Annotated in this window: 221 protein-coding genes, 3 tRNA genes, 4 pseudogenes and 2 riboswitches (2 of these 230 running past the window's edge); of the genes and pseudogenes, 134 read left to right on the top strand and 94 right to left on the bottom strand. The window is 67.6% G+C overall.

Annotated elements, in window-relative coordinates; genetic code table 11:
- Nucleotides 1-142: the final stretch of a type I DNA topoisomerase gene (topA, locus tag DBO33_RS03780; protein WP_107659952.1), read on the top strand. It extends 2,765 nt beyond the left edge of the window; 142 of the gene's 2,907 nt are visible here — the last part of the coding sequence; the start codon falls outside the window, past its left edge; it ends in the stop codon at nt 140-142.
- Nucleotides 143-205: 63 nt separating this feature from the next.
- Nucleotides 206-709 (top strand): DinB family protein, encoded by a 504-nt coding sequence (locus tag DBO33_RS03785; RefSeq protein ID WP_107653790.1) that lies wholly within the window; start codon nt 206-208, stop codon nt 707-709.
- 19 nt (nt 710-728) lie between these two features.
- Here DBO33_RS03785 and DBO33_RS03790 read toward each other — a convergent pair whose 3' ends face one another.
- A complete protein-coding gene (locus DBO33_RS03790) occupies nt 729-1,274 on the bottom strand; it encodes a DJ-1/PfpI family protein (protein WP_199856524.1) in 546 nt (181 codons plus the stop codon).
- Nucleotides 1,275-1,393: 119 nt separating this feature from the next.
- Here DBO33_RS03790 and DBO33_RS03795 point away from each other — a divergent pair, with 119 nt between their 5' ends.
- Entirely contained in the window at nt 1,394-2,599 is a 1,206-nt protein-coding gene (locus DBO33_RS03795) for a DNA polymerase III subunit delta' (RefSeq protein WP_107659953.1), read from the top strand.
- Between the two features lie 80 nt (nt 2,600-2,679).
- Nucleotides 2,680-2,755: transfer RNA gene (locus tag DBO33_RS03800), tRNA-Thr, on the top strand.
- Nucleotides 2,756-2,855: 100 nt separating this feature from the next.
- Here the strand turns inward: DBO33_RS03800 and DBO33_RS03805 are convergent.
- Both DBO33_RS03805 and DBO33_RS03810 read right to left on the bottom strand, forming a co-directional pair.
- On the bottom strand, nt 2,856-4,130 hold the full coding sequence (locus DBO33_RS03805; RefSeq protein WP_199856525.1) for a tyrosine-type recombinase/integrase: 1,275 nt from the start codon (nt 4,128-4,130) through the stop codon (nt 2,856-2,858).
- Between the two features lie 266 nt (nt 4,131-4,396).
- Nucleotides 4,397-5,008: pseudogene (locus DBO33_RS03810) on the bottom strand (replication initiator); the annotation flags it as partial.
- 618 nt (nt 5,009-5,626) lie between these two features.
- Between DBO33_RS03810 and mobF the strand changes: the two are divergent.
- Entirely contained in the window at nt 5,627-9,757 is a 4,131-nt protein-coding gene (gene mobF, locus DBO33_RS03815) for a MobF family relaxase (protein ID WP_159080109.1), read from the top strand.
- A 236-nt stretch (nt 9,758-9,993) separates the two neighbouring features.
- Here the strand turns inward: mobF and DBO33_RS03820 are convergent, their stop codons facing one another.
- Together DBO33_RS03820 and DBO33_RS43820 are read right to left on the bottom strand one after the other, a co-directional pair.
- Nucleotides 9,994-10,866, bottom strand: coding sequence for an XRE family transcriptional regulator (locus DBO33_RS03820; RefSeq protein WP_234391473.1), 873 nt, complete (start codon nt 10,864-10,866; stop codon nt 9,994-9,996).
- 105 nt (nt 10,867-10,971) lie between these two features.
- Nucleotides 10,972-11,154: pseudogene (locus DBO33_RS43820) on the bottom strand (helix-turn-helix domain-containing protein); the annotation flags it as partial.
- A gap of 196 nt (nt 11,155-11,350) precedes the next feature.
- Here DBO33_RS43820 and DBO33_RS03825 point away from each other — a divergent pair.
- The 5 genes from DBO33_RS03825 to DBO33_RS42560 all read left to right on the top strand — a co-directional run bounded on the left by DBO33_RS03825 (nt 11,351) and on the right by DBO33_RS42560 (nt 14,385).
- Nucleotides 11,351-11,842 (top strand): DNA-directed RNA polymerase subunit beta, encoded by a 492-nt coding sequence (locus DBO33_RS03825; RefSeq protein ID WP_107653793.1) that lies wholly within the window; start codon nt 11,351-11,353, stop codon nt 11,840-11,842.
- Complete coding sequence (locus DBO33_RS03830; RefSeq protein ID WP_107653794.1) at nt 11,835-12,089, top strand: hypothetical protein; 255 nt, start codon at nt 11,835-11,837, stop codon at nt 12,087-12,089. Before DBO33_RS03825 ends, DBO33_RS03830 begins: the two co-directional genes overlap by 8 nt.
- Before the next feature lie 211 nt (nt 12,090-12,300).
- Complete coding sequence (locus DBO33_RS42555; protein WP_159080110.1) at nt 12,301-12,465, top strand: hypothetical protein; 165 nt, start codon at nt 12,301-12,303, stop codon at nt 12,463-12,465.
- 43 nt (nt 12,466-12,508) lie between these two features.
- Nucleotides 12,509-13,018 carry a hypothetical protein gene (locus DBO33_RS03840; RefSeq protein WP_107653796.1) on the top strand — a complete coding sequence of 170 codons (510 nt, stop codon included), beginning with the start codon at nt 12,509-12,511 and terminating at the stop codon, nt 13,016-13,018.
- Nucleotides 13,019-13,089: 71 nt separating this feature from the next.
- Entirely contained in the window at nt 13,090-14,385 is a 1,296-nt protein-coding gene (locus DBO33_RS42560; RefSeq protein ID WP_159080111.1) for a hypothetical protein, read from the top strand.
- Between the two features lie 210 nt (nt 14,386-14,595).
- Here the strand turns inward: DBO33_RS42560 and DBO33_RS42565 are convergent, their stop codons facing one another.
- The 4 genes from DBO33_RS42565 to DBO33_RS03860 form a co-directional block, all read right to left on the bottom strand.
- A complete protein-coding gene (locus DBO33_RS42565; RefSeq protein WP_159080112.1) occupies nt 14,596-14,964 on the bottom strand; it encodes a hypothetical protein in 369 nt (122 codons plus the stop codon).
- Between the two features lie 1,574 nt (nt 14,965-16,538).
- Nucleotides 16,539-16,742, bottom strand: a complete 204-nt coding sequence (locus DBO33_RS03850; protein ID WP_107653798.1) for a hypothetical protein — start codon at nt 16,740-16,742, stop codon at nt 16,539-16,541.
- A gap of 191 nt (nt 16,743-16,933) precedes the next feature.
- Complete coding sequence (locus DBO33_RS03855; protein ID WP_107653799.1) at nt 16,934-17,224, bottom strand: putative quinol monooxygenase; 291 nt, start codon at nt 17,222-17,224, stop codon at nt 16,934-16,936.
- 135 nt (nt 17,225-17,359) lie between these two features.
- Nucleotides 17,360-18,412 (bottom strand): alpha/beta fold hydrolase, encoded by a 1,053-nt coding sequence (locus DBO33_RS03860; RefSeq protein WP_107653800.1) that lies wholly within the window; start codon nt 18,410-18,412, stop codon nt 17,360-17,362.
- Between the two features lie 294 nt (nt 18,413-18,706).
- Between DBO33_RS03860 and DBO33_RS03865 the strand changes: the two genes are divergently transcribed.
- Genes DBO33_RS03865 through DBO33_RS03875 form a run of 3 tightly spaced genes read left to right on the top strand, consistent with a single transcriptional unit; the run spans nt 18,707 to nt 19,836 of the window.
- A complete protein-coding gene (locus DBO33_RS03865) occupies nt 18,707-19,084 on the top strand; it encodes a glyoxalase superfamily protein (RefSeq protein WP_234390680.1) in 378 nt (125 codons plus the stop codon).
- A 52-nt stretch (nt 19,085-19,136) separates the two neighbouring features.
- A complete protein-coding gene (locus DBO33_RS03870) occupies nt 19,137-19,592 on the top strand; it encodes a DUF2752 domain-containing protein (RefSeq protein WP_107653801.1) in 456 nt (151 codons plus the stop codon).
- A 55-nt stretch (nt 19,593-19,647) separates the two neighbouring features.
- Complete coding sequence (locus DBO33_RS03875; protein ID WP_107653802.1) at nt 19,648-19,836, top strand: hypothetical protein; 189 nt, start codon at nt 19,648-19,650, stop codon at nt 19,834-19,836.
- Between the two features lies 1 nt (nt 19,837).
- Here the strand turns inward: DBO33_RS03875 and DBO33_RS03880 are convergent, their stop codons facing one another.
- The 3 genes from DBO33_RS03880 to DBO33_RS03890 all read right to left on the bottom strand — a co-directional run bounded on the left by DBO33_RS03880 (nt 19,838) and on the right by DBO33_RS03890 (nt 26,075).
- The gene (locus DBO33_RS03880) at nt 19,838-21,172 is read right to left on the bottom strand and encodes a M1 family metallopeptidase (RefSeq protein WP_107653803.1); all 1,335 of its coding nucleotides are present in this window, start codon (nt 21,170-21,172) and stop codon (nt 19,838-19,840) included.
- Nucleotides 21,172-25,089 carry a Pls/PosA family non-ribosomal peptide synthetase gene (locus DBO33_RS03885; protein ID WP_107653804.1) on the bottom strand — a complete coding sequence of 1,306 codons (3,918 nt, stop codon included), beginning with the start codon at nt 25,087-25,089 and terminating at the stop codon, nt 21,172-21,174. The genes DBO33_RS03880 and DBO33_RS03885 overlap by 1 nt, the downstream gene beginning before the upstream one ends.
- 338 nt (nt 25,090-25,427) lie before the next feature.
- Entirely contained in the window at nt 25,428-26,075 is a 648-nt protein-coding gene (locus DBO33_RS03890; RefSeq protein WP_107653805.1) for a LysE family translocator, read from the bottom strand.
- A 108-nt stretch (nt 26,076-26,183) separates the two neighbouring features.
- A riboswitch (SAM riboswitch) is annotated at nt 26,184-26,297 on the top strand.
- A gap of 47 nt (nt 26,298-26,344) precedes the next feature.
- On the opposite strand from DBO33_RS03890, the gene DBO33_RS03895 reads away from it, so the two are divergent.
- A complete protein-coding gene (locus DBO33_RS03895; RefSeq protein WP_107659957.1) occupies nt 26,345-27,664 on the top strand; it encodes an aminotransferase class V-fold PLP-dependent enzyme in 1,320 nt (439 codons plus the stop codon).
- Between the two features lie 56 nt (nt 27,665-27,720).
- Here DBO33_RS03895 and DBO33_RS03900 read toward each other — a convergent pair whose 3' ends face one another.
- Genes DBO33_RS03900 through DBO33_RS03910 form a run of 3 tightly spaced genes read right to left on the bottom strand, consistent with a single transcriptional unit; the run spans nt 27,721 to nt 29,181 of the window.
- Nucleotides 27,721-28,272, bottom strand: a complete 552-nt coding sequence (locus tag DBO33_RS03900; protein ID WP_107653806.1) for a flavin reductase family protein — start codon at nt 28,270-28,272, stop codon at nt 27,721-27,723.
- A 58-nt stretch (nt 28,273-28,330) separates the two neighbouring features.
- Nucleotides 28,331-28,807 (bottom strand): YbaK/EbsC family protein, encoded by a 477-nt coding sequence (locus tag DBO33_RS03905; protein WP_107653807.1) that lies wholly within the window; start codon nt 28,805-28,807, stop codon nt 28,331-28,333.
- Between the two features lie 53 nt (nt 28,808-28,860).
- A complete protein-coding gene (locus DBO33_RS03910; protein ID WP_107653808.1) occupies nt 28,861-29,181 on the bottom strand; it encodes a 2-oxo-4-hydroxy-4-carboxy-5-ureidoimidazoline decarboxylase in 321 nt (106 codons plus the stop codon).
- Between the two features lie 247 nt (nt 29,182-29,428).
- Here DBO33_RS03910 and DBO33_RS03915 point away from each other — a divergent pair, with 247 nt between their 5' ends.
- The 5 genes from DBO33_RS03915 to DBO33_RS03935 all read left to right on the top strand — a co-directional run bounded on the left by DBO33_RS03915 (nt 29,429) and on the right by DBO33_RS03935 (nt 34,614).
- Nucleotides 29,429-30,250, top strand: coding sequence for a crotonase/enoyl-CoA hydratase family protein (locus DBO33_RS03915; protein ID WP_107653809.1), 822 nt, complete (start codon nt 29,429-29,431; stop codon nt 30,248-30,250).
- An 87-nt stretch (nt 30,251-30,337) separates the two neighbouring features.
- Nucleotides 30,338-30,844, top strand: a complete 507-nt coding sequence (locus DBO33_RS03920; protein ID WP_234390681.1) for a MarR family winged helix-turn-helix transcriptional regulator — start codon at nt 30,338-30,340, stop codon at nt 30,842-30,844.
- On the top strand, nt 30,841-32,643 hold the full coding sequence (locus DBO33_RS03925; protein ID WP_234390682.1) for an MDR family MFS transporter: 1,803 nt from the start codon (nt 30,841-30,843) through the stop codon (nt 32,641-32,643). The genes DBO33_RS03920 and DBO33_RS03925 overlap by 4 nt, the downstream gene beginning before the upstream one ends.
- A 79-nt stretch (nt 32,644-32,722) precedes the next feature.
- Nucleotides 32,723-33,982, top strand: a complete 1,260-nt coding sequence (locus DBO33_RS03930; protein WP_107653810.1) for a sensor histidine kinase — start codon at nt 32,723-32,725, stop codon at nt 33,980-33,982.
- Nucleotides 33,970-34,614 (top strand): response regulator, encoded by a 645-nt coding sequence (locus tag DBO33_RS03935; RefSeq protein WP_107653811.1) that lies wholly within the window; start codon nt 33,970-33,972, stop codon nt 34,612-34,614. The genes DBO33_RS03930 and DBO33_RS03935 overlap by 13 nt, the downstream gene beginning before the upstream one ends.
- Nucleotides 34,615-34,654: 40 nt before the next feature.
- On the opposite strand, the gene DBO33_RS03940 is transcribed toward DBO33_RS03935, so the two are convergent.
- Nucleotides 34,655-36,166: an alpha/beta fold hydrolase gene (locus DBO33_RS03940; protein WP_234390683.1), complete on the bottom strand. Its 1,512-nt coding sequence runs from the start codon at nt 36,164-36,166 to the stop codon at nt 34,655-34,657.
- 67 nt (nt 36,167-36,233) lie between these two features.
- The gene (locus DBO33_RS03945; protein ID WP_234390684.1) at nt 36,234-37,424 is read right to left on the bottom strand and encodes a serine hydrolase domain-containing protein; all 1,191 of its coding nucleotides are present in this window, start codon (nt 37,422-37,424) and stop codon (nt 36,234-36,236) included.
- Nucleotides 37,425-37,696: 272 nt separating this feature from the next.
- On the opposite strand from DBO33_RS03945, the gene DBO33_RS03950 reads away from it, so the two are divergent.
- A complete protein-coding gene (locus tag DBO33_RS03950) occupies nt 37,697-40,741 on the top strand; it encodes an AfsR/SARP family transcriptional regulator (RefSeq protein ID WP_107653813.1) in 3,045 nt (1,014 codons plus the stop codon).
- Between the two features lie 56 nt (nt 40,742-40,797).
- On the opposite strand, the gene DBO33_RS03955 is transcribed toward DBO33_RS03950, so the two are convergent.
- The gene (locus DBO33_RS03955) at nt 40,798-41,289 is read right to left on the bottom strand and encodes an inorganic diphosphatase (RefSeq protein WP_107653814.1); all 492 of its coding nucleotides are present in this window, start codon (nt 41,287-41,289) and stop codon (nt 40,798-40,800) included.
- A 158-nt stretch (nt 41,290-41,447) separates the two neighbouring features.
- On the opposite strand from DBO33_RS03955, the gene dacB reads away from it, so the two are divergent.
- The 4 genes from dacB (at nt 41,448) to hpt (ending at nt 45,883) form a co-directional block, all read left to right on the top strand.
- A complete protein-coding gene (gene dacB / locus DBO33_RS03960; protein ID WP_407670464.1) occupies nt 41,448-42,902 on the top strand; it encodes a D-alanyl-D-alanine carboxypeptidase/D-alanyl-D-alanine endopeptidase in 1,455 nt (484 codons plus the stop codon).
- A gap of 13 nt (nt 42,903-42,915) precedes the next feature.
- The gene (locus tag DBO33_RS03965) at nt 42,916-44,049 is read left to right on the top strand and encodes a zinc-dependent metalloprotease (RefSeq protein WP_107653815.1); all 1,134 of its coding nucleotides are present in this window, start codon (nt 42,916-42,918) and stop codon (nt 44,047-44,049) included.
- 129 nt (nt 44,050-44,178) lie between these two features.
- Nucleotides 44,179-45,213 (top strand): tRNA lysidine(34) synthetase TilS, encoded by a 1,035-nt coding sequence (tilS, locus tag DBO33_RS03970; RefSeq protein ID WP_107653816.1) that lies wholly within the window; start codon nt 44,179-44,181, stop codon nt 45,211-45,213.
- A 118-nt stretch (nt 45,214-45,331) separates the two neighbouring features.
- Nucleotides 45,332-45,883, top strand: coding sequence for a hypoxanthine phosphoribosyltransferase (hpt, locus tag DBO33_RS03975; RefSeq protein ID WP_107653817.1), 552 nt, complete (start codon nt 45,332-45,334; stop codon nt 45,881-45,883).
- A gap of 5 nt (nt 45,884-45,888) precedes the next feature.
- Here hpt and DBO33_RS03980 read toward each other — a convergent pair whose 3' ends face one another.
- Genes DBO33_RS03980 through DBO33_RS03990 form a run of 3 tightly spaced genes read right to left on the bottom strand, consistent with a single transcriptional unit; the run spans nt 45,889 to nt 51,397 of the window.
- A complete protein-coding gene (locus DBO33_RS03980) occupies nt 45,889-46,608 on the bottom strand; it encodes a cyclase family protein (RefSeq protein ID WP_107653818.1) in 720 nt (239 codons plus the stop codon).
- Nucleotides 46,605-48,830, bottom strand: coding sequence for a serine/threonine-protein kinase (locus DBO33_RS03985; RefSeq protein WP_107653819.1), 2,226 nt, complete (start codon nt 48,828-48,830; stop codon nt 46,605-46,607). Before DBO33_RS03985 ends, DBO33_RS03980 begins: the two co-directional genes overlap by 4 nt.
- Entirely contained in the window at nt 48,827-51,397 is a 2,571-nt protein-coding gene (locus tag DBO33_RS03990) for a serine/threonine-protein kinase (protein WP_107653820.1), read from the bottom strand. The genes DBO33_RS03985 and DBO33_RS03990 overlap by 4 nt, the downstream gene beginning before the upstream one ends.
- A gap of 180 nt (nt 51,398-51,577) precedes the next feature.
- On the opposite strand from DBO33_RS03990, the gene DBO33_RS03995 reads away from it, so the two are divergent.
- Nucleotides 51,578-53,155, top strand: a complete 1,578-nt coding sequence (locus DBO33_RS03995) for an amidase (protein WP_107653821.1) — start codon at nt 51,578-51,580, stop codon at nt 53,153-53,155.
- On the opposite strand, the gene DBO33_RS04000 is transcribed toward DBO33_RS03995, so the two are convergent.
- The 3 genes from DBO33_RS04000 to DBO33_RS04010 all read right to left on the bottom strand — a co-directional run bounded on the left by DBO33_RS04000 (nt 53,156) and on the right by DBO33_RS04010 (nt 56,930).
- The gene (locus tag DBO33_RS04000) at nt 53,156-54,049 is read right to left on the bottom strand and encodes a LysR family transcriptional regulator (RefSeq protein ID WP_107653822.1); all 894 of its coding nucleotides are present in this window, start codon (nt 54,047-54,049) and stop codon (nt 53,156-53,158) included.
- Between the two features lie 434 nt (nt 54,050-54,483).
- The gene (locus DBO33_RS04005; protein ID WP_107653823.1) at nt 54,484-55,317 is read right to left on the bottom strand and encodes an SDR family oxidoreductase; all 834 of its coding nucleotides are present in this window, start codon (nt 55,315-55,317) and stop codon (nt 54,484-54,486) included.
- Nucleotides 55,314-56,930, bottom strand: coding sequence for an aldehyde dehydrogenase family protein (locus DBO33_RS04010; protein ID WP_107653824.1), 1,617 nt, complete (start codon nt 56,928-56,930; stop codon nt 55,314-55,316). The genes DBO33_RS04005 and DBO33_RS04010 overlap by 4 nt, the downstream gene beginning before the upstream one ends.
- Nucleotides 56,931-57,088: 158 nt before the next feature.
- Between DBO33_RS04010 and DBO33_RS04015 the strand changes: the two genes are divergently transcribed.
- Complete coding sequence (locus DBO33_RS04015; protein ID WP_234390685.1) at nt 57,089-58,402, top strand: PucR family transcriptional regulator; 1,314 nt, start codon at nt 57,089-57,091, stop codon at nt 58,400-58,402.
- A gap of 8 nt (nt 58,403-58,410) precedes the next feature.
- Here DBO33_RS04015 and DBO33_RS04020 read toward each other — a convergent pair whose 3' ends face one another.
- A complete protein-coding gene (locus DBO33_RS04020) occupies nt 58,411-58,674 on the bottom strand; it encodes a DUF2277 domain-containing protein (protein WP_107653826.1) in 264 nt (87 codons plus the stop codon).
- A gap of 200 nt (nt 58,675-58,874) precedes the next feature.
- On the opposite strand from DBO33_RS04020, the gene DBO33_RS04025 reads away from it, so the two are divergent.
- Entirely contained in the window at nt 58,875-59,711 is an 837-nt protein-coding gene (locus tag DBO33_RS04025; protein ID WP_107653827.1) for a DUF1266 domain-containing protein, read from the top strand.
- A gap of 4 nt (nt 59,712-59,715) precedes the next feature.
- Here the strand turns inward: DBO33_RS04025 and DBO33_RS04030 are convergent, their stop codons facing one another.
- Complete coding sequence (locus DBO33_RS04030) at nt 59,716-60,570, bottom strand: hypothetical protein (protein ID WP_234390686.1); 855 nt, start codon at nt 60,568-60,570, stop codon at nt 59,716-59,718.
- 608 nt (nt 60,571-61,178) lie between these two features.
- Here DBO33_RS04030 and ftsH point away from each other — a divergent pair.
- The 19 genes from ftsH (at nt 61,179) to DBO33_RS04125 (ending at nt 80,078) form a co-directional block, all read left to right on the top strand.
- Complete coding sequence (ftsH, locus tag DBO33_RS04035; RefSeq protein WP_107653829.1) at nt 61,179-63,587, top strand: ATP-dependent zinc metalloprotease FtsH; 2,409 nt, start codon at nt 61,179-61,181, stop codon at nt 63,585-63,587.
- A 223-nt stretch (nt 63,588-63,810) separates the two neighbouring features.
- A complete protein-coding gene (folE, locus tag DBO33_RS04040; RefSeq protein ID WP_194838435.1) occupies nt 63,811-64,416 on the top strand; it encodes a GTP cyclohydrolase I FolE in 606 nt (201 codons plus the stop codon).
- A gap of 11 nt (nt 64,417-64,427) precedes the next feature.
- The gene (gene folP, locus DBO33_RS04045; protein WP_199856928.1) at nt 64,428-65,321 is read left to right on the top strand and encodes a dihydropteroate synthase; all 894 of its coding nucleotides are present in this window, start codon (nt 64,428-64,430) and stop codon (nt 65,319-65,321) included.
- On the top strand, nt 65,318-65,743 hold the full coding sequence (folB, locus tag DBO33_RS04050; protein ID WP_107653831.1) for a dihydroneopterin aldolase: 426 nt from the start codon (nt 65,318-65,320) through the stop codon (nt 65,741-65,743). Before folP ends, folB begins: the two co-directional genes overlap by 4 nt.
- Nucleotides 65,740-66,294, top strand: coding sequence for a 2-amino-4-hydroxy-6-hydroxymethyldihydropteridine diphosphokinase (gene folK / locus DBO33_RS04055; protein WP_107653832.1), 555 nt, complete (start codon nt 65,740-65,742; stop codon nt 66,292-66,294). The genes folB and folK overlap by 4 nt, the downstream gene beginning before the upstream one ends.
- A complete protein-coding gene (locus tag DBO33_RS04060; protein WP_107659962.1) occupies nt 66,291-66,761 on the top strand; it encodes a DUF3180 domain-containing protein in 471 nt (156 codons plus the stop codon). The genes folK and DBO33_RS04060 overlap by 4 nt, the downstream gene beginning before the upstream one ends.
- A 70-nt stretch (nt 66,762-66,831) precedes the next feature.
- Nucleotides 66,832-67,839, top strand: coding sequence for a DUF6779 domain-containing protein (locus DBO33_RS04065; RefSeq protein ID WP_159080113.1), 1,008 nt, complete (start codon nt 66,832-66,834; stop codon nt 67,837-67,839).
- Nucleotides 67,840-68,027: 188 nt separating this feature from the next.
- Nucleotides 68,028-68,939 carry a Rossmann-like and DUF2520 domain-containing protein gene (locus DBO33_RS04070; RefSeq protein WP_107659963.1) on the top strand — a complete coding sequence of 304 codons (912 nt, stop codon included), beginning with the start codon at nt 68,028-68,030 and terminating at the stop codon, nt 68,937-68,939.
- On the top strand, nt 68,939-69,868 hold the full coding sequence (gene panC, locus DBO33_RS04075) for a pantoate--beta-alanine ligase (protein ID WP_107653834.1): 930 nt from the start codon (nt 68,939-68,941) through the stop codon (nt 69,866-69,868). The genes DBO33_RS04070 and panC overlap by 1 nt, the downstream gene beginning before the upstream one ends.
- 27 nt (nt 69,869-69,895) lie before the next feature.
- Complete coding sequence (panD, locus tag DBO33_RS04080) at nt 69,896-70,315, top strand: aspartate 1-decarboxylase (protein WP_107653835.1); 420 nt, start codon at nt 69,896-69,898, stop codon at nt 70,313-70,315.
- A 15-nt stretch (nt 70,316-70,330) separates the two neighbouring features.
- Nucleotides 70,331-71,128, top strand: a complete 798-nt coding sequence (locus DBO33_RS04085) for a type III pantothenate kinase (protein WP_107653836.1) — start codon at nt 70,331-70,333, stop codon at nt 71,126-71,128.
- A 201-nt stretch (nt 71,129-71,329) separates the two neighbouring features.
- On the top strand, nt 71,330-71,953 hold the full coding sequence (locus DBO33_RS04090; protein WP_107653837.1) for a cysteine dioxygenase: 624 nt from the start codon (nt 71,330-71,332) through the stop codon (nt 71,951-71,953).
- 11 nt (nt 71,954-71,964) lie between these two features.
- Nucleotides 71,965-72,387, top strand: a complete 423-nt coding sequence (locus tag DBO33_RS04095) for a rhodanese-like domain-containing protein (RefSeq protein WP_107659964.1) — start codon at nt 71,965-71,967, stop codon at nt 72,385-72,387.
- A 261-nt stretch (nt 72,388-72,648) separates the two neighbouring features.
- Entirely contained in the window at nt 72,649-74,148 is a 1,500-nt protein-coding gene (gene lysS / locus DBO33_RS04100) for a lysine--tRNA ligase (protein WP_107653838.1), read from the top strand.
- Nucleotides 74,149-74,263: 115 nt separating this feature from the next.
- A complete protein-coding gene (locus DBO33_RS04105) occupies nt 74,264-74,623 on the top strand; it encodes a histone-like nucleoid-structuring protein Lsr2 (protein ID WP_107653839.1) in 360 nt (119 codons plus the stop codon).
- Between the two features lie 281 nt (nt 74,624-74,904).
- Nucleotides 74,905-75,468, top strand: a complete 564-nt coding sequence (locus DBO33_RS04110) for an FHA domain-containing protein (protein ID WP_234390687.1) — start codon at nt 74,905-74,907, stop codon at nt 75,466-75,468.
- A 131-nt stretch (nt 75,469-75,599) separates the two neighbouring features.
- The gene (locus DBO33_RS04115; protein ID WP_107653841.1) at nt 75,600-76,163 is read left to right on the top strand and encodes an anthrone oxygenase family protein; all 564 of its coding nucleotides are present in this window, start codon (nt 75,600-75,602) and stop codon (nt 76,161-76,163) included.
- 144 nt (nt 76,164-76,307) lie between these two features.
- The gene (locus DBO33_RS04120; RefSeq protein WP_107653842.1) at nt 76,308-77,249 is read left to right on the top strand and encodes an esterase/lipase family protein; all 942 of its coding nucleotides are present in this window, start codon (nt 76,308-76,310) and stop codon (nt 77,247-77,249) included.
- A gap of 273 nt (nt 77,250-77,522) precedes the next feature.
- On the top strand, nt 77,523-80,078 hold the full coding sequence (locus DBO33_RS04125) for an ATP-dependent Clp protease ATP-binding subunit (protein WP_107653843.1): 2,556 nt from the start codon (nt 77,523-77,525) through the stop codon (nt 80,076-80,078).
- A gap of 5 nt (nt 80,079-80,083) precedes the next feature.
- Here DBO33_RS04125 and DBO33_RS42570 read toward each other — a convergent pair whose 3' ends face one another.
- Nucleotides 80,084-80,248, bottom strand: coding sequence for a hypothetical protein (locus tag DBO33_RS42570; RefSeq protein WP_159080114.1), 165 nt, complete (start codon nt 80,246-80,248; stop codon nt 80,084-80,086).
- A 122-nt stretch (nt 80,249-80,370) separates the two neighbouring features.
- Here DBO33_RS42570 and DBO33_RS43825 point away from each other — a divergent pair, with 122 nt between their 5' ends.
- The gene (locus DBO33_RS43825; RefSeq protein WP_234390688.1) at nt 80,371-80,640 is read left to right on the top strand and encodes a hypothetical protein; all 270 of its coding nucleotides are present in this window, start codon (nt 80,371-80,373) and stop codon (nt 80,638-80,640) included.
- Nucleotides 80,538-80,966, top strand: coding sequence for a hypothetical protein (locus tag DBO33_RS04130; protein WP_234390689.1), 429 nt, complete (start codon nt 80,538-80,540; stop codon nt 80,964-80,966). Before DBO33_RS43825 ends, DBO33_RS04130 begins: the two co-directional genes overlap by 103 nt.
- Nucleotides 80,967-80,973: 7 nt before the next feature.
- Here the strand turns inward: DBO33_RS04130 and DBO33_RS04135 are convergent, their stop codons facing one another.
- Nucleotides 80,974-81,636 carry a response regulator transcription factor gene (locus DBO33_RS04135; protein ID WP_107653844.1) on the bottom strand — a complete coding sequence of 221 codons (663 nt, stop codon included), beginning with the start codon at nt 81,634-81,636 and terminating at the stop codon, nt 80,974-80,976.
- 8 nt (nt 81,637-81,644) lie between these two features.
- The gene (locus DBO33_RS04140; RefSeq protein WP_107659965.1) at nt 81,645-83,120 is read right to left on the bottom strand and encodes a sensor histidine kinase; all 1,476 of its coding nucleotides are present in this window, start codon (nt 83,118-83,120) and stop codon (nt 81,645-81,647) included.
- Between the two features lie 164 nt (nt 83,121-83,284).
- Here DBO33_RS04140 and DBO33_RS04145 point away from each other — a divergent pair, with 164 nt between their 5' ends.
- Both DBO33_RS04145 and DBO33_RS04150 read left to right on the top strand, forming a co-directional pair.
- A complete protein-coding gene (locus DBO33_RS04145; RefSeq protein WP_107659966.1) occupies nt 83,285-84,187 on the top strand; it encodes an ABC transporter ATP-binding protein in 903 nt (300 codons plus the stop codon).
- Nucleotides 84,184-85,035, top strand: coding sequence for an ABC transporter permease (locus DBO33_RS04150; protein ID WP_107653845.1), 852 nt, complete (start codon nt 84,184-84,186; stop codon nt 85,033-85,035). Before DBO33_RS04145 ends, DBO33_RS04150 begins: the two co-directional genes overlap by 4 nt.
- Nucleotides 85,036-85,087: 52 nt before the next feature.
- On the opposite strand, the gene DBO33_RS04155 is transcribed toward DBO33_RS04150, so the two are convergent.
- Nucleotides 85,088-85,687 (bottom strand): TetR/AcrR family transcriptional regulator, encoded by a 600-nt coding sequence (locus tag DBO33_RS04155; RefSeq protein WP_107653846.1) that lies wholly within the window; start codon nt 85,685-85,687, stop codon nt 85,088-85,090.
- Nucleotides 85,688-85,850: 163 nt separating this feature from the next.
- Between DBO33_RS04155 and DBO33_RS04160 the strand changes: the two genes are divergently transcribed.
- The 3 genes from DBO33_RS04160 to DBO33_RS04170 all read left to right on the top strand — a co-directional run bounded on the left by DBO33_RS04160 (nt 85,851) and on the right by DBO33_RS04170 (nt 87,453).
- Entirely contained in the window at nt 85,851-86,498 is a 648-nt protein-coding gene (locus DBO33_RS04160) for an FMN-dependent NADH-azoreductase (protein ID WP_107653847.1), read from the top strand.
- A gap of 1 nt (nt 86,499) precedes the next feature.
- Complete coding sequence (locus DBO33_RS04165) at nt 86,500-86,820, top strand: DMT family transporter (RefSeq protein ID WP_107653848.1); 321 nt, start codon at nt 86,500-86,502, stop codon at nt 86,818-86,820.
- 192 nt (nt 86,821-87,012) lie between these two features.
- The gene (locus DBO33_RS04170; protein WP_107653849.1) at nt 87,013-87,453 is read left to right on the top strand and encodes an OsmC family peroxiredoxin; all 441 of its coding nucleotides are present in this window, start codon (nt 87,013-87,015) and stop codon (nt 87,451-87,453) included.
- Nucleotides 87,454-87,514: 61 nt separating this feature from the next.
- Here DBO33_RS04170 and DBO33_RS04175 read toward each other — a convergent pair whose 3' ends face one another.
- The 4 genes from DBO33_RS04175 to mhuD all read right to left on the bottom strand — a co-directional run bounded on the left by DBO33_RS04175 (nt 87,515) and on the right by mhuD (nt 89,609).
- Nucleotides 87,515-88,018 (bottom strand): hypothetical protein, encoded by a 504-nt coding sequence (locus DBO33_RS04175; protein ID WP_107653850.1) that lies wholly within the window; start codon nt 88,016-88,018, stop codon nt 87,515-87,517.
- Nucleotides 88,019-88,053: 35 nt separating this feature from the next.
- Nucleotides 88,054-88,845, bottom strand: coding sequence for a CbtA family protein (locus DBO33_RS04180; RefSeq protein WP_107653851.1), 792 nt, complete (start codon nt 88,843-88,845; stop codon nt 88,054-88,056).
- Nucleotides 88,836-89,030 (bottom strand): CbtB domain-containing protein, encoded by a 195-nt coding sequence (locus tag DBO33_RS04185; protein ID WP_107653852.1) that lies wholly within the window; start codon nt 89,028-89,030, stop codon nt 88,836-88,838. Before DBO33_RS04185 ends, DBO33_RS04180 begins: the two co-directional genes overlap by 10 nt.
- A 28-nt stretch (nt 89,031-89,058) precedes the next feature.
- Nucleotides 89,059-89,223, bottom strand: a riboswitch (cobalamin riboswitch).
- A 71-nt stretch (nt 89,224-89,294) separates the two neighbouring features.
- Nucleotides 89,295-89,609, bottom strand: coding sequence for a mycobilin-forming heme oxygenase MhuD (mhuD, locus tag DBO33_RS04190; RefSeq protein ID WP_107653853.1), 315 nt, complete (start codon nt 89,607-89,609; stop codon nt 89,295-89,297).
- A gap of 94 nt (nt 89,610-89,703) precedes the next feature.
- On the opposite strand from mhuD, the gene DBO33_RS04195 reads away from it, so the two are divergent.
- Nucleotides 89,704-90,450 carry an alpha/beta fold hydrolase gene (locus DBO33_RS04195; RefSeq protein WP_107653854.1) on the top strand — a complete coding sequence of 249 codons (747 nt, stop codon included), beginning with the start codon at nt 89,704-89,706 and terminating at the stop codon, nt 90,448-90,450.
- A gap of 22 nt (nt 90,451-90,472) precedes the next feature.
- On the opposite strand, the gene DBO33_RS04200 is transcribed toward DBO33_RS04195, so the two are convergent.
- A complete protein-coding gene (locus DBO33_RS04200; protein WP_107653855.1) occupies nt 90,473-91,369 on the bottom strand; it encodes an HhH-GPD family protein in 897 nt (298 codons plus the stop codon).
- 90 nt (nt 91,370-91,459) lie between these two features.
- Here DBO33_RS04200 and DBO33_RS04205 point away from each other — a divergent pair, with 90 nt between their 5' ends.
- Nucleotides 91,460-92,083, top strand: coding sequence for a carbonic anhydrase (locus tag DBO33_RS04205; protein WP_107659967.1), 624 nt, complete (start codon nt 91,460-91,462; stop codon nt 92,081-92,083).
- A gap of 122 nt (nt 92,084-92,205) precedes the next feature.
- Entirely contained in the window at nt 92,206-92,895 is a 690-nt protein-coding gene (locus DBO33_RS04210) for a hypothetical protein (RefSeq protein WP_107653856.1), read from the top strand.
- Nucleotides 92,896-92,920: 25 nt separating this feature from the next.
- Here the strand turns inward: DBO33_RS04210 and radA are convergent, their stop codons facing one another.
- Entirely contained in the window at nt 92,921-94,333 is a 1,413-nt protein-coding gene (gene radA, locus DBO33_RS04215; protein ID WP_107653857.1) for a DNA repair protein RadA, read from the bottom strand.
- Between the two features lie 128 nt (nt 94,334-94,461).
- On the bottom strand, nt 94,462-95,169 hold the full coding sequence (locus DBO33_RS04220; RefSeq protein ID WP_234390690.1) for a hypothetical protein: 708 nt from the start codon (nt 95,167-95,169) through the stop codon (nt 94,462-94,464).
- A gap of 362 nt (nt 95,170-95,531) precedes the next feature.
- On the opposite strand from DBO33_RS04220, the gene carD reads away from it, so the two are divergent.
- The 6 genes from carD (at nt 95,532) to DBO33_RS04250 (ending at nt 100,123) form a co-directional block, all read left to right on the top strand.
- Nucleotides 95,532-96,020 carry an RNA polymerase-binding transcription factor CarD gene (carD, locus tag DBO33_RS04225; RefSeq protein WP_011206964.1) on the top strand — a complete coding sequence of 163 codons (489 nt, stop codon included), beginning with the start codon at nt 95,532-95,534 and terminating at the stop codon, nt 96,018-96,020.
- A 2-nt stretch (nt 96,021-96,022) separates the two neighbouring features.
- A complete protein-coding gene (ispD, locus tag DBO33_RS04230; RefSeq protein ID WP_107653858.1) occupies nt 96,023-96,748 on the top strand; it encodes a 2-C-methyl-D-erythritol 4-phosphate cytidylyltransferase in 726 nt (241 codons plus the stop codon).
- Nucleotides 96,749-96,750: 2 nt separating this feature from the next.
- Nucleotides 96,751-97,218 (top strand): 2-C-methyl-D-erythritol 2,4-cyclodiphosphate synthase, encoded by a 468-nt coding sequence (gene ispF / locus DBO33_RS04235; RefSeq protein ID WP_107659969.1) that lies wholly within the window; start codon nt 96,751-96,753, stop codon nt 97,216-97,218.
- A 65-nt stretch (nt 97,219-97,283) separates the two neighbouring features.
- Nucleotides 97,284-98,714, top strand: a complete 1,431-nt coding sequence (cysS, locus tag DBO33_RS04240) for a cysteine--tRNA ligase (protein ID WP_107653859.1) — start codon at nt 97,284-97,286, stop codon at nt 98,712-98,714.
- Nucleotides 98,714-99,694 (top strand): 23S rRNA (guanosine(2251)-2'-O)-methyltransferase RlmB, encoded by a 981-nt coding sequence (rlmB, locus tag DBO33_RS04245; RefSeq protein WP_107653860.1) that lies wholly within the window; start codon nt 98,714-98,716, stop codon nt 99,692-99,694. The genes cysS and rlmB overlap by 1 nt, the downstream gene beginning before the upstream one ends.
- Before the next feature lie 150 nt (nt 99,695-99,844).
- Nucleotides 99,845-100,123: a DUF4190 domain-containing protein gene (locus DBO33_RS04250; RefSeq protein WP_107653861.1), complete on the top strand. Its 279-nt coding sequence runs from the start codon at nt 99,845-99,847 to the stop codon at nt 100,121-100,123.
- A gap of 47 nt (nt 100,124-100,170) precedes the next feature.
- On the opposite strand, the gene DBO33_RS04255 is transcribed toward DBO33_RS04250, so the two are convergent.
- From DBO33_RS04255 to kstR, 7 genes are all read right to left on the bottom strand, one after another.
- Nucleotides 100,171-100,980, bottom strand: coding sequence for an enoyl-CoA hydratase/isomerase family protein (locus tag DBO33_RS04255; RefSeq protein WP_107653862.1), 810 nt, complete (start codon nt 100,978-100,980; stop codon nt 100,171-100,173).
- A gap of 55 nt (nt 100,981-101,035) precedes the next feature.
- Complete coding sequence (locus DBO33_RS04260; protein ID WP_107653863.1) at nt 101,036-102,208, bottom strand: acyl-CoA dehydrogenase family protein; 1,173 nt, start codon at nt 102,206-102,208, stop codon at nt 101,036-101,038.
- Nucleotides 102,209-102,398: 190 nt separating this feature from the next.
- Entirely contained in the window at nt 102,399-103,235 is an 837-nt protein-coding gene (locus DBO33_RS04265; RefSeq protein WP_107659970.1) for a metal ABC transporter permease, read from the bottom strand.
- A gap of 29 nt (nt 103,236-103,264) precedes the next feature.
- Complete coding sequence (locus DBO33_RS04270; protein ID WP_407670596.1) at nt 103,265-104,179, bottom strand: metal ABC transporter ATP-binding protein; 915 nt, start codon at nt 104,177-104,179, stop codon at nt 103,265-103,267.
- A gap of 29 nt (nt 104,180-104,208) precedes the next feature.
- The gene (locus DBO33_RS04275; protein WP_107653864.1) at nt 104,209-105,093 is read right to left on the bottom strand and encodes a metal ABC transporter solute-binding protein, Zn/Mn family; all 885 of its coding nucleotides are present in this window, start codon (nt 105,091-105,093) and stop codon (nt 104,209-104,211) included.
- Between the two features lie 175 nt (nt 105,094-105,268).
- On the bottom strand, nt 105,269-107,839 hold the full coding sequence (gene otsB / locus DBO33_RS04280) for a trehalose-phosphatase (RefSeq protein WP_107653865.1): 2,571 nt from the start codon (nt 107,837-107,839) through the stop codon (nt 105,269-105,271).
- Nucleotides 107,840-108,214: 375 nt separating this feature from the next.
- Nucleotides 108,215-108,862, bottom strand: a complete 648-nt coding sequence (kstR, locus tag DBO33_RS04290; protein ID WP_107653867.1) for a cholesterol catabolism transcriptional regulator KstR — start codon at nt 108,860-108,862, stop codon at nt 108,215-108,217.
- Nucleotides 108,863-109,002: 140 nt separating this feature from the next.
- Between kstR and DBO33_RS04295 the strand changes: the two genes are divergently transcribed.
- From DBO33_RS04295 to DBO33_RS04320, 6 genes are read left to right on the top strand one after another with little or no spacing between them, the layout of a single operon-like run.
- Nucleotides 109,003-111,156 carry an acyl-CoA dehydrogenase gene (locus DBO33_RS04295; RefSeq protein ID WP_107653868.1) on the top strand — a complete coding sequence of 718 codons (2,154 nt, stop codon included), beginning with the start codon at nt 109,003-109,005 and terminating at the stop codon, nt 111,154-111,156.
- A 23-nt stretch (nt 111,157-111,179) separates the two neighbouring features.
- Nucleotides 111,180-112,244, top strand: coding sequence for an acyl-CoA dehydrogenase family protein (locus tag DBO33_RS04300; RefSeq protein ID WP_107653869.1), 1,065 nt, complete (start codon nt 111,180-111,182; stop codon nt 112,242-112,244).
- Nucleotides 112,229-113,389, top strand: a complete 1,161-nt coding sequence (locus DBO33_RS04305; RefSeq protein WP_107653870.1) for an acyl-CoA dehydrogenase family protein — start codon at nt 112,229-112,231, stop codon at nt 113,387-113,389. The genes DBO33_RS04300 and DBO33_RS04305 overlap by 16 nt, the downstream gene beginning before the upstream one ends.
- Nucleotides 113,390-113,435: 46 nt before the next feature.
- The gene (locus tag DBO33_RS04310) at nt 113,436-114,362 is read left to right on the top strand and encodes a bifunctional MaoC family dehydratase N-terminal/OB-fold nucleic acid binding domain-containing protein (RefSeq protein WP_107659971.1); all 927 of its coding nucleotides are present in this window, start codon (nt 113,436-113,438) and stop codon (nt 114,360-114,362) included.
- Nucleotides 114,359-114,778 carry a MaoC family dehydratase gene (locus DBO33_RS04315; RefSeq protein ID WP_107653871.1) on the top strand — a complete coding sequence of 140 codons (420 nt, stop codon included), beginning with the start codon at nt 114,359-114,361 and terminating at the stop codon, nt 114,776-114,778. The genes DBO33_RS04310 and DBO33_RS04315 overlap by 4 nt, the downstream gene beginning before the upstream one ends.
- Nucleotides 114,771-115,949: a lipid-transfer protein gene (locus DBO33_RS04320; protein ID WP_107653872.1), complete on the top strand. Its 1,179-nt coding sequence runs from the start codon at nt 114,771-114,773 to the stop codon at nt 115,947-115,949. Before DBO33_RS04315 ends, DBO33_RS04320 begins: the two co-directional genes overlap by 8 nt.
- Nucleotides 115,950-115,958: 9 nt before the next feature.
- Here DBO33_RS04320 and DBO33_RS04325 read toward each other — a convergent pair whose 3' ends face one another.
- Entirely contained in the window at nt 115,959-117,080 is a 1,122-nt protein-coding gene (locus DBO33_RS04325) for an agmatine deiminase family protein (protein ID WP_199856527.1), read from the bottom strand.
- Nucleotides 117,081-117,173: 93 nt separating this feature from the next.
- Between DBO33_RS04325 and DBO33_RS04330 the strand changes: the two genes are divergently transcribed.
- The 8 genes from DBO33_RS04330 (at nt 117,174) to DBO33_RS04365 (ending at nt 123,686) form a co-directional block, all read left to right on the top strand.
- Nucleotides 117,174-117,755, top strand: coding sequence for a TetR/AcrR family transcriptional regulator (locus tag DBO33_RS04330; RefSeq protein ID WP_107653874.1), 582 nt, complete (start codon nt 117,174-117,176; stop codon nt 117,753-117,755).
- Nucleotides 117,752-118,198: an NUDIX hydrolase gene (locus tag DBO33_RS04335; protein ID WP_107653875.1), complete on the top strand. Its 447-nt coding sequence runs from the start codon at nt 117,752-117,754 to the stop codon at nt 118,196-118,198. Before DBO33_RS04330 ends, DBO33_RS04335 begins: the two co-directional genes overlap by 4 nt.
- A 134-nt stretch (nt 118,199-118,332) precedes the next feature.
- Nucleotides 118,333-119,202 (top strand): cell division protein ZapE, encoded by an 870-nt coding sequence (gene zapE, locus DBO33_RS04340; protein WP_234390692.1) that lies wholly within the window; start codon nt 118,333-118,335, stop codon nt 119,200-119,202.
- A gap of 149 nt (nt 119,203-119,351) precedes the next feature.
- Nucleotides 119,352-120,299, top strand: a complete 948-nt coding sequence (locus DBO33_RS04345; protein ID WP_199856528.1) for a DUF4129 domain-containing protein — start codon at nt 119,352-119,354, stop codon at nt 120,297-120,299.
- A complete protein-coding gene (locus DBO33_RS04350; protein ID WP_107653877.1) occupies nt 120,296-120,793 on the top strand; it encodes a hypothetical protein in 498 nt (165 codons plus the stop codon). Before DBO33_RS04345 ends, DBO33_RS04350 begins: the two co-directional genes overlap by 4 nt.
- Before the next feature lie 29 nt (nt 120,794-120,822).
- The gene (locus tag DBO33_RS04355) at nt 120,823-121,785 is read left to right on the top strand and encodes an AAA family ATPase (protein ID WP_107653878.1); all 963 of its coding nucleotides are present in this window, start codon (nt 120,823-120,825) and stop codon (nt 121,783-121,785) included.
- Between the two features lie 141 nt (nt 121,786-121,926).
- On the top strand, nt 121,927-123,201 hold the full coding sequence (locus tag DBO33_RS04360) for a DUF58 domain-containing protein (protein WP_107653879.1): 1,275 nt from the start codon (nt 121,927-121,929) through the stop codon (nt 123,199-123,201).
- Nucleotides 123,198-123,686: a hypothetical protein gene (locus DBO33_RS04365; protein WP_107653880.1), complete on the top strand. Its 489-nt coding sequence runs from the start codon at nt 123,198-123,200 to the stop codon at nt 123,684-123,686. Before DBO33_RS04360 ends, DBO33_RS04365 begins: the two co-directional genes overlap by 4 nt.
- 30 nt (nt 123,687-123,716) lie before the next feature.
- Here DBO33_RS04365 and DBO33_RS04370 read toward each other — a convergent pair whose 3' ends face one another.
- Nucleotides 123,717-124,583 (bottom strand): MaoC family dehydratase, encoded by an 867-nt coding sequence (locus tag DBO33_RS04370; protein ID WP_107653881.1) that lies wholly within the window; start codon nt 124,581-124,583, stop codon nt 123,717-123,719.
- Complete coding sequence (kstD, locus tag DBO33_RS04375) at nt 124,583-126,289, bottom strand: 3-oxosteroid 1-dehydrogenase (protein WP_107659973.1); 1,707 nt, start codon at nt 126,287-126,289, stop codon at nt 124,583-124,585. The genes DBO33_RS04370 and kstD overlap by 1 nt, the downstream gene beginning before the upstream one ends.
- Nucleotides 126,290-126,402: 113 nt before the next feature.
- Here kstD and DBO33_RS04380 point away from each other — a divergent pair, with 113 nt between their 5' ends.
- From DBO33_RS04380 to dmpG, 4 genes are read left to right on the top strand one after another with little or no spacing between them, the layout of a single operon-like run.
- The gene (locus DBO33_RS04380; RefSeq protein WP_199856529.1) at nt 126,403-128,046 is read left to right on the top strand and encodes an FAD-binding protein; all 1,644 of its coding nucleotides are present in this window, start codon (nt 126,403-126,405) and stop codon (nt 128,044-128,046) included.
- Nucleotide 128,047: 1 nt separating this feature from the next.
- On the top strand, nt 128,048-128,833 hold the full coding sequence (locus tag DBO33_RS04385; protein WP_107653882.1) for a 2-keto-4-pentenoate hydratase: 786 nt from the start codon (nt 128,048-128,050) through the stop codon (nt 128,831-128,833).
- A 10-nt stretch (nt 128,834-128,843) separates the two neighbouring features.
- Nucleotides 128,844-129,755 carry an acetaldehyde dehydrogenase (acetylating) gene (locus DBO33_RS04390; RefSeq protein ID WP_107659974.1) on the top strand — a complete coding sequence of 304 codons (912 nt, stop codon included), beginning with the start codon at nt 128,844-128,846 and terminating at the stop codon, nt 129,753-129,755.
- A 12-nt stretch (nt 129,756-129,767) separates the two neighbouring features.
- Nucleotides 129,768-130,805 carry a 4-hydroxy-2-oxovalerate aldolase gene (dmpG, locus tag DBO33_RS04395; protein WP_107653883.1) on the top strand — a complete coding sequence of 346 codons (1,038 nt, stop codon included), beginning with the start codon at nt 129,768-129,770 and terminating at the stop codon, nt 130,803-130,805.
- Nucleotides 130,806-130,848: 43 nt separating this feature from the next.
- On the opposite strand, the gene DBO33_RS04400 is transcribed toward dmpG, so the two are convergent.
- The 5 genes from DBO33_RS04400 to hsaA form a co-directional block, all read right to left on the bottom strand.
- Nucleotides 130,849-132,177 (bottom strand): NAD(P)/FAD-dependent oxidoreductase, encoded by a 1,329-nt coding sequence (locus tag DBO33_RS04400; RefSeq protein WP_234390693.1) that lies wholly within the window; start codon nt 132,175-132,177, stop codon nt 130,849-130,851.
- Nucleotides 132,178-132,332: 155 nt separating this feature from the next.
- Complete coding sequence (hsaB, locus tag DBO33_RS04405; protein WP_107653884.1) at nt 132,333-132,899, bottom strand: 3-hydroxy-9,10-secoandrosta-1,3,5(10)-triene-9,17-dione monooxygenase reductase subunit; 567 nt, start codon at nt 132,897-132,899, stop codon at nt 132,333-132,335.
- A 20-nt stretch (nt 132,900-132,919) separates the two neighbouring features.
- Nucleotides 132,920-133,825: an iron-dependent extradiol dioxygenase HsaC gene (gene hsaC, locus DBO33_RS04410; protein ID WP_107653885.1), complete on the bottom strand. Its 906-nt coding sequence runs from the start codon at nt 133,823-133,825 to the stop codon at nt 132,920-132,922.
- Nucleotides 133,825-134,703, bottom strand: a complete 879-nt coding sequence (gene hsaD / locus DBO33_RS04415; protein WP_107653886.1) for a 4,5:9,10-diseco-3-hydroxy-5,9,17-trioxoandrosta-1(10),2-diene-4-oate hydrolase — start codon at nt 134,701-134,703, stop codon at nt 133,825-133,827. Before hsaD ends, hsaC begins: the two co-directional genes overlap by 1 nt.
- Before the next feature lie 89 nt (nt 134,704-134,792).
- Complete coding sequence (gene hsaA, locus DBO33_RS04420; RefSeq protein ID WP_107653887.1) at nt 134,793-135,956, bottom strand: 3-hydroxy-9,10-secoandrosta-1,3,5(10)-triene-9,17-dione monooxygenase oxygenase subunit; 1,164 nt, start codon at nt 135,954-135,956, stop codon at nt 134,793-134,795.
- A gap of 198 nt (nt 135,957-136,154) precedes the next feature.
- On the opposite strand from hsaA, the gene DBO33_RS04425 reads away from it, so the two are divergent.
- On the top strand, nt 136,155-137,369 hold the full coding sequence (locus DBO33_RS04425; protein WP_107653888.1) for a Rieske 2Fe-2S domain-containing protein: 1,215 nt from the start codon (nt 136,155-136,157) through the stop codon (nt 137,367-137,369).
- Nucleotides 137,369-137,698 (top strand): hypothetical protein, encoded by a 330-nt coding sequence (locus DBO33_RS04430; protein ID WP_107653889.1) that lies wholly within the window; start codon nt 137,369-137,371, stop codon nt 137,696-137,698. Before DBO33_RS04425 ends, DBO33_RS04430 begins: the two co-directional genes overlap by 1 nt.
- Nucleotides 137,699-137,826: 128 nt before the next feature.
- Here DBO33_RS04430 and DBO33_RS04435 read toward each other — a convergent pair whose 3' ends face one another.
- Nucleotides 137,827-138,237 carry a cupin domain-containing protein gene (locus DBO33_RS04435; protein WP_107653890.1) on the bottom strand — a complete coding sequence of 137 codons (411 nt, stop codon included), beginning with the start codon at nt 138,235-138,237 and terminating at the stop codon, nt 137,827-137,829.
- A 101-nt stretch (nt 138,238-138,338) separates the two neighbouring features.
- On the opposite strand from DBO33_RS04435, the gene DBO33_RS04440 reads away from it, so the two are divergent.
- Nucleotides 138,339-138,411 (top strand) — tRNA-His (locus tag DBO33_RS04440).
- A 40-nt stretch (nt 138,412-138,451) separates the two neighbouring features.
- Here DBO33_RS04440 and DBO33_RS04445 read toward each other — a convergent pair.
- The gene (locus DBO33_RS04445) at nt 138,452-139,501 is read right to left on the bottom strand and encodes a saccharopine dehydrogenase NADP-binding domain-containing protein (RefSeq protein WP_107653891.1); all 1,050 of its coding nucleotides are present in this window, start codon (nt 139,499-139,501) and stop codon (nt 138,452-138,454) included.
- 95 nt (nt 139,502-139,596) lie between these two features.
- Between DBO33_RS04445 and DBO33_RS04450 the strand changes: the two genes are divergently transcribed.
- Nucleotides 139,597-140,514, top strand: a complete 918-nt coding sequence (locus DBO33_RS04450) for an AraC family transcriptional regulator (RefSeq protein ID WP_107653892.1) — start codon at nt 139,597-139,599, stop codon at nt 140,512-140,514.
- Nucleotides 140,515-140,612: 98 nt separating this feature from the next.
- Here DBO33_RS04450 and DBO33_RS04455 read toward each other — a convergent pair whose 3' ends face one another.
- From DBO33_RS04455 to DBO33_RS04490, 8 genes are all read right to left on the bottom strand, one after another.
- A complete protein-coding gene (locus DBO33_RS04455) occupies nt 140,613-141,365 on the bottom strand; it encodes a DUF427 domain-containing protein (protein ID WP_107653893.1) in 753 nt (250 codons plus the stop codon).
- Nucleotides 141,366-141,479: 114 nt separating this feature from the next.
- Nucleotides 141,480-142,727 carry an MFS transporter gene (locus tag DBO33_RS04460; protein WP_107653894.1) on the bottom strand — a complete coding sequence of 416 codons (1,248 nt, stop codon included), beginning with the start codon at nt 142,725-142,727 and terminating at the stop codon, nt 141,480-141,482.
- A gap of 11 nt (nt 142,728-142,738) precedes the next feature.
- Nucleotides 142,739-143,182, bottom strand: coding sequence for a MarR family winged helix-turn-helix transcriptional regulator (locus DBO33_RS04465; protein ID WP_234390694.1), 444 nt, complete (start codon nt 143,180-143,182; stop codon nt 142,739-142,741).
- 118 nt (nt 143,183-143,300) lie between these two features.
- Nucleotides 143,301-144,356 carry an acyl-CoA dehydrogenase family protein gene (locus DBO33_RS04470; RefSeq protein ID WP_107653896.1) on the bottom strand — a complete coding sequence of 352 codons (1,056 nt, stop codon included), beginning with the start codon at nt 144,354-144,356 and terminating at the stop codon, nt 143,301-143,303.
- Nucleotides 144,353-145,375 (bottom strand): acyl-CoA dehydrogenase family protein, encoded by a 1,023-nt coding sequence (locus tag DBO33_RS04475; protein WP_107653897.1) that lies wholly within the window; start codon nt 145,373-145,375, stop codon nt 144,353-144,355. Before DBO33_RS04475 ends, DBO33_RS04470 begins: the two co-directional genes overlap by 4 nt.
- Nucleotides 145,372-146,514, bottom strand: coding sequence for an acyl-CoA dehydrogenase family protein (locus tag DBO33_RS04480; RefSeq protein ID WP_107653898.1), 1,143 nt, complete (start codon nt 146,512-146,514; stop codon nt 145,372-145,374). Before DBO33_RS04480 ends, DBO33_RS04475 begins: the two co-directional genes overlap by 4 nt.
- The gene (locus DBO33_RS04485) at nt 146,514-147,392 is read right to left on the bottom strand and encodes an enoyl-CoA hydratase (RefSeq protein ID WP_107653899.1); all 879 of its coding nucleotides are present in this window, start codon (nt 147,390-147,392) and stop codon (nt 146,514-146,516) included. The genes DBO33_RS04480 and DBO33_RS04485 overlap by 1 nt, the downstream gene beginning before the upstream one ends.
- A complete protein-coding gene (locus DBO33_RS04490) occupies nt 147,392-148,945 on the bottom strand; it encodes a FadD3 family acyl-CoA ligase (protein WP_107653900.1) in 1,554 nt (517 codons plus the stop codon). Before DBO33_RS04490 ends, DBO33_RS04485 begins: the two co-directional genes overlap by 1 nt.
- An 85-nt stretch (nt 148,946-149,030) precedes the next feature.
- Here DBO33_RS04490 and DBO33_RS04495 point away from each other — a divergent pair, with 85 nt between their 5' ends.
- The 5 genes from DBO33_RS04495 (at nt 149,031) to DBO33_RS04515 (ending at nt 154,030) form a co-directional block, all read left to right on the top strand.
- Nucleotides 149,031-150,236 (top strand): acyl-CoA dehydrogenase family protein, encoded by a 1,206-nt coding sequence (locus DBO33_RS04495; protein ID WP_371865805.1) that lies wholly within the window; start codon nt 149,031-149,033, stop codon nt 150,234-150,236.
- Nucleotides 150,237-150,273: 37 nt separating this feature from the next.
- A complete protein-coding gene (locus DBO33_RS04500) occupies nt 150,274-151,068 on the top strand; it encodes an SDR family oxidoreductase (protein WP_107653902.1) in 795 nt (264 codons plus the stop codon).
- Nucleotides 151,069-151,396: 328 nt separating this feature from the next.
- A complete protein-coding gene (locus tag DBO33_RS04505; RefSeq protein WP_107653903.1) occupies nt 151,397-152,125 on the top strand; it encodes a hypothetical protein in 729 nt (242 codons plus the stop codon).
- 80 nt (nt 152,126-152,205) lie between these two features.
- Nucleotides 152,206-152,826, top strand: coding sequence for a TetR/AcrR family transcriptional regulator (locus DBO33_RS04510; protein ID WP_167768909.1), 621 nt, complete (start codon nt 152,206-152,208; stop codon nt 152,824-152,826).
- A gap of 49 nt (nt 152,827-152,875) precedes the next feature.
- Nucleotides 152,876-154,030, top strand: a complete 1,155-nt coding sequence (locus tag DBO33_RS04515; protein WP_107659976.1) for an acetyl-CoA C-acetyltransferase — start codon at nt 152,876-152,878, stop codon at nt 154,028-154,030.
- Nucleotides 154,031-154,037: 7 nt separating this feature from the next.
- Here the strand turns inward: DBO33_RS04515 and DBO33_RS04520 are convergent, their stop codons facing one another.
- The 5 genes from DBO33_RS04520 to DBO33_RS04540 all read right to left on the bottom strand — a co-directional run bounded on the left by DBO33_RS04520 (nt 154,038) and on the right by DBO33_RS04540 (nt 158,652).
- Nucleotides 154,038-154,904: a LysR family transcriptional regulator gene (locus tag DBO33_RS04520; RefSeq protein ID WP_159080115.1), complete on the bottom strand. Its 867-nt coding sequence runs from the start codon at nt 154,902-154,904 to the stop codon at nt 154,038-154,040.
- Between the two features lie 271 nt (nt 154,905-155,175).
- Nucleotides 155,176-156,237, bottom strand: coding sequence for an NAD(P)H-dependent flavin oxidoreductase (locus DBO33_RS04525; protein ID WP_107653906.1), 1,062 nt, complete (start codon nt 156,235-156,237; stop codon nt 155,176-155,178).
- A complete protein-coding gene (locus tag DBO33_RS04530; protein WP_107653907.1) occupies nt 156,234-156,992 on the bottom strand; it encodes a CoA-transferase subunit beta in 759 nt (252 codons plus the stop codon). Before DBO33_RS04530 ends, DBO33_RS04525 begins: the two co-directional genes overlap by 4 nt.
- Nucleotides 156,989-157,873 (bottom strand): CoA transferase subunit A, encoded by an 885-nt coding sequence (locus DBO33_RS04535; protein ID WP_199856530.1) that lies wholly within the window; start codon nt 157,871-157,873, stop codon nt 156,989-156,991. Before DBO33_RS04535 ends, DBO33_RS04530 begins: the two co-directional genes overlap by 4 nt.
- Before the next feature lie 14 nt (nt 157,874-157,887).
- Nucleotides 157,888-158,652 carry an enoyl-CoA hydratase family protein gene (locus DBO33_RS04540; RefSeq protein ID WP_107653909.1) on the bottom strand — a complete coding sequence of 255 codons (765 nt, stop codon included), beginning with the start codon at nt 158,650-158,652 and terminating at the stop codon, nt 157,888-157,890.
- Nucleotides 158,653-158,749: 97 nt separating this feature from the next.
- Between DBO33_RS04540 and DBO33_RS04545 the strand changes: the two genes are divergently transcribed.
- From DBO33_RS04545 to DBO33_RS04565, 5 genes are all read left to right on the top strand, one after another.
- Nucleotides 158,750-159,541 (top strand): SDR family oxidoreductase, encoded by a 792-nt coding sequence (locus tag DBO33_RS04545; RefSeq protein ID WP_107653910.1) that lies wholly within the window; start codon nt 158,750-158,752, stop codon nt 159,539-159,541.
- Nucleotides 159,542-159,573: 32 nt separating this feature from the next.
- Nucleotides 159,574-160,485 carry an SDR family oxidoreductase gene (locus DBO33_RS04550; protein WP_107653911.1) on the top strand — a complete coding sequence of 304 codons (912 nt, stop codon included), beginning with the start codon at nt 159,574-159,576 and terminating at the stop codon, nt 160,483-160,485.
- Nucleotides 160,486-161,382: 897 nt separating this feature from the next.
- A complete protein-coding gene (locus DBO33_RS42575) occupies nt 161,383-161,559 on the top strand; it encodes a hypothetical protein (protein WP_159080116.1) in 177 nt (58 codons plus the stop codon).
- A gap of 11 nt (nt 161,560-161,570) precedes the next feature.
- Nucleotides 161,571-162,086, top strand: a complete 516-nt coding sequence (locus DBO33_RS04560) for an ImmA/IrrE family metallo-endopeptidase (protein ID WP_107653913.1) — start codon at nt 161,571-161,573, stop codon at nt 162,084-162,086.
- A complete protein-coding gene (locus DBO33_RS04565; protein WP_107653914.1) occupies nt 162,083-163,093 on the top strand; it encodes a hypothetical protein in 1,011 nt (336 codons plus the stop codon). The genes DBO33_RS04560 and DBO33_RS04565 overlap by 4 nt, the downstream gene beginning before the upstream one ends.
- A 322-nt stretch (nt 163,094-163,415) precedes the next feature.
- Here the strand turns inward: DBO33_RS04565 and DBO33_RS04570 are convergent, their stop codons facing one another.
- Both DBO33_RS04570 and DBO33_RS04575 read right to left on the bottom strand, forming a co-directional pair.
- Nucleotides 163,416-163,832: a helix-turn-helix domain-containing protein gene (locus DBO33_RS04570; RefSeq protein ID WP_011207048.1), complete on the bottom strand. Its 417-nt coding sequence runs from the start codon at nt 163,830-163,832 to the stop codon at nt 163,416-163,418.
- Between the two features lie 362 nt (nt 163,833-164,194).
- Complete coding sequence (locus DBO33_RS04575; protein WP_107653915.1) at nt 164,195-165,358, bottom strand: steroid 3-ketoacyl-CoA thiolase; 1,164 nt, start codon at nt 165,356-165,358, stop codon at nt 164,195-164,197.
- Between the two features lie 98 nt (nt 165,359-165,456).
- On the opposite strand from DBO33_RS04575, the gene DBO33_RS04580 reads away from it, so the two are divergent.
- Nucleotides 165,457-166,758 (top strand): cytochrome P450, encoded by a 1,302-nt coding sequence (locus DBO33_RS04580; protein ID WP_407670597.1) that lies wholly within the window; start codon nt 165,457-165,459, stop codon nt 166,756-166,758.
- Between the two features lie 69 nt (nt 166,759-166,827).
- On the opposite strand, the gene DBO33_RS04585 is transcribed toward DBO33_RS04580, so the two are convergent.
- The 5 genes from DBO33_RS04585 to DBO33_RS04605 are packed head-to-tail and all read right to left on the bottom strand — an operon-like array spanning nt 166,828 to nt 171,324.
- Nucleotides 166,828-167,241, bottom strand: coding sequence for a nuclear transport factor 2 family protein (locus DBO33_RS04585; RefSeq protein ID WP_107653917.1), 414 nt, complete (start codon nt 167,239-167,241; stop codon nt 166,828-166,830).
- Nucleotides 167,238-168,128: a TIGR03619 family F420-dependent LLM class oxidoreductase gene (locus DBO33_RS04590; protein ID WP_107659977.1), complete on the bottom strand. Its 891-nt coding sequence runs from the start codon at nt 168,126-168,128 to the stop codon at nt 167,238-167,240. Before DBO33_RS04590 ends, DBO33_RS04585 begins: the two co-directional genes overlap by 4 nt.
- Before the next feature lie 5 nt (nt 168,129-168,133).
- Entirely contained in the window at nt 168,134-169,300 is a 1,167-nt protein-coding gene (locus DBO33_RS04595; RefSeq protein ID WP_107653918.1) for a thiolase domain-containing protein, read from the bottom strand.
- Nucleotides 169,297-170,352: a thiolase domain-containing protein gene (locus tag DBO33_RS04600; protein WP_107653919.1), complete on the bottom strand. Its 1,056-nt coding sequence runs from the start codon at nt 170,350-170,352 to the stop codon at nt 169,297-169,299. The genes DBO33_RS04595 and DBO33_RS04600 overlap by 4 nt, the downstream gene beginning before the upstream one ends.
- A gap of 12 nt (nt 170,353-170,364) precedes the next feature.
- The gene (locus DBO33_RS04605; protein ID WP_234390695.1) at nt 170,365-171,324 is read right to left on the bottom strand and encodes a Zn-ribbon domain-containing OB-fold protein; all 960 of its coding nucleotides are present in this window, start codon (nt 171,322-171,324) and stop codon (nt 170,365-170,367) included.
- A 145-nt stretch (nt 171,325-171,469) separates the two neighbouring features.
- On the opposite strand from DBO33_RS04605, the gene DBO33_RS04610 reads away from it, so the two are divergent.
- Both DBO33_RS04610 and DBO33_RS04615 read left to right on the top strand, forming a co-directional pair.
- Nucleotides 171,470-172,507 (top strand): LLM class F420-dependent oxidoreductase, encoded by a 1,038-nt coding sequence (locus DBO33_RS04610; RefSeq protein ID WP_107653921.1) that lies wholly within the window; start codon nt 171,470-171,472, stop codon nt 172,505-172,507.
- Between the two features lie 22 nt (nt 172,508-172,529).
- Nucleotides 172,530-174,086 carry an acyl-CoA synthetase gene (locus DBO33_RS04615; RefSeq protein ID WP_107653922.1) on the top strand — a complete coding sequence of 519 codons (1,557 nt, stop codon included), beginning with the start codon at nt 172,530-172,532 and terminating at the stop codon, nt 174,084-174,086.
- Nucleotides 174,087-174,243: 157 nt separating this feature from the next.
- Here the strand turns inward: DBO33_RS04615 and DBO33_RS04620 are convergent, their stop codons facing one another.
- A complete protein-coding gene (locus DBO33_RS04620; RefSeq protein WP_107659978.1) occupies nt 174,244-175,242 on the bottom strand; it encodes a sigma-70 family RNA polymerase sigma factor in 999 nt (332 codons plus the stop codon).
- 189 nt (nt 175,243-175,431) lie between these two features.
- On the opposite strand from DBO33_RS04620, the gene DBO33_RS04625 reads away from it, so the two are divergent.
- On the top strand, nt 175,432-175,848 hold the full coding sequence (locus DBO33_RS04625; protein WP_107653923.1) for a VOC family protein: 417 nt from the start codon (nt 175,432-175,434) through the stop codon (nt 175,846-175,848).
- A gap of 52 nt (nt 175,849-175,900) precedes the next feature.
- Here DBO33_RS04625 and DBO33_RS04630 read toward each other — a convergent pair whose 3' ends face one another.
- Nucleotides 175,901-176,683, bottom strand: coding sequence for a crotonase/enoyl-CoA hydratase family protein (locus DBO33_RS04630; protein WP_107653924.1), 783 nt, complete (start codon nt 176,681-176,683; stop codon nt 175,901-175,903).
- A 60-nt stretch (nt 176,684-176,743) separates the two neighbouring features.
- Between DBO33_RS04630 and DBO33_RS04635 the strand changes: the two genes are divergently transcribed.
- Both DBO33_RS04635 and DBO33_RS04640 read left to right on the top strand, forming a co-directional pair.
- Nucleotides 176,744-178,396 carry an acyl-CoA synthetase gene (locus DBO33_RS04635; protein ID WP_107653925.1) on the top strand — a complete coding sequence of 551 codons (1,653 nt, stop codon included), beginning with the start codon at nt 176,744-176,746 and terminating at the stop codon, nt 178,394-178,396.
- 25 nt (nt 178,397-178,421) lie between these two features.
- Nucleotides 178,422-179,252: a thioesterase family protein gene (locus DBO33_RS04640; protein WP_234390696.1), complete on the top strand. Its 831-nt coding sequence runs from the start codon at nt 178,422-178,424 to the stop codon at nt 179,250-179,252.
- Between the two features lie 103 nt (nt 179,253-179,355).
- Here DBO33_RS04640 and DBO33_RS04645 read toward each other — a convergent pair whose 3' ends face one another.
- The 3 genes from DBO33_RS04645 to DBO33_RS04655 form a co-directional block, all read right to left on the bottom strand.
- Entirely contained in the window at nt 179,356-179,655 is a 300-nt protein-coding gene (locus DBO33_RS04645) for a hypothetical protein (RefSeq protein ID WP_107653926.1), read from the bottom strand.
- Between the two features lie 49 nt (nt 179,656-179,704).
- A complete protein-coding gene (locus DBO33_RS04650) occupies nt 179,705-180,169 on the bottom strand; it encodes a hypothetical protein (protein WP_107653927.1) in 465 nt (154 codons plus the stop codon).
- 82 nt (nt 180,170-180,251) lie between these two features.
- Nucleotides 180,252-181,487, bottom strand: a complete 1,236-nt coding sequence (locus DBO33_RS04655) for an FAD-dependent monooxygenase (RefSeq protein WP_456093875.1) — start codon at nt 181,485-181,487, stop codon at nt 180,252-180,254.
- On the opposite strand from DBO33_RS04655, the gene DBO33_RS04660 reads away from it, so the two are divergent.
- On the top strand, nt 181,486-182,073 hold the full coding sequence (locus DBO33_RS04660) for a TetR/AcrR family transcriptional regulator (protein WP_107653928.1): 588 nt from the start codon (nt 181,486-181,488) through the stop codon (nt 182,071-182,073). The two genes, DBO33_RS04655 and DBO33_RS04660, sit on opposite strands and share 2 nt — an antisense overlap.
- 79 nt (nt 182,074-182,152) lie before the next feature.
- Here the strand turns inward: DBO33_RS04660 and DBO33_RS04665 are convergent, their stop codons facing one another.
- From DBO33_RS04665 to DBO33_RS04675, 3 genes are all read right to left on the bottom strand, one after another.
- Nucleotides 182,153-182,587 carry a hypothetical protein gene (locus DBO33_RS04665; protein ID WP_159080117.1) on the bottom strand — a complete coding sequence of 145 codons (435 nt, stop codon included), beginning with the start codon at nt 182,585-182,587 and terminating at the stop codon, nt 182,153-182,155.
- 259 nt (nt 182,588-182,846) lie between these two features.
- The gene (locus DBO33_RS04670; protein WP_107653930.1) at nt 182,847-183,944 is read right to left on the bottom strand and encodes an acyl-CoA dehydrogenase family protein; all 1,098 of its coding nucleotides are present in this window, start codon (nt 183,942-183,944) and stop codon (nt 182,847-182,849) included.
- A gap of 21 nt (nt 183,945-183,965) precedes the next feature.
- Complete coding sequence (locus DBO33_RS04675; RefSeq protein ID WP_107653931.1) at nt 183,966-185,159, bottom strand: acyl-CoA dehydrogenase family protein; 1,194 nt, start codon at nt 185,157-185,159, stop codon at nt 183,966-183,968.
- A gap of 156 nt (nt 185,160-185,315) precedes the next feature.
- Here DBO33_RS04675 and DBO33_RS04680 point away from each other — a divergent pair, with 156 nt between their 5' ends.
- From DBO33_RS04680 to DBO33_RS04735, 12 genes are all read left to right on the top strand, one after another.
- Nucleotides 185,316-185,504: a ferredoxin gene (locus tag DBO33_RS04680; protein WP_107659980.1), complete on the top strand. Its 189-nt coding sequence runs from the start codon at nt 185,316-185,318 to the stop codon at nt 185,502-185,504.
- A gap of 45 nt (nt 185,505-185,549) precedes the next feature.
- A complete protein-coding gene (locus tag DBO33_RS04685; RefSeq protein WP_107653932.1) occupies nt 185,550-186,452 on the top strand; it encodes a 3-oxoacyl-ACP reductase in 903 nt (300 codons plus the stop codon).
- Between the two features lie 341 nt (nt 186,453-186,793).
- Complete coding sequence (locus tag DBO33_RS04690) at nt 186,794-187,558, top strand: MlaE family ABC transporter permease (protein ID WP_107653933.1); 765 nt, start codon at nt 186,794-186,796, stop codon at nt 187,556-187,558.
- A gap of 4 nt (nt 187,559-187,562) precedes the next feature.
- Entirely contained in the window at nt 187,563-188,414 is an 852-nt protein-coding gene (locus DBO33_RS04695) for an MlaE family ABC transporter permease (protein WP_107653934.1), read from the top strand.
- Nucleotides 188,415-188,420: 6 nt separating this feature from the next.
- The gene (locus DBO33_RS04700) at nt 188,421-189,617 is read left to right on the top strand and encodes an MCE family protein (RefSeq protein WP_107653935.1); all 1,197 of its coding nucleotides are present in this window, start codon (nt 188,421-188,423) and stop codon (nt 189,615-189,617) included.
- The gene (locus DBO33_RS04705; RefSeq protein ID WP_107653936.1) at nt 189,614-190,636 is read left to right on the top strand and encodes an MCE family protein; all 1,023 of its coding nucleotides are present in this window, start codon (nt 189,614-189,616) and stop codon (nt 190,634-190,636) included. Before DBO33_RS04700 ends, DBO33_RS04705 begins: the two co-directional genes overlap by 4 nt.
- Nucleotides 190,636-191,700, top strand: coding sequence for an MCE family protein (locus DBO33_RS04710; RefSeq protein WP_107659981.1), 1,065 nt, complete (start codon nt 190,636-190,638; stop codon nt 191,698-191,700). Before DBO33_RS04705 ends, DBO33_RS04710 begins: the two co-directional genes overlap by 1 nt.
- Nucleotides 191,697-192,953 carry an MCE family protein gene (locus tag DBO33_RS04715; protein ID WP_107653937.1) on the top strand — a complete coding sequence of 419 codons (1,257 nt, stop codon included), beginning with the start codon at nt 191,697-191,699 and terminating at the stop codon, nt 192,951-192,953. The genes DBO33_RS04710 and DBO33_RS04715 overlap by 4 nt, the downstream gene beginning before the upstream one ends.
- Nucleotides 192,950-194,230, top strand: coding sequence for an MCE family protein (locus DBO33_RS04720; protein ID WP_407670469.1), 1,281 nt, complete (start codon nt 192,950-192,952; stop codon nt 194,228-194,230). The genes DBO33_RS04715 and DBO33_RS04720 overlap by 4 nt, the downstream gene beginning before the upstream one ends.
- The gene (locus DBO33_RS04725) at nt 194,227-195,654 is read left to right on the top strand and encodes an MCE family protein (RefSeq protein ID WP_107653939.1); all 1,428 of its coding nucleotides are present in this window, start codon (nt 194,227-194,229) and stop codon (nt 195,652-195,654) included. Before DBO33_RS04720 ends, DBO33_RS04725 begins: the two co-directional genes overlap by 4 nt.
- Complete coding sequence (locus DBO33_RS04730) at nt 195,651-196,442, top strand: hypothetical protein (protein ID WP_107653940.1); 792 nt, start codon at nt 195,651-195,653, stop codon at nt 196,440-196,442. Before DBO33_RS04725 ends, DBO33_RS04730 begins: the two co-directional genes overlap by 4 nt.
- Nucleotides 196,439-196,924, top strand: a complete 486-nt coding sequence (locus DBO33_RS04735) for a h domain protein (RefSeq protein ID WP_107653941.1) — start codon at nt 196,439-196,441, stop codon at nt 196,922-196,924. The genes DBO33_RS04730 and DBO33_RS04735 overlap by 4 nt, the downstream gene beginning before the upstream one ends.
- A gap of 12 nt (nt 196,925-196,936) precedes the next feature.
- Here DBO33_RS04735 and DBO33_RS04740 read toward each other — a convergent pair.
- Nucleotides 196,937-198,094: pseudogene (locus DBO33_RS04740) on the bottom strand (sensor histidine kinase); the annotation flags it as partial.
- 53 nt (nt 198,095-198,147) lie between these two features.
- On the opposite strand from DBO33_RS04740, the gene DBO33_RS04745 reads away from it, so the two are divergent.
- The 3 genes from DBO33_RS04745 to DBO33_RS04755 all read left to right on the top strand — a co-directional run bounded on the left by DBO33_RS04745 (nt 198,148) and on the right by DBO33_RS04755 (nt 199,578).
- Nucleotides 198,148-198,981: an alpha/beta fold hydrolase gene (locus DBO33_RS04745; protein WP_107653942.1), complete on the top strand. Its 834-nt coding sequence runs from the start codon at nt 198,148-198,150 to the stop codon at nt 198,979-198,981.
- A gap of 171 nt (nt 198,982-199,152) precedes the next feature.
- Entirely contained in the window at nt 199,153-199,395 is a 243-nt protein-coding gene (locus tag DBO33_RS04750; RefSeq protein WP_011207082.1) for an MbtH family protein, read from the top strand.
- Nucleotides 199,396-199,506: 111 nt separating this feature from the next.
- Nucleotides 199,507-199,578: transfer RNA gene (locus tag DBO33_RS04755), tRNA-Thr, on the top strand.
- Nucleotides 199,579-199,695: 117 nt separating this feature from the next.
- Here the strand turns inward: DBO33_RS04755 and DBO33_RS04760 are convergent.
- The 4 genes from DBO33_RS04760 to DBO33_RS04775 all read right to left on the bottom strand — a co-directional run bounded on the left by DBO33_RS04760 (nt 199,696) and on the right by DBO33_RS04775 (nt 202,246).
- On the bottom strand, nt 199,696-200,682 hold the full coding sequence (locus DBO33_RS04760; protein WP_234390697.1) for a nucleotidyl transferase AbiEii/AbiGii toxin family protein: 987 nt from the start codon (nt 200,680-200,682) through the stop codon (nt 199,696-199,698).
- Nucleotides 200,580-201,158: a type IV toxin-antitoxin system AbiEi family antitoxin domain-containing protein gene (locus DBO33_RS04765; RefSeq protein WP_107653944.1), complete on the bottom strand. Its 579-nt coding sequence runs from the start codon at nt 201,156-201,158 to the stop codon at nt 200,580-200,582. Before DBO33_RS04765 ends, DBO33_RS04760 begins: the two co-directional genes overlap by 103 nt.
- Before the next feature lie 239 nt (nt 201,159-201,397).
- A complete protein-coding gene (locus DBO33_RS04770) occupies nt 201,398-201,823 on the bottom strand; it encodes an HIT family protein (RefSeq protein WP_107653945.1) in 426 nt (141 codons plus the stop codon).
- 45 nt (nt 201,824-201,868) lie between these two features.
- Complete coding sequence (locus DBO33_RS04775) at nt 201,869-202,246, bottom strand: PH domain-containing protein (RefSeq protein WP_107659982.1); 378 nt, start codon at nt 202,244-202,246, stop codon at nt 201,869-201,871.
- 160 nt (nt 202,247-202,406) lie between these two features.
- On the opposite strand from DBO33_RS04775, the gene purD reads away from it, so the two are divergent.
- Nucleotides 202,407-203,684: a phosphoribosylamine--glycine ligase gene (gene purD / locus DBO33_RS04780; protein WP_107653946.1), complete on the top strand. Its 1,278-nt coding sequence runs from the start codon at nt 202,407-202,409 to the stop codon at nt 203,682-203,684.
- Here the strand turns inward: purD and DBO33_RS04785 are convergent.
- Nucleotides 203,677-204,666 (bottom strand): M23 family metallopeptidase, encoded by a 990-nt coding sequence (locus DBO33_RS04785; protein WP_107659983.1) that lies wholly within the window; start codon nt 204,664-204,666, stop codon nt 203,677-203,679. The genes purD and DBO33_RS04785 overlap by 8 nt on opposite strands.
- 114 nt (nt 204,667-204,780) lie before the next feature.
- Between DBO33_RS04785 and DBO33_RS04790 the strand changes: the two genes are divergently transcribed.
- The 5 genes and pseudogenes from DBO33_RS04790 to DBO33_RS04810 all read left to right on the top strand — a co-directional run bounded on the left by DBO33_RS04790 (nt 204,781) and on the right by DBO33_RS04810 (nt 209,524).
- On the top strand, nt 204,781-205,902 hold the full coding sequence (locus DBO33_RS04790; RefSeq protein WP_407670470.1) for a pyridoxal phosphate-dependent aminotransferase: 1,122 nt from the start codon (nt 204,781-204,783) through the stop codon (nt 205,900-205,902).
- 125 nt (nt 205,903-206,027) lie between these two features.
- On the top strand, nt 206,028-206,672 hold the full coding sequence (locus tag DBO33_RS04795; RefSeq protein ID WP_107653948.1) for a TetR/AcrR family transcriptional regulator: 645 nt from the start codon (nt 206,028-206,030) through the stop codon (nt 206,670-206,672).
- A 6-nt stretch (nt 206,673-206,678) separates the two neighbouring features.
- Nucleotides 206,679-208,100, top strand: coding sequence for an adenylosuccinate lyase (gene purB / locus DBO33_RS04800; RefSeq protein ID WP_107653949.1), 1,422 nt, complete (start codon nt 206,679-206,681; stop codon nt 208,098-208,100).
- A 153-nt stretch (nt 208,101-208,253) separates the two neighbouring features.
- A pseudogene (locus DBO33_RS04805) lies at nt 208,254-208,448 on the top strand (HIT family protein); the annotation flags it as partial.
- A 116-nt stretch (nt 208,449-208,564) separates the two neighbouring features.
- A complete protein-coding gene (locus DBO33_RS04810) occupies nt 208,565-209,524 on the top strand; it encodes an alpha/beta hydrolase (RefSeq protein ID WP_107653950.1) in 960 nt (319 codons plus the stop codon).
- Nucleotides 209,525-209,582: 58 nt separating this feature from the next.
- On the opposite strand, the gene DBO33_RS04815 is transcribed toward DBO33_RS04810, so the two are convergent.
- Both DBO33_RS04815 and DBO33_RS04820 read right to left on the bottom strand, forming a co-directional pair.
- Entirely contained in the window at nt 209,583-210,248 is a 666-nt protein-coding gene (locus DBO33_RS04815) for a response regulator (RefSeq protein ID WP_107659984.1), read from the bottom strand.
- Nucleotides 210,245-211,450, bottom strand: coding sequence for a sensor histidine kinase (locus DBO33_RS04820; protein ID WP_107659985.1), 1,206 nt, complete (start codon nt 211,448-211,450; stop codon nt 210,245-210,247). The genes DBO33_RS04815 and DBO33_RS04820 overlap by 4 nt, the downstream gene beginning before the upstream one ends.
- Nucleotides 211,451-211,616: 166 nt before the next feature.
- Here DBO33_RS04820 and DBO33_RS04825 point away from each other — a divergent pair, with 166 nt between their 5' ends.
- From DBO33_RS04825 to DBO33_RS04835, 3 genes are all read left to right on the top strand, one after another.
- Nucleotides 211,617-211,850: a hypothetical protein gene (locus DBO33_RS04825; RefSeq protein ID WP_107659986.1), complete on the top strand. Its 234-nt coding sequence runs from the start codon at nt 211,617-211,619 to the stop codon at nt 211,848-211,850.
- Nucleotides 211,851-211,930: 80 nt separating this feature from the next.
- On the top strand, nt 211,931-214,105 hold the full coding sequence (locus DBO33_RS04830) for a S9 family peptidase (RefSeq protein WP_107653951.1): 2,175 nt from the start codon (nt 211,931-211,933) through the stop codon (nt 214,103-214,105).
- Between the two features lie 90 nt (nt 214,106-214,195).
- Nucleotides 214,196-214,897 carry a DUF2334 domain-containing protein gene (locus DBO33_RS04835; protein WP_107653952.1) on the top strand — a complete coding sequence of 234 codons (702 nt, stop codon included), beginning with the start codon at nt 214,196-214,198 and terminating at the stop codon, nt 214,895-214,897.
- A gap of 130 nt (nt 214,898-215,027) precedes the next feature.
- Here the strand turns inward: DBO33_RS04835 and DBO33_RS04840 are convergent, their stop codons facing one another.
- The gene (locus DBO33_RS04840; protein WP_107653953.1) at nt 215,028-216,425 is read right to left on the bottom strand and encodes a glutamate decarboxylase; all 1,398 of its coding nucleotides are present in this window, start codon (nt 216,423-216,425) and stop codon (nt 215,028-215,030) included.
- 247 nt (nt 216,426-216,672) lie between these two features.
- Here DBO33_RS04840 and DBO33_RS04845 point away from each other — a divergent pair, with 247 nt between their 5' ends.
- Entirely contained in the window at nt 216,673-218,037 is a 1,365-nt protein-coding gene (locus DBO33_RS04845; protein ID WP_107653954.1) for a dipeptidase, read from the top strand.
- 60 nt (nt 218,038-218,097) lie between these two features.
- On the opposite strand, the gene DBO33_RS04850 is transcribed toward DBO33_RS04845, so the two are convergent.
- Entirely contained in the window at nt 218,098-218,742 is a 645-nt protein-coding gene (locus tag DBO33_RS04850; protein ID WP_107653955.1) for an MBL fold metallo-hydrolase, read from the bottom strand.
- A gap of 127 nt (nt 218,743-218,869) precedes the next feature.
- On the opposite strand from DBO33_RS04850, the gene purS reads away from it, so the two are divergent.
- Together purS and purQ are read left to right on the top strand one after the other, a co-directional pair.
- The gene (purS, locus tag DBO33_RS04855; RefSeq protein ID WP_107653956.1) at nt 218,870-219,106 is read left to right on the top strand and encodes a phosphoribosylformylglycinamidine synthase subunit PurS; all 237 of its coding nucleotides are present in this window, start codon (nt 218,870-218,872) and stop codon (nt 219,104-219,106) included.
- Entirely contained in the window at nt 219,103-219,780 is a 678-nt protein-coding gene (purQ, locus tag DBO33_RS04860; RefSeq protein WP_107653957.1) for a phosphoribosylformylglycinamidine synthase subunit PurQ, read from the top strand. The genes purS and purQ overlap by 4 nt, the downstream gene beginning before the upstream one ends.
- A 69-nt stretch (nt 219,781-219,849) precedes the next feature.
- On the opposite strand, the gene DBO33_RS04865 is transcribed toward purQ, so the two are convergent.
- Nucleotides 219,850-220,926: a substrate-binding domain-containing protein gene (locus tag DBO33_RS04865; RefSeq protein ID WP_107653958.1), complete on the bottom strand. Its 1,077-nt coding sequence runs from the start codon at nt 220,924-220,926 to the stop codon at nt 219,850-219,852.
- A 52-nt stretch (nt 220,927-220,978) separates the two neighbouring features.
- Here DBO33_RS04865 and DBO33_RS04870 point away from each other — a divergent pair, with 52 nt between their 5' ends.
- The 4 genes from DBO33_RS04870 to DBO33_RS04885 all read left to right on the top strand — a co-directional run bounded on the left by DBO33_RS04870 (nt 220,979) and on the right by DBO33_RS04885 (nt 225,302).
- Nucleotides 220,979-221,410 (top strand): MarR family winged helix-turn-helix transcriptional regulator, encoded by a 432-nt coding sequence (locus DBO33_RS04870; protein WP_107653959.1) that lies wholly within the window; start codon nt 220,979-220,981, stop codon nt 221,408-221,410.
- Nucleotides 221,411-221,704: 294 nt separating this feature from the next.
- On the top strand, nt 221,705-222,880 hold the full coding sequence (locus DBO33_RS04875; protein WP_107653960.1) for a lipase family protein: 1,176 nt from the start codon (nt 221,705-221,707) through the stop codon (nt 222,878-222,880).
- Nucleotides 222,881-223,189: 309 nt separating this feature from the next.
- Nucleotides 223,190-224,212: an alpha/beta hydrolase gene (locus DBO33_RS04880; RefSeq protein ID WP_107653961.1), complete on the top strand. Its 1,023-nt coding sequence runs from the start codon at nt 223,190-223,192 to the stop codon at nt 224,210-224,212.
- 241 nt (nt 224,213-224,453) lie between these two features.
- Entirely contained in the window at nt 224,454-225,302 is an 849-nt protein-coding gene (locus DBO33_RS04885; RefSeq protein WP_107653962.1) for a class I SAM-dependent methyltransferase, read from the top strand.
- 906 nt (nt 225,303-226,208) lie between these two features.
- Here the strand turns inward: DBO33_RS04885 and DBO33_RS42580 are convergent.
- The gene (locus DBO33_RS42580; protein ID WP_159080118.1) at nt 226,209-226,457 is read right to left on the bottom strand and encodes a hypothetical protein; all 249 of its coding nucleotides are present in this window, start codon (nt 226,455-226,457) and stop codon (nt 226,209-226,211) included.
- On the opposite strand from DBO33_RS42580, the gene DBO33_RS42585 reads away from it, so the two are divergent.
- Nucleotides 226,456-226,623, top strand: a complete 168-nt coding sequence (locus DBO33_RS42585; RefSeq protein ID WP_159080119.1) for a hypothetical protein — start codon at nt 226,456-226,458, stop codon at nt 226,621-226,623. The two genes, DBO33_RS42580 and DBO33_RS42585, sit on opposite strands and share 2 nt — an antisense overlap.
- Nucleotides 226,624-227,064: 441 nt before the next feature.
- On the top strand, nt 227,065-227,694 hold the 5' portion of the coding sequence (locus tag DBO33_RS04895; protein WP_199856931.1) for an ABC transporter ATP-binding protein. The gene runs 222 nt beyond the window's last position; only the first 630 of its 852 coding nucleotides appear in the window; the start codon lies at nt 227,065-227,067; the stop codon falls past the right edge of the window.

Raw genomic sequence — 227,694 nt, forward strand, 5'->3', positions numbered from 1 at the left:
GGCGCCTGCGAAGAAGACCGCAGCCAAGAAGACGGCCGCCAAGAAGGCAACTGCCGCCAAATCGACGACCACCAAGACGGTCGCCAAGAAGACCGCGGCGAAGAAGGCAGCGGCGAAGAAGACCGGCGTCGGTAATTCCTGAGCTCGCGGGTCGTGCCGACCGTAATCTACGGTGCGAAGTGCACGACCCGCGAAAGGATTGCCCATGGCCGACCAGGAACGCGAAGAGCTGATCAGCATCCTCGCCGACCAGCGAGAACTGTTCCGCATCACGGTGCGCGGCATCGACGACGAACAAGCGCGCAAACGCACCACCGCCAGCGAACTGACCCTCGGCGGGCTGCTGCACCACCTGATCAGCTGTGAACGTCACTGGACCACCGTGCTCACCGAGCGTGACGAGAACGCCCAGCTCGACGTCTCGCGAATGGCGGGCGAGTACCTGATGGCCGAGGGCGAGACCGTCGCAGGTTTGCTCGCCGAATGGGACGAGGTCGCGGCGGCCACAGCGGAGCTGATCCGCACGGTGGACAGCCTGGACACCTCGGTCCCGACCCCGACCGCCCCGTGGTCGCCGGAGCGTGAGTGGTGGACGGTGCGCTACACGCTGCTGCACATCTTTCGCGAGATCGCGCACCACTCCGGGCACGCCGACATCATCCGCGAGGAACTCGACGGCGCGAACACCACCTACTCGCGGATCTCCTGAGCTCTGTGCTCAGCCGGCGTTATTTGCCCAGCACCCTGAGGAATTCACGCATCCACGCGGGGTGATCGGGCCAGGCGCGGCCGGTGACGATGTTCTCGTCCACATAAGCCTCGCTGTCCACGAACTTGGCCCCGGCTGCCTCGATGTCCGGGGCCAAGGCCGGGTAGGCGCTGCACGAGCGGCCGACCAAAACCCCTGCGGCAGCGAGGATCAGCGGTCCGTGGCACAGCGCGGCGATGGGCTTGCCCGCCTCCGCGAAGTGCCGCGCAAGGCGCTGGCAGTCCGGGTTGTTGCGCAGATACTCCGGTGCCCGGCCGCCCGGCACGACCAACGCGTCGTAACCGGACGGGTCTACGTCGGCGAACGCGACATCGGCAGGCCAGCTGTGCCCGAGCTTCTCGGTGTAGGTGTCGAAACCGTCTACGAAGTCGTGCACCACGAACTGGAGTTTCTTGACGGCGGGGGCCGCGATGTCCACCTCGTGGCCCTCTTCGAGCAGGCGCTGATACGGATACATGACCTCGAGGTCTTCGGCCGCATCGCCGGTGATCAACAGAATTTTCACGGTGATTACACCTCCCTCTCGAGGATCCGCCCGGCCCGCGACAGAAGCAATACCGGTCCGCGCGTCGCACCGAGCCGACCCCGCGATCGGTGTCGGTGCGGGCGGCTAGGGTGTACGGCGTGGCAGGTGTCTTCGATCGGTTGGTCGGCCAGGATGCGGTCGAGTCCGCACTGACGGCCGCCTCGGTCGCGGCTCGCGCCGAGGTGGTGCAGGGCGCGATGACGCACTCGTGGCTGTTCACCGGGCCGCCCGGATCGGGCAGATCCGTTGCGGCACTGTGCTTCGCGGCGGCGCTGCAATGCACCGACCCCGGCTCGCCGGGCTGCGGCCGCTGCCATGCCTGCACCACCACCATGGCCGGCACGCACGGCGACGTGCGCCGGGTGATCCCGGAGGGCCTGAGCATCAGCACCAAGGAGATGCGCGAGATCGTGCAGATCGCCTCGCGCAGGCCCAGCACCGGGCGCTGGCAGGTGGTCGTCATCGAGGACGCCGACCGATTGACCGAGGCCGCGGGCAACGTGCTGCTGAAAGTGGTCGAGGAGCCGCCGGACCGGACGGTGTTCCTGCTGTGCGCGCCCTCGGTCGACCCCGAGGACATCTCGGTGACCCTGCGTTCCCGCTGCAGGCATGTGCACCTGGTCACGCCGTCGGTGCCCGCCATCGCGCAGGTGCTGCGCGACCGCGACAAACTCGACGAGAAGACCGCGAACTGGGCCGCCTCGATCAGCGGCGGACACGTCGGCCGGGCCCGGCGCCTGGCCACCGACGAAGAAGCACGGGCCCGCCGCCAGCGGGCGCTGGCCCTGGTCGGCGCCGCCTCGAAGCCCGGCGCCGCCTATGCCGCGGCCGATGAACTGGTCAAGGCCGCCGACGACGAAGCCAAACAGATGAGCGCCACCCGCGATGACCGCGAACGCGAAGAACTCGCCACCGCGATGGGCGCGGGCGGCACCGGTAAAGGTGCCGCAGGCGCCACCCGCGGTTCGGCCGGCGTACTGAAAGACCTGGAACGTCGGCAGAAGTCGCGCGCCACCCGCACCGGCCGCGACTCCCTCGACCGCGCCCTCATCGACGTGGCCGGGGTCTACCGCGACGCCCTCGCCGTGCGCTTCGGCGCCGCCCGCAACGGCTCCGGCGTCGCCCTCACCCACCCCGACATGTCCGACCAGATCCACGACCTGGCCCGACGCGTCCGCCCCGAGGGCCTGCTGAAATCCATCGACGCCGTCCTGGCCTGCCGCGAAGCCCTGGACCTCAACGTCAAACCCCGCTTCGCCCTGGCCGCCCTGGCCGCCGCCCTGATGGCCGCCCAAACCACCTGACCCCGACCGGTCCGCCCCGGTGACCACCCGTTTTCGCGTTCCACCCCCCGAGACGATAGACTCGCCACGCCGAAAGGCACGCCGCCTTAGCTCAGTCGGTAGAGCGCTTCACTCGTAATGAAAAGGTCGCGAGTTCGATTCTCGCAGGCGGCTCCATATTCCCAGGTAGGGGCCGATTTCGGCTCTTTACCAGAGTTCAACCTATCTGGCTGAACTCCCAACTAAGTCCCAAGAAAGTCGCTGAACGCGTCTCTGATCAGGCGGGATTGCTCACCGCGCGGTTCAAGGCATCCGCCGCTGCGTGATGGACCCGACCACGGGCCATGTAGCGCCGCTGTGTCATCGCAGGATCAACGTGTCCGAGCACATCCGCTGTCACGCGCGCCGACAGGCCAGCGTCATCCAGAATCGTCGCCACGGCCCCACGGAAACTGTGTCCGGTCACGTCGTCGGGGATGCCGAGGGCTTCCCGGACCCGCTGCCATTCGTGCCCCACGTTCTGCGGATCACGCAGGCCCCATACCGCAGACGGGAACACCAGGTCGAGCACATCCTTACCCTTGGGCCTGGAAGCCAGCTTCCGGGCCGCCAGATCCTTCCGCCGTCGCTTCAACATCTCCACCGCGAACTCCGGCAAGGCAATAGCACCTGTCCGATTCTTCGGATCGTCATCGCTCACAACGCGTACCAAGCCCTCACCCTTGACCCGCACGACCTTTCCCGAGGTGCGAAGCGTTCGATGCTCCAAGTCGATGTCCGACCACAACAACCCGGCCGCCTGGCTCCGACGCAGGCCGGTACCGGCGAGCAGCGTCACCCAGTCCGCCAGGTCAGCACTCTCGCAGTACTCCGCGACTGTGGGAGGGGTATACGCCTTCACCGGAGTCTTGCGGTTCCGCTCGGCCCTCGAAAGCTTTCGCGGACAGGCAACTTCCGACGTACGTACCGCCGCCAGGATGAAGCGCAGCTCATCGACGGTGATGTCTCGTGAACCGCCTGTGCGGCCCTTCGCCTCGATATTCTGAGCCAGCTTGGACTCACGAACCGGGTTCACACTCAGCGCGTCTTTGCGCACCGCGTAGCGGAACATCCCCGACAAGACGATGCGCCCGGTTCGCATCGTGCCCGGTCCCTTGGCCTCGCCCAAGTCCTTGAGGAACGCCTCGATGGAGGAGGTCGTCACTTCCAGCAGTCGCCGACCGCCGAACGCTGTGTCGAACATCTCAGCCACCAGGTCGTAGCGCTCGACCGTTGCCGACACCCGCCCCTGTTCGACCAGGTAAATGCGGTACAGAGCCCAGAGTTGCCGAACACTTGTCGCCTCCGACAACTCGCCCCCGACATCGACCCGGATCGCGTTCGCCGCATCAAGTACCGCATCCGTTGCGCGAGAACCGTTGCGGTCGGGGATCTTTCGTCCCTGTGCATCGCGTTTCATCGGCGACACTCGTGCCAGATCGCGCCGTTTGCCGGATGCATCACGCACCAACACCCGAGCTTGCCAACGCCCTGGGGACAGCTCGGTGAGCATCACGCCGCCCGCAACACCGATCGGGCGCGGAGGCCGACCGGTCCTCATACTGCCGCCAGTGTGGTCAGTCTTCGCGTGCCTCCAGCGCTGCGTCCAGTGCATTCAAGTCCCACCGGAAGTCCTTTCCCACTCGCTTCGGTTTCGGTAGCCACGGGTACTTGTCACGGTCTCGGTTCCAACGCCGGAGCACTTCGGGATTTACGCGGATGTGCGCGGCGGCCTCCGTGGTCTTCGCCCACCTGCGAACGGGCCAGGTAGGTTGGCTCTCAGCTGACATCAGTAGCTCCTGAGTGGTCAAGATCTGAAACGTTGCTGTCGGTTTGCTCGATGGCAACAGTTGACCCAGTGCGAGTTGCCGAACTTCGGCCGTCTCGGTCGGGGTGCTGCGCGGCGTACAGGGCTCGGTCGTGCTCGGCCCGCCAGGTGATCCGTTGGCTGATCGCGGTCAGCCGGAGCTTCGCGCGTGAGGGTGTGCGGGTGCCGGGTGAGATCGTGGCCCACACGTAGCTGCGGGGATCTTGAGCGGGTTTGTCGATGCCGACTGCCGCGAGGCTGCGGCGGACGAATTCGATGCGGTCGGCTTTGCGGCCGTCCAGGGACTTGCCGGTCCATTGCTCAGAGGCGAGTACTCGGTTGCCGGGCAGTGCGAGGTTTTCGCGGCTGTGCACGCGTGCTTTGCGCACTCCCGGAACGGTTTTCGCTGTCGCGCCCTTGGGAATGACGTCGTAGAGCTGCCAGGTAGCGCGCCGCGGACTACATGGTGTGCGGCACAGGGCGACGTGCAACCGGTCGTAGTGGTCTTGCTGGCGTGCGGTGCGCGCGGACAGGACTTCGGTTACTGAGTTCATCAGGTACTTGCACAGGTAGCCGATGACCTTGTCGACCGCAGGGACGGTTGCTTCTCGCCGCCGTCGGTTGCCGCGTCCTCTGTTGTCGGACCGTCCGGCGGTGCCGACGCTTTACGATCGTCGGCTGGGATGTCGGGTCCGCTCGAGCGCGCTACACCGGTCCCGTTGGTGTGTGCGCGAGGGTTCCTGTGGGGTGACATGGCGGTTCTCTTCTCCGACCGACCCGTCCACCTGATTCTCCCGAGTCCAGTATGCCTGAAGCTCGACAGTGCCCGAGTGCCCCGGATTTGCGCCTGGGCTCCCGCTCGTCGTGCGGGCCGCGCCCGTTGGTCGCGTGCCCCGCGCGGTCCGGCGCGCCGGGTCCACCGGACTCACTTCTCTACCCCCGCCGACAATGTGCTCACCCAGCACGCATCGCTACCACCGACTCCACACCCCTTCACTCCATCTGCTGTATGCCTCACCCGCGCACTCATTCTCACGCCCGCTTCTCATACCCCATCCCCGTATCGCCCCGCTCTCAACAATCAGACATCTTGCATCTCGGAGTGATATTGCCTCGAAAATCGTTGTTCTCAGCTATTTTTAAGGGTTGGCCTCTTGAATTACGAAGTGTAGTAGGCGCTTCATGGAGGCATGGTCGCGACGATGCACAAAGTCGCCGTAGGCAACGGCTACCAGTACTACCTGCGAAACACCGCCGCCAACGACACCAGCGCGCGCGGGCGCGCCTCACTGGCCGAGTACTACAACGAACACGGTGAAGCCCCCGGAACCTGGCGCGGCACCGGACTTTCCGCCCTCGGTATCGACCCAGGTACAGAGGTCACCGAGGAGCAGATGCGGAATCTGTTCGGCGAAGGGATCCACCCCGACGCCGAACAGGTCCGCGCACGCGCCCTCGCCCGCCACCGCGCCGCCGGTATGCCGCGCGCCCAGGCCGCCCGGATGGCTGAGAAGGCAACCAGACTCGGCAACCGCTACCCGGTCTACTCCTCCACGTCGGGCTACCGCGCTGCCAAGGCCCAGGCATACCGCGACTACAACATCAGCGTCGGCGCGTGCGCCACCGCGCCCATCCCCGAGGCCGTCCGCGCTCGTATCGGCACCCGAGTCGCCACCGACATGTTCACCGGCGAGTACGGACGCCTCCCGCTCGATGCCCGCGAGTTGTCGGGGTGGGTGGTCAAGACCTCCCGCCCCGACCGCACAGCGGTCGCGGGATACGACTTCACGTTCAGTCCGGTCAAGAGTGTGTCGGCGTTGTGGGCGATCGCCTCACCATCGTTGGCGGAGATGATCGCGACCGCGCACCGGCACGCGGTCACCGATGCGCTGACCTGGCTGGAATCGGAGGCGTTGTTCACCCGGTTGGGGCGCAACGGTATTCGCCAAGTCCAGGTGCAAGGCGTGATCGCCGCGACGTTCGACCACCGCGACTCCCGCGCGTCCGATCCCGACCTGCACACCCACGTGCTGATCGCCAACCGCGTACGCAACGCCGAGGGCAAGTGGCGCACCATCGACGGCACCACCATCCACGAGGCAGTGGTGACGGTCTCCGAAATCTATGACACCCGCCTCGAACACCACCTCGAAACCGCGCTCGGTCTGCGGTTCGCCGACCGCCTCGACCGCGACCGCGAGCAGGTTCGTATCCGTGAGATCGTCGGCGTGCCACTGCCGCTGATCCACCTGTGGTCACGGCGCGGGGCCGCGATCACCGATCGGCTCGAAACTCTCTCTGCCGCATGGCAGGCCGCGTTCGGACGGCAACCCGAACCTGGCGAAGTACACCGACTAGCCCAACGCGCGACCCTGGAAACCCGACCCTGCAAACACCTTCCGGGTTCACGCACCCAACAACGCGCGAACTGGCGCGACGAAGCCGCCGAGCTGCTCGGCGGCTCTGCCGCCATCGACGGCATCATCGGCCGTGTCCTGTCGGTCCCGCCGGTCGCGCGTCCGGCACCGGATGGCGCGTTCGTCGCCCGCGTCAGCGAGCAGGCGTTGTCGGCGCTGTCGGACAAGCGTGCGACCTGGCGTGAGTTCAATCTGCGGGCCGAGGTCGAACGCCAACTCCGAGGCAACGTGGCTCCCGCGGACTACTCCCGCGTCGTTGCCGAGGTCTGCGCGCATGCGCTCGCGCCGACATCGGCTCTCGCGCGCGGTGATCCGGACGTGACCGAACACCCTGACCTGCGTGCGGTCCCGGCATGGTTGCGCCGCGAGGATGGCACCCCGCTCCATACCCGCGCGAACTCCCAGATCTACACCACCGCGTCCACATTGGCCGCTGAAGCCGAACTCATCGCCCTGGCGGTCGAACCCGGCGGGCGCATCCTGGACCCCGGACATGTCGCCGTCGCGGTCAGCGATTACAACGCCGCGCACCCGGACCAGCGGCTGAACCCTGGGCAGGTCCGCGTCATCGAATCCTTCGCCGCTGCCGGGATGCGCGTGCACACCGCCAACGCCCCGGCCGGGACCGGCAAGACCACTGCGATGGCCGTGCTGTCCACCGCGTGGAGATCGGCCGGCGGGGGCGTGCTGGGCCTGGCCTTCACTGCCGACGCCGCGTCGGTTCTGGGTCAGGAGATCGGTGCCCGCGCCGAAACCGTCGACAAACTTCTCTACGTCCTCGACAGCCACCGCCCCGCCGCCCTTACCGGTGACCGTCTGCCTCACCTGCCGCAATGGGTCCTCGACATCGATGACACCACCCTGGTCATCATCGATGAACACATCACGGTGCCGACCTCCAAACGTCTGCACCTGTTGCGGTATCTGACCAGCCGGGGCGCGACCGTGCGATGCCTGGGCGATGACCACCAGCTCCCGGCCATCGATGCCGGTGGCGCCGCCGCCGACATGGCCCACGCCGCACCAGCCCAGCCGGTCACCCTCACTGAGGTGGTGCGCTTCGCCAGTCGTGGGGAAGCGTTGGCCTCCAAGGGAATACGCACCGGCGATCCGCTCGCATTGGCTTGGTATCTCGACCACGGCCGCATTCACGCGGGACATTTGGGCAGCGTCTACGAAGACACCTACCTTGGCTGGGCCGCCGACACCGCGACCGGCTTGCACGCGGTGATGCTGGCACCGACCCGCGACATCGTGACCGCCCTGAACATGCGTGCCCGCGCCGAGCGGCTCGCCCGCACCGCTACACCCTCCGGTCCCGATATCGCACTCGCCGATGGGCTGGTGGCCTCGGTCGGTGACACTGTGCGCACCCGCCGCAACGACCCCCGCCTACGCATCAGCGAACACGATTGGGTGCGCAACGGCTACACCTGGACCATCCGCCAAGTCCACCCCGACGGCGCACTGACCCTCACTCGACGCGTCCACGGCCGAGACACCACTGCCGTCGTGCGCCTGCCTGCGGAGTACGTGAGCCAACACCTGCATTTGGGTTACGCCGCCACCATCGATTCCGCCCAAGGCATCACCGCCGACACCTGCCACGTCGCCCTGTCCGGGCGCGAAACACGACAACAGTTCTATGTGGCGATGACACGCGGACGCCAGGCGAACCACGCCTACCTCGTCACCGCCATGGGCGGCGAGGAAGGCGACATCTACACAATGCCCGCCCACTACCCCCGCACCGCTACCGAACACCTGCACCACATCCTCGACCGCGACGGCAAAGCAATCTCCGCTCACACCGAACTGCGCGATGCTCTCGACCCTGCACGCCGCATCGGCCGTGCCGTGGACATCTACCTCGACACCCTGGCCATGACCGCCGAAAACGCTTGCGGCCCAGCACGACTCGACATCATCGACCGCACCGCCGAGCAGCTCCTGCCAGGGCTGACCGACAGCCCCGCCTATCCCGTCCTGCGTCAGCACCTGGCGATACTCGCCCTCGCCGGAGGCGATCCGATTACCGCGCTGCGCACCGCGATCACCGCCCGTGAACTCGACACCGCCACCGACCCCGCCGCCGTGCTGGACTGGCGAATCGACCCCACCGGCCAACATTCGGCCGGACCCGGCCCACTCCCATGGACACCCGGACTACCCACCAATACCCCCGACACCCTCGACCCCGACACCGTCGCGCCCGTGCGAGCTCGCCAGCAGATCGTGACCGAACTCGCCACCCGGATCAGCGACACCGCTCAAGCATGGACCCCGGCCACCGCCCCCAGATGGGCGCGAAACCTCCTCGCCGACCCCGAACTCCTTGCCGACCTCGCCATCTGGCGTGCCGGACTCCACATCCCCGACACCGAACACCGCCCCACCGGACCGAACCGGCACACCGCCATCGAACGCGACTACCAGCAACAACTCCAACGCCGCATCCTCGACAACGACGGCAATACCAAACTATCCCAACATGTTTGGGCCGCCATGGTTGACCGCATCGACCCCCGCATCACCACCGACCCGACTTGGCCGATCATCGCCACCCACGTCGACGCCGCCGCCCGAGCCGGAATCGACATCGAACACCAACTCGCCCAAGCCGCACAGCAGCGACCGCTGCCCGACGAGATGCCCGCCGCCGCACTCTGGGCACGCCTGGAAATCGACGAAAACCACATCACCACCCACCAACCCGGCCTACACCCGGACAACCACACCCAGCGCGAACATACCGACCCCCAACTCCGCAACCCTGACTTGGCCGGGCAGGAAATTGCAGACGCCATCCATGCCGCCGACCTCGGCCACCACGCCGAGTACACCGACGACTACAACGCCGACCAGCACGCTCCCCACCAGTCCGAACCCGACACGGGACACGACATCGACTGGTAAACCTGCCCGGCCGCCGATGGCATACCCGCCGTGGGTGCGCAATCTGTGTAAGCCCCGCCGCGATGACGACATTGGCACAAACCCGGAACCATGGAGAGCCAGCGAGCACATTGCCCGCCTGCACCTCCGGCCACTAACCACCAGCAGGGTGGGCACCGCGGAGTACTCGATTGTCGAGCTTTACATCCCGTTCGAGCTGCTATGGGCTCCGTACCCGTTTGCGGAAGTTTCCCGGATCAGGTCCCCAGCGAGGGATAGGTGTCTCGGAACGCTTCGCGGACGGTGATCGCGTCGGCGGCGTCGCGGTCCTCGATCCCGGAGACCACTTCGGACACACGCCAGTAGTTCGATGGAACCAAGCGGCCTGAGGTGACGGCCGTGAGCGCGACATTCGCCGCCTCGTCCGGCTTGTCGGCCGCGACCAGGGCCAGCCCCAAGTCCAAGTTGGCCGAGGCGATTCGGCGAGGCCGGGCTATCGCAGCGTCCATGAGGTCGGCAAGTACGTGCCGGGCGTAGGACTCCGCTGCCGGGTCGCCGAGCCACGCCAGTGTGGTGGCTACGTAGGCATCCGACTTCGCGGGGTCGTAGCGAAAGTGGTGCTCTGGTCGATCGGGAGCATTCAGTCCGGACACCAGCCTGGCTACCCGCCGCAACGCGCCGTAGGTGCCCTTGCTGTCGCCTAGCCGTGCCAGCGCGCGTCCCTCTTGGGCAGTCGCTTGGATGAACGCCGAACTGTCCTCCGGGGCAAGGGTCTGTGCCGCGCGGGACAGTTCGGCCGCCGCTGCGAACTTGCCATTGGTCAACTGTTGCCATGCCCGCGTTTCCAGGCACCATGCTGCGATCTCCGGGTGTCCGGCCTCGTCCGCCAACTTCCATGCGAGGTGCCCGCGTGCCGCAGCAGCGGATGATTCGCCCAAGTCGATATGACATGTGCTCGCCAGCAGTGAGAGCCAGCCGACCGTGATGAGTAACCGGCGGTGCTGTGGCAACGTCTTGCGGCTGTCCATCAAGCGTCCGGCGTAGCCGAGATGCTGCCGTATGCGGAGGAGTAATTCGCTCGGAGGAGTTGTCGGGTACGCCGCAGCCAAGTCGTCGACAGACAACTCCAAACGGTCGAGGGTGTCTCCACCTAGATCCGACGCCGCTACCCGATGGACCCATTCCGCCGCTGCCTGTTCCCCATCGGCAGGTTCGACGAACAGCGCCGAGCCAAGCCCCAGCGCGTCAGAGTAGGCACTGACATGCTCGGGATAGATCGGGCGCTGGCCAGTCTCTAGTAGGCCAAGGTAGGGCTTGCTGTAATGCGTGCGAGCTGACAGCGCCGAGAGACTCAACCCGGCGGCCTCACGCGCAGCACGGAGCTGGGCACCGGTGGGGATAGTGGCGTCAGACTCCACAGCCCCAGACTAACTGCCGCTGGGGAGCTTGTAGACGCATGTAGACGCGAACCTGCGCATTCCCAGGCATTCGCGGTGGTTGTCTGAATTGGTGCCCGGTAGGTGCCTCGAGTCGGCCCGAGTCACCCTCACCCTTCCAAACCGCTAGGGGCCGGGCCACCTAATCCACTCCATGCGAGCAGGGGGCCTAAAGCCGATGAAGAACATTTCATTTGGGGATACACCAGTCTCTCGATGCGTCTACTACCGCCTGGTGTGTGGACTGGCCGCCAACATCGACCCGCCCGGCTCCGGACGCATCATCTTCCTTGCCGGGAGTTGCGGCGCGCTGACTATGCCGGGAACGTTGGGAAGTGTTCTGCGGCAACACATGCAGCGCCACGGGGTAGCGGTCGGTCCGATCGTGGCACACGTCGGCTCGAACCGATGGTCGTTCCTGATTCGTCCTGATGTGCCCGATGACGACACGCGGGTGTTCAACGACTTGTTCCGGCTGAACGTGATGATCGTTCGTCAGGGGGCGATCCCGTTGCCGTCGCCGACAGCAGAACCCGGAGGCGGCAGCAGGCGATGGATTGAACTACCTTGCAACACCTTTCGGCCCTCGGGTCGGGTTGTAGTGGAATCGATACTGGCGTGTACCGGTATCAATCGCGATCCGCGATCGATGGCGGTGCATCGTGGCTGATCGGCACGAACTCAGCAAGACTCAGCTGTTGGTCATGCGTGCGATGGACGATGGCCGGGCACACGATATCGATGACCTGGCAGCTGATTTGGGACGTTCGAGCCGCGTCGTCGCGCGGACAATGACCTGGCTTCAACAAGAGGGCTACGTGCAGGTCGCGCGGTCGTGGCGACTGGCACCGGTCGCCCATCGAGAGTTGGCCTCCCTCGATATCGAATCCGGCACCAACGCGGAGGTATCGAGGTGAGCACGCACCGGTCCCCGCATCCCGAAGAACCCGACGTGCACCTACGCGTCATGCTGGCAGGTGAACCGCTGGACTTCGCCGCGTGCCTTACCTCTGCGTTTTGCTTTCTCCAGGAGCAGCGTCAGAAGCCGTACTTCGATGCGGTAGACGTAGTTCCCGGCGGCACTGAGGGTTTGGCGCGTTTGCCGAACGAACGTCTCTGGGAGGGGCCATGAGCGAATATGAAGATGCTCAATGCGAATTCCGTCGTGCCGTGGCGGCGTGGAACGAAGCAGGAGAACCGCAGAGTGGGCCGTTGATGGACCAACTCAACGCGGCGCGTGAACGACTCGTGCAGGCGCAGCCGCCGGAAGAACCCCGGAAGCTGCGATCTTGACGTGGAATACTGGCCTGTTCCGGCCATGACGAGAGAGGCAGACATGGGTGACGACGAACAGCTGACGATGGATCTCGGCGTCGAGCGGACCGAGTGGGGTAAATGGGTCGACCCTGAACGCCGTCGAGCGCAGGCCCAGAAATTCATGGACTACGCGGGCATTCATGAAATTCCTTCGGAGCCGTGGCCCGAAGACTCGCCGGAGGTCAAACGGCTTGATCCGATTGTCGCGGAATTGTTCCCCGACCTGGCTACCGCGATGGGTCCCGAGAACGCCGACATGGCCGACGCGTTTATTTGTTTCATGGGTGAATGCTTTATCAGGTTCGCCGGTGCTGAGTGGATCGAATACGAGTGGCCGGGTGAAGAGTTCACATTCTATCCGCAGGTAAATCCAGCTCTCAAGTTCGATACGTACGACGAGGATGAAATCACGGCGTGGTATCTGATGAAGAGCATGATCGGACATCCCGATGGGATGTTTTCGGATCTGGCAGAAACGATCCGCGAGTACGCGGGTTACCACATCGAGAAGCGCGACGGCGAAGCCTAGTCGTCATGGGCCACTGACAGGCCAGCGTCTATAACCAGCAGTTCCAGTGCACCGGGGGGTGTGGCTTCGCGATGGACGGATACGACAGGGACCGAGACCCGTACTCGAATAACGACAGGGGCAGGATATTCGAGAACGGTACCTATGAGCACTACCACCTGCGCGAGAAAGGGTACGTTCAACAGTCGCAGGTTTTCAGAGTCCCTGGAATAGGTAATGTCGTCTTCGACAAGATAGCGAACGATCAGGGCAAGATTCTGGCCGACGAAGACAAGTCGGGCAGGTTGGATAGCAAGAAGGACGAGAAGCAGCTAGCGGTCGTATATGAGCTGCTCAGGACGGGCAGGATTGACCACTACACCTTGCGTACGGTGGAGCGGGAGCTTATTTCCGAACGGTGTCAGGAGTTGATAGACAAAATACGCCGAGATTTTCCGGAAAAGTCTACACATCTGATCATTGACCGAGAAACCGCCCGTGAAATATGGGCTAAAGGACTTGCCATCGAACGCGGGCAGGGGCAGCAGCTCGAATTAGATAAGGTCCGCGAGAAAGCGCGCGAGGGCAAGGCGCAGGCGCTCCAAAACGCCAGAGACAAGCAAGCGGCACTCGCCAAGGCTCGTGAAGCACGAGAGAAGTTCCGCGCCATGCAAGCGTTCCGAGAGTCTGCCGCTCGCGGTAGAGCAGACGCTCCGCGACACGTTCAAGCTGAACGGGCACAGCAGGCCGAACTACGAGCCGAGCGGGCTAAAACCCTTGAAACACGGGAGACTGAGCGTGATCGGGTTACCCGTGATGCTGCCGAGAAGGCTGTAAGGGAATTTCAGGGCCGACTACAGAGCGGCCCTGAACCGTCCTCAGACAAAGCACCCGAAAAGACCACTCCGGGCCGAGAGTCACCCGAAGCAGCTAAAGCCGCTCTGATCGAACAAGTGGCACGTGACGCCGCCCGTCTCGCGGCGCGAGAGTTCCCATTCCCGGTACCTGATAAGCCCAGAGAGCAACAAGCCGTCGACGTTGGGGAACGGTCTCCGCCGGAGGCGGCCGACGCTGCCAGGACGGAACGTGAAGCGGCAGCCGAACGTGAAGCTGCCGATAAAGCTCGCGAGACAGCTGCACAGCGAGAAGCCGAAGCGCGAGAGGCCGCGCGGACGCGGGCCGAGTTGGACCAGGCACGGGACGCGGCGTATCGCGAGATGCTTAATCAAGCTCAGGTGCCAGAGCATGTCCGGCTAGGGCTGTCGCACGCACAGGCACCGCAGGCGGCTGTACAGACTCCTCCCGGACAGGCACCCAGCGTCGAACGAGGCGGTACCGGGCAGGGCAAAGACCCACGCACACCCGAGATCGGCCCACGCAGCCAGTGAAGGCCGTCCTGGAATCTCCAGACCCCTGGGCGAGTTCGAGGAATGGGTCGAGCCCAACCCCCGACTGCGGCGGTGGAGACGAAACCCGGTTACCCGCCCCGTGTTGAACGGGGCGGTACCGGGCAATGGCAGGGCCGCGACCGAGGACAAACACGCGACCGTTGATCCTGTAGCCGGGAGCTGCCCTAGTCGATCCGCGCCAAGGGTGAATTACTTGGCGTCGACTGCCTCGTCCCAACACTTATTGACTGCATCGACATAATTGGGCCCGTCCTCGTGGCTTGCTTCTTGGGCACACTGTTCCCATGTGAAGACGATTTTACCCACTTCCTTACGCTCCTTAGCCTTCAGCTCATGATATTCGCCGAAAACACAGGTCGCGATTTTAGTGTGACGGTCGCCAGAATTGGGCACGCCCGCGTAATTATCCACACAGTTCCGTTCAGTTTCTGTCATTTTTTTGAGCACGGCGCTGTCGACAGGTTTCGCGTTTGCCGAACCGGCGGTTGACACGCATGCCAGCGTTGCGCCGACGACAGCGAACGAGGCAAGAACGAGCTTGCAAGTTGGATGTGACATGGCTTCTCCTGTCTGGGGCGCTTACTCGACGAGGCGGCACGCTCAACCGCGTCGTGCGAGACGGACATCGCGTATTCGTAACGGTGGCGATTCCGGATGGGAGTTGTCAGGCGACCGAAGGCCGCCGCGGAACCGATAACGTGTTGTGCAGTTACTTCCGACAAGACGACCTGAACTGCTGCGATGCCGCAGCCGGCCTCGGTCAGGCTATCGATTCGTTACCCGCAGGGCACAGCTCCGCGGACTAGGTAACGGAAGCCTGAAACCCGTACAGGACCGGGCAGCCGCATTACGTGCCGGTCTAGGAACCCGGGGTGAGGGTTGTCCCCCTGGGGTACTGGACGCTCACCCTGATCAGCAGACCTGAGCCAACCCGTCACGGCCACAGTCGGATTCAGCCGACGCTGAGACGGAGGCACTTGTGCCGACACGGAGCCGAGTCTCACCCTGGCAGGCCCGGAGCCTGCACCTGCTGCCCGGCGCTGCCCCCTGCCCAGCCAGGGAGCACGCTCCCGCGTCCCTGCCNGGACATGCCGTGATGGGGGCAGGCGTGAGGTCCGGCATACGAGCTCTAGTACAGTCTCGTGGGCTGGGAGATGTGTATAGGGGGCGGGGAGATGTGTATAAGGGACGGGGGGAGGGGCGTACCCCCACCCCGGCGGCACGTGTAGCCCGGGGGGAGACAGGCCGGTATGCCTGAGGGCAGGCCATGACGGGTAGGACGGGGTGTACCCCCACCATGCCCGTTGGCCGAGTCTCGTTGCGGTGTCTCATAAACGATCGTTTTTGAGACGAGCGATTGCCGAGTCTTGACACTCATGTCCGGTTTCGGACCGCTCCACCCCGGTACTACGCGCCAGGGGTGCCGCCGGTCGCGTCGCAAACGGGCGGACGCATGGTCAGATTCGCGAAAAGTGTTGTGCTGCAGTCTTTGATGGACCAACTAGGTAGATGAAGAGAGTTTGGGAGCCCCCGGAAGTGAGAAGAAAGGGAAGAGGAAACCGGAAACCCAATTAGAGAACTTGCCGAATTCGCTTCTACTGGATCAAGAGCGGCGCGCATGCGCGCCGCCCAGGGTGCCCGCCCTCCGTTGCGTTCGGGCAGCACCCTGGCGCGTAACCAGGATGGGGACTGAAGCGGTGCGCTCAGCCTTCGCCTGGCCAGCTGTCGCACCGCTGACCGATGATCGCCGAACCGTCGTAACGGGCTGCCGCACCCCTTCGGGGTTTGCCTCTCAGCCCCGTTGCTGATCGATAGCTGGCGTCAGAAGGGCGCGGCGAGTTGCTGATCTGACACGCCGACGGATTGGCCCGGCCAGCCCCAACTAAGTCCCAACTAAGTCGGCGGACGTAGTCCGTGTTCGAATGAACATTCGATCGTCGAGAGTCGTTCATAGTAGATGTATCCCCAGCTAGAGGCATACTTCATGCAATACGGGATGGTCCAGGGTTGTCCGTGGTAGTCGTCGTTTTCGGTAATGAAAAGGTCGCGAGTTCGATTCTCGCAGGCGGCTCCACAAAAGGTCCCTGACATGCACGTCGTGTGTCAGAGGCCTTTATTACTGGTCGAACCCGTCACTTGCTGTAGTAGACAGTGATCGAGGGCCAGTTTCCTTCCGCCGTGACCTCGTTGTGCAGGATCAGATCCGCGACGGTCACCTGGCCGAGTTCCTCAATCGTCGACGCTACGGAACGCAGCAGAGCCGACACATCTGCTTGGCCCGGGCCGACCGGGTTGGCTTGGGAGAAGTGCAGCGTCGTGTATTCGGTGGATGTCATGGTTGGTTCCCTCTGGTTCGACTCAACTGCTACTTGCGTAGGCGCTGATGACCACCTCGGTGGCGGAGACAGTCGTAGCACGCTGGCGACGTCTGTCGTTGGACCGCCGCCAAGCCGCAACGCAGGTTGTGCCGATCGCAGTGCGCTATCGATACGCCTTCTGAGCATGAAAACCGTTGGGCCACAACTGGTCAGTCGAAGGGTGGCTGAGCATCCGTCACGGTGTACTTCAGTACGGTGTTGTTCTTGAGGGCGATGCCGGGGTCCGGTGCGTTGGCGACGGATCGCCAGGCTTCCATGTTCTCCGCGGTGTCCCAGAGTTCGGAGACGTTCACGCGCGCCGGGTCGACAGGGTCTGCGGTGATGGCGCAGTCGAGGCAGCCGGGAGCTGTTCGACAGCGGCGAAGCAAGTCGTGGAAGGCGCTGACGTAGGCGTCGCGCTGGCCGGGGTCGACTTCCGCGTAACCGGCGATGATCAACACAGGCGGAACCTCTTCTGCCGAAGGATGATTGCGTTCTCAGCAGTAAGGACGAGGCGCGGCCGGTGGACTCATCGGTGCGGGGATGTTGCTCCCGGGTCGGGCGCCGTTGACCGGCCCGGGAGAACAGCTAGGGGGTCAGCCCGCGGCGGCTGTCCGCAGGGTCGCCTGCTCGGCGACGTGCGCGAGTTCGGCATTGAAGCGCTCGGCGGCCTCGATATTGCCGAGGTGGCCGGTGGGCCAGCAGTGGTACGCGGCGAGGTGGCCGGTGCGCGAGAGGGTGTCGGCGATCCGGCGGGCCATGCGTTCCGGCAGCAGCCGGTCGTGGCGGCCGGCGATGACCGTGGTGGGCACGGTGAGGTGGGCGGCGCCGTCGGTGACGTCGAGGTCGGCCAGGGCGGCGGCGTGGCGGCCACGGGTCAGTGGGCGGCAGGAGCGCACGATGCCGAGCGCGAAGTTCACCTCGTCGACGGTCGCTCGTTTGTTCATCACCCGGTCCTTCAATACCGCGCTGACCAGCCAGCCGCCGGGCAGCGGGACCGGGGTGGTCAGCACTGTCTCGGAGACGAAGTTGGGCAGCCGGACGGGGGCGCCGAGCAAGGTGATCGGCTTGTTCTGCACCGTGAGCTGCTTGTTCAGCAGCGGGAGCAGGTCGGTGTCGTAACGGATATTGCCCGAGGTTGTGTTCAGCAGGATGGCTGCGGCGGCCCGGCGCCGGACCTGCTCGGGGTAGCGGGCGGCCCACGCCTGCAGGGTGATGCCACCCATGCTGTGGCCGGCGAGCACGGCGCGCTGACCGGGTCGCAGGGTGGCGTCGAGCACGGCGGACAGGTCGTCGGCGAGGGTATTCCGGCTGGGCAGCAGACGGCCGAGCTGGCTCTCGCCGTGGCCGCGCTGGTCATAGCAGACCACGCGATACCGGTCGGCGAAGGCGTTGATCTGCGGGTTCCAGTACTCGATGCTGCAGCTCCAGCCGTGGATCAGCACGATGACCTCGCCGTCGGCGGGGCCGTAGGCGTGCACCCGCAGGCGGGCGCCGTCCACGGTGGTGACCGGGATGACCTCGAGGGGAGCGGTAGGAGCGTTCAACGACGCGGTCCGGAAGGTGCGTGATCGCAGTCCGGCACGATAAGCGGCGGTCAGGGCGCCGTTACGCGCGTCCGCCAAAGTCTTCATCGACTTCACCAGCATCGGGCACTCCTTTGTGTCTGCCGCCACAGTACAGTGCAAGCTGAGTGCTTGCTAGTGCAAGCGCACCGCAACGGATCTTCTGGCTCGAAGGTAGGAATACCCGTAATTCGGTGCAGTGACACTGTCTCTGTTCACAAAAAAATCATGGCGGAGCTAGCTCTGCTGACTTCATCGCCTGTCCAGGCTGGTTGCGTTAGCGCGCGAAAGTGGCGATCCAGTAACGGTTTTGCGTGCTCGCGTCGGCACGCGTGGACCCACCACGAAATGTCGTACCCCGGTGCGATGATCGACGGCGTGGCTTCCGATGAGATCGGCTTCGCAGCACCCATCCCGGTTCTCCGCATGTTCGACGTCGCCAAAGCGTACGAGTTCTACCGCGATTACCTGGGTTTCACCGTCGACTGGGAACACCGGTTCGGCGACGACTTCCCGTTGTACGCGCAGGTGTCGCGCGGCTCGGCGCAACTGCACCTCAGCGAGCACCACGGTGACGGAACACCCGGCACCGTCGTATGGATCGCGGTGGACGACATCCAGGCGTGGCACACCGAGCTAGCAGGCAAGGAGTACCGCTACGCCAAGCCGGGCTGCCCCGAGGACGGCCCGGGCGGCCCCGGATTCGAGCTGGCCGACCCGTTCGGCAACACCCTGCGTTTCGCCCAGCCGGACTAGCGCCCGGCCATCCGCTGGCGGCGACGGGCGCGCCACAGTTACCGTTGGTGCTGTGGATAGCACGCACGTGGCACCGGAATCGGCGGCGCAGCAGGATCCGCCCAAGTCCGGTTGGCGCGGCGTAGGGGTTCCGCTGCTGGTAGCGGGCGTCGGTATCGGCATCGGCGTGCTGTTACACGTGCGCGACCCGCACGTCGAGGGTTCCTACGGCGTATGCCCGGTCTACGCGCTGACCGGCTGGTGGTGTCCGGGCTGCGGCGGCATGCGGGCCATCCACAACCTCACCGACGGCCAGGTGCTGGATTCGTTGCACAGCAACCTGCTTGCGATTCCGCTGGTGCTCGCCTTCGTGCTGTGGATAACCGATTGGAGCCTGCGCGCCTGGCGCGGTCAACGCATGCGCCTGCCCTCGATCGGCTCCGTGACGATGTGGACTTTCTTCGCGTTCCTCGCGGTGTACACCGTCCTGCGCAATACGCCGTGGGGAACCTGGCTGGCTCCGGTCTAGACCCATCCGGCGCGCCCGGGCGATTCCCGCGCCGTGATCCGGGCAAGCTGCCACCATGAGTGATTCATTGAAAGACCGCATCAGGGCCAAGCTATTGCGTCAACTCGCCGAAGACGGCGGCCCGGACGCCGAACACGACGACCCTCGCCAGGTCTCGGTGGAAACCGACCTCGAGGCCCTCAACAGTGTCCCCGACGACGACCCCCTGGTGGAGGAACTCGCCTCCCGGTACCTGGTGTTCTGACCTACGCCGCCGAGGGCGGCAGTTGCGGCAGCGGCTTCCCGGCCAGCCAGCTGTCCCACAGCGGCCGCAGCGGAACCCGGCTGTAATGCCCGGCCAGATCGGTGAAATCCTCGGTACTCACCGACCCGTGGCGGTAGCGAATCGTCCACTCCCGCAACAGATCGAAGAAGGCTTGGTCGCCCAGTTCCAGCCGCAATGCGTGCAGGGTGAGCGCGCCACGCTTGTAGACACGATCGTCGAACATGTGCTGCGGTCCGGGATCGCCGACCGCGATATCCTGCGGCTGCCTGGACAGATTGTGCCTGGCCGCGCGGGCGAGCTGGTCCGCCGTCGGGCCGCCTGCCGCCTCGGACCAGATCCACTCGGCGTAGCAGGCGAAGCCCTCGTGTAGCCAGATGTCGCGCCACTGCCGGATGGTGAGACTGTTGCCGAACCACTGGTGTGCCAGCTCGTGCGCGACCAGCCGTTCAGCGCCGCGCCTGCCGTCGCAGTGGTTGGCGCCGAAGATGGAGATGCCCTGGGCCTCGATCGGAATCTCCAGCTCGTCGTCGGTGACGACCACGGTGTACGCCTCGAACGGGTAGGGCCCGAACCGCTCGGCGAAGAGCTCCATCATCTGCGGCTGCCGTGCGAAGTCGTGCTCGAAGTTGGCGCGCAGCCGGGGCGGGGCGACCGCGTGCATGGGCACCGAGCTGGGCGGGGAAACGATGCGGTGCTTCTGGTACGGCCCGATCTGAATGGTCGCCAGGTAGGTGGCCATCGGTTCGGCCTGCTCGTAGACCCAGGTGGTCTGGCTGGCCTTGACCTGTTTACGCAGCAGGGTGCCGTTGGCCAGCGCGTAGTACGGACTGTCGGTGGTGATCGAAATCCGGTAGCTGGCTTTGGAACTCGGGTGATCGTCGCAGGGGAACCAGGACGCGGCGCCGTTCGGCTGGCTGGCCACCAGCGCGCCCTCGGTGAGCTCCTCCCAGCCGACCGCACCCCACGGTCCGCGCACCGGCCGCGGCACGCCGCCGTATTGGATCACCAGCGAGAGCACACCGCCCGCCGGAATGCGCTGCTGCGGCGTGATCACCAATTTGCCGCGCTGGTGGGCGTATTTGGCGGCCTTGGCGCCGTTGACGAACACCTTGGACACGGTGAGCGCTTGGGACAGATCGAGCGAGAATCGCGGCTGCACCACGGTGGTCACCGCGGTGATCTCGGCGCGGCCCGCCAGCCGGTTGCTGGCCACCTTGTAGACGAGGTCCAGCTCGTACCGCGATACCCGGTAGCCCCGATTCCCGTTCTGCGGCAGGTATTCGTCGATGGGCGCCTCGTAGAACTTGCCCGGCATCAGCGGGCCGCCCCCGGGTCGCCTCCGAACCAAGGCGCGATCGGGTTGCCCCACCAGCGAGTGGACGGGGGAACGGTGTCGCCGCGCATGACCAGCGAGGCGGGGCCGATGGTCGCGCCCTCGCCGATGGTCGAGGCGGGCAGTGCGACGCAGTGCGGGCCGAGGGTGGCGCCCGCGCCGAGAGTGACCGTGTCCATGGACATGATGCGGTCGTGGAACAGGTGGGTCTGCACGACGCAGCCGCGTTCCACGGTCGCGCCGTCACCGAGTGTCACCAGGTCCGCCTCCGGTAGCCAATAGGACTCGCACCATACCCCGCGGCCGATCCGGGCACCGAGCCCACGCAGCCACAGGTTCAGCACCGGTGTACCCGTCGCGGCGCGCGCGAACCACGGCGCCGCAACGGTTTCCACGAAGGTGTCGGACACCTCGTTGCGCCAGACGAACGAACTCCACAGCGGATGCTCCTCGGCGCGAATCCGCCCGATGAGCAACCACTTCGCGGCCACCGAACTCGCGCCGGCCACCGCACCGGCGGCCAGCAGCACCAACCCGCTGAGCAGAGCGGTGGGCAGGTGACCGATGGTTCGCGCGAGCCAGGCGAGGGTGAACAGCACGCCGAGCCCGATGGCGAAGGTGACCAGTACCGGGAACAGGCGGCAGGTTTCAACGATGGCGCGGGCGATCCGCAGCTTCGGCGGCGGATCGAAGGTGCGTGCGGTGTCCGAGCTCTCCGGCGCGCGGCGCAGCCGCACCGGCGGACTGCCCAGCCAGGACGAGCCCGCCTTCGACTTGGACGGTGCGGCCGAAAGCACCGCGACGAGACCGTTTTTCGGTACTCGCCGCCCCGGCGCGGTCATGCCGGAGTTGCCGAGGAACGCGCGCTTGCCGACCTTCGCCTCGCCGATGCGCAGCCAGCCGCCGCCGAGTTCGTAGCTGGCGATCATGGTGTCGTCGGCCAGGAACGCGCCGTCGGCGACCGTGGTGAATTTGGGCAGCAGCAGCACCGTAGACGCCTCGACGCCCTTGCCGATGTTCGCGCCGAGCAGCCGCAGCCAGATCGGCGTGAGCAGGCTCGCGTACAGCGGGAACAGGAAGGTACGCGCCGCATCGAGCAGGCGCTCGGTGGACCACACCTGCCAGCCGGTGCGGCTGCGCACCGGGTGATAACCCTCGCGCAGCCGGAAGCTGAGCAGCCGCACCGCGATGATGGTGATCGCCGCGTACACCGCGAGGCTGAGCAGCGTCGCGACCGGCAGGATCGCGAAGGCGCGCCCCAAACCGCCCGCGAGGGTGCGGGTGTCGCGGATGAACCAGGCGATGAACAGGCCACCCGCGCCGAGGCCGAGAATCGGCACCGCGGCCAGCGCCATCGACGTGACGCCGAAGATCGCCACCCAGTGCGCCGCGCGATCGGGCGTGTGCGCGGGCCAGCGATGATGCGCCTTACCGATTTTCGCGGCGGGCGAGCCCGCCCACTCCTGCTCGGCCTTGACCTTTCCGGACACGGCGGAGCCGGGCGCGACTTCGGCGTTCTTGCCGATCCTGGTGCCGGGCAACAGGATCGATCGCGAGCCGACCACCGCGCCCGCGCCGACGGTCACCGGGCCGATGTGCACGACGTCGCCGTCGATCCAATAACCGGACAGGTCGACCTCGGGTTCCACGCTGCACCCGTCGCCGAGTTCGAGCATGCCGGTCACCGGCGGCAGCGTGTGCAGGTCCACGCCCTTGCCGATCTTGGCGCCGAGCGCCCGCGCGAACGGCACCATCCACGGTGCGCCGGAGAGGTTTTCGGCACCGCTGGCCTCGGACAGGCGGACCGCGGCCCACAGCCGCAGATGCACCGAGCCGCCGCGCGGATGCCGGCCGGGTTCGACCCCGCGCAGCAGCAGGCGGGCACCGACCACGCAGATCCCCATCCGGCCGGGCGGGGAGATGAAGAGCAGGAACGCCACCAGCGTCCACCACCAGGACAGCTGCGGCAGCCACGGCAGCGAGCCGGACCAGGCCGCGATATTGCCGACGATGGCCAGCCAGGTGAGCCACTGCAGGCCGGTGAGCGTGGTGAGCGGGATGGTGGCCAGCACCTGGGTCCACTGGGCGCGCCGCGGTGTCGGGCGCACCACGCGCTCCTCGACGGCGACGGCCGGGGTGCTCTGCTCCAGCAGTTCCACCAGTGCGCCGAGGCGTGGATGGTCGTAGAGGTCGGCGACGGTGATCTGGGGATAACGGGCGCGCAGCGCGGTTACCAGCTGGGCTGCGGCCAGCGAGCCGCCGCCGAGATCGAAGAAGTCGGCGTCGAGGTCGAGCACCTCGCCGCCGAGGATCGAATCCCACAGTCCGGCAACCCACTGCGCGGTGCCGGTGAGATCGTTGTCTGCTTCGTCGTCGGCGCTGTTGGGCAGCGGCCAGGGCAGCGCGTTGCGGTCTACCTTGCCGGAGGTGCGGGTCGGCAGTTCGTCGACGACCGCGAGCCGCGGCACCAGGGGGGCCGGAAGTTGTTCGGCCAGTTGAGTTCTGGCCGCTTTGAGATCGAAATCAGGCCCGGGTCCGGTGAGGTAGCCGACCAGGATCTTGTTGCCCGCCTTGGTCGTTCGGATCGCGGCGGCGGCACCGGTGACACCGGGCAGGTGTTGCAGCGCGTTGTCGATCTCGCCGAGCTCGATGCGGCGGCCGCCGAGCTTGATCTGGTCGTCGGCGCGGCCGAGGAAGACCAGGCCTTCGCTGTCGTTGCGGACCAGGTCGCCGCTGCGGTAGGCGCGGTCCCAGCCGACCGAGGGCAGCGGCGCGTACTTCTCGGCGTCCTTCGCGGGATCGAGGTAGCGAGCCAGGCCGACGCCGCCGATCACCAGTTCGCCGGACTCGCCCTCGCCCACCGGGTTTCCGGCCGCGTCGATCACCACGAGATCCCAGCCGTCGAGCGGGAGCCCGATCCGGATGGGCCATTGGCCGTCGAGCAGCGCGGCGCAGGCGACCACCGTGGCTTCGGTGGGGCCGTAGGTATTCCAGACCTCGCGTTCCGTATCACCGTTGCCGGCAAGACGTTCCGCGAGTTCGGGCGGCACCGCCTCGCCGCCGAAGATCAACAGCCGGACCGCGTCCAGCGCTTCGGCGGGCCAGGTCGCGGCCAGCGTCGGCACGGTGGAGACGATGCTGATCTCCCGGCGCACCAGCCACGGGCCGAGATCGGCGCCGGTGCGGACCAGGTCGCGCGGGGCGGGGACGAGGCAGGCGCCGTTGCGCCAGGCCAGCCACATCTCCTCACAGGAGGCGTCGAAGGCGACCGAGAGTCCGGCGAGCACCCGGTCGCCCGGTCCGATCGGGGCGTCCGGCAGGAAGAGCCTGGCCTCGGCGTCCACGAACGCGGCGGCGTTGCGGTGGGTCACCGCAACACCTTTCGGTGTTCCGGTGGAGCCGGAGGTGAAGATGATCCAGGCGTCGTCGGCGGGGGTTGGCAGGGTGCTCGTGGCGGCGTCGGCCGGATTGTCCGCTGCCGCACGGATTCCCGCCGGCGTCGTCTCGATGCCCGCCGCGGTGACGATCGCGGTGACCTGCGCCTCGCCGAAGACCAGCTGGGCGCGCTCGTCCGGGTCGTCGGCGTCGACCGGCACATAGGCGGCGCCCGCGTACAGGACGGCGAGGATGGTGAGATAGAGCTCGCGCGAGCCGGACGGCATCCGCACGCCGACCCGGTCGCCCGGGCGCACACCCGCTGTGGCGAGGCGGGCCATCGTCCTCTCGATCTCCACCACGAGTTCGAGATAGGTGAGCACCGTGTCGCCGTCGTCGATGGCGGGTGCGTCGGGATGGGTCAGCGCGGTAGCGGTCAGGATGTCGACGAGGGTGCGGGCCGGTGGCGTGTGCGCGGTCCTTAATAGCGGGTGTACCGTCGCGTCAACCTGTGGCTGGAGCATGACGCCCTGCCCACCTCCCATTCGACCTGCCTCGCACTTCCCTGGTGTTGTTGTGTCATAGCTGGGTTACCAATGGGCAAACACCATGGTGACCAGTTGTCCACGGTACTCGGGGTTGTCGACGTTTGTTGTTCACCGCCTAGGTTGCCGCGCTGGTGGTCGTGGGCGAGGTTGTTGCAGGTCGTGGCGATTTCTTTCGGACGCGCCGAAGCAACGCCTGGTGGGCGGGTTACCGGGTGGGTTCGCCGGGCGGTCGCTGGGTCGCCGAGCGCGCGCCGCTGTGATTCCCCTCATCCTGCTGGTGATCTTGCAGCTCAGCGCGTTTCGCGCCGAATCGCTCAGGCCGCGGAGGCGGCGGTGCCGATGCCGAGGGTGGTCAGCATGGCGGCGCTGGCCTGTTCGAGCCGCTCCCGGATCTTCGGGCGGCGCAGCAGCGCGACCGCGCGGGAGGCGACCAAGGCCAGGAGCACCATCTCTACCGCGGCGATCACCGATTCGATGGCACCGAGGGCGAGGGTGTTGACGAAGGTGACCTCGGTGAGGAACTGGGGCAGCACCGCGAGATAGAACAGGCCGACCTTCGGGTTGAACATGCACGAGACGACACCCGCGGTGAACGCCGAGCGAACCGACGTCCGGGTGCCCGCCGGGTTGTCCGCCAGACCACTGACGCCATCGGCTGCCCGCGCCGCCCTGCGCTGCCTCCGTTGGTCGAGCAACGCGCGAATCCCCAAGTACACCAGGTAGATTCCGCCGATCACTTTCAACGCGCGGTACGCGGTCGCCGACTGCTCCAGCAGCGCCGCGACACCGGCCGCGACCACGACCGCCCACAAGATCCCGCCGAGCGCCGACCCGATCGCCGCGGCGATCCCCGGTCGCGCGTCCACCAGCGAAAACCGCAGCACCAGGAACGAGTCCGGGCCGGGAGTGAGCGACAGCAGCACGCACAGACCGATAAAGCTCAGCAGCAGGGAAAGCGACACCCAATGATGTGACCCCAATGGCGCGGGATTAGCAACGCATTTCCGCCGCCGCGCCCACGCGACCCTTGGTCTTGACACGGCGGGTTGGCATCTGCCAATCTCGGGTCAGGTCATGAGTACCAGCGTTCAGCCCCGGCTTGCTGGTCGGCAACCCTCCTCCGCGGTGGGGTGCTCCGGGTGACGACCAGGCCGACGCCCGACCGGGTGCGGCAAGCGCGGACTCGACGAATCACCTGATTGCGGGTCCCGGAGCCGATGGGATTTTCGTGATGACTGCTGTGGTAACCCAGAACTGTGCCCCTCTTGCCCGGGTTTCCGGCGACGATCTCCAGGTGCCGCTCGTCCAGGGCGGGACGACCACCTACGCCAACTTCGACTACGCCGCCAGCGCGCCCGCATTGGCGCAGGTCACCGACCGGGTGCAGCAGCTGCTGCCGTTCTACGCGAGCGTGCACCGCGGCGCCGGGTACGCGTCGCGGATCTCCACCGAGTGCTACGAGGCGGCCCGTGGGTCGGTCACCCGATTCCTCGACGCGGCCGACGACCAGGTGGTGGTCTTCACCCGCAACACCACCGACTCGCTGAACCTGCTCGCGTCCTGCGTGCCCGGTGACACCGTGGTGCTCGACATCGAGCATCACGCGAACTTCCTGCCCTGGACCAGGCACGGCCGCCGCGTCGTGCAGGCCGGGGCGACGGTCGAGGAGACCATCGGCCGGCTGGTCGCCGAGCTGTGCAGCAAGCCCGCCGCGCTGCTCGCGGTGACCGGCGCGTCCAATGTCACCGGCGAGGTGCTGCCGCTGGAGCGGCTGGCCACCATCGCCCACCAGTGCGGCGCCCGTATCCTCGTCGATGCCGCTCAGCTCGCGCCGCATCGGCGAATCAGTTTGCGCGACACCGGCATCGACTACCTCGCCTTCTCCGGCCACAAGCTGTACGCGCCGTTCGGCGCGGGCGTGCTCGTCGGCCGCCGCGACTGGCTCGACAACGCCGAGCCGTACCTCGCCGGTGGTGGCGCGGTCCGCGAGGTGACCACCGCCGGCACCGAATGGGCGCAGGCGCCGCAGCGCCACGAGGGTGGTTCGCCCAACGTGCTCGGCGCCGCCGCTCTCGCCGCCGCCTGTGACGCGCTCTGTGAGATCGATGCGGAAACCCTCGCCGCCCACGAACACCACCTCGCCGACCGACTCCGCGACGGCCTCGCCGCGATCCCCGGCGTGAACCTGCTGCGCATCTGGAACGACGCCCCCGACACCGTCGGCATCGTCGCCTTCACCCTGGACGGTTTCGTCCCCGGCCACGTCGCCGCTTATCTGTCTGCCGAACACGGCATCGGCGTCCGCGACGGCCGCTTCTGCGCGCACCCGCTGCTCGCCCGCCTCGACCTCGACGGCGCCCTGCGCGCCAGCATCGGCCTCGGCACCACGGCGGCGCACATCGACCGTCTCGTCGAGGCCGTCGCCACGCTCGTCCACCAGGCCCCGAGCTGGAACTACGCCACCACCAACAACCTCTGGAACCCCACTCCGGAGACCCGCCCCTTCACCTCCCAGGCCCCGACCGGCGCCGCGCCCTGCCTCACCGGGTAGCCGGATAAAAGTGGCCGCCCGGCACTACGCCGGACGGCCATGGTCGAAAACGTCGCTCAGTCGCCGAGTTTGGTCGGTCGGTGGTAGCGGCCGTTGTAGTAAAGAAGGGGAGCGGCGGCGGGGGTTTCGTTGGTGTTGTCGTGCACCCGGGTCACCAGACCGACGACCAGGGTGTGGTCACCCAGCGGGATGAGCTGGTGAATGGTCGCGCGCAGCCAGATGGGGGTGCCGTGCAGGACCGGTTCGCCCGTGTCGAGGGTGGTCCAGAGGGAGCGGTCGCTGAAGCGGTCCTCGGCGGTGCGGGCGAAACGCTGGGCCAGGTGGTGCTGGTGTTCGCCGAGGAAATGGATCACGACCGAGTCGGCGTCGAGCAGGGCGGTCAGGCTGGACGAGGTGTGCGCGATATTGAAGGAGACGAGCGGCGGAGCCAGCGACAGAGAGGCGAAAGAAGTCGCGGTGAAACCGATCGGGCCCTTCGGAGAGTTCAGTGTGACGACGGTGACGCCCGCCGGATAATGGCGCATCGATGCGCGGAATTGCTCGGCAGTAATCCCGCTCAGATCATCCGGGATCTGGATATCCGTGGCGGGCCGTTCAGCTTCGGTCACCCCTCGAACCTACGCCAGCCCGCCTCTCGGCGTATTCAGGCCAGATATAGGGGTGTAATCAGTCGACGTCTATCGGTAGGCCGGCGGTTATCCGGACCAGTTCGTGGAAAGAGGTGCGGAAGACCGTGTTCGGGTGACCGCCCGCGGCCCAGACCTCGCGGTGATTCGAGAGGGCGGTGTCTACCCAGGTGGGGAGGTTGGTGGGGTGGCCTACCGGGGCTACGCCGCCGATCGGCTGGCCGGTGACCTGGCGGATCATGTCGGCGGGGGCGTGAGTCAGGGTGCCCTCCAGGCGTTTTCCGGTGGACTCGAGATCTACCTCGTGCGCGCCGGAAACCAGGAGCAGCACCGGATCCTCGTCCAGCAGGAAGACCAGGGAGCTGGTGATGGCGCCCACGTCGACGCCGAGCGTGCGCGCGGCATCCGCAACGGTGGGGGTGGGGGCCGGCTGGGTCACGATGACACCGTGATGGCCTCGGGCGATGAGGGTGTCCGCGACTCGGCAGGCGATCGGTGGCAATGTCGACCTGCGCATGCCACCAGAGTAGAGCGATTGCGGGTGGTGCGCCGGGCTACTCGGCGAATGCGTCAGTATTCCGGATAGCCCTCGCTCGGCCCGAGCATCCGGGTGATGCGCGCCTGCGTGATCTGCGCGAGCTCGGCCAGGCTGGCACCCGAGACCTGTTCGTGCACAACTGCTTCGAGTGCCCGGTCCAGATCGTCCTGGGACAGCGCGAGCAACTCCACATCGGCCATGGCCAGCAGCGCGTCCCTGTTCGGATAGGGCCGGGCATCGGCGAGGGTGGCGGCCCAGGTGACATTGCAGCAGCAGGCGAACAACGCGTGAATCGCACGGGCACGCGAGATTTGGTTGAACCGCTCGAGGCCGATTCCTTGATGCATCAGCATGATGGCCTCCGAATCCAGAATCGAGGTTTGCTGACGAGCTTTATGATCCGCTCGATCGCGAACGGGGAACCACTGCGCCCCACCAATTTTGCGCAGTTTTTACACAACCGTCGGTCGTGCGGACGGCGAACGGCGCTCGCCAAACGCGCGCTGTGGACAGCGAGGCGTGTGGACAGGCAAGGCACTGGTCCACGCCATTTCCGGGATGCGAAGTACCAGGGCGCACTCTCCTCGATACGCTGTACAAATGACTGACTGGCAGGCTTTCACCGTTGAAACGAAGGACCACGTCGCGCAGGTGACGTTGACGGGTCCCGGCAAGGGCAATGCGATGGGCCCGGATTTCTGGCGGGAGCTGCCGGAGATCTTCCAGGCGCTCGACGCCGACCCCGAGGTGCGCGCGATCGTGCTCACCGGTTCGGGCAAGCATTTCTCCTACGGCCTCGACCTGCCCGCGATGAGCGGCATGTTCGGCCCGCTGATGGCCGAGCGTGCGCTGGCCGCGCCGCGCACCGAGTTCCTGGTGGAGCTGCGCAAGATGCAGGGTGCGGTGACCGCGGTGGCGGACTGCCGCAAGCCGGTGATCGCGGCCATCTCCGGCTGGTGCATCGGCGGCGGTCTCGACCTCATCGCCGCCGTGGACATCCGCTACGCGAGCGCGGACGCGAAGTTCAGCTTGCGCGAGGCGAAGGTCGCCATCGTCGCCGACATCGGTTCGCTGCAACGGCTGCCGGGCATCATCGGGGAGGGCCAGCTGCGCGAGCTCGCCTACACCGGCAAGGACATCGACGCGGCGCGTGCGGAGAAGATCGGCCTGGTCAACGAGGTATTCGCGGATCAGGACGCGGCACTGGACGCCGCACACGCCACGGCACGCGAGATCGCGGTGAACCCGCCGCTGGTGGTGCAGGGTGTGAAGGACGTGCTGGATCAGCGGCGCAAGGATGAGGTGGCCGCCGGGCTGCGTTATGTGTCCGCGTGGAACTCGGCGTTCCTGCCGTCGCAGGACCTGACCGAGGCGATCAAGGCGGTGTTCGAGAAGCGGGCACCGGAGTTCAAGGGCGAGTAAAGCGCCGGATATCGCTTGCCCCAGTAAGAGGGTCGTCCGCATACTTGCATTGCGCAACTAATTGATTGATGCAAGCAAGGATGAGGTGTGGACGACCGGACGATCGATACGATCGCGATGCAACTCACCCGATTGCAGCGAATTCGCGACCGCACCGCGGCCCAGCTGAGCACCTGGACCAAGGATGGACTGGACCCGGCCGCCTTCGGCGCGCTGATCCGGTTGTGCTGTGACGGACCGATGCGATCGGGCGCGCTGGCCGGCGTGTTGCACTCGGACGCCTCGACGGTCAGCCGTCAGGTCGCCCAGCTCGTCGGCAAGAAGTTGGTGGAGCGGCAGGCCGACCCGGTGGACGGCAGAGCCACCGTGCTCGTCGTCACCGACCGTGGCCGGGCCGTCGCCGAAGAGATCCGCAGGCGTCGCAACGAGAACCTGAGCCGGGTGATGGCCGAATGGACGCCGCAGGCCAGGGCCGACTTCGCCGGACTGCTCGAACAGTTCGTGGACGACTTCGAGCGCACCAGGCCCGACATGATCGCCGCGATGCGCCGCAACTGGGACGAGACCTTTACTGGGACGGAGAACGAGACGTGACAACGGCTGAGAAGGTGGAATCGCCGCCCGAGTTCACCCATCGCCAGATTCTGGTGATCCTGAGCGGCTTGATGCTCGGGATGCTGCTGGCCGCGCTCGACCAGACGATCGTGTCCACCGCGATCCGCACCATCGCCGACGACCTCAACGGCTACTCGATGCAGGCGTGGGCGACCACCGCCTATCTGATCACCGCGACGCTGGCGACCCCGCTGTACGGCAAGTTGTCCGACATGTTCGGCCGCAAGCAGTTCTTCATGCTCGCGATCGCGATCTTCATCGTCGGCTCGCTGCTGTGCACGATGTCGCAGTCGATGTACCAGCTCGCGGCCTTCCGGGCCGTGCAGGGCGTCGGCGCGGGCGGGCTGATGTCGCTGGCGCTGACCATCCTCGGCGACATCGTCGGGCCGCGCGAACGCGCCAAGTACCAGGGGTACTTCCTGGCCGTTTTCGGTACCTCCAGCGTGATCGGCCCGGTGCTCGGCGGCGTGCTCGCCGGGCAGGAGACGATCCTCGGGGTGAGCGGCTGGCGCTGGGTGTTCCTGGTGAACGTGCCGATCGGCCTGATCGCGCTCGCGGTGGTGTACCGGGTGCTGAAGCTGCCGAAGCGGCCGCACTCCACCGATCGGGTGGACTGGTGGGGCGTGCTGGCGCTGGCGATCGGTCTCGTCCCGCTGCTCATCGTCGCCGAGCAGGGCCGCGAATGGGGCTGGGGCAGTGGGCGTGCCATCGCCTGCTACGTGATCGGAGTGGCCGGCATCATCGGGTTCGTTTTCGTGGAGAAGGCGCTGCGCGACGCCGCGCTGATCCCGCTGCGCATCTTCAAGAACCGGACTTTCGCACTGGGCGTGGTGATCTCGTTCGTGGTCGGCGCGGGCATGTTCGGCGGTATCTCGCTGCTGCCGCAGTACCTGCAGGTGGTGCGCGGGGCGAGCCCGACGCTGGCGGGCCTGCAGATGCTGCCGATGGTGCTCGGCCTGATGACCGGTTCGGTGGTGTCGGGTCAGCTGATCTCGCGGACCGGCCGCTACCGCACCTTCACCATCATCGGCGCGACCATGCTGACGCTCGGCCTGTTCCTGCTGCACTTCCTGACCGCCGACAGCCCGCTGTGGCTGGCGATGATCTTCATGGCGTGCACCGGATTCGGGCTCGGCAACCTGATGCAGCCGCTCACCTTGGCGCTGCAGAACGCGTTGCCGCCCAAGGACATGGGCGTGTCCACCGCGGCCGCGACCTTCTTCCGGCAGATCGGCGGCACGCTCGGTGTCGCGGTGTTCCTGTCCATCCTGTTCGCACAGCTGACGCCGAACATCTCCGACGAGATGCGCAGTGCCGCTGCGGATCCGCAGTTCCAGCAAGCGGTGGTGGAGGGTGCGCGCAGCAGCAACCCGGTCGACGCCGCATTGGCGAAAGGCTTGCTGGCGCAAGATACTTCGGCCGCGGGCGAGGTGCTGAAGGACAGCTCGATCATTCAGCAGCTGAGCCCGGAGCTGGCCCGGCCGTTCAAGGTCGGCTTCGCGGACTCCATGTCGATGGTGTTCCTGTCGGCCACCGGGGTCGCGTTGCTGGCGCTGATCCTCGTGCTGTTCTGGCGGGAGGTGCCGCTGCGTATGGTCGGCGGGCTGCAGGCGGCGCGGGCCGAGGCCGAGGAGGCCGAGGAGTCGAACGCGGCATTCGAGACCGAGTCGCGCGTGGTCGATCAGGCCGGGCTGGTGCTCGGCGGTGGGGCCGCGGTGAGCCCCCGCGACGGCAGTGACCCAGGCGATCGTGGCACTGGCAGGTCCGGATCGGCGTGACCGAAGCCGTGCCCGGGGCGAAACGGGCCTCGGGCACGGTCGGCACCGGCCGGGCGCGGTCACGTCCTGTTCTGACAGCATGACGAGCGTGATCAACGCACTGCGCTCCGCGCTGGACAAAGCACGGCGGCTGCCGGGTGCGGTCTGGTACTTGGCGGTCGGCGGTGTCACCTCGCTGCTCGCGTTGTTCGCGGTCGTCGGCTTGCTGATCGTCGGTGCGTTCTGCCTGATCGGCGTAGGGATACCGGCGCTGCCCGAGGCGATCCGGTTGGTCCGGCCGTTGGTGTCGTTCGATCGGCGCAGGGCGGCACGGTATCTCGGGGCACAGGCGGCGGAGGCCTATCAGCCGTTCACCGGCGGGCTGCGGCAGCGGGTCGCGACGGTGTTCACCGATCCGGCGAACCGGCGGGACTTCGGCTGGCTGGTCGCGCACGCGCTGACCGGTATCTATCTCGCGGTCTTCGCCATCGCGCTGCCGCTGAGCACTCTCGCTCAGCTGGCGATCCCGGAGTTCTGGCAGCTGTTGCCGCCGGGGCAGGAGTTCGCCAGTTTCGGTTTCGTGGTCGACTCGTGGCCGAAGGCGATCCTCAGCTTCTTCCTCGGATTCCCGGTCGCCCTGGTGACCCTGCAACTTCCGGTGGCCGCGCGCTGGCAGGCGATGGCCACCCATGCCCTGCTGAAACCGACCGAGGGCGCCATGCTGGCCGACCGCGTCGCGGCGCTCACCGCGACCCGGGCCGCCGCGCTGGACGCGCACGGCGCCGAGCTGCGCCGGATCGAGCGCGACCTGCACGACGGCGCGCAGGCCCGGCTCGCGGCGGTGATCATGCAGCTCGGGCTGGCCGACCAACTGCGCGAACAGGATCCGGAAACGGCGCAGGGTCTCGTGCGCAAGGCGCAGGACACCGCGACGGCCGCGCTCGCCGAACTGCGAGACGTGGTGCGCAACGTGTATCCGCCGGTGCTCACCGATCGTGGCCTGGCGAGCGCCATCTCGGCGGTGGCCGCCCGCAACCCGATCCCCTGTGTGCTCGATCTCCGCGAGGTGGGCAGGCGTCCCGCCGCAGTGGAGGCGGCGGCGTACTTCGTGATCACCGAGGCACTCACCAACGCCACCAAGCACTCCGGCGCCGCGGGCATCTCCCTGGTGCTCGGCGGTGCGCCGGAATTGTTGACGATCGAGGTCCGCGACGACGGGGTAGGCGGCGCCGTGGAGACCTACGGCGGCGGGCTGGCCGGTATCCGGCGCCGGGCCGAGGCGCTCGACGGCCGGATGACGCTGACCAGTCCACCCGGTGGCCCTACTGTATTGCGGGTGGAGTTGCCGTGCGGGTCATGATCGCCGAGGACAATGCCCTGCTGCGGGAGGGTTTGGTGCTGTTGCTGAGCACGGCGGGCATCGAGGTGGTGGCCGCCGTGGACAACGCGGACGACTTCCTCGCGGCGGTGGCCGCGGATCGACCGGACGCGGTAGTCGTCGATGTGCGCCTGCCGCCGACGTTCACCGATGACGGTTTACGCGCGGCCGTCAGCGCGCGCAAGCTGTACCCCGGCCTGCCGGTGCTGGTGCTGTCGTCCTGGGTGGAGGACAGCTACGCCGCGGAGCTGCTCGGTGACGGCATGGGCGGTGTCGGCTATCTGCTCAAGGAGCGGGTCGGCAAGGTGGACCGCTTCCTCGATTCGCTGCGCCGGGTCGCCGCGGGTGGCACCGCGATGGACCCCGAGGTGATCTCGCAACTGCTGGTGCGGCGCAAGGCCGACGACCCGATGGCCGCGCTGACCGCCCGCGAGCGCGAGGTGCTGGCGCTGATGGCCGAGGGGCACAACAACGCAACCATCGCCGAGCGGCTGGTGGTCAGCGAAGGCGCTGTGCACAAACACATTCGGAGCATTTTCGCGAAGCTCGGCCTCTCCACCGAGGATGTCGGCCATCGGCGTGTACTTGCCGTACTGGCCTACTTGAACGCGTGAAGCCCCGAACCCGTTGGGGCTCAGGGCTGCACGGCTCCGGTCAGTCGACCCGGCAGGTCATATCCTCGGCGGGCAGCGTGCCGTCGCGGAAGTAGGTGTTCACCGCCGAGTACACGCAGGAGTTCTGGTAGCGCCCGAAGATCCAGTGGATCGGCACATCCTGCAGGGTGACCATGCGCGACGCGCTCAGGTCGTTGTGCATGGCGACCGCTCCGTCGTACGCGGTCCTGGTGTCGCCGGTGGACTGCACGATCATGGCGGGCACCGCATTGCGCACCACCGTGGCCGGCTCGGCGGGCGGGGCCCAGAACGCGCACGGGGTGATGTTGTTGGTGAACCCGGCGAACACCGGTTGGGTGGCGCGGGCGGCCTCGATGTTGCGCCAATAGAATCCCGGATCCCGCGGCGTCGCAACGTCACCGCACATGATGGCCATCTGTGACGAATTGTCCTTCGGACGGGCCTTCAACGCGAATCCCAGTGTGGCGTTCAACGTTTCGTCGGGCTGGGCGGGCTTGCCCGCCGCCGCGTCGGCGATCGTACGCATCTGGCCGGCGAGCATCCCGTACTGATCCGGGCTGTCCAACCCGACGAACAGCACCACCGGCAGCCAATGCTCGTCGATCTCGTACTCGCCCAACCGGATCGGCTTGTCCGCAGACTGTTTGATCAGGTCCTGGATCGCACCACGGACCTGGACCCGGCTGGTGCCGAAGTGGTATTCGCTGTCGCGCGCCGCGACCCAATCCGCCCACAGATCGAGCGCGGCCTCATTAGCCGGGCCCATGGCCTGCATCATGCCGACCGGCCCGTAGGCGTCCGGGTCGGCCGCGCTGTCCAGCACCATCCGGTCGCTGCGTTCGGGGAACATCTGCATGTACACCGCACCGAGGTAGGTGCCGTACGAGGTGCCGTAGTAGCTGATCTTCTCCGCGCCGAGAATGCCGCGGATAACGTCCATGTCCCGCGCGGTGTTGCGGGTGGTGATGTAGGGCAGTCGGGCCCCTTCGGTGGTGACACATCGGGCGGCCAGATCACCTTGTGCCGCAACAGACTCCGCGAACCCTGCCGCGTCGAGCCCCGCCGACTGGAGGCCGAAGCCGACCGGCCACTTGCAGTCGACGGCGGACGAGCGCCCGACGCCACGTGGGTCCATGCCGATCAGGTCGTAGCGGGCGCGCACCTCGGGCGTCATCGCCTTGCCGACATCGACCATGAAGTCCAGGCCTTCGCCGCCGGGACCGCCGGAGTTGGAGAGCATGACGCCGCGCTGCGGTGCGGGATCGGTGCCTGCGATCCGGGAAATCGCCACGGTGAGCGTGGGCCCTTGTGGGTCAGCGTAATTCACCGGCACGGTGACGTCGGCGCACTGCGCCCCGGCGTCGTCCAGTTTCGGCACCCCGCAGGCTTTCCAGTCCAGCTGCTGACTGGTGAACCGGTCCGGCACCGGGGTTTGCGGCTTCGCCTCGGCCGTGGGACCGGCACAGCCGATCAGTCCGGCACAGGCCACCAGGCCGGTCAAGGCGACCGTCAGGCCTTTCGTGCGTTTCACTGTTGCTCCTCGGAAGTTGTTCGGCCGCAAGCAATATGAGGGCCGTGGTTACTGGTGGGCAGGGTGATTACGAGGCGCACAGGGCGGCGTCCAGCACGCCGGTGACCGCATCGGCCTCTTCGTCGGTGGTCGGCAGCTGGTTGACCGTGACGGTCACCGCGGTGCCTTCGGCGGTCACGCCGTTGCGCGTCTCGAAGCCGGGAATGCTGCCGCCGTGGCCCCATACCTCTTTGCCGCACGGCGCGGTCCGATGGATCAGGGCGAGGCCGTAATCCGCACCCGGCATGCGGTCGAACGGGACGGTGCGCTTCATCTCGGCCAATTGCGCAGGCGGCAACAGTTTTCCGGCAAGCAGCGCGGTGAAGAACCGGTTCATGTCGGTCGGGGTGGCGATCATGTCGCCCGCGGTGGCACCCCAGGACGGGTCGAAGTCGGTGAAATCGACTGGCTTACCGTCGATCCCGTGGTAGCCGCGGGCGTGCGGGCCACGGATACCGGTTTCGCGGGCGGCGGGCACATAGGTGTCGCGCAGGCCGAGCGGCTCGAGGATCCGGCGCCCGATCTCGTCGGCGGCCGGATTGCCGGTCACCCGCTCGATCAGCAGACCGGCCAGCAGGTAGTTGGTGTTCGTGTAGACGGACTTCGCGCCCGGCTCGAACTGGGGCGGTGCCGTCATCGCCCGGCGGACCAGGTCGGTCATCTCGAAGTGCTGCCAGCGCAGCGTTTCCTCGTCCGGGTCGATCTGTTCGGAATTCTGGGTCGTGATGCCGTCGCCCGCACCACGGCCGAGGTAGTCCGGCACGCCGCTGGTGTGCTGCAACACCTGGCGCACCGTGATCCGGTTGCCGTCGTTGCCGTTGCCCTGCACCAGGCCGGGCAGGTAGCGCTCGATCGACGCGTCCAGGTCGACCTTGCCCTCGGCGACCAGCTGCATGATCACCGTCGCCACGTAGGTCTTGGTATTGCTGCCGATCCGGACGCGCGCGTCGTCCGGGAACGGTGCGCGGGTGGTCAGGTCGCCGACCCCCGCGGTGAACGTCCGATGTCCGGCCGGTCCGTCGATCACCACCTGCACACCGGGAAATCCTTGGCGCACCACCTTGTCCATCGCGGCGGCCACGGTGGGCGGCGTGGTCTTCGCCGCCTCGTCCGGTGCGCCCACCGACGTCTCACCACCGCACGCGGCCGCGGCGAGCACCGCGCCCGCCACTACGACCGAGAGGGCCGCTTTACCGGAGTTGCGCCGAAATGGGTTCATGAGCAGTGTCTTCCTCCTGTTCGAGCCGGAAGGCATAGGTGCGTCCCCGACGATTCGAGCCTAGGAAGCGGGAGCTCTCGCGCCCATGCCGCGAACACCCGAATGCTGGGTACTGTCTGCTGGCGTGCCGTGGTGGTGCTAGCACCACCCCCGGTAACGATGACGCCGGTGCAACAGTGGCTCATCGGTGACTTCGCCGAGCTTGGTCAACGAAGACGTCGGACGATTGTCTACGTTCATAGCTGGAGGTCCGATGTGAGAGAGGGGACCGAATGCTGAAGTTCGCTGTGCTCGGCGAGGTTCGTGCGTGGCGCGACGAGCTGGAGGTCGATCTCGGCTCCAAACAGCGCCGAGCCTTGCTGGCAGCCCTGTTGCTGCGCAGCGGACGTTCGGCCACGGTGCCGGAACTCATCGACGGCGTCTGGGGCGAGCATCCGACGCCGAGCGCGATCGGTGCGCTCCGCAATCACATCCTGCATCTGCGCCGGGCCCTGGAGCCGGAGCGTCCATCCGGTGCGCCTGCCACGGTGCTCGTCGGGTTCGGCGGCGGCTACGCGCTGCGGCTGGCCCCGGGCGCGGTGGATGTGGAGCTGGTCGACGATCTGCTGGCCGAGGTGCAACCGGAGCGAATCGGCACGGACCCGCAGCACACGGTCGAGTTGGTGCGCGAGCGGCTCGACACCGCGCTGCGGCTCTGGTCGGGCACGCCGCTGGCCGGGCTGCCCGGCCCCTATGCCGATCGGCAGCGCACCCAGCTGATCGAACGCCGGGTCGCGCTGCTGGAGCAGCGCATCGAGCTGGACCTGCGCCTGGGCCGCTATCCGGAGGTGATCGCGGAGCTGACGCCGCTGTCGGCCGAGCACCCGATGCGCGAGCAACTGCGCGGCCTGCTGATGACCGCGCTGTATCACGCGGGCAGGCAGGCCGAGGCGCTCGCGGTGTACGCCGACACCCGCAAGGTGCTCATCGAACGACTCGGCATCGAACCCGGCCAGCCGCTCGCCGAGCTGCACCAGCGCATCCTGCGCGGGGATCTGCGTGCGCCACAACGCGATACCGGCAACGCGGCGATGATCGTACGGCCGCCGCGTCGTACGGTGGCGCGGGTCGCACAGCTGCCCGCCGACGTCGTCGACTTCACCGGCCGCACCGAGACGGTCCGGCGGATCAGCGAATGGCTGACCCGCGCAGACGGTTTCGCGGTGCCGGTGTGTGTGATCAACGGCATGGGCGGTATCGGCAAGAGCGCGCTGGCGGTGCATGTCGGCCATCGCGTCCGGGACCGGTTCCCGGACGGGCAGCTGCACGTCGACCTGCACGGTTTCGCGCAGGCCCGCGGTCGTGGCCAGGCAGGCACCCCGGCGGCGGACACCCTCGGCGATTTCCTGCGTGCCCTCGGCGTCGCGGAGGGCGAGATCGCGCCGACGCTCGCCGAGCGGTCGGCCCAGTTCCGCAGTCTCCTCGACGGCAAGCGGGTGCTCGTCGTGCTGGACAACGCGCGCGACGTGGACCAGGTGGCCCCGTTGATTCCCGGCACGCCCGGCTCGGCGGTGCTGATCACCAGTCGTTCGTCGATGCCCGAATTGCCTTGCGTAGTAGGTGTTCTCGGTGTGCGGCTCGATGTGCTCGCCCCGGTCGAGGCGCGCACCTTGCTCGCCGGGATCGCCGGGTTGCGGCGGGTGGCCGCCGAGCCCGCCGCGGTGCAGAGCGTGCTCGAGGCTTGCGGCGGATTACCGCTGGCCGTCCGGATCGTCGGCGCGCGGCTGGCGGCCCGGCCCAGCTGGACCATCGGCAGCCTGGCCGAGCGGCTGGCCGACGAGCAGCAGCGGCTCGGCACGCTGCGCAGCGGCGACCTCGCGGTCGAGGCGGCGTTCCGGCTCAGCTACGACCAGCTCGATTGCGCGCAGGCCAGGGCCTTTCGCATGTTGGCCGCGCCGGAGGTCGCGGAGATCTCGCTCGACGGCGCGGCCGCCATCCTCGGCGCGGACCGGATGCTGGTCGAGGAGCTGTGTGAATCGCTCGTCGACCTGAACCTGATGGAGACCAGTTCGTCCGGGCGCTACACCTACCACGATCTGCCGCGCCTGTTCGCGCGTGAACTGCACGGTCCCGAGGCCGACGAACCGACCTCCGGTGCGCTGGCCCGGCTGCTGGACTTCTATCTGGCCACCATGAAAAACCTGATGGTGGTATGCAATCCGGGCTCGCGCCTGCCGGAACACCTGGGCGACACCGTGGCCGAAGGACTTTCGTTCACGGACAGCATCGCCGCGCAGTACTGGCTCGATGTCGAGCGACCCAACCTGATCTCGCTGTACGAGCAAACCGCGCGGGTGGGTGGTCCCGCGCTGGTGCCTGCGGCCGACATCGCCTGGGCTACCGCGGAATTGATCGATGGCGGCCCGCACTGCCAAGAGCTGTCCCGGGCGCTCGACAAACTGCTCGCCGCGGCGTTGCGGGCGGGTGACCGCCGCGTCGAATGCCGGATCAGGGTGACCCTCGGTGCGAACTACAGCTACTCGCTCGGCACGCTGCGCCAGGGCCGGGACCACCAGCGCATCGCGCTCTCGCTGAACCCGGCCTCGGCCAGCGACGTTCGGTTGATCGCGTTCGCCGGGCAGCTGCTCGCCTCGTCGACCAGGATGGGCACCGAGACGGCGGCCTCGCTCGCGCACGCCGAACGCGCGATCCGGCTGGCCCGCCGGGTCGAGGATCCGGCGGTCGAGTGCGCCAGCCTGGTGCACATCGCCAAAACCCTGTCCGACGGTGGGCAATTCGTCGCCGCCGAGGCCAGGGCGACGGAGGCGAAGACGCTCGCCGGCAAGATCGGCAATGCCGCGCTGGAGGCGATGGCGACGCACGAACTCGGCGTGAGTCGCGGCTTCCAGGGCGATCACCCGCACGCGATCGAGCTGTGCCGCGAGGCGGTCCAGCTGGCCCGGCTCAGCGGGGTGGAACTGCGCGAAGGCTGGGCGCTGGCGCGGCTCGCACACGTGCACATGATGGCCGGTCAGCTGACCCAGGCCGAGCCGATCGCGGACGCGGCGATCCGGATGCTCAACCGCGCCATCGGACCACTGACCAGGGCCAGGGTGCTGGTGATGCACGGGCTCATCCTGCAGGCGCTCGGCCGGACCCATCAGGCCTACTGCGCATATCGTTCGGCGGCAGAGGCTTTCGCGCCGATGGAGGACGCGCACTTCACCCACGAACGGCTCGACAGCGAAGTGGAGGCGCCGATCCTGCAGTTGCTCCGCGAGCACCTGGACGAGGTGATCGCCGAACGCAAACAGCGGCGCGATCGGGCCGCCGGGTAGCGCCTGAACACGAAAAGCGGGAAGCCCGAACGGACTTCCCGCTTGTCGTGACGGCGTCAGTGGCCGCCGTTGTCCTTCAGCCGCTGGATCGAGGCGGCAACCTCGGTCTCGGCCTCGGCGCGGCCGACCCACTCCGAGCCCTTGACGTACTTGCCCGGCTCGAGATCCTTGTAGCGCTCGAAGAAGTGCTTGATCGCGGCCAGCTCGAACTCCGGCACATCCTTCAGGTCCTGGATGTGGTCCCAGCGCGGATCGCCGGCCGGCACGCACAGCACCTTGTCGTCGCCGCCTGCCTCGTCGACCATCTTGTACATCGCCACCGGGCGCACCTCGATGAGGCAGCCGGGGAACACCGACTCGGGCAGCAGGACCAGCGCGTCCAGCGGGTCACCGTCCTCGCCCAGGGTGTTCTCGATGTAGCCGTAGTCGGCGGGGTAGACCATGGAGGTGTAGAGGTGCCGGTCGAGCCGGACCCGTCCGGTCTCGTGATCGACCTCGTACTTGTTCCGAGAGCCCTTGGGGATCTCGATGGTGACGTCGAACTCCACGCCATCTCCTTCGGTGCATCTATGAGCATGAGCAGTAACGACTGCCGACTCGCCAGGTTGTTCGGGGGAACGGTTGCGCAACGAGGATAGTGTGGTCGGCGGGGACATGGGTGCGGCAGGCGGCTGCTGCGGAAATCAGTCGAGGAGAGCTGCGGGCTGTGGTTGGTAAGAACATCGGTGGCTTGGCCGCCCGGCGGCGCCGCAATCTCTGGATCGGGTTCGGTCTCACGCTGGCCGTGGTGCTCGCGGCGGGCGGCGGGGTGCTGCTCACCGTCAAGCCGTGGACCGACGAATTCCGGCACGGCGGACTGACCACGGCCGCACCGCCCGCGCCGGTCCGCCCCTTTCCACAGGTCGCCCCCGCGCCGTCGAACGCGCCCGCGCCGAGCCCGGCCGGGGTGGCCGCCGCGCTCGCGCCGGTCATCGGCAATCCGGATCTGGGCGCCTTCTCCGGTCAGGTCACCGACGCCGACAGCGCGACGGTGCTGTGGAGCGGCGACCCGAACCGGTCGATGATCCCGTCGTCCACCGCGAAGATCCTGCTCACCGCCGCCGCGCTGCTCACGCTGCCCGCGGACCATCGGGTGACCACCAAGGTGGTGGCCGGGACCGCACCCAACGAGCTGGTGCTCGTCGGCGGCGGTGATCCGACGTTGACCGCGGAGCCGGAGGGCAAGGGCTACTACCCGAACGGGCCGCGCCTGTCCGATCTGGTGAGCCAGATCAAGAGCTCCGGCCGCGCCGTCGACACGATCCTGGTGGACACCTCCGCCTACACCGGGCCGTCCATGGCCCAGGGCTGGGACCCGATCGACATCGGCGACGGCTCGATCGCGCCGATCGACCCGGTGATGATCGACGGCGGCAGGCTCCGCCCGCTCGTCGAATACTCGCCGCGCACCGCGACACCGGGCTTGGATGCCGGGCGCCGACTGGCCACCGATCTGGGCTTGGACCCGGCCAAGGTGCGGCTCGGCACCGCGGCGCCGGGTGCGGGCGAGGTGGCGAGCGTGCGCTCGGCGCCGCTGCGCGACCGGCTGCGCGACCTGATGGTCTACTCCGACAACGTGCTCGCCGAGACGGTCGGGCGGGAGATCTCGGTCGCCACCGGCGGCGAGGCGTCGTTCACCGGCGCGGTCAATGCGGTGAACGCCGCGCTCAGCAAGGCTGGGTTCGACATATCCGGGGTGATCATGCACGACAACAGCGGCTTGTCGGTCGACGACCGGATTCCGGCGCGACTGCTCGACCGGATCGTGGCCACCGCGGCCAAGCCGACCGCGGCCACCGCGATCCAGCCGTCGAACACCATGGCCAGGCCCGAAAACGACCAGCTCGCCACCACTTTGGCGCCGCTGCTGGACGCCCTGCCGATCGCGGGCGCGACCGGCTCGCTGAGCACCCGCTACGTCGTGCGCGACCGCAACGCCGCGGGCTGGGTGCGGGCCAAGACCGGAACTCTGTCGGTGTCCAGCGCGTTGGTCGGGTATGTGCTGGACGCCGACGGGCGGGTGCTGACCTTCGCGTTGATGTCGAACGATCGACCGCCGGAGGTGAGCAGGCCCGCCTTGGACGCGATCGCAGGCACGCTACGCAACTGTGGATGTTCGTGACGGGTGGTTGACAATGCACGGAGAAAATACCGACCCAGCTGAAGCAGGCACGGGCAGTTCCGTGCTGCCTGCCGCCGAGGGCGCGGTCGACCGGTCGAAGGGCCGGTCGGGGTTCTCCGGTGCCGTCGACTGGAAGCTGGCCGCCAAGACCGGCGCCGCGCTGGTGCCGTCCGGCCCGCGCACCTCGCGCTACTCGGCCGAGCAGGTCGTCGCCGAACTGGCCACCGCCTCGGTGCGCGCCGAAGGTCCGGTCCGGGAAGTGAGCGGGCTGCTCGACGACCAGCCGGTGCCCGCCGCCCGGATCGTCGACCGGCCCGGCTGGATCAGCGCGGCCGCCGACTCGATGTCCCAGCTCACCGGCGCAGGCACCGAGACCGGCGAGCGCGGGCTGCTGCAAGGCAAACCGGCGGGTGTGCAGGCCGGCGCGATGCTTGCCTTCCTGTCCACCGCGATCCTCGGCCAGTACGACCCGTTCACCGGGCCGGACGGCACGCTGCTGCTGGTCGCGCCGAACATCATGGCGGTCGAGCGCGCACTCGGCGTCTCGCCCAGCGACTTCCGGCTCTGGGTCTGCCTGCACGAGGTGACCCACCGGGTGCAGTTCTCCTCCGCGCCCTGGCTGGCCGACTACATGCGCGCCAATGTCGAGGTGCTCGGCGAGGTCGGCGACGAACCGCTCAACCAGATGCTGTCGCGACTGGCCGAGGAGCTACGCGACCGCCGCCGCGGCGGCACCCCCGACGATCCCGCCGCCCGCGGCATCGTCGGCCTGCTGCGTGCCACCCAGGCGCCGCCGCAGCGCGAGGCGCTCGACCGGCTGCTCATGCTCGGCACTCTGCTGGAAGGCCACGCCGATCACGTGATGGACGCCGTCGGCCCGGCCGTCGTGCCCTCGGTCGAACAGATCCGCTCCGCCTTCGACCAGCGCCGCAAGCGCCCGACCAACCCGCTGCAGCGCATCATGCGCGCGCTGCTCGGCGTGGACGCCAAGGTCGCGCAGTACGTGCGCGGCAAGGCGTTCGTGGACGACGTGGTCGGCCGGGTCGGCATGGAACGCTTCAACACCATCTGGACCGATGGTGAAACCCTGCCGCGCACAGACGAAATCGAGCACCCGGAACGCTGGGTCAGCCGCGTCCTCGGCTGACGCCGAGCTGGTCGCTGGAGCGGCACGTGGTGCGGCCGCTGAACAGAGGCGGGCCGTCCGACACCGAGGCTGTGCGGATGCGGCCGGTTGACCCCCGCTGGACGTGCGGTGGGTCGGTACGCTCCGGTTATGAGTCGTGCGCCCGGACAACCCGCGGGGGTTGAGCGCCCGGTACCTGGTGCACGGGCCCGGCTGCCCGAGACGGCGGCGGTGCTGGAGATTCGGCGGGCCGTCCGAGGTTGGCTGGGGGAGTACCCGTCGGACAGTGTCGCCGTAGCGCTCTCGGGCGGGGCGGACTCATTAGCGCTCACGGCGGCTGCAGTTGTCGAGGCGGATGCAGTCGACGCGCTCGTGGTCGACCACCAATTGCAGCCGGGCTCCGACGTGGTCGCGGCCGATGCCGCGGCAACGGCGCTCGCGCTCGGCTGCCGATCAGCACGAGTGCTCGCGGTCGACGTCGCAGGCGACGGCGGTATGGAAGCCGCGGCGCGGCGAGCTCGATACGCGGCCTTGGAGGAAGCGCGCAACGGGCTGCCCGTACTGCTCGGCCACACCCTCGATGATCAGGCCGAAACCGTGCTGCTCGGATTGGCCCGCGGGTCCGGCGGTCGCTCGATCCAAGGCATGGCCGCCTGGGCCGAGCCGTGGGGCAGGCCGCTGCTCGGGGTGCGGCGCACCGTGACCCGGCAGCTGTGCGCGGACGCGGCGCTCACCCCGCACGAGGATCCGCACAACACGTCGTCCGAGTTCACCAGGGTGCGCCTGCGCACCGAGGTGCTGCCGTTACTGGAGGACGTGCTCGGCGGTGGCGTCGCCGCCGCGCTCGCGCGCACCGCCGAACAGTTGCGCGCCGACGGCGCCGTGCTCGACGCGCTTGCCGGTGAGCTGCTGCACACCGCCGGTGATGGCGCGACGCTGTCGATCGAGACGCTCGCCACTGCCCCCGCCGCGCTGCGCCGCCGGGCGATCCGGGCCTGGCTGCTCGCGGGCGGGGCGAAAGCGCTGACCGGCAAGCATTTACACGCGGTGGACGAGCTGATCACCGATTGGCGCGGGCAGGGCGGCGTCGCCGTCGGCGGCGGCTCGGCAGGTAGCAGGTTGGTCGGGGCGCGCGAACATGGCAGGCTGACACTGCGGCGTGAGCGTCAGGCCCGGAGGCGGTAGCGAAGCGTGACCACGCAGGGCCAGGGAACGCCGCCAATGTTTACTGCGTCTGCGCAGCGGCTGATGACACATAATGGGTCGGCCGTCCGGGAGCGAAAACCAGAAGGGAACAGCTGACGTGTACGGGGACGACATCGCGTCTGTTCTGATCACCCAGGAAGAGATCGCAGGCAAGACGAAAGAGCTGGCCGAGCTGATCGCCAAGCGCTATCCCGCGGACGCCCCCGAGGGTGACCTGCTGCTGGTGGGCGTGCTCAAGGGCGCGATCTTCTTCATGACCGACCTCGCCAAGGCGTTGCCGATCCCGACCCAGATGGAGTTCATGGCCGTCTCGTCGTACGGGTCGTCCACGTCCTCCTCCGGCGTGGTGCGCATCATGAAGGACCTGGACAAGGACATCGCGGGCCGCAATGTGCTGATCGTCGAGGACATCATCGACTCGGGCCTGACGCTGTCCTGGCTCAAGCGCAACCTATCCACCCGCAATCCGGCCTCGCTCGAGGTGGTCACGCTGTTACGCAAGCCGGACGCGTTACGCACCCACGTCGACGTCGCCCACGTCGGTTTCGACATCCCGAACGAGTTCGTCGTCGGCTACGGCCTCGACTACGCGGAGCGCTACCGCGACCTGCCCTACATCGGCACCCTCGACCCGAAGGTCTATTCCTAGCTCCGTCAGCGGTCCGGCAGGATGCCGAAAATCGTTGCGGGCGAGCCGGAGCCGCGACGATAGAGCGGCCCGCCGACCAGGATCCAGGCCCCCGTCGCCGGGATGGCCGCCAGGTTGGCCAGGCATTCCAGGCTGATGCGGTGGTCGCCGTAGAGCAGCTTGGAGACCGCGTAGCTGTCGTCGGTGCCCAGGTCGGGACCGAAGGTGTCGATGCCGAGCGCGCCACGATGGCCGAGCCGGCCGGTGCGCAGCAGCCATTCGATGGACTCGACTGCGAAACCCGGCTGATGATGCGCGGATTCGGCCGTGCCGAGGAATTCCGCGGTGCCCCACTTGGCATCCCAGCCCGTCCAGGCGATCACCGCCGCGCCGTTCGGAATGCGCCCGTGCCGCCCCTCCCACTGCTTCAGATCCGCGACGGTGATCGCGTAGTCCCGGTCGCGGGCGCACCGCTCCCGGACATCGACCTTCACCGCGGGCAGCAGCAGATCGTCCAGCTCCAGCTCGTCGGCGCCGAGTCCGTCGGAGTGGAAGTGAATCGGTGCGCCCCAATGGGTTCCGGTGTGCTCGCCCTGCTGGATGTAGCGCAGGTAGTAGCCGTCGTTGGCGACCGTCGCCACGATGTCGGTGCGAAACTCCGGATCGTCCGGATACAGCGGCGTGGTGGCCGGATCGTGCACATGCGACAGGCTGACCAGCCGCCCCAGCGGCCGCGGCGAGGTCATCGCTTCCGCTGCGGGATGGCCCGCGCCAGCGCGAGCAGGTCGGCCTCTAGCCAGCGGAACAACCGGTAGGTAACCACGAAAGCCAGAATGCCACCCACGCTGAGCATGCGGACCGGAACGATCACCAACTCCAGATCTTCGGCGTCGACGAAGGTCGCGCCCGCCACCCCGAGCAGCGGCACCGAGGCGGCGACGCCGAGGTAGAAGTTGCCGCGCCGTGCCAACTTTCGCAGCTGGCGTTCGTCGCCGGGCCCGATGCCGCCGCGCACCAGCAGCTGTGGATATACCGATCGGACCGCGTAGACCGCGATCGGGAAGAACGGATACGCCAGCGCGATGGCGGCGCAAACCACCTGTGCGGCAAAGAAATGCAGGAAGGTCTTCGGTGGCAGCTCGACGCCGGACAGGGCCAGGCCGAGCGGCCAGATCACGCCGGCGACGAGCCAGAAGCCGAACGGCACCAGCACCGCCCAGTCGGCCATCAGCAGGGTGTCGCGGCGGGCCTTGGCCAGCGTGCGCGCGGAATACGCACGGCCGCGGGCCAACCGGAAGCCGATGGTCAGCGGCCTGCGGGTCAGGAAGATCAAGAGCAGGGCCGCGACCGGGAAGGCGATGAGGTTGTTGAGCAAGCCGACCGTGGCGAACCGGTCCTGGTCGGCCGCCGACATCCGGTCGACGATCAGCGACTGGTTCAGCTGGATGTTGTACCAGCTGGCGAGCGCGTTCGGCACGCCGATGCAGACGGCCGCGAACGGGATCAGCCAGCCGCGGCCGCGGTAGGCCAAGCTGGCCGGCGGGGGATCGGTCAGGTTGCGCGCGCGGGCGTCGAGGCACAGGTCGAGCTGGCCGGCCAGCTCGAAGCCGTTGCGCCAGCGCTGTTCCGGGTCGGCGTGCAGGCAGTCCAGCAGTACGCGGCGCAGCGCCGCCGGGGTGTCCGCGGGCAGCCGGGACAGCGCCGCCTCGGTGATCCCGGCGCGGCGTACGTCGAGCATGCGCGCGTAGGTCTCGGCGGACGATTCGCCGGTCCGCGGGGCATCATCGAACGGGTTTGCGCCCGAAAGCATTTCCCACAGCAACACACCCAGCGCGTAGAGATCACTGCGGGTACCGGGTGCGGGTGCGGCCGGGTCGAGCAGCCGGGCCAGCTGCTCCGGCGACTGGTAGGGCAGCGAATCATCCGCTTGCGCAGCTGGATCGGCAACCACCGGACGTGGACCCGACTCGCGCAACGCGAAATCGGCCAACTTCGGAATACCCTCGGCGGTGAACAGGACGTTCGCCGGTTTGATGTCGTGATGCAGTACGCCGTGGTGCTCCGCGTAATCGAGCGCGTCGGCCAGCCGCCGCCCTACCCAGGCCACCGTCTCCGGCCAGCTCAACGCCGCGATCTCGGCCCGCACACTCGAATCCGACGGCCGGATCTCACCTTTCGCCGCCATCGCCGTATCGATCGCGCGCAGCAGCACCGCGCCGCCATCGGACTCGGGGCCGGTGTGCCGCTGATCGAGCACGCCGACCGCGGTGCCGCCGGGCAGGTACTGCATGTAGACGAGCCGGGGTGCCGCGGCGCCGAGCCGGGTGGTGTCCGTGCTCAACACCCGCTGATCGAAGACTCTGACGATGTGCGCATGGTCGAGCTGCGCCATGGTGTGCGGCGCGGCCGCGCGGCCCGCCGAAAGGCGCACCGCGACAAGGCGTTGCATGGATCGCTGCCTGGCCAGGAAGACGCGTCCGAGCAGACCGCTGCCGAGGTCGGTGATCAGGTCGAAGTCGTCGATGCGCTGACCGGGGTCGAGCTCGGCCAGCGCGGCAACGGCTTCGGTGGTTTCCGCGGTGCCGAAGGCATCGATGTCGAAGTCGGCCAGGCGTTCTCGTACGGCGTCGGCGAACTCCGGGTACTCGGTGAGGAATTGCTCGACGGCCAGCGGCGCGTGCCTGCGCCGGGCCAGGAACTCCTCACAGACCAGGTCGGCCAGCTCGGGGCTGTGCTCGACCTCCGGAAACTCCTTGCGGTACTCGGCGATCCGCTTGCCGAGGTCGGCGTCGCGACCCCAGCGTTCGCGCAGATCGATGCGCAGCAGATCGGTCAGCACCGCGAGCCGCACCTGGGTGCCGTCGGGCACGTAATCCGCGATCAGCGGTGGTGTGACGGGCTCGGCCCGCAGGCTGCGCTGCCAATCGGCGGCGAACCGCGCGACGGCGTCGGCGCGCGACGACGTCACGTGCGAGTCTCCCCGGCAGCCTCGTCCGCCGCGCGCTCGGCCGCACCGGCCTGCCCGCCGGCCGACGCCGGCGAAACCACCCGCTCCAGCGCGCGCAGGTCGGCTTCCAAGGCCCGGAACAGCAGGTAGGACACCACGAAGGCGATGATGCCGCCCGCGCACAGCACGCGCACCGCGAAGATCACCATCGGGATATCGGACGGTGGCAGGAACGTCACCCCGGCCACCGCGAGCAACGGCACCGACGCGGCCACCGCCAGGTATCCGTTGCACCGCCGGTCCAGCCCGCGCAGCCAGACTGCGTCCGCCGGGCTGATGTCACCGTGCCGGAGGAACAGCGGATAGATGCAGCGCACCATGTAGAAGGTCAGCAGGAAGAACGGATAGGCCACCGCGATGGCGCCGCACACCACCAGCGACGCGAGGAAGTGCACGATCGCCCGCGCGGGCAGGTCACCGGTTACCAGCTGCAGCGTGAGCGGAAAGGTGAAGCCGGACAGCACCCACAGCGAAAAGGCCACGGCCACCGCACGATCGCCGAGCAACAACGCGTCGCGTCTGGCATGACAGAGGGTGTCGGGGTCATAGCGCCGCCCCTTGCGTAGCCCGCGCGGCACCGTCAGCAGCGACCGGGACATGTACACCACGATCGCGATGCCCACCGGAAAGAACACCGCGTTCACCACACCGGTGATGATCACGAAGCTGTGCTGCGCCTCCTCGGTCAGCCTGCTGATGATCAGGTGCTGGTTGTGCTGGATGTTGTACAGCGAGGCAAGCACATTCGGCAGCCCGACCGACAGCAGCGTGACCAGTACCATCCACGGCCGCAACCGCAGCCGCCAACTGTTGGGCGCCGGGTCCACCAGCTCACGGGCGCGCGCGTCCAGGCAGAGTTCCAATTGCCTGGCCAGCACGCAGCCGTTGGCCCAGCGTTCGGTCCGATCGGGCGAAAGACAGCTCAGCAGCACCCGGCGCAGCGCCGCGGGGCAATCGGCCGGTACCCGTTCCAGCGCGGCCGCGTCCACGCCCGCGGTGCGCCGCTCGAGCATGGCCTCCAGCGTCGTATCGTCGCCGTAGCCGTCGGCGCCCGCAGTGCTGTCGTCGAACGGCTTTGCCCCGGTGAGCAATTCCCACAGCACCACACCGAGGGAGTAGATGTCGGCCCGGGTATCCAGATCCGCGGCGTTGCGGCCGAACCCGGGATGGCACGCCTCCAACTGCTCCGGCGACATGTACGCCAGCGAACCACCGAAATAGGCCACCGGACTGGTGCCCTCGACATTGCGGCTGAAGCTGATGTTGAAGTCGGCCAGCTTCGGCACCGCCTCGGCGGTCAGCAGCACATTGGCCGGTTTCACGTCACGGTGCAGCACGCCGTGCGCCGAGGCGTAGTCGAGCGCCTCGGCCAGCCTGCGGCCCAGCCACGCCACTGTCTCCGGCCAGCTGAGCGAGGCGATCTCGGCGCGCACGCTGGAATCGGTCGGCCGGATCTCGCCCTTCTCCTCCATGGCCGCGTCCACGGCGTCGAGCAGCAGCTGACCGCTGCGCTCGGCGGGCGGGGTGGCGCGCACCCAGCGCAGCACGCCGAGCAGCGTGCCGCCTGGCAGGAACTGCATGTAGAGCAGCCGCAGCCTGCGCGCGGCACCGGCCTCGGCGTCGTCGAGCAGCCGCTGGTCGAAGACGCGCACGATGTAGTCGTGGTCGAGCTGGGCCAGCGTCTGCGGTTCGGTGCCGTGGTCGGCGGAGATCTTCACCGCGACCAGCCGTTGCAGGGAGCGCTGCCTGGCCAGGAAGACGCGGGCGAACGCGCCGCTGCCCAGGCCGGTCAGCAAATCGAAATCATCGATCCGCTGGCCGATTTCGATCCGGTCGAGCGCGTCGAGATGGCCCGGCCCGGTGCCGACCGTGGTCGGCACGGCGGTCGCCGTGCCAGTCAGATCGGTGGTTGCTCGGGTCACTTCTGAACTACGGACGGACTCGGTGGTTCGGTTCAATTCGCTGTCGAGAAAAGCGGCTCTGGTCCGGGCGAGCGCGGTCCGGGTGGAATCCTCGAGCGCCGCCCGCCGGGTGCTCTGATCGTCGTCATCGGCGTTCAACATGGCGCGCAGTGCGCTCGCCTGGTGCGGATATTCGCGCAGACATTCGCGCGGATCCACCCGTTCGCCGCTGTGGCGGCGGATGACGAACTCCTCGTACACCAGCCCGGCCGGGATACTGCCCGGCTCGAGTTCGGGAAATTCGGCGCAGTATTCGGCGAGCCGTTTTCGGGTCTGCGGGCCCGCCTGTTCCGGCCGTGCGGTGTCTTGCACGGACCTGCGCAGCCAGCGGTGCCGCAGGTCGACACGGATCAGTTCGAGCAGCGCCTCGGTGCGCAACGTCTGGGCGTCCGGCAGGTACTCGGCGATCTCGGGCGGGCGGGCGGCGGCGGTGTCGGCGGCGTCTTCCCAGGCCGCGGCGAAGGCGGCGACGGCGTTGAATTCGGTGCGCAGCGGGTGGTTACCGAAACCAGCGCTCGCCGCGAAACCCGCGGTGGAATCGGAACTTCTATCGGCGTTGGCACTCATTCTCGGACCTAGTGGCTCGGCGGATACCGGAGAATCCGCACTGGTCGGTCGGTTAGATATCGCGGAGAAATTCCGCCACACCCGCCGCCATCATCCCCCGAGCAGTATTCGGAATGATAACTTGCGGCTTGAGAGCGATCACCCGAATTCGACAACGATGCGACGGGGGACGACCAGCACATGCAGATCAAGGCCACAGCGGTGGCGGATGGTTCGGCGGACACCGAAACTTCCGGCACGAAAACACCCGCGCAATCGCCGGCCGAACACCCGGCGGTCGCGCAGTTCGATCCGAAACAATCGACGCTCACTCAGGTGGCTGTCGTGCAGTCACCGGTCACCCGATCCGACGTCGAGGCGAGCGCGCCCGCTCAAGATAGTCCGCTGGGTGCGAACGACCAAATCGCGGTCGGACAGGACCTCACCCGCGGTCCGGCGACCGCCATCGCGGCCGGTGTGCGCGACGGCTCGCTGACCGCGACGGAGGTGGTCGAGGCCACCGTCGCCCGGATCGTCGCCGAACACCGGAACACCAATGCGTTCAGCGTTATTCGGACCGAGAAGGCCCGGTCCGAGGCGGCGGCGCTGGAGCAGCGCGCGGACCTGGACGTGCTGCCGCTGGCCGGTGTGCCGATCGCGATCAAGCACAACATCGCGGTGGCCGGCGAGACGATGCGTTCGGGCTCGGCGGCCACCGATGCCCGCCCGGTCGCCGATGATCATGCGGTGGTGCGCAGGCTGCGCGCCGCGGGCGCGGTGATCGTCGGGCTCACCACCGTGCCGGAGCTCGGGCTGTGGGGCACCACCGATACCCCGGACCGGATCACCGGCAATCCATGGAATGTCGCGCGCAGCGCGGGCGGCTCGTCCGGCGGTGCGGCCGCCGCGGTCGCCGCCGGGCTGGTCCCGATCGCGCACGGCAACGACGGGCTCGGCTCGCTGCGCATCCCCGCGGCCTGCTGCGGCGTGTTCGGCATCAAGCCGGGGCGCTACACGGTGCCCGCGGAGATCGGCGTCGACTCCTGGTCCGGAATGATCGAAAACGGTGTGCTCGCAACGACAGTCGGCGACGCGGCGCTCGCGCTATCGGTGCTGGCCGCCCGGCCGGACCTAGCCGAGGTGGATCCACCGGGCCGACTACGCATCGGCCTAGCCGTGGCTCCGCCGTACCGCTTCTTCCGCGTCGACCGGCAGTGGACCAATGCCGCCCGCACCGCCGCCTCGGTGGCCGCGGCGGCAGGCCATCTCGTGGAGCCGACCACGCTGCCCTACGGCGACGCGCTGATCTCGATCTTCTTGCGCTGGTTGGCCTTCGGTGCGCGCGACGCCGCCGTGCTACCGAATCCCGAACGGCTGCAACCGCGTACCCGCAGGCACCTGGCGCTCGGCCGCCTGGTGCAGCGACTACGCCTGGTCCGCCCGGCACAGGTCGACCGGGTCGAGGCCCGGCTACTCGAATACTTCGAACGCTACGACGTGGTGATCACACCCACGCTCGCCGGTCCGCCGCCCAAGGCGCGGGCCTGGCACCACCGCGGTTGGCTGGCCAATGTGCTTGCCAGCTCCCGGTTTTCGCCCTTCACCCCGCTCTGGAACCTGGTCGGCTGGCCCGCCGCGTCCATCCCGATGGGCATGCACGCCGACGTCGGCACGCCGGTGGCCGCTCAGCTCGCCGGTCCGCCGGGGAGCGAATCCACCCTGCTGCGGCTGTCCGCGCAACTGGAGTCGCTGCACCCCTGGCGGCGCACCATCAACTGATCAAGCGCTGACGGCGGGTTGTGGCTGCTGTACCGAGAACCCGCCGTCGACGGCGCGTCCGGCGAACTCCAGAATGGTCGGCCGCTGGTCGTCGGCGCGCCACGCCACAGCCAGCTCGCACGGCGCGAGGCCGGCCACCGGTCGTGCGGTGAGGCCGGGCCAGCGGTACATCGGCACGTTGTTCTCGGCGAGCAGGCAGACGCCGAGGCCGAGGCTCACGGCCTCCAGCTTGTCCTCGGGGGTCGCCGCCTCGGCGCCGATCTTCGGCTGACGCCCGTTGCGCGCGTCGTTGCCGAGCCAGAAGTCGCGCACCGCACCGGCTTCGGTGGGCAGCGCGATGAACGGCTCGTCGAGCAGGTCGGTGAACTCGATGGTTTCCCGATCGGCCAGCGGGTGGTTCTCCGGGAGCAGCACCCAGCGCGGCTCGGTGCGCAGCACCTGCCAGCGGTAGCGATTCGGGTCGGGCAGCGGCAGCCACACCAGCGACAGGTCGGCTTGTCGCCCGGCCAGGCCGCTGGACGGGTCGGTCCACGAGGCTGCGTGCAGGGCGAGCCGGTGGCCGCTGGCGCTCTCCAGGTCGTTCAACAGTCCACGCCCGAGCGCGGATTGGATGCCGACGCGCAGCACCTCGCCCGCCTCCTGCAGCGAGACGTTGGTGACCTCCCACAGCTCCAGGATCTTGCGGGCGCCCTCGAGCAGTTCCTTGCCCGCCACGGTCAGGGCGACGCTGCGCTGGTTGCGGTCGAACAGGACCACGTCGAGCTGGCGTTCCAGCTGCCGGATCTGACGCGACAGGGTGGGTTGAGCGATGTGCAGCCGCTGAGCGGCGTTGGTGAAGTGCAGTTCCTCAGCGACGGCGACGAAATACCGCAGGTCGCGCAAATGCGGGTCCATAGCCCCTTGCTATCAGAATCAGTCCTGAATTTCCAGCCTTATCAGGCCAGAAAGTTCGGATACGGGTACCAAAACATTCGACAGGTTTGTTAGGGACAGCATATTGCTTGTGATGGTGTGATGCACCATCGACTCCGCGAATGTTCGGCATGCCACCGCTCGTCTCGGCGGCGAACCGCACCTGGGCGCTTGACCAGCAATGATGTTCGCCGGAGGCGCGTGGAGCAAGCCGGAACTGGCGGTCTGTACGGTTGCCGTTCGTCCGCTGGACACCCCCATCTGGTCGACCAGCGGTCATTTGCCCCCTCTATAGTGACTTTCATCACAATTTGGTTTGTATTGCTGCAAGACTCGCAATTCGGACCTTCGCTACGCATGCAAAAGCGCCGCGGCCCGGACGAATCCGGAACCGCGGCGCCGCTGCCGTACCGGGCTCAGACGCTGCGTGCCCGATCCTCGTAGGCCTTGCGCTTCTCGGCGTCGACGTCGTCGAGGAACGCGTGACCAGCGCCGAGCGCCCTGGCGATGCCGTCGCCGACCGCGTCCGGCAGCAGGCCGACCACCTGCGAGATGAAGCCCGCCACCGCGGTCACCCTGACCTTCGACTTCGGCGCGACGATCAACCCGACGATGGCGTCGGCGATCTCCTCCGGCTCGGCCGGGCGCAGCAACTTCGGCGCGGTGACGCCCGCACCCAGTTCGGTGTTGGTCAGCGTCGGCAGCACCGAGGAGAAGCGCACCCCGGATTCCCGGTACTCCTCGCGGAGCGTGTCGGTGAAGCCGAGCACCGCGTGCTTGCTCGCGTTGTAGGTGGCCAGGCCGGGGATGTGCGTCTCGCCGGCGAGCGAGGCGATATTGATGACGTGGCCGCTGCCGCGCGGCAGCATCCGGGCCAGACCCAGCTTGGAGCCCAGGATTACGCCGTAGACATTGATGTCCAGGATCCGCCGGGTGATCTGGTCCGGCTCGTCCACCAGCTTGCCGGTCGGCATGATGCCCGCGTTGTTGACCAGCACGTCGATCGGGCCGACGGTGCGCTCGACCTCGTCCAGGAAACTCTCGAACGAGGCGGCCTCGGTGACATCGAGTTTGCCGTACAGCTCGAAGCCGCGGGCGGTGCCGGACTCCTTCACGGTGGCCTCGTCGATATCGCCGATCGCGACCTTGGCGCCGAGCGCCTGCAGCGCGGTCGCGGTGGCCAGCCCGATGCCGCGGGCGCCGCCGGTGATGACGACGACCTTGCCGCGAATCTTCGAAGTGTCGGTCACTTGTTGTCTCCCTTGAGTTTCAGCACAGCGGGAAGGTCGATCCGGCGCAGCCCGCGCGCCCCGGCGGCGCGCATCGCGGCGACGGCGAACAGCAGTTTGGGCATTTTGTAGGGGAACCAGAACAGTTCCTTTTCCTGGGTCGGCAGCAGCGGGGTGGTGATCGCCTGCTGACGGCAGTACTTGCGGACCCCGTTGGCGCCGCCCCAGCGCGCGCCGACGCCGGACTGGCCCCAGCCGCCCATCGGCAGGGCGAAGCTGAACAGGTTGACGAAGACGTCGTTGATGTTCACCGCGCCCGCGTTGAGCTGCCGGGCGATCCGCTCGCCGCGCTCCTTGTCGCCGGTCCACACCGTCGCGGACAGTCCGTAGATCGAATCGTTGGCCAGCCGAACGGCTTCCGCCTCGTCGGCCACCTTCATCACCGGCAGGGTCGGGCCGAAGGTCTCCTCGGTGACGCAGGACATGGTGTGGTCGACATCGACGAGCACCGTCGGTTCGAACGCGGTGCCGAACCCGGCCCGCTTGCCGCCGGTGAGCACCTTGGCTCCGGCCGCGACGGCCTCGTCGACATGGCGCTGCACGATGGTGGTCTGGTTCTCGTTGGCCAGCGCGCCGACCTCGTGCTTGGACTCGCGGCCGTCGATGCCCTGGCGCAGCGCCTTGACGTTCGCGGTCAGCTTGGCCACGAACTCGTCGTAGACCGGCGCCTCGACGTACACCCGCTCCACCGAGATACACACCTGACCGGAGTTGAACATGCCGCCGAACGCGATGCCGTGCGCGGCCCGATCCACATCCGCGTCGGCTAGCACGATGGCCGGGTCCTTGCCGCCGAGCTCCAGGCTGTACGGGACCATGCGCTCGGCGCAGGCCACGGCGATCTTGCGGCCCGTCGCGGTCGAGCCGGTGAACTGGACGTAGTCCGCGTTCTCGATGACGGCAGCGCCGGTCGCGGCCGCGCCGGTGACCACCGCGAACACCGGCGGAGCGCCGATTTCGGCCCAGCCCCTTGCCATTTCGAGCGCGGACAGCGGCGTCACCTCGGACGGCTTCAGGATCACCGCGGCACCCGCGGCCAGCGCGGGGAACACGTCGAGCGCGGGCATGGCGAGCGGGAAGTTCCACGGCGTGATGACGCCGACGACCGGATACGGCTTGTACGCGGTGGTCAGCTTCTTGACCCTGGCCAGCGGGCTGTGCGGGGACGGATGATCGTCCGCGAGGAATTTGGCGGCGCGACGCGCGTAATAACCGAGCAGATCGGTGGCGAACGCGGGATCGATCAGCGAGTCGACGCGCGGCTTGCCCGTCTCGGACTGCACCACGTCGGCGATGGTGTCGGTGTTGTCGATCAGCCAGTCCTGCAACTTCAGCAGCCATTCCTTGCGGCCGTTCGGGCCGATGGCTTCCCATTCCGGCTGGAACAGCCGCAGCTCACGGACCTTGGCCGCCACGTCGTCGGCGCTCATCTCGGGCACCGTCCCGACCACCGCGCCGGTGCCGGGATTGCGCACCTCGATGACGGCGGGCGCCTGCTCCGCCGCCTGCTGCGCAGTTGTCTTGCGCGCCGGCGCTTTTTTGGCCGCGCCGGGCGCTGGTTCGGTATTGGTCACGCTGTTCTCCCACTGACGTTGTGCTGTGAACCGCGTGGGCTGACGGATGTGAGTCAGGCCACTGAACTATGAGAGTGACACAATGTGAGGCGAGATTCTTGGCTCAGTTTGTCAACAGAGCCGAGGTAATTTGTGCTCTGAGGACAAATGGAGGCGTCGTGACGGCCGCATCACCCGATCGGATCGGACCGAACAGTGAAGTGGTCCGCGACTGGCTGGCGGAGTACGTCTTCGAGACGATGCGCACCGAGACCCTCGAGCAGATCGTCGCCCGCCTCGACAGTGCCATCATCGCGCGCGTCCCGGAACTCGCCGACCGGGATGTGCGCCGCGACCTCGCCGCGAGCACTCGCGCGCACGCCAGGGCCGTGCTGAGCGGAATCACCAGTGACACTTTCGAATACGCGCTGCCCGAGGAGGCGCACGCCTTCGCGCGCACCATCGCCCGGCGCGGCTTCGAACTGCGCATGCTGCTGCGCACCTATCACGTCGGCATGGAGGCGGTGCTCGACTACATGAGCGAGGCCGTCGATCAGCGGCAGGCGCCGCCGGAGATCGAGCGTGCGGTGATGCTGCGGATGTTCGAGCGCGCGACCAAGTGGGTCAGCCTGTCGGTCGAGTTGCTCACCGACACCTACATGGAGGAGCGCGAACGCGTCCTGCGGGCCGCGCTCAACCGGCGCACCGAGACCATCCGCGCGCTGCTGGCCGGTGACGAAGTGGACGTGGACCAGGCCTCGGTCCGGCTCGGCTACCGGCTCACCCAGCGGCATGTCGCCTTCGTGCTGTGGACCGACGAGAGCGAATCCGGCAGCGGGGACGGGGAAGTCATCGGTGTGCTGGAGCGGGTCGCGGCCAGGGTGGCCGCCGGGATCGGCAACGGCCGGGTGCTCACCGTGGCCTCCGGGGCCAGCGGCATGTGGGCGTGGGCCGGGCTCGACGACCTGCCCGGTGCCGATTCGCCGCGCAACGAACAGGGACCCGGTGAACCCGGCGCGCTGGAGCGCATCGCCGCCGGGCTGGTCGAATCCCCGGTCCGGGTCGCCTTCGGCGTGCCCGCCGGACAGGTCGCCGGCTTCCGGCAGAGCCATCGCGAGGCGGTGGCCGCCAGGCAGGTGGCCGAGCGTGGTCCGGCGGGCACGCCACGGGTGATCGGCTATCGCGAGGTGGAGGTGGCCTACCTGGCCGGCGCCGACGACGCGGCGATGCGCGGTCTGATCGGGCGGGAATTGCGCACGCTGTCCGGCACCGACCCGAACGCGGTGCGGCTGCGCGAGACGCTGCACGCCTACCTGAAGAGCCATCGCAGCCCGGAGGCCACGGCGAAACTACTTGGGGTACATAAGAATACGGTTCGCTACCGGATCCAGCGCATCGAGGGACTGCTGGGTTACCCGATCGAGCAGCGCAGCCTGCCGTTGGAGCTCGCCCTCGCCTGCGTCGCCGCATATGGGGTGGCCGCGCTGCCCTGAATCAGCGATCAGTCGGCCGTCTTCTCGCCCGCGGCGACTCGGCGCAGCGGCGGATCGGCCGGCGCGACGGCCGGGCGATCGGGTAGGTCCGCCAGCAGTTGGGTGGTGGCCGCGGCGATGGCCGTGACGGCCTTGTCGACGGCCGCCTTGGTGGTCGAGCTCAGGCCGGACACACCACCGACCGTGCGCACGTACTGCAGTGCGGCAGCATAGATTTCCTGCTCGGTCGGGGCAGGGTCCAGGCCGCGAAGGAGGGTGATGTTACTACTCATGCGAGCACAGTAGCTCTCGCACACGCTGTGCGGCAGAGCAAGAAAACACCCGGACCGAAATTCGCGCGGCCCGCCCTGGTGCGTGGCACGGCCTCCGGTGCTCGGGCATGAGCGGGCAAACTCCGGCGCGCCAGCACAGACACGCAGAATTCGTCCCATTACACAGGCTCTTCCAAGATCTATGGGGAACAATCGGGATCATGCCTGCCCGCGGTGTACCCACGTTGACGACCTTCCCGTACGAGGAGCTGGATCAGCGCGAAGAGGACCACTGGTCCGGCGCCGCCGTAGCCGATGACGAATTGCGCGCGCTGGCGCTCGGCGCGTTCTACTCCGCGCGCTGGGACGCCTTCCACGACGCGCTGCTGCTCGGCCCCGAGCGCGAGCATCCGCTCGGCGACCGGCGCGAGCTCGCCATCGACACGCTCACCGGCGCCTGGGGCATCACCGACGCCACCGAGGCCCAAGCCTCCATGGAGCAGTTGCTGGACGGCATGCACGCGCCGCTGTACGCGCTGGTCCATCCGCTGGTGATGGCCTCGATCAACGCCAGCGAGCGGGACCGGTTCGGCGAGCGCGCCGATCGGCATCGGGCGTTCCTGCGCCAGGTCGGCTCGTTCCGCGGCATGGACAATCCGGAGGCGCTGGTCCGCGACTACGACATCTGGTCCCAGGCCATCAAGATCGGCTTCACCGATCACCTCGCCCGCCCGCTGCCCAGCGACATCCACGCGTGGGACCTGGCCCGCGTGGTCGCGGTCGCCAGGATGGCCTTCACCGCCGGCTACCTCGACGCCGACCTGGCCTGGGACTACCTGGCCCGCGCGCTGCCCATCGCGCAGGCCAAGTACCGCAACTGGCGCCAGTTCGGCGACGCCTACCTGACCGGCTGGACCTACTGGCAGGCGTGCGAAGACCTCGCCGAACTGAAGAACGGCGGCGTCGACCGCCGGATGGAGCTGCTGCGACTGTGGATCCGTCCGACCAGCCCGTGGCGGCGGATCAGTCTGACCGTGCCGCCGGTAGTGCAACCCTGAGGCGTCAGAGCCCGTCGGGCAGGGAGCGGAGAATGCCGCGGCCGTAGCGTTGGAACTGCGCGTCGTCGACCATGCCGAGCGAATGCCGCTCGACGAGCAGCTCCCACTCCGAGTACAGCTGGGCGACCCCGGGATCGGCGGGACCCGCGCCACCGTCGGCGGAGTCGCGCCGCACGGCGAAGTTCACCGCGAGGGTGACGCGTTCGGTGTCGGCACGATCGGTACCGGTGAAATGCAGGGTGATGTTGCCGTCGTGCACATCCATCCCGGTCTCACCGCGCGCCGCGCCGATCTCGCCCGCCATCGCGGGCGTGCCGTCGGTATTGCGGGCCCACAGCACGGCGGGGATGGGTAACTCGTGCGCGTAGCGCTCCCCGGTGCCGATCGAGATGAACAGCAACCGCCCGGTGGTCGCGGCGAGCAGGCCGGGGCCGGTGCCCGCGGGCGGGCGTGCGGTCGCGATGGCGGTCTCCAGCACGTACTCGTCGGGCGTGACATACCGGTGCAGCGCGGCGATGGCGGGTTTCGCCTCGCGATGCGGGGCCATCCTGCGCACGGCCCGGTCCACGTCGGCCCGGGTCGGGCCGGATTTGCCCCAGGTGGGGGCCGGCGGGTTCAAGTCGGGGGCGGCCACGTCGATGCGCTGGGTCGCCAGGATCTGGCCGTTGATCCGGTCCACGATCTCGGTCGCCGCGGGCACGTCGTGCTCGGCGATCAGCACGGGCAGTGGGGTGCGGTCGGCGGGCACGCCGGTCAGCACGGGTGTGGGGTATCGCAGGTAGATCTCGATGACAACGGCGTCGTCGGCGCGTCGATTCAACCGGACCTTCAACAGGTCGGTGACCGGTACGTCGAGCACCCGCTCGCCATCGGAGCCAGGCCGCAGGACGATCAATCGCCCGCGCCCGTGACGCACTATCGCTGTGGGTGTCCGTAGCTCAACTATGTCCATACCCCCTGCGCTCTGTTGGATTTGCGGTATTCACGGTGCCTTCCGTGGTTACGCTTGCTGCCTCCTCCAGCTCGTCGGGCACACCGCGGGGGTTGCGTTCGCGGGTCCTCGTCGTGCTGTGCGGGGTGATACTTCGCTGCCTCCTCCGGGCCCGTCGCTCGCCCGCGCTTTCGGATTCACAGTGCTCGCGGGGCACTCCGGTGGTTAGGCTAGCGACCGCCTTCGTGCCTGTTACTCGCCCTGCGGTGTTGTGTCGTCGCTCACGATAGGCCGAACATGCCATGATTGTGACCAGTTGGAGTAACCCGGACCGGGGTCTTCGGGAACCACCGAGGTCCCTCGACCGTTTACCTCTTTAACTGCACCAGCAGCCGAACTGCGCGATGTATCGACTAGACCGTACGCGGTAACGTGGCATGTCCGCATCCGAACCCTCCCGGAGCCGGACGCGCCCGACGCATCGCTAGCACGAACCGGAGACACCGGAAAGGACTGGCCGGACCGGCCGACGCTCTATGAACCGCAAGACTGTGTTTCGCACCCTGGCCATAGTCTCGGGCATCTTGCTCGTGATCTATGCGTTCAGCTATTTCGGAGATGACACGCGCGGCTGGAAGAGCGTCGATACGTCTGTCGCATTGAGCCAGCTGAACGACAAGAGCAACGTCGAGAACGTTCAGATCGATGATCGTGAACAGCAACTGCGCATCGAACTGAAGAACGGCAACGACGCGACCAGTGGCCAGAAGAAGATCATCGCCAAATACCCCGGCGGCAGCGCGAGCGCCGGGCAGGTCTTCGACGCCGTGAAGAACTCCGGCGCCAAGTACAACACCGTGGTCAAGCAGGAGAGCTGGCTCACCCAGATCCTGCTGTTCGTCTTGCCGATGATCATTCTGCTCGGCTTGTTCGTCTTCGTCATGGCCCGCATGCAGGGCGGTGGTCGCGGCGGCATGATGGGCTTCGGTAAGTCCAAGGCCAAGCAGCTGTCCAAGGACATGCCCAAGACCACGTTCGCCGACGTGGCCGGCGCCGACGAGGCCGTCGAAGAGCTCTACGAGATCAAGGACTTCCTGCAGAACCCGGTCCGCTACCAGGCTCTCGGCGCCAAGATCCCGAAGGGCGTGCTGCTGTACGGCCCGCCCGGCACCGGTAAGACGCTGCTCGCGCGCGCCGTGGCCGGCGAGGCAGGCGTGCCGTTCTTCACCATCTCCGGCTCGGACTTCGTCGAAATGTTCGTCGGTGTCGGCGCGTCGCGCGTGCGCGACCTGTTCGAACAGGCCAAGCAGAACAGTCCGTGCATCATCTTCGTGGACGAGATCGACGCGGTCGGCCGTCAGCGCGGCGCCGGCCTCGGCGGTGGCCACGACGAGCGTGAGCAGACGCTGAACCAGTTGCTGGTCGAGATGGACGGCTTCGGTGATCGCACCGGCGTCATCCTGATCGCGGCCACCAACCGCCCCGACATCCTGGACCCCGCGCTGCTGCGTCCCGGCCGCTTCGACCGGCAGATCCCGGTCGGCAACCCCGACCTGGCCGGTCGCCGCGCCATCCTGCGGGTGCACTCGCAGGGCAAGCCGATCTCGCCCGAGGCCGACCTGGACGGTCTGGCCAAGCGCACCGTCGGCATGTCCGGCGCCGACCTGGCCAACGTGATCAACGAGGCCGCGCTGCTCACCGCGCGGGAGAACGGCGCCGTCATCACCGGCGACGCGCTCGAGGAGTCGGTGGACCGGGTGGTCGGCGGACCGCGCCGCAAGAGCCGCATCATCAGCGAGCACGAGAAGAAGATCACCGCCTACCACGAGGGCGGCCACACCCTGGCCGCCTGGGCGATGCCGGATATCGAGCCGATCTACAAGGTGACCATCCTGGCCCGTGGCCGCACCGGCGGCCACGCCATGACGGTGCCCGAGGACGACAAGGGTCTGATGACCCGCTCGGAGATGATCGCCCGCCTGGTGATGGCGATGGGCGGCCGCGCGGCCGAGGAACTGGTGTTCCACGAGCCGACCACCGGCGCGTCCTCGGATATCGACCAGGCCACCAAGATCGCTCGCGCGATGGTGACCGAGTACGGCATGAGCTCGCGCCTCGGCGCGGTGCGCTACGGCCAGGAGGCGGGCGACCCGTTCCTCGGCCGCTCGATGGGCCAGGCTTCGGACTACTCGCACGAGGTCGCCGGCGCCATCGACGAGGAGGTGCGCAACCTCATCGAGGCCGCGCACACCGAGGCGTGGGCCATTCTCAACGAGTACCGCGACGTGCTCGACGTGCTGGCGACGGCGCTGCTCGAGCGGGAGACGTTGCACCGCAAGGAGCTCGAAGGTCTGCTCGCCTCGGTGGAGAAGCGGCCGAGGATCACCGCGTTCAACGACTTGGGCGACCGCGCTCCGTCGACCAGGCCGCCGGTAAAGACGCCGGGCGAGCTGGCGCTGGAGCGCGGCGAGCCGTGGCCGCCGCCGGAGCAGATCCCCGCACCGCTGCACGCGGGCGCGGCCAGGGAGAACCAGCCGGCCAACGGCTACCCGGGTGACAGCGGCTACCACGCGCAGCCGCAGTACGGCTACCCGGCGCCGCCCGCGACCAGCTACCCGACGCCGCACGACCCCGCGCAGGGCGGCTACCCGCAGCGCGGTGGCACGCACGGCTCGCGTCCGGACTACGGCGCTCCCGCCGGTTGGTCGGCCCCCGGCTGGCCGCCGCGGGACGAGCAGCAGCCCGGCCAGCCCACCGGCTGGACCGAGCCGCAGCAGCGCCAGGGTTACCAGCCGGCCTGGGGCCCGCAGGGTGGCGCACCGGACGGCGGCTACGACCGTGGCAACTACGGCGAGCACCCCGGTTATGAAGAGCCGGGGCACCCGAACCCGAACGGCGAGGGTGACAAGAACGAATGGGATGGACCCAACAACGGCCGGCACTGAAGTAGGGCGGCGCTCGCGTGACCTCAGCGGTCGCGCGAGCCGCCGCCTCCGGGCCTATTGCTCGCGCCGTGCGCAGTGACGATTAGGCTCGACCATCGGGGTGCCGAGTAATTGCCGGGACCCGAGATTTTGGAGGTGTCCTCGATTGTCGGCCAACAATCACCTCGGCGGCCACGTGCTCGCCGATTCGGACGGTTTTGACGAAGACGGTTCCGGCAACGGCGTGACCAGGCCGGAGCTCATCGCTCTGGAATCCGGTCGGCCGTTCGACCAGGACAGAGCCGAAGCCGCGATCCGGGAATTGCTGCTCGCTGTCGGTGAGAATCCCGACCGCCCCGGTTTGATCGACACCCCCGCGCGTGTCGCCCGCGCCTACCGCGAAATGTTCGCCGGGCTCTACGTCGAACCGGACGCGGTGCTGAACACCACCTTCGACGAGGGCCACCAGGAATTGGTGCTGGTCCGCGATATCCCCATGTACTCCACCTGTGAACATCACCTGGTGTCGTTCCACGGGGTCGCGCACGTCGGCTACATCCCCGGCAAGCACGGCCGGGTCACCGGGCTGTCCAAGCTGGCTCGCCTGGTCGACCTTTACGCCAAGCGACCCCAGGTGCAGGAACGACTGACCAGCCAGGTCGCCGACGCGGTGATGCGCAAGCTGGACCCGCGCGGCGCCATCGTGGTGATCGAGGCCGAGCACCTGTGCATGGCCATGCGCGGCATCCGCAAGCCGGGTGCGAGCACCACCACCTCGGCCGTGCGCGGCCTGCTCCAGTCCAGCCCGTCCTCGCGCTCCGAGGCCCTCGATCTCATTCTGCGGAAGTGAACGAGGATCCGATGACCGCAGGTGGGAGCAGCTTCGCGCGCGGCGGTCGCTCCTGTGTGGTGATGGGCGTTGTCAACGTCACCAGTGATTCGTTCTCCGACGGCGGTCGCTACCTCGATCCCGAGGTCGCCGTCGCGCACGGCATCGAGTTGTATGCCACCGGCGCCGACATCATCGATGTCGGCGGCGAATCGACCAGGCCGGGCGCGGTGCGGATCGACTCCGACACCGAGGCGGCCCGGGTCGTCCCGGTGATCCGCGGTTTGGTCGCGGCGGGCGTGCCGACCAGCGTCGACACCATGCGGGCCACCGTCGCCGAGGCCGCGCTCGCGGCGGGCGTCTCGGTGGTGAACGACGTCTCCGGCGGCCGCGCCGATCCCGACATGGTGAAAGTCGTTGCCGCCGCCGGTGTCCCGTGGATCCTCATGCACTGGCGCGCGGGCGCGGACTACCGCCACACCGGCCCGGCCGACCACTACGACGACGTGGTCGCCGAGGTGCTCGCCGAATTGACCGCCCAGGTGGACCTGGCCGTCGCTGCGGGCGTCGACCCGTCGCGGCTGATTCTCGACCCCGGTCTCGGCTTCGCCAAGAACGCCGAGCACAACTGGGCATTGCTCGGCGCGCTGCCCGAGCTGGTCGGCAACGGCCTGCCGATCCTCATCGGCGCCTCCCGCAAACGTTTCCTCGGCGCGCTGCTCGCCGACGACACCGGCCCGCGCCCGCCCGACGGCCGCGAGACCGCCACCGCGACCGTCTCGGCGCTGGCCGCCTTGCACGGCGCCTGGGGTGTGCGCGTGCACGATGTGCGCGCGTCGCTGGATGCCATCGCGGTCACCGACGCCTGGCAGGCCGCCGCCCGCACCGCCACCACCCACCACAGCTCGCAAGGAGCACACCGATGAATCCGACCCCCGCCGACGTCGCGCCGGGTGCGGCGCAGCAGATCCGGCGCGGCGCCGACCGCATCGAGTTACGTGGCCTGCGGGCATTCGGCCACCACGGCGTGTTCGATCACGAACGCCGCGACGGCCAGGAGTTCGTCGTCGATCTGACCGTCTTGGTGGATTTTTCGGTCGCCGCCGCCTCCGACGACCTGGTCGCCACCGTGGACTACGGCCTGCTCGCCGGCAACGCCGTGCGCATCATCGAGGGCCCGCCGCGCAATCTCATCGAGACCGTGGTCTCCGAGATCGCCGACGACGTGATGACCGACCCGCGCATCAGCTCGGTCGAGGTCGTCGTACACAAGCCGTCCGCCCCGATCCCACACACCTTCGCCGACGTGCGGGTGGTCGCCTCGCGGCATCGTGAGGAGATTGCGTGAGTAGGGCCGTCCTCTCCATCGGTTCCAACATGGGGGACCGGCTCGCCCATCTGCGCAGTGTGGTGGATGGTTTCGGCGAGCGGGTCGTCGCGGGGTCGCCGGTGTACTCGACGCCACCGTGGGGCGGCGTCGAACAGGACGACTACCTCAATGCCGTTGTCGTGGTGGACGATCCGGAGCTCGACTGCACCGAGTGGCTGCGCTTCGGCCTGCGGCTCGAGCAGGCCGCCGATCGGGTCCGCGAAGTCCGCTGGGGCGCACGCACACTCGACGTCGACGTGATCTGGTGCGCGGAGCGAGTAGACGACGAGTTCGTCGCGGTCCGCAGCACCGACCCGGAGCTGACGTTGCCGCATCCGCAGGCGCATCGTCGCGCGTTCGTCCTGGTCCCCTGGCTGGATGTGGCGCCGGACGCGGTGCTCGAGGTCGACGGCAGAGCCCAGGCGATCACCGACCTGCTCGATGAGCTGCCGGTCGCCGAGCGCACCGGCGTGCGGCGCACCGAGCTTTCCTTGTCGCCCGGCGCCGGAGGATCGGCCTCGTGCAGTTGAAACCCACCCGAATCCTGGACTTGGCGGCGAACGTCATCATCGCCGCTCTCGTCGCATGGGTCGCGACGCGGCTGGCCTACGACAGTTTTCCGCCGATCTCGACCTTCGCGGGCGCGTCGCTGTATCCGGTCGCGGCCATCGAGGCGGTGCTGGCGTTCGTGATCCGGGCCAGGGTGAACGACAACCAGCTCGGCAACGGCAGGCATCAGCTGCATCCGATCACCGCGGCGCGGGCGGTCGCGCTGGCCAAGGCGTCGCTGCAAGTCGGTTCGATCGCGGCGGGGGTGTGGCTCGGCTTCCTCTGCTGGGTGTACCCGCAGCGGGGCAGCTCGGGTGCGGCCGCGGCGGACAGTCCCGGCGCGATCGTCGGGATGCTGGCGGGGGTCGCTTTGGTTGCTGCGGCCCTGTGGCTCGAGTATTGCTGCCGGGCTCCCGAAGACCCAACCGACGATCCGGCAACCACTTAGCAAATTATCGTTTCGGAATTGCCGCACCGAGTTGTGGGCGCGACGAGTCGATCAAGCTACCCTGGCTTGCATGGTTTCACCCTCCCGTACCAGCACTTCCCGTCGACGGCGGGACGACGCGGGAAAATTGTTCATCGGCGTATTGATTGTGCTCGGTCTGGTTGCCAGCGTTTTCCTGGTCTTCAGCAACAGCTTGCAGTTCGTCCGGATCGGTCTTGTCGCGGCCCTGTGGGCGGCGGTCATCGGCGCATTAGCTGCGACGAGATATCGCAAGGAAGCGACGATCGACAAGGCCAAGGTTCGCGATCTTCAGACGGTTTACGAGTTGCAGCTCGAGCGTGAGGTCACCGCCAGACGCGAATTCGAGCTCGGTATCGAGGCCAGGGTGCGCGAGGAAGTCGGCGCCGACGCCACCGAGCTGGCCGCGCTGCGCGCCGAACTCACCGTGCTCCGGACGAGTCTGCAGCGGCTGTTCGACGGCGATCTGCCGATGGATCGCCCCGCATTGCGGGCCGACGCGACCCGGATTCAGGAGCTGACCAGCACGGTCGGCGACCCGGCGAACAATAGCTCTGCGAATGCCGGACCCTGGTCCATGCCGGCGAACCAGCAACCGCGCAGCAGTGTCACCCCGGTCTTCGTCCCCGATCATCCCGAGCCGCCGCAGTTCGCCAGCCCCTTCGACGATCCGGTCACCGCCGAGACCTCCGCGGTCTCCGTCGACGACACGACGGCGCACGACGCCGACGTCGCCGAAGCCGAGCACACCGAGGCGCACGGCCCCGATAAGCGCACCGACGATGCCGAGCAGTCCGGATGGTCGGACGCCTTCACCGAGGGCCCGGTCATCCAGCCGACTCCCGCGCCGAAGCCCGCCCCCAGGCCCGCTCCGTCCTATCAGACGACCCGGCCCTCGGCCTGGCCGACGACCGAGGGCCCGACCGTCGGCACCGCCAGCTCGCGCAGGCGGCGGCGCGCCGAGACCGAGGCGAACTCCGACATGCCCGAGCGCAGGTTGTCGGTGGCCGAGATCATGGCGAACCTGCAATCGGAGGAGCAGAGCCGCGACCGTCGCTGATGGGTGTCTTGTAAATCACTGCCCAGGGCCGTGGCACTGGCAAACATCGGGCCGATATTCTCGATGACGTACGTCCGGTACCCGCATGGCGGGACTGGAACGAAATCGAGAGGACACTGTTGACCTCGAGAAGCGTGAATCCTGACGACGCGCCTTCGGGCTTTGCCGCGTCGAACGACCCGCAATCGGTGGCGAACGGCGACCCCGCGCCTGCCCGCCTGACGGTGGGCATCGTCTCGGCGGGACGCGTCGGCTCCGCCTTGGGCGCGGCACTCGAGCGCGCCGGACACGTGGTGTTCGGTGTCGCCGCGATCTCCGATGCCTCGGTGCGGCGCGCGCAGAATCGTCTGCCCGACTCGGAGATCCTGCCGGTGGAGGACGTGGCCGCGCGCAGCGAGCTGCTGGTACTCGCCGTGCCCGACACCGAGCTGGCCGGTTTGGCCCGCGGCCTGGCCAGCGCGAAGGTGGTCCGGCCGGGCACGATCGTCGCGCACACCTCCGGTGCGAACGGCGTCGGCGTGCTCGCCCCGCTGGCCGACGTCGGCGCGATGCCGTTGGCCATTCATCCGGCGATGACCTTCACCGGTCACGACGAAGACATCACCCGCTTGAGCAACGCCTGCTTCGGCATCACCGCCGCCGACGAGATCGGCTATGCCATCGCGCAGGCGCTGGTGATCGAGATGGGCGGCGAGCCGGTCCGCGTGCAGGAGCACAACCGTGCGCTCTATCACGCCGCGCTCGCGCACGGCAGCAATCACCTGGTCACGCTGATCGTGGATGCCGTTGCCGCACTGCGGGTCGCGCTGGCCGGGCCCGGGCTGCTCGGCCAGCAGATCGTCGACGATCAGCCGAACGGGCTGGCCGAGCGGCTGCTCGCCCCGCTCGCCTCCGCCGCGCTGGACAACGCGCTGCGGCGCGGGCAGTCCGCGCTCACCGGCCCGGTGGCCCGCGGCGACGCGGACGCCGTCGCCGCCCACCTGACCGCACTGGAATCCGTCGACCCGCGCCTGGCCGAGGGCTATCGCGCGCTGTCGCTGCGGACCGCCGAACGGGCGGGCACCAATCCCGCCGTCATCGAACTGTTGAAAGGGCGCTGATGTTCGACCCGAAATTGCGCGGCGCTTATAAACCCGGCGAGTTGACCGTGCACCACGATCCCGCCGTGCTCACCCAGGTGTCCACCGCGCTGCGCGGCGTCGGCCGCACCGTCGCGCTGGTGCCGACGATGGGTGCGCTGCACGAGGGCCATCTGGAGATCGTGCGGCTGGCCAAGAAGAACAATCAGGTCGTCATCGTCTCGATCTTCGTGAATCCCTTGCAGTTCGGCGCGAACGAGGACCTCGACAAATATCCGCGCACCCTCGACGCCGACGTCGAATTGCTGCGCGCGGAGGGCGTCGGGCTGGTGTTCGCGCCGAGCGTGGCCGAGATGTACCCGGACGGCCCGCGCACCACCGTGCAGCCGGGCCCGCTCGGCGCCGAGCTCGAAGGCGCCAGCAGGCCGACGCATTTCGCGGGCATGCTGACCGTGGTCGCGAAGCTGCTGCAGATCGCGCGGCCGACCGAGGTGTACTTCGGCGAGAAGGACTACCAGCAGCTCACGCTGATCCGGCAGATGGTCCGTGACTTGAATTTCGACGTGAAGGTCAAGGCGGTGGCCACCGTACGCGAGCACGACGGCCTGGCCATGTCCTCGCGCAATCGGTTTCTCGATGCGGCACAGCGGGAATCGGCGCTCGGCTTGTCGGCGGCGCTGGCCGCGGGCAGGCACGCGGGCGGCCTCGGCCCGGACGCGGTGGTCGCCGCGGCCCGCCAGGTGCTCGACGCGGTGCCGGGCATCGAGGTCGACTACCTCGAATTGCGTTCCACCACACTCGAACCCGCCCCGGCGACCGGCAATGCCCGGCTGCTCGTCGCCGCCAGGGTCGGCCCGACCCGGCTGATCGACAACGTCGCCGTCACCCTCGGCGCGCCGATCGACGGCCACCCCAACGTCTCCGCCGAGCGGATCTCTCAGCCTGCCTAGGCGACTCACCAACGAAAGGCCGACGCAATGCTGCGCACCATGATGACGTCGAAGATCCACCGTGCCACGGTGACCCACGCCGACCTGCACTACGTCGGCTCGGTGACGGTGGACCAGGATCTGCTCGACGCCGCCGATCTGCTCGAAGGCGAGCAGGTCTGCATCGTCGATATCGACAACGGCGCCCGCCTGGAGACCTATGTCATCGCGGGCGAACGCGGATCCGGCGTGATCGGCATCAACGGCGCCGCCGCTCATTTGGTCCACCCCGGCGATCTGGTCATCCTGATCGCCTACGGCCAGCTGAACGAGCAGGAAATCGCCGAATACGCCCCGAAGGTCGTTTTCGTGGACGAGCGCAATCGCCCGATCGAACTCGGCTCCGATCCGGCGCACGCGCCCGAGGGCTCCGGGCTGACCTCGCCGCGCGCCCTGTCGCTGGCCTGATCGGCCGCGCCGGACATGCTGCTGACCATCGACGTCCGCAATACCAGTATCGTGCTCGGCCTGTTCTCGGGCAGCGGCGCGCATTCGAAACTGGTGCGGCACTGGCGGATCCACACCAATCCGCTGCTGACCGCCGACGAATTCGCCATGCAGGTGCGTGGCCTGATCGGCGCGCAACTCGACGAGGTGATCGGAGTTTCCGCGCTGGCCACGGTGCCGCCGGTGCTGCGCGAGCTGCGCACGATGCTGACCCAGTATTGGGGCAATGTGCCGCACGTGCTGGTGGAGCCGGGGGTGCGCACGGGTATTCCGCTGCTGGTGGACAACCCGAAAGAGGTGGGCGCGGATCGGATCGTGAACTGTCTCGCCGCCTATCAGCACTATTCGTCGCCGGCGATCGTTATCGATTTCGGTACCGCGATCTGTGTCGACCTGGTTTCGGCCAAAGGCGAGTTCCTCGGCGGCATCATCGCCCCCGGCGTGGAGATATCGACTGAAGCTTTGGTGGAGCGCAGCGCGCTACGCCGCGTCGAGCTGGCACGGCCGCGTTCGGTGCTCGGTAAGAACAGTATGGAAGCCATGCAGTCCGGCGCGGTTTTCGGTTTCGCCGGGATGGTGGACGGGCTGATCGACCGGATTCGCGACGAGTTCGAGGCGTTTGCCGGCAGTGACGTCGCGGTGGTCGCGACGGGCCCGAGCGCGGCGCTGATCGTCCCGGAATCGGAGACCATCGACGATCACGACCCGTATCTCACCCTCACCGGCCTGCGTCTCGTATATGAGCGAAACCAGCGCCGCAAGGGTGGTGTCTGATTCTCGCGGTGTCGGATTTGTCGCACCGCGCGGTGCTTGTCGCACCGCGCGGTGCTTGCCGGTACCGCGCGGCATGCTGCTACACTCACCACCGTGTATTTCCGCGTGCGCACTCAGGAGTGTTGTCGAGGCTGACCTGGCCTCGATCGATCGAGGCTGACTATCGCCCTCGACCGTTCGCAACCTCCTGGAGATTCGCTCATGCGTTCTTCCGTTCTCTCCCTTTCCTCAGCCCGGGATGCCTTTTCGGCCAGCCCGCCGCTGGACCGTGCCGTGGCCTCCGCATTGCCGACGCGTCTGCGTCCCGCCGATTTATTGCGGCTGACCGATGAAGGCGCCGAGGACGTGCTGGCCGGACGCTACGACCACCTCCTCCCGGCCGATGGCATTTGGCCCTCCGATGAACGCTGGGCGGCCCGCCTGCTCACCGACGACGAAGTGGATGTCTGGCTGATCAGCTGGACGCCCGGGAAATCGACCGAACTGCACGACCACGCAGGCTCGCTCGGCGCCCTGACCGTTCTCAGCGGCGCTCTTTCCGAATTCCGCTGGAACGGAACCGAACTGCGCCGCCGGGTGCTCGGCGCGGGCGATCAAGCGTCGTTCCCGATCGGCTGGGTGCACGACGTGATGCGTGCCCCGGCGCATTCGGTGGCCGACAGCGCCACCGACTCCCCATTGGACCCCGCACTGCTCGAACCAACGCTCAGCGTGCACGCCTATTCTCCGCCGCTCACCGCCATGTCCTATTACGAGGTCACCGGCCACGGCACCCTGCGGCGTACTCGAACCGTTCTCACCGACCAGCCCGAAGGTGATATGTAATGAGCGAACGTTTGACCATCGACCAGATGCTCGACAACGCGCGCGCCCAGCTGAACCGGATCTATGCCTTCGAATTGCCGAAGGCACTCGCCAGGGGCGCGATTCTGGTGGACATCCGGCCGCAGGCCCAGCGCGTGCGCGAAGGCGCGTTGCCGGGTGCGCTGGTGATCGAGCGGAATGTGCTGGAATGGCGGCTCGATCCGACCAGTTCGGCCCGTTTGGCGCTGGCCACCGATCATGATGTGGAATGGATCATCGCCTGCTCCGAGGGCTATACCTCCAGCCTTGCCGCGGCCGCGCTGCAGCAACTCGGGCTGCATCGGGCGACCGATCTGGTGGGCGGCTATCACGCATTGAAGGCGGCGGGTCTGCTGCACATCGGAATCCGGGCGCCGCACTTCGCGCGTGAGGTGGACGCGCTCGCCTCGCTGTAATTGGCGGCAACGCTTCCATCTCGAATCATCAGGTCGCACAGTCGGTTTCGTGCGCCCATCGATGCATGCTCGCTATTCCGGGTGATTGCGGTCCGTACAAATCCGGCGGGCAAAGCAGTCTCGCGCCGAGACCGATTCGTTACTCCGTGATCTAGGCCGGGCGGGCCGCAAAACGATTTCCGGTGCACGCTAGGGTTGTTGGATGTGAGCACCACCAACACTCCCTCGTCCAGCGATCCCGCATCGGATTCGCGGCCTGCCGTGGCGTCCGACGCCGACGACGCACCCGAACAGATACGGATTCGCAAGGAGAAGCGGGAGCGGCTGCTCGCGGACGGCGGCGACGCGTATCCCGTGGTCGTGCCCCGCACGCATACCCTCGCCGAAATTCGCGCCGCATATCCGGATCTTGCCCCGGACACCCAGACCGGGCTGCAGGCCGGTGTCGCTGGTCGCGTCATATTCATGCGTAATACCGGCAAGCTGTGTTTCGCGACGCTGCAGGAGGGCGACGGCACCAAGCTGCAGGCGATGATCAGCTTGAACGGTGTCGGCGCCGACGCGCTCGCCGCCTGGAAGGCCGATGTCGACCTCGGTGACTTCGTTTTCGTGCACGGCGAGGTGATCTCGTCGCGGACCGGAGAATTGAGCGTCATGGCCGATTCCTGGTTCATGGCGGCCAAGTCGCTGCGGCCGCTGCCGGTGGCGCACAAGGAGATGAACGAGGAGTCGCGGGTCCGGCAGCGTTATGTCGATCTGATCGTGCGCCCGGAAGCCAGGGAAATGGCGCGCACCCGGATCGCGGTGGTGCGCGCGATGCGCAATGCGCTCGAGCGCCGCGGTTTCCTCGAGGTGGAGACGCCGATGCTGCAGACGCTGCACGGCGGCGCGGCGGCCCGGCCGTTCGTCACCCATTCCAATGCCCTGGATATCGATCTCTACCTGCGTATCGCGCCGGAGTTGTTCTTGAAGCGCTGCGTGGTCGGCGGGCTGGAGCAGGTCTTCGAGATCAACCGGAACTTCCGCAACGAGGGTTCGGACTCCACGCATTCCCCCGAGTTCGCGATGCTGGAAACCTATGAGGCGTACGGCACCTACGACGACTCGGCCCGGATGACCCGGGAATTGGTCCAGGAAGTGGCCCAGGAGGTGTTCGGCACCCAGGTGGTGACGCTGGCCGACGGCACCGAATACGACCTGCGTGGCGAGTGGGCGACCGTCGAGATGTACCCGTCGCTCTCCGACGCCCTCGGCGTGTCCGTGACACCGGAAACGTCGATAGCCGAATTGCGTGCGCTCGCCGATCGGGTCGGTCTGGAAATTCCCGAGGACAAGGGCTATGGCCACGGCAAACTCGTCGAGGAACTCTGGGAACACCAGTACGGCGACAAGCTGTACGCGCCGACTTTCGTGCGTGACTTCCCGGTGGAGACCTCACCGCTCACCAGGCAACATCGCACCAAGGCCGGGGTCACCGAGAAGTGGGACCTCTATGTCCGTGGCTTCGAGTTGGCTACTGGCTATTCGGAGTTGGTCGATCCGGTGATCCAGCGCGAGCGCTTCGTGGATCAGGCGCGACTGGCCGCGCAAGGCGACGACGAAGCGATGGCGCTGGACGAGGACTTCCTTGCCGCGATGGAGCACGGCATGCCGCCGACCACCGGCACGGGTATGGGAATCGATCGTCTGTTGATGGCGTTGACGGGTCTCGGAATCCGGGAAACAATACTGTTCCCAATTGTGCGGCCGGTCACTCGCTGACCGGCTGATTGCAAAATCTCGGCCTCGTCTTGGAAAATTTGGAATTCGAGGTATTCTTGCCTCGGGTAATCGGCCTAGTATGCGGGTCGCACGATTTCGAGAGGACGTTCATCTCATGGCAAAGAAGGTCACCGTTAGCCTGATCGACGATGTCGATGGTGAGTCCATCGCGGACGAGACCATCGAGTTTGCGATCGACGGTGTTTCGTACGAGATCGACCTGTCGTCGGCGAATGCCGCGAAGCTGCGTGACGGGCTGGAGGAGTGGGTTTCGAGCGCGCGTCGCGTGAGTGGCCGCCGCCGGACCAAGGCCGCTGCGACCGCGACGGGTGCCCCGAAGAGTCGGGTCTCGATCGACCGGGAACAAAGTGCAGCAATTCGCGAGTGGGCTCGTCGGAATGGACACAAGGTGTCCGCGCGGGGGCGTATCTCCGCCGACATCACCGATGCGTACAACAAGGCCGCGAAGGGTTAGTTTCATATTTTTCAGCCGCCGTCCCAGCGAATCGTGCGACGCCGGGGCGGCGGTTTTCTCTTTCTCCGGTGGCTCATAGGCTGCTGATATAACCGCGCCGCGCGATGACACGCTGGGAGAAGTGGCGCGCGGATCGATCTTGCTCGTGGTTCCGGGACGCGGCACCATGGAAACGTGCGACGGTCACTGACGGTATGGAGAGGCGAGGTATCAGCGCAGTGACTGGATTCGTCGGATCATTTTTGCGATTCCAAGATGACACGGGTCGCCAGCAGGAACTCATGCTCTCCGCCGAACGGGAGCGGGTGACGATCGGGCGCTCCCCGCAGGCCGACCTCGCACTGCCGTGGGACGCCGAGGTGTCCAGGCTGCACGCCGCCATCGAATATCTCGGTGCCCAGTGGACCATCGTGGACGACGGGCTTTCGCGCAACGGCACTTTCGTCAACGGCGACCGACTGGTCGGCAGGCGCAGGTTGATGGCGGGCGACGTCATCCGGGTCGGCACCTCGCGGGTGTCCTTCCACGATTTCGGCGGGGTGGCCGACGACATCACCCGCGTCTCCAGCGGGACGGTGCCGCCCAACTTCCGGCAGCTCACCGAGACTCAGCGTTCGGTGCTGATCGCGCTCTGCCGTCCGTACAAGAACGGCGCGGCCTTCGCGACGCCCGCCTCCAATCAGCAGATCGCCGAGGAACTCTTCCTCAGTGTCCACGCGCTCAAGACGCACCTGCGCGCGCTGTTCGCCAAGTTCGGCGTCGAGGACCTGCCGCAGAACGCGAAGCGGGTCCGGCTGGCGTTCCTGGCGATTCAGAGCGGACTCATCTCCGACCGGGACCTGTGACGCTCCGGTAGACGATTGCTTAGGCGGCCGAGTGTCTCGGCCATGGAGAGCCGTGTCGATACCGGCTTGACTGATACCCAGCGAACCGGAGCGATGAGGGCTCCGGTCGGGGATTGTCCACAGGAGGAATTATGACCGCCGCACGCCTGATCACCTTGGTCGCGGCCATCCTGGCCACCGGGTTGATCGCGGGCCTTTTCTACGGCTACGCGAACTCGGTGATGCCTGCGCTCAACCAGGCCGACGACCGCACGATGATCGACGTGATGCAGAAGATCAACGTGGTCATCATCAATCCGGTCTTCATGATCGGATTCCTCGGCACCGTCGGCTTCTCCATCCTGGCCGCGGCGCTGCACCTGGGTAAGGATCAGCGCACCACGTTGATCTGGATCGGGGTCGGCTTGGCCATCAACATCATTGCGTTCGCGGTCACCTCCGGTCTGAACGTGCCGTTGAACGACCGGCTGATGGCTGCGGGCGATCCGTCTCAGATCGCTGACCTGGCGGCGGTCCGCGCCGACTTCGAAGCCACCTGGGTCCGGTGGAACATCGTCCGGGCGGTGCTGCACACGCTGGCCTTCCTGGTGCTCTGTGGTGCGCTTTTCGTGTCAGGCATGCAGCAGGGCAAGGCGAACGCCGCGGCGGCGCAGGCGACCGGTCAGCAGGTGGCGCAGGGTCACTTCCCGGGCTAGTCGGGGCAGTTTCCCGGCCAGCCGGGTGCCCCGACCTACCGGTAGGGCTGAACACCAACCGCCACAACCAGTTTCGCGACTCGGCTCCGCCTGGGACACGCTGCACGGTAACTTTCTGGAACACGTTCCAGATTTGGAGGCCCCGTGCGGCGTATCCCAGGCTTTTCGTTGCTTCTGTTCGCACTCGCCGCGCTGTGGATCGCCGCGGCGAGCCCCGCGCAGGCCGAGCGGTATCCGGTCGACTACAACTTTTTCGCGGGCATCCCGAACGAACTGACGCAGCCGGGCGGCTCACTGCCCGGCGCCAACGACTGGAGCTGCCGGCCCAGCGCCGCGCACCCGAACCCGGTGGTGCTCGCGCACGGTACCGGCGGAGGAGCACAGACGAATTGGGGTGTATACGCGCCGCTGCTGGCCAATCAGGGCTACTGCGTGTACTCGATGACCTACGGCGCCTACGACCTGCCCTGGCCCATCTCGGCCATTGGCGGCATGTTGCCAATGGAGCAGAGCGCACCCCAATTCGCGGCCTTCGTGGACCGGGTGCTCGCCGCGACCGGCGCGCCGAAAGTCGACATCGTCGGTCACTCGCAGGGCAATTTCATCGGCAACTACTTCGTCAAACGGCTCGGCGGTGCGGCCAAGGTGGACAAGCTGGTCGCCATCGCGCCGCCGTGGCTCGGCTCGAACGTCGCCGGCGTCGCCGAGATCGCGGCCTTCAGTCAGCGCCTCGGCGCCGGGCCGGGCTTCGACGCGCTGGTCGGCTCGCTGTGCCAGGCCTGTCGCCAGGTCTTTGCCGGCTCGGACTTCGTGCGGGCGCTGAACGCGGACGGGGTCTATCCCCCGGCGGTCACCTACACCAATATCGCCACCCGCCTGGACGAACTCGTCGTGCCGTACACGTCGGGGCTGGTACCCGGACCGAACGTGACGAACATCGTGGTCCAGGACGGCTGCGCCGAGGACTTCTCCGAGCACGCGGGCATCGCGGGCAGCCCACGCGCCGCCGCCTACGTGCTCAACGCCCTCGACCCGGCCCATCCACAGGACGTGCCGTGCGGTTTCATCCCGCCGTTCACCGGGTAGCACCCCCGGCGAACGCCCGATCCGGACGAAGTTGTTCGCTCAGGGCAAAACCCGATTCGGAAACGAATAGTGCAACGCTCACGTTATGAGTGAATGACCGTGCTGACGCTGGTCGCCAATAGGGTGGACTGGCGGCGGCAGTAACCCCCGCCAACTAGAGTGGAGGCGGGGGCCGCAACCCCCGGGCTTCATGGCAGGCTGACGCCCACGGTTGTTACACAGCACACTGCGGCGTCTGTTGCCAGAATGTCGGAGCAGGAGAGTGAGGGAGCGATGTTCGAGAGGTTCACCGACCGCGCGAGGCGTGTCGTTGTCCTGGCCCAAGAAGAGGCCCGGATGCTCAACCACAACTACATCGGTACCGAGCACATCCTGCTGGGGCTGATTCATGAGGGTGAGGGTGTCGCGGCGAAGTCGCTGGAGTCGCTCGGCATTTCGTTGGAGGGCGTGCGTAGCCAGGTGGAGGAGATCATCGGGCAGGGCCAGCAGGCTCCGTCGGGTCATATCCCGTTCACCCCGCGGGCCAAGAAAGTGCTGGAGTTGAGTCTGCGTGAGGCGTTGCAGCTCGGCCATAACTACATCGGTACCGAGCACATCCTGCTCGGGCTCATCCGTGAGGGTGAGGGTGTCGCCGCGCAGGTGCTGGTCAAGCTCGGCGCTGATTTGAACCGGGTGCGCCAGCAGGTCATCCAGCTGCTGTCGGGATACCAGGGCAAGGAACCGGTCGAATCCGGCTCCCGCGGTGAGGCGGGTACTCCGTCGACCTCGCTGGTACTCGACCAGTTCGGCCGTAACCTGACCCAGGCCGCCCTGGAGGGCAAGCTCGACCCGGTCATCGGCCGCTCGAAAGAGATCGAGCGGGTGATGCAGGTGCTGAGCCGGCGCACCAAGAACAACCCGGTACTGATCGGCGAACCCGGTGTCGGTAAGACCGCCGTCGTCGAAGGCCTCGCCCAAGCCATCGTCAATGGTGAGGTCCCGGAGACGCTGAAGGACAAGCAGCTCTACACCCTCGACCTCGGGTCGTTGGTGGCGGGTAGCCGTTACCGTGGTGATTTCGAGGAGCGGCTGAAGAAGGTCCTCAAGGAGATCAACACTCGCGGTGACATCATCTTGTTCATCGACGAGCTCCACACCTTGGTGGGTGCGGGTGCCGCCGAGGGCGCGATCGACGCCGCCTCGATTTTGAAGCCGAAGCTGGCTCGTGGCGAGTTGCAGACCATCGGCGCCACCACTTTGGATGAGTACCGCAAGTACATCGAGAAGGACGCCGCGCTGGAGCGCCGGTTCCAGCCGGTCCAGGTCGGTGAGCCGACGGTCGAGCACACCATCAACATTCTCAAGGGTCTGCGCGACCGTTACGAGGCCCACCATCGGGTCTCGATCACCGATGGCGCACTGGTGGCCGCGGCCACCTTGGCGGATCGTTATATCAATGATCGGTTCTTGCCGGACAAGGCGATCGACTTGGTCGATGAGGCGGGTGCGCGGATGCGGATCCGTCGGATGACCGCTCCGCCGGATCTGCGTGAGTTCGATGACAAGATCGCTGATGCGCGCCGGGAGAAGGAAAGCGCGATCGACGCGCAAGACTTCGAGAAGGCGGCACGGCTGCGGGACAAGGAAAAGCAGCTCGTCGCCAAGCGTGCTGAGCGGGAGAAGCAGTGGCGTTCCGGTGATCTCGATGTGGTTGCTGAGGTCGATGATGAGCAGATCGCGGAGGTGCTGGCCAACTGGACCGGTATCCCGGTGTTCAAGCTGACCGAGGAGGGGACCACCCGGCTGCTGCGGATGGAGGATGAGCTGCACAAGCGGATCAGCGGCCAGGAGGATGCGGTCAAGGCCGTGTCGAAGGCGATCCGCCGCACCCGTGCGGGGTTGAAGGATCCGAAGCGTCCGTCGGGGTCGTTCATCTTCGCCGGACCTTCGGGTGTGGGTAAGACCGAGCTGGCGAAGTCGCTGGCGAACTTCCTCTTCGGTGATGATGATGCGCTGATCCAGATCGACATGGGCGAGTTCCATGACCGGTTCACCGCCTCACGCCTGTTCGGTGCTCCTCCCGGGTATGTCGGGTATGAGGAGGGTGGGCAGCTGACCGAGAAGGTGCGGCGTAAGCCGTTCTCGGTGGTGTTGTTCGACGAGATCGAGAAGGCCCATCAGGCGATCTACAACACCCTGCTGCAAGTCCTCGAGGATGGTCGTCTGACCGATGGTCATGGCCGGACCGTGGACTTCAAGAACACGGTGCTGATCTTCACCTCCAACCTCGGCACCTCCGATATCTCCAAGGCGGTCGGGCTCGGGTTCACTCAGTCCAACATTCAGGGGTCGAACTACGAGCGGATGAAGCTCAAGGTCAACGACGAGCTGAAGAAGCATTTCCGGCCCGAGTTCCTCAACCGGATCGACGATGTCATCGTCTTCCACCAGCTGACCACCGATCAGATCGTGCAGATGGTGGACTTGATGATCGGCCGCGTCGGGGTCCAGTTGAAGAACAAGGACATGTCGATGGAACTGTCCGAGCAAGGCAAAGCCCTGCTCGCCAAGCGTGGCTTCGACCCCGTGCTCGGTGCCCGGCCCCTGCGCCGGACCATCCAACGCGAGATCGAAGACCAACTCTCGGAGAAGATCCTCTTCGGCGAGATCGGCCCCGGCCAAACCGTCTACGTCGACGTCGAAGGCTGGGACGGCGAAGGCTCCGGCGAGGACGCCAAGTTCACCTTTGTCGGCAAGACGAAGCTGACCAAGGCGGACAAGGGCGACGACAAGCCCGAGGTCGTGCTGACCGGTGCCGCTGAAGGCACCGCGGAAGCCGCAGGCGAGTAAAAGCACTACGCGAAAGGCCCGCTCCCTTTGGGGGGCGGGCCTTTTCGTTTCCCGCCGGCGCGCCCACGGAACAGGCGCCGAGCGAGCAGCGCCACGGTGAGCACGACGATCCAGCACAGCACCGGGACGATCCAGAGGAACGGCCAGGGATCCCAGTCGTGGATATTCATGGCAAAAGCCTGCGCCGGGCACCTGCCGCCGGACATCGGGCGCGCGTCGGCACTCGTCGTACGCCTCGGTGCGTATACGGGCGTACTTTGGATGGGGTTCGTCGAACCGATCCGGGGGTGCCATGACAAATCCAGACCTGACACTGATCGCCGTACTACTCGACCGCTCGGGGTCGATGCAGTCGATCAAATCCGATACCGAGGGCGGGTTCAGCGCTTTCATCGAGGAACAGCGCAAGCTACCCAAGACGATCGAGGTGACGCTGGCGCAGTTCGACACCGAATACGAATGCGTCTACGCGAACCGCCCGGTCGCGCGGTCGGCAGGCTGGTCACCGACGTCGGCGCGGAGCTGGCGAAACGGCCCGAACACGAACGCCCGGGCACGGTGATCGTCGTGGTGCTCACCGACGGTCACGAGAATTCGAGCAAGGAGTGGACCCATACCGCGGTGAAATCGCTGATCACCCAGCAGCAGGACGTCCACAGCTGGAATTTCCTGTTCCTGGGCGCGAATATGGATGCCGTCGCGATCGGCACCGGAATGGGTTTCGACCCGAACAACTCGATCACCTATGCCGCCGCGCCACAGGGAGTTTCGGGAGTTTTCCGCGCCGCGTCGGCCAGCTCGGCCCGGTTGCAGACCGCACCGCCCGGTGCCCCACGCGGCGGATTCACCGCCGCCGAGCGCGAACAGTCGAACCCCGGCAGCGCCTAGGGCCTGTCTACTGCCACCCTGGCCGCACCACGCCGGATTCATAAGCCAGCACGACCAATTGGGTGCGGTCGCGGGCGCCGAGCTTCATCAGGATGCGGCTGACGTGCGTGCGGGCGGTGGCCGGGCTCATGAACAGCCGCTCGCCGATCTCCGCGTTCGTCAGCCCCTCGGCGACCAGGACCAGCACCTCGCGCTCGCGATCGGTGAGCTCGGAAAGTGTGGCCGGTGGCGGGGTTTTGGCGTGCGCGGAGAATTCGGCGATCAGGCGGCGGGTGACGCCGGGGGAGAGCAGCGCGTCACCGGCCGCGACCACCCGCACGGCGCGCACCAGATCGGCCGGCTCGGTGTGCTTGACCAGGAAACCCGTTGCGCCGGACCGCATCGCCTCGAAGACGTACTCGTCGAGCTCGAAGGTGGTCAGCACGACCACCTTCACCTCGGCCAGCTTGTCGTCCTCGGCGATCATCCTGGTGGCGGCGAGGCCGTCCAGGATCGGCATCCTGATGTCCATCAGCACCACGTCCGGGAGGAGACTGCGGGTCATCCGCACGGCCTGTTCGCCGTTGTCCGCCTCGCCGACCACCTCGATGCCGTCCTGCGCTTCCAGTAGCGCGACGAAACCGCCGCGCACCAGCGCTTGATCATCGGCCACCAGGACCCGAACAGCCATTGCGTCTCCTACAGTGCAGGCCCGGGTGCGCTGTGTTGCTGTGCCTTGTCGTCCGGCCGGATCGGCCGCACATTGTCGGGCCGGGCCACGTCGTCCGGGCGGCTGGGCGGTGCCGCGTTGTCGGCGCGACTCGGCAGCGGGCGGTGCGCGCTCGGCGCCATCGGCCGCAACGGCAGGCGCGCCGCGACCCGGAACCCACCGCTCGGGCGGGGACCGGCGGTGAGCGCGCCGCCGAGGGCGTGCGTCCGCTCGCGCATACCGATGATTCCGTTGCCGCCGCTGGTTCCCGATCTCGTCGCGGGGGCGGTCGGGCGGGAGTTGTCGACGGTGAGATCGACCGACTGCGCGGCGTAGCGCACCGTCACCGTGGCTTCCGCGCCCGGCGCGTGCCGCACCACGTTGGTCAGCGACTCCTGGATGATGCGCGCGGCCGCCACGTCGATCACGCTGGGCAGCTGCTGTGGTTCGCCGATTATCTTGGTGCCCACCGTCAATCCGGCCGCGCGGGCGCGCTGCAGCAGGGTGTCCAGCTCGGCGATGCTCGGCGCGGGCGCGCGTGGTGCGGCCGGGCGCGGCTCGGGTTCGGTGGATTCGCCACCGGCCCTATTCGATTGCTCCTCCGCTGCCGAAATACGCTCGGCACCAGCGGCATTGCGCCCGGTCCAGCCGCGCGGGCGGCGACGGCTCGGTGCGTCGCGTTCGACCTCGGCGAATTCTTCCTCGGCGTCGCCTGATTCGTCGGCGACCGTGCCGCCGGTGCGGATCGCGTGCAGCAGCGTGTGCACCTCGGTGAGCGCGTCGCGGCTGGCCGTCTTGATCGCGTCCAGGGCGGAGGCCGCCTGCTCGGGCTTCTTGTCGAACAGCTCCAGTGCCACCGAGGACTGCACGTTGATCAGCGAAAGGCTGTGCGCCAGTACGTCGTGCAGCTCGCGCGCGATGGCGAGGCGCTCCTCGCTGGCCCGCCGCTCCCGCTGCGCCTCCTCGTCCCGGCGCGCGGCCTCGGCCCGCTGCCTGCGCGCGACCAGCACGGTCTTGCGCTGCCGGATGCCCTCCACCACGCACAACAGCACGACCAGCCAGGCCATCAGCGCGAAGATCGGCCAGAGATTTGCTCCGCGCCCGAGCAATGCGGGCAACGGCCAGATCAGCACGAAGTAGCCGACCGGCACGAGCGGGTAAGTCCACCAGCGTGATCCAGTGCTTGCCGCCGTCAAGAAGGCGATGATCAACGACAAGAAGATCGGCCCGTACCCGTAGCCGAGTGTCGGATAGAGCAGGCAGGCACCGAAGGCCACGAGCAGTACCGGCATCGGCCGGGCCCGCCGCCAGATCAGCGCCACCGGACCGGCGAGTAGTAGCAGGTACCCCACGAAGTCGAGGGAGTTCTCGCCCATTCTCATGTTCGCGAACGTGCCGCCCACGATTTGGAGCGCGGCCACGACCAGCGCCACGCCCCAATCCCAGCCAAGCGAGCTTCGACTCATCATCCCTGCCCTCACTTACAGCAGCCTATTCGGCTTACCCGCGGTTCGGCGTCCGCCTCGCTACGTATTACTCAGGTAACGCTGGAGCGTAGTGCGCTTTACGTACACCGAACGTCGCCGCGCGGCGGATGTGGCGGGACCGGCCCGCGGCGGATTCTCGGTGCATGACAGATTCGATCGTGGTCACCCGAGGGTTGACCAAACGCTATGGCGCGCATACCGCGGTGGACGGCGTGAGCATGAGCGTTGCGGCCGGGGAGATCTACGGATTCCTCGGTCCGAACGGCGCGGGCAAGACGACCACGCTGCGCATGCTGGTCGGGCTGATCCGTCCGAGCGAGGGCGCCGCGACGGTGGCCGGCCATGCGCCGGGTGACCCCGCGGTGGTTCGCCGGATCGGTGTGCTCATCGAGGGGCCCGGCTTCTACCCGTACCTATCCGGGCGGGACAACCTGCGTGTGCTCGCGAAATACCGGGGCATCGGCTACCCGGCGGTGGAGGAGTCGCTGGCCCGGGTGGGCCTGGCCGATCGCGCCGACGACAAGTTCCGCACCTACTCACTCGGCATGAAGCAGCGACTCGGGGTCGGTGCGGCGCTGCTCGGCACGCCCGACCTGCTGATCCTGGACGAGCCGACGAACGGCCTGGACCCACAGGGCATGGCCGAAATGCGGGAACTGATCACCACTCTCGCCGGCGACGGGCACACGGTGCTGCTGTCGAGTCACATGCTCAGCGAGGTGCAGGAGATCTGCGACCGGGTGGGCGTGATCGCGCAGGGCAAGCTGCTCGTCGAGTCGACCGTGGCCGAACTGCGCGGCGGCTCCTCGCTGCTGCTGCGGGCCGATCCGCTGGAAGTGGCGTTCCCCGCGGTGCGGGCGGTGGTCGGTGAACGCGCCGCGATGCTGACCGCGAGCGGCATCCGGATCGAGGCGGGGACCGGCACCGCGCCCGCCGTCGCGCGGGCGGTCGTCGCAGCGGGCGCGGACCTGCTCGAACTGCGGATCGACGAAAAGTCCCTGGAAGAAGTGTTTTTCGAGATGACTCAGCTGGAAGTGGCGAAATGACTGTGCAAGACCTGTTGGCGAGCACCAGGGCCGAGGCGCTGCGGCTGCGGAAGTGGCCCGCGTTCTGGATCGTCCTCGGCACCTGGATTCTGCTGAACCTGACCTTTTCCTACCTGTTCAACTATCTCGCCTACACCTCGGGCGAGTCGACCCGCATGTCGAACGGCCTGCCGAAAGAGGCGCTGCTGCAACAGATGCTGCCCGCCGCGGTACCCGCGGTGTTCACCCAGGGCATGGCGATGTTCGGTGGTGCGCTGATGCTGGTGCTCGGGGCACTGACCACCGGCAGCGGATTCGGCTGGGGCACTTGGAAAACCGTGTTCACCCAGGGGCCGTCGCGGATCAGTGCGGTCGGCGGCGTGGTGGTGAGCCTGGTTGCCGTGGTGGTCGGGCTGGTGCTCACCGCGTTCGTGGTTGACATCGGGGTGGCGGCGCTGATCGGCGCGACCCAGTCGCAGTCGCTCGCGCTGCCGTCGCTGAACCAGTCGGCGCTCGGAATCCTCACCGGCACCGCAATTCTGGGCATGTGGACGTTGGCGGGCGCACTGATCGGGGTGGTCGCTCGCGGTCCGGCGCTGGCCGTCGGCCTCGGGCTGGTCTGGGTGCTGGTGGTGGAGAACCTGCTGCGCGGTGTCGCGGCCATCTTCGCGCCGATCGCGGTGCTCACCGATCACCTGCCCGGTACGGCCGCCGGTTCCCTGGCCGGCGCGATGCGGACGGTGGGCGCCGGGACACCCGGTGTGCTCGACATCCTGTCGCGGACCGAAGCGCTGATCGTGCTCGGGGGCTACATCGTCGTCTTCGTGGCGGGGACCCTGTGGCTGATGCGCAGCCGCGATCTCGTGTGAGCGATCCTGGATCGAAAGCCGTTGGTGGACAACCGCCAACGGCTTTCGTATGTCAGCCGAGCGCGGAACGGGCGAGCTGACCCAGCGCGTCGGCGATGTGCGCCGACGTCAGGCCTCGGCTGCGTTGCTGCTGGTACACCTCCGCCGCCAAGGGCGCGAGGAGCGGATCGACCAGGGCGTCGGGATCGCGAATTTTGCCTGCCACCAACAGCGCTCGCACATGGGCGTACCAGAACCCGTACGCGCCCGTCGCGAACCGCGCACCACCGGTTTCCGCGCCGAGTACTAAATCCGCGTGGGCGTCCAGCAATTCGACCATCGCGGCGTAGAACGCGGCCAGTCGTTCGGCGGGTGGCGCCCCGGGGCCGAGCGGTGGCGGGCCGCCGAGCAGCTGCTCTTGCAGTGCCCGTTCGTGTTCGTCCAGCAGGGCGACGGCGATCGAGTTCGTGTCCGGGTAACGGCGGTACAGGGTGCCGCGGCCGACACCCGCCGCCTTGGCGATGTCGTCCATGGTGACGGTGCGTGGGTCGCGGGTGGCGAACAGCTCGGCGGCTGCGGCCAGCACCTTGGCCCGGTTGCGTGCCGCGTCCGCGCGTTCGGGCACGACCGAGGGTGCGGCCTGCCCGGCGAGCAGATCCCTGTGGCTGGTCATGCCGCTGACTGTACCGGATTTTCCAGACAAGTGGACAGTATGTCCGTTTGTGGTTATGGTCGCTTCTGTCATCAAGTGGACATGTTGTCCATTTGATGCTCGAGCACTTCGAGGTGTCGGCAAGGGTCGATGCCCGACATGAACCACAGAGTGAGGTCTGACCATGAGCAACCTGCTGCACCTGGATGCGAGCGCCCGTACCCGTTCGATCAGCCGGGAGCTGAGTACGGCGTTCGCCGAAGCCTGGCGCGCCGAGAACCCGGACGGCGGCTATCGCTACCGGGACCTGGCGGCCGAACCGGTGCCGTTCATCGACGCGGCGTGGACCGAACTGTGCGATGCGGTACTCGCGCAGGATCGCACCGATCTGGACCGGCTCGGCGAGCTGGTGCGCACACCGGAGCAGGCCGCGGCATGGGCGATCGTCGAGCCGCTGCTGGCCGAGGTGCTGGCCGCGGACGTCATCCTGATCGGCACCCCGATGTACAACTACTCGATTCCGGCGTCGCTCAAGGCGTGGCTGGATCAGGTGACCTTCCCGCGAATGTCCCTGGGACACCGCCGTTTCGTCGTGGTGACCGCCCGGGGTGGCGCGTACGCACCCGGTGCACCGAAGGCCGCCTTCGACTATCAGGAGCGTTTCCTGCGGGACTTCTTCGCGGGCCACTTCGCCGTCCAGGACACCGTTTTCGTGAACGCCGAGCTGGCCAATGCCAGGCAGGATCCCGCGCTGGCACACCTGCGCGGTCAGCACGACGAGTCGTACGCGCTGGCCATGGCGACTGCGCGCGCCCTCGCGAAGGAGTACTGACATGAACTGGGTGCTGCTCGGCATCGCGGGTCTGGTGGAGATCGTCTGGTCGCAGAGCATCAAACCGACGGAGAACTTCACCCGCCTGGTGCCGACCGTGATCTGCTTCGTGCTCGGTGCCACCGCGGTGTATCTGCTGTCCAGGGCCATGCAGACCTTGCCTGTCGGTACCGCGTACGCGGTCTTCACCGGAATCGGCGCGATCGGGGCCATCGGTCTCGGGATCGTGGTGCACAAGGACCCGCTCAGCGCGGGGCGGGTGCTCGCGCTCTCGCTGATCCTCGGCGGGATCGTGCTGGCCCGGGTCACCAATCCGGAGTAGGCAGGGCTTCGAAGTGTCGACGCGGCAGCATGTTTCGCGCTGCCTATGCCACTTATCGGGGGCAGATCACGCCTGCGCTGCGTCGACAAAGGTTGCTAATGCGGCGCTCTAGTCTGACCCCGAGACGTGCGGCGGCGGGCTGGCTAAGCTCGGGGGCTGCATCGGAAATTGCTTACCAGCGAAAGGGATTTAATGCCTACACGTACCGCGCGTACCGCTTGGACCGGCTCTCTGCAGGAGGGGTCGGGGCAGGTCGAGCTGGCCAGCTCCGGGGTCGGCAAGTACGACGTGTCGTTCCCGAAGCGCTCCGCCGACGAGGCCGACGGGACCACCAGCCCGGAGGAGCTCATCGCGGCCGCGCACTCGTCCTGCTACGCGATGGCGCTCTCGGCGCAGATCGGCAATGCGGGCGGCACCCCGGAGAGCCTGGACGTCACCGCCGACGTGACCCTCGGCCCCGACCCGGCCGGCGGCTTCCGGATCTCCGGCATCAAGCTGACCGTGCGCGGCAAGGTCTCCGGCATCGACGCCGACGCCTTCGCCGCCGCGGCCGAGGCCGCCAAGGCCGGCTGCCCGGTCAGCAAGGCGCTCGCGGGCGTCGACCACATCCTGCTCGACGCGGCCCTGGCGTAGTTGGCACTCGCATCGTCGCATGGTTTTTCGCACACCGGCTGGTGTGCGGAAAGCCATGTAATTATGCGAATTGTTCAGGCCGCCGAAAGAATCGACGAGCTTCGGGGTGATACATCGCCGGGATGGCGACCAGGACCGCGACGATGTGGATAACGCGGAACAGGCCGATGGTCGCGGATTCGACGGTGATATTCGCGAACAGGTCGCCGAACTTGTCGGCGGACAGCAGCGCGGCCAGCGGCTCGATGACCAGTGACAGCAGGCCGATCACGCCGATGCCGAAGGTCAATACCAGCCGGGCCCAGCGGGCGCCGTGTGTCATCCGGATGGCGACCAGCAGCACGACCAGGTAGATGCCCAGTCGCATAACGAGACCCGTCGCCAGGCCCGCCACGTCGACCGCCTCGCGTTCGAGCAGCACGGCGAGCTGAACAATCGCCTCGGCGACCCCGGCGAGCAGTGCGACGACCATGCCGAGATAGGCGATACGGATGGCGCGTGGCGGCCCGACGGGCGCACCCGAACGAAGCGGTGCGGGCCAAAGCGAAAGGGCGGTGTCGGTCATGACACCGACACTGCCCCTCGTCTTCTGGATGCGGATCAGCCCGCGGTAGCGATCGACTCTCGTACCGGAGTATCAGTGCGCGTGGCGAATTCGGTGAGCGCGGCGAAGCCGAGGGCCAGGCAGGCCCACAGCGTCGCGGTCTGGGCCAGCGACGCCACCCGGAACTGCCACAGCAGGCTGGCCGGGAAGTCCGCCCTCACCTCGTCGACGCCGGGCAGCAGGAGGTAGCCCACCGCCGTGACGAGCACGAACACGGCGACTCCGGCGATCAGCCGCAGCATGCTCAGCCGCCCGCGCAGCACCTTGTAGACGTACACGCCGACACCGACCGCCACCAAGCCGAGCAGCACCGCCGCCAACCACAGCAGGGTGCGCTGGTTGATCGTGTCCGGATCGCCGACCGCGGGTGGGTTCGCTGGATATTTGAAGAACGGCACCGCGACGATCGCGGCCCAGCCACCGAGGCCCAGTGCGAGTGCGAGTTTCGGCCCGGAGAACGTCGTGTAGCGCCGCGCGAAGTGCGCGACCGTGGCGAAGATCGCGCCGAGCGCCAGGCCGGCCAGGCCGAGGGCGAGGAACTGTCCCGCCTTCTGCCCGGCGCGGCTGACCAGTGGTTCTTCCTCGTCGCCGTGCGAATGTGCGCCGCTCGCCTCCGGTTCCGCGCCGTGCGGATGATCCGCGGCGGAACCGGCTTCCTCGATGGCGATGGCGGCGTCGACCTTCGGCTCGCCGACGAAGTAGCCGACCGATGCGGCCAGCAGGCCAGCGATCAGGCCCGCTAAGAGTCCGCGCAAAAGGAGGGTCTTGAGCGAACCGATCAGTGGCACGGAAGCCCCAGCAAGTGACGTCCGTCGTGCATCAGCTCATGCAGGTACATCCCGCTGCGCGAGATGAAGCCCTGGTCGAACCCGACCAGGTACAGCGTGAGCAATGCCAGAAGAACGACACCTACCGTGACGAGCACAGTGGCGAGTGAATCGGTTGCCCGGCTCGGCGAATGCGCGATAGCCATGCGAGTCCTCCTAGGGATGCGCGTCCCGTCGAATAGGGGCGAGAGTGCCGGTGTCTGGCTGTCCGGCACCCAGGGGCTCGATGCATGGAACACAGTGGCGCGACCGCTCCGGAATTTCACCGGATTACCGCATCACCCTCGCGTTTTGTCCTTCGAACTGTGACACCTGGAGGCACCCGACGTCAATATGACCAGCGCGGACCGCGCCCCGCCGTCGGGCGAGTCGCCGGGCAGGTCAGTCCGCCCGGCCATCCCCGGACTACGTCAGCTCGCGGGCTTTGCGGCCACGTCGAGGACCACCTCGAATTCGAGCAGCGAAGCACCCGTGGAGACCGGCTTCTGCCGCTCACCCGCGTGCGCCTCGCGCGCGGGCCCGTCCCGCCAGGCCGCGAACGACTCTTCCGAATCCCACTGGGTGACAACGAAGTACCGGTTCTCGCCGGCGGTCGGCCGGAGCAACTGGAAGCCGAGGAAACCGGGCGAACCCTCGACCGCGTGCGCACGGTGGGCGAACCGCTTCTCCAACTCGGGGCCAGCGCCCTCGGGAACCTCGATCGCGTTGATCTTCACAACAGCCATGGCCTCGACAATACGACCCGCGAGCGGCCGCTCGGTATGGGCAGTATCCGGGGGCAGCGCGCACGCCGCGCGCGAGCCCGGCAGAATCGGCGGGGTGTTGCACGACGAAGGCGGAGCGGGGGTGCCGATCCTGCTGCTGCACGGACTGATGGGCAGCGCCCGGACCTGGCACGACCAACTGGACTGGCTGCGCGACTACGGCCACGTCTACACCTTCGATGCCGCGGGCCACGGCAGACCGGCGCCTGCCGAACTGACCACCGAGGCTTTCGTCGCCGACCTGACCGCCGCCACCGCGGGCATCACCGAGCCCATGGTGGTGATCGGGCACTCGATGGGCGCGCTGCACGGCTGGGTCTTCGCCGCGACGCACCCCGAGCGGGTGCGCGCGCTGGTGATCGAGGACATCGCCCCCGATTTCACCGGCCGCACGGCGGCGAACTGGGCGGCGATGATCGAGGCGTGGCCGCAACCGTTTCCGGACGCGGCGGCGGTGCTGAAGTTCTTCGGGCCGGTCGCCGGGCGGTACTTCCTCAACTCGTTCGAGCACGGTTCGGACGGCTACCGGCTGCACGGCTCGGTCGCGACCTTCCGCGACATCTCCGAGGAATGGGGCAGTCGCGACTTCTGGCCGCAGTGGCACGCCATCCGCGTGCCCGCCCTGCTGCTGGAGGGCGAGCACACCATCACCCCGCCCGGCCAGATGCGTCGGATGGCCGAGGTCCACCCCGACGCCGAGCACGTACTCGTCACCGGCGCAGCGCATCTCGTGCACGACGACCAACCCGAGCACTACCGCGCCGAGGTCGAACGTTTCCTCCGCCGCGTCCTGAACCCGTAGCGCTCGGCACAGCCGCACACGGTCAGGCGTCGATACCACCTTCGCCGGCGAGGGCGAACAGGCCGTCGACGGTCTGCTCGATCAGCCCGTCGACCAGTAGCGAGTCCAGCGCGCGGGCCCGCTGGCCTGGGTCGCGCGGCCACGCCAGATCCAGCCGCACCCGTTCCACCGGACCGGTCGCGCCGCGCAGCACGTCGAGCAGGCGGCCGCGGGCTTGGCGGTCGGTGCCCTCGTATTTCTGTGTGCGGCGCACGATTTCGGAGACCGGTCGGCCCGCGGTGACCCACGCACAGGTCGGCAGCGGGCAGCGGGCACAGTCCGGTGTGCGGGCGGTGCACACCGTCGCGCCCAGCTCCATCAGCGCGGCCGAGAACACCGCGGCGCGGTCGATCTGTTGCGGCAGTAGGGCTTCGGTCTCCGGCAGATCGCGCGAGGACGGGTTGCCGGCCTCGGCCCGCCCGTGCACGGCGCGGGCGACCACCCGGCGCACATTGGTGTCGACCACCGGAACCCGTTGGCCGTAGGCGAAACACGCGACCGCCCGCGCGGTGTACGCCCCGATGCCGGGCAGGCTGAGCAGCACCTCGACGTCGGCGGGCACCTCGTCGCCGTGCTCGGCCGCCAGCACCCTGGCGCACTCGTGCAGCCGCAGCGCGCGGCGCGGATAGCCGAGTTTGCCCCAGGCCCGCAGCACCTCGGCCTGCGAGGAGGCCGCCATCGCCGACGGCACCGGCCAGCGCGCCACCCACTCGCGCCAGATCGGCTCGACCCGGACCACCGGCGTCTGCTGCAGCATGATCTCGCTCATCAGGATCTGCCACGCGGTCACCTCGGCCCGACGCCACGGCAGGTCGCGTGCGGTCTCGGCGTACCAGTCGAGCAACACGTCCGCGTCGATGCTGTTCGGAGCTTTCCTCACTGTTCCTGTCCTACTGCTGCCGGTCGGTATTTGCCGACCTGTAACCAAACGAACTGGCTGGTAACACGAGCCTTGTGCACAATGATCGGTATGCCTGATTCCAATCCGGTCAGTGCCTGGAAGTCTTTGCGTGAAGGCAACGACCGTTTCGTCTCCGGTGCGCTGCTGCATCCTAGCCAGGGCGCCAACGACCGAGCCAAGCTCGTCAGCGGCCAGCATCCGTCCGCAATCCTGTTCGGCTGCGGTGACTCCCGAGTCGCCGCCGAGTTGATCTTCGATCAGGGACTCGGTGACATGTTCGTGGTGCGCACCGCGGGCCACGTCGTCGACAGCTCGGTGCTCGGCTCGATCGAGTACGGGGTCCAGGTGCTCGACGTGCCGCTGATCGTGGTGCTCGGCCACGACAGCTGCGGCGCGGTGAAGGCCACCATCGACGCGCTCGACGGCGGTGAGGTGCCCGGCGGATTCATCCGCAGCGTGGTCGAGAAGGTCACGCCGTCCATTCTGATCGGCCGCCGGGAGGGCCTGTCCACCGTCGACGAGATGGAGGCCAGGCACGTGGTCGAGACGAGCAGGCTGCTCATGCAGCGGTCGATGATCATCTCGCAGCGGGTGGCGACCGGTGAGCTCGCGATCGCCTGTGTCACATACAAGCTCGCCGACGGCCAGGTGAAGTTGCAGCGTGTCGTCGGCAACATCGGCGAGCTCGCCTGAGCCGGGGTCGCTGGAGTTTCCCCTGCGTGCGGGCCGGAATTTACTCGCCACGATCACCTATTCCGGACCGACACGCCGCAGGCATGAGTCGCTGCGCCCGATGGTGCCCTTACCGTTGAGGCGTGCTGGAACCGAATGGACCGCTGCCACCGGAGATCTATTGGCGTCGTCGCGCATTGGCGATCGGCGCCCTGGTCGTCGCGTTGGCGCTGGTCATCTGGCTGGTACTGACGGTCTCCCGCGGCGGCGACTCGCCCGGTGACTCGAAGCCCGTCGCGGCGAGCTCGTCGTCCAGTACGACGAGCAAGCCCGCCGATGCCTCGACGACGAAGGCCGCGGAGCCGAGCGAATCCGGCACGCCCGCACCGTCGAGCGCCGCCTCGTCGGCGTCGAACGAGCCTGCCTCGGCGCCGGGTCAGTGCCCCGATCAGTCGCTGGCCATCAAGATCAGCGTGGATCAGCCGACCTACCGGGTCGGCGAGCAGCCGAACTTCCGGATCGTCATCACCAACATCTCCAGCGTGCTGTGCCAGCGCGATATGAACCTGGCACAGATCCAGGCCTCGGTGCTCTCGCTGGACGGCCAGCGCCGGTTCTGGACCAGTTCGGACTGTTCGCCGGTGGACGAGTCGAACGCGCGCAACCTGAAAGCCGGTGAGCAGGCGCTGTTCACGGTGCGCTGGTCGGGCACCACGTCGCAGCAGGGCTGCGTCGGCGAGCGGGTGCCGGTGCCCGCGGGCGCCTATCAGGTCATCGCACAATTCGGTTCGCTGCACAGCTCGCCGGAGCCGTTCAACCTGACCACCACCTGAGCCGCCGCGAATTCGGCTGGCCCCGTTAGAAATCGGGTGCCACCTCGGTCGCCTCCTTCGTCGCGCGCCGCTTGCGGGTGCCGGTGATGCGGATGGCCGCGCGCACGTCGGCGACCTCGTGGATCTTCATGCCGCCGCGCTTCAGCGGGGCGTAGCCCGGCGGCACCAGCGCGGTGGTGAAGCCGAGCCGCTCGGCCTCGGCCAGCCTGCGTTCGAGCCCGGTCACCTTGCGTACCTCGCCGGCCAGCCCGACCTCGCCCAGGATCACCCAGCCCGCCGGAATCGCTACCTCCGAGTTGGCGCTGGCGATGGCGAGCGTGATGGCCAGGTCGGCGGCGGGCTCCAGCAGGCGCATGCCGCCGACCGTCGCGGCGTACACATCGGACTTGCCGATGAACACCTTGCCCCGGCTCTGCAGCACGGCGAGCACCATGGCGACCCGGTTGTAGTCGAGGCCGCTGACCGCGCGGCGCGGATTCGGGATCTCGGTCTCCACCGTCAGGCCCTGCACCTCGGCGACCAGCGGCCGCTTGCCGTCCATCGCCACGGTGACCGCGGTGCCGGGCACCGAATCGGTGCGGTGGTGCAGGAACAGCCCGGACGGGTCGTCGACGCAGGCGATGCCGTCCTCGTGCAGTTCGAAACAACCGACCTCGTCGGCGCTGCCGAAACGGTTCTTGATGCCGCGCACCATGCGCAGCGTCGAATTCTTGTCGCCCTCGAACTGCAGCACCACGTCCACGAGGTGTTCCAGCGTGCGCGGGCCCGCGACATTGCCGTCCTTGGTGACATGGCCCACCAGCAGCACCGCGATCCCGGTCGCCTTGGCCAGCGAGGTCAGCGCGGCGGTGACCGCACGCACCTGGGTGACACCGCCGATCACGCCGTCCACCTCGGGGGCGAGCATGGTCTGCACCGAGTCGACCACCAGCAGCGTCGGCCGCACCTGCTCGACATGCCCGAGCACGATCGACAGATCGGACTCCGCGGCCAGATACACCCGCTCGTGCACCGCGCCGGTGCGGTCGGCCCGCAGCCGCACCTGGCCCGCCGACTCCTCGGCGGTGACGTAGAGCGCCTTCGCGTCGTTCTGTCTGGCCCAGCGGTGCGCGACCTCGAGCAGCAGCGTCGACTTGCCGACGCCGGGCTCGCCGGACAGCAGCACCACCGAGCCGGGCACGACGCCGCCGCCGAGCACCCGGTCGAGCTCGCTGACCCCCGTCGACCGCGCCTGGGTGATCTTGGAGTCGATGGTGGAGATCGGGGCGGCGGCGGTGCTCGGCAGCATCGCGCGCCGGGCGGGGGAGCCTGCCCCCGTTGCCGCGACGGCGACCTCGTCGACGGTGCCCCACGCCCCGCAGTCGGGGCACTTACCCACCCACTTGGCGACCTCGTGCGTGCAGGCGGAGCACCGGAAGGTCGACTTGGTCTTTGCCACACGCGCACCTTACGTACCGCGTCCGACAACAAGGCCGCCGTCGGCTCCCGCAGGACGGCGTGGCGGCATAAACGAACGGCTGCCGCATCCGAGGATGTGGCAGCCGTCTCGTAAAGAGGCCTATACGGTCAGTGTCCGCCGCCCTTGTGCTCGACCTCGGCCGGGCCGGAGAGGTCCGACTCGTGCCGCTCGGTGTGCGTGCCGGCGTCGACCGGCACCTGGACCTGCACGGTGCCGTTCTGCTTGAAGTTGAACGCCACGTTGTAAGTGAGGCCCGGGGTGATGTCCCTGGTCAGCCCCGTGATCTCGATCAGGATCGGCTGGGCCGCCGGATCGTCGGTGGCCACGGGTGCGGTGGCGTGGTCGTCGCCGTGCGCGTCCGGGGTGCCGGGCTTGGCCGAGGTCGGAGCCGCACTGTGCGAGTCGCCCGCCTGCGTGGCGGGCCGGACCGGCTTGGTGGCCGCGACCACGGTCTGCTGCGGGGCCAGCTCCACCTTCGACTTGCCCGCGGCCGGCGTGATCTTCACCGTGCCGAGGTCGGAGGTGAGGCTGGTCAGCTCGTCGGGCACCGACGGGCTGTTGTTGATGATCGACAGGGCGATGACCGCCTTGCCGCCCTTGGTGTTGGTGTACTCGGTGCCACCGGCGGGATAGACGATGTGCACGTTGCGCAGCGCGATCTTGCCGACGTCGGCGGTGTTGCCGTTGATCGCGGCCACCTGGTCGGCGGTCTGCGAGATCTGGCCCGAGCTACAGCCGGTCAGCGCGATCGCCGCGCAGGCGGCGAGTGCGGCAACCGGCACGATGCGACGTCGCGCCTTTTTCAGGGCGGTCACAGCTTTCAGGGCAGTCACGGGTTGTCCCTCCATGTCGACCGGGCTCACTCCGCAAGGGAGAGTAATAACTAGGGAGCGTAGTAGTTCCCCCTGCGGACCGGGAGCCGGGGCTCGCGACGCGCGGGTCGTTGATAACAGATCGGTCGAGCGCCGCCGGGATCGCGGACGCACTGCCAGCTCAGGTGGGGGGCCGGGACGGGGACAGTGCCGGGGAGTTAACCTGTTCTGGCACAACGTAATGCACACCAGGCGGGTTCTGTCAAGCCCCACGGCTGCCTCGTTGTGGCCCTGACCTGCACAGTTGATCGCGCCGTTACCGAGTCGCATGTTAAACTGTGAACATCGAAAGGGGCACGGGACACATGATTTTTAAGGTCGGAGACACCGTCGTTTACCCCCACCACGGAGCGGCGCTGATCGAAGCTATCGAGACTCGCACCATCAAGGGTGAGCAAAAAGAGTATCTGGTCCTGAAGGTCGCCCAGGGCGATCTGACTGTTCGGGTTCCCGCTGAGAACGCCGAATACGTCGGCGTACGTGACGTCGTCGGCCAGGAGGGTCTCGATCGAGTCTTCCAGGTTCTGCGCGCGCCGCACACGGAGGAGCCGACCAACTGGTCCCGCCGTTACAAGGCCAACCTGGAGAAGCTCGCCTCCGGCGATGTGAACAAGGTGGCTGAGGTCGTCCGCGACCTGTGGCGTCGTGAGCAGGATCGTGGCCTGTCCGCCGGTGAGAAGCGGATGCTCGCCAAGGCCCGTCAGATCCTCGTCGGTGAGCTCGCGCTCGCCGAAGGCACCGATGACGGCAAGGCCGAGACGCTGCTGGACGAGGTCCTCGCCGCGGCTTCCTGACCGTGAACAAACTCGACAACGGTGCTCGTCTCACCGACGGAACCGTCGTTGCTTTGGTGCCTGCCGCCGGTCGTGGCGTGCGTCTGGGTGAAGCCACACCCAAGGCGTTCGTCCCGGTCGGCGGCAGCCCTATGGTCCGGCTCGCCGTCGAAGGCTTGATCGCCTCCGGCGCGGTCGACCGGATCATCGTTATGGTTCCCGCCGAATTCGTCGAGAGCGCCGTTGCCCTGCTGCCGCCCTCGGATTCGGTACACGTGGTCGTCGGCGGCGCCGAACGCATCGACTCGGTGCGGGCAGGCCTCGCCGCCGCACCCGAGGCCGCCTACTACCTCGTGCACGATGCTGCGCGCGCGCTGACGCCACCCGAGCTCATCGCCCGGGTCGCCGCCGAGCTGCGCGCCGGACATCTCGCCGTGGTCCCCGCGCTGCCGGTCACCGACACCATCAAGTCCGTCGACGCGGCAGGCGCGGTCACCGGCACGCCGGACCGCGCGCAACTGCGCGCCATCCAGACTCCGCAGGGTTTCGCCGCCGAACTGCTGCGCTCGGCCTACCTCTCCGAGGGCGTCCAGGCCACCGACGACGCCGGGCTCGTCGAACTGCTCGGCACCCAGGTGCACACCATCCCGGGCGACCCGTTGGCTTTCAAGATCACCACCCCGCTCGACCTGGTGCTCGCGCACGCGGTGCTCGACGGCGCCGACGCCCGGCGGGCGGTGGCCCGATGACCATGCGCGTCGGCATCGGCAGCGATGTGCACCCGATCGAAGCGGGCCGCCCCTGCTGGATGGCGGGTCTGCTCTTCGACGGCGACGACGGCTGCGCCGGACACTCCGACGGCGACGTCGCCGCGCACGCGCTCTGCGACGCGTTGCTGTCGGCGGCCGGGCTCGGCGACGTCGGCGCGGTGTTCGGCACCGGGCGTCCGGAATGGGCGGGTGTCTCCGGCGCCGCCATGCTGAAGGAAGTGCGCAGGCTGCTCGACGAGGCCGGTTTCGAGATCGTCAACGCGGCGGTCCAGGTGATCGGCAATCGACCCAAGATCGGCCCGCGCCGCGGCGAAGCCCAGCAGGTGCTCGGCGAACTGCTCGACGCGCCGGTCTCGGTTTCCGGAACTACCACCGACGGCCTCGGCCTCACCGGCCGCGGCGAGGGCATTGCCGCGATTGCAACCGCCCTGCTACAAGCCTGTCGCTGACCCAGCTCCGACGGACCTGAACCGGGTCCGGATACAGGCCTATCTACCAGCTAGGATCGAACGCCGTGACATTGCGCCTTTTTGACACCGACACGCGGACCATGCGCGACTTCGCGCCCTTGGTCCCCGGCCGCGCGTCGGTGTACCTGTGTGGCGCCACCGTGCAGGGCGCCCCGCACATCGGTCATGTGCGCAGCGGTGTCGCCTTCGACGTGCTGCGCCGCTGGCTGCTCGCGCACGACTACGACGTGTGGTTCATCCGCAATGTCACCGACATCGAAGACAAGATCCTGATCAAGGCCGCCGAGGCAGGCAGGCCGTGGTGGGAGTGGGCGGCCACCTTCGAGCGCGCCTTCGACAACGCCTACGAGACCCTCGGCGTGCTGCCGCCGTCGGCGCAACCGCGGGCCACCGGCCACATCACCCAGATGATCGAGATGATGCAGCGGTTGATCGACCGCGGGCATGCGTACCCGTCCGAGGGCAACGTCTACTTCGACGTGCTGAGCTACCCCGAGTACGGCAGCCTGTCCGGGCATCGGCTCGAGGACGTGGCCCAGGGCGAGAGCGCGGGCGAAGGCAAACGCGACCCGCGCGACTTCACCCTGTGGAAGGCCGCCAAGCCGGGCGAACCCACCTGGCCGTCGCCGTGGGGGCCCGGCCGGCCGGGCTGGCACCTGGAATGCTCCGCGATGGCCGAGTTCTATCTCGGTCCCGAATTCGACATCCATTGCGGCGGTATGGATCTGGTGTTCCCGCACCACGAGAACGAAATCGCCCAATCCAAGTGCGCCGGTGACGGTTTCGCCCGCTACTGGCTGCACAACGGCTGGGTGACCATGGGCGGCGAGAAGATGTCCAAGTCGCTCGGCAACGTGCTCTCGGTGCCCAACGTGCTCAAACACGTTCGCGCCGTGGAACTTCGGTTCTACCTCGGTAGCGCGCACTACCGCTCGAAGCTGGAGTACTCGGACAAGGCGCTGCACGATGCCGCCCAGTCCTATCAGCGCATCGAGGCGTTCGTGCATCGCACCGTGGATCGCGCGGGCGAGGTGCCGGTCGGCAAGTGGACCGACGCGTTCGCCGCGGCCATCGACGACGACCTCGCCGTGCCCAAGGCGCTGGCCGAGATCCATCACGTCGTGCACGAGGGCAACAAGGCGCTCGAAGCGGGCGCGATCGACAGCGCACGGGACCTGGCCGGACAGGTCCGCGCCATGCTCGGTATCCTCGGTGTCGACCCGCTGGATCCGCACTGGTTCACCCCACGCGACTCGTCGGCGGCACTGGGCGCGCTCGACGTGCTGGTGCGCGCCGAGCTCGACCGCCGTCAACAGGCGCGAGCAGACAAGGATTGGGCGAGCGCCGACGCCGCCCGCGATCGATTGCAGGCAGCCGGAATCGAGGTCACCGACACGCAAAATGGGCCGGAATGGGCCCTTGGCGCTGCGCCGCACACGGGGCCGGACGCGTCACAATCTGGAAAGGCCGGGTAATGGCAGGCAATTCGCAGCGTCGTGGTGCGATCCGCAAGGGCGGCACCAAGAAGGGTGCCGTCGTCGGCTCCGGCGGTAAGCGCAGGCGCGGGCTCGAAGGCCGCGGCGCGACCCCGCCTGCCGAGGCGCGCCCCAAGCACCCCGCCGCGAAGCGGGCCGCTGCTGCCGCCAAGGCCGCGGCCAAGGCCAGCGGTGGTCCTCGGGGCAGCGCGGGTCGCGCGGCCGGCCGCAAGGACGACGACAGCCCGGAGATGGTGCTCGGTCGCAATCCGGTGGTCGAGTGCCTGCGTGCGGGCGTGCCCGCCTCGGCCCTGTACGTGGCTCTGGGTGCCGAGAACGATGAACGGCTCTCCGAGAGCGTGAAGATGGCCGCTGACGCGGGCATCTCCATTCTCGAGGTGCCGCGCGGTGACCTGGATCGGTTGAGCGCCAACGGTTTGCACCAGGGCGTGGCCCTGCAGGTGCCGCCGTACCGCTACGCCCACCCGGACGACCTGCTCGCCGAGGTGCGCAATTCGCCGGAGCCCGCCCTGCTGGTGGCGCTGGACAACATCACCGATCCGCGCAACCTCGGCGCCGTGATCCGCTCGGTGGCCGCCTTCGGTGGGCAGGGCGTGCTGATCCCGCAGCGCCGCAGCGCCAGTGTCAGCGCGGTCGCCTGGCGTACCAGCGCCGGTGCCGCCGCAAGGCTGCCCGTCGCGCGGGCCACGAATTTGACTCGCACGCTGAAGGATTGGGCCTCGCAGGGCATTCAGATCGTCGGCCTCGACGCCGGCGGCGACACCACCCTCGACGACTTCGACGGTCGCGAGCCCACCGTCATCGTGGTCGGCTCGGAGGGCAAGGGCCTGTCCCGCCTGGTGCGCGAGAACTGCGACTCGATCCTCGGCATCCCGATGGCGGGCCCGGTCGAGTCCCTCAACGCCTCGGTCGCCGCGGGCGTCGTCCTCGCCGAGATTGCCCGGCAGCGCCGGGTCTGATTCGCCGCGGAAACGGGCGAGGCCCGGTCCCGCTCCGCTCGAAATCCGCAGTCGGGCCGATCGGTCGCGTCATGGACGCCGGCCGGTCGACGCGAAGTCGGGCCACGGCATTGGGCGGCAAATGGACTACACCCCCGTAGAATTCGGCGTGTGGTCATACCCAATCAGCCCATCGGGAGTCCGGTCGAGCACCCGAACGCGACGGCGGTGCTGTGGCTCGGCGTCGCGAGTGTGCTCTGCTGTGGCGTGCTCGGGCCGGTGGCATGGGCGATGGGCAAGCGCGCGCTGGATCAGATCGAGGAGTCCAACGGCGCCTACGGTGGCCGCGTTCAGGTGGTGGTCGGGTACATCCTCGGCATCATCGGCACCATCTTCATGATCATCTTCGCGTTGCTCTATCTGATGATCCTGCTCGGCGGCAACGCCTAGGCCCAGGCGGTGATCCAGCCTTCGGATGCATCCGGCCGGGCCAGTCTCTAATCGAGGCTCGGCCGTTCCTGGTCACCCTTGTCGTCCCAGGCCGGCCATTCCTCGCTGACGCTGCCGGTCCACTGGGGTTGCCTGCGTTCCTTGAACGCCGCCATCGCCTCGCCGCCGTCGATGCTCTTGCCGACGTGCTCGTTCAGGTCGGACTCCAGCTGCCCGACCATGGTCGGGCTCATGCCGAGCCCCTCCCACAGCAGGCGCTTGGACATCGCCACCGGCAGCGGCGCGGAGCCGTTGGCGATGTCGTGCGCGACGGCCAGTGCCATCGGCAGCACCTCGCCGCCGGCCAGGCAGCCGTTGGCCAGGCCCATCGCCTTGGCCTCGTCCCCGTCGAAGGTGCGGCCGGTGAGCATGATGTCGGCGGCGTTGGCCATGCCGACCAGCCGGGGCAGCGTCCAGTGCGAGTAACCGTCGGCGAGCACGCCGCGCCGAATCTGATTGAGGCCGTAGACCGCGTCGCGCGCCATGTACCGCAGGTCGCACTGCAATGCGAGGGCGAGCCCGATGCCCACCGCGTGCCCGTTCACCGCGGCGATCACCGGCTTGCGCACCCGCCACGGCGCGGGCTCGATGGTGGCGCTGACATCGCCGACCCGGCTCGATAGATCCGCGCCCGCGCAGAACGCGGGCGGTGTGCCGGTGATGACGACGGCGCGAATGGCGTCTTCGGTATCGCAGCGGCGCAGCGCGGCACCCAGTTCGGCGGCCATCGCCGGGGTGAAGGCGTTCTGCTGAGCGGGCCGATTGAGCGTGAGCACGGCGATGCCCGCGGAGACATCGACGTGCAGTTCCGAACTCATGCCAGCGATGTTAGTCGAGCCTGGCCCGCACCGACCCGGCCCCGAAAAACCTCACTCAGCCACGCAGTACTTTGCGGCCGATGGCGTACTTGTGCACCTCGGTCGGCCCGTCGTACAGGCGGAAGGCGCGGATGTCGCGGAAGATCATCTCGACCACCGTCTCGTCGCTGATGCCGATGCCGCCGAGCACCTGCACGCACCGGTCGGCCACCTTGAACAGCTCCTCGGAGACGTAGGACTTCGCGATCGAGCTCTCGTGCCGCGCCTTCTCGCCCTGATCCATCAGCCAGCAGGCGTGCCAGATGGTGAGCCTGCACTGGTGCAGTGCGATCTCGTTGTCCGCCAACATGAACGACACGCCCTCGTGCTCGCCGATCGGCTTGCCGAACGCGGTGCGGGTGCGCGCGTGCTCGACCGCGATGCTCTGCGCCCGCTCGGCCGCGCCGAGCCAGCGCATGCAGTGGGTGAGCCGGGCCGGGGCCAGTCGCAGCTGGGCGTAGCGCAACGCCTGACCGGCGTCGCCGAGCAGCGCCGACTGCGGCAGGGTGAGGTTGTCGAAGCGGACAACGCCATGTCCGGCAACGTAATTGCGGTCCATCGTATTCATGGTGCGTTCGATGACGATGCCCGGCTGGTCGCCGTCGGTGAGGAACAGCGTCGGCCCAGCGGGCAGGTGCGGGTTCTCCGCGAGGCGCGCCATGATGATCCACGTCTTGGCGCCGTTGGCTCCGGTGATCAGCCACTTGCGGCCGTTGACGGTGAAGTTCTCGCCGTCGAAGGTGGCGGTGGTGGCCAGCTGCGCCGGGTCCGAGCCCGCGCCGTCGGGTTCGGTCATGGCGAACACCGAGCGGTGCTGACCGGCGATCATCGGCGCGAGGTGGCGCTCGACCTGTTCCGGGTTCGCCACCTTCGACAGCAGGAACATATTGCCCTCGTCGGGCGCCGCGCAGTTCATCGCGATCGGCCCGAGGGTGGACCAGCCCGCCGCCTCGTAGAGCACCGCCTGCTCCAGGTGCGAGAGCCCGCGCCCGCCGAGCGCTTCCGGCGCCTGCACGGTGAGCAGTTTCTCCTCGCGCGCCAGCTCCACCAGTTCCTGCCGCAGCTCATCGGTCGGCCCGTGCGCGGTGAGCCGGGGATCCCGCTCGAACGGCACGATCTTGTCGATGACGAACCGGCGCACTCGATCGCGTTCGGCGGCGAGCTCGGCGGGTATCGAGAAGTCGATCATCGTTGGTCACCAATCGTTCGGGGGTGCGTGCGTCGAGCATACGAAACCCTGGTCGAGCGACTGAAGGCACCCGCCCTCAATGGAACGACAGTCGCTCACCCGGCCCATTACCCGAACGTTATGCACCACCCGCCAAAGACGCGTAGAGATCTACGGCCATGTTTCGACCTGTCTGCGCGAGCTGCCGCGCTCAGCGGGCGCGGGCGGCCTGACGACGCCGGGTACCCACCACCCGGCAGACGAGGTACAGCAGGAACGAGATTGTGGTGACGAACGTCGACACCGGTACGCCGGGCGCGAGCGACAGCAGAATGCCGCCTACCGCGGCGATTTCGGCGAAGACCACGGCAAGTATGGTGGCCCGCACCGGATCCGCCGTCAGCTGCGCGGCCGCCGCGGCGGGCGTGATCAACAGGGCGAGCACGAGCAGTGCGCCGACTATCTGCACGCCGAAGGCGGCCGTGATGCCGAGCAGCACCGCGAACACGATCGAGAGCGCGCGTACCGGAACACCGCGCGCCACCGCCACTTCCGGGTCCGAGCTGGCGAACAGCAACGGCCGGTAGACGATCGCGAGCACGGCCAGCACGCCGACGGTGCAGGCGGCGAGCAGGGTGATGCCGCCGTTGCCCACGCTGACGACCTGCCCGGTCAGCAGCGAGAACTTCGATCCCGCCCGGTCCGGCCCGAGCCACAGGAAGAGCACGGACAGACCGAGCCCGAATGACAGCACCACCGCGATCACCGAATCACGTTCGCGGGCACGTGTTCCCAGCAGGCCGAACAACACCGCCGCGACCACCGACCCGGCGATGGCGCCGACGCCGACCCCGATGCCGGCGAGCAGCGCCGCGGCCGCACCGGTGAGTGACAGCTCGCTGGTGCCGTGCACGGCGAACGACATCTGCCTGCTGATGATCAGCGGCCCGATCACCCCGGACAGCAGCCCGAGCAGCGCGGCGGCGAGCACCGCCTGCTGCACGAAGTCGTAGGAGAGCAGGTTCGCGGTGGTGCTGAAGTCGAACATCTTGCCGAGCACGCCGGACAGCTTGTCGATCACGAGCGGACCTCACGCGAATCCCGTTCGGGGCCGATGACTTCCGGTGAGCGGAAGCCGTCGCCCGCGGCACCGTGGCAGTGTGCCCCTGCGGTGCCGAGCGCGTCCATCGTGTCGCCGGTCCCGACGACCACCAGCCGGCCGCGCACGCGCAGCACATCGACCTCGGTCTGGTACAGCTCCGACAGCACGGCCGAGGTCATCACCTCGTCCGGTGTGCCGATCCGGAACTTGCCGTCCACCAGATACAGCACCCGATCCACCAGCGGCAGAATCGGATTGATCTCGTGCGTCACGAAAAGCACTGCGGTGTCGTGGGTTCGCCTGCGCTGGTCGATCAGATCCGCCACCAGTCGCTGGTTGGCCAGATCCAGGCTGAGCAGCGGTTCGTCGCAGAGCAGCACCTTCGGATCGCCGACCAGCGCCTGCGCCACCCGGAGCCGCTGCTGCTCACCGCCGGACATGGTCTCCAGCGGCGCGTGCGCGAACCGCTGTGCGCCGACGTCGGCGATGGCGGCCGCGACCTTGCGCTTGCGATCGGCCCGCGCCCGGAGCCCGAGCCCCCAGCGGTGGCCGTCGTAGCCGAGGCCGACGAGGTCGACGCCGCGCAGCTGCACCCCGGCGTCGATCGTCTTCTGTTGCGGCACATAGCCGATGTCCGGGTTGCCGGTGCGGGCCGGTGCGCCCGCGATCTCGGCGGTGCCCGCGCTGAGCCCTAGCTGGCCGAGCAGCACCTTCAGCAGCGAGGTCTTGCCGGATCCGTTGGGCCCGAGGACCGCGACGAATTCACCGGGCGCCACGTCGAGCGCCAGGTCCTGCCAGAGTGTGCGGTCGCCGAAGGACAACCGGGCCCCGTCGAGCCGGACCGCCGAGGCGCCGTTCGACAGTGCTTGCCGTTGCGTGTATTCGGTCAGCGCGGCCCCCTTGGTCGGTCCGTTACCGCTCAACTCAATGCCGCGGTCAATGCCTGAGCGTTCTTGGTCTGCCACTGCAGGTAATCGGTGCCTGCGGGCAGGGTTTCGGTCACCTCGACGATCGGCAGGCCGTTCGACTGCGCGACCGAGCGCAGCTCCTTGGTGATCTTGTCCTGCGTCTGCACGTTGTAGACCAGCGCGCGAACCTGCTTGCCGGTCAACAGCTCCCGGGTCGCGGCGACCGCGGCGGGGGCGGGGTCGGTCTCCTGCTCGATCGCCTCCTGGAACTCGTGCGGCGTGCGATCCGTCACGCCGGCGGCGAGCAGCAGGTAGTGCGCGAGCGGTTCGGTCTGCAGCACCGGCGTCTGCGGGTGCTCGGCGGCGAACTTGGTAGCGATCGCGGTGATTCCGGCCAGACCGCTCTTGAAGGTGGCCGCGCGCTCGGTGAAGGCGCTTGCGGCACCGGGGGCCAGCTCGCCGAGGCTGGTGGCGATCTGGTCGGCGACCGCGGCGACCGTGTTCAGGTCGTAGAAGACGTGCTCGTTCTCATCGGCCTTGTTCGGCCGGGACTCGAACGCGTCGACGGTGCGCTTGTCACGACCGGCCACGGCCTTCTCGGCGAACTCGTCGTAGCCACCGCCGTTGTAGACGACCAGATCGGCGTCGCGCAGCTTGGCGGACTCGACGGCGGAGGTCTCGTGCGAGTGCGGGTCGGCGGCGGGGTCGGTGATGATCGACTCGACGGTGGCGTCCGGTCCGGCGATGGTGGCGGCGATATTGCCCCAGGCATTGGTGGAGGCGACGACGGTCGGCTTACCCGAATCCTTCGCGTCGCTGCCGCAGGCGGTGAGCGCAAGAGCGGCGGTTACCCCTACCGCGACGACGGCGAACCGTCTGGCGAGGCTTGTCTGCATGTGGGGTACTCCTGTGACGCTCAACAGCTGGTGACGCACTCGAGCGGTGACACGACGCAGCTTAATGGAAATGGTTTCTGTTTCACTTTAGCAACCGCATGCCGACGACACGAGCCGGACCCGCCGACACGTCGATCGTCGGCGGGCCCGGTCCGGGAAAACGGGTGGAAGAAGCTCAGACGAGCGCCTCCACCGGCTGGCCGAGCAGCTGGGCGCAGCGCAGCAGGCCGAGGTGGCTGTAGGCCTGCGGGTGGTTGCCGAGCGAGCGCTCGGCAACCGGGTCGTACTCCTCGCTGAGCAGTCCGGTCGGCCCGGCCACATCGACCAGCTGGGCGAACAGCGCCTCGGCGTCCGAACGCTTGCCGATCAGCAGGTACGCCTCGACCAGCCAGGCCGCGCAGAGGTGGAAACCACCCTCGCCGCCGGGCAGGCCGTCGTCGTGGTGGTACCGGTACACCGTTGAGCCACTGCGCAATTCGGCCTCGGTCGCGACGACGGTCGCGGCGAAGCGCGGATCGGACGGATCGATCAGCCCGCTCAACCCGATGTGCAGGGTCGCCGCGTCCAGGTCGGTGCCGTCGTAGGCCGCGGTGAACGACTGGACCTCGTCGTTCCAGCCCTTGGACTTCACCTCGTCGGCGATGGTGTCGCGCAGCACCGTCCAGGCCGGGTCGACCTCGCGGGCGAACTTCTGCGCCAGCGTGAGCGCCCGGTCGACGGTCAGCCAGCCCATCACCTTCGAGTACACGTGGTGGCGCGGGTTGCCGCGGATCTCCCAGATGCCGTGGTCGGGTTCCTGCCAGCGCCGCTGCACCGCGGAGACCATGGCGCGCACCAGTTCCCAGTCCGCGTCCGGCAGGGCCTGGGCCGGATCGGTGATGCCCTGCACCTCCCGCGCGTGCGACAGGCTCGCGATGAGATCGACGATCGGGCCGAACACGTCCAGCTGCACCTGCATGTTGGCCGCGTTGCCCACCCGGACCGGGCGCGAACCCGCGTAACCGGGCAGCTGGTCGATCACGGCTTCCGGCGGCAGCGTCTCGCCGTACAGCGTGTACAGCGGGTGCAGGCGCTCGGGGCCGGGCAGCGTCTCCAGCACCCGGTGCACCCAGCCGAGGAAGTCTTCGGCCTCACTGAGCGAGCCGAGCGAGACCAGCGCCTGCGCGGTCAGCGACGCGTCGCGCAACCAGCAGTACCGGTAGTCCCAGTTACGCACGCCGCCGATGTCTTCCGGCAGCGACGTGGTGGCCGCGGCCAGGATGGAACCGGACGGCGCGTGCACCAGCCCGCGCAGGGTCAGCGCCGAGCGCTTCATCAGATCCGGCTTCAGCGACGGCAGCTGCAACGTGCCCGCCCACTGCGACCAGTAGCTCTCCGCCGCCCGCCTGCGCTCCAGCTCGTCGGTCTTGGCCGGGCTGAGATCGGAAGTGCCGCACCGCATCTCCAGCACGATCGGACCCTTCGACGGGTCCACCACGGCGCGCGCCGAATCGTGCGTGCCGTCGCTGACGATCTCCCAGGTCAGGCCGGGGGAGCGGAGCACCATCGGATCGTTGGTACCCCTGACCCGCAGCCCGTTCTCGGAGGCTTCGAGGCTCACCGGCACCTGACCGAATTCCGGTCGCGGTGCGAAGGTCACGACGGCCTTGGCGTCACCGGTGATCACCCGGGTCAGGTCGGTGCGGGTGGCGGCCACGTCGTGCGGCAGGTAGTCCACCACTTGCAGCTTGGCCCAACGGGTTTCGACCGTCATGGTGCTGTCGATGTAACGCTGCGAGAGCGGCAGGCCGGGGCGCTCCGGCTCGATGGTGAAGTGCCCGGCCTGCGGTCCGCCGAGCAGATGCGCGAACACCGCGGCCGAATCCGGTTCCGGATGACAGAACCAGGTGACTGTCGCGTCGGGGGTCAGCAGCGCCACCGAGCGGGGGCTGGCCAGCATGGTCAGCCGCTCGATCCGGGGCGCGCTCGCGCCGGCCAGCCAGGTGCGCCGCTCTTCGAGCAGGTACGCCAGCGCGCAGGACACGTCCTCGGTGCTGTCGACCCGGTGCTTGGCCTGGCTCTCGCCGTCGCCCACCTTGATGCCGAGGTCCGGGCCCGACAGCACGCGGAAGGCCTTCTCGTCGGTCACGTCGTCGCCGAAGAACACCGCGGCCGAGGCGGCGGCCTGATGCCGGATGGTGTCGAGCGCGGTGCCCTTGTCGGTCTGCACCACGGCCAGCTCGATGACGGCCTTGCCCTCGGTCACCTGCACGCCGAACCAGCACGCCGGGCCCTGCCGGACCTGCATCAAGGCCCGGTGCCCGATCTCCGGGCTGGCGTTGCGCACGTGCAGCGCGACGCTGGCCGGTTTGATCTCGACGGTGACGCCCGGGTTCTCCGCGGCGACCTGGGTCAGCGCAGTCTGCACCTCTTGCAGCAGTTGTTTGGCGTCGTTGTCGATGGCGTGCACGAAGCCGACGTCGAATTCCGAGCCGTGGCTACCGATCAGTTGCACCTCGACCGGAAGTCTCGACAACGCGGCGAGGTCTCGCAGCGCGCGGCCGGAAATGACCGCAGCGGTAGTGCCGGTCAGCCCGGCGAGCGCGCGTAACGCGCTCACCGATTCCCGGTGCGGAAAGGCCTTCGCGGGGTCGGACACGATGGGCGCAAGCGTCCCGTCATAGTCCGATGCGACCAACAGTCTTGGCACTCGCGCGACCGTCGACAGTGCACGGCGAAGTTCCAGTGGCAGATCCTGTGCGCTCACGCATCCAACCTAGTGATCGGAGGAGTTTTTTCATGGGCGGGCAGAACAATACTGGGTTTAATTTGCCGCACCGACGCCCGCCGCTGTGCGTGCGCTGTATCCGATTTTCCGCGACTTCGACCCGGCATGGGTGCCGAGCGCCCGAACTCGGGTCCGAGCGGCCGTGGCAGGTCGGTTCGACGCGTGCGCTGCGATCATGCCGAAGCGCTACGGGTCCCCGGTGGTGCCCGCAAAACCCGCGCTACCCACCCCTGCCGAGCAGACCGGGCGGGCGCGATTTCGATGCGCCCGCCCGGTTCTCGGCGTGAATGTGATTTTCCGCACGAATGCGGCGCGCGGCCCCGATTTGCCGGGAATGCGCTGGCTGTCCGAGTGCTAGCTGCGGTCGCCGAGCAGTAGGTCGACGGTCAGCTCGAGGCGCTCGGTCACGTCGGTCGCGGAGGCGCGCCGGGTCAGCCAGGCGACCAGGTTCGACAGCCACACATCGCTTATCACCCTGGCGATGGCCAGCTGACGCTCGGTGGGTTCGCCGTCGTTCATGGCGCGGGCGAAGACCCGATCCATCACCTTGCCGACCCGATCGACCTCGGCGGCCGCGGACGCGTCGGCGAACATGAACGCGCGCGTCATCGCCTCGGTGAGCAACGGGTCGCGCTGCATCATCCGGGTGATCTGGGTGAGCAGCAGGTGCATGCGCTCCTGCGGCGACTGTCCGGCAAGCGGCTTGCGCTTGCCCTCGATCTGCTCGAACTCGCGGGACAGCGCCGACACCAAAAGGTGCACCTTCGAGGGGAAATACCGATATAGCGTCCCGACTGCGACATCGGCGCGTTCGGCCACGGCGCGCATCTGCACCGCGTCGTATCCGCCCTTCGAGGCCAGCGCCAGCGTCGCGTCCAGGATGCGCTTACGCCGTTCCCGCTGCGCGGCCGAACTCAGCTCGTCCTCGCTGAGTGTCGTGACCGTCGCGGTAGCCGGCGCCGCGTTCGAGTCGGCCGGCTGCGATCGGGAGGGACTGGCCATTGGTGAGAGTCCTTTCCGGAAACGTCGTTCGTGGATCTGGCCCGAGTATCGGCTCGGCGGTCGTCTCTTGACTTCCGCACAGCTAGGATATTAGAACATGTTCTAGGTGTGGGAGTCACGCCGGGAAGGCGGTACGGAGTGTGACCATCGCCACCACTGACGAGCATAAAGCCGTCCAGGAGTCGATGCGCGGATGGGCCGGTTCGGTGCGTCCAATTGCAACAATGCGAACCGATCCGAGCACCTTCTGGCGCGCATACTGGCCGGGCCTGGCCGATCTCGGCATCTTCCGGGTCGCCGTCGCCGAGGATTCCGGCGGCGCGGGCGGTTCGGTGGCCGATCTCGCCGTGCTGGTCGAGCAGGCCGCGCACGATCTGGTCGGCGGGCCCGTGCTGGCAACAGCATTGGCCAATTTGATCACCGCGGGGCGGCTCGACGAGCAGTTGCCGTGCGGGGTTGCGCTCGACTTCGTTGTCGGCGCGGAGGTCAGCGTACCCGCCGCAGCCGATGAGTTGTTGCTCACGGGTTCCTGGGATTCGGTGCTCGGCGCGGCGCCGGAAACCGCCGTGCTGCTGCCGATTTCCACGCCCGACGGGCAGCGCTGGGTGCTGCTGCCGCCGGACGCCGAAGGGCTTCGGGTAGAACCGCTTTCGCCGCTCGACCTGAGCACGCCGCTGGCCCGGGTGCACTGCGCCGACGTGCGGGTACCGGCCGATCAGGTGTTCGTGTCGCCGCACGCGGTGCAGGATCTGCTCGTGGTCCTGGCGGCCGCCGAACTGGCCGGCCTGGCCGGCTGGTGCCTGACGACCGCCGTCGAATACGCAAAGGTCCGTCAGCAATTCGGCCGCAAGATCGGCTCGTTCCAGGCCGTCAAGCACATCTGCGCCTGGATGCTCTGCCGGACCGAGTTGATCCGGGCCGTCGCCGCCGACGCCGCGGCCGCCGTGGACGAGGGCGGCGCGGAGCTGCCCATCGCCGCCGCGATCGCCGCGGCCACCGCGCTGGACGCCGCAGTCGATACCGCGAAGGACTGCATCCAGGTGCTCGGCGGCATCGGCTTCACCTGGGAGCACGACGCGCATCTCTACCTGCGCCGGGCGGTGGCGTTGCGCCAGTTGCTCGGTGGGGCGGCGCACTGGCGGGCCAGGGTGACCGAACTGACCCGCGCGGGTCAGCGGCGCACCACCGGCGCCGACCGGGTCTTCGCGGCCGAAGGCGTTGCGGCCGTGGACGGCGACAGCGCAGGCGAGTTGGCGGCGGAGGTGGCGCGGATCGCCGCGCTGCCCGCCGACCAGCAGCGCGAGGCCATGGTCGAAGCGGGTCTGGTGATGCCGCACTGGCCGCGACCGTACGGTCGCGGCGCGGATCCGATGACGGGCCTGCTGATCTCGGAAGAACTGCGGCGGGCCGGACTCGCCGCGCCTGATTTGGCGATCGGCGGCTGGGCCGTCCCCACGCTGTTGCAGCACGGCACCCAGGAGCAGATCGAGCGCTTCGCCTGGCCGACGCTGCGCGGCGAGGTGGTCTGGTGTCAGCTGTTCAGCGAGCCGGAGGCCGGGTCGGATCTGGCCGCGTTGCGCACCACCGCCAAGAAGGTGGACGGCGGCTGGGTGCTGCGCGGGCAGAAGGTGTGGACCTCGCTCGGTGATCGGGCGAACTGGGGGATCTGCCTGGCCCGCACCGACCCTGACGCGCCGAAGCATCGCGGCATCAGCTACTTCCTCGTCGACATGGCCAGCGCTGGTCTGCAGGTGCGTCCGCTGGTGCAGATCACCGGCGAGGCGCGGTTCAGCGAGGTGTTCCTCGATGACGTCTTCGTCCCGGACGAGCACGTGGTAGGCGCGCTGAACAACGGCTGGAAGATCGCCCGCTCGACCCTGTCGACCGAGCGAGTGGCGATGGGCGGCAACGGAATCGGGCCGGTGCTCGAGGAGCTGATCGCGAAGTCGCCCGCCACCGGGCCGGGTGCGGAACTGGTGAACGACCGGCTGGGCGCATTCGTCGCCGAGGCGATCGGCGGCCTGCTGCTGGAGCAGCGCGCCGCCGTCAAGATGCTGGCGGGCGCCGACCCCGGCGCGCAGAGCAGCGTGCGCAAACTGGTCGGCGTGCGGCATCGCCAAGCGGTCGCGGAATTCGCCGCGGAGACGGCAGGTCCCGCCGGTGCGCAGGACTCGGAAGTGGTAAAAGAATTCCTGCTCACACGCTGTTTATCGATCGCCGGTGGTACCGAACAGATCTTGCTGACCGTGGCCGGTGAGCGAATTCTCGGACTACCCCGCGACAAAGACAGCTAGCGACGAGTCGACTGGGAGTAACTGTGGATTTCACCAGGGACGAGGGCCAAGACGCGGTGGCCGAGGTCGTCGTGAGTTTATTGGAGCGGGAACCGGCCCGTGATTACGCGTTATGGCCGAGCCTGGTCGAGAGCGGACTGCTTTCGGTCGCACTGCCGGAGCGATTCGGCGGTGACGGCATGGGTCTGCCCGAGGTCTCGGTGCTGCTGACCGAGCTGGCGATGGACGCGGTGGCGGTGCCTGCCCTGCCCACGCTCGGCTTCGGCCTGCTGCCGCTGTTGTCGCTGCTGCCGGACAGTCTCGCCGAGCGGGTGTACCCGGAGGTGGCCAAGGGCGCGGTGCTCACCGCGGCGCTCAGCGAGCCGGCCGCCCCGTTCGCGGTCAAGCCGGAGACGGCGGCCGTCGTAGACGGCGACTCGGTGCGGGTCACCGGTCACAAGGTCGCCGTGCCCTACGGGGAGGAGGCCCGCTGGCTGCTGATCCCGACGAATTCCGGTATCGCGCTGATCGATTCGGACGCCAAGGGGCTGATCCGGGTGCCGTCGCCGGTCTCCGGCGGCATCCCCGAGTGCACCGTGCGGCTGGACCGGGTATTGATTCCGGCCGAGCAACTGCTGCCCGGCGGGCTCGCGGACCTGCACCGACTAGCCCTCGCGTCGATCGGCGCCGTCGCGGACGGGCTGCTCAAGGGCGCACTCGTGCTCACCGCCGAACACCTGCGCACCCGGCGCCAATTCGGCAGGCCGCTGGCCGAATTCCAGGCCGTCGCCCAGCAGATCGCCGACCTGTACGTCGTCTCGCGCACCCTGCACGTGGCCGCCGTCTCGGCGAATTGGGCGCTGGCGCAGGACGATTCCAGCCCGCAGCATCAGGCCCGGATCGACGACGATCTCGACGTGCTCGCCTACAGCGTGGCCGCCGACCTCCCCGCCGCCATGCAGAAGTGTCATCACCTGCACGGCGGTCTCGGCGTGGACATCACCCACCCGATGCACCGCTACTACTCACAGGCCAAGGACATCGCTCGCTGGCTCGGCGGCGCATCGTTCCGACTCGATCGATTGGGGGCCAGATGTTCATCGACCTGACCACCGAGCAACGTAAGCTGCGCGACGAATTACGTTCGTACTTCGCAAGTCTCGTGACGCCCGAAGAGGAAGCCGCGATGGCGGTGAACCGGCACGGCGACGCCTACCGCGACGTGGTGCGAAGGATGGGCCGCGACGGCTGGCTCGGCGTCGGCTGGCCCAAGCAGTACGGTGGGCAGGGATTCGGGCCCGTCGAACAGCAGATCTTCTTCAACGAGGCGGTACGGGCGGATGTGCCGCTGCCGCTGGTCACCCTGCTGACGGTCGGCCCGACGCTGCAACAGTTCGGCAGCGACGCGCAGAAGAAGAAGTTCCTCCCCGGAATCCTTTCCGGCGACATCCATTTCGCCATCGGTTACTCCGAGCCCGAGGCAGGCACCGACCTCGCGTCGCTGCGAACCTCGGCCGTGCGGGACGACTCCGGTGACTGGGTTGTCAACGGGCAGAAGATCTTCACCACCGGCGCACACGAGGCCGACTTCGTCTGGCTGGCCTGCCGCACCGGTTCGGTCGAGTCGCGGCATCGGGGTATCACCATCCTGATCGTGGACACCACCGATCCCGGCTACTCCTGGACGCCGATCATCACCTGCGACGGTGCGCATCACACCAACGCGACCTACTTCGACGACGTGCGGGTGCCCGCGGACATGCTGGTCGGCGAGGAGAACGCGGGCTGGCGGCTGATCACCACCCAGCTCAATCACGAGCGGGTCAGCCTCGGTCCGTCCGGCAAGATCGAGCAGCTCTACGACCGGGTGCGCGATTGGGCGCAGCCGCGCGGTGTGCTCGGCGAGACCGATGTGCGGCGCTCGCTCGGCCGCATCCACGCCATGGTCCGGTTGAACGAGCTGTTGAACTGGCAGGTGGCCGCCACCGTGGACGGTGACCAGGCCGGGGTGATCGCCGACGCGTCGGCCACCAAGGTGTTCTCCACCGAATCATTGCAGGAGGCAGGCAGATTGGCGGAGGAGATCGTCGGCCGCTACGGCGATCCCGCCGAACCCGGCACCGCGGAACTGCTCACCTGGCTGGACCGGCGGACCAAACAGAACCTGGTGGTGACCTTCGGCGGCGGCGTCAACGAGGTGATGCGCGAACTGGTCGCCACGGCAGGGCTGAAGCTGCCGCGAGTACCCCGATAGCCCTTAGACATTGCTAGTCGAGAAGGAGCCGCGCGTGCCGGAAACCATGAGTCCGGAGGCGATCGTCGCCGAGGCCGAACAGATCAAGGCGGCCGGTGACTGCGCGCCCCGCTTCGGGCGGGACCCGGTGAACCAGCCGATGATCAACAACTGGGTCGAGGCGCTGGGCGACACCAATCCCATCTACGTCGACGAGGCGGCCGCCAAGGCAGCGGGCCATCCGGGCATCGTCGCCCCGCCCGCCATGGCCCAGGTGTGGACCATGTTCGGGCTCAACGGTTTCCGGCCGTCCGACGATCCGCTGGGCAAGGCCACCGAGCTGCTCGACGCGGCGGGGTACACCTCGGTCGTCGCCACCGATTGTCAGCAGACCTATCACCGGTACCTGAATGTCGGCGAGCAGGTATCGGTGACCAGCAGGTTGTCCGAGATTCGCGGTCCGAAGCGGACGGCGCTGGGGGAGGGCTGGTTCGTCACCTTCCAGACCAGCTGGCACGTCGGCGACGAGCTGGTCGCCGAAATGTTGTTCCGGCTGCTGAAATTCGCGCCCGGCACCGGTGCCGCGCCGAAAGCGCCTGCCGGAGAACGGGTCAAGCCGCTGGTCTCCTGGGATACCGAATTCTTCTGGGAGGGCACCAAAGCGGGCGAGCTGCGCATCCAGCGGCTGCCCGACGGTTCGCTGCGCCATCCGCCGATCCCGGCGCTGTGGAAGGACAAGTCGGAGCAGACCGACTACGTCGTCTCCCCGGGACGCGGCACCGTATTCAGCTATGTCGTGCACCACGCGCCGAAAGTGCCGGGGCGGCAACTGCCCTTCGTCGTCGCGCTGGTCGAATTGGAGGAAGGGGTGCGCATGCTCGGCGAACTACGCGGCATCGAACCCGCCGAGGTGCGGGTCGGGCTGCCCGTCCAGGTGGCGTTCGAGAAGCTCGACGACGAAGCGACGCTGCCGTACTGGCAGGTGACCGCATGACGGCGACTGTCGAGCCGACCTCGGTGCAGGTCGGTACCGTGCTGCCCGAGCTGGTGATCACCGCCGATCCGACCTTCGTGATCAGTACCGCCTTGGCCACCAGGGACTTTCAGGATGTGCACCACGACAGGGACAAGGCCCTCGCCCGCGGTTCCAAGGACATCTTCGTCAATATCCTCACCGACACCGGGCTGGTGCAGCGTTTCGTCACCGACTGGGCCGGGCCGCGCGCGGTGGTGAAGTCGATCGCGCTGCGCCTCGGGGTGCCGCTGTACGCCGGGGACACCCTGACGTTGACCGGCACCGTGGCCGCCATCGACGGTGACGACATCCACATCGACGTGGTCGGCAAGGACAGCCTCGGCGACCACATCACGGCGAAAGCCATTATCGCTTACCGGAGTTCGCATGAGTGAGTCGAGTATCTCGGGTCGCGCGGCCATCGTCGGCATAGGCGCGACCGATTTCTCCAAAGATTCCGGCCGCAGCGAACTGCGCCTTGCCGCCGAGGCGGTCACCGCGGCGCTGGCCGACGCGGGTCTGACCCCGGCCGACGTCGACGGCCTGACCACCTTCACCATGGACACCAACACCCAGGCCGCAGTGGCCCGGGCCGTGGGTATTCCGCAGCTGAAGTTCTTCAGCCACATCGGTTACGGCGGCGGGGCGGCCTGCGCCACCATCCAGCAGGCCGCCATGGCGGTGGCCACCGGCGTCGCCGATGTGGTGGTGGCCTACCGCGCCTTCAACGAGCGTTCGGTGTCCCGATTCGGCCAGTTCTCCACGGCTTTGGCGTCCGCGCCCACCTCGTCGGGGATCGATGCGGGCTGGTCCTACCCGCAGGGTCTGGGCACCCCAGCTGCGCAGGTTGCCATGGTCGCCAGGCGCTACATGCACGTATACGGCGCCACCAGTGCCGATTTCGGCGTGGTAGCGGTGGCCGACCGCAAGCACGCCGCGGTGAACCCGGACGCTTTTTTCTACGGCAAGCCGATCACCCTGGAGGACCACCAGAATTCGCGGTGGATCGCCGAACCGCTGCACCTGCTCGACTGCTGCCAGGAGTCCGACGGCGGTGTCGCCATCGTGGTCACCAGCGCCGAACGGGCGCGTGACCTACCGCAGCGTCCGGCGGTAATTACCGCCGCCGCACAGGGTTCCGGCGCCGACCAGTACGTGATGACCAGCTACTACCGCGACGCGATGTCCGGCCTGCCGGAGATGGGCCTGGTCGGCGACCAGCTCTGGGCGCAGAGCGGTTTGCGGCCGGACGATATGCAGGCCGCCATCCTCTACGACCACTTCACCCCGTTCGTCCTGATGCAGCTGGAGGAGCTCGGTTTCTGTGGCCGCGGCGAGGCCAAGGACTTCATCGCCGACGGCGCCATCGAGGTCGGTGGCAGGCTCCCGCTGAACACCCACGGCGGGCAGCTCGGCGAGGCGTACATCCACGGCATGAACGGCATCGCCGAGGCGGTCCGCCAGATCCGCGGCACCTCGGTGAACCCGGTGGATGGCCTGGAGAACATCGTGGTCACCGCGGGTACTGGCGTACCGACCTCGGGCTTGGTGCTCAGCGCCAACTGAACCGTCGGGCTAACGCGGCGGTGTGCCCGGCTGGTCGTGCGTCGAGCAGTGGATGCCACCGCCGCCCGCGGCGATCTCATCGATCGGCACCGCGACGACGTCGCGGCCGGGCAGGTGGTCCCGCAGGATGCCCTGCGCGCGGTCATCGGCCTGCCGGTCGCCGAACTCCGGCAGGAATACCGCGCCGTTGGCGAGGTAGAAGTTCGCGTAGCTGGACACGAATTCCTCGCCGTAGCCGGTGATCCGATCGGGGTCGGGCTGCGGCAGGTCGATCACCTCCAGCTTGCGACCGCGCGCGTCGGTGGCCTCGGCCAGCACCTGCCTGGCCTGCTCGCTCGATCGCGACCACGAGTCGGCGGGCGATCCGGGAAACGCGGTGTCCAGCAGCACCACTCCGGGCGCGACGTAGCGGACCAGGCAGTCGATGTGCGCGTCGGTGATGTCCTCGCCGCGCACGCCTGCGCACCAGATGACCTTCTCGATGCCGAGGGTCTGCCGCAATTCGGTTTCGAGCTGGTCGCGGCTCTTGCCGGGATTGCGGTTGTCGTTGACGATCGAGCTCTCGGTGACCAGCAGGGTGCCCTGACCGTCGGTTTCCAAGGCGCCGCCCTCGGCGACGAAGGGGGCCTGGTATCGGGGAATCCGATAGCGCGACAGCAAGTTCCGGCCGAGCGGGCCGTCATTCTCATGCGGTTGTTTGTTGCCCCAGCCGCTGAAGTTCAGGTCGACGCCGACGACCTTGCCGTTTTGCTGCACGAAGACGGGGATGGTGTCACGGGCCCAAAGGTCGTCCACCGCAAGTGGAATCACCTCGACTCCGCTGCCGCACGCCCGCTGCGCCGCGTCGCGCTGACTGTCCCGCGCGAGCAGCACCACCGGCTCGTACTCGGCGATCGCCTGGGCCAGCCCGGCGATGTCCTTGCGGACGTCGTCGAGGTACGGCCCCCAGACCGCCTCCTGCGCAGGCCACGCCATATAGGTGCGCGCATGACTCTCCCACTCGGCGCCGAACCGGCCGCCGGGTCCCGCTTGCTCGGGGGCATCGGGTGTGGACGGATCGGCTGAACCGCAACCCGAGACCCCCGCGGCGAGCAGGCCGGCGAGAACGCTGAAGGCAGATCGGCGGGACATGTGGGTCTCCATCACGAGCTCCGGAAGTCGATGGTTTCTGCTGACAAATCCTGACTGAAATTTCAGTCAGGAATTCACGGTACCATTGACCGCATGTCTCGTCGTGATTCGATCCTGGAGTCGGCCGCCCGCGTGGTCGCCCAGCGCGGTGTCCGTGGTCTGCGAGTGGAGGAGCTGGCCGAGGCGGCCGGCGTGTCCACCTCGCTGATCTATTACCACTTCAAGGACCGCGCGGGCCTGCTCGAGCAGACCCTGGATTTCATCAGCACCCGGGCCGAGCGGTACACCGAAACCGACATCGACCCCGCCGTCGATCCGGTCGCCCACCTCGAGCAACTGCTGCTGCTCGAGCTCCAGGACAGCCCGCTGGTCATCGAGAACAGCATCGCGTGGGGCGAATTCTGCGCATCCGCGATCTTCCAGCCGGAACTTCGCGAACAACTGCGCGAGGCCACCGTCCGCTGGACCGACTATCTGGCTCGGCTCATCCGCAGTGCCCAGGAACAGGGCACCGTGCCCGCCGATTTCGCCCCCGCCGATGCCGCCGAACGACTCACCGCGCTGATCGAAGGCGTGAGCATGCGCTGGCTCAGCGGCACCCTCGAACTCGCCCGTGCCCGCGAATTGGTCAGCGGCGCAGTCGCTCTCGAACTCGGCACGGGAGCAGCCGCATGACCACCCGGCACCTGGTCGATGTGCACATCCTGCTCATCCACGACAACCAATTGCTGCTCAGCAAGCGCCGCAGCGACGACGAATTCGACGGCCGCTGGCACCTGCCCGCAGGCAAACTGGAGGCGGGCGAATCCGCCACCGCCGCCGCAACCCGTGAGGCGAACGAAGAAACCGGCGTGCACATCGACCCCGCCGACCTGCGCCACATCCACACCGCCCACGTCATCGGCTCCGGCCGCGACCCCCGCCTAGGCCTCTTCTTCGAAACCCACCACTGGACCGGCACCCCCACCAACCGCGAACCCGACAAATCCCACGAACTCCGCTGGTTCCCCCTGGACGCCCTCCCCGACAACATCATCCCGTACTCCGCCGCAGGCATCCGAGCCCACTTCACCGGCACCACCTACAGCGAACGAGGGTGGTCCGCAGCGACGGATTGAGGTCAGCTCGTCGGAGGCGCTGTCGGCATCGTCACCTTCGCTGGACCTCGCACTCCTCGTCCGACGAGCATGGCGGACGAGGAGGTTGTTATGGGGATCGGGGAGTTGCGGCTGGACGCGGAGCAGCTGCGNCGATGGTGATGGATCGGTTCTTCGCCGGGGTGGGGTCGGATCGTAAGCGGCGCTTTCACTTTCATCAGTTCTTTGTCCGGTTGCACGAAGCCGCGCATACGACCGGTTCGATCGATGCGGCTGTCGCGGCGTTGCTCGGTGATGCTCGGCTGGTCTGCTTCGACGAATTCCATGTGCACGACATCGGTGATGCGATGCTGATCGCGCGAATGCTCGACGTTTTGTTCGCGCGCCGGGTGACGCTGGTGGTGACGTCGAATTATCCACCCGAGCAGCTACTGCCGAATCCGCTGTTTCACGATAGGTTCCTGCCGACGATCGCCCGCATCACCGCCGGCCTGGAGGTCGTCTCGGTGGATGGTCGGGTGGACTATCGCACTCGGGCGGGCCGAACAATCACCCGCAGTACGGGTTTCGCCGCAGGTGCATTTGTTTTCGCAGAACTGCCGCATGACACCCCACCGCTACCGGTCGACCATCCGAGCAACGGAAAATTGACTGCCGACTCGGTATCGGTGCAAATCGGCACCCGTCGGCTGACCGCCTTATCCGCCGACGACACCACACTCGCTATCGAATTCGCCGCGCTCTGCGGCACTTCCACCGCTGCCGCCGACTATGTCGAACTGTGCCAACGCTTCCGGCGCTGGATCATCTGCGACGTCCCGCCGTTAGGGGACGTGCCACCGGACTGGGCGATGCGTTTCGTCAACGTGGTCGATGTGCTCTACGACGCCGATCGCGAACTGACCGTGCACGCCCGGGTCCCGTTGGCGGACTTGGTCGACGGCGTCCGCGGCGTCCCCGATATTGCGCGACTCGCCAGCCGTCTTTGTGAACTATCCCAATTGGTACCGTCCCGCATCGGATAGTTGTGCAACAAGTCGGCGACCTGCACCGAAGCGGCACCGCACGCTGTTAAAGAGGATGTATTCCGAAGTATTCGATTCCCTCCCGAGCGGACCATCCGGCATGTAACTATGTGGCTGTTTTGTGCAGTACTCAGATTTGGTGGTAATCAGTGGCTGGGGCGCGAGCGCCGATATTGCGCGTGATCGTGCTGATCACGCTGCTCGCCGCTGCCGCGATCGCGTTGCGCGGATACCTGCCCGGCGTGACCGAATCCCGTGGGGACAGCCGCTCGGCGCCGTCGGCGCTCTCGGTGGCGCTGATGCCGGTGCTGCTCATGGTGTCCATGGTCATCCTGATCGCGGGCGTGATCGCCAGCCAGCACCGCCTCCCGCTGGCCATGCCCGAATCCGACCGCGACACCGACCGCCAGCAGTGGCGCCTCGGCCGCGTCGGCCTGCTGATACTGGCTGGGCTCGCGGTGCTCGCCCTGGTACTGGCGGCCGCTTCGGCGGTGTTCTTCGTCGGCGTCGGACGCGAAAGCGCGCCCCCGCCACCGGCATCCGCGCCGGCGACCGGCCAGCCGGTCGACGACTTCAGCACCGCGACGCCGGACCCCGGCGCCACCCCGGCCGAATTGACCGGCACCGCCTTGCTGTTGACCGCCGTCGCCGCCCTCGCGCTGATCGCGGTGGCCATCGCCGGACTGGTCGTGGTCGCGGTGGCCGCCCGCCGCAAGCCGGCGCCGGCGCCGGCCCCGCTGGTCCCGGTCCCACCCACCGCGGTGGACTCACTCGCCAGGGCGGCCGAAATGGGTTTGGCGGCAATGAACGTGCCCGGCCAGGACCCGCGCACCGCGATCATCGCCTGCTATGTCGCGATGGAACGCGGGCTCGCCTTCGATCGCGCTGCCGCACCGCTGATTTCGGACACCCCGATGGAGGTGCTCGCGCGTGCCTTCGAACGCGGCGCGCTGCACGACGCGTCCGCCAGGGAGCTGGTCGCGCTGTTCGAGGAGGCCAGGTTCAGCCCGCACGCGATGCTCGCGTGGCAGCGCATGCGGGCCGAGCAGCTGCTGCGGATCGTCCTGGCGGACCTGCAGGGAGAGGCGGCGGCTTGAACCGAACGGCCATCGTGCTCGGCGCCGCGACCCTCGTCGCGCTGCTCGAGCTCGTCACCCTCGACCGGGCGCGCGGGGTGCTGTTGCTCGTCGCGGCGGTGCCGGTGGCGGTGGCCCTGGCCTGGCTGGTCTGGTCGCTGCGCGACCGCGCCGAGCCGAGGGCCTACCAGGATATCGACGAGATCGAGAACGGCCCCGCCGAGATGCTGCGCCGCTGGCACGCCAGGGCGCAGATGCTCGCCGACCGTGCCGAGGGCACCCGCGCCGACTGGGACCGGCACCTGCGCCCCTTGCTGGCCAAGGAGTTCGAGCTGTCCAGCGGGCAGCGGGTCGCGAAGAACCGCAAGGCGACCGAGGCCGCCGGTATTCATCTGTTCGGACCGGAACTGTGGCGCTGGGTGGACCCGGCCAACTCGGCATTGCGTGATCAGACCACTAGGGCACCGGGACGGGCGGCGCTGGACGAAATCCTGAGCCGCCTGCAGAGAATGTGAAATGGGTTGAGGCAAGTGCGGGTACACACATGACGATGCCGATGGATGTCACGGTCCAGCGCAGCGACGCCGTGCTCAGGGAGCTATCCCGGGTGATCGTCGGCAAGCAGGAAGAAATGCGATTGATCATGATCGCGGTGCTGGCCGGCGGGCACGTCCTCATCGAGGATCTGCCCGGCCTGGGCAAGACGTTGATCGCCAGATCGTTCGCCGCGGCGCTCGGCCTGCAGTTCACCCGCGTGCAGTTCACGCCGGACCTGCTACCCGCCGATCTACTCGGGTCCACCATCTACGACATGTCCTCGGGCCGCTTCACTTTCCGTCGCGGGCCGGTCTTCACCAATGTGCTGCTCGCGGACGAGATCAACCGGACCCCACCGAAAACCCAGGCCGCGCTGCTGGAGTCGATGGCCGAGGGACAGGTCAGCATCGACGGCGAAACCTTCCAGCTGCCACAGCCTTTCATCGTGCTCGCGACGGACAATCCGATCGAGTACGAAGGCACCTACCCGCTGCCGGAGGCCCAGCTGGACCGGTTCGCGATCCAGCTCAGGCTCGGCTACCTGTCCGAACACGACGAGAAGCAGATGATCCGGCGCAGGCTGGAGCGCGGTTCGACCACGCCGCAGGTCAACCAGGTGGTGGACGCGAACGGGCTGATGGAGATGCGCCAATCGGTCGAGTACGTCACGGTGCATCCGGATGTCGTGAGTTACGTGGTCGCACTCGCCTCGGCCACCCGGGCGCACCCGCAGGTGGAGGTCGGCGCAAGTCCGCGCGCCGAGCTGGACCTGGTGCAGATGTCACGGGCCAGGGCACTGCTGCTCGGGCGCGACTACGTGATTCCGGAAGACGTGAAGGCCCTGGCGATTCCGGCCATGGCGCACCGGATCACGCTGCGCCCGGAGATGTGGGTACGCCGGATCCGCGGTGAGGACGTGATCACCGAACTGCTGCGCCGCCTGCCCGTGCCGCGCGCCACCGTGACATGAACGAACGCAGCGAGCGAATCATGTGGCAGTGCGCCTCGCGCATGATGGAGCCGAGCGCCAGCGAGGTGGAGTCATGAGCGAGCGAATCGGGTGCCGGCGGGCGGTGTCCATGACGGAGCCGAGGGCCGGCGAGGCGAAGCCATGAGACACCGCGACGCGAGCACTGCGGTCGAGGCCGAATTACGTTGGCGTCCTGCCCCGTTGGTCTTCATGCTGGCCATCTGCGCCGCAGTGGCGCTGGTGGTCGCGGTTGTACTCGGGCGGTGGCAGCTGGTGGTCTTCGCCGCACCGCTGCTCGGCGTGCTGGCGACCGCGCGGTGGCAGCAGTCCGCGACCAAGATCCAGGTCGACGGCGGCGGCACGCTGCGGTGTTTCGAGTCCGAAGAAGTAGTGCTGACCGTCGCCGCCTTCGTTGAGCAGGGGCATGCGCTGCTGCGGTTGAAGCCGGAACCGGTCGCGGCACTGGGCATCGAGATCGAGGAGGCGAACGATTCCGGCAGCGCGCCTGCGGGTCTGCGACTGGCCTTGTCGGCGGATCGGTGGGGTCGCTACCCGGTGTCGGTCAGAGTTTCCGCGCTCAGTCCGGCGGGGCTTGCCGTCGCCACCGCGGTGCTGCCCGCCGGGCAACTATTCGTCTACCCGATCACCGACCCCCAGCGAATGCGATTGCCGCGCACCGAACTACCTGAGCGGCTCGGTACCCATCTGACCCGCAGGCATGGCCCTGGCGTCGAGTACGCCGACATCCGCGCCTACGCGCCGGGCGATCAGCTGCGCATCGTGAACTGGCCGGTGAGTGCGCGCCGCGGCAGGCTCTACGTCACCGAGCGGCTGACCAACCGTTCCGCGGATGTCGTGGTGCTGGTAGATACCTCGCAGCAGGCGCCGGGTCCTGCCACCGATTCCTTGGAACTCTCGGTGCGCGGCGCGGCGCAGGTGGTGCAGTCCACCCTGCAAGCCGGCGACCGCACCGCCGTCGTCTGCCTCGGCAGGCAGCCGCGCTGGCTGCGCCCGGATATCGGCCGCCGCCAGTTCTATCGGATCGTCGACACGGTGCTCGACGTCGGCGACGAGTACATCCCGACCACCGGCACCCTGGCGCCGCACTCGGCGGTGCCGCTCGGCGCCATCGTGGTCGCCTTCTCCACGCTGCTGGACACCCAGTTCGCGCTCGCGCTGATCGATCTGCGCAAGCGTGGACACGTCGTCGTGGTCGTGGATGTCCTGCGCGGCACGCCGTTCCGCGACGATCTCGATCCGACGCTGGCCAAGATGTGGCAGCTGGAGCGCGCCTCGATGTATCGCGACATGGGCACCGTCGGCGTCGACATCGTGGCCTGGCCCGCGGAAACCCGGCTCGACCAGATCATGCGGGTGCTGCCCGAACACCGCCGCACCGTCCGGGTGCGCCGATGACCCGATTCCTCGCCGTCCTCTCGGGCGTACTCCTGGTGACCTCGGTCGCCCTGCTGGAACCGTGGGCCGCCGTCCCCGCGCTGGTCCTGGTCGCCCTCGGCTGGTGGTTCCGCCCGTTCGCGGTGCTCGCCGTCCTGCTGGCCATCGGCGTGCTCGCCGTCGCGAATCCTGGCGTACTGGCCTCCGCTGCAATGGGTTTGGTCGCCACCACCTACCTGCTGAACGCCGCCACCGTCACCGCGCCGCACGGCGTCGTACCCACCACCGTCCCCTCGGTGGCGGGTGCGGTCGGCTTCGCCGCCGTGGCTGTCGGGGCCGCGCTGCTCCCGCTGCGCTTGGCCTGGGCGCCGCTCGCCGCCCCGATCCTGGTGCTGGTGTTGTACGCGTTGGTAGTCCAGGGTGCTGCCGTCCGTCGGGGCCGCACCGTATCTCGCCCGTCGGGCGTCACCGAAACGCAGCCGAACACCCCCGGATCTGCCGCATAGCGCACTCGCCTGCGGCAGATCGAAGGAGTGTCAGGCGGCGCTGAACCGTAAGGTGACGTCGCCGAGCACCGGAGCATCCTCGCGCTCGACCACCGTTGCGGCGATGGTCAATTCGTTGTCCTGCTGCCAGATCCGAGTGCGGATCGTCTCGCCCGGGTAGAGCACACCGGCGAAGCGGGCCCGGAAACCGGTGACCCGGCTCGCATCCGAGCCGAGCACCGTGTCGGTGACCGTCTTGCAGACGATGCCGTAGGTGCAGAGCCCATGCAGGATGGGCGCGGGAAACCCGGCGGCGCGGGCGAATTCGGGATCCGAGTGCAGCGGATTGCGGTCGCCGCACATGCGGTAGAGCAGCGCCTGCTGCGGCAGGGTCGGCGTGCTCACGTCGAAATCCGGTGCCCGATCCGGCAGTTCGGTCTTGGTGCTCGGTCCGCGTTCGCCGCCGAAGCCGCCCTCGCCACGGGCGAAGATCGAGGACCGTGCGGTCCACAGCGGTGCGCCGTCGGAACCGGTGACGGTCTGCTCCTGGACCACCACCGCCGCGGAACCCTTGTCCCACAGCTCGGTGATCCGGCCGGTGCTCGTGGCCTTACCCGCGGCTGGGATCGGGCGGTGCAGCTCGACCTCCTGATGTCCGTGCACCACCTTGGCCAGGTCGATGTCGATGCCGGGGAAGCTGACTCGCGGCGGCTCGGTCTCGTGCAGGGTCGGCGCCACGGTCGCGAACGTCGGCAGCACCTGGGGCGTGCGGTCGTCGAGGTACCGCAGCTCGGCGGGCTCGGTCCAGCGGGTGCCCGCACCGAGTCCCAGCTGGTACAGCTGCACGTCGGACGGTGTCCAGGAGAACTCGCGGCTCGGAAGTTCCGCCCCGAGTGCGATTTTCGGATCGATCGGCATCAGGACTCCTTGTCCGGCAGCGGGCGGGTGGGCTGCGCGGCCTTCTTCTCGACGATGTCGAGCACGGCCAGGTAGCCGAAGGTGAGCGCGGGTCCGATGGTGGCGCCGGGGCCCGCGTAGGTGTGACCCATCACCGGGGTCGAGCAGTTGCCCGAGGCGTACAGGCCCTCGATCGGGCTGCCGTCCTCGCGCAGCACCCGGCCCGCCGTGTCGGCGACCAGACCGCCCTTGGTGCCGAGATCGCCGGGCACGATCTTCGCGGCATAGAACGGACCTTGCACCAGCGCGGCCAGGCACGGGTTCGGCTTCACCGTCGGATCGCCGTAGTACCGGTCGTAATGGCTGTCGCCGCGGCCGAAGTCCGCGTCCTTGCCGGTCTCGGCGAAGGTGTTGAAGCGGGCGACGGTGGCGGCGAGGTTGGCCGCGGGGACACCGATCTTGCCGGCCAGCTCGTCGAGAGTGTCGGTCTGCACGATGTTGTCGTTCTCCATCCAGCGCTTGGGGAAGCGCTGGCCTGGCTGCAATCCGGCGAAGATGTAGCGGTTGCGGTAGCGCTGATCGAAGACCAGCCAGGCCGGAATGTTGGCACCAGGCCCCTCGCCCTGGCCGTACTCGCCGCCGTACATGGTGTGCACAGCCTCGACGTAGGGTGCGGACTCGTTGCCGAAGCGTTTGCCCTCGGCGTTGATCATGATGGTGCCCGGCAGATTGCGCTCGGCCAGCGCGAACCACGGTCGCCCGCCCTTGAACACCGTCGGTCCCCACCACGCGTCCTCCATGAAACCGACGTCGCCGCCCGCCGCCATGCCCGCCAGAATGCCGTCGCCGGTATTGGCGGCCGCGCCGGTGGTCCACTCGGTGGTGATGGGCTGGCGCTGGTACTTGGTGCGCAGCTCGGCGTTGTGCTCGAAACCGCCGCTGCCCAGCACCACGCCGTAGCGCGCGGTGAAGGTGACCTGCTCGCCCTCGTGCTCCGCCTCGACCCCGGTGACCACGCCGTTCTGCACCACCAGCCCGGTCAGTGGAGTGTTCAGCAGCACCGGCACATTCGCGTCGAGCAGCCCCTTGCGCATCGCGGCGATGATCGCCTGTCCCATGCCGAGGATGTGCTTGCCGGTGGCCTTGGCCCAGTAAGTACGCGCACCGACCCGCAGCGCGCGCATGATGCCCTTCGGGTGCCTGCGGATCAGGTTGAGCCGGACGAAATCGGCCTGCATGACCACGACGTTCAGCGGCGCCTTGGCGTACGGCGGCTCCAGGTTGGCCAGCTCCGCGCCGAGCACCTTGGCGTTGAACGGGGTGGGCTCGCAGGACCGGCCCTCGCCGAGACCACCGGGGGCCTCCGGGTAGTAGTCGGAGTAGCCCGGCACCCACTTCATCTTCAGCGGGGTGTGGTCGAGCACGAAGTCGAAGGCTTCCGCACCCCGGTCGATGTAGGTATCGATCCGGTCCTTGGGCACCACGTCGCCGATGATGCTGTGCAGGTAGGTGCGCGCGGCCTCGCGGTCGTCCGGTCGGCCGGAGGCGCGCAGCGCCTTGTTGCCGGGGATCCAGACACCACCGCCGGAGCGGGCGGTGGACCCGCCGTAGTGCGCGGCCTTCTCGATGAGCACCACGCTGAGCCCGTGATGGGCGGCGGTGAGGGCGGCGGTCATGCCCGCAGCGCCGCTGCCGACCACCACCACATCGTATTCCCGATCAATCATGTAGAACACGTTATAGAATGATGCCGCCATTGGTCTATGTTGTGAGGCAGAAGACTTACTCGGCTTCTCATCTACCGAGAAACTCGTTTCAGTTTCAGACCGGAGTGAACTACATGGGGTTCGATTGGGACCTGGTTGCCGACGTGGTCGTTGTCGGTTTCGGCGCGGCCGGTGCCGCTGCCGCGCTGGAAGCGGCGGCCGACGGCGCGCAGGTGCTCGCGCTGGAGCGGTTCGCCGGTGGCGGGGCGTCGGCGCTGTCCGGCGGCATCATCTATGCCGGTGGCGGGACGTCGGTGCAGCAGGAGGCCGGCGTCGCGGATACGCCCGAGGCGATGCTGGCGTATCTGGAGCGCGAGGTCGGCGACGTGGTGTCGCCCGCGACGCTGCGCCGATTCGTGGACGGCAGCCCGGCGATGATCGAGTGGCTGAAGGGCCATGGCGTTCCGTTCGAGGCGTCGCTGTGCCCGTACAAGACGTCGTACCCGAACGACAGCTACTACCTGTACTACTCGGGCAGCGAGATCTCCGGTGCGTTCCGGGATATCCCGGCGGCGCAGCGTGGGCATCGGGTCAAGGGCAAGGGTACCTCCGGCAAGCAGCTCACCGGGCCGCTCACAGCCGCGGCTTCCAGGCTCGGTGTCCGCGTCGAAACGCTCACGCAGGCAACCGAACTCATCACCGATGAGGTGGGCACCGTGATCGGTGTCGAGTGCCGGACGCTACGGGACGCACCGGGGCGGGTCCGTGATCGATACACCCGCTTGGCCAAGGTCGCCGCCAAACCCGGCATCTATTATCCGCCGTTACGCGCTGCGCTGGAGAAGCGCCTGGTTCGGCTGGATCGTCAGTACGGCACGACAATTCGTGTACTCGCCCGCCGTGGTGTGGTGCTCAGTGCCGGCGGCTTCATCGCCAATCGGGCGATGCTGCGCGAATACGCGCCGGACTATCGCGGCGGACTCGCGCTCGGCACCACCGGTGACGACGGCAGCGGCATTCTGCTCGCGCAGCGGGCCGGTGCGGCCACCGACCGAATGGGCAATGTCTCCGCGTGGCGATTCCTGTTGCCGCCCAGTGCGTTCACCGGCGCGGTGCTGGTCGACGCGGCGGGCCGCCGGGTCATCGACGAGACCAGGTACGGCGCGGCCGTCGGGCACGCCCTGATCACCGAACACGGCGGCAAGGGCTGGTTGCTCGCCGACGACGAGCTGATGCGCACGGCGATCGACCAGATCGGTAAGCAGGGCGCCTGGTTCCAGCGCGGCCAGTTCGAGGCGATGCGGCGCACCGCGATTCGCGGCGCCACCCTCGAAGCCGTCGCGGCGCGAGCCGGCATCGACGTGGTCGGGCTGCGGGCGACGGTGGACGCGCACAACGCGGCGATCGAGCACGGCACGCCCGACCCGGTCGGCAAGCCGGCCGAGTTCACCAGACTGCTGCATACCGGGCCGTTCTGGCTGCTGGATGTCGGCATCAGACCGAGTCTGGCCAACCCGTGCCCGATGCTCACCCTCGGCGGCGTCGTGGTGGACGAGGACACCGGCGCGGTGAAATCGACTGCCGGGACCGACATTCCGGGTCTCTTCGCGGCAGGCAGGACGGCGGTCGGTATCTGCTCGAAGTCCTACGTCAGCGGGCTCTCGCTGTCGGACTGCATCTTCTCCGGCCGCCGGGCCGGTCGGGCCGCGGCCGGCGCAGTGCCGGTACTGGCCGAACAGCCCGGGACGCTCGATCAAGCAATAGTGGAAGGAACCTAGCGTGCTGTCCGACGCGGTACGAACCGAATTGGCCGATGAGCTCGAGCTCGCCGAACGGGATCGGGTGGCGATCGATCCGCTGGTTGCCCGGCACCCGGACATCGATGTGGTCGATGCCTACGAGATCCAGCTGATCAATATCCGGCGCAGGCTCGACAGCGGCGCCAGGGTGGTCGGGCACAAGGTCGGCCTGTCATCCAAGGCCATGCAGCAGATGATGGGCGTGGACGAACCCGACTACGGGCATCTGCTCGCGGAAATGGAAGTCTACGAAGACGTTCCGGTCGAGGCTGGTCGTTATCTGTTCCCCCGCGTCGAGGTGGAAGTCGGCTTCGTGCTCGGCGCCGACCTGCCCGGCGCGGACTGCACCGAGGACGACGTGCTCGCCGCGACCGTCGCTTTCGCCCCCGCCATCGAGCTGATCGACTCGCGGATCAAGGACTGGAAGATCGGGCTGACCGACACCATCTCCGACAACGCGTCCTCAGCCGGCTTCGTGCTCGGCCCGGAGCGCGTGGCGCCCAAGGACATCGACATCAAAGCGATCGACGCGGTGCTCACCCGCAACGGCGAGGTGGTGGCCGAGGGGCGCAGCGACGCCGTGCTCGGCGATCCGGTCATCGCTGTGGCCTGGCTGGCCCGCAAGGTCGCGAGTTTCGGCGTGCGGTTGAAGGCGGGCGACATCGTGCTGCCCGGCTCGTGCACCCGCGCCATCGACGCCCGTCCGGGCGACGCGTTCCATGCCGAGTTCGCCGGGCTCGGTTCTGTCCGTTTGCAATTCATTTAGGAGGCATGTGGTGTCCGAGAACGGGACCGTCACCGCCGCGATCGTCGGGTCCGGCAATATCAGTACCGATCTGCTCTACAAACTGCTGCGCTCGGCGAGCATCGAGCCGCGGTGGATGATCGGGATCGACCCCGACAGCGAGGGTTTGAAGCGCGCCCGCGGGCTCGGGCTGGAGACCTCCGCCGAGGGGGTGGACTGGCTGCTGGCCCAATCCGAGTTGCCCGAACTGGTTTTCGAGGCGACCTCGGCGTACGTGCATCGCGCGGCCGCACCGAAGTATGCCGAAGCGGGCATCCGTGCGGTCGACCTCACGCCCGCCGCCGTCGGCCCCGCCGTGGTGCCGCCGGTCAACCTCGGCGCGAATCTCGATGCGCCGAACGTCAACATGATCACCTGCGGTGGGCAGGCCACCATCCCGATCGTCGCGGCGGTATCCCGCGTGGTGCCGGTCGCTTACGCGGAGATCGTGGCCTCGGTGTCCTCGGTCTCGGCCGGCCCCGGTACCCGGGCGAACATCGACGAGTTCACCAAGACCACCAGCCGTGGCGTCGAAACCATCGGTGGTGCGCAGCGCGGCAAAGCGATCATCATCCTGAACCCGGCCGAGCCGCCGATGATCATGCGCGACACCATCTTCTGCGCAATCCCCGAAGACGCGGACACCGCGGCCATCACCGACTCCATCCACCGGATGGTGGCCGACATCCAGCAGTACGTGCCCGGCTATCGCCTGCTCAACGACCCGCAGTTCGACCCGCCTTCGGTGATTTCCGGTGGGATGGCGAAGGTTTCGGTGTTCGTCGAGGTCGAAGGGGCGGGTGACTTCCTGCCGCCGTACGCGGGCAATCTCGACATCATGACCGCTGCCGCAACGCAAGTCGGCGAGGTCATCGCCGGGCAAATCGTCTCGGCACGGGTGTAAGGGAGCGAAAACATGGCTTACTCAGCAGAACTCGACATCCGCGTCACCGACACCTCGTTGCGCGACGGATCCCATCACAAGCGCCACCAGTTCACCGCCACCGAGGTCCGCGACATCGTCGCCGCCCTGGACGGCGCGAAGGTGCCGGTCATCGAGGTCACCCACGGGGACGGGCTCGGCGGGTCGTCGTTCAACTACGGCTTCTCCAAAACCCCTGAGCAGGAACTGATCAAGATCGCCGCGGAGACGGCGACCCAGGCCAAGATCGCGGTGCTGATGCTGCCCGGGGTCGGCGTCAAGGAAGACATCAAGATCTCCCAGGACAACGGCGCCTCGATCTGCCGCATCGCCACCCACTGCACCGAGGCCGACGTCTCCATCCAGCACTTCGGCCTGGCCCGCGAACTCGGGCTGGAAACTGTTGGCTTCCTGATGATGTCGCATTCCCAGCCGCCGGAGGTGCTGGCCAAGCAGGCTCGGATCATGGCGGATGCGGGCTGCCAGTGCGTTTATGTGGTCGACTCGGCCGGTGCGCTCGTGCTCGATCAGGTCACCGATCGTGTCGCCGCCCTCGTCGCCGAACTGGGGTCCGATGCCCAGGTCGGCTTCCACGGTCACGAGAACCTGGATCTGGCTGTTGCCAACTCGATCTACGCCATCCGTGCCGGTGCCACTCAAATCGACGGCAGCGCAAGACGGTTCGGTGCGGGTGCGGGCAATACTCCGGTCGAGGCTTTGGTCGGTGTCTGCGACAAGCTCGATATCAAGACGGGCATCGACTTCTACGCCATCGCCGATGCCGCCGAAGACGTGGTTCGTCCCGCCATGCCGCAGGAGTGCCTGCTCGACCGGTCTTCGCTGATGATGGGTTATGCGGGGGTCTACTCCAGCTTCCTCAAGCACGCCGAGCGTCAGGCCGAACGGTACGGTGTCTCCGCGGCGGAAATGCTGGTCCGCGCGGGTAAGCGCAAACTGGTCGGCGGGCAGGAAGATCAGCTCATCGACATCGCCCTGGAATTGCAGCGGGAGCAGGCGGCAGTCTCCGTCTGACGGAGCCGGGCCGCGAACGTCAGTGCCGTTCGCGGCCCGCACGCTATCGCCGGGTCGGGATTCCTTCGCTGCTGTCGAAGCTCGCTTCTTCGGGACTGACCAGCCCCAGTAGCGAAAGCGGCCGTGGGGTAATCGAATTGGTCAGATAGCCCAGCGTGATCGCCCAGCGATTGACCGGACGCGGCACGGCGATGGTGTGGTACGCCCGCGTGACGGCCTTGGCGGGGAACCCGGACAGGTTGACGCCCAATGGATTCGCCACCGCGAAGTGCGGTCCGAGATCGACGACCAGACCCATGTCGCGGTGTTTGTACGGCGCGGCGCCGCCGATACCGAGACTGGCGGCCACATTCCGAGCCAGCGCCTTACCCTGCCGGGAGGCATGCTGGGCGGTCGGCGGGGTGATCTTGCCGGGTTTGGTGAGGTCCGGCACCGCCGCCGCGTCACCACCGGCGAAGACATCGGGATGACCGGGCACGCTCAGGTTCGCGTCGACCACCAGGCGCCCGCGTTCCATCGGCAAGCCGAGCGACTCCAACATGGGTGCGCCGGTCACACCGGTCACCCAGGCGACCGTGTGGGTCGGCACCACGGTCTCGTCGGTGAGTACCGCCTGCCGTTCCGTCAGCTCCTTCAACGAGGTCTTCAACCGGATATCGATGCCGCGTTCGCGAAGCACACCCAGCACCTTGTCACTGAGCCGGTCACCGACCTCCGGCATCACCCGCTCGGCCATGTCGAGCAGGACGAAGCGGACCTCCGCCGGATCGAATCCGCGCCGGGCCGCATAGGCATCGGCCAACGCCCGCAACTGCGCGATCAGCTCGGTCCCCGCATAGGAAGCGCCGACAACAACCACGGTCCTGCGCGCCTTACGCACCTCCGGGTCATCCTCGAAGTCGGCCAACTCCAGCTGCCGCAACAACTGCTCGCGCAGGTACAGCGCCTCGGCCACCGTTTTGAGTCCGTGCGCATGCTCGGCGACGCCCGGCACATCGAACAACCGCGTCACCGATCCCGGCGTCAGAACCAGCCGATCCCAAGACAATTCGCGGTCGGCCTGATGCTCACTGCTCACCCTGACCGTTTTTTTGTCCAGATCGACAGCCTCGGCCTTACCGATCACCAACCGCACCCGCGGCAGCGCATCGGCCAGCGAAACAGCCACAAACCGCGGATCGATCACCCCACCGGCCACATCCGGCAACAACGGCGTGTACAGCATGTAGTCATTGGGTGTAACCAGCAGGACCTCCACCTCCCGCCCCGTCCGCCCCAACACCTTGCACAACCGCTTGGCACAGGTGAACCCGGCAAACCCACTACCGACAATCACCACCCGCTCCGGACCGGCCCTCTTCTCCTCAGCCACAGCCACCTCCTACAAATCGCCCCTCCACCGCGATTCCCCCATCCCCCCATCCGAAACCGGACGAGCCGGGACGCGCCCGGATACGGCAGCGGCGGGCGGGACAGCAGCGAGCCCTGACCTGCGGTTTACGGCAGGACAGGGCTCGTAGGGGACGGCTACAGCCAGGTGTCGAGGGTGGTGGTGGTGAGGAAGTGGTCGAGGTCGGCGCGCCAAGGGGCGGGGGTGGTTTTGTCGGGTTCTATGGCGGTGTATTGGCCGCGGTAGAAGAGGAGGGGGCGGCCGGTGGTGGTGGATTCGGTGAGGGCTTGGACTCGGCCGATGACTATGTAGTGGTCGCCGCCGTCTACGACGCTGTCCACCGTGCATTCGATGGTGGCGAGGGCGTCGTCGAGGACGGGGAGGGTGAGGGGAGAGGTGTGCCAGGGGACGCCGGCGAATTTGTCGGGTTCGCGGGAACCGAAGCGGGCGCAGAGTTCTCGTTGTTCCTCGGCGAGCACGTTGACGCAGAAGCGGCCGGATTGTTCGATGGCCGCCCAGGAGCGCGAGGTCTTGGTGGGGCAGAAGAGGATCAGGGGTGGGTCGAGGGAGAGGGCGGCGAAGGACTGGCAGGCGAAACCGACCGGCGCCTCGGCATCGTCGAAGGTGGTGATGACGGTGATGCCGGTACAGAACTGGCCGAGCACGTTACGAAAGGCCCGCGCGTCGATCTCGGGATCGGTCATCGTTTCGCTCGCCCTCTCACTCACTGCTGGCGCTGCCCGACGCTGAAGTCGTGACCCCACAGGCTCACGGCGGTCGACTCGCGGGCAATCCAATCATTGTCGTCGACTTCGAGCCCCTCGCAGCCGAATTCGACATCGAACCCGCCCGGCGTCTTCATGTAGAAGGAGAGCATCTTGTCGTTGACATGCCTGCCGAGCGTCGCCGACATGGGAACCTTCTTGCGCAGTGCGCGATCCAGGCACAGCCCGACATCGTCGGCCGCCTCCACCTCGAGCATCAGGTGCACGATGCCGCTCGGGGTCTGCATGGGCAGGAACGCCAGCGAGTGATGCCGCGGGTTGCAGCCGAAGAAGCGCAGCCAGGCGGGTTCACCGTCGGCCGGGCGCCCGACCATCTGCGGCGGCAACCGCATCGAGTCACGCAGCCGGAAGCCGAGCACGTCGCGGTAGAACTCCAGCGCGGCCTGGTCGTCCTTGGTGCTGAGTACGACGTGGCCGAGCCCCTGCTCCTCGGTGACGAAGCGATGCCCGTACGGGCTCACCACCCGCCGATGCTCCAGCGCCGCACCGTGAAACGCCTCCAGGGTATTGCCGGAGGGGTCGTCGAAACGGATCAGCTCGTGTACTCGCCGATCGGCCAGTTCCGCGGCGGTGCCCTCCTTGTAGGGCACACCGGCGGCTTCCAGCCGACTCCGGATATCTTGCAGCTCATGGGCGTTGGCGGTCTCCCAGCCCGAGATCTGCAGCTGGTCCTTGTCGCCGGGCGAGATCACCAGCCGGGCCGGGAATTCGTCCATCCGCAGATACAGCGCGTCCGGATTCCCGCCCTTGCCTTCGATCATGCCGAGCACTTTGAGCCCGTACTCGCGCCAGGCGGCCATGTCGGTCGCCTCGATGCGCAGATACGCCAGTGATCGAATCCCCATCACTTCTCCTTGGAACCGGCGAGGAAATCAATTGCCAGCCGGTTGAATTCGTGGAACTTCTCCAGCTGCGCCCAGTGTCCGCAGCCGCCGAACACATGCAATTGTGCGCGCGGGATCAGCTTGGTCGCGACCAGTGCGCCGTCGAGTGGGTTGACGCGATCTTCCCGCCCCCAGATCAACAGCACCGGCTGACGCAGTTTATAGGCGTCGCGCCAGAGCATGCCCTTCTCGAAATCCGCACTGGCGAAGGACTTCCCCATCGCCCGCGCCGCAGCGAGCGACTCCGGCGTGCTGGCCGCGGCGAACCGCTCATCGATCAGCTCGTCGGTGATCAGCGACTGATCGAAGACCATGATCCGCAGGAACGCCTCCAGGTTTTCCCTGGTCGGCTGGTAGTTGAACTTGCCGAGCAGCTTCACGCCCTCGGTCGGGTCGGGCGCGAACAGGTTGGTGCTCAACCCACCCGGACCCATCAGCACCAGCTTCCCGGCCTGATCCGGATAGTCCAGCGCGAACCGCACGGCCGCGCCGCCGCCGAGCGAATTGCCGAGCAGGTGCACCCGCCCGCTGATCTCCAGGTGCACGAGCAGATCGTGCAGCGCCGAGGCGCTGTGCACGAAGTACTGCGGATGCTCGGTCGGCTTGTCCGACTGTCCGTAGCCGGGCTGGTCCACGGCCAGCACGTGAAAGTTCTGCGCCAGCACCGGGATATTGCGGCCGAAGTTCGACCAGGAGGACGCGCCGGGCCCGCCACCGTGCAGCAGCACGATCGTCGGCCCGTTGCCGACCCCCGCCTCGTGGTAGTGCAGCCGCAGATCCGGACGCACCTGCGCGAAGCGGGAGGTCGATTCGGCGGTGATCTCCACCGTTGACGTCACAGCTCCACCTCGCTGACGCTCGGCTCCGCCGTGCCCTCCGGGACGCTGTAATTTCGGTTCACTCGCTGACGCTCGCTCACAACAAACTCCTACACCATCGCGTCGGTGACGGGCAGCCCGAACTCGTGCTGACCGTACATCTGGTATGCCCGTTCGGGATCGTTCGCCGCGTGCACCCGGCCGGCGTGCGCGTCGCGCCAGAAGCGTTGCAGCGGTGTGCCGTTGGCCAGCGCGGTGGCACCGGAGCTCTCGAACAGCTTGTCGATGGCGGCGATCGAACGTCCGGTCGCGCGCACCTGATCGCGCCGGGCCCGCACCCGCAGGTCGAACGGGATCTCCTTGCCCGCGGCCAGCAGGGCGTATTCCTCGGCGACATTGCCCGACAGCTGACGCCAGCCCGCGTCGATATCGCTGGACGCCTCCGCGATACGCACCTTGGCGAACGGATCGTCCTTCGCCTTCTCGCCCGCGTAGGCCGCGCGCACCCGCTTGCCCTGATGCTCGACGTGCGCCGCGTACGCGCCGTAGGCCATGCCGACGATGGGCGTCGCGATGGTGGTGGGATGGATTGTGCCCCAGGGCATCTTGTACACCGGATCGGTGTTCTGCTCGAGCCCGGGTGACTTCTGCTCACTCATCTTGCGGAAGCTCAGGAACCGGTGCGACGGCACGAAAACATCTTTCACCGCAACGGTATTGGATCCGGTCCCACGCAGGCCGACGACGTTCCAGACGTCGTCGATGCGGTAGTCGTCGCGCGGAATGAGGAAGCTGCCGAAGTCGACCGGCTTGCCGTCCTTGATCACCGGACCGCCGAGCACCGCCCAGGTGGCGTGGTCGCACCCCGAGGACCAGGCCCAGGCGCCGTTGACCAGGTAGCCGCCCTCGACCACCGTGCCCGCGCCCATCGGCGCGTAGGACGAGGAGATCCGCACCTCGGTGTCCTCGCCCCAGACGTCTTCCTGCGCCTGCTGTGCGAACAGCGCCAGGTGCCAATTGTGTACGCCGACAATGCCGGCCACCCAGCCGGTGGACCCGCAGGCGCTGGCCAGCTTGCGCACGGTGTCGTAGAAGACGACCGGGTCACCCGCGTGGCCGCCCCACTGCTTGGGCTGTAGGAGTCGGAAGAATCCGGTCTCCTGCAAGGCCTTCATGGTTTCGTCGGGGATGCGCCGCAGGTCCTCGGCCTCCTGCGCGCGCTCGCGCAGCATCGGCAACAGCGCGTCGACCCGTTCGGTCACTTCTTGCGTCATCTCGGGACCTGCTCCTGCCTGGTCAATTGGATAACCGGTAGTCATTTGCCTCTGAGACTAGAACAGGTTCCTATTTCTGTCGAGAACGGGTGTCTATCTGTGGCCATAGACGGACATGTGCAGGAAGTGGCGTGAATCGCTGGCGTGGAACGCGACATTTTTGTAACGTGTTCTAGTACAGAAGGAGGAGGATTCGCGATGGCAGTTACCCCACAGGGGAGCGGTGCGAAGGTCCGGGAGCTAGACGTCGGCACCGTACCCACCCGCTATGCGAGGGGATGGCATTGCCTCGGTCTGGCCAAGTCGTTCCGCGACGGCAAGCCGCACGCGGTGGATGTGTTCGGTACCAAGCTGGTGATCTGGGCCGATAGCAACGACGAGCTGCGCGTACTCGACGCCTACTGCAGGCACATGGGTGGCGATCTCAGTATGGGTGAGGTCAAGGGCGACGACATCGCCTGCCCGTTCCACGACTGGCGTTGGTCCGGCACGAGCGGTAAATGCACCGCGATTCCCTACGGCCGGCGGGTGCCGCCGCTGGCGCGCACGCGGAAGTGGACCACGCTCGAGCGCAACGGTCAGCTGTTCGTCTGGCACGACGTCGAGGGCAGTCAGCCCCCGCCGGAGGTGACCATTCCGCACATCAAGGGGCCTTACACCGACGCGGACGGCAACCCGAGCGAACAGCTCGACAACGGCTGGACCGACTGGACCTGGAACTCCATGCTGATCGAGGGCGCGAACTGCCGCGAGATCATCGACAACGTGGTCGACATGGCGCACTTCTTCTACATCCACTTCGCCTTCCCGACCTACTTCAAGAACGTCTTCGAGGGGCATATCGCCACCCAGTTCCTGGAGACCAAGGGCAGGCCGGACATCGGGATGGCGTCCAAGTACGGCGGCGACACCACGCTGAGCTCGGAGGCGTCCTACTTCGGGCCGTCCTACATGATCAATCCGCTGGTCAACATCTACAGCGGGTACGAGGTCAAGAGCGTCCTGATCAACTGCCACTACCCGGTGACCCAGGACTCCTTCGTGCTCCAGTGGGGTATCACGCTGGAGAAGCCGCAGGGCGTCGACGGCGAGATGGCGGACAAGCTGGCCGCCAAGATGACCGAGGGCATCAGCGTCGGCTTCCTGCAGGACGTCGAGATCTGGAAGCACAAGTCCAAGGTCGAGAACCCGCTGCTGTGCGAGGAAGACGGCCCGGTCTACCAGCTGCGTCGCTGGTACGACCAGTTCTACGTCGACCTCGCCGACGTCACCGAGAAGATGACCCAGCGCTTCGAGTTCGAGGTGGACACCACCAAGGCGAACGAGGCGTGGGAGGCCGAGGTCGCGGAGAACCTGCGGCGCAAGCGGGAGGCCGACGAGGCCGCCACCGACCAAGCGGAGGCCGGAGTCTGATGGTTACCTGGGCGAAAGCACCCGACTTCGCCGACCAGCCTGCGCGGCAGGCCGAAGTGCGCGCCCAGACCGTGGTCGACAAGGAACGGTATCTGGAGCAGGGCCTGACATCGCTGCGGTGTCAGGCCTGCCAGAGTGAGGTGCTGGTGCGCAAGAGCAGTTCGCACCAGACCTCCGTGCAGTGGACCGAGCCGCCGCAGACGCACTGTCCGGTGTTCGCGGAGCTCAGCAAGAAGGGGCACGGACCCGGTAGGCCCGACTCCTGTCCGCAGCTCGAGAAGACGATCAAGTGGGCTGTGGACGAAGGCGTCGTCCCAGTTCCCGACTAGTCGCAGAACTTGATCGGGCGGGCACACGGTCATGCTGCGTCCGGCGTCACCGACGTGCTCGCTGTCGCCGAACTCGCGCAACCGACCCGCGCCGCCGACCTCGTCCGGCGTCGCGGAACTCGTAAGCGTCAGTCCATCTGGAAGTCGGCGAAGTCGAAACCAGGGGAGACGAAGCAGCTCACCAGCGCGTATTCGTCGCCGGCCGGTCGGGCGGCTTGGCTGACCCCGCCGGGCACCACCGCTTGTAGCACCTGGCCGTGCTCGACATCGGGCCCGAGCACGACCTCCTCGCCGCCGATATTCAGCACCAGCGGTCCGCCGCGATGCCAGAGCCACAGCTCGTCGGAGCGGACCGTGTGCGGCGCCGACTGCTCGCCCGGCATCAGCAGGAAGTGGATCGCGGTGGCGGTGGCGCGTGCGCCCTCGTAGCCCTTCGGCTCGAATTCCACGGCGCTGCGCCAAGTTTCACGGAACCAGCCACCCTCCGGGTGCGGTGCCAGATCGAGGGCTTCGGCGAGCGCGGGTCGGTTGTCGGTCATCGTTCGACTATGCCTGATCCGCGGCCGGTGGCGCCGGACAGCCGCGGTGAAAATCAGGTGACCGGAGGCGGACCGCCGCGCTACCGTAGCCGAACACCATGGTGGGTGTAGCTCAGTTGGCAGAGCGCCTGGTTGTGGTCCAGGGGGTCCCGGGTTCAAGCCCCGTCACTCACCCGAAAAAGGCGCCCTTGCGGCGCCTTTCCGAACAGCGGGCTCAGCGCTCTTCGATGCGCCAGGTGATGCCGAACGGTGCGAGCGTGTCAAGGAATTCGGTCGCGTCGAACGCCTCGGCCACCGCCAGTGCTCCTGGCTTCGCGGTCCCGTCTGCCAGCCGGACAGCGACCTCCACCGCCATCAGCGCCGAATCACGGTAGGAGTGCACACCACTCACGACACCGCGGACCGTGCGACCGTCCGCGCCGAACGCGTCGACCACCAGGTCGTAGCGCAGCTCCGCGCTCGGTGCGTCCGGCAGCGTGTCGATGACCTCCTCGGTGAACCCACTCAGCGTGTCCAGGATCGAGGTGGCGAGCACGCCCTCGACGTAGGAGACGTCCGAATGGCGTGGGATCGTAAGTACCGGCGGCTGCGGGAATTTCGCCACGGCGGTCGACTGGGTGTCGCCCGGGAAGGTCATCTCACCGTGCCGAGCCGTTGCGCCGGTGCGCAATTCGCCGTCGGCGTAGTTCCAGCCGCCGCTGCGGAACCAGTCGAGGCTGGCGAACACGGTCTTCGCGCTGCCCTTGGAGCCGTTGCCGCCGCCCTTGCTCAGATGGCTGAGCACCACCTCGGCCGGGCCGGCCACCCGGCGGGTGGTCAGGTAACCGAGCAGGTCACCGGGCAGATTGCTGTCGGTGACGCCGGAGATCAGAGTCACTCCGGCTGCTTCGGCCCGCGGCCCGAACTCGTCGAACACCTGCTTCAGGAACAGCTGCTCGCCGGACATATCGGTGTAGTGCGCCCCGGCGTCGATCGCCGCCGCCAGCACCGCGGGTCCGTGGGTCACGTAGGCGGGCAGGCTGCTGATCACCACGTCGGCCCCGGTGAACGCGGTCACCAGCGCGTCGTGGTCGGTGAGATCGGCGACCCGGATCTGCGCGTCCGGCAGGTCGGCGGCAGCTGCGGCGGCCTGGATCCGGGCTGCATTGCGGCCCACCAGGATCGGGGTGAAGCCGCGCCTGCGCAGCTCGGTGAGGACGTAGCCGCCGGTGATGCCGGTGGCGCCGTAAACGGCGATGGTCTTGGTGTTGCTCGTCGATGTCATGACACAAACTTATGGTCTGGCAATGAGTAAACCAATGGCCGTATTGCTCGCTGATATATCTCAAACGCTCAGTCAGGAAGCGCTATGGTGTTCGAGTGGACATTCTGAGCGAAACCATCGCGGCCATCCGCACCGGCAGCCCGACCTCCGGGCTGTTCATCCGGCACGCCCCCTGGGGCCGCCGCTACCCCGTGGTGCCGGGTGCCGGTTTCCATGTGGTGCTGCAAGGCTCCTGCTGGCTGGTACCGCCGACCGGCGCACCGCTGGCACTAGGCGTCGGCGACGTCGTGTTCATGCCCCGAGGTGCCGACCACGACCTGGTGGACAGCCTCGACAGTCCGGTCACCGAGCTGGCGCAGGTCGGCGAACCGAGGGAGCTCACCGGTCCCGGCGTGCGCGCGGCCTTGCTGTGTGGCGCATACGAACTCGGCAAGAAACGCAGCCACCCGCTGCTCGACGAACTGCCCGAGTTCATCCATCTGCCCGCCCGCCCCGGTCGGCATCCGGCCCTGCGCGGCGCCGTCGACCTGCTCGCCGCCGAAATCGCCGAACCCCGCCCGGGTAGCGACGCCGCCGTCCCAGCACTACTCGAAACGCTGCTGCTCTTCATCCTGCGTGCTTGGCTGGACGAACAATCCAACGCCCAATCCACCGGCTGGGCAGGCGCTTTCGCCGACCCGGCGGTAGCCGCAGCACTGCGGGCCGTGCACGAGGAACCCGCCCGATCCTGGACCGTCCCCGATCTCAGCGGCGTCGCCGGCGTCTCCCGCGCCACCCTCGCACGCCGCTTCACCGCCACCGTCGGCGAACCACCACTCGCCTACGTCACCCGCTGGCGCATGCTCACCGCCGCCCGCCTCCTCCGCGACACCGACGCACCCCTGGGCACGGTAGCCCGAAAGGTCGGCTACACCTCCGAATTCGCCTTCGCCAAGGCCTTCAAACGCGAATACGGCCTCGCCCCAGGCCAATACCGCCGCGCCGAAGACCAGCCCCCACTCGTCGCAGTCTGATCAGCACCAAAGCAACAGGCCCACAGTCGAAGTGACTGTGGGCCTTTGTATCTGTGCGGCAAGCGGGCGGACGGCTCGACCCGCTACTGCTGACCTTCTCAGCTGAACGGCGAGTGCGGGCGTTCCTGGAGTTCCCCGTCGACGTAGGTGTCGACCTTCTCGTTGTAGAAGCAGACCAGGCCTGCGACCTTCTGGCTCTCCGGTAGCGGCGTGCGGTATCCCCACACGTAGTCCTGGTATTCCTTGTCTCCGACGCGGACGGTCCAGTAGTCGGCGGTGCCCTTGTAGGGGCAGCTGGTGTGCGTGTCCGACGGGTGTAGGAGGTCCATTCGGACGTCGGTCATCGGGAGGTAATACCTTGCGGGGAGGCCGGTTTCGAAGAGGATGCGCGGGGAGTTCGAGTCGGCGACGGTGACGCCGTCGATCTGCACGCGTACGTGCCGGGAGCTGGCGAGGATGTCGACGCGGGAGTAGGGGTCACGCGGGTGGACGTAGACCGGCTCGTCTTCCTCGAACCAGTCGTCCATCTTGTTCCACTCGAGCCGCACCAGCTCGTTCAGTTCGGTCAGCGGCGACTCGTGGTAGCGCAGGGCGGCTGCGGCGGCGGTGGTGCCGTCCACGACCACGTCGTACTCGGTCGCGTCGCCGCGGCTGGGGGAGTGGTGGGACTTACCGGTCGGCTCGAGTTTCGCGTGCAGATCCGCGACCGGGATGTAATAGGTCGGATAGTGCGGGCCCTCCCACACCAGGACCGGCCGAGCAGTGTCGGCCACCAGGTGGCCGCCGAGAAATACACGCACTCGCTTCTGGCTGGTTTCGATCTTGACCCGGCCTCGCTGCGCATCGCCCATAGCATCCGACGGTACTCCCGCCACGGGCCTGAGCAAGGGTGTGAGCGACCACGATCGGCGCACGCGGCAGCTGCCTGAACCCGGTGCGCGGGTCCAGGCAGCTGGGCGGTGAACTCAGTCGCCGACGGTGATCGCCTGCGCCTCGGCGACGCTGTGTGGCGCCGGATCGTGGTCGTCGATGTGCGCGAGGGCCGCGCGACCGGCCAGCAGGACGAGCACCGCGCCCGCGGTGCAGGCGGCGCCGACCCAGAACGGCAGCGCGATGCTGTGTTCGCCGAGTTTGCCCGCGAGATACGGCGCGGCCGCGCCACCGGCGAAGCGGACGAAGCTGTAGGCCGCCGAGGCGGTCGAACGCTCGACCGGCGCGGAGATCATCACGGCCTCGGTGATCAGGGTGTTGTTCACCCCGAGGAACAATCCGGCCAGCACGGTTCCGATGATCAGCACCGGCTTGTGCTCGGCGAACGCGGCCATCACCGCGAGGTCGGCGGCGAACAGGGTCAGCGCGAGCCCCATCATCGGCAGCGAACCGAACCGCCGCTGCAACCGCGGCGCCAGGAATACCGACGCCAGCGCGAGCAGCACGCCCCAGCCGCAGAAGATGAAGCCGATCGCATAGGTACCCATGTCCAGCGGGAACGGCGTGTAGGCGAGCAGGGTGAAGAAGCCGAAGTTGTAGAGCAGCGCGGTGAGGCTGACGGTCAGCAGACCACGGTGCCGCAGCGCGAGGAAGGGGGCGGCGATCGAGGTACGGTGCGCCGGTTTCGGCCCTTCGGGCAGCAGCACGACGATGCTGACCAACGCGACGGCCATCAATACCGAGACTCCGAAAAATGGTCCGCGCCAGCTGATTCCGCCGAGCACGCCGCCGAGCAGCGGACCGGTGGCGATGCCGATGCCGAGCGCGGCCTCGTAGAGGATGATCGCGCGGGCGACGCCGCCGCTGGCCGCGCCGACGATGGTGGCCAGCGCGGTGGCGATGAACAGTGCGTTGCCGAGACCCCAACCGGCTCGGAAGCCGACGATCTGAGTGACGGTGTCCGACAAGCCGGCCAGTGCCGCGAACACGATGATGATGGCCAGACCGGCCACCAGGGTCTTCTTCGCGCCGAACCGGCTGGACACCACGCCCGTGATCAGCATGGCCACGCCCGTGACCAGCATGTAGCTGGTGAACAGCAGTGAGACCTGCGACGGCGAGGCGTGCAGTTGTTCGCCGATCGGTTTCAGGATGGGGTCTACCAGCCCGATCCCCATGAACGCGATCACGCTCGCGAACGCAACGGCCCAAACGGCTTTCGGTTGGCGGGTGCCCGCACTGGTGTGCGCGCCGTCGGCGCGGGCGGGAGCCAATGTGCTCATCGATGTTCCCTCTATGTCGGATTGTGCTGTGACGTAGCCTTTTTCAGGGCCTCCAGCAGTTCGTTCAGATCGGTGTCCATGCGGGCCAGGCGTTCGGTGTCGAAGCCGGCCAATCGCGTGGTGAGCGCGGCGGCGAACGCCTGTCGCGCCTGGGCGAGCCGGTTGCGTCCGGCCGGGGTGAGTTCGACGACGACGGCCCGGGAATCCGCCGAGTCCTTGCGCCGGGTCGCGAAGCCATCCGCGACCAGCCTGCCGATCAGCGTCGTTGCCGCCGGCTGCGAACATCGGTCGATCCTGGCGAATTCGCTGACCCGCACGGCGCCGTGTTCGTCGAGCACCGCCAGTGCCCGCAACACCGCCCGCGGCAGGTCGTCGCCGCTGATCACCCCGGCCAGCCGAGTGAGCCTGCCCGCGGTAACGAGTAGATCGACGACGATGTCATCCGCTGTGTTCACCTGAGCCTGCTGCACTTGAATATTATTACATAAGCTAACTATGTATGTCTCGTGAACTCGATCACGGACATGGAACAGCCCCGGTACTCGGCACGTACCGGGGCTGTGACCTGGGCGTTCAGGAGGTGAGAGCGGCCGGGCGGCGGGGCGTGCCGAACAGTTGGGCGGTCCCGTGGGCGCGCTTGAAGAACAGCTGCGCGTCGTGCTCCCAGGTGATGGCGATGCCGCCGTGCAGTTGCACGGTTTCGGCGACGATCGTGCTGAGCGCGTCCGAGCAGTGCAGCCGAGCGACCCAGACGTCTTCGGTGGCGGTGGCGGCATCTTCCGAGACGGCGAGGGTGGCTGCCGCCGAGGCGGACTCGGCCGATTCCAGCAGCACGTACATGTCGGCCATGCGGTGCTTGAGAGCCTGGAAGCTGCCGATCGGGCGACCGAACTGAACTCGGGACTTGGTGTACTCGACCGTCATCTCCAGGCAGCGGGCAGCAGCGCCGACCTGTTCGGCGGCCACTGCGGCCCAAGCGATTTCGCGCAGCCGGGTGATAGCTTGCGCGGGATCCCCGGTACCGAGGCGGTTGGCTTCAGCTGCGGTGAAAGTGATTTCGGACAGCTTGCGGGTCGGATCCATGGTCGGCACGACGCGCCGTGCGACCCCGGCCGCGGTGGCGGCGACCTCGAACAAGCCGGTCGAGGTGAGCACGATCAAGGTGTCGGCAGTATGGCCGTCCAGCACGTAGCGAGCGGTGCCGGTGAGGGTTCCGCCCGTCTCCTGTACTCCGGTTTCGTCCCAACCGCTTTCGCCGGCCCAGCACACCGCGAGCGTGCGGGTACCCTCCGCGACCTCGGGCAGCAGCCGGTCGCACGCCGCCGTGTCGCCGGACAGCAGCACGGCCTGGACGCCGAGAACCGCGGAGCCGAGCATCGGCACCCCGGCCAGCACGCGGCCGAGTTCGCCTACCACCACTAGTGATTCGACCAGGCTCGCACCGACACCGCCGTGTTCCTCGGGGATGGCCAGCGCCGCGACCCCGATCTGCTCGCACAGCAGCCGCCACAGCGCCGGGTCGTAACCGAGGTCAGTGTCCATCGCCGCGCGCACCGCGGCGGACCCGGCGTGCTTGGTGAGCAACGCTCGCACCGAGGAGGTGAACTCCTGAAGTTCGGTGTTCGTCATGCGGTCCCTCGCTGCGGCATGGCTGCCTCGCGCAGCGCGTGGGCGATCCGGGCACGGTGCAGATCTGGTGTGCCCCAGGCGGAACGGAGTGCGGTGACCTTGGTCAACCACAACGACAGGTCGTATTCGGCGGTGTAACCGATCGCGCCGTGCACCTGCAATGCCGCTCTGGCGGCCTGGTGCGCCGCGTCGCCACAGGCGAGCACAGCGGCCGAGACGTCGCGGCCACGCGTCGCCTCGCCCATGGTGAGTGCGGCGCGGTACAGCAACGGTTCGGCCAGATCCAGTCCGATCAGCACATCCGCGAGCTTCTGCTTGACGGCCTGGAACTCACCGATCGGCTTGCCGAACTGCTTGCGCTGCTTGGCATATCCGGTGGCGGCGTCCAGCAGCGCGCGACCCGCACCGAGCAATTGTGCCGCGCAGGCCAGCGCACCGGTGTCGAAAGCGACGGCGACGGCGTCGCGAACCTCGTCACCCTCGGCGACCAATTCGTCGGCCGCGACACTGAACAGGCGGCGCGCCGGATCGATCGACCGCACCAGTCCCGTCCGATGCGCGGTGTGCACCTGAGCACCGTCGGCGATCAGCACGACCTCGGCGCTGTCGGCATCCAGCGCCACCTTGCCCTGCTCCGGCGATGCGAAGGCGATGGTGCCCAGCGCGGTGCCTTCGGCGAAGCCGGGTAGCCAGCGCTGCGCCAGACTCTTGTCCGGAAGCGCTTGCAGCAGTGCCGGTATCGCGGCCGCGGTCTCCACCAGCGGACCCGGCGCGGCGGCGCGGCCGAGCTCGACGAACGCCACCACCAGGTCGATCGGCTCCGCGCCGACCCCGCCGTACTCGTCCGCGATGGCCAGCCCGAGCACGCCGGCGCCGGCCAGCTGACCGATCAGCGCGCGACCGGGGCGCGGATCGCCGGACGCCCAGTTACGGACCGCGGCGGGCGTGCGGCCCGCGTCGAGCAGCTTGCGCACGCTGATGCCGAAGTCGAGTTGTTCGGGGCTGAGCGCGAACCTCATCGGCTGCTCCCTCTCGGTAGTCCGAGCAGCCGCTCGGCGATGATGTTGCGCTGGATCTCGTTGGTGCCCGCGTAGATCGGGCCGGACAGCGCGAACAGGTAGCCGTCGGTCCACGGCCCGGATCGCTCGGCGGTCGCGCCGAGCACGTCCAGCGCGGTCTCGTGCATCGCGATATCGAGCTCCGACCAGAACACCTTGGTGATCGATGATTCCGCGCCGAGCTTGCCGCCCTCGTTGAGCCGGGTCACCGTGCCGAAGGTGTGCAGCCGATAGGCCTCGCTGCCGATCCAGGCGTCCACCACGGCGTCGCGCTGTGCGGTGTTGGCCGGGTCGCCGGCGTCGAGCCACAGGTCGATCAACCGCTGGGCCGTCGCGCTGAACCGGCCGGGGCTGCGCAGCGACAGGCCGCGCTCGTTGCTCGACGTGCTCATCGCCACCCGCCAGCCCTCGCCGGGCTCGCCGATCACATCGCGGTCGGGCACGAACACCTCGTCGAGGAAGATCTCGGCGAAGCCGGGCTCACCGTCCAGCTGCGGAATCGGGCGCACCGAAACACCATCCGCGGACAGCGGGAACATGACGTAGGTCAGTCCCTTGTGCCGCTCGGCCGCAGGGTCGCTGCGGAACAGGCCGAAGGCCCAGTCCGCGTAGGCCGCTCGGGAACTCCAGGTCTTCTGACCGCTCAGCAGCCAGCCGCCGGTGGTGCGGCGGGCGGTGGAACGGATGCCCGCGAGGTCGCTGCCTGCTTCCGGCTCCGACCAGGCCTGCGCCCAGATGTCGTCGGCGCGTGCCATTCTCGGCATGATCCGGTCGAGTTGCTCGGGTGTGCCGTGCTCGAACAGTGTTGGTGCCAAAAGGAAGATGCCGTTCTGGCTCACCCGGCCCGGCGCACCCGCGGCGTAGTACTCCTGCTCGAACAGCACCCACTGCAGTAAGGAGGCCTCGCGACCGCCGTAGGCCTCGGGCCAGGCGACCACCGAGAGCCGAGCGTCGGCGAGGGTGTGTTCCCAGGCCCGATGCGCCTCGAATCCGGCCTGGGTGTCCATCGAGGGCAGCGGCTGGGCGGGCTTGTTGGCGGCCAGGAACTCGCGGACCTCGGTCTGGAATTCCTGGGTCGCCCGGTCGATATCGAGATCCACTACGTCGCCCCGTTCTCGGTCGAGGTCGCCTGCGCCTTCATCGTTTTGGCGTTCATACCGCCCAGCGAGTCGGCGCCGACTTCCGCATTGTGCGCGTGCGCGAAGTGGTGCAGCCCGAACACCGAGTCCATCCCGGTGCGCATGCCCATCAGATCCTCCGCCTGGTTCACCGCCTTCTTGGTCAGCGCGAGCCCGAATTGCGGCATGGCGGCGATCTTTTCGGCCAGCGCGAGCGTCTCGTCTTCGAGCTCGGCACGCGGCACGACCCGGTTGACCATGCCCCATTCCTTGGCCTGCGCCGCACCGAACCGGTCACCGGTGAACAGGAACTCCTTCGCCGCGCGCGGGCCCATCACCCACGGGTGCGCGAAGTATTCGACCCCCGGAATCCCCATCCGGACAACGGGATCGGAGAAGAACGCGTCGTCCGAGGCGATGATCAGATCGCATACCCAGGCCAGCATGAGCCCACCGGCGATGCAGGCGCCCTGCACCATGGCGATGGTCGGCTTGGGGATCTCCCGCCAGCGCCTGCACATGCCGAGATACACCTCGAGTTCACGCGCGAAACGCTGATCGCCGCCGACCTTGTCGACGTGGTCCCACCACAGCGCCGCCTTGTTCGGATATCGGATGTGGTGATCGCGTCCTGGGGTGCCGATGTCGTGCCCGGCGCTGAAGTGTTTGCCGTTGCCCGCCAATACGATCACGCCGACCTCGGGGTCTTCCACAGCCCGCTCGAACGCGGCGTCGAGGGCGTAGGTCATCACCGAGTTCTGCGCGTTGCGGTAGTCCGGCCGGTTCAGCGTGACGATCGCCGTGCGGCCACGCACCTCGTACGTGACGACGTCACCCTCGTCCGGGATCGGTTCCGACATTACGAAATCTCCTCACGTAGTTGACGCTTGAGCACTTTCCCGGCGGCGCTGTAGGGCAGCTGGTCGCGGAATTCGATGAACCGCGGCACCTTGAAGTTGGCCAGCACGGTGGTTGCGTGGGCGAGCACCTGGTCCTCGGTGAGCGTCGCGCCCGGCTTGCGGACCACGAAAGCCTTGCCCACCTCACCCATTCGGGTATCGGGCACCCCGATCACGGCGGATTCGGCGATGCCGTCCAAGCGTGCGAGTGCCTGCTCGATCTCGGCCGGGTACACGTTGAATCCGCCGGAGATGTACATGTCCTTGAGCCGGTCGGTGATCTTCAGGTATCCGCGTTCGTCCAGCGTGCCGACGTCGCCGGTGTGCAGCCAGCCCTCGGCATCGATGGTTTCCGCGGTGGCTTCGGGATCGTCGAGGTAGCCGAGCATCACGTTCGGCCCGCGCAGCAGCACCTCGCCGTTGGGCGCGAGGCGCAGTTCGAAGTCGGCGATCGGGCGGCCGCAGGTGCCCGCGATGGTCGCCGCGTCGTCGTCCGCGCGGCACATGGTGCCGAACCCCGCCGCCTCGGACAGTCCGTAAGCCGTGATGACGACGTCGAAGTCGAGCTCCGCGCGCATCCGCTCGATCAGCACCACCGGGACGGTCGCGGCCCCGGTGACGGCCACCCGCAGCGAGCCGAGGTCGAACTTGTCGCGGTCCGGGTAGTCGAGAATCGTCTGGTAGATGGTCGGCGGCCCGGGCAGCACCGTGACCTTCTCCTCGTTCACCAATCGCATGGTGGCGGGCACGTCGAAGACCGCCTGCGGGATGATCGTGGCCCCGGTGACCAGGCAGGCGAGCATGCCCGCCTTATAACCGAAGTTGTGGAAGAACGGGCTGACCACCAGATACCGGTCGTCGCGACGCAACGTCGCGCACTCCGCCCAGGCCCGCACCACCGACAGCGCCTGCCGATGGGCGACCACGGTGCCCTTGCTGCGGCCGGTGGTTCCGGAGGTGAACAGGATGTCGGAGGTGTCTTCGGGGCTGACCGCCGACGCACGGTCTTCCGCCTCGGCGGGCGTGGCCTTCTCGGCGACCCCGGCGAGCTCGGACCAGTCGAACGCGGTCTCGTCGCTGGTCCGGCTGCCCGGTTCGACCGGGATGACGATGACCGTCTCGATATCGAGTTCCGGTGCGCTCACGCGCAATTCGGCGAGCCGGTCGCGGCCGAGGAAGGTGCCCGCGATGAACAACGCCCTGGCGTCGACCCGGCGCAGCACGTCGGCGGCCTCGTCGGCGACGTAGCGGGTGTTCAACGGCACCAGCGACGCGCCGACATAGTGGGCGGCCAGTGCCGCGACGACCCAGTGGTGCGTGTTGGGCGCCCACATGGCCACCCGGTCACCGGACTGCACGCCGCGTGCGATGAGCGCCCGCGCCACCTCCTGGACCGCCGCGAGCAGCTGCGTCCAGTCCAGCCGGACCGCGCCGTCGGCGAGGGCGGGGGCGGTGCCGAACGTGGCCGCGGCATGCCGCAGCGCCAGCGGAGTCGTCAGAGCAGGGGTTGTCACGGTGGTCCTTACGTCCGTGTCGGGCACTTATGCGAGCGCCCTACAAAGCAAGTGCTTGGTAGGTTATCCTACCGGCGTGGGTGCGATCCAGACCTCAGAATCCGACACCGCCGCGTCCGGCGGGCGGTTTTCCGCGACGCAAGACGCGCGATTCGCCGCCGAGGTGCGCGAGTGGCTGGCGGAGAACCTGAACGGCGAATTCCGCGAGCTGCGCGGGCTCGGCGGACCCGGCCGGGAACACGAGGCCTTCGACGAACGCCTGGCCTGGGACCGGCACCTGGCCGCCGCGGGCTGGACCTGCCTGGGCTGGCCGAAGGAGTACGGCGGCCGCGAGGCGACCGTGCGCCAGCAGGTGATCTTCCATGAGGAGTACGCGAAAGCGAACGCGCCCGCCAGGGTTTCGCACGTCGGCGAGGAACTGCTCGGGCCGACCGTGCTCGCCTTCGGCACGCAGGCGCAGAAGGACCGCTTCCTGCCCGGCATTCGCACCGTCGGCGAGTTGTGGTGCCAGGGTTATTCGGAACCGGGCGCAGGCTCGGACCTGGCCGCGATCACCACCGCGGCGCGGCTGGACGGCGACGAATGGTCGATCAACGGCCAGAAGATCTGGACCTCGCTGGCCCATGTCGCCGACTGGTGTTTCGTGATCGCTCGCACCGAGCGCGGCTCGGTCCGCCACAAGGGCCTGTCCTACCTGCTGGTTCCGATGCGCCAGCCCGGCATCGACGTGCGCCCGATCATCCAGCTCACCGGCACCTCGGAGTTCAACGAGGTCTTCTTCGACGACGCGCGCACCGCCGCGGACCTGGTGGTCGGCGCGCCGGGCGAGGGCTGGCGCATCGCCATGGGCACCCTGACCTTCGAGCGCGGCATCTCCACCCTCGGCCAGCAGATCAGGTTCGCCAGGGAACTGGCCGACGTCGAGGCGCTGGCCCGCCGCACCGGGGCCGCCGACGATCCGCTCATCGCCGATCGCATCGACCGGGCCTGGGTCGGCCTGCGGGTGCTGCGCGCGCACGCCATCCGCACGATGGAGGGCGCGGGCGTGGACGACGGCGGGCAGGCCTCGGTCGCGAAACTGTTGTGGGCCAACTGGCATCGCGGCCTCGGTGAGCTCGCCATGGCCGTGCTCGGCCCGGCCGGCCTGGTGGCCGAGGAGAACGACTTGAACGAGTGGCAGCGGCTGTATCTGTTCACCCGCGCCGACACCATCTACGGAGGTTCGAACGAAGTGCAGCGCAACATCATTGCCGAGCGCGTGCTCGGCCTGCCGCGGGAGGCGCGTCCATGAGGTCTGTGACGGAGTCGAGTGTCGGCGGGGTGCGGTCATGAGTGGACTATCGGTAGCGCCGGCTCCCATCCCCGGGCACGGCTTACTAACCGGCCGCGCCGCCGTCATCACCGCCGCGGCGGGCACCGGCATCGGCTCGGCCACCGCGCGCAGGCTGCTCGCCGAGGGCGCGGATGTGGTCGTCTCCGATTGGCACGAGCGGCGTTTGGCGGAGACGGCCACCGAGCTCGCGGCCGAGTTCCCGGACCGCAAAGTCGCCTCGATCGCGTGTGACGTGCAGAGCACCGAGCAGGTCAACGCGCTCGTTCAGGGTGCGGCCGAGGCGCTCGGCCGGATCGACATCATGGTCAACAATGCCGGGCTCGGCGGTGAGACCCCGGTGGTCGACATGACCGACGAGCAGTGGGATCGCGTCCTCGACATCACCCTCAACGGCACCTTCCGCTGCACCCGCGCGGCGCTGGGTTACTTCCGTGCCGCGGGCCACGGCGGCGTGATCGTCAACAACGCCAGCGTGCTCGGCTGGCGCGCGCAACACGGTCAGGCCCATTACGCCGCGGCCAAAGCCGGTGTGATGGCGCTGACTCGGTGCAGTGCCGTGGAGGCCGCCGAGCTAGGCGTGCGCATCAACGCGGTCGCGCCGAGCATCGCCAGACACGCTTTTCTGGACAAAGTCAGTTCGACCGAACTGCTCGACCGGCTCTCCGAGCGAGAAGCTTTCGGCCGGGCCGCCGAGCCGTGGGAGGTCGCGGCCACCATCGCCATGCTGGCCAGTGACTACACCTCGTATCTGACCGGTGAGGTCGTTTCGGTCAGCAGTCAGCGCGCCTGAGCGGCAGGCAATATTTTCGTGCATCGGGACAACGGCACCCCGGGAATTCGGCGATCCACCATAGTTTCCCAACATCTTTCGCTAACGAGCTATCCAATCGCTGTCCGGTAACCGGTGGTTCGTGGCGGCGAGCCGCGCGGACTGGACGGGCGGGTGGGCCGGGTAATCCGTATGGGCACGGACGCGCCAGAGTGCGTTCGCCTTCCAGCGCTCCGCGTACATCGAGCAAATGGGCGGCTGATCAGGTAGAAAAGCCCAAGCCAGATGCGGCCGGGGTGTGCGATGCTGGATTACATCGGATCCCGCACTCTCCAAAGGGGCGATGGCTATGGGCCTGGATAGCCCAGCTGCCCGCGAACAACTGGAACTCGAATTGGTGCGCGAGGTGGTGCTAGCCAGGCGCAGACTGGACAGCATGGTACTCGCCGCGCTAACTCTCGGCGCCGAGCTGATCGAGCACACCTCCGAGTACGCGACCGCCGTGCGCGCCGCCCAGATTCTCGAGCAGTACGCCGTCGACGAGCGGGCGGTCACCCGCGACCCGCGGGGCGCGCTACGCGCCGATATGGCCCGAGATCGGGAGCGGGCCAAGCAGATCGGGCTCGGCACCGATCACGCGGAGACCGAGCAGGACCGGCGCAGACATCGGCAGTCCGCGCTGCTGTGCGAGGTGCGCGCGGACCTGCTCGACGTGGTGGCCAAGTGCCGGAAGTTCCGGTTCGACCGGGTCGCCTTCGACGAGGAGATCGCGCAGGGTCTGTGCAACGCCACCGACAAGCTGGTGATCGGCGCCGACATGGATACCTATCAGGCCTGGCAGCGCGGCATGGTGCTCAAGCTGATCGAGGAGCCGATGGCCTACGGCCCGCCGCGGGTGATGGCGACGGTGGACGCCGGGCCGGGGCGCGGGCAGCTCACGGTCGAATGGGACAGTTGCGAACGCAGGCTTGCGCTGGTGGCCCGGCTGGCCAGGGCGGGTATCGCGCCCGTGGTGATCTGTGATCGTCTACTGGCGGACCTATCGATGTCCTCACCACTGCGCTACTCGATGCGCTGAGCAGGTCTGCGACATATCTCCCCGGTGTTGGACGGATCAATCGCGCGCCGCCCTGTACCAAGCAAATGCTTGGTTGTATTATGGCCGATGTGACCGCACCCGACGCTTCGAAATCAGCACGGCGCAATGAACTGCTCGCGCTGGCGGCCGAACTGTTCGCCGAGCGCGGACTGCGCGCCACCACCGTGCGCGACATCGCCGATGCGGCCGGAATTCTATCGGGGAGCCTCTACCACCACTTCGATTCCAAAGAGTCCATGGTGGACGAGATCCTGCGCGGCTTCCTCGACGATCTGTTCGGGCACTACCGCGAGATCGTCGGCGCCGGGCTCAGCTCGCGAGACACCTTGGAAGCCTTGGTGATCGCGTCCTACCAGTCCTTCGATCGGCACCACGCCGCGGTCGCGATCTACCAGGCCGAGGCCAAGCGCCTGCGCACTGCCGAGCGGTTCACCTACATCGCCGACTACAACCGCGAGTTCCGCGAGCTCTGGCATCGCGTACTCACCAACGGCGTGACCGACGGCAGCTTCCGGCCCGAGATCGACGTCGAACTGGCCTACCGATTCCTGCGCGACACCGTGTGGGTCGCGGTGCGCTGGTACCAGCCGGGCGGTGCCATCACCGTCGACAACCTCGCCAAGCAGTACCTGACCATCGTGCTCGACGGGCTCACCGTCTCCGATCAGCACACCACGTAGGAGTTCTCTGATGTCAGCACCATCCGCACCCCGCCGCCCCTATACCCCGCTGCGGGACGCCTACGTGATCGATGCGGTGCGCACCCCGGTCGGCAAGCGCGGCGGCGCGCTGGCCGCCGTGCACCCCGCCGACCTCGGTGCGGCCGCGCTGCGCGGGCTGCTGGACCGCAGCCCGATCGACCCGGGCAACGTCGATGACGTGATCGTCGGCTGTGTGGACAACATCGGCCCGCAGGCCGGAAACGTCGGCCGCACCGCATGGTTGGCCGCGGGTTATCCGGAGGAGGTGCCCGGCGTCACCGTCGACCGGCAGTGCGGGTCCAGCCAGCAGGCCATCAATTTCGGTGCGCAGGCCATCATGAGCGGCACCGCCGAGGTGATCGTCGCGGGCGGGCTGCAGAACATGAGCGCCATCCCGATCTCGTCGGCCATGCTGGCGGGCAAGGAGTACGGCTTCGACTCGCCGTTCGTCGGATCCGAAGGCTGGGATCACCGCTACGGCACCGCCGAGGTCACCCAGTTCCGCGCCGCGCAGCTGATCGCCGAGAAGTGGAACATCAGCCGGGAAGACATGGAGCGCTGGGCTTTGCGCAGCCATGAGCGGGCCCGCGACGCCATCAAGAACGGCCGCTTCGATCGGGAGATCGTGCCGGTCGGCGACTTCTGGATCGATCAGGGACCGCGCGAGACCAGCCTGGAGAAGATGGCCTCGCTGCCGCCGCTGGCCGAGGGCAGCCCGCTGACGGCGGCCGTCGCCAGCCAGATCTCCGACGGCGCGAGCGCCACCCTGCTCGCCTCCGAATGGGCCGTCGAGGCCTACGGATTGACGCCGCGGGCGCGCATCCACCACGTCAGCGCGCGCGGCGCCGACCCCATCTTCATGCTCACCGCACCGATCCCGGCGACCAAGTGGGCGCTGGAGAAGACCGGCCTGACCATCGATGACATCGACGTGGTGGAGATCAACGAAGCCTTCGCTCCCGTCGTGCTCGCCTGGTTGAAGGAGACCGGCGCGGACCCGGAGCGGGTCAACGTCAACGGTGGCGCCATCGCCCTCGGGCACCCGCTCGGCGCCACCGGCGCAAAGCTTTTCGCCTCGCTGCTCAACGAGCTCGAGCGCGTCGGCGGCCGCTACGGCCTGCTCACCATCTGCGAGGGCGGCGGCACCGCCAACGCCACCATCATCGAGCGGCTCGGCAGCTGAGTCGCGGCTAGACGGCGAGACGTGCGGCGAGGTCGGCGGCGAGTCGGCCGAACCGCGCGTCGTCGGCGCGCCAGAGCAATGCGGTGCTGACCTCGAGGTTCAGGTCTTCGACCGGCAGGAACCGGAATTCGGTGCGGTCGACGGCGGACAGGCCCTCGGAGTCGACGGGGGCGAGCAGGAAGGCGCGGGTTCGGCGCAGCATCATGAGCAGGCCGTCGAGGGTTTTGAAGCGGTCTGTGCTTTCGTCGACGCCCTTGCTGGACAGTGCGGTTCGAGTGTGGTGGTTCAGTTCCCAGTGTTCGGGGCCTCGAATGTGTGTGAAGCCATCCAGGTCCGCTAGTCGGATCGAGGTACGTCCGGTGAACAGGGTGGCATCGACGAGTACGCCCATCGGTTCGGTGGCGACGATGACGGAGTCGACTTCCGCACCGGCGGACGGGATGTGCGAGAGAGCCAGGTCGACGTGGTTGGCGCGCAGGCTCGCCGCCATGTCGGCCGAACGCCGGTGCTCGAGGGTGCAGGTGTAGTCGGACGAGAGATCGGCCAGCGCGGTGGTGAGCCGGTCGTCGATGTCGGAACCGAGCAGCTCCGGGACGGCGACGCGCACGGCGATCGGCTGATCGTCGGCGAGTTGGTCACGTAGCGCGTCGACGTCGTTGACGATCGAGACCGCCTGCGGCACAAGCCGTTCGCCGGTCGGCGTCAGCCGGAGGTACTGGGCGGAGCGGTCGAAAAGTGGTGCGCCGACTTCGGTTTCGAAAACTTCGATGCGCTCACTCAGCGCCGGGACGGACATCTGCAACGCCTGCGCGGCCTTGGTGAAGTCGAGCTCGCTGGCGACGGCCAGGAAGCAGCGTAGGTGATAGATCTCCATTTGCGACATGGTAGCTATGTGACTAGAGGGTGCTCCACTTGACTGTGTCGGACATTTACAGCAAAGCGCATTGTGCGTTGATATTGCAGGTAGAGCGGTGTTGATGGTCGCGACTCAGCCTGAAAGGGCGGGTTAGCTGGTCGATTGACCAGCTAATGTGCCGATTGGCCCGAGGGGACGGCAAGCGCCCGAAGGGCGTCGTGTGCACACTCTCGCGGCGAACGCGCGAAATGCCCCGCCCCTGGCAGGGCGGGGCACGTACGTCGGCGACTCAGAGGTGTTTCTGCAATCCTTCGATCCGGGCGATCGCGTCGGTGACGATGCGGTCGATCAGCTCCTGACAGGTCGGCAGGTCCTCGATGATGCCGGTGACCTGACCGGCGGCCAGCACCCCCGCCTGGGTATTGCCCTCGACCAGACCGGCGCGCAACAACATCGGCGTATTGGCCGCCATGACGACCTGAGACCAGGTGAGGTCCTTGGCCTTTCGCATGGCGAGTCCGTCCCGCACCAGGGTGGACCATTTCATGCCGGTCATGTTCTTGAACTTGGCGGCATTGGCCACCGCGGCGGCCAGGCCACGGGTCCGGCCCGAATGCTCCAGGCGCTGCACCAGTTCGGTGTTCAGGACCCGGTGCGGCATGCCGTCGACCTTGGTGGAAACCACGGTGTCCTGGAGCTGTCTGCGCAGGTACTCCTGCTTGACCGCCTCGGGCACGGTGCTCTCCTGCGTCAGCAAGAAGCGGGTGCCCATCGCGACGCCCGCCGCACCGTAGGCCAGCGCGGCCGCCAAGCCGCGGCCGTCGAAGAAGCCGCCCGCGGCGACCACCGGGATGTCGACCGCGTCCAGCACCGACGGCAACAGCAGCGTGGTGGCCACCGGGCCGGTGTGCCCGCCGCCCTCGCCGCCCTGCACGATCACCGCGTCGGCGCCCCAGGACGCGACCTTCACCGCGTGCTTGGCCGCGCCGATCGACGGAATCACCACCACGCCCGCGTCTTTCAGCTTGGCGATGAGGTCCTGCTTGGGCGCGAGCGCGAACGACGCGACGGCCACCTTTTCCCGGATCAGCAGATCGATCCGCTCGGGCGCGTCGGTGGCGTCGGCGCGGATGTTCACGCCGAACGGTTTCCCGGTGTGCGCCTTGGTCTTCGCGACCGCCGCCTCGAGCTCCGGGTAGGTCATGGTGGCCGAGGCGAGGATGCCGAGACCGCCCGCCTCGGCGGTGGCCGCGACCAGGCTCGGGCCCGCGACCCAGCCCATGCCGGTTTGCACGATGGGGTGTTCGATGCCGACCAGGTCGGTCAGCGCGGTGCGCAGCCGGCCGGTCACGACGGCACCTCGGTGTCCCGAATGTTCTTGGGATCGAGGACGTCCCGGATCAGGCGCAGTTCTTCGGCGGTAGGCAGCCGAGTCTCCTCGGCTTCGGCCAGTCCGTGGATCTCGAACGCGGTGTTCTCGGCGACCTCGGCGGCGGTGACGCCGGGGTGCAGGCTGCGCGCCCGCATGGTGTGGCCGGGTCCGGCGAAGTCGAAGACGCCCAGGTTGCTGACCACCCGGTGCAGGTGATGGAACCGGAAGGCCGGGTTGTCCGGGTCCACCTTGTCGTAGCCGACGCCGGCGACGATATCGACCTGATCGGTGAATACTCGGCTGGTGTGCCGCGAAACCCAGTAGCTGGTGGCGTGATTGATCGTATTGCCCGGTGCGCCACGGACCCCGAACATCTGCCGGGTCGGCCGCTGCAGCGGACCGAACGCGGAGAGGTTCTGATTGCCGAACCGGTCGATCTGGTTGGCGCCCATCACCACGTGCCGCCGCCCGGAGGCCACCACATCGAACACCCGGCGAAACGGTATCCACCCCTCGATCGGCGCCTTGCCGCCGAGCGGGGGAGTGTCGGCGAACAGCAGCGCCTCGCCGTCGGAGAGCAGCAGATCGGGCTCGGTGGTCAGCTTGGCCAGCCGCGCGCCGATGATCGACATCGGTGACATCGGGCTCGCCATGATTTCGCCTGCGCCGCTGAAGATCTCCGCGCAGGCGACCGCGCAGACCTCGGCACGGGTGATCGTCTCGGTCGAGGTCATTTCTTCGCCTCCTGTGCGAACTCGCGGACGGCGGCCTGGTACTCGTCCTCGGAGACGGCCAGGTACTTGTCGACGAACTGCTGCCACGCCTCGGGAGTCTTGGCCGACTGCACGTAATGCTTCTGGAATTTCTCGTCCCGGCCGTAGCTGTCACCGGCCAGGGTGAAGTGCGCACCGTTGGGCGCCTCGACCACCCCGTCCACCATCATGCGATTGAGCAGCAACGATTGCAGCAGCACGGTTTTCACCAACTCGTCGGTCTCCACGATTCGCTCGACCGACACATACCGGCGCGCTGCGGCCAGGCAGTACAGGTCGTCGAAGTACGGATCGACTCCGGTGTAGGCGGCATTGCCGTGCCGGTCACCGATATTCAGATGCACCAGCGCCGCATCGAGATTCAGGGCGGGCATCGCCATCAGGGTCTCGGTCCGGCCGTCGGCATCGGGGTAAGGCGAAGCGACCGTGCGCAACTCCCCATCCCAGAAGTTCGGCACATCCGAGCCGAGCCCGGCCCGGATCGGCAGGAACGGCAACCGCGCCGCGGCCGCCTCCAGCCCGCACTTGAGCATGCCCTCGTCCATCTCGCGCGCCACCAGCGCGCCCGAGGTCCGGGCGTGCGCGAACCACGGGTCGTAGAACGGCGCCGAATCCAGTGATACGAAGCCGTAGTACGCCTTGCGCACCTTGCCGGCCGAACACAGCAGACCCAGGTCCGGCCCGCCATAGCTGACCACCGTCAGATCGGTGAGATCCGACCGCAGGATGGCCCGCACCAGCGCCATCGGCTTGCGCCGCGATCCCCAGCCGCCGAGGCCGATGGTCATTCCGCTGCGCAACTCGCCGACGACCTCGTCGAGCGACATTCGCTTGTCTCGCATGACTTTCCGATCTCCTACTGCTCGGCCTTGCGCGCGGCCAGATCGTCGTCGAACCGGGCGCGGATCTCGTCGGCGACGCCGGCGAGATTGAGTTCGAAGGTGAATCCCTGCTCGTACCGGTAACTGCGGTGCACGTCCTGGGTATCGATGCCGTTGAGCGCGCGCTTCGCCGCGCGAATCACCCGCCCGTCCTTGGCGGCGATGTTCTTGGCGACTTCCATTGCCGCGGCGTCGAGTTCGGCGCGCGGCACCACCTGGTACACCGATCCGAAGTGATGCAGCTGCTGCGCGGTGATGGTGCTCGCGGTATAGAACAGCGCCCGCATCAGATGCTGCGGCACCAGCCGGGACAGGTGGGTGGCCGCGCCGAGCGCGCCACGGTCCACCTCGGGCAGCCCGAAAGTGGCGTCGTCCGAGGCGATCACGACGTCCGCGTTGCCGACCAGCCCGATCCCGCCGCCGAGGCAGAAGCCCTGCACCACCGCGATCACCGGCACCGGGCAGTCGTACACCGCCGCGAACGCCTCGAAGCAGCCGTGATTCGCGTCGATCAGCGCCTGATGACCGGGCTTGCTCTGGATCTCCTTGATATCGACACCGGCGTTGAAGCCGCGATTCTCGGCGCGCAGCACCACGACTCGCGTCTGCTTGTCCCGCCCCGCCTCCCGGATCGCGTCGGCGATGTCGAACCAGCCTGCCGTCGGTATGGCGTTGACCGGTGGATAGTCCACCGTGACCACGGTGATGCCGGTTGATTCGCAGTGACGGTTGATCCCCATCGCCTATCCCTTCGTGAAGGCCCCAGCCCATCGTGAGACCCGGTTCGGCCGCGGCCCAGCGTTGGCAAAGCAAGCAGTTGCTTGGTAGGTTAGCACGGTGGCACTCGAAATCGATCTGGCCGACCGCGTCGTTCTGGTGACCGGCGGCGTCCGCGGCGTGGGTGCCGGTGTGAGCAGGGCCTTCCTCGCGGCGGGCGCGACGGTGATCGCCTGTGCCCGCCGTCCCGCCGACGCACCGGTCGAGGCCGACGGCCGCGCGATCGAGTTCCTGGCCTGTGACATTCGCGACGCCGACGCGGTGCGTGAGCTGATCGACACCGTCGTCGCGCGACACGGCCGCCTCGATCACCTGGTCAACAACGCGGGCGGCGCCCCCTTCGCGCTCGCCGCCACCGCGAGCAAGAACTTCCACGCCAAGATCGTCGAGCTGAACCTGCTTGCGCCGCTGCTGGTTTCGCAGGCCGCCAACGCGGTGATGCAGCAGCAGCCGGACGGCGGCACGATCGTCAACATCTCCAGCGTCAGCGGGCACCGCGCGTCACCCGGCACCGCGGCCTACGGCGCCGCGAAGGCGGGCATGGACAACCTGACCGCCTCGCTGGCCGTCGAGTGGGCGCCCAAGGTGCGGGTGAACTCGCTCGTCGTCGGCCCGGTCGACACCGAGCTCAGCCGGCTGCACTACGGCGACCAGGACGGCATCGACGCGGTGGGCCAGACCATTGCGCTCGGCCGGCTGGCCGCCCCGGAGGACGTCGGCCGCTGCGCCGTCTTCCTCGCCTCCCCGCTGGCCTGCTACGTCAGCGGTGCCGCCCTGCTGGTGCACGGCGGTGGCGAGCGCCCCGCCTTCCTGGCCGCGTCCACGGCGGCGGCCGGTCAGCAGCAGTCCTGAAGACAACGGACCCCCACGAAGAGGACACAGGTATGGACACCGAGCAGATCTGCGCAGGCCGCACCGTCATCGTCACCGGCGCGGGCCGCGGCATCGGGCGTGCGCACGCGCTCGCCTTCGCCGCGGCCGGGGCGAAGGTGGTGGTCAACGATCTCGGCTCGGCCCTCGACGGCGCCGTGACCGCCGAGACCCCGGCCGAACAGGTGGTGGCGGAGATCACCGCACTCGGCGGCACCGCCGTGGCCAACGGCGACGACGTCGCGGATTGGCAAGGCGGCCAACGGCTTATCCGGCAGGCGGTCGATACCTTCGGCGGCCTCGACGTGCTCGTCAACAACGCCGGATTCGTGCGAGACCGGATGCTGGTCAACCTCGGTGAGGACGAGTGGGACGCGGTGATCCGCGTGCACCTCAAGGGCCATTTCGTCACCATGCGGCACGCGATCGAGTACTGGCGCGGCGAGTCCAAAGCCGGTCGCCCGGTCGACGGCCGCATCATCAACACCAGCTCCGGCGCGGGCTTGCAGGGCAGCGTCGGTCAGGGCAACTACGGCGCGGCCAAAGCCGGTATTGCGGGACTTACGCTGACGGCCGCCGCGGAGTTCGCTCGCTACGGCGTCACTGTGAATTCCATCGCACCTGCGGCCCGAACCAGGATGACCGAAACGGTGTTTGCCGAGACCATGGCGCAGCCGGAAGACGGCTTCGACGCGATGGCTCCGGAGAACATTTCGCCGCTCGTCGTCTGGCTCGGCAGCCCAGAATCCGCATCGGTCACCGGGCGCATGTTCGAGGTCGAGGGCGGGAAAATCGCACTTGCGGACGGGTGGCGCCACGGTGTCGCGGTGGATCGCGGTGCCAGGTGGTCGCCTGCCGAGCTCGGCCCGGTGGTAGCTGACCTGATTGCCAAGGGGATGCCGCCCGAACCGGTGTACGGGGCCTGAGCGGGCTTCCGACCTTCTTCCTGCGCACGTAACGATAGGGGTTTACTATGGCCCCCATCCGTTAAAAGTCCCGTGTGAGAGTCGCGACCGGGTGAGATCTGCGCTTTACGAATGAGGGGAAGGCTCGGCGCATGGCCGTTGGTCGCACGTTCCGTGTGGTTGCAGTAGCTGGAGCTGTGGCCGGCTTTGCGCTACTCGGCCCGGTTGCGGCGGTAGCCCAGCCCTCCGGGCAGTGCGCGCAGTGCGCTGCCGACCCCGCTCCGCCGCCGTACGACGGCGGGGAGACCTGGTTGCCGTTATCGGTACCGGGGCAGCCGACAGACGTCAGTGCGGTGCCCACCAATCCCGCCATCGGCTCCGGTTCGGCAGCCGCCGGTTCGGCCGCGGCAGGCTCGGCTGCGGCCGGTGGCTCGGCTGCGGCAGGTTCCGCGGGCGCCGCAGGCTCGGCCGGTCTCGGCGCGCTGCTCGGTACCGGCTCCGCCGGACTCGGCCTGACGCTCGGTTCGGGCTCGGCCGGTCTCGGCGTCGTGCTCGGCACCGGCTCTGCCGCGCTCGGCGCCACCGGCTCCGCGGGGGTAGGTGCCCTGGCAACAGGCTCCGCCGCCGTGGGTTCCGCCGGAATCGGTGTCGGTGCAACAGGTTCGGCCGCAGTCGGGTCGGCAGGCGTTGGTTCGGCCGCGGTCGGTTCCGCGGGCGTTGGCTCCGCCGGAGTCGGTTCCGCGGGCGTCGGTTCCGCGGCAACCGGTTCTGCCGCAGTAGGTTCCGCGGCCGTCGGCTCGGCGGCCGTCGGTTCGGCCGCTCCGCTGCTGCTGCTCTTGATCCCGATCCCCACCCCGCCTGTCCCNGCCGCCCGCCCCACCGGCGGCGCAGGCGGCCCCGGCCAAGCCGAACCCCGACGTGCGCCCGACGAGCGCCAACGACGGGCTGCCCAAACCCAAACTGCTGTCGGTGATCGGCGGCCTGCTCGCACTCGGGTTGGCCGGAGCCGGTTCCGGCGCAGTCAGTTTCCAGGGTGCCTCGGCCGCACAGGCCCGAGTCGACGCCGCCCGTGCCATGTTCTTCCCGAGGCCGTGAGGGGTGCTGGCATGAGTGAGAGTAAGACTCAGAACACTTCGCGGTCCTACCGGCGAGTGGCGGCGGCGGTGGATGCCGTCTGCGCCGTGGCGGCGGACTCCGACGCCACCACCCTCGACGAGGTGGTGCTCGCCATCGCGAGCGAGCGGCGCCGCGAAATCGAAATCGCCAGTGCGCAATTGGGTCCCGGCGTGTGCGGTCAGCGCAGGCTCTACCCCGATCGCGACGTGATCGTGCTCGCCCAGTCGCTGCCGAGCCGGGAGCACACCCTCGCACATGAGTTGGGGCACATCGTGTTCAACCACGAGGGCGCACCCGCGCCCGAGGTGACGCTCGAGGCCAGCGACGATCTGATCGCGTACATGCTGAGCCAGCGGGCGCACCAGCAGATCGTCGACGACGGTGCGGACGAGCTCGCCGAGTGGGAGGCAGAGACTTTCGCCGCCATGTTGATGACCAGACTCCGCGTGTTCAACAGCCGTGGCGCAGGCGTCTCGGTCCTTCGATTCGATGAGGCTCTGGGATGACCCTCTGGTTGACGGCACTGCTGGTGTGGATGGCGGCAGGAGCCCGGGTAGGACGGGTGCTGGTCAAGCCGGCGACGACGGCCCGGGTGGCCATCGTGGTCGCGGTCGCCGCCGTCGCGCTGGCCGCCACCGTCGCGGTTCCCGAGATCGCGGTGGCCATCGACAATCTGCTGCCGCACGGCGTGCGCGCGGGCTGGCTCTCCGACGGTGTCGTGGTGTCGGCCTGGATCATCTTCATCGCCGCCACCTCGGTGGTCGCCTTCGCCGCCTGGCCGATCTGCTCGCGGCAGAACCTGCGTCAGGTCGCCATGGCGATCTACAGCATCGGCATCGTCTCGGTGACCATCACCATCGCCTGGTCGTTCACCTTCGGCTGGGAGGTCGTGACACTCGGCGCGCTGTTCATCGTCATCACCGGCCTGCGCAACCTCGACTGGACCACGCTCGGCCGGGGTATCGCGATCTACACCACCGGAACCGCGGTCGTCGGGGGTCTGGCCGTGCTGGAGATCCAGCGCGCGTTCACCGGTGCGCCGCCGGTGCCGCCGGGTCAGCCGAATTGGGCGTGGCAGGCGTGGGAAGTGGCGAGTCTGCTCATCGCGTTCGGCGCGATCTGGATCGTGGTGGAGTTGTGGGTGCGCGCGCGGATGCTGTTGCGCCAGATCAAGCTGCTGCACCGCACCATGGTCGGCCGGTTCCCGGAGGTGGTCGCACACGACCAGACCGGTACGTCCACCCAGCTGCGCGCGTCCGATCAGGTGGCGCAGATCATGGACGCCCTCTACCTCCAGTCCGGCGGGGGTGTGGTGCTCGCCGCGGTGGCGCCGCCGCCGCGGTCGGTCGCCGAGCGCGCGGAGACGGTGGCGCAGTGGGCGAGAAACCCGTTGGGCGATGTGGCGCTCGACGCACGGTGGATTGCTCCGCCCGAGGGGATTAGTCCCCGCGGCTGGGTCCAGGCCATCGCCCGGGCCTATGACGCGACAACCTTGGAACCCGTCCGAAATTGAGCACACGCGCCGCTGGCGCGTATTCCGCGTACCGCTGAGTGTGGTTGCCGGCCGGTGTCGTGTACCCGGCTGAGTTCTGCGATGGACTCGATGAGTTACCCGCGTTCACACGAAATCAGTTGTGCGAGGAAAACTTGCGGGCGCACAAGTTCGAGAATTGTCGAATGTGCGTGCATCTACTGATGATCGAGCATCGCCAGAGGCCTTGACAGGGCATGCCCCTATTTTCTCGGGCATGCGCACTTGCTTCACGTATTGGACGCGCACATAACACAGCACAGTGCGACCCGGAGGGTCGCACTGTGCTTCCGTGCAAGAGAACCTATTCGGTGCCATCCGGAGGAATTTCGGGCAAGCCTTCACTTGCCCGCAACTTCTCCGCCATGGACGTGAGGAGGTTCTGAGATTCTTCGGACAGGTCGAACGCTCTACTCGACAGCCGTCGCAGTCCATAGCCCTGCAGCTGGGACAGCAACTCAAGATCGTGATCGATCTTGGCGGCATAGATGTCGTTGAAGAAGTAGTCCGGCTTGACCTTGAAGAACTTCGCCAGGGCGGCCACCGTCTCATCGGACGGGTTCGTCCGTTGTCCCGACCGCAACTGCGACAGGTACGGTTTCGAGATCGGATGTCCGGAGGCCGTCAGCGCAGCCGCAACCTCCGCGTTGGTGTGCGGCTTACGCCCCGGGGGATGCACGGTTTCGAACAGCTTGTTCAGCCGCGCCGCGAAATCAGCCATTGTGAGCCGCCCAATTCCCTTCGCTGTACTAACAGTCGTTATCTCGGATACGTATCATTGATATTAGCGGCTCAGTAACTGAAAACCTACGCCTGATTCCGGATTTCCTTGAAGCTTCTAGGTGCCGGTCCGGCGAAGGTACTGCGACCGTTGCGTTTGCGGGTCACCCCAACGGCTCTCGAGAAGCCGAGGTACGGACCGGTTCTGGCCCGTCCTGGAGGTCTTCCCCGACGCGATCATGATAGCGGAAAGATAGCTGACGTCTCATCTAGTTGCAAGTCGAGCCGAATGTGTGGCGTACGACACGTTTCCGGGCCTGGGAGATGAACGTTCAACAAACCGGTTTCGACGGGTCGACGGCCTTAAATCCGCTCGATGATCGTCCCTGTCGCCAATGCGCCACCGGCACACATCAGCACCATGGCGGTGCTGCGGCCGGTTCGCTCCAACTCGTGCAAAGCCGTTGTGATGAGCCGGGATCCGGTCGAGCCCACCGGATGGCCGAGCGCGATGGCGCCACCGTTCACGTTGACCCGGTCCATGTCCGGCTGATGCACCGACGCCCAGGACAGTGCCACCGAGGCGAAGGCCTCGTTGATTTCGAACAGATCGATGTCCCCGATGCTCATCCCGGACCGCTCCAGCAGGCGCGAGCAGGCCTGTACCGGGCCGTCGAGATGGAACTCCGGCTCCGCGCCGACCAGTGCCTGGCTGATGATCCGCGCCCTGGGCCGCAATCCGGCTCGCTGCGCGGCCTTTTCGTCCATCAGCAGTACCGCGGCGGCGCCGTCGGAGATCTGCGACGAGCTCCCCGCGGTATGGATGCCGCCCTCCAGCACCGGCTTCAGCTTGGCCAGGCCCTCGACGGTCGTCTCGCGCAGCCCTTGGTCGCGTGACACGTCCAGCTTCTCGCCGGTCAGGTTCCCCGCCTTGTCGACGGCGGGTGCGGTGACAGTGAGCACCTCGCGGTCGAAACGCCCCTCGGCCCAGGCCTGTCCGGCCAGGCGCTGTGAGCGGGCGCCGAACGCGTCGACGTCGGCGCGAGTGATGCCGCGCCGCTTGGCAATCCGCTCGGCCGCCTCGAACTGGTTGGGCAGGTCGATGTTCCAGGACGCCGGCCTGCGCGGTCCGGCGTGCTCGCCGACGTTGGCGCCCATCGGAACTCGGCTCATCGCCTCGATACCGCAGGCGACACCGATGTCGATCGCGCCGGTCGCAATGAGCCCGGCGATGAGATGGTTGGCCTGCTGGGCCGAGCCACACTGCGCGTCGATGGTGGTCGCGCCGACCTGCCAGGGCAGTCCGGCGTGCAGCCACGCGACGCGCGTCACATTGTTGGACTGCTCACCCGCCTGGGTGACGCAGCCGCCGATCACCTGCTCGACCTGTGCCGGATCCAGATGGGCGCGCTCGAGCAGTCCGCGCTGCGCGAGGCCGAGTAGTTCGGCGGCGTGCAGGCCGGAGAGCCAGCCGCCGCGCTTGCCGATGGGGGTGCGAGCGGCCTCGACGATGACGGGTGTGCCCATGTCCAACCTTTCTATGGGACGGAAAACTGAAACGAGTTCTCCAAGGATTCGAGGTGGTTCTGTTCGGCTTCTTTCCTGATACAGCCACCTATGCTTCAATGATTATAGAACGTGTTTCAGTTTGTCGAAGGAGACATCTGGTGGTAGACCCTCGGAATGTCCGGCCGAATCTGCCGGACGGATTCGACGTCACAGACCCCGACATCTACGCCGAGCGGGTTCCCGTCGAGGAGTTCGCCGAGCTGCGTCGCACCGCACCGGTCTGGTGGAATCCACAGCCGGTGGAGGTCAGTGGCTTCCGGGACGAGGGCTTCTGGGTGGTCAGCAAGCACGCCGATGTCAAAGAGGTATCACGGCGCGGCGACGTGTACTCGACTTTCGAGAACACCGCCATCCCGCGCTTCAACGACGACATCACCCGCGAGCAGATCGAACTGCAGCGGTTCGTCCTGATCAACAAGGACGCTCCGGAGCACACCAAGCTGCGCAAGATCATCTCGCGCGGTTTCACCCCGCGTGCGATCAACGGCCTGCGCGCCGAACTCTCGGCACGCGCGGAATCGATCGTCAAGGCGGCCGCAGCCTCGGGGACCGGCGACTTCGTCACCCAGATCGCCTGCGAACTGCCGCTGCAGGCGATCGCCGAACTGATCGGCGTCCCGCAGGAAGACCGGATGAAGGTGTTCACCTGGTCGAACGACATGACCGGCTACGACGACCCGGACAACGACGCCGATCCGGTTATGGCCTCGGCCGAAATCCTGGGCTACGCATACCAAATGGCCGCGGCGCGCAAGGAATGCCCGGCCAACGATCTGGTCACCACGCTGATCGAGGCGGATGTCGACGGTGACAAGCTCAGCGAGGAGGAGTTCGGCTTCTTCGTGATCATGCTGGCCGTGGCGGGCAACGAGACCACGCGCAACGCCATCACGCACGGCATGAACGCCTTCATGGAGAACCCGGACCAGTGGGAACTGTTCAAGAAGGAACGTCCCACCACCGCCGCCGACGAGATCATCCGGTGGGCCACGCCGGTCACCTCGTTCCAGCGGACCGCACTGGAAGACACCGAGCTCGGCGGCGTGCAGATCAAGAAGGGCCAGCGGCTGGTCATGCTGTACCGTTCGGCGAACTTCGATGAGGACGTCTTCGAGCATCCGGAGCGGTTCGACATCCTGCGAAAGGACAACCCGCACTTGTCCTTCGGCGGCACCGGCGCGCACTTCTGCGTCGGCGCGAACCTGGCCAGGCTGGAGGTCGACCTGATCTTCAACGCCATCGCCGATCACCTGCCCGACATCAGCAAGCTGGGTGAGCCGAAACGGCTGCGCTCCGGCTGGCTCAACGGGATCAAGGAATTCCCGGTCGACTTCAAGGGCTGTCCCGTCACGCACTGAAAGCCGCTACGTCGAAAAGGGCCCTCGCACCGGAGATTCCATCCGGTACGAGGGCCCTTCGAGGTGTGTTCAGCCGACCTTCTTCGCGGTGGCCATCGCGCGGTCGACCTCCCAAAATGCCCGCAGCGCAGCGATTTTGCCGGTGTCGTCGACCCGGTAGGTGAACACACCGTCGGCGTCGATCTGGTGGCCGCCGAGGGTGCTGCGGATGGTCCCGGTGAACGCGATCTCGTTCCCGCACGCGAACGAGTCACCGAACAGGAACTCGATGGATTCCGTCTGCGCGATCGCTTTGTCCCAGAAGGCCGCGATCGCCTCCTTGCCGCGGTGCCCCTTGCCCTCCGGGTCGAAACCCGAAGGGCCGATGGGGTCTTCGACGATGCCGTCCTCGGCGAACAACGCGACCCACGCCGCCTTGTCCCTGGCCCGCACCGCGGCCTGGGACGCGAGCCCGGCAGTCCGGGCGGGATGGTCGCTCGTCATGCCGATACCTCCGCGACGATCGGTGCTTCGATGTTCGCCGCGGCAAATCGGCGCAGCGAGTCCTGTTTGGCGGCGAGTTCGCCGTCGAAGCCGATGCCGTCGAAGAGCCAGGGCACCACGATCGCATCGGTCACGCCCGCGTTCGCGAGATCCTGATAACCGGACCGGCCGAACCGGTCGACGCACACCGCCTGGAGCTCGAACGGCTGGTCCCCGCGCCCGAATTCGGCGCGCAGCGCGTCGAGCTTGCCGATGGTGCGGCACAGCTCGTCGTAGGTCATCATCGCCGAGGTCCAGCCGTCACCCACCCGGGCCGCCCGCCGCAGCGCCGCCTCGGTGTGGCCGCCGACGTAGAACGGCACCGGCTCGGTCGGCGCCGGACTGACCTGCAGCTGATCGAAATCGAAGAACTCGCCGTGGAACTCGACCATGCCGCCGCCCAGCACCAGCTTGATGACCTCGATCATCTCGTCGACCCGGGCGCCGCGGCGGGCGTAGGGCACCCCGCACCACTCGAATTCCTCGGGCGCCCAGCCGATTCCTACGCCGAAGCCGAAGCGGTTGCCGGAAAGGTTGGCCACCGAGCCGACCTGGCGCGCCAGCAGCAGCGGGTTACGTGACCCGAGCTTGAGCACGTTGGTGTAGAACCGGATCCGACTGGTCACCATCGCCATCGCGGTCGCCCCGATGAGCGGGTCGACCCAGGGCGTCTCCGGACCCCAGAACCGGCTGCCGTCGGCGGTGTACGGGTACTTCGCCGCCGCGGACTTCATGTAGAACAGCGAGTCCGGCAACGCGATCGACGAGAACCCGCACTCCTCAGCGGTTTTCGCCAGATCCGGCAGCTGGTCCAGTGGGCTCAGCGCGATGCCGAGGGTGAACTTCAGCGGGGTCATCGTTTATCAGCTCCGACCACCCACATCGAGAAGTACTGGGATCCGCCACCATAGGCGTGGCCGAAGGCTTTACGCGCACCCTCGACCTGGTAGGCGCCGGCGCGGCCCATGACCTGCTTGGCCGCCTCGGCGAATCGGATGAGCCCCGAAGCGCCGATCGGATTGGAAGAGAGCACCCCGCCGGACGGGTTGACCGGCAGAATGCCGCCGATCTCGGTCTCGCCCTTGTCGGTGAGTTTCCAGCCGTCGCCCTGCGGCACGAAGCCCAGGTTTTCCAGCCACATCGGTTCGAACCAGGAGAACGGCACATAGATCTCCGCCACGTCGATCTCGCTGAGCGGGTCGGTGATCCCGGCGGCTTTCCACAGCGCGGCCGCGGCGTCCTGGCCGGCCTGCGGGTTCACCTGATCGCGTCCGGCGAAGGTGGTCGGCTCGGTGCGCATCGCGGTGCCGTGCACCCACGCGACCTTCTTGCCGGTGGCCTCGACGGCGGTCGCCGCTTCTTCGTCACCGAGCACGATGGCGCACGCACCGTCCGAGGACGGGCAGGTCTCATCGAAACGGATAGGGTCCCAGAGCATTTGCGAGGCGAGCACCGATTCCAGCGTGATGTCCGGCTGTTTCAGGTGTGCCAGCGGGTTCTTGGCGCCGTTGCGCCGATCCTTGACCGCGACCATCGCGCCGATGTGGCTCGGCGCGTTGGAGCGCCGGATGTAGGAGCGCACGTGCGGGGCGAAGTAGCCGCCCGCGCCCGCGCCGACCGGCATGGTGAACGGCACCGGAATCGACAACGCCCACATGGCATTCGACTCCGACTGCTTTTCCCAGGCGATCGCGAGGACCCGTTTGTGCACCCCCGCCTGCACCAGATTGGCGGCGACCACGCCGGTCGAGCCGCCGACCGAACCGGCGGTGTGCACGCGCAACAACGGTTTTCCGGTGGCGCCCAACGCATCCGCGAGATACAGCTCGGGCATCATGACGCCCTCGAACAGGTCCGGTGCTTTACCGACCACCACCGCGTCGATATCGGCGATGGTGAGACCGGCATCTACAAGCGCGCGATCAATGGCTTCACGGCACATGCCCGCCATCGATACATCGGTTCTTTTCGTCACGTGATGGGTTTGACCGGTGCCCAGCACCGCAGCCGGAAAGCTCATCGGCTCGCCTCCGAATCCAGAACTGTCACAAGGTTTTGCTGCAACGCGGGCCCACTGGTGGCGTGCGCGAGCGCTCGATTCGCCGAGCCGTCCATGATCGCGTTAGCCGCGAAGCCGATTCGCTCCAAGCCCGCGGCGAACATCGGATTCGCGGCGAGCGCACCACCCGACGGGTTCACCTTGGTGCCGTTCTTCAGGCCGATGGCCTCGGCGAGGATCAGCTGCTGATGACTGAACGGCGCGTGCAGTTCGGCGACGTCGAAGTGGGTGTCGCCGCCGGTAACCGCCTGTGCGGCAGCCGAAGTGGAGGGGGAGACGGTGAGGTCGCGCGCGCCGAGCATTGGCGTGTCCACCCGGTGCGCCATGCCGGTGATCCAGGCCGGCCGCTCGCAGAGTTCGCGGGCCCGATCGCCGATGGCGAGCACGATCGCGGCAGCGCCGTCGGTGATCGGAGCGACGTCGTGCGCACGCAGTGGATCGGCGATATACGGTGCGTCGAGCAGGCTTTCGGCCTGCGTCGCCCGGCCGCCGGCGGCTAACGCGTCCGCGGCCACCGCCGCCATGTCGCGTTCGGTCCAGCGGCCCGCGTCCAGCCCGGCCCTGGCCTGCAGGCCCGCGATGGACCAGGCGTCCGGCCACAGCGGTGTCACCAGGTACGGATCGAGCTGCATGGTGAGCCCCTGGCGCAGCGTGCCCGCCGAGGATTTACCGAAGCCGTACACCAGCGCGGTCTTCGCCTGCCCCGAGCGCAGTTTCACCCACGCCTCGTACAGCGCCCATGCCGCGTCCATCTCCACGTGCGATTCGTTGATCGGCGGCACCGCGCCGATGGCGTCGATTGCGGAGATGAACGAAAAAGCGCGCCCGGCAAGGTAATCCGAGGAGCCCGAGCACCAGAAGTCGATGTCGGACTTGGTGATGCCGAGCTGGCGGTAGAGCTGCTGGAAGCAGGGCACCAGCATCTCCACGCCATTGGTGGTGCCGAAGGTCTCCGGCACGTGCGGCGCGTGGGCGAAACCCACGACCGCGATGTCGGTTCCGTTGTCAGTCAACGTGCGCCTCTCTCAGAGGTGGTGCTTGTAGGTCTCGTAGTCGGCATCCGGCTCGCCGGTGGGGCGGAAGTGGTCCACGTTCTCCAGCCCGTAGCCCCACTGCTCGCGCGGCTTCCACACCGCCTCGACGCGCATGCCCATCCGGACTTCGCTTGCCTCGCAACCGAGTACGAGATGCAGCACCGGGATGTCCGCGCCGTCCAGCAGTACGTAGGCCGCGACGTACGGCGGCTTGATCCGCTGACCCAGGAACGGCACGTTCACGATGCAGAACGTGGTGACTGTGCCGCGGTCGGGCAGCTCGACGACCTCGTCGGTGGGCCTGCCGTCGGTCGGGTTCGCGCCGCGCGGCGGGAAGTACACCTTGCCCGCGGCGTCGGTGCGCCCGCCGAGCAGCTTGCCTTCGGCGAGTCCGCGCAGGTAGACGGTCTCCTGCGGGGAGGCGGTGTGCTTGTAGGCCAGGTCGACCGGGGTGGTGAGCATCGTGACCGGCTCGCCGTCGACGGCGGCCGCGGTGGTGTCGGACTTTTCGCCGGGCTCGAAGCAGGCGATGTCGTGGATGGTTCCGGTGGTCTCGGCGGCCCAGCGGACGGCCACTCGCATGCCAGTCCGCATGTCCTCAGGCGCGGCGACGTCGACCGCGTGCAGCAGCGCGGTGTCCGCGCCGTCCAGCCGGATCAGCGCCCAGGCGAACGGCCGGTCGAACGGCTGGCCGGGCAGCGGCTCGCGCACCCAGGTCCAGGATTCGACGGTGCCGACCGCGGCGACGTCGACGAACTCGGTGAGCGCAGCCGCGGTGATCGGATCGTATTCCGGCGGCGGCACCAGCACCCGGCCGTCCGACCCGCGCACGCCCACGATCTTGCGGTCGCGCAGTTTGGTCAAGAAGGTGCCGATCGTCGGTCCCACGGACCGCGTGTAGTCGAATCGCACCCGTAGGGGCGCGCTGAGCACATCAGGTGCGGCGTTCAATTCCGACCCTCTCTCATCCGCGATTACGCCGGATGCGGTATTCCCCTGAGTCACAATGTCGAGTAGAACAGGTTCTTATTCTGCTGGCAAGATGCGGTGTCGGTGACGGGCTGTATGAGCGGCCGGCGAGGTCGGAAGGTGGAGCATGAAATTCGGATTGCAACTCGGGTACTGGATGGCGCAGCCCCCGGAGAATGCGGGGGAGTTGGTGGTCGCCGCCGAGGACGCCGGGTTCGATGCGGTATTCGCCGCGGAATCGTGGGGATCGGACGCCTTCGGGCCGCTGACCTGGTGGGGGTCGTCCACGGAGCGGGTGCGACTCGGGACCTCGGTGGTGCAGATGTCGGCTCGCACGCCCGCCGCGACCGCGATGCACGCGCTCACGCTCGATCACCTGAGCGGCGGCCGGGCGATTCTCGGGCTGGGTGTGTCCGGGCCACAGGTGGTCGAGGGCTGGTACGGGCAGCCGTTCGCCAAGCCGTTGCAGCGCACCCGCGAGTACGTCGGGATCATCCGGCGGATTCTGGAGCGGCAGGCGCCGGTCACCAATGACGGGCCGCACTATCCGCTGCCCTACGCCGGGCCGGGGGCGACCGGGCTCGGCAAGCCGCTCAAGCCGATCGTGCACCCGCTACGTGCGGATTTGCCGATCTGGCTCGGTGCGGAAGGCCCCAAGAATGTGGCGCTGACCGCCGAGATCGCGGACGGCTGGCTCGCCATCTACTACGCACCGCGGCTGGCGAACATGTACAACGACTGGCTCGACGAGGGTTTCGCCAGGGCGGGTGCGCGCCGGTCGCGCGCCGACTTCGAGATCGCCGCGAGCTGTCAGGTGGTGATCACCGACGACGCGGCGAGCGAGCTCGAGCGGATGCGCTGGATCATGGCGCTCTACATCGGCGGCATGGGCGCGCCGGAGCAGAATTTCCACGCGCAGGTCTACCGGCGGATGGGCTACGAGCGGGAGGTCGACGAGATCGGCAGCCTGTTCCAGGCGGGCAAGAAGGCCGAGGCGGCGGCCGCGGTGCCGGACGAGCTGATTCTGGACACCGCGATCATCGGCGACGAGGAGCATGTCCGTAAGCAACTCGGGGTCTGGTCGGCGGCCGGGGTCACCATGATGTTGGTGTCGGTTTCCGATGTCGCGCAATTACGTCGTCTCGCACCCCTTGTCGATATGTAGAACACGTTCTAGATTCAGTAAGATGACGACGCAGGAGTCAGTGAAAATTCTCGGTCTGTGGAACATCGCCGAAGCCGAACCCGATCGGATCGCCATGGTCGATCCGGCGGGCCGGGAGGTGACGTATCGCGAATTGGCCACTCTCGCCAATCGCTACGCCACCGGCCTGCGCGGCCTCGGCCTGGAAACCGGCGACGTGCTGGTGAGCATGGTGCACAACTGCGTCGAGGCGATCGCCGCCTACTTCGCGGCGTACCAGGCCGGGCTGTACATCGTCGCGGTGAACTGGCACCTCACCGGCCCGGAGGTCGCGTACATCCTGCAGGACAGTGAGGCCAAGGCGTTCCTGGCCAGCGATCGTTTCGCGGCCACCGCCAAAGCCGCCGCCGATGAGGCGGAATTGCCTGCTACGGGGCGTTTTTCGGTGGGCGAGATCGACGGCTTCAAGTCGGTGGCCTGGCTGGGCGCCGCGGACACCGGGCGACCGGCTGACCGCAGCACCGGGGCGCCGATGCTCTACACCTCCGGAACCACGGGGCGCCCCAAGGGCGTTCGCCGCCCGCTCACCGGCGCCGACCCGGATGTCGTTCCGCCGCACACCAATGCGTTCTTCGGCCTTTTCGGGCTCGCGCCGTACGACGATCACGTGCACATCTGCGGGTCGCCGCTCTATCACACCGCGGTGCTGAACTTCGCGACCATCTCGATTCAGCTGGGGCACAAGCTCGTTCTGATGGATCGCTGGGACGCCGAGGAGATGCTGCGGCTGATCGACAAGTACCGGGTGACGCACAGCCACATGGTGCCCACCCAGTTCCATCGGCTGCTCGCGCTGCCCGAGGAGGTGCGCGCCAAATACGACGTGTCCTCGCTGCGCAGCATGGTGCACGGTGCCGCCCCCTGCCCGCAGGAGACCAAGCGGAAGATGCTCGAGTGGTGGGGCCCGACGGTCACCGAGTACTACGCGGCCACCGAGGGCGGCGGCACGGTGATCAACGGGACCGAGTGGCTGCAGAAGCCGGGTTCGGTCGGCAAGGCGTGGCCGTGGTCGGTGATCAAGGTGCTCAGCGAAGAGGACGGCTCCGAGGTGCCCGCCGGTGAGCCCGGCCTGGTCTACATGCGGATGGGCGCTTCGAGTTTCGAGTACCACCACGACAAGGCCAAGACCGAGGATTCGCGCGTCGGCGACCTGTTCACCGTCGGCGACATCGGCCACCTCGACGAGGACGGCTACCTCTACCTGCACGACCGCCGCTCCGACCTGATCCTGTCCGGCGGGGTGAACATCTACCCCGCCGAGATCGAGAACGTCCTGGTCACCCACCCCAAGGTCGCCGACGTCGCGGTATTCGGTATCCCGCACCCGGATTGGGGCGCCGAGGTCAAGGCCGTCGTCCAGCCCGCCGAGGGCATCGAGGGCAGCGACGAGCTCACGACCGAGCTACTCGCCTTCGCCGCAACCCAATTGGCGAAGTACAAGATGCCCAAGTCGGTCGACTACCTCCCCGAACTGCCCCGCGACCCCAACGGGAAGTTGTACAAGCGCAAGCTTCGCGAGCGCTACGTCCCAGCTCCCTAGGAGACGGACAGAGTCATATGGTCGCTACCCAAGATCAGGTAGCGACCATATGACTCCGCTCGATCCTTATCTCCTTGCCGCACACCCTTTTCACGCTGCCTGCCCCGGGCGCACAGCGCCTTCTTTGGCTGTCAAACCTTCCGGGGGGCGGGGGTGTTCAGACTGCTTCGCGCAACTCCGGGGCCAGCCCGAACAGCGGGAACAGCTTCGCCGTGTCGAGGAAGAAGCTCATGCCCGCAACCTCGTTGCCGTCGAGCTCCAGCACGGTGATCGACCACGGGACCCACACGCCCGGCTCGCCGCTGGGCTTGTAGTGACCGAAGGCGGGGTTGCCGTTGGCGCCGTCCAGGCGGACCAGGCGGGAGTCGCGGCAGCCCGCGCCGTGGCCGAGCATGAACGCGGCCACGTTCGCCGGGCCGGAGACCCAGAACTCGATCGGCGGCATGGACAGCGCCACATCGGTTTTGAGCAGCGTGGTGAGCGTGTCCATGTCGTAGGCCTCGAACGCCTTGACGAAGTTGTCGACCAGCTTGCGCTGGTCTTCGTTGGACTCGTCGTAGTTGTCCGCGGTGCTCGGCTGCACCTTCGACATGGTGGCCCTGGCGCGTTGCAGCGCGCTGTTCACCGACGCGGGCGACATGGTGAGAGCTTCGGCGGTCTCGTTGGCGGAGAACCGCAGCACCTCGCGCATGATCAGGATCGCGCGCTGGGTGGCGGGGAGGTGCTGACAGGCCGCGACGAATGCCAGGCGCAGCGTGTCCTTGGCCGAGGCGTGGTCGGCCGGGTCGGCGCCGAAGGCCAGGGCGTTCGGGATCGGCTCGATCCAGACGTAGTCCGGCTGCGGCGCGGGTAGCGGTGAATCCGGCCGCGACGGACCGTTCAGGTCCATCGGCCTGGCTCGCCGCTGCGGGCCGTCGAGCATGTCCAGGCAGACATTGGTGGCGATTCGATACAGCCAGGAGCGCAGGCTCGCGCGTCCCTCGAACGAGTCGTAGGACTTCCACGCGCGGGTGAAGGTTTCCTGGACCGCGTCCTCGGCTTCGAAAGACGAACCGAGCATGCGGTAGGCGTAGGCGCACAATTCCCGGCGGTGCTTCTCGAAAGACTCGAGCACGTCGGGAGCAAGGCCGGCGGAGTGGCCGGACGGGTCGTTCATGGGTGTCACCATGCCACAGCCCACCGACACATCCCAGACCCGAAAGCTCGCTACCAGCACCAGCAAGATCAACACCCGCGGCGCCGGGTGCGGGCGGTCACAGCTGTGGGGGCGAGCGATGAGTTCAGCCGCCGCGTCTCGTCCTTATTTCTGCGCAACTAAACAGGCGGACTACGAAAAGGTGTCGACATGACCAGCCGGATGATTTTTCTCAACCTACCCGTCGCCGAGCTGAACCGGTCGAAGAACTTCTACGAGGCGCTCGGCTGGAAGGTCAACCAGGAGTTCAGCGACGACAACGCGGCCTGCATCGTGATCGACGACAATATCTGCCTCATGCTGCTGACTCGGCAGTTCTTCACCAACTTCAGCAAGCGCCAGGTCGCGGACACCACCGAGAAGATCGGCGCCACTTACGGATTGGCGCTGACCAGCAGCGCGGAGGTGGATGCGCTCGCGGCGGCGGCGCTCACCGCGGGTGGCACCGAGGAGATCAGCGAGGACAAGCGCGCGCAGGAGGCACAGGTCGGCATGTACAGCCGCACCTTCCTCGATCCGGACGGCCACCAGTGGGAGCCGTTCTGGATGGACTACCCGGGCAATTGAGCCGGACATGAGCCGCCCCCCGGTACCCGAAGGTGCCGGGGGCGGCGTGGTCTCAGCTGCCGGTGAAGGTCGGTTTGCGCTTCTCCGCGAAGGCTTTCGGGCCCTCTTTGGCGTCGGTCGAGCGGAACACGGCCATGCCGAGCTTCGCGTCGATCTGGAACGCCTCTTCCTCGTGCATGCCCTCGGTCTCCCGGATGGTCCGCAGGATGGCCTGCACGGCCAGCGGGCCGTTGGCCGCGATCTGCGCGGCGAGTTCGAGGGCCTTGTCCAGCGCGCTGCCGTCGGGAACCACGTGCCCGATCAGCCCGATCTCCTTGGCCTCGGCGGCGGTGACGTGCCTGCCGGTCAGCAGGATATCCGCGGCTACGGTGTACGGAATCTGGCGCACCAGGCGCACCGCGGAGCCGCCGAGCGGGAACAGGCCCCAGCGTGCCTCGGACACACCGAATTTCGCGCTCTCGCCGGCCACCCGGATATCGGTGCCCTGCAGGATCTCGGTGCCGCCCGCGATGGCCGGGCCCTCGACCGCGGCGATCAGCGGCTTGGTCAGCCTGCGGCCCTTGAGCAGCGCCTCGATCTTCGACAGGTCCCAGCCGCCGCCGGCGAACGAATCGCCGGGGTGCTGCGCGGTCATCGCCTTGAGGTCCGCGCCCGCGCAGAACGCGCCGCCCGCGCCGGTCAGAATGGCCACCCTGATGTCCGGATCGCTGTCCACCTGATCCCAGGCGTCGCGCATGATCGCCATCATTTCCGCCGAGAGCGCGTTGCGCGCCTCGGGGCGATTCATCGTGACGATGAGGACATGGTCGCGTTTCTCAACGAGGCAGTGCGGCATTGCGAATCTCCTGACTTTCAAGCCTTGCCAGGAACAGTAACACGTTCTATTTTTAGCCTTGTGAGCTACAACATAGCGGACCTTGTCGAACACTCCATCGACCTGATGCCCGACCGCGTCGCGCTCGCTGACGACGGCCGCGAGGTGACCTACGCACAGCTGGAGGAGCGCGCCAACAAGTTGGCTCACTACCTGCTCGAACACGGTGTGAAGCCGGGGGACAAGGTCGGCATCTACTCGCGCAATACGATCGAGGCCGTCGAGGCGATGGTCGCGGTGTTCAAGGCGCGGGCGGTGATGATCAATGTGAACTTCCGGTACGTCGAGAACGAGTTGCAATACATCTTCGACAATTCGGACATGGTCGCGTTGATCCACGAGCGCCGGTACAGCGATCGGGTGGCCGGGGTCCGGCCGAACACCCCGCAGCTGAGGACGGTTCTCGTCGTCGACGACGATACGACCGGCACCATCGCGACCGCAGCGGATTCGGTCGAATACGAGGCCGCCCTGGCCGCCTCGTCCGGTGAGCGGGACTTCGGTCCGCGCTCGCCCGACGACATCTTCATGCTCTACACCGGCGGCACCACCGGGCTGCCCAAGGGCGTGATGTGGCGGCACGAGGACTGGTGGCGGGTGCTCGGCGGTGGCATCAACTTCATCACCGGCGAACCCATCGAGGACGAATGGCAGCAGTCCAAGACCGGTGCCGCCAACAACCCGCAGATGGTGCGGTTCCCGATTCCGCCGATGATCCACGGTGGCTCGCAGACCGCCACGTTCCACAGCCTGTTCGACGGCGGTAAAGCCGTGATGCTGCCCGAGTTCAGCGGACACGGGGTGTGGCAGGCGATCGACCGCCACAAGATCAACCTCATCTTCATCACCGGCGACGCCATGGCGCGGCCGATGCTGGACGCGCTGATCGAGGGCAACCCGGAAACCGGTCAGCCCTATGACCTTTCGAGCCTCTACGTGATGGCGAGCAGCGCCGCGCTGTTCTCGCCCGCGCTCAAGGATCAGTTCGTCGAGCTGCTGCCGAACCGGCTGATCTCGGACTCCATCGGTTCCTCGGAGACAGGTTTCGGCGGTCTGTCGATCGTCGCCAAGGGCGTCAACCACACCGGCGGACCGCGGGTGAAGATCGATGCCTCCACCCAGGTGCTCGACGAGGCAGGCAACCCGGTCGAACCCGGCTCCGGCCAGGTCGGACTCCTCGCCCGCAGCGGGCACATCCCGCTCGGCTACTACAAGGACGAAGTCAAGAGCGCGGCAACGTTCAAGGAGTTCAACGGGGTTCGTTACGCCATCCCCGGCGACTACGCCAGGGTCGAGGAAGACGGCACGGTCACCATGCTCGGCCGCGGCTCGGTCAGCATCAACAGCGGCGGCGAGAAGATCTACCCCGAAGAGGTCGAGGGTGCCCTCAAAACCCACCCGGAAATCTTCGACGCGCTCGTCGTCGGTGTAGAAGACCAGCGCTGGGGCCAGCGCGTCGTCGCCGTCGTGCAATGCCGCGGCGAAAACCACCCCACCATCGAAGAACTACGCCCCTTCCTGACCAAAGAAATCGCCCCCTACAAACTCCCCCGCAGCCTCTGGTTCGTGGACGAAATCAAGCGTTCCCCCGCAGGCAAACCCGACTACCGCTGGGCCAAGGCCCAAACCGAGGCCCGCGCCGCCGACGAGCACGCCGAGGCGAGTAGCAAGTAGGACCGCCGGGAGCAGGGGGAGCGACGTGACTGTCCGTTACGGGTACTTCGAGGAGACCACGCGCGGCTTCGAGCCGTTGCCGTTCGCCGCGAGCGCCTGGTCGCCGACGATGGTCAATGGACCCGCCGTCTGTGGGCTGCTGGCCAGAACACTGGAGCAGCACCATGGTTCGGCGGGCTTCCAGCCTGCCAGGTTAACCGTAGATCTGTTCCGGCCCACGCTGGCCAAACCGATGACCGTGGTCACGGAGCTGGTTCGGGAAGGGCGGCGGATCCGCGTCGCCGATGCCGCGTTGATGCAGGACGGTGTGGACGTCGCACGGGCGACGGTCGTCTTCCTCGAGCGGTCGGCCCAGCCGCCGGGTCAGCTGTGGACGCGGGCGGAGGTGCCGCGCCCGCCGTCGGTGCCGGTCGCCACCGAACCCACCCGTCCGCTGTGGGGCAGTGACGCGCACGCCGAGGGTTGGTCGCCGGAGATCGGCGAGCACCAGAACGACAGCCGAAAGCGCATGTGGCAGGCGCCGATGCGGGTAATCGAGGGTGAACCACCCTCCCCCTTCGTCGGTGCCGTAGTCATCGGCGAGGCCACCAGCCTGATGACCAACTGGGGCAGCGCCGGCATCGGCTTCATCAACACCGACATGACGCTGGCACTGGCCCGGCTGCCGGTGGGTTCCGAGATCGGCATAGAGGCCGACAGCCACCTCAGCACCGACGGTGTAGCAGTAGGTAGCGCAACCTTGTTCGACAGAACCGGCCCCTTCGGCACCTGCGTAGTAACCGCCCTGTCCAACGCCCAACGCCAGGTCGACTTCACCAACGGCGACATCTTCCAGGCGAAAGCCGGTATCCAGTAACGACGTTCCAGCGCCGTCGACGTGCACGCAAATAGCAAGTTTGACTGGGCTACTCGAAGGGTCGCTGCGAATCATGCAGCGGCCCTTCGATAGTCAAGACTCCCTAGCGTCGGCGGTCGGTCTGGCGGGGGTGTCCGGTGCCTGCGAGTGTCAGGTACAGGGTTCGTTCCTCGTCGGCGATCGCGTACCAGATTCGGCCGCCGCCGGTGATCTCGTACTGCCATTGCTCCAGTTCGGCGCCGCCCATTTTGATCGACTTCAACTCGAACTCGAGTCGATGCTGCCGGGACGGATTCGCGACACTGCGTGGGTCGCTGGTGATGTCTACCCAGGCGCGATCGAGATTGCCGGGAGCCTGCGCCAGCAGTTCGGCCCAGCCCTTCGCGGCATTGAGGTTGTGCACGACTACCCGCCAGGGACGGGGGCGGGGAACTCGTCGCCCTTGCGGAGCTTCATTCGGCACCGCCGGGGCGGGCCACCTCGGTGAACTCGTCGGGCTCGAACGGGCCGGCGAGGCGGTGCGCCAATTCTGGCTGGGCGTAGATCTCGGCGGTGTGCTGCCAGGCGACCAGATCGCGGGCGAACGGCGTGAACAGGCCGGTGTCGGCCCCGGCGATCAGGTGGTCGAGCAGTTCGTTGACGGCCTCGGTGCGCCCCGTGTCGGGTAGCCACTTCAGCCACGGCAGCTCTTCGGAGAACACTTCCTCGGCCAGGCTGCGGTTCGTCTTCGCAATGATCGCGATGGTCCTGGCGAGCAGCCGGATCGCGGTCTCTTTGGCCTCGAACCGCTCGGACCGCGACAGCACCAGATTCTCGGCGTCGCGGCGCTCCAGGATCACGTCGGCGTCATCGAGTGCAGGAAACACCGAGGTCTGCTTACGAATCAGGTCGCTGAACGGGAACGTCTTGGAGCTCATACGCCCATCCTACGGGAAGTTCTGAAGTAGTTCAGTTGGCAGACCGGAGGTAGTGGTGGGGGTCAGCGGTTGGGGAGTTCGGCTAGGCGGTGGGCCAGGGCGGTGCGGATGGTGGGGATGCGGGTGAGGGTGGCGATGGCNGGCGGAGGGTGGCCATGCGGGTCATCCGGTCGGTGAAGGCTACGACGCCGAGGGCTATCGGTCGGCGGGTGGTTTCGTAGGTGTCGAGCAGGGTGTCGGGTTCGCCGGCGAGGACTCGGGCGAGCAGGGGGCCGAGGGTGGCGGCGTCTTGGATGCCGGTGTTCATGCCCTGGCCGCCTGCGGGGCTGTGGACGTGGGCGGCGTCGCCTGCGAGCAGGATTCGGCCGGCGCGGTAGTGGGCGGCGACGCGGTGGTGTACGCGGAAGCGTGAGCTCCACAGCACCTCGCTGACTTTGATGTCGCCGCCGGGGCCTCGGGTGTCGAGCACGGTTTGGATGTCGTCGCGGGTCGGGTGCTCGGGTGCCTCGTCGACGGTGGCGACTACGCGGTAGCGGTTCTGTTCCGCCGAGTCGGGCAGCGGTGCGACAACCGTGACGCCCTCCGGCGAAAGATGCAGTGCCACTTCGTCTCGGGCGATCGGCCAGTCCATCCGGACGTCGGCCAGCACGAAGGAGGCCGGGTAGGTGTCGCCGGCGAATTCGATGCCCGCCTGCTCGCGGACGACACTGTGCATGCCGTCGGCGCCGATGACGTAGTCGGCGCGTAGTGTGCCGGCCGCCCCGTCGCCATCGGTGTATTCGACAGTCACGCCGTCTTTTTCGTTGACGAGGCTGGTGACCTGGTACGGCCGCCGCACCTCGCCGCCCGCTTTGTGCAACCGGGCGAGCAGCACCGCCTCGGTGGTGTCCTGCGGCGTCATCAGGGTGTAGGGGTACGGCGTGGGGAGCCCGTCGAACCTGATGGTCGCCAGCGTGCGGGCGCCGTCGTGCACGGTGAACCGCGGCACCACAATGCCTTTCGCGACGAGCTCCTCGGCGATACCGAGCTCGTGCAGCACCTCGAGGGTCCTGGCGTGCACGACGGCGGCGCGAGAAGTGTTGGCGCCCTCCGCGAGCCGATCCAGCAGGACGAAATCGACGCCCGCGTCGGCCAGGGTGATCGCCGCGGTGAGCCCGGCTGGTCCCGCACCGACGATCAGGACGGAGGTGGTGTCCGGCAGCGGGGTGATGGTCATGAGAACTCCTGAAGTCAACATCTGTGGGCCAACGCTTGTTGACTTAACCGTAAACCGCCGCGTGTAGTAAGTCAACAGTTGTTGGCCTACACTTGTTGGCATGACGACCGTGCCTGATCAACCGCCTGCACGCCGCTCGGACGCGACCCGGGCGGCCATCCTGGATGCCGCCCGCGCTCGGTTCGCCGCCGAGGGTTACGGCAAGGCGACCATCCGTGCCATCGCTGCGGACGCGGCTATCGACCCGTCCATGGTCATGCGCTATTTCGGCAGCAAGGACGGCCTGTTCGCCGCCGCCGTCGACATCGATCTGGCCCTGCCCGACCTGGCCGCCGCCGACCGGGACTCGCTCGGCGAACTACTGGTGCGCCGCTTCCTCGCCCTCTGGGAAGAACCTCCCGGCAACGAGGTCATGCTGACCCTGTTGCGCTCGGCCGTCACCGACGACGCCGTCACCGAACGCTTCCGCGCGGTCTTCGCCCAGCAGGTCCTGCCCGCCGTCCTGCGCTTCGGCGACCCCGCCGACGCTCCCCATCGTGGCGGCCTGGTGGTCACCCAGCTCCTCGGCCTGGCCCTCTGCCGCTACGTCCTGCGCATCCCGCCGGTCGTCGCCTTCACCCGAGACGAACTGATCGCCGAAATCGCCCCCACACTCCAGCGTTACCTCACGTCGGCGAAGGACCGATAGGCGGACGAAAGAGCGAATCGGCCCCGCCGGTGAGACCGACGAGGCCGATTCGTGTGGGCCGGTTCCGATTCCGGTAGGGCTAGCTGGTCCGGATCCGCTCGACCTTGGTCGCGGTGGTGCCGAAGGCGGCGGAACTGGCGTCGAGGGCCGCATTCTCCGCCGACGCGGCGAGGTTCGCGAGTTTGACATCGTCCGGTGCCGCCGCGGCTTTCACGGCGGCTTGTTGTGCCGCCGCCGCGGTGAGCCGGACGTTCTTCGGCGGGTTCGGGAGTTCGCCGACGGTCGCCAGGGCTGCGGTGGCGGCATGTGCGGCAGTGGTGGCGGCCTTGACCGCGCCGGGCGACGAGGGCCGGAACTGGATTTCTTCGACGGCTACCGGCCGCACCTTCTGCGTGTACGTCACCGGCTCGTTGGCAGTGCTGACCGCTACTGCTTCGAACGCGGAGGCGCCGCGAGCATTGGCGCTGGCGGTGCGGGCCTCGGCCTGGGTGATGAGTGCGGCCGTTCTACTCACTGGTTGGCCATGGGCCTCGCCGATCCCACCCATGCAGCTCAGGATTAAGGCTGCGGCCGAAACCGCGAGGGTCGATCGTCGTGCTGCCAAGTAGCCCTCCAGGACTTCAGGTGCCGATGTGGGTAGCAGTGCCCTGTTCGCGGCGGAGACCCGCTGCGAACAGGGCACCTCACCGGCATTCGTCGCAACACCTGATCTGGATGGGTACAGAATTCGGCCCGCCGATCGAGCCGGCGGGCCGAATGGGTAGTGCGTCCGATCAGGAAGCGGCCAGGTGCGCACCGAGGGCGCGCAGGTGATCGGTACCCCCGCCCAATGCGAACTCATGGTGCTTGGCGGCCGTGAAGTAGTTGTGCACGATGTGGTCCCGGTCGATACCGACGCCGCCGTGCACGTGCACGACGGTGTGCGCCACCCGATGCCCCGCGTCGGCTGCCCAGAACTTGGCGGTGTGCACGGCTTCGGCGCTGGGCAGATCCTCGGAGAGCTGCCAGGCGGCCTGGGTGACGGCGAGGCGCAGCCCCTGGACGTCGATGTAGGCGTCGGCGAGTCGCTGGGCCACGGCTTGGAAACTGCCGACGGCCTTGCCGAATTGCTCCCGCTCACGGGCGTATTCGGCGACCAGGTCGAGCGCGCGTTCCAGGGTGCCGAGTTGGAGGGCGCTGAGACCGAGCCAGGCGCGGATGAGCAACCAGTCCAGGATCTCCGCGCCGTTCTCGACGCTGCCGATCAATTCCCCACGGGTGTCGGTCAATTCGACCGAGTACTCGGGGGAGCGATCGACCACCTGTTGTGCGGTGACCGTCGCCGCCGACGGATCGACCAGGAACACCGCGGTCACACCGGACACAGTGGCGGGAACCAGGATTCGATCGGCCCGGTCGGCGAAGGGCACAGTGGTCTTGGCACCGGTGAGCCGCCAGCCACCGTCCGCCTCGACGGCGGTGGTGGTGGGCTTGCTCGGCTCCCAGTTGTGTTCCTCGGCGAGCGCGGCCGTCAGGATGACCCGCCCCGCGCCGGCCTGGGTCGCCCGATCTTGTTGCGCCGCATCACCGAAACGAGCCAGCGCGCCCGCGCCGACCACGATCGACCACAGATACGGCACCGCCGCGACGTGCTTGCCGAGCTCACGCAGGACGGCGGTCTGCTCGAGCACACCGAAGTCGTTGCCGCCGACAGCCTCGGGCAGTGCCGCGGCGAGCACGCCGGTCTCGGCCAGCGAGCCCCAGAGCGCCTCGTCGAATCGTTCGGCCGCGGTGTCGAGTTCGCGCAGCCGGTCGGCGGTGACGAGCTTGCCGCACACCTCGCCGGTCAACCGGGCCAGGTCGAGCTGGGCTTCGGTGAGAGTGAAATCCATGTCTGCTACCTGCTTTCCGACTCAGCGCGCCGCGGCGGGCTGCTTGAGGGCGGTCATCGCGATGATGTCGCGCTGCACCTCGTTGGTGCCGCCGCCGAAGGTGAGGATCAGCGCGGCCCGGTGCATGCGCTCCAGGCGGCCACGCAGCTCGGCGCCGGGGGAGTCCTGGCGCAGATACGCCTGCGGCCCGAGGACTTCCATCAGCAACCGGTACGCCTCGGTGGCCAGTTCGGTGCCGTACACCTTGCAGGTGGAGGCGTCCCACGGCCGTGGCGCGGCGTCACCGCCCGCGTCGGCCCGGCTGGCGATCTCCCAGTTCAGCAGCTTCAGGTACTCGACCTTGGCGTGCACACGCGCGAGGTTGAGCTGCACCCATTCCTGGTCGATGATGCGGGAACCGTTGGCGGCCTTGGTGTTGCGGGCCCACTCGACCGTCTGACTCACGGCCAGGCCCAGCGGCCCCGCGGAGGTGAGCGCGACGCGCTCGTGGTTGAGCTGGTTGGTGATCAGCGCCCAGCCGCCGTTTTCCTGACCGACCAGCGCGCTCGCGGGTACCCGCACGTCTTGGTAGTAGGTCGCGCTGGTGTCCGGACCCGCCATGGTGTGCACGGGCGTCCAGGAGAAGCCCTCGGCGCTGGTCGGCACGATGAGCATGCTGATGCCCTTGTGCTTCTTGACATTCGGATCGGTGCGCACCGCGAGCCAGACGTAGTCGGCGTACGCGATCAGACTGGTCCACATCTTCTGGCCGTTGATCACGTAGTCGTCGCCGTCGCGCACCGCGCTGGTGCGCAGGCTGGCCAGGTCGGTGCCCGCGCCCGGTTCGGAGTAGCCGATGGCGAAGTGCAGCTCGCCCGCCGCGATCTTGGGCAGGAAGAAGCGTTTCTGCTCCTCGCTGCCGTAGTGCATGATCGTCGGCGCGACGGAGTTGATGGTCAGGAACGGCACCGGCGCGCCCGCGATGGCCGCCTCGTCGGTGAAGATCAGCTGGTCCATCGTCGGCCGGTCCTGGCCGCCGAACTCCTTCGGCCAGGCCAGGGTGAGCCAGCCGTCGCGGCCCATCTCCTGCACGACCTCGCGGTAGACGTTGCCCTGGCCGTACTCGCCGGTCTGCGCGCTGAGCGCTGCCCGGCGCTCGGGGGTGATGAGTCGCGCGAAGTAGTCGCGCAGCTCCGCGCGTAGCTCCTCCTGCTGCGGCGTGTACGCAATGCGCATGGCAAATACCTCAGGCCTTCGTCGATGTGGGTTGCACCGATCATTGCATATGCACTGAAACATGTTCCAGTATTGCGGGTGAATCGGGTCGATGGCGCCACCTGCGGCGGCGTCGGCTTGTTAGGCTTCGGCAAGGATCGCGGTAAAGGAGTTCTCATGAAGGTCAGCGTCGATCTGGATCAGTGTGAAGCGAACGGAATCTGTGTCGGAATCGCCCCCGACGTGTTCGAACTCGATGACGAGGACCAGTTGCACATCCTGCAAGCCGACGTTCCGGCGGACCGGCTGGCCGACGTCGAGGACGCGGTGGCGCAGTGCCCGAAAGCGGCCTTGCGGCTCCAGTGAGGCCGACCCTTGCCATAGAATGGAACACGTTCTAGGGTCGGGCTCGTGGTTGATGATGTGAGTCTTGCCGGCCGGGTAGCGATCGTGACCGGTGCGGGTGCGGGGTTGGGGCGGGCAGAGGCGCTCGCGCTGGCCGGCGCGGGTGCTTCGGTGGTGGTCAACGATCTGTCGGAGTCGGATGCGGTGTCCGACACCCTGTCCGAGATCCGCGCGCTCGGCGCCAAGGCCGAGTTCGTCGCGGGCAGCATCGCCGAACGTGCCACGGCCGACGCGTTGATCCGCACCGCGGACGAGGCCTTCGGCAGCGTCGACATCGTGGTGAACAACGCGGGCATCACCAGGGACCGGATGCTGTTCAACATGACCGACGAGGACTTCGACGCCGTCGTCGCGGTCCACCTGCGCGGCCATTTCCTGTTGTCCCGCAACGCCGCAACGTACTGGCGCGGCAAGTCCAAAGCGGCGGGCGCGCCGGTCTACGGCCGGCTGATCAACACCTCCTCCGAGGCGGGCCTGCTCGGCCCCGAGGGGCAGGCCAACTACGGCGCCGCCAAGGCGGGCATCACCGCGCTGACCCTCTCGGCCGCGCGGGCGCTGTCCCGGTATGGCGTGCGCGCCAACGCGATCGCGCCCCGCGCGCGGACCGCGATGACCGAGGCCGTGTTCAGCGCGGCACCGGAGGGCGAAGTCGACCCGCTCTCGCCCGATCATGTGGCCAGGCTGGTCGCCTACCTCGCCTCGCCCGCCGCCGACCCGGTGAACGGGCAACTGTTCGTCGTCTACGGCGCCATGGTGGCGCTCATGGCGGCGCCCGTCGTCGAGCAGCGATTCGACGCGCCCGGCGGCGCGTGGTCGGTCGGCGACCTGGCCGGCGCACTCGGCGGCTATTTCGCCGAACGCCCTGTGGGGCAGACTTTCTCGGCCTCGACCCTGTTGGATCTCGACTGAGTTCCGTGCGGTGCATCCGACACGGTGAAACAAGCGCAGCGAGGTTCGGCTTCTGCAAGCCCCGCTGACAATAAACTGCTGATCAGCCGTCCAACTGTTGATCAGCGGTCGGGCAGTTGGTAGATATTGGGGGTCGAGACGTGTGCCACCGCACAAAGGTGGGATCAATCTCTGACACTCGTTCCAAATTCATATGCCGATGCAAAGAAAAAGTGCAGTTCAAAAGTGGCAAACATCTACCGGCAGCGTAGTGAACGTGTTCTAATCGTGGAGGCGGTGCGGCCTCGGTGAAGAATCGTGCCGTGAGGGCGTACGCAGGTTCTGAGCAAGGAGGTTCATAGATGAACGAGGTCCTTGCTGTGCCATTGCGGGCAGTCGGCGGGTTCTTCGAACTGACGGCCGAAGTAGCGCGAGCCAGTGTGCGCAGGCCATTTCAATGGCGCGAGTTCATCGACCAGTCCTGGTTCATCGCCCGCGTCTCGATCGTGCCCACGCTGTTGGTCGCGATTCCATTCACCGTATTGGTGAGCTTCACGCTGAACATCTTGTTGCGCGAGATCGGCGCGGCCGATCTCAGCGGCGCGGGCGCGGCCTTCGGCGCGGTCACCCAGGTCGGGCCGATCGTCACCGTGCTGATCGTCGCGGGAGCCGGCGCCACCGCCATCTGTGCTGACCTGGGCGCCCGCACGATTCGCGAGGAAATCGACGCGATGCGGGTGCTCGGCATCAATCCGGTGCAACGACTGGTGGTGCCGAGAGTGCTCGCGTCGATGTTCGTCGCGCTGATGCTGAACAGTTTGGTGTGCACCATCGGTATCGTCGGCGGATTTCTGTTCTCGGTCTTTCTGCAGGACGTGAACCCGGGCGCGTTCGTCAACGGCATCACGCTGCTGACCCATTTGCCCGAATTGGTCATCTCCGAGGTGAAGGCCGGATTGTTCGGGCTGATCGCCGGGCTGGTGGCCTGTTATCTGGGTCTGAATGTCAAAGGTGGTCCCAAGAGTGTCGGTGATGCGGTGAATCAGACCGTCGTCTTCGCCTTTATGGCCTTGTTCGTAGTGAACGTGGTGGTCACCGCCGTTGGTATCAAGTTCACGGCGCGGTGACCGCATGGCCTTCGTGATCGAATCCCGCTTCCCGCGTACCGTGCGACGAGTGCGTCGGATGTCGGACTCGCTCGATTCAGTCGGTAAACAGGCTGTGTTCTTCGCACAGGCCCTGGGGGCTATTCCGCGTGCCATGACGCACTATCGGACCGAAACCATTCGGCTCATCGCCGAAATCAGTATGGGCAGCGGCGCTTTGGCGGTGATCGGCGGCACCGTGGTGATCGTCGGCTTCCTCACGCTGTTCGCCGGCGGCACCATCGCCGTGCAGGGTTACAGCTCGCTCGGCAATATCGGCGTCGAGGCGCTCACCGGCTTCTTCGCGGCCTTCATCAATGTGCGCATCGCGGCGCCGGTGATCTCCGGCATCGGCCTGGCCGCCACCATCGGCGCCGGCTCGACCGCGCAGCTGGGCGCGATGCGGGTGGCCGAGGAGATCGACGCGCTGGAGTCGATGGCGATCCGGCCGGTGCCGTATCTGGTCGGCACCAGGGTGCTCGCCGGGATGATCGCGATCGTGCCGCTCTACGCGCTGGCGGTGATCGCGTCGTTCCTGGCCAGCCGGTTCGCGACGGTGGTCATCTACGGCCAGTCGGCCGGCGTGTACGACCATTACTTCTCCACCTTCCTGATCCCGAGCGACATTCTCTGGTCGTTCGCCCAGGCGATCTTCATGGCGTTGGCCGTCATGCTGATCCACACCTATTACGGCTTCAATGCCGCGGGCGGACCGGTCGGCGTCGGCGTCGCGGTCGGCAATGCGGTGCGGGCCTCGCTGGTCGCGGTGGTCACGGTGACCCTGCTGATCTCGCTGGCCATCTACGGCACCTCCGGCAACTTTCATCTCTCCGGGTAAAGCGATATGGCGGATTCGAAGCAATTGCGCGCTGCAGCGGGTTACAAGGTGGCCGGTGCCGCGATGGTGCTCGCGCTGGCCGCGATCGTGGCCGTCGCACTGGTGATGTTCGTAGGCGGGTTCACCCCGACGGCCACCGTCACGGTCGACGCGCCGCGCAGCGGGCTGGTGCTCGATCCCGACGCCAAGGTGAAGGTGCGCGGGGTGGAGATCGGCCGGGTGGTCGCGATCGATCAGACCGCCGAAGGCGCCAGCCTGCAGCTCGCGCTCAATCCTGATCAGCTGAAGCTGGTTCCGGCCAACGCGGGCGTAGATATCCGTTCCACCACCGTGTTCGGCGCGAAGTACGTGAACTTCACTGTGCCGGAACAGCCTTCGGCGGCCTCGCTGCAACCCGGCGCGCGGGTGGCGGTGCAGCACGTGACCGTCGAGTTCAACACGCTGTTCCAGCATCTGTCCGATGTGCTGGCCAAGGTGGAGCCGGAGAAGCTGAACGCGACCCTGTCCGCGCTCGGCACGGCGCTGCAGGGGCGCGGCGAGAAGCTGGGTGACCTGCTCGCCCGCAGCGACGCCTACCTGCGCGACATCAACCCGTATCTGCCTACGCTGCAAGAGGATCTGGTGCGCACCGGCGCGGTGACCGACCTGTACGCCGACACCGTGCCCGACCTGCTGCGCACCGTCGACAACGCCACCGGCACCAGCCAGACGCTGGTCGACGAGCAGCAGAGCCTGGACAACATGCTCGCCAACCTGACCGGCCTCGCCGACACCACCGGATCGGTATTGCGGGAGAACGAAGGCGATTTCAGCACCGCGCTGGATCTGCTGCGCCCCACCACGGGTCTGCTCTTCGAGTACGCCCCGGCGCTCGGCTGCATCATCAACGGCCTCGGCCCGATGATGCCGCTCGCCGAGGATGTGTTCGGCGGCAAGCTGCCCGGCATCGGGATGAACACCAACTTCATGTTCGGTGCGCAGCCCTACCAGTACCCGAACGACCTGCCGAAGGTGAACGCGACCGGCGGCCCGCAGTGCGCGGGCGTGCTGGATCGGGTGCCCGGCAGCCACGCCGACTACGTCGTCACCGATACGAACCAGGGAGCTCCGTACGTGCCGAACACGGGTTTCACGAAGCCCAACGAGGCGCCGAAGGTATTCCAGCTGCTGTTCGCCGGGCTGCCGGGGGTGGGCAGGCTGTGAAGAACACCGCGACGACCGTCAAACTGCTCATCTTCACGCTGGTGATGGCACTCGTGTTCGCCGGACTGGTGGTGGTTTTCAGCCAGATGCGCTTCGCCAGGGAATACGGCTACCACGCCGTGTTCACCAGTTCGTCGGGCATGCTGCCCGGCTCGAAGGTGCGCATCGCCGGTGTGCCGGTCGGTTCGGTCTCCTCGGTGAAGGTGGGCAAGGACCACCTCGCGCACGTCGAGTTCGATGTCGACCGCAAATACCGGCTGCTCACCAGCACCCGCGCCACGATCAGATACGAAAACCTGGTCGGGGACCGGTATCTGGAGCTGCTGGAGGGGCCCGGCTCGACCGAGGTGCTGCGCGACGGCGGCACCATCGGCCCGGACAAGACGGCGCCTGCGCTCGACCTGGACATGCTGCTCGGCGGGTTCCGGCCGCTGCTGCGCGGGCTGGATCCGGCGCAGGTGAACGATCTGACCAGCGCGCTGCTGCAGATCTTCCAGGGCCAGGGCGGCACGCTGGTCTCGCTGCTCAACAGCGGCGGCTCGTTCGCGAAGACGCTGGCCGACCGCGACGAGCTGATCGGCAACGTGATCAACAACCTGAACACGGTGCTGCAGACCATCGATCAGCGTGGTGACCAATTCGCCACCACGCTCGACGAATTGCAGCGCCTGATCAGCGGTTTGGCCGCCGAGCGCGATCCGATCGGTGACGCGCTGCCGCGCATCGCGGGCGCCACCCGCGACCTGACCGGCCTGCTCCAGCAGGCGCGGCCGGACCTGCGCTCCACCATCGAGCACACCGGGCGGCTGGCCACCAACCTCGACGAGGGCTCGGACACGCTGCAGTGGGTGTTCGACAAGCTGCCCGAGACCTACAAGAAGCTGATCCGCATCGGCGCCTACGGTTCGTTCCTGCAGCTCTATATCTGCGGGACCAACCTGGTCGTGGACGGCCCGGATGGGCAGCCGATGCAAGTGAACCTGCCGGGTAAGCAGACGACCGGAAGGTGCACGCCCTGATGAACGAGCGATCACGTGTCGTCACCATCGGCATCGTCGGCCTGGTCGTCGCGGCGTGTGTTGCCTTGTCCGCCTTGCAGTTCGACCGGCTGCCGTTCATCCGCGGCGGCGCGACCTACACCGCGTACTTCGCCGACGCGGGCGGGCTGGTGCCGGGCGACCCGGTCCAGGTGGCCGGCGTGCGCACGGGCCGGGTGGACGACGTGCAATTGGACGGCGCCAAGGTGCTGGTCCGGTTCACCCTCGACGAGTCGATCGTGCTGGGCCAGAAGTCGTCCGCCGCGATCAAGACCAATACCGTGCTCGGCCGTAAGTCGCTCGAGGTGACCCCGATCGGATCGGGCGCGCTGCGGCGCAGCGACACGATCCCGCTGGACCGCACAACGTCGCCGTACTCGCTCAACGACGCGCTCGGCGATCTCGGCCGCACCGTGCAGGACCTGGACCTGGCGCAGGTGGACAAGACGCTGGACACCCTCTCGGCGACCTTCGCCGACACCCCGGCCCCGCTGCGGGCGGCGCTGGACGGCGTTACCGCGTTGTCGCGCAGCATCAATGCCCGCGACCAAGCCCTGACCGAGCTGCTGGGCCGGGCGCAGAACGTCACCAAGATCCTGGCCGACCGCAGCAACCAGATCAACGCGCTGCTGCTGGACGGCAACGACCTGCTCGGCGAGCTGGATCGGCGCCGCGCCGCGATCGGTCAGCTGATCGTCTACGTGAACGAGGTGGCCAAGCAGCTGTCCGGCCTGGTCTCCGACAACGAGCCGCTGCTGAAACCCGCGCTGGACAAGCTGAATTCGGTGCTCAGCCTGCTGCAGCGCAACCGGCAGAACCTGAACGACGCGCTCGACGGCCTCGGCCCATACGCCGCGGCACTCGGCGAGCAGGTCGGCAACGGCCCGTGGTTCAACGCCTACGTCGTCAACGCCTCCAGCACGGAGTTGCAGCCGCTGGTCGACGCGCTGGTGTGGCCGGAGCATCTGCCCGAAGACCTCCGCAATATCTTCACCAACCCGGCACCGCCGTCGATCGGGCCCGCCCTCCAGGAGCCACCGCGATGAACATGCTGGACAGAGCCCGCAACCTGCCGCGCTGGGCGCTGGTCGCCGCAGGCGTGCTGGTCGCCGCGCTGGTGCTGGCCGGTGCGTACACCGGCGTCACCCGAATCGGAAAGACCACGATCACCGCGTATTTCCCGTCGACCTCCGGCCTGTACGAGGGTGACGAGGTCCGGGTGCTGGGCGTCAACGTCGGCCGCATCGACTCGATCGAGCCGGGCAAGGACCGGGTCACCGTGAAGATGACCGTGGATCGCGGGATCGACATCCCCGTCGATGCCCGCGCGGTGATCATTTCGCCCTCGCTCGTCTCGGCGCGGTTCATTCAGGTGGCGCCCGCCTACGTCGGTGGTCCGAAAATGGCCGACGGCGCGGAGATTCCGCTCGAGCACACGGCCGTGCCGGTGGAATGGGACGACATCAAGGCCGAACTGTCCAAGCTGGCGACGACTCTCGGGCCGGTAGGCGACGACACGCAGGGCTCCTTCGGCCGCTTCGTCAACACCGCCGCCGACAACATGGACGGCAACGGCCAGAAGCTGCGCGATACGCTGCGGGAACTGTCCGCCACGCTGAACACGCTGTCGGACGGGCGCACCGATCTGTTCGGCACCATCCGCAATCTGCAGAAGTTCGTCGACGTGCTGTCGGCGAGCAACGAGCAGATCGTGCAGTTCGGCGGCAGGCTCGCGTCGGTGTCCTCGGTGCTGGCCGGCACCTCCGCGGAACTCGGTGCGGGACTGGACAATCTGGATACCGCGCTCGGCGACGTGAAGCGTTTCCTGGAGGGCAGCGGCGCCGAACTCACCGAGGGCGTGCAGCGACTGGCCGACGTCACCCAGCAGCTGGTGGACAAGCGCCCCGAACTGGAGCGGGTGCTGCACTCGGGGCCGACGGCGCTGGTGAACTTCTATCAGATCTACAAGCCCGCCCAGGGCACGCTGGCCGGTGCGGTAGCGCTCAACAACACCGCCGATCCGCTCAGCTTCCTGTGTGGTTCGGTGCGGGCGCTGGAGGCCAATGACTCCGATCGCTCCGCCGATCTGTGCGCGCAGTATCTCGCGCCGGTGATCAGCTCGCTCGCCATGAATTACGCGCCGATCATGCTCAATCCGGCCACCGGGGTGCACGCGTTCCCGGATCAGCTGAAGTACAGCCCGCCGAGCCTGGCCGGACAGGTGGCGCCGCCGGGACCGCCGCCGGTCACCGTGCCGGACGGCATTGCCGGACTTGCTATCCCAGGAGGAGGGCGATGAAGCGGCCTCGCGTTTTCATGGCTCGGGAGAGCGCTGTGCGACCGCGCCGGATGGCAACGGTGGTGGTGGGTCTCGCGCTGGCGCTCGGTGTATCCGGCTGTGAGTGGGACGGTTTGAACTCGCTGCCGATGCCGGGCACCGAGGGCACCATGGACGGCGCGTACCAGGTGCGCATCCAGATGCCGAATGTGACCACGCTGACCAGGAATTCGCCGGTCCGGGTCGATGACGTCACCGTCGGGACGGTGTCGAACATCGAGGTGGAGGGCTGGCACGCGCTGGTCACCGTCATCCTGAATCCGAGCGTGCGGCTGCCCGCCAATGCCGTCGCCAAGATCGGGCAGACCAGTCTGCTCGGCAGCAACCACGTAGAACTGGCCGCGCCGAAAGACACTGCGCCGCAAGGTCAGCTGAAGGGTGGCGACATCATTCCGCTGGAGCGGGCCGGTGCCTTCCCGACGACGGAGCAGGTGCTGTCGTCGCTGTCGGTGGTGCTCAACGGCGGCGGCATCTCGCAGCTGGAAACCATTACCCGGGAACTGAATTCGGCGCTGAGCGGGCGGGAGAACGACATCCGCGACCTGCTGCCCCAGCTCAACGAGCTCACCACCAACCTGGACAAGCAGCGCAACGACATCATCGCGGCGATGAGCGGACTGGACCGGCTCGGCGGCCAGCTGGCCCAGCAGCGTGATGTGGTTGCCGCCGCCATCGAGCGGATCCATCCCGCGCTCACCGTGCTCGCCGATCGCACCGCGAACATCACCGCGACGATCAGCGCCCTCGGCGACCTCAGCGACGTGACCGACCGGCTCATCGCGAGCAGCGGCGACAACCTGAAGGCCAACCTGCGCAGCCTCGCGCCGGTGCTGGAGACGCTGGCCGATACCGGGGTGAATCTCGTCGAGGCGATGAAGATCATTCCGACCTTCCCGTTCCCGATGAAGAACCTCGACAAAGCGATCATGGGCGACTACTTGAACCTGTTCATCACGGTCGACCTGACCGGCAAGCGGTTGGACAGCAACTGGCTGACCGGCACGCCGCTCGGCGGTCGATTCGGCGGCGTTGAGGGCGTGATCGGCAGTTTCGCGCCCGATACCGCGACGCAGAGCGGCAATCCGGCCACCGGACCGCTGCAGCCAGGGCCGGACGCCAGCGCTCAGCCGACGCCGACCCTGCCCGGCCTGCCGCCGATTCCCGGTCTGCCCGCCATCCCAGGGCTGACCGTGCCGTTGCCCGGAGCCACTGCGCCACAAGGGGGTCCGGGCCGATGACGCTCACCCGATTCGTCCGCGTCCAGCTGTCGATCTTCGCCGTGCTGACGGTGATCGGCCTGGTGGTGATGGGCGGGGTGTATGTGAAGGTGCCCGCGATGCTCGGCATCGGCCGCTACGACGTCACGGTGCAACTCGAGGCGACCGGCGGGCTGTACCCGACCGCCAACGTCGCCTACCGCGGCACGAATATCGGTGTGGTGCAGGATGTCCGGCTCACCTCCGGTGGTGTCGAGGCGGAGCTGTCGATCGACAGCGACTACAAGATCCCCGCCGATGTCACCGCGTGGGTGCGCAGCGTCTCCGCGGTGGGCGAGCAGTACGTCGACCTGATCCCGGCCGAGCGCCCGGCCGGCGGAAACCTGGCCGACGGTGCGGTGATTCCGGTGGGGCGCACCAAACTTCCGCAGGACGTCGGCTCGCTGCTCGATCAGTCCGACCGGCTGCTGTCCAGCGTCGCCGACACCCGGCTGCGGCAGGTGATCGACGAGGCGTTCCAGGCCTTCAACGGTGCCGGACCGGATCTGCAGCGGTTCATCGACTCGGCCTCGCTGCTGGTGCAGGAGGCGCAGAACAGCGCGGAGCCGACGAAGAAGCTGATCGACCAGATCGGGCCGTTGCTCGACACGCAGCTCGAGTCCGACGCGGCGATCCGCTCGTGGACCAGCGACCTGGCCACGGTGACCGACCAGCTGCGCGAACACGATCCGTCGCTGCGCAACGTGCTGCGCGACGGGCCCGCCGCGATGCAGCGGGTCACCACGCAGTTCGAGTCACTGCGACCGACGCTGCCGCTGCTGCTGACCAACCTGGTCAGCGTCGGCCAGGTCGGCGTCACCTATCACGCTGGGCTGGAACAACTTCTGGTAGTCTTCCCGCCGCTGATCGCGGCGCTGAAGACGATCATCCGTGGTCCGGCGGAGTACGGCGCGATGGTCGACTTCATGGTGGTGGTCAACGACCCGCCCGCTTGCACCACCGGCTTCCTGCCTGCCAACGAGCGGCGCTCACCCAGCGAGCTGGACTCGATCCCGTCGCCGCCCGGCCTGTACTGCAAGGTGCCGCAGGATTCACCGATCGCGGTGCGCGGCATCCGCAACACGCCGTGCGCGGAGTTCCCGGGCGTGCGGGCGCCGACACCCGAGCTCTGCCGGACCGGCTTTGTCCCGCAAGGCAACAACCCCCCGTTCGGCCCGTCGCAACCGGTACCGTCGGCGTCCGCGCCGGTCGATCCGGGCACGGCACCGGTGGCACCCGCCGCGTACGGCACCGGCACGCCGGCTGCCGCGAGATCCTATGACCCGTCCACCGGCCAGTACATCGGCCCGGACGGCCGCACCTACCGACAGGGCGATATCGGACCGGGCGGTTCGGGCACGGTACCGTCGAGCTGGCAGGCGATGCTCGAGGAGCAGCAACGATGACTGAGAACAACGGAGATCGGCACCGTACGCGGCGACGCGCGGTGCGCTCGGTGGGTCCGCCCGCCGAGGAGACGGCCAGCGCCGGCGTGACGTCGGTTCCGGTCGAGCGTGCCGGTACTGCGGCGGCGACCGCCGTGGCGCGGGGCAAGCAAGCGTCCGGTGCCGCGGCCACTGCTGCCGCTGACCCGGCAGTGGTCGACGCGGACCCTGCCGCTGTCGTAGCCGCCGCTCCGGCGGACAGTGAGCCTGTCGATCTCGACAAGGCACCCGCCGACGCCCAAGGTGATGCGAAGCCGAAGAAAAGTAACCGCCGCCTGACCACCCTGGCCGCGGCCGCCGCCTTGGTGCTCGCACTGGTGATCGCAGCAGCGCTGTCCACAGTTGTGCAGGCCCACTCGCTCGACACCCGCGACGCGCGCCGCGCCGAGTATGTGCAGACCGCCCGGCAGGCCGTCCTGAACCTCACCACCATCCGCGCCGACTCGGCGAAGGAAGACATCGACCGGATCCTGTCGCTGGCCTCCGGCCAGTTCAAGAACGAATTCGACGGCCGGGTGGATCCGTTCATGAACATCGTGCAGCAGGCCAAGGTGGTCTCCAACGGCGAGATCGTGGAGGCGGCGATCGAGAGCGACGAGGAGGACTCCGCGAAGATCTTGGTCGCGGCCAAACAGACGTTGACCAACGCGGGGCAGGAGGGACCGCAGACGCGGTTCTACCGCTTCCGGGTCACCGTGAGCGACGGCAACTCCGGTCTGACCGTATCCAAAGTGGAGTTCGTGGCATGACAACGCGCAGCAAGATCTTCCTGGCGGTAGCAAGCGTTGTCGCGGTCGCGGCGCTGATCGTGCTGGGCGTCAACGGTTTACGGATCTGGAACGACCAGCAGGCCGAGCAGGCGCGCAAGGATGCGGTGACCGCCGCCGACCGGACGGTCACCGCGATGTTCACCTACGACTATCAGACGGTGGACCGGGAACTGCCCAAGGCGGCCGACAACCTCTCGCCGAAGTTCCGCGAGGACTATTTGAAGCTGATCACGCAGGCCATCGCCCCCGGTGCCAAGGACAAGCAGCTCTCGGTGAAGGCGACTACGCAGGCGGCAGGCGTGGTTTCGGCCGACAAGTCCCGCGTCGAGGTCCTGCTGTTCCTGAATCAGGTGACCACCAGCAAGGATTCGCCGCAGGGCACCACCAGCGGCAGCCGGGTCCGGGCCACCGTGAACAAGGACGGCGACCGCTGGCTGGTCGACCAGGTCACCCCGGTCTGACGAAACCGGTTGTCACGCAGTGGATTCGCGCGGCAACCGCACGGTGAAGGTGCTGCCTTCGCCCTCGACGCTGCGCACGTCGACGCTGCCGCCGTGCGCGGTGACCAGCGCCTGCACGATGGACAACCCGAGTCCCGTGCCGCCGCTGGTGCGAGTGCGCGAACTGTCGGTGCGGTAGAAACGTTCGAAGATGCGGTCCGCCTCATCGGCGGGTAGTCCGGGGCCGGTGTCGGCGACCTCCAGCAAGACCTCGTCGGCGGTGGGGGTGAGGCGCACGGTCACCTCGGCGTCCGGTGGGGTGTGCGTGAGCGCGTTGTTGAGCAGGTTGGCGAGCACCTGCCGGAGCCGGGTTTCGTCGCCGATGACCTCCAAAGTGCCTTCGCCGGGCTGGATGTCGAGTTCGATCCGGCGCCGGGGTGCGTCGCGGGGTGGGTCGTCGATCCGGCGCCGTGGCGTGTCCGGGTCCGCGGCGGCGGCCATGGCGCGGGCATTGTGCACGGCATCGCTGGCCACGGCGAGCAGGTCGACCTGCCCGCGCTCCAGCGGGCGCTGCGCGTCGAGCCGGGCCAGCATCAGCAGGTCCTCGACGAGGATGCCCATGCGCTGGGATTCGCGTTCGATGCGGTCCATGAACAGGTCGGGATCGGTGGTCGCGCCCTGCCGGTAGAGCTCGGCGAAGCCGCGGATGGTGGTGAGCGGGGTGCGCAGTTCGTGGCTGGCGTCGGCGACGAACTGGCGCATCTTCGCCTCCGAATGCTTGGCCGCGGCCTCCGACGCCTCGGTCTTCGCGAACGCCTGCTGGATCTGGGCGAGCATGCCGTTGAGCGACCTGGACAGCCGGTCGACCTCGGTGTTGTTGCCGCGCACCGGCACTCGGCGGTACAGGTCGCCGCGGGCGATGGCGGCGGCAGTGTTCTCCACCCGAAGCAGCGGCCGCAGGCTGCGCCGGATCACAAAATACGCGGCGACGGCCAGCGCGCTCAGCACGATCAGCCCGACCACCAGCTCCAGCATGACAAGGCGTTGCACGATGTCGTAGTTCTGGTTGAGCGGCAACCCCACCGTGGTGGTGCCGTCCGGCACGCGGACCGTCAGGATCCGCCACTCGGTCGGCCCGCCGCCGAACGAACCCACCGTCATCGGCCCGACCGGCGGAGACTCGGGCAGCGCGNCGCCCGCCCCTATACCGTGGGACTGAGCATCAACTCCACGAAAGGGTCGATATGCCGCTGGCCACGGTGAACGGAATTTCCCTCAACTACCAGGTCAAAGGTGACCGCGCGCGGGGTACCGATGTCAAGGGGTCGGGGCCGCTTGTGGTCATGATCATGGGCACCGGTAGTCCGGGCCGGGTGTGGGAGTTGCACCAGGTTCCCGCGCTGGTCGCCGCGGGCTACCGAGTGTGCACATTTGACAACCGCGGGATCGCGCCGTCGTTCGAGGCTGCTGCGGGCATGACCATCGACCAGTTGGTCGCCGACACCGCCGGGCTGATCGAGCTCCTCGACGAGGGGCCCGCGCTGGTGGTCGGCACCTCGATGGGCGCCCGGGTCGCGCAGGAATTGGCGCTCGCCCGGCCCGAACTGGTGCGCAAAGCCGTCTTCATGGCCGGGCACGGGCGCCTCGACCAGTTCCAGAAGACGCTCTCGCTCGGCGAGCACCAACTCGACGCGAGTGGGGTGCGACTGCCGGAGAAGTACGAGGCCGCCATCACCGCCGTGATGAACCTCTCGCCCGCGACGATGGCCGATGCGAACGCGGCCCGCGACTGGCTCGACCTGTTCGAGTTCACCGGCGGGCCGGTCACCCCGGGCATCCGCGCGCAGCGTCGCATGGATCACGATTTCGAGCGAGTGCAGGCCTACCGGGCGATCACCGTGCCATGCCTGGCCGTCGGATTCGCCGACGACCGCATGATCCCGCCCTACCTGACCAGGGAGATCGCCGAGGTCATCCCCGGTGCGCGTTACCAGGAAGTGCCCGACGCCGGGCACTTCGGTTACCTGGAACGCCCGGAGACGGTGAACAAGATCCTGCTCGATTTTTTCGCGAGCTGAGTTTCCCGGCCCGAGGTAACCGCCCGGGCGTAACGTCTCCCTTGCTAGGGTCGAAACAACGCTCGGGACTCCAACGGCGCGCAAGTCCGTGGACCCCTCGGTTCGTCGGACCCGGCGCCGGGGGATCCAAGAGCGATCCCGTACATAGCGCGAGTATCCAGTGAGGTGAAATTGAGCACCAACCCCTTCGATGACGAGGACGGCCGCTTCTTCGTCCTGGTCAACGACGAAGAGCAGCATTCCCTGTGGCCTGCTTTCGCAGAGGTCCCGGCCGGATGGCGCGTCGTGTTCGGCGAGGACAGCCGCGCTGCCTGCGTCGAATACGTCGAGAAGAACTGGACCGACATGCGTCCGAAGAGCCTGCGCGACGCGATGGCCGCCGACGACGCGGCCCGTCAGGGCGCCCAGTCCTGACCCGCGGTAGCTGAATACCGCGCCGGGACAACCCGACTGCGTGACACCGTAAGCCGGTGTCACGCAGTCGGCCTGCCCGGCTATGATGGCAACGCTTTCCAGAAGGCACCCGCCTCCTTAGCTCAGTGGTAGAGCACTCGCCTTGTAAGCGAAAGGTCGTCAGTTCAATCCTGACAGGGGGCTCCGGTCGAGCGCGCCCACATCGGGCGCGCTCGTTCACGTTGTAAGACGTATCCAAACAGGGTGGTTGGACCGAGGTTTTGGTCTGACCACCCTTTTGTTCCTAGCGCCACCTCCCAGTCACCCGCGTACCCACGAACTTTGGTGCTGGTCCCACACTTGACCGGTCACCTGCCCGGACAGTGCAGGGTCGCTGAAAGCGACAACGGTCGCGACCACTGCTTCGAACTGTTCGGGGAGCACTCGGTTGTCGGTACGCCGCCGCCACGCAGCCCACTTTGCCTGGCCGACAAGCGGATACCCGTCGAGGGCTTCGCCAAGGGGGATGATCGTTGCCCGGCGAAAGATCGCGACTGCTTGGATCGCCTCTTGAAGGTCGGATCCCGCTACCGGGTGGTGATGGGTGAGCGTCCAGATGTCGCCGAAGTCACGCCATCGGGTACTTGCAGTGCCTCGCTGAACTGCGGTGACGATCTTCTCCGCGTAGACCATCGGCAGGGGATAGCCACGGACGGTGACCGGGTCACCGTCGAGCAGTCGCGGTATGGCCACAGTGGTCGGCTCGGGATGAATCGGATCACCGACATTCACGTCCACGTGGAAGCTGAGCTTGGCACGACTCAACGTGGCCTTCGCGCTGACCCGGATGCCTGAGTATTCGCTGTCGTCGCGAATCACCTCCGCGGTAAGCGAGTCGAGCTGGAACCGCAGTCCATCGTCGGCAGGCACTGTGACGATCTCACGGATCAAACCGAGGATGGTCTCGCTCTCATTGCTCACATCGATTGCGGCCAGGTCCACATCACGCGTGGGTCGCCGGTTTCCGAATGCGGCAAGCAGCACGCCGCCCTTCAAGACGAATGCTTCGCGATGGGAACTGGCGGCAAGTCGTACAAGGAACCCCTCTAGCAGGTAGAGGTCGAAGAGTTCTTGCGTGTTGCGGCCCGTGGCCTTCGCCCTCTGCTGCAGAGCGCGATATATCCGATCGCCGGCACCCGCGGCGTTCACAGCAGGATGCTTATCGTCTGATTCAGCCCGCGTTGCGCAGTGGGAAACGACTTCGCCAACCGCAGCAGCTCCGAAGCTTGTCCACCCTTGCGCAGCCAACGCTTGAGTGACTCGATGGCCAGGTCGTCTCCCTCCAGATGCCGCAGACGGAAGGCGTCGATGATGCTCCGCTGGGCGGAGTAGATGCCGATGTTCTGGCTCTGACCGATGTCCAAATCGTCCCGTCCGAGATCGAAGGTCGCGGCATCGAAACGGTGCCACCTGATCGGCGTCTCCAGCTTCGGCGCCCAAGCGCCGCGCGGGATGGCGATGTCGATGGAGCTGGGTATGTCGTCTATCAGGTCGTGACGCGCAAGAGCGGATCGCAGTGCGAGTGTGGCGCGAGGGGCCCGAGTCGCGATGGCCAAGAGGTCTTCGTCGCCGATCCAGCCGGCCTTGCGATACAGGCCATGAGCCAGGCGGGTGATTTGCCCATCGGCGAGAAGCCGACGAAAGCGCCCTTCACCGATCAGCCGCACAGCGTCGTTGAACCGGAACGTGTCGGGGAGCTCGGTGAGGATTCGCGCCGAATCCATCGTCTGACCCCCTCGCTATTGGTAGGAAATCCTATACAGCTACACACCGACTGTATAGGATTTCCTAGACAGGTCAACATCGACGCGTCAACTATCTTTAGGCATAACCCGGCACTAGGGCTCCGGTCGAGTGTGTCGGTGACGGCGCGCTTGTTCACGTTGTCAGAGGCTCATCCAAAAAGGGTGGTTGGACCGATATCTCGGTCCAACCACCCTTTTATGTTGGGGCGGAACAGGGTTCAGTCGGGGACGTTGGCTCCGTAACCGAGATCGCGCAGCGCCTGCTTGATTTTGGTTTGCGCCTCGTCCATGGATTCCGGGCTGGGGTTGGGGTCTGCCCCGGAGATGTCGAAGTTGCCCATGGTGAAGGCCGGGAAGACGTGGACGTGCAGGTGGGGGACCTCGAGGCCGGCGATGAGCAGGCCGGCTCGGGGGGCGTCCCAGGCGGCGCGCACGGCCTGGCCGATCTTCTGGGCGACGAGGTTCAGGCGGGCGAAGGTGTCGGCGTCGACGTCCTGCCACTGATCGATTTCCTTGCGGGGCACCACGAGGGTGTGGCCGGGGGTGACCGGTGCGATGGTGAGGAAACCGACGAATTCGTCGTCCTCCCAGACGAATCGACCTGGAAGCTGACCGGCGATGATCGCGCTGAAGACAGAAGCCATGATTCGCAGGCTACGCGCCGCGGATTCGGGCGGCGCTCGGCGCGACTAGACCGCCGCGAAATGCGACAGGATGCCCTGCACCTCGTAGATGTCGACCTGGCGATTGAACCTCTTCTGTAGCGGCTCGCTGCTGCCGGAGATCCAGATGCAGAGTTCGGCATCGAGGTCGAAGGTGCCTGCGGTTTCCACCGAGAAGTGGGTGATCGCGCGGTAGGGGACGCTGTGGTAGCTCACCTTGCGGCCGGTCATGCCCTGTTTGTCGACCAGGATCAGGCGCCGGTTCGTGAACAGGATCGCGTCGCGCACCAATAGGTATGCGGCGTAGATCTGTTCACCTTCGCCCATCAGTTTCGCGTATTCCTGTTGCGCCCTGGCGGGATCGATTCGCCCGGCATTGCCCATCAGTCCGTCGATCAGACCCATCGTGTGCACATCCTTCGCGCGGTGTGGGTGATGTGGTCCGGTCGCGGTATGTCCGAACCATCCCTTTCCATCATCCATGTCGCGAGACCGATATTCGATGGTCGACTGCTGTTCATGAGTGAGCGCAGCTCGCCGGGGGCCTTCACCTAAGCTGTCTGCCGTGCGCGTACTCGTCATCGGTTCCGGAGCCCGTGAACATGCCCTCGTCCTGGCGCTGCGCCGCGACCCGGCGGTGAGCGGCATCGTCGCTGCTCCAGGCAACGCGGGTATCGCCCAGCACGCGCAAACCCGGCCGGTCGATCCGTGCTCGGCGGAGGCGGTGGTGGCGCTGGCCACCGAGTCGGCGGCCGATCTCGTGGTGATCGGGCCCGAGGTGCCGCTGGTTCTCGGCGTCGCCGATGCCGTGCGCGCGGCCGGAATCGCTTGTTTCGGGCCGTCGGCCGCGGCCGCGCGGATCGAGGGCTCGAAGGCGTTCGCCAAGGATGTGATGGCGGCGGCGGGCGTGCGGACCGCGCACAGCGAGATCGTGGACACCCCGGCCGACCTGGACGCCGCGCTGAGCCGGTTCGGCCCCACCTGGGTGGTGAAGGACGACGGTCTCGCCGCGGGCAAGGGCGTGGTGGTCACCGCCGATCGGTCCGCCGCCCGCGATCACGGCGCGGAACTGCTCGAGCAGGGGCACCCGGTGCTGCTGGAATCGTTCTTGGACGGGCCGGAGGTGTCGCTGTTCTGCCTGGTCGACGGGGAGACGGTGGTTCCGCTGCTGCCCGCGCAGGATCACAAGCGGGTCGGCGACGGCGACACCGGCCCGAACACCGGCGGCATGGGCGCGTACACGCCGCTGCCCTGGTTGCCGGCGGAGGCGGTCACCGCGATCGTCGACGATGTGGTGAAACCTGTTGCGGCGGAGATGGTTCGCCGTGGCTGCGGATTCTCCGGGCTGCTCTACGCCGGTCTTGCGATGGGTGTCGCCGGACCCGCGGTGGTCGAATTCAATTGCCGCTTCGGCGATCCCGAAACCCAGGCCGTGCTCGCCCTGCTGGAAAGCCCGCTGGCCGAGCTGCTCACCGCCACCGCCACGGGCACGCTCGCCCAGGTCGAGCCGCCTCGCTGGCGTGACGGTGCTGCGATCACCGTGGTGGTCGCGGCCGAGAACTACCCGGGCCGACCGCGCATCGACGACGTCATCTCCGGAGCGGGCGAGGGCGCCCTCGACGAGTCCGCCGCGGTGCTGCACGCCGGAACCGCATTGCGTGAGGACGGCGCGCTGGTCTCCGCGGGCGGGCGCGTGCTCAATGTGGTTGGTGTCGGCGCCGATCTCGCCGAGGCCCGCACGCACGCTTACGAGCGCATCGCCTCCATCAAACTGCCGGGCAGTCACTACCGCACCGACATCGGCCTCGCCGCCGTCGAAGACCGAATCGCTGTCCCTAGCTGAAGTTGAGCCCGTGCAGGGCCAGCCACTGGCGCGGATCGACGTGCTGGCCGCCGACGATCACCTCGAAGTGCAGGTGCGGACCGGTGGAGTCGCCGCGGTTGCCCATGCGGGCGATCTGCATACCGGCCGGGACACGTTCGCCGCGCGAGACGAAGAAGTCGTACATGTGGCCGTACACGGTGATGCTGCCGTCGTCGTGGCGGATGCGCACCCACAGTCCGAAGCCTTCGGCCGGGCCCGCGTCGATGACGGTGCCGTTGGCTACGGCGTAGATCGGGGTGCCGATCGGGCCTGCGATGTCGATGCCGTTGTGGAAAGTGCCCCAGCGGGAACCGAATCCGGAGGTGAAAGCGCCGCGGGCGGGCATGACGAAACCGCCGATGCCCGGCAGCACCGCACCCGGCATCGTCGTCGAGCCGCCGCCCATCCACGGTTGCCATTCGCCTGCCGCCGCGGCGGCGGCCTCTGCTTTGGCCCGTTCCAGGGTCGCGCGTGCGGCGGCCGCGACCACGGCCTGTTCGCGCAGGCGCTCACCGTTGGCGATGGCGTTCAGGTATCGGCGCACGGACGGCGGGGTGGATTGCACCTGGAGCGGGTAGGCAACGGCGACGCGTTGCGCGTGGGCCTGGTCCGGGATGCGATCGCTGATCACGCCGGTGTAGTAGGTGTCGCCCGCGGCGAACACAGCGGTCGCGGCGAGACCGGCCAGCAGCACTCGATGCTTGCGCAGCAGCGCGAGCAGTTCGTCACGGTCGGGGCGTTTGTCGTTCCAGGTGGCACGCAGCTCGGATCGCCGCCGCCACAGTTCCCGCGGATCGGGCCGTCGTCGCAGGATTTCCTGGACGTTGCGCCGATCGAGCAGGACCCGCGGGCCGCGCGCCGGTCGTTCCCGCAGCCGGGCGCGCCAGTCCGGCGGAATGACCCCGATGCCACCCACTCCGCGCACCCGGTCGAGCCCAGCTCGTCGAGCATTCTCGAGCATCACGCCGACCATAACCCCGGTAGCAGGGGAGCGCACGACAGGCGCTGCGCACCGGCTACCGTCTGACGGGTGTGCAGAGAATCTCGCCGGTCGACCATTCCACCTTTCTACGTGATGGATGTCTGGAAAGCTGCTGCGCAACGGGCTCGAACCCACGGCGATGTGCTCATGCTGGCCGCCGGGCAGCCGTCGACCCCAGCGCCCGCGCCGGTGCTGCGCGCGACGAAATCCGCGATCGAGGCCGAATTGCTCGGCTACACCGAGACTTTCGGCATCCTGCCGTTGCGTGAGGTGATCGCCGCGCATCACACCGTCACCTACGGCTACGCCGTCGACCCGGACGACGTGGTGATAACGACCGGTTCGTCCGGCGCGTTCTCGCTGATCTTCCTGGCCGCTTTCGACCCGGGGGACACCGTGGTGGTGGCTCGTCCCGGCTATCCCGCCTACCGCAATACGCTCACGGCGCTCGGCTGCCGCGTGGTGGAACTGGATTGCGGTGCGGAAACCAGGTTCCAGCCGACCGTCGCCATGCTGGAGGCGCTGCCCGAACCACCGGCGGGGCTGGTGGTCGCGAGCCCGGCCAATCCGACCGGCACCATGATCGCGCCCGTCGAACTGGCCGCGCTGGCGCGCTGGTGCGAGGCGCACGGCACGCTGCTCATCTCCGACGAGATCTACCACGGCATCACCTACGACAGCGGCGACACCGGAACCTCGTCGGCTTGGGAAACCTCGCGGGAGTCGGTCGTCATCGGCTCGGTGTCCAAGTACTTCTCGATGACCGGCTGGCGGCTCGGCTGGATGCTCGCGCCGAGCGGCTTACGCCCCGCCTTGCAGCGGCTGGCCTCGAACCTCACCGTGTGCCCGCCCGCGATCTCGCAGTACGCGGCGCTGCACGCGTTCGGCGCCGAGGCCAAGGAAGAGCTCGACGGCCACGTGCGCCGCTACGCGATCAACCGGCGGATCCTGCTGGAGGGTCTGCCGAAAATCGGCATCACCGACCTGGCTCCGGCGGACGGCGCGTTCTACGCCTACGCCGATATCGGCCACCTCACCAGCGATGCGCGCGCGTGGTGTGCCGACGTGCTCGACCACACCGGTGTCGCGCTCGCGCCGGGTATCGACTTCGACACCATGCACGGAAATCGCACAGTTCGCTTCTCCTTCGCGGGCGCCACCGCCGACATCGAGGAAGCGGTGGTTCGTCTAGGGCACTATCTCGGTAACAGATAGTCGTGTAAGGCAACAACTTTCCGCAGTTCGGCACCGTAGCGGCGCGGATACGGTAGAACATCGATGGTTGCTTTTCCTCGCTGATTTCCCCTGGAAGAACTGATGACGACTGGCACGATGGCACGGTGATCACCGCGACGACCCCGAAAGGCGAACGGCGTCGCCAGGCTCTGGTAGCTGCTGCCGCCGAGTTGTTGCTCGAAGGTGGGTTCGAGGCGGTGCGACACCGTTCGGTCGCAACCCGCGCCGACCTTCCGCTCGCGTCGACCACCTACTACTTCGAATCACTGGAAGATTTGATCGCGCGGGCGGTCGAGTTCAGCGGCAACGTGGAACTCGACGCGATGCGCCGCCGGGTCGGCGAGGTGAGTCACCGCCGCCGCGGCGCCGAGGCGACCGTCGATCTGGTCCTCGACCTGCTGGTCGGGGTCGACGGGCAGTGGCACGACGAGGGCGCGCGCGGGCAGTTGATCGCACGGTACGAGCGGTCGGTGGCGTCCGCGCGGCACCCCGAGTTACGGGAGGTGCAGTTACGGCTCCGCGCGCAGCTCGACGAGTTGCTCGCCGATGTGCTGCGCCGCTCCGACCGGTTGGTGCGGCCCGAGCAACTGCGCAGACTGGTCGCGGTGGTCGACGGCGCGGTGGTCGCGGCGCTCACCGAATTGGAGCCCGAACCGCGCCGAATGGCCCGTGGGGCGCTGCTCGAGGTGATCGACATCGTCGCACCGCCGACGCCCCAGCAAGCGGACCGTTTCCGCGCACTAGACTGACAAGACGTGAGCCTCGTCCCGAACGTCCTTGCCACTCGGTATGCCAGTCCTGAACTGGTTCAGCTGTGGTCGCCCGAGCACAAAATCGTGCTCGAGCGGCGACTCTGGCTGGAGGTGCTGCGGGCCCAGTCGGAACTCGGCATCGACCTGCCCCCGGGTGTGCTCGCCGACTACGAGCGGGTGATCGACCAGGTCGATCTGGCTTCGATCGCCGAGCGCGAGCGGGTCACCCGGCACGACGTGAAGGCGCGCATCGAGGAGTTCAACGCGCTGGCCGGGCACGAACATGTGCACAAGGGCATGACCAGCCGCGACCTCACCGAAAACGTGGAGCAGCTGCAGATCCGGCTCTCGCTCGAGCATGTGCACGCGCACGGCATCGCGATCGCGGCCCGGCTCACCGAGCGGGCCGCCGAGTATCAGACGCTGGTGATGGCGGGTCGCTCGCACAATGTCGCGGCGCAGGCCACGACGCTCGGCAAGCGGTTCGCCTCCGCCGCCGACGAGTTGCTGATCGCGCTCAGCCGGGTGCGTGAGCTGTTCGACCGGTATCCGCTGCGCGGCATCAAAGGTCCGATGGGCACGGCTCAGGACATGCTCGATCTGCTCGGTGGCGATCCGGCCAAGCTGTCGCAGCTCGAGCAGCAGGTCGCCCGGCACCTGGGGTTCGCGACCGTGCTCACCAGCGTCGGCCAGGTGTATCCGCGCTCGCTCGACCACGACGTGCTGTCCGCGTTGGTCCAGGTCGGTGCCGGTCCCTCATCGTTCGCGCACACCATCCGGCTGATGGCCGGGCACGAGCTGGTCACCGAGGGCTTCCAGCCCGGCCAGGTGGGCAGTTCGGCGATGCCGCACAAGATGAATACCCGCTCGTGTGAGCGCGTCAACGGGCTCCAGGTGGTGCTGCGCGGATACGCGTCGATGGCCGCCGAACTGGCCGGCGCGCAGTGGAACGAGGGTGACGTCTTCTGCTCGGTGGTGCGTCGCGTCGCGCTGCCGGACGCCTTCTTCGCCATCGACGGCATGATGGAAACCTTCCTCACCGTGCTGGCCGAATTCGGCGCCTACCCCGCCGTCATCGCCCGCGAACTGGACCGCTACCTGCCCTTCCTCGCGACCACCCGCATCCTGATGGCCGCTGTGCGCGCCGGCGTCGGCCGCGAAACCGCCCACGAGGTCATCAAGGAACACGCGGTGGCCGTGGCCCTCGCCATGCGCGAACAGGGCCGCGAACCCGACCTGCTCGACCGCCTCGCCGCCGACCCCCGGCTCCCCCTCGACCGCCCCGCCCTCGACGCCGCCCTGGCCGACAAGTCCGCCTTCATCGGCGCCGCCGAAGCCCAGGTCTCCGACGTCATCGCCGCCGTCCAGAAACTGGTCGACCAGCACCCCGCCGCCGCCAACTACACCCCTTCTCCAATCCTCTAGCGGGAGCGGTGATTTCGCCGCGAATTCGCTAGCAGGTGTCATAGCCGACCGGTATCGTCCCTCGGTGGCCATTCACGCGTTCGTGGACGAATCGATTCGTCGGGACAGGTACATCCTTTGTGCTGTCTTGATTCCCGNGAGGTGGGGTGTGATGGGGTGAATTTCTTTCTGGCGGACGGGGTGACGGCGGGGCAGGAGGTGTTTCATGTGCATCTGCATGTGATCCCGCGGACGCCGGGGGACGGGTTCGGGTTGCGCGGGCGGCCGACCAGTCCGCGGCGGGCCGATCTTGATTATCTGGCCGGGTCGATTCGCGGTGCGCTGAACAGTTCGCCCGGAGCGCCCTGAGTCGACGCCCGACCGGATGATTGCTGTATGAACGCCAGCTCGCGTCATCCCTTCCCCGATAACCCGCGGTGAGTTACCTTTAAAAGCCGTTGGGATGCGGTGATGGAGGTGTGAGCATGCGTCGAACACCAGTTGCTGTGGCAGTGCTGACCTTGGCTCTAGCGTTACTCGGCCCAGCCGCCATCGGGCCTGCTACGGCCTCGGCCGCGCAGATCGAGCGGGTCGACAACCTGAGCCCGACGCGCGCCGCGGTGTTCATCGACTCGCCCGCGATGGGTCGCACGGTGCAGGTGCAGGTACTGCACCCGGCGGGCGGCGGCCCACGCCCCGCCTACTACCTGCTCGACGGCCTCGATCCGGGCCGCACCCAGAGCACCTGGACCAACGCCACCGACGCGGAGCGCTTCTTCGCAGGCTCGAACGTCAACGTGGTCCTCCCGGTCGGCGGCCAGGCCAGCTACTACACCGACTGGGCCGCCGACGATCCCCAATTCGGCCGCTACCAGTGGGAGACGTTCCTGACCGAGGAACTGCCGCCGCTGATCGACGGCTGGTTCAACGGCAACGGCGTGAACGCGATCGGTGGACTGTCGATGGGCGGCAACGCGGCCTTCATCCTGGCCGCCCGCAAGCCGTGGCTGTATCGCGCCGTCGCGGGTTACAGCGCCTGCCCCGACACCGGTCTGGCCACGGGCGGGGTGATGTTCTCGATCGCGAACCGCGGCGGCAACCCGCTCAATATGTGGGGCGCTCCCGGCAGCCCGGCTTGGGCCGAACACGATCCGGCGCTGCTGGCAGAACGCTTGCGCGGCAAGACGATCTACCTGTCCAGCGGCACCGGTATCCCCGGCCAGCACGAGCTGGAGATCAAACCTCAACTGGCAGAGAACATTTTCCTCGGCGGCCCCGTCGAGGTCGGCATCAACACCTGCGTGGTCGCGTTCGAGCAGCGGCTGCGCAGTCTCGGTATCCCCGCCCGAATCGACTACAGCGCCACCGGAACTCACTCGTGGTCCTACTGGCAGGACACACTGCACGCGTCCTGGCCCACCATCGCACCGGCGATCGGAGCGTGACGCCCTAGCCAGGCGGCGATCCAGCCCCGAGGCATCCGGCCGGACTTTGCGGCAGGCCCTAGGACCTGCCCGCATTGAGCACGACAATCGCGATCTGCACCCGGTTCTCGGCACCGAGCTTGGCGAGCAGTCTGCTGGTGTAGGACTTCACCGTCGCCACGCTCAACCGCAGCTCCTTGGCGATATCGGAGTTCGACAGACCACGACCGATAGCCTCGGCAACATCGCGTTCCCGCTCGGTCAGCGCACTGAGCGCGTCGCGGGCCTGCCTGCGCGCCGTCTCCTCGGCGCTCGGCCCAGCGGTGGCGACCGAGATCAGTTGCGCGGTAACGCTCGGCGACAGCATCGGCCGCCCCGCCGCGACCTGTTTTACCGCGGCGACGATCTCCGCGGGCGGTGTGTCCTTCAGTAGGAACCCGTGCGCCCCGATCCGCAACGCCCGCAACACCATGTCGTCGGCGTCGAAGGTGGTCAGCACGACCACCCGCGGCGGGTCGGCCAGGCGCAGCAGTTCGCGGGTGGCGTCGAGCCCGTCCCGCACCGGCATCCGGATATCCATCAGCACGAGGTCGGGTGACTGCGCGCGGACCAGCGCGACCGCCTGTGCGCCGTCGGCGGCCTCACCGACCAGTTCCAGCTCCGGATCGCCGCCGAGGATCAGGGTCAGCGCCGAGCGAGCCAGCGGCTCGTCATCGACGATGATCACCCGGATGCGCGCACTCACCGGTCGCTCGTCGCGACAGCCGCAGGCCACGGCAGCACCGCCCGGAGATGAAAGCCGCCGGCCGCATCATGACCGTAATCCAATGTGCCGCCGACCAATTCGGCCCGCTCGGCGAGCCCGAGCAGGCCGTAGCCGGACGACGGTAGCGCGAAACCAGGATGCAGCGGCGCGGAGTTGCCGACATCGACGGTCAAGTCCTGGCCGGGCCCGCCGTCGATGCGCACCCGGACCGGCGCACCGGGAGAGTGCTTGCGCGCGTTGGTCAGTCCCTCCTGGGCGATGCGGTACGCGGTGCGCGCACTGGTCGCCGGGAGGTCGGCGGTGGTGGTGTCGATGATCGACACGTCCATGCCCGCCGCGCGTGCCTCGTCGACCAGGCGGGTGAGATCGGCGAGCGTCGGCTGCGGCGGTTCCGGGGTGCCGGTGAGCGCGTCGTCGCTGGTGCGCAGCACGCCTAGCACTTCACGCAACTCCTGCAACGCGAGATGGGCGTTCTCGGCAATGGTTTTCGCGGTAGCGGTCGTCTGCTCCTTGGTCAGGTCGGTGCGGAAGCCGAGTGCGCCGGCGTGCATCGCCACCACCGAAATCCGGTGTGCCAGCACGTCGTGCATCTCGCGGGCGATGCGGTGGCGTTCGAGCAGCCGCGCCTCGGCGGCCCGTGCGTGCTGTTCGCGTTCGGCGGTCTCCGCACGAGAGCGCAACGACCACACCAGATCTCGCCGCGCACCGACCGCGAAGCCGACCGCGACAATGGCCGCGACCCCAGCCGTGAGCACCGACGGTCCATACCAATCCGGCTGCACGTCAGGCTTTTTCGGGTAGATCAGGCTGTTGGTGAGCAAGCCGGTGCCGATGCAGACAATGGACAGCGCGATCGTCTCGGGGTAGCGCCGCCGGGTGGCCAGTGAACACAGCACCAGTGCCGCCGCGCCATTGGAACTCACCGACGCGGTCGACAGCACCAGCACGATCGCCGCGATGGCGACCGGGTATCTGCGCCGCAAAAAGGTGAGCAGCAGACACACCACGCCGAGCAGCGGATCGCCGATCTGGAACCAGGTGAGCAGCGCCCCCTCGAGCGGCGCCGTCTCCGTCCTGGTCCCGGACCACGCCACCAAGCCGATGACCACGACCGCCGCCGTCCGCCAGGCATGCGACCAGAACCGCAGCGGCGGCGCCGACGACGGAGGCGTGGTGGACATGCCGTGACTGTAGGTGGCGGCCGAACACCCGCGCATCGCCCTGCAGGGCGAATTCGGATCGACCAAAGGATGAATCACCCGTCGACCGTCGGCCGATGTGCGATGACCGACGCCGCCACCACCATGAGACGCGCACTGCCAGCCAACCGAGAAAACGGAGAACATGATGGGCAAGAACGCATGGGTCGGACTGCAGATCGTCGGCATCGTGGTGATGGTCGCGTCCGCCCAAGCCGTGATACGCCTCCTGATCGACCACAGCAAATCCCAGGTGTGGGGCCTGCTCGACTGGGTCCCCGGCGGCTGGGGCGGCCAACTCGCCGTGCTCGTCGTCCTCGCCGCGGGCGGAGCCCTGCTCGCCGACCGTGCGAACCGCAAGGTGAAGCTGCTCGAAGCCTGACCGCGCGGCGACCGGCTCGAGCAGCGGTGTTGCCGGGTCCTGCCGGGACGGGCGGGGGTCGCGCCGCTACGGTGGAGCGCATGGCTCTCGACAGCGGTACCGGAACGATCTCAGACCTCGACGGGGCGGCGCCGCCGATCGCCAAGACGGTGCCCACCGAACGCGTGCATCACGGCGATGTGTTCATCGACGAGTACGAGTGGCTGCGGGACAAGGAGAACCCGGAGGTCATCGCGCACCTCGAGGCGGAGAACGCTTACACCGAGGCGCAGACGGCGCACCTGGCGCAGCTGCGTGACTCGATCTTCGACGAGATCAAGGGGCGCACCCAGGAGACGGACCTGTCCGTGCCGACCAGGATGGGCGACTACTGGTACTACTCGCGCAGCTTCGAGGGCAAGCAGTACGGCGTGCACTGCCGGTGCCCGATCGCGGCCGACGCCGAGGGCATCGATGCCTGGACGCCGCCGCAGCTCGAGGCGGGCACCGAGGTGCCCGGCGAAGAGGTGCTGCTGGACAGCAACGTGGTCGCCGAGGGCCACGACTTCTTCGCACTCGGCGCGTTCTCGCTCAGTCACGACGGCAACCTGCTGGCCTACTCGGTGGACACCGTCGGCGACGAGCGCTACGTGCTGCGCTTCAAGGACCTGCGCACCGGCGAGATGCTGCCCGACGCGATCGCCGAGACGGCGCCGGGCGCGACCTGGTCGCTGGACGGCACGCACGTCTTCTACCAAACCGTCGACGAGTCCTGGCGTCCCGACACCGTGTGGCGGCACCGCCTCGGCAGCCCGACCGCCGCCGACGTGAAGGTGTTCCACGAGCCCGACGAGCGCTACTGGGTGAGCATCACCTCTACCCGCTCGGAGAAGTACCTGATGATCTGGGTCGGCTCCAAGATCACCACCGAGGGCTGGGTGCTCGAATCCGATGATCCCGAGGGCGAATTCCGCGTCATCCTGCCGCGCCGTGAGGGCGTCGAGTACTCCGCCGAGCACGCGGTGGTCGGCGGCGAGGACCGCTTCCTGATCCTGCACAACGACGTGGTCGACGGGGTGAAGGCGGAGAACTTCGTGCTCGCCGACGCCCCGGTCGCCGACCCGGCGAACCTGCGGCTGCTGATCGAGCACCGCGACGACGTGCGGCTGGAGGATATCGACGCCTACGCCGATCACCTGGTGCTGAGCTACCGGCGCGAGGCGCTGACCCGGGTCGCGGTCTGGCCGCTGACCGAGAGCGGGTACGGCGAGCGGCGTGAGCTCGAGTTCGACCTGGAACTGTTCGCGGTGGGCGCGGGTGCGAACCCGGAGTGGGCGCAGCCGACCCTGCGCATCGGGCTGACCTCGTTCATCACGCCGGTGCAGGTGTTCGACTACGTCCCGGCCACCGGCGATCTGCTGCTGCGCAAGGAGCAGCCGGTGCTGGGCGGGTACGACGCGAACGACTATGAGCAGCACCGGGATTGGGCGGTCGCCGAGGACGGCACCCGGGTGCCGATCTCGCTGGTGTGGAAGAAGGGCCTGCCGGTGGATGCACCGAAGCCCTTGCTGCTCTACGGATACGGCTCCTACGAGGCGAGCATGGATCCGTCCTTCTCCGTCTCGCGACTGTCGCTGCTGGATCGCGGCATGGTGTTCGCGGTCGCGCACGTGCGCGGCGGCGGTGAGATGGGACGGCTCTGGTACGAGCACGGCAAGACCCTCACCAAGAAGAACACCTTCACCGACTTCGTCGCGTGCGCACGGCATTTGATCGACACCGGCGTCACCGCGGCGGACCGGATGATCGCCGACGGTGGTAGCGCGGGCGGGCTGCTGATGGGCGCGGTGGCGAATCTGGCGCCGGAGCTGTTCACCGGCATCCTGGCGAATGTCCCGTTCGTCGACCCGCTCACCTCCATCCTCGACCCGTCGCTGCCGCTGACCGTCATCGAATGGGACGAGTGGGGTAACCCGTTGGCGGACAAGGACGTCTACGACTACATGAAGTCCTACGCCCCGTACGAGAACGTCGAGGCCAAGGACTACCCCGCCATCCTTGCCATCACCAGCCTCAACGACACCCGTGTGCTCTACGTCGAACCGGCCAAGTGGGTCGCGAAGCTGCGCGCCACCAAGACCGGCGACGCACCGCTGCTGCTCAAGACCGAGATGAGTGCGGGTCACGGCGGGGTGAGCGGGCGCTACGAGAAGTGGAAGGAAGTCGCCTTCGAGTACGCCTGGGTGCTGGACCGGGTCGGTTTGGCCGGCGCGTAGGCCGAACCGAAGAGAACGTGTGTCAGGGAGTTCGTCGCGCGGTCATCCGGCCTGCATGTTCAGTACATCTGCCCCTGGCACCGTAGGTTCATGAACGCTGAGCTGATCGTCTCGATTTCCGGAATCAGGGACACCACTCGGGATGCGGCGATCGAGTTCGCCGCCGAGATGGATCAGCGGGGGGTGCCACTGTCGCTATTCGTGGCACCCCGGTTGAAGGGCAAATACAAGCTGGTCGAGGACCCTGCGACGCAGGCGTGGCTGCGCGGACGCCGGGCGCGCGGCGACGCGATCGTGCTGCACGGCTACGACCAGGCGGCGACCAAGCGCCGCCGCGCCGAGTTCGCCACGCTGCCCCGGCACGAGGCGCGGCTGCGGCTCACCGCCGCGGATCGGGTGATGGAGCGGGTGGAACTGCGCACCCGCCTCTTTGCCGCGCCGCGCTGGGATGCCTCCGCGGGCGCCATCGAGGCCCTGCCCGAGGTCGGCTTCCGGGTCGCGCTCGGGCTCACCTCGATCCTGGACCTGGAACACAATGTGGCGCAGAAGGTTCGGGTGTACGGCATCGGCGAGGGTTTCCGCGCCGAACCGTGGTGGTGCCGGGCCATGGTGATGGGCGCCGCGCGGATCGCGCGCCGCGGCGGCCTACTGCGCCTTGCGGTTTCGGCCGCCCAGCTGGAGCGGTCCGGGCCGCGCCAGGCCATGCTCGACGCCGTCGACCTCGCGCTGTTCCACGGCGCCGCCGGTGCGGTCTACCGCTGGGAGCCGCCCGCCATCGCCCGTGCGGCCTGAAAGATGTTGCGGCGTGGTGTGGTCGGGCACCGCGGCGTAGCGATCGGCGCCATGAGCGCGGCCGATCGGCGCCGCCGCTCGCGAATGGCGTAAAGCGGGCGGCGGCGCTCCCGCCCATACACAGGCACGATCAGGCAGGCTCGATCTGCTCGTCGGGCACCACCGCCGTCGCGCTGTGCGTGAAACCACCCGCTTCCTGCTGGGTGAGCGAGGTCGAAAACGGATGCCGCGCCAGCTGTTTCAGGCATCGGTCGAAGTCGGCCACCAGCAGATCAGCCATGTCGACGGTGAAGCCATGCCGGATCACCGCCCGCATGATCGTCTCGTGCTCTCGGTCTGCGGGCAGCGGATAGGCGGCGATCAGCCAGCCCCTGCTGCGCAACCGATCCGACAGGTCATACAGGTTGAACCCGGCATCACCGCTGGACCGCCACGCCACGGCGGTAATGCCCCGGTGTGGATCGCCGTCGTGGATCATCTCGAACACCCCGAGGTCGCGCAGGCCCGCGGCCAGGTGCCGGGCGGCGCGGTAGATGGCCGACTGCACGCGGGTGTATCCGGTCCGGCCGAGCCGGATGAACTCGTAGTACTGCGCGATCGCCTGCCCGCCGGGCCGGGAGAAATTGAGATTGAACGTACCGACACTGCCGCCGAGATAGTCCACGTCGAAGATCAGCTCAGCGGGCAGATCGGCGGCCTCACGCCAGATCGCCCAGCCGACACCGAGCGGCGCGAGCCCGGTCTTGTGACCGGAGGCGTTGATCGATTTCACCCGCGGCAGCCGGAAGTCCCACACCAGGTCCGGCGCGGTGAACGGCGCGAGGAAGCCGCCGCTGGCCGCGTCCACGTGGATCGGGATGTCCAAACCGCTCACCTCTTGCAGCCGGTCCAGCGTGCGGCTGATCCCGGCGACGTCCTCGAACAGTCCGGTGAAGGTCTGCCCGAAGGTCGGCACCACCATGATGGTTCGCTCGTCGCAGTAGGCGGCCACGTCGTCCGGATGCATGGTCAAACGGTCTCCGCGCAGCGGAATTCGGCGGATCTCGACATCGAAATACCGCGCGAACTTCTCCCAGCAGACCTGCACCGGCCCGCACACGAAATTGGGTGTGCCGGTGCCGCCGCGCTGCCGCCAGCGGAACTTCGCCGCGAGCCCGCCGAGCATCGCGGCCTCGCTGGACCCGGTGGTCGAGGTGCCGTGCGTGCCGGCCGGGTCGGGACAGTGCCACAGGTCGGCGATCATCCGGACGCAGCGGCGCTCGAGCTCCGCGGTCTGCGGGTATTCGTCCTTGTCGACGATGTTCTTGTCCAGCGACTCGGCCATCAGCCTGCGCGCCTGGTCGTCCACCCAGGTGCTGCAGAAGGTCGCCAGGTTCATCCGGGAGACGCCGTCGAGCATGAGTTCGTCGTGCACGATTTCGTAGGCGACCTCGGCGAACAGCTCGTGCTGCGGAAAGCCGGCCTTGGGGGCGACCCGGCTCATGCCGGGTAGGGCGAACAGGTCGTCGGAGTCTGCGCGGTCGGGCATCGGAGGGCCTCCGGAGGGTCGGCGGGCTGGTACCGAACTGCAGTCGCTCACCACCCTCACACATGGACGGCCCGGCGGCCGCTGTCGGCGCCGGTAAGTCGGGCGACACGGACTGCTCGGTCGACTACCTTCAACCTTCGAGCTGAGCGGTTCGTGCCACAGTGCGCAAGCGGCGCTACTGCCGGACCGTTTCCGTATCCGGGTGCGCGACAAAAGCGCGACGACACGAAGAAGTGAGGCGCTGGCCATGACCGACGATTCCCGCACCGCCGAGCTGCGCAGCAAGGTGGCCGCGCTCATGCCGCAGGCGAAAACCGATCTGACGCAACTTGTTTCGTTCAAGTCGGTGGCGGATCCGCGCCAGTTTCCGCCGGAGGAGTGTGAGCGGGCCGCGCAGTGGGTGGCCGACGCGTTCGCCGCGGCGGGGCTGACCAGGGTGGGGTTGCACGAGACACCGGACGGCAGCAAGGCCGTCATCGCCGCGCGTCCCGGGCCGCCCGGCGCGCCGACGGTGCTGCTGTACTGCCACTACGACGTGCAACCGCCGCTGGACCCCGCGGCGTGGCGTACGCCGGTCTGGGAGCTGACCGAGAAGAACGGCCGCTGGTACGGCCGCGGCGCCGCGGACTGCAAGGGCAACATCGTCATGCACCTCACGGCGCTGCGCGCGCTGGGACCCGACCTGCCGCTCGGCGTCATGATGGTCGCCGAGGGCTCCGAGGAGCAGGGCACCGGCGGGCTGGAGCGGTTCGTCGAGGCCAACCCGGATCTGTTGCGTGCGGACACGATTCTGATCGGCGACTGCGGCAACTTCGCCGCAGGGGTGCCGACGCTGACCGAAACGTTGCGCGGCGGCGTGAGCGTGATCGTCACCGTGCGAACCATGGCGGGCCCTTTGCATTCCGGCATGTTCGGCGGCGCCGCCCCGGACGCGCTCGCCGCGCTGATCCACCTGCTCGCCTCGCTGCGCGACGCGCACGGCAACACCACGGTCGCCGGACTGCAGCACGATCAGCGCTGGTCCGGCGTGCAATACGGGGAGGACCAGTTCCGCACCGACGCCGGTGTGCTGCGCGGCGTGGAGCTGATCGGTGACGGCTCCGTCTCCGACATGCTCTGGGCGCGACCGGCTTTGACGGTGCTCGGCATCGATGTCCCGCCAGTGGTCGGTTCCACCGCCGCCATCCAGCCCTCGGCGCGCGCCCGGCTCAGTCTGCGCATCCCACCGGGCACGGATCCGGAGGAGGCGCGCAAGGCACTCTTCGCGCACCTCGAGGCGAACACACCGTGGAACGCCGAACTCACCATCGAGCTGGACGGCATCGGCGCACCGTTCCGGTCCGGGAACGGCGGTCCGGCCCGCGAGGCGATGGAGGCGGCGCTGGCCGCCTCGTACGGCCGCGCCGCCACCACGCAGGGGCAGGGTGGCTCGATTCCGCTGTGCAACGTCTTCGCCGACACCTACCCCGAGGCCGAGATCATGCTGCTCGGGGTCGAGGAACCGAAGTGCCTGATCCACGCCCCCAACGAGAGCGTGGACCCCTCGGAGATCGAGCACATGGCACTGGCCGAGGCGCTGTTCCTGCTGAACTACGCCGACCGAGCCGGCTAGCAACGGCGGCCACCTGTCGTCCCGGCGGCGGCCGAGAGGACAGGTGGCGCACCGGAAGTGCTAGAACTCGCGCTGGTCTTCCGGCTCCACCACGGTGAATTCCGTTCCGGCGGGACCCATCTCGGACAGCCTGCCGAAGTAGATGCCCTGTGCCTCCGGCGCGATGATGCCGTAGTGGATGGGCAGCGCGGTGCGCGGCGCGACCGCGCGCAGGTAGTCCACCGCTTCGCTGAGTTTCATCCACGGCGCGGCCGCCGGGACCGCGAGCACGCCGACCGGGACCGGCGGCACCCACAGCGAGTCGCCGGGGTGCACCAGCTGTGCCGGATCGTCCGGGCTGCCCAGCTGGAACACGGTGTTGTCGACGACCGGGATCTCCGGGTGGATCACCGCGTGCCTGCCGCCACCGCCGGTGATCCGCAGGTCGCCGAGGGTGAGCACGTTGCCCGCGTGCACCGCCTCCCACCGCTCGCCGCGCTGCTGCGCGGTCTGCGGATCGGCCAGCAGCCGGGCGCCGGGATTGGCGTCGACCAGGGCCTCGATCCGGTTCGGATCGATGTGGTCGGGGTGCTGGTGGGTGATCGCGATGGCGTCCAGACCGGTGAGCCCTTCGAAACCGTGCGAGAAGGTGCCGGGATCGAACAGCACCTTCTTGCCGTGTAGCTCGACGAGCAGGCAGGAGTGGCCGAAGTGAGCTATGCGCATCCCGCCATGCTATTGCCGGACTGCTGCCGCGGCACCCGGCGAATTTGGCCCACCCCGAGGATGCCGCGGTCGACCAGCACAACTACGCTGCTCAGGTAACCCCCCACCACCACATGAGGAGCAACGCGTGGCACGAGTCGTGGTCGAGGTGATGCCGAAGGCCGAGATCCTGGACCCCCAGGGACAGGCCATCGTCGGTGCGCTCCCGCGCCTGGGATTCGAGGGCATCTCGGATGTACGGCAGGGCAAGCGATTCGAACTCGACGTCGACGACAGTGTCGGTGACGCCGAGCTCGAGCAGATCGCGGAGTCGCTGCTGTGCAACACCGTGATCGAGGAGTGGAAGGTCACTCGCCTGTCATGACTGCGCGCATCGGAGTCATCACTTTTCCGGGCACGCTCGATGATGTCGACGCGGCCCGGGCGGTGCGCCTGGCGGGCGCCGAGGCGGTCAGCCTGTGGCATGCCGACGCCGACCTGAAGCAGGTCGACGCGGTGGTCGTGCCCGGCGGTTTCTCCTACGGTGACTACCTGCGCGCGGGCGCCATCGCCCGGTTCGCGCCGGTGATGGGCGAGGTCGTGCGCGCCGCCAAGGCCGGCCTGCCGGTGCTCGGCATCTGCAACGGCTTCCAGGTGCTGTGCGAAGCGGGCCTGCTGCCCGGCGCGCTCACCCGGAACGAGGGGCTGCACTTCATCTGCCGCGACGAGTGGCTGCGGGTGGAGTCCGCGTCCACCGTGTGGACTTCGCGCTACGAGGCCGGCGCGCAGATCCTGATCCCGCTGAAGTCCGGTGAGGGGCGTTTCCAGGCCGCGCCCGCCGTGCTCGACGAGCTGGAGGGCGAGGGCCGGGTGGTCTTCCGCTACGCGGGCGACAACCCGAACGGTTCGCAGCGCGGCATCGCGGGCATCGCCTCGGCCGACGGACGCATCGTCGGCCTGATGCCGCACCCGGAACACGCGACCGAAGCACTGACCGGCCCGAGCGACGACGGCCTCGGCCTGTTCCTCTCGGTGCTGGACACCCTGGTCTCCGCGTAACACCCAGAGCCGCATACTTTTCGAGCCCCATGCAGTCCGCGAGTGTGTGGGGCTCGAAAGTTATGCGGCTCAGGTGATTCTGGCGACGATGTCGAACTCGACCCCGTTCGCACGGGCGATATAGCCGTGCTGGATGGCTTGGTTGCCCTGGAAAGCGCGCAGCCCGCCGGGGGTTTCCAGCAGCACGCCGTGATCGATGGCGCCGAGCACGTCGGGCACCCGCAGCGAGCCCACCGCATGCGCGAGCCCGGCCAGGGTGTGGATGGCCTCGTAGGTCATGTTGCTGAAACTGGTGAGCGCCGGCGCGAACTCGCCGTGCAATTTGCGGTAGCGGCCGACCCGCTCCCGCCCGTCCGCGGTGCGCTCGTCGATGAAGAAACTGGACGCGGCATAGAAGTTCTGGTTGGCGCCAGGGCCGCCGGCCAGCAACACGTTCTCGTCCGCGGCGGGGCTGATCCGCAGCTGGGTCGCCGCGCGTCCGGTCGAGGCGAACTGCCGGTTGAATCGGGACACGTCCGCGCCCACCATCAGGATCACCACGCCGTCGGCCCGGTCCAGCGCCGGGTGGCCCAGGAAGTCGCCGAAGTCGGGCGCACCGAGCGGCACGAAGCGCTCCAGCACGATGGCGCCGGGGTCGGTCAGGCTGTTGCGGATCGCCTTGGCCGACTCACGCGGCCAGATGTAGTCGTTGCCGATGATGGCCCAGCGGCGCACGCCGTGCTCGCGCTCGAGCCACTGCAGCGCGGGCAGCGTCTGCCCGGCCGGGTGCTCGCCGAGCATCAACACCCCGGGTAGCTCGTCCGGCAGTCCCTCGTGCCCGGTGGCGAATAAATAGGGCACCCGGCTGGCGGTCGCGCGGGCCACCACCCGGCGCACCGCGGAGGTGTGCCAGCCGGTGATCGCGTCCACCATGCCGGTCGCCAGCAGTGCGGAAACTTCGCTGGCCACCTCGTGCGGCGCCCGCCCGCCATCGATATTCGTAGTACGAATTTCTCGGCCGAGAATTCCTGTGCCCCGGTTGATTTCGTCGACGGCAAGGGAAATCGCCGCATCGCAGGAGGGTGCCACGATCCCGCCCGGTCCCTGCATGGGGACTATGTTCAGGATCTCGATAGTGCCCTCTGGGCTCTCGCCGAACGCTGACATTCGGTACTCTTCTTCTCGTTCGAGCGAAATTCATGGCAGGCAGGAAATAACAATGACGACCATTGTAAGCGGATATTCGACGCTGCATGGTGCGCTGCGTGCCGCAGAACGCGGTTGGCTGCGTCACTTGGATGCCGCACTGTGTGCCAGGCAGCTCACGGCCGATCAGTGGTCGATGCTGTCAAATCTCTCCAGCGAGACCGGCATCACGATGAGCGAGCTTGCGGCCAGGTCACAGCTGGCGCCGTCCTCGGCGACCCGGCATGCGGACTACCTGGCCGAGCGCGGTCTGATCTTCCGGCTGGCGGCCCAGGACGACCGCAGGCGGATCCTGATCGGGCTGAGCCGGCTCGGTGCGGAGCTGGTCGCGTCGGTGCGGGCCGAGGAGTCGCGGGCCGAGCAAGAACTGCGGACGCGAATGGGTGCGCGGCGCTATGCCGAGCTCATGCGTTTATTGGAACTTGTTTCCGCAAACCCCGAGTAGGGCTAATTCATCCGACGATTTCCGCGCGGTCTGATCCGTCCTCGGACGCACGCGCGGTCATCCTTGCGCGGCCATCTTTGTGCCGTGCCGAATGGAATTAATGTGGTCGCTCGTCATAGCAAAATTTGAAGTAGCGGCAATCCTGAAGTTTGCCCGAGGTTGCGATCCCCTTGCTCGACACGCCGGGCGGCGAGCGTCGGGGACTTCTGCCGCGTACTACCGTTTCACTCGGACCAAGATCTCGATCTGCACCATCGCGTACGTTCTCTCCGCCGAAACGGAAAGTGGTGTCCGATGCGGTTGTTCGGTTCATGGCAACGCGGGGCCCTGGCTGCCGCTGTGTCGGCCTGTTTCGCCGCCGGGGTGGTCTCGGTACCCGCGCACGCGGCGACCGCGGGAACGGTCATCTCCGTGCTGCCCCAACCCGCGGGCTGGCGCAACGTCAGCAATGGCTCGGTCGTCGAATACTGGATGACCGGTTCGGACGGCACCCCGAAACCCGCCAGCGGTGCGGTACTCATTCCGCCCGGTCCGGCCCCGGCCGGCGGCTGGCCGATTCTCGCCTTCGCGCACGGCAGCTTCGGCCTCGGCCCGGGCTGCGGCGCGCAGTCCGACCCGGCCCGCGGCCCCTGGCCCGAGTTGCGCGTCGCCGAGGACAAATTCGTGGCGAGCTTCCTGTCCAAAGGATTCGCCGTGGTCGCGCCGGACTATCTGGGGCTCGGCCGGTTCGACACCGGCCCGCATCCGTACCTCGAACTGAAGACCGAGGCCACCGCGACCATCGGCCTGATCAAGGCGGCCAGGTCGCACTTCGCCGAGCTGTCGCGCACCTGGGTGGTCCTCGGTGGTTCGCAGGGCGGGCATGCCGCGCTCGGGACCGCACATCTGCACCGGACCTACGCCCCGGAGCTCGACTTTCGTGGCGCGATCGCGATCGACCCCGCCTCCGACGCGGAGAGCCTGCTGCCGATGGCCGGACCGTGGGGCCCCGACCTGCCGAGTGAGGTCGGCCAGGCCCTCACCGTGTTCGTCTCCAGCGTGCTCGCCGGCCTGCGCGCCGCGCGGCCGGACGCGAACATGGACAGCTACCTGACCCCGCGCGGCCGGGAGGTGCTCGATACCGTCGGCCGACTGTGCCAGGACCGGATGGTCGAGGGGATCGGCGATGCCGGAATCAGTCAGCTGCTGTCGAAGCCGTTGACCAACAAGCACTTCCAGGGCGTGCTCGCCGACTACCTCGGTGTGCCGACCAGTGGTTACGATGCGCCGATCCTGTTGCTGATCAACGCGACCGACATCTCGGTCCCCTCGCCGCTGCACGCGGCATTGGCAGCCCGATTCACCGTGAATCGAGTGGACTATAAGATGGTGGTCGGTACGGGCCGACACCTCCAGATCAATCGGGAGATGCACGCGGCCATCGATGCCTTTCTTGCTCGGATCCAACCCGTTACGACGGGTCAGAACTAGCGTTTCCACACGGTGGTGCGAGATGTGCTGCGCACCGCCGAGTTTCTTTGCGACAACCCTGTGTATGCAAACGAGATGTCGGCCGAACGCGCGGTGCCGGGTGCGCGCCGAATCGGCGAAACCTGTAGAAACAGAAGGGTTCCGGTTATGCATGGTCAGTGCGACAAGAAGGTGTGTCGTTGCCTCGATAAGCAACCGCGATGGTCGATGCTGGTGCCCATGCAATCGACTTTCCCAGGCGTAGAAAGGCGTCGGTCCCGGTGCGCCTTCGTGGCCGGTACCGCAGTAGCAGGACTGCTTGTCGGTGTTATGACCGGATTCGGCGCGGTGTCGGCTTCAGCAGATCCGAGCGTCGCCGGGATTCCTACCGGCGCGGTATCCCCGGATGGCTCGCGTATTACCGGTGTCGAAAAAATCGATGACCACAGCATCCGGCTGCAGGTGCACTCCGCGGCGATGGACAAGACATTTCCGGTCGATGTCGTCCGGCCGGCGGATACCTCCCGACCGCGGCCGGTGCTCTATCTGCTGAACGGCGCCGACGGCGGCGAAGGCCTGGCCTCGTGGCAGGCGCAGACCGACATTCCGAAGTTCATGGCGGACAAGAATGCCAACCTGGTGATCCCGGTGGGCGGACCGTTCAGCTATTACGCGGACTGGATCAAGGATGATCCGGCACTCGGTCGCAACAAGTGGAAGACCTATTTGACCGAAGAGCTGCCGCCGCTGATCGACGCGGCGCTGGGCACCAATGGTGTCAATGCCATCGCGGGAATCTCCACCGCGGGCACCACCGTGCTCACGATGCCGATGGCGAAGCCCGGTCTCTACAAGGCCGTGGCCGCTTACAGTGGCTGCGCGCAGACCAGCGACAAACTCGGCACGGCTTTTGTCAAATCCGTGGTCGGCATGGGCGGCGGCGACGTGGAGAACATGTGGGGCCCGCCCGGCTCGCCCGAATGGCTGGAAAACGATGCCTACATCAACGCCGAGAAGTTGCGCGGGCTCGATCTGTACCTGTCGTCGGGCGACGGCAGCCCGGGCAAATATGACACGGTCGACGGGCGGGCCGAACAGCTCGGTGGTGGCCGTACCCAAATCGATGGAGACGACAATCAGCTGGGCGTCGAGACGCTGATCAATCAGATCGCGGTCGGCGGCGCGATCGAGGCCGTCACCAACTTCTGTACGCGCAATATGCAGCAGCGGCTGGAGTCGCTCGGAATTCCGGCGACCTTTCGCTACGCCTCGGGTACGCATTCCTGGGGTTACTGGCAGGACGGGTTCAAGCACTCCTGGCCGTTCCTTTCCCGCGGGATGGGTCTGGCGTAGTACCGACGCTCGAATGAGTTGAATTCGACGAAGTTCACAGCGGGGCCGAGGGCTGTCATCCGATAGCCGTCGGCCCCGTTGGGTATTTCCCCGGCAGTATCGCCGACTTTTTGCCCCCCGCCCCGCCCGAAATGTGCGACTAGTCGTCCTTCGAGGGGAAGTTGCACCCCGCCGCTATTCGCCCGGTGGGACACGCCGCGCAGCTCGTGGACCGGCGGTATCGGCCGTATATCCTGCCTGCATGGTATCTACAGAGACCCTGATCAACGATGTTTCGGACACGGCGCGATGGGCAGCTGCATATCGGGCCATCGAATCTTCCCGAAAAGACGCACTAATCTGTGATCCATTCGCCGATCGCATGGCAGGAGCCAGTGGCTACGAGATCATCCAGGCGGCGCCGAAGAAAGTGCGCAGCGGACTGGGTGTTGTCGTCCGGACCAAAATTATCGATGACCTGATTCAGGATTCACTGGCCCATGGTTGCACTCGGGTGCTGAATCTCGCGGCAGGGCTCGACACGCGCCCGTACCGCCTCGACCTGCCCGCCGAACTGACCTGGATCGAAGCCGATCTGCCCCGATTGGTCACCGAGAAGACGCAGTTGCTGGCCGATGAAACACCCAAGTGCCGGTTGGAACGGCATCAGGTGGACCTGTCGGATGCGGAGACGCTGCGCTCGTTCTTGAAGTCCGCGGTGGTGGACCCGGCCAAGACCCTGGTCATCACCGAGGGGCTCATCCAGTACCTGGAGGACGAGCAGGTCAGCGAGCTGGCGAGCGCACTGCGCGCCGCGAACATCCAGTGGTGGATCGTCGACGTCATGAATACGACGATGCAGAACGGCATGGAGCGGTCGTACGGAACCATGTTCGAGAACGCCCCGTTCCGGTTCGTCTCCGACGATCCGATCGCCTATCTGGAAGAGCGCGGCTGGCTGGCAACGGATCTGGAATCGGTGTACACCCATGCGCGACGAGCGGGCCGTCTGCCGCTCAAGATGCGGCTGCTCGCTTCCGTGCTGGAGCCGGATCCGCGGCACGCCGGTAATCGGCCGTGGGCTGGGGTACTGCGCATGTCCCCCGCCTGAGGTAGTGGCGTAGGCCCGAATATGCGGCCAGAGAATGTCGAACAACAAATGCGGGGCCGAGCGTCTGCAGTCGCTCGGCCCCGCATTTAGTTTTAGCTCAGAGATGATGGTTTAGAGCAGGCCCAGCGCAGACACGGCGAGTGCGATGACGCCGGCGAGGCCCAGGCCCAGGGGAACGGTCACGGACAGCAGCATGAGTTTGCTCCTTCTTGGTTCGAGTGAGTGTGAGTGGTCGAATCGAGGATGCTTGATCCGGCTCGACCGAACTCGGGAATCAGAGTGGACACCGGCTTGTGCCGGCTCCACTGTGCGCAAGAGGCTGCGATTCTCAGATCAAGCCCAGAGCGGCCACGACCAGGCCGACAGCAGCAGCGACACCGAGACCGAGCGGGACGGTAACAGACAGCAGCATGAGTTACTCCTTCATTGGCAGATGAGTGTGGGTCCAACGTACGAGATGCTGATTCCGACTCGAAACAGATCTCGGAATTCGAAGCAGGACCGAGTCTTCCTTCTGAAAGCCCTCGGCCCCACCGTCAGAATTTGCTGCTTTTTCTCAGAGCAGACCGAGAGCGGCCACAATCAGGCCGACAGCAGCAGCGACACCGAGACCGAGCGGGACGGTAACAGACAACAGCACGAGTTACTCCTTCGTTGGGACGGTTGGGTGTTGTGTAGCAGAAGAGATCATGCCAAGTGTGGCGTTGTTGACGCTGAACTGTCCCGGCGTGTCGGAAATTTCGCGTCGACGTATCTTTCTGAACCGACGGCCTATAGCAGCTTTTTTCGCGCGGTGTGTCCGAATGAATAATCCGAACAAAAGGTCTGAAATATTCGCGCTCGAGCGGCATCGGTCTGCAGAAGTGGTCGTCGATCCGACCCGGGGTCAGCGGTCGGCGCTATGCCTCAGTAACGGTCGCAGGAGGCCGTGACTTTGCGGATTGCCGCACGCGCGTCGGCGTTGGCATCGGCACTCGCATCGGTGGCGGTGGTGTTGTTCGCGTGCATTGCCGACATCTGGCCGAAGCTCTTGTTGAACATCTCGAATGCCGCTTGGCGCTGAGATACCGGCTGCGAGAGTGCTGTTTGCAGAACGGCCTTCTGGATCGGGTCCGCGTCGAACTTGGCCGCGACAGCGGGTTCCATGTCGCGCATGGCCGCATCGAACTGGCTGAACGAGCATTTCGTCGTCATCAGGGGCGCCAAGTCGGTGGCCAGATCGGCGGATGCGGCCCCTGATCCGAACAATGCAGTGGCGGCGGAGAATCCGCTGAAGGCAAGTGCGGCGATCGTGTATCGGGCTTTGCGCATCGTCATGTAGTCACCCTTCGTAGAGTTCATCTGACTGTCGGGTCGGTGACCCGGCGGTGATGGTACTCAACAAAGTCGGTGGTATGAGCGGGCAACGCGCGCATCGCGGCCGAAAGTTCTTGCGGCATGCGCGAACCGAAGGCGTCACCGTGACGAAAGAATGGTAGATCGGGGCGCGGTCGTAATTAATCGGAAGAGCGTGCGGTATAAGCGGATGTGCTGTGCCGTCACGAGAAAAACGGCCTATTCGGTGTGTTATGCGGCGGGGCAGGTTGTTTCCTGGCATGGTGACGCCGTGCCGCTAGCGGCGTCCGCCTGCGGAACGGTGCGGCGAATCGAGCCGCCTCGTGGACGCGAAGACGATCGTGCGACGAGTGGAAGGTGCGAATTCTACGTGTTGGAAATTTCGAGCTTGGTCAAGCGCTACGGGGACGTTGTCGCCTTGTCCGACATGACGTTCGACGTGCAACCCGGTGAGTTGTTCGGGTTCGTCGGGTCCAATGGCGCGGGGAAGACGACAACGATGCGAATCATCATGGGCGTGATGGCCGCCGACGCCGGGGAAGTCCGCTGGAACGGCAGGCCGGTGGATCTGGCGACGCGGCGGCGCATCGGCTATATGCCGGAGGAGCGCGGGCTCTATCCGCGGATGAAGGTGGGCGCGCAGCTGCAGTACTTCGCTCGGCTGCACGGGCTTTCGGACTTCGAAGCGTCCACCGCCGCGCAGCTGTGGATGTTGCGCCTCGGGATCGAGCAGCGCGCCGAGGACGATGTGTTGAAGCTCAGCCTCGGCAATCAGCAGCGGGTCCAGTTGGCGACCGCGCTGGTGCACAATCCCGACGTCCTGGTGCTGGACGAGCCGTTCTCGGGGCTGGATCCCGTTGCGGTCGAGGTGATGAGCTCCGTCCTGCGCGAACGCAGCGCGGAGAAGGGCAGCCCGGTGCTGTTCTCCTCGCACCAGCTCGATCTGGTCGAACGGCTGTGTGACCGTGTCGGAATCGTCCGGAACGGGACCATGGTGGCCTGTGGCACGGTTGATGAATTGCGCGGTCGTGCACCGGCGTTGGTCGCGATCGATGCG

This window comes from Nocardia suismassiliense (genome assembly GCF_900269665.1).
In the GTDB taxonomy this organism is placed as follows: domain Bacteria; phylum Actinomycetota; class Actinomycetes; order Mycobacteriales; family Mycobacteriaceae; genus Nocardia; species Nocardia suismassiliense.

Bases quoted from the DNA above. Each gene is read 5' to 3' on its own strand.
- DBO33_RS03785 (WP_107653790.1), top strand. From the start codon at position 206: ATGGCCGACCAGGAACGCGAAGAGCTGATCAGCATCCTCGCCGACCAG.
- DBO33_RS03805 (WP_199856525.1), bottom strand. From the start codon at position 4,130: ATGCTCACCGAGCTGTCCCCAGGGCGTTGGCAAGCTCGGGTGTTGGTG.
- mobF (WP_159080109.1), top strand. From the start codon at position 5,627: ATGCACAAAGTCGCCGTAGGCAACGGCTACCAGTACTACCTGCGAAAC.
- DBO33_RS03825 (WP_107653793.1), top strand. From the start codon at position 11,351: ATGAAGAACATTTCATTTGGGGATACACCAGTCTCTCGATGCGTCTAC.
- DBO33_RS42555 (WP_159080110.1), top strand. From the start codon at position 12,301: ATGAGCGAATATGAAGATGCTCAATGCGAATTCCGTCGTGCCGTGGCG.
- DBO33_RS03840 (WP_107653796.1), top strand. From the start codon at position 12,509: ATGGGTGACGACGAACAGCTGACGATGGATCTCGGCGTCGAGCGGACC.
- DBO33_RS42560 (WP_159080111.1), top strand. From the start codon at position 13,090: ATGGACGGATACGACAGGGACCGAGACCCGTACTCGAATAACGACAGG.
- DBO33_RS42565 (WP_159080112.1), bottom strand. From the start codon at position 14,964: ATGTCACATCCAACTTGCAAGCTCGTTCTTGCCTCGTTCGCTGTCGTC.
- DBO33_RS03850 (WP_107653798.1), bottom strand. From the start codon at position 16,742: ATGACATCCACCGAATACACGACGCTGCACTTCTCCCAAGCCAACCCG.
- DBO33_RS03860 (WP_107653800.1), bottom strand. From the start codon at position 18,412: ATGCTGGTGAAGTCGATGAAGACTTTGGCGGACGCGCGTAACGGCGCC.
- DBO33_RS03875 (WP_107653802.1), top strand. From the start codon at position 19,648: ATGAGTGATTCATTGAAAGACCGCATCAGGGCCAAGCTATTGCGTCAA.
- DBO33_RS03880 (WP_107653803.1), bottom strand. From the start codon at position 21,172: ATGCCGGGCAAGTTCTACGAGGCGCCCATCGACGAATACCTGCCGCAG.
- DBO33_RS03885 (WP_107653804.1), bottom strand. From the start codon at position 25,089: ATGCTCCAGCCACAGGTTGACGCGACGGTACACCCGCTATTAAGGACC.
- DBO33_RS03895 (WP_107659957.1), top strand. From the start codon at position 26,345: ATGACTGCTGTGGTAACCCAGAACTGTGCCCCTCTTGCCCGGGTTTCC.
- DBO33_RS03905 (WP_107653807.1), bottom strand. From the start codon at position 28,807: ATGCGCAGGTCGACATTGCCACCGATCGCCTGCCGAGTCGCGGACACC.
- DBO33_RS03910 (WP_107653808.1), bottom strand. From the start codon at position 29,181: ATGCTGATGCATCAAGGAATCGGCCTCGAGCGGTTCAACCAAATCTCG.
- DBO33_RS03915 (WP_107653809.1), top strand. From the start codon at position 29,429: ATGACTGACTGGCAGGCTTTCACCGTTGAAACGAAGGACCACGTCGCG.
- DBO33_RS03930 (WP_107653810.1), top strand. From the start codon at position 32,723: ATGACGAGCGTGATCAACGCACTGCGCTCCGCGCTGGACAAAGCACGG.
- DBO33_RS03945 (WP_234390684.1), bottom strand. From the start codon at position 37,424: ATGAACCCATTTCGGCGCAACTCCGGTAAAGCGGCCCTCTCGGTCGTA.
- DBO33_RS03950 (WP_107653813.1), top strand. From the start codon at position 37,697: ATGCTGAAGTTCGCTGTGCTCGGCGAGGTTCGTGCGTGGCGCGACGAG.
- DBO33_RS03965 (WP_107653815.1), top strand. From the start codon at position 42,916: ATGCACGGAGAAAATACCGACCCAGCTGAAGCAGGCACGGGCAGTTCC.
- tilS (WP_107653816.1), top strand. From the start codon at position 44,179: ATGAGTCGTGCGCCCGGACAACCCGCGGGGGTTGAGCGCCCGGTACCT.
- DBO33_RS03980 (WP_107653818.1), bottom strand. From the start codon at position 46,608: ATGACCTCGCCGCGGCCGCTGGGGCGGCTGGTCAGCCTGTCGCATGTG.
- DBO33_RS03990 (WP_107653820.1), bottom strand. From the start codon at position 51,397: ATGAGTGCCAACGCCGATAGAAGTTCCGATTCCACCGCGGGTTTCGCG.
- DBO33_RS03995 (WP_107653821.1), top strand. From the start codon at position 51,578: ATGCAGATCAAGGCCACAGCGGTGGCGGATGGTTCGGCGGACACCGAA.
- DBO33_RS04000 (WP_107653822.1), bottom strand. From the start codon at position 54,049: ATGGACCCGCATTTGCGCGACCTGCGGTATTTCGTCGCCGTCGCTGAG.
- DBO33_RS04020 (WP_107653826.1), bottom strand. From the start codon at position 58,674: ATGAGTAGTAACATCACCCTCCTTCGCGGCCTGGACCCTGCCCCGACC.
- DBO33_RS04025 (WP_107653827.1), top strand. From the start codon at position 58,875: ATGCCTGCCCGCGGTGTACCCACGTTGACGACCTTCCCGTACGAGGAG.
- ftsH (WP_107653829.1), top strand. From the start codon at position 61,179: ATGAACCGCAAGACTGTGTTTCGCACCCTGGCCATAGTCTCGGGCATC.
- folP (WP_199856928.1), top strand. From the start codon at position 64,428: ATGACCGCAGGTGGGAGCAGCTTCGCGCGCGGCGGTCGCTCCTGTGTG.
- folB (WP_107653831.1), top strand. From the start codon at position 65,318: ATGAATCCGACCCCCGCCGACGTCGCGCCGGGTGCGGCGCAGCAGATC.
- DBO33_RS04065 (WP_159080113.1), top strand. From the start codon at position 66,832: ATGGTTTCACCCTCCCGTACCAGCACTTCCCGTCGACGGCGGGACGAC.
- panC (WP_107653834.1), top strand. From the start codon at position 68,939: ATGTTCGACCCGAAATTGCGCGGCGCTTATAAACCCGGCGAGTTGACC.
- panD (WP_107653835.1), top strand. From the start codon at position 69,896: ATGCTGCGCACCATGATGACGTCGAAGATCCACCGTGCCACGGTGACC.
- DBO33_RS04085 (WP_107653836.1), top strand. From the start codon at position 70,331: ATGCTGCTGACCATCGACGTCCGCAATACCAGTATCGTGCTCGGCCTG.
- DBO33_RS04090 (WP_107653837.1), top strand. From the start codon at position 71,330: ATGCGTTCTTCCGTTCTCTCCCTTTCCTCAGCCCGGGATGCCTTTTCG.
- DBO33_RS04105 (WP_107653839.1), top strand. From the start codon at position 74,264: ATGGCAAAGAAGGTCACCGTTAGCCTGATCGACGATGTCGATGGTGAG.
- DBO33_RS04110 (WP_234390687.1), top strand. From the start codon at position 74,905: ATGCTCTCCGCCGAACGGGAGCGGGTGACGATCGGGCGCTCCCCGCAG.
- DBO33_RS04115 (WP_107653841.1), top strand. From the start codon at position 75,600: ATGACCGCCGCACGCCTGATCACCTTGGTCGCGGCCATCCTGGCCACC.
- DBO33_RS04125 (WP_107653843.1), top strand. From the start codon at position 77,523: ATGTTCGAGAGGTTCACCGACCGCGCGAGGCGTGTCGTTGTCCTGGCC.
- DBO33_RS42570 (WP_159080114.1), bottom strand. From the start codon at position 80,248: ATGAATATCCACGACTGGGATCCCTGGCCGTTCCTCTGGATCGTCCCG.
- DBO33_RS43825 (WP_234390688.1), top strand. From the start codon at position 80,371: ATGACAAATCCAGACCTGACACTGATCGCCGTACTACTCGACCGCTCG.
- DBO33_RS04130 (WP_234390689.1), top strand. From the start codon at position 80,538: ATGCGTCTACGCGAACCGCCCGGTCGCGCGGTCGGCAGGCTGGTCACC.
- DBO33_RS04135 (WP_107653844.1), bottom strand. From the start codon at position 81,636: ATGGCTGTTCGGGTCCTGGTGGCCGATGATCAAGCGCTGGTGCGCGGC.
- DBO33_RS04140 (WP_107659965.1), bottom strand. From the start codon at position 83,120: ATGAGTCGAAGCTCGCTTGGCTGGGATTGGGGCGTGGCGCTGGTCGTG.
- DBO33_RS04145 (WP_107659966.1), top strand. From the start codon at position 83,285: ATGACAGATTCGATCGTGGTCACCCGAGGGTTGACCAAACGCTATGGC.
- DBO33_RS04150 (WP_107653845.1), top strand. From the start codon at position 84,184: ATGACTGTGCAAGACCTGTTGGCGAGCACCAGGGCCGAGGCGCTGCGG.
- DBO33_RS04155 (WP_107653846.1), bottom strand. From the start codon at position 85,687: ATGACCAGCCACAGGGATCTGCTCGCCGGGCAGGCCGCACCCTCGGTC.
- DBO33_RS04160 (WP_107653847.1), top strand. From the start codon at position 85,851: ATGAGCAACCTGCTGCACCTGGATGCGAGCGCCCGTACCCGTTCGATC.
- DBO33_RS04165 (WP_107653848.1), top strand. From the start codon at position 86,500: ATGAACTGGGTGCTGCTCGGCATCGCGGGTCTGGTGGAGATCGTCTGG.
- DBO33_RS04170 (WP_107653849.1), top strand. From the start codon at position 87,013: ATGCCTACACGTACCGCGCGTACCGCTTGGACCGGCTCTCTGCAGGAG.
- DBO33_RS04175 (WP_107653850.1), bottom strand. From the start codon at position 88,018: ATGACCGACACCGCCCTTTCGCTTTGGCCCGCACCGCTTCGTTCGGGT.
- DBO33_RS04185 (WP_107653852.1), bottom strand. From the start codon at position 89,030: ATGGCTATCGCGCATTCGCCGAGCCGGGCAACCGATTCACTCGCCACT.
- mhuD (WP_107653853.1), bottom strand. From the start codon at position 89,609: ATGGCTGTTGTGAAGATCAACGCGATCGAGGTTCCCGAGGGCGCTGGC.
- DBO33_RS04205 (WP_107659967.1), top strand. From the start codon at position 91,460: ATGCCTGATTCCAATCCGGTCAGTGCCTGGAAGTCTTTGCGTGAAGGC.
- carD (WP_011206964.1), top strand. From the start codon at position 95,532: ATGATTTTTAAGGTCGGAGACACCGTCGTTTACCCCCACCACGGAGCG.
- ispF (WP_107659969.1), top strand. From the start codon at position 96,751: ATGCGCGTCGGCATCGGCAGCGATGTGCACCCGATCGAAGCGGGCCGC.
- rlmB (WP_107653860.1), top strand. From the start codon at position 98,714: ATGGCAGGCAATTCGCAGCGTCGTGGTGCGATCCGCAAGGGCGGCACC.
- DBO33_RS04255 (WP_107653862.1), bottom strand. From the start codon at position 100,980: ATGAGTTCGGAACTGCACGTCGATGTCTCCGCGGGCATCGCCGTGCTC.
- DBO33_RS04260 (WP_107653863.1), bottom strand. From the start codon at position 102,208: ATGATCGACTTCTCGATACCCGCCGAGCTCGCCGCCGAACGCGATCGA.
- DBO33_RS04265 (WP_107659970.1), bottom strand. From the start codon at position 103,235: ATGTTCGACTTCAGCACCACCGCGAACCTGCTCTCCTACGACTTCGTG.
- DBO33_RS04275 (WP_107653864.1), bottom strand. From the start codon at position 105,093: ATGCAGACAAGCCTCGCCAGACGGTTCGCCGTCGTCGCGGTAGGGGTA.
- kstR (WP_107653867.1), bottom strand. From the start codon at position 108,862: ATGGCCAGTCCCTCCCGATCGCAGCCGGCCGACTCGAACGCGGCGCCG.
- DBO33_RS04305 (WP_107653870.1), top strand. From the start codon at position 112,229: ATGTTCATCGACCTGACCACCGAGCAACGTAAGCTGCGCGACGAATTA.
- DBO33_RS04310 (WP_107659971.1), top strand. From the start codon at position 113,436: ATGAGTCCGGAGGCGATCGTCGCCGAGGCCGAACAGATCAAGGCGGCC.
- DBO33_RS04315 (WP_107653871.1), top strand. From the start codon at position 114,359: ATGACGGCGACTGTCGAGCCGACCTCGGTGCAGGTCGGTACCGTGCTG.
- DBO33_RS04320 (WP_107653872.1), top strand. From the start codon at position 114,771: ATGAGTGAGTCGAGTATCTCGGGTCGCGCGGCCATCGTCGGCATAGGC.
- DBO33_RS04325 (WP_199856527.1), bottom strand. From the start codon at position 117,080: ATGTCCCGCCGATCTGCCTTCAGCGTTCTCGCCGGCCTGCTCGCCGCG.
- DBO33_RS04330 (WP_107653874.1), top strand. From the start codon at position 117,174: ATGTCTCGTCGTGATTCGATCCTGGAGTCGGCCGCCCGCGTGGTCGCC.
- DBO33_RS04335 (WP_107653875.1), top strand. From the start codon at position 117,752: ATGACCACCCGGCACCTGGTCGATGTGCACATCCTGCTCATCCACGAC.
- zapE (WP_234390692.1), top strand. From the start codon at position 118,333: ATGGTGATGGATCGGTTCTTCGCCGGGGTGGGGTCGGATCGTAAGCGG.
- DBO33_RS04355 (WP_107653878.1), top strand. From the start codon at position 120,823: ATGACGATGCCGATGGATGTCACGGTCCAGCGCAGCGACGCCGTGCTC.
- DBO33_RS04360 (WP_107653879.1), top strand. From the start codon at position 121,927: ATGAGACACCGCGACGCGAGCACTGCGGTCGAGGCCGAATTACGTTGG.
- DBO33_RS04365 (WP_107653880.1), top strand. From the start codon at position 123,198: ATGACCCGATTCCTCGCCGTCCTCTCGGGCGTACTCCTGGTGACCTCG.
- DBO33_RS04370 (WP_107653881.1), bottom strand. From the start codon at position 124,583: ATGCCGATCGATCCGAAAATCGCACTCGGGGCGGAACTTCCGAGCCGC.
- kstD (WP_107659973.1), bottom strand. From the start codon at position 126,289: ATGATTGATCGGGAATACGATGTGGTGGTGGTCGGCAGCGGCGCTGCG.
- DBO33_RS04380 (WP_199856529.1), top strand. From the start codon at position 126,403: ATGGGGTTCGATTGGGACCTGGTTGCCGACGTGGTCGTTGTCGGTTTC.
- dmpG (WP_107653883.1), top strand. From the start codon at position 129,768: ATGGCTTACTCAGCAGAACTCGACATCCGCGTCACCGACACCTCGTTG.
- hsaB (WP_107653884.1), bottom strand. From the start codon at position 132,899: ATGACCGATCCCGAGATCGACGCGCGGGCCTTTCGTAACGTGCTCGGC.
- hsaC (WP_107653885.1), bottom strand. From the start codon at position 133,825: ATGGGGATTCGATCACTGGCGTATCTGCGCATCGAGGCGACCGACATG.
- hsaA (WP_107653887.1), bottom strand. From the start codon at position 135,956: ATGACGCAAGAAGTGACCGAACGGGTCGACGCGCTGTTGCCGATGCTG.
- DBO33_RS04425 (WP_107653888.1), top strand. From the start codon at position 136,155: ATGGCAGTTACCCCACAGGGGAGCGGTGCGAAGGTCCGGGAGCTAGAC.
- DBO33_RS04430 (WP_107653889.1), top strand. From the start codon at position 137,369: ATGGTTACCTGGGCGAAAGCACCCGACTTCGCCGACCAGCCTGCGCGG.
- DBO33_RS04435 (WP_107653890.1), bottom strand. From the start codon at position 138,237: ATGACCGACAACCGACCCGCGCTCGCCGAAGCCCTCGATCTGGCACCG.
- DBO33_RS04445 (WP_107653891.1), bottom strand. From the start codon at position 139,501: ATGACATCGACGAGCAACACCAAGACCATCGCCGTTTACGGCGCCACC.
- DBO33_RS04455 (WP_107653893.1), bottom strand. From the start codon at position 141,365: ATGGGCGATGCGCAGCGAGGCCGGGTCAAGATCGAAACCAGCCAGAAG.
- DBO33_RS04460 (WP_107653894.1), bottom strand. From the start codon at position 142,727: ATGAGCACATTGGCTCCCGCCCGCGCCGACGGCGCGCACACCAGTGCG.
- DBO33_RS04470 (WP_107653896.1), bottom strand. From the start codon at position 144,356: ATGACGAACACCGAACTTCAGGAGTTCACCTCCTCGGTGCGAGCGTTG.
- DBO33_RS04475 (WP_107653897.1), bottom strand. From the start codon at position 145,375: ATGAGGTTCGCGCTCAGCCCCGAACAACTCGACTTCGGCATCAGCGTG.
- DBO33_RS04485 (WP_107653899.1), bottom strand. From the start codon at position 147,392: ATGTCGGAACCGATCCCGGACGAGGGTGACGTCGTCACGTACGAGGTG.
- DBO33_RS04500 (WP_107653902.1), top strand. From the start codon at position 150,274: ATGAGTGGACTATCGGTAGCGCCGGCTCCCATCCCCGGGCACGGCTTA.
- DBO33_RS04505 (WP_107653903.1), top strand. From the start codon at position 151,397: ATGGGCCTGGATAGCCCAGCTGCCCGCGAACAACTGGAACTCGAATTG.
- DBO33_RS04510 (WP_167768909.1), top strand. From the start codon at position 152,206: ATGGCCGATGTGACCGCACCCGACGCTTCGAAATCAGCACGGCGCAAT.
- DBO33_RS04520 (WP_159080115.1), bottom strand. From the start codon at position 154,904: ATGGAGATCTATCACCTACGCTGCTTCCTGGCCGTCGCCAGCGAGCTC.
- DBO33_RS04530 (WP_107653907.1), bottom strand. From the start codon at position 156,992: ATGACCTCGACCGAGACGATCACCCGTGCCGAGGTCTGCGCGGTCGCC.
- DBO33_RS04535 (WP_199856530.1), bottom strand. From the start codon at position 157,873: ATGCGAGACAAGCGAATGTCGCTCGACGAGGTCGTCGGCGAGTTGCGC.
- DBO33_RS04540 (WP_107653909.1), bottom strand. From the start codon at position 158,652: ATGGGGATCAACCGTCACTGCGAATCAACCGGCATCACCGTGGTCACG.
- DBO33_RS04550 (WP_107653911.1), top strand. From the start codon at position 159,574: ATGGACACCGAGCAGATCTGCGCAGGCCGCACCGTCATCGTCACCGGC.
- DBO33_RS04560 (WP_107653913.1), top strand. From the start codon at position 161,571: ATGAGTGAGAGTAAGACTCAGAACACTTCGCGGTCCTACCGGCGAGTG.
- DBO33_RS04565 (WP_107653914.1), top strand. From the start codon at position 162,083: ATGACCCTCTGGTTGACGGCACTGCTGGTGTGGATGGCGGCAGGAGCC.
- DBO33_RS04570 (WP_011207048.1), bottom strand. From the start codon at position 163,832: ATGGCTGATTTCGCGGCGCGGCTGAACAAGCTGTTCGAAACCGTGCAT.
- DBO33_RS04575 (WP_107653915.1), bottom strand. From the start codon at position 165,358: ATGGGCACACCCGTCATCGTCGAGGCCGCTCGCACCCCCATCGGCAAG.
- DBO33_RS04580 (WP_407670597.1), top strand. From the start codon at position 165,457: ATGATTATAGAACGTGTTTCAGTTTGTCGAAGGAGACATCTGGTGGTA.
- DBO33_RS04585 (WP_107653917.1), bottom strand. From the start codon at position 167,241: ATGACGAGCGACCATCCCGCCCGGACTGCCGGGCTCGCGTCCCAGGCC.
- DBO33_RS04595 (WP_107653918.1), bottom strand. From the start codon at position 169,300: ATGAGCTTTCCGGCTGCGGTGCTGGGCACCGGTCAAACCCATCACGTG.
- DBO33_RS04610 (WP_107653921.1), top strand. From the start codon at position 171,470: ATGAAATTCGGATTGCAACTCGGGTACTGGATGGCGCAGCCCCCGGAG.
- DBO33_RS04615 (WP_107653922.1), top strand. From the start codon at position 172,530: ATGACGACGCAGGAGTCAGTGAAAATTCTCGGTCTGTGGAACATCGCC.
- DBO33_RS04620 (WP_107659978.1), bottom strand. From the start codon at position 175,242: ATGAACGACCCGTCCGGCCACTCCGCCGGCCTTGCTCCCGACGTGCTC.
- DBO33_RS04625 (WP_107653923.1), top strand. From the start codon at position 175,432: ATGACCAGCCGGATGATTTTTCTCAACCTACCCGTCGCCGAGCTGAAC.
- DBO33_RS04630 (WP_107653924.1), bottom strand. From the start codon at position 176,683: ATGCCGCACTGCCTCGTTGAGAAACGCGACCATGTCCTCATCGTCACG.
- DBO33_RS04650 (WP_107653927.1), bottom strand. From the start codon at position 180,169: ATGAGCTCCAAGACGTTCCCGTTCAGCGACCTGATTCGTAAGCAGACC.
- DBO33_RS04660 (WP_107653928.1), top strand. From the start codon at position 181,486: ATGACGACCGTGCCTGATCAACCGCCTGCACGCCGCTCGGACGCGACC.
- DBO33_RS04670 (WP_107653930.1), bottom strand. From the start codon at position 183,944: ATGGATTTCACTCTCACCGAAGCCCAGCTCGACCTGGCCCGGTTGACC.
- DBO33_RS04675 (WP_107653931.1), bottom strand. From the start codon at position 185,159: ATGCGCATTGCGTACACGCCGCAGCAGGAGGAGCTACGCGCGGAGCTG.
- DBO33_RS04680 (WP_107659980.1), top strand. From the start codon at position 185,316: ATGAAGGTCAGCGTCGATCTGGATCAGTGTGAAGCGAACGGAATCTGT.
- DBO33_RS04690 (WP_107653933.1), top strand. From the start codon at position 186,794: ATGAACGAGGTCCTTGCTGTGCCATTGCGGGCAGTCGGCGGGTTCTTC.
- DBO33_RS04695 (WP_107653934.1), top strand. From the start codon at position 187,563: ATGGCCTTCGTGATCGAATCCCGCTTCCCGCGTACCGTGCGACGAGTG.
- DBO33_RS04700 (WP_107653935.1), top strand. From the start codon at position 188,421: ATGGCGGATTCGAAGCAATTGCGCGCTGCAGCGGGTTACAAGGTGGCC.
- DBO33_RS04710 (WP_107659981.1), top strand. From the start codon at position 190,636: ATGAACGAGCGATCACGTGTCGTCACCATCGGCATCGTCGGCCTGGTC.
- DBO33_RS04715 (WP_107653937.1), top strand. From the start codon at position 191,697: ATGAACATGCTGGACAGAGCCCGCAACCTGCCGCGCTGGGCGCTGGTC.
- DBO33_RS04720 (WP_407670469.1), top strand. From the start codon at position 192,950: ATGAAGCGGCCTCGCGTTTTCATGGCTCGGGAGAGCGCTGTGCGACCG.
- DBO33_RS04725 (WP_107653939.1), top strand. From the start codon at position 194,227: ATGACGCTCACCCGATTCGTCCGCGTCCAGCTGTCGATCTTCGCCGTG.
- DBO33_RS04730 (WP_107653940.1), top strand. From the start codon at position 195,651: ATGACTGAGAACAACGGAGATCGGCACCGTACGCGGCGACGCGCGGTG.
- DBO33_RS04735 (WP_107653941.1), top strand. From the start codon at position 196,439: ATGACAACGCGCAGCAAGATCTTCCTGGCGGTAGCAAGCGTTGTCGCG.
- DBO33_RS04745 (WP_107653942.1), top strand. From the start codon at position 198,148: ATGCCGCTGGCCACGGTGAACGGAATTTCCCTCAACTACCAGGTCAAA.
- DBO33_RS04765 (WP_107653944.1), bottom strand. From the start codon at position 201,158: ATGGATTCGGCGCGAATCCTCACCGAGCTCCCCGACACGTTCCGGTTC.
- DBO33_RS04770 (WP_107653945.1), bottom strand. From the start codon at position 201,823: ATGGCTTCTGTCTTCAGCGCGATCATCGCCGGTCAGCTTCCAGGTCGA.
- DBO33_RS04775 (WP_107659982.1), bottom strand. From the start codon at position 202,246: ATGGGTCTGATCGACGGACTGATGGGCAATGCCGGGCGAATCGATCCC.
- DBO33_RS04785 (WP_107659983.1), bottom strand. From the start codon at position 204,666: ATGCTCGAGAATGCTCGACGAGCTGGGCTCGACCGGGTGCGCGGAGTG.
- DBO33_RS04790 (WP_407670470.1), top strand. From the start codon at position 204,781: ATGGATGTCTGGAAAGCTGCTGCGCAACGGGCTCGAACCCACGGCGAT.
- DBO33_RS04810 (WP_107653950.1), top strand. From the start codon at position 208,565: ATGCGTCGAACACCAGTTGCTGTGGCAGTGCTGACCTTGGCTCTAGCG.
- DBO33_RS04820 (WP_107659985.1), bottom strand. From the start codon at position 211,450: ATGTCCACCACGCCTCCGTCGTCGGCGCCGCCGCTGCGGTTCTGGTCG.
- DBO33_RS04825 (WP_107659986.1), top strand. From the start codon at position 211,617: ATGGGCAAGAACGCATGGGTCGGACTGCAGATCGTCGGCATCGTGGTG.
- DBO33_RS04830 (WP_107653951.1), top strand. From the start codon at position 211,931: ATGGCTCTCGACAGCGGTACCGGAACGATCTCAGACCTCGACGGGGCG.
- DBO33_RS04835 (WP_107653952.1), top strand. From the start codon at position 214,196: ATGAACGCTGAGCTGATCGTCTCGATTTCCGGAATCAGGGACACCACT.
- DBO33_RS04840 (WP_107653953.1), bottom strand. From the start codon at position 216,425: ATGCCCGACCGCGCAGACTCCGACGACCTGTTCGCCCTACCCGGCATG.
- DBO33_RS04845 (WP_107653954.1), top strand. From the start codon at position 216,673: ATGACCGACGATTCCCGCACCGCCGAGCTGCGCAGCAAGGTGGCCGCG.
- DBO33_RS04850 (WP_107653955.1), bottom strand. From the start codon at position 218,742: ATGCGCATAGCTCACTTCGGCCACTCCTGCCTGCTCGTCGAGCTACAC.
- purQ (WP_107653957.1), top strand. From the start codon at position 219,103: ATGACTGCGCGCATCGGAGTCATCACTTTTCCGGGCACGCTCGATGAT.
- DBO33_RS04865 (WP_107653958.1), bottom strand. From the start codon at position 220,926: ATGTCAGCGTTCGGCGAGAGCCCAGAGGGCACTATCGAGATCCTGAAC.
- DBO33_RS04870 (WP_107653959.1), top strand. From the start codon at position 220,979: ATGACGACCATTGTAAGCGGATATTCGACGCTGCATGGTGCGCTGCGT.
- DBO33_RS04875 (WP_107653960.1), top strand. From the start codon at position 221,705: ATGCGGTTGTTCGGTTCATGGCAACGCGGGGCCCTGGCTGCCGCTGTG.
- DBO33_RS04880 (WP_107653961.1), top strand. From the start codon at position 223,190: ATGACCGGATTCGGCGCGGTGTCGGCTTCAGCAGATCCGAGCGTCGCC.
- DBO33_RS04885 (WP_107653962.1), top strand. From the start codon at position 224,454: ATGGTATCTACAGAGACCCTGATCAACGATGTTTCGGACACGGCGCGA.
- DBO33_RS42585 (WP_159080119.1), top strand. From the start codon at position 226,456: ATGGCCGCATCGAACTGGCTGAACGAGCATTTCGTCGTCATCAGGGGC.
- DBO33_RS42580 (WP_159080118.1), bottom strand. From the start codon at position 226,457: ATGCGCGACATGGAACCCGCTGTCGCGGCCAAGTTCGACGCGGACCCG.